Source organism: Listeria weihenstephanensis, from assembly GCF_003534205.1.
Taxonomy (GTDB): Bacteria; Bacillota; Bacilli; order Lactobacillales; family Listeriaceae; genus Listeria_A; species Listeria_A weihenstephanensis.
Genome location: NZ_CP011102.1, coordinates 2,453,564 through 2,684,249, shown reverse-complemented (window position 1 = coordinate 2,684,249; position 230,686 = coordinate 2,453,564). Strand labels below are relative to the sequence as shown.

The window sequence follows — 230,686 nt, the reverse complement described above, 5'->3', positions numbered from 1 at the left end:
TTTTGGAATTGGCAGCAACGGAATTAGATTGCCGAATACGAGCATCATTGGCAAAATCGATAGCAATATGTAAAAGGTGAGTTGGGCGGCGTGGGCGGTGATTCGCGCGCTTTTCCAGTTTGTTTTGGCGAGTTCTGTTACTTGTTTTAATTTTTCCTTGTTTAATGACATATTAGTGACTTCCTTTCATGAAATGGCTTCCTATATATAGTTTTCCCCTTCGCTTGTTGTTTTTAAACGTCAGCGCCATTTTTGTGCCAATAAAACGACAAAATCAAGAATTTGCGAGGCTTGAAAAATTATATACTTGTATTTGTAAGCAAGAGATGACAGACACCCCAAAATTTGAAGGAGGAATTACAAATATGAATATGGTTAAAAATGAGTGGAAAAAGCTATTTCGCAACAAGGTTTTATTAATTTCTTTTATCGCAATTTTATTTATCCCAATTATGTATGCGAGCTTTTTCTTGAAATCAGTGTGGGACCCATATGGTAAGGCAAGTCATTTGCCAGTAGCTGTTGTGAACTTGGATGAGACGGTGGATTTTCAGGGACAGAAGATGGATGTCGGCGATCAACTGGTCGCTAAACTGAAAAAAGATGATTCGCTTGACTGGCGCTTTGTTTCAAAAGAAGAGGCGCAGCAAGGAATGAAGGATTTGAAGTACTACATGATCGTGACGTTGCCAAAGGATTTCTCGAAAAACGCAACGACACTTCTAGATAAAGACCCGAAGAAAATGGAGATTGGTTATGAAACGAATGGATCACTTAATTTTATCGGGGAAGAAGTAACGAAGATGGCGATTGAGGATTTGAAGGCGCAAGTGAGCACGAGTGTAACGAAAGGTTACGCAGAAACGATTTATGGACAGGTTGGTAAACTTGGGAATGGTATCGAACAAGCGGCAAACGGTGCTGGCGAAATTGCGACAGGTAGTGGAAAACTAGAAGCTGGTAATGATAAAATAACGGCAAATCTGAATAAACTAGCTAGTAGTACGTTGACGTTTGAAGATGGCGCAGATACGCTGAATGTTGGATTAAATGAGTATATCGATGGTGTTGAAAAAGCAAATAACGGCGCAACGCAACTGGATGCTGGTACGAAGAAGCTTTCTTCAAGCGTTGGTCCATTAACGAACGGTGTTGCGGCACTTGACGCTGGTGCGAATCAACTATCAAGTGGTGTTGGTCAATATACTTCTGGTGTGAACGAGTTAAATAAAGGCACGAATACTGCTCTTGCTGGTTCATCTAGCTTAACGCAAGGTTTAACTGATCTAAATGGCCAAATCCCGAATTTACAAAAAGGTGCTGGTGAACTACAAACTGGTCTAGAAAAACTGAACACGGGAAGCGCGCAACTGAAATCTGGATTGGAAGAGCTAAACACGAATCTTTCAAGCCCAACGAGCAAGTCACAAATCGCGGAATTACAAAGTGGTTTGAATCAATTTAAAACAGGACTTACGGAATTAAATCAGCAAGTAAACAACACGACATTGACGAGCATTGTTAATAAAGGAAACGCGATGGAGCCAACGATCAATAGAATAGAAGAACGTTTGGCGGCATTGGAAGCTTTAACGAGTGGTACGCATCACGACCAAATTCTTGCAAAAATTGAAGGTTCAGCCTTAACTCCAGAAGAAAAAGCGATTTTAGTTAACGATATTACGCCAATTTTGACTGATCAAGCGCAAAAGCAAAACGAAGTGATTCAACTGATGCACAAAGATTTAGAAGAATTGAGTCAATTAATTGCGGATATTCCGGATAGTGTTGGCGAAATCGAAGCGCTACAATCTGGTGTGAGCCAATTGAACAATGGTTTCAACGGCAATCCTGGAATTTATAGCGGGACGAATGCTCTTATCGGTTCGATGTCTGATATTCAAAAAGCAGTCGGTAGTGCGAACGATCAGAATACACTACTTGGCGGCGCGACGGCACTGAACAACGGTATTGCAGACGCGACAACTGGTGCGAAAGAATTGAACGCAAAAGTACCGGCTCTAGCAAGCGGTGTGAATCAATTAACAGACGGAAGCCAAGCGCTAAACAGTGGCTTGAAGAAAATCAATGATGGTACATCTGAATTAGGTAGTAAATCGTCAGCTCTAAATAATGGTGCAACAAAACTTGCTGGTGGCATGAATACTTTCTCTGGCCAATTACCAGCTTTGACAAACGGTGTAAATGCGTTAAATAACGGCGCGGCACAACTTGCAGATGGTACGAATCAACTAGTAGCCAACGCTCCAAAACTACAAAATGGCGCAGCAGCACTAAGTAACGGCGCAGGAGAAATTCACAACGGATCAGCACAGTTAGCAGCAGGTTCGGGACAACTTGGATCAGGAATCAACACACTAAATACAGGCGCAACAGAACTTTCGACACAATTAGCAGCTGGAAGTCAACAACTTGGTCAATTACACCCGACAGATAAGAATTTTGAAATGTTCGCAAGCCCAGATAAAGTTAATCACAAAAATTATAGTACAGTTCCAAATTATGGCGCAGCTTTAGCACCATATGTCATGTCACTAGCACTATATGTTGGTGCTCTAGTATTCAACTTTGTATTCCCTATCAGAAAAATCTCGATGCGTGGTCAAACAAGCACAGCATGGTGGGCAAGTAAAGCATCGGTTGGCGCAGTTGTCGCAATCGTGATGGCACTTATCCAAGCAACAGTGATGCTGGTACTCGGATTACATGTAGATTCTCTGATCGAATTTTATGCCATGGCAATGACGACTTCACTCGCTTACATGTTCATCATTATGTTCCTAGCGATGACATTCGATAATCCAGGTCGCTTTGTAGCAATGATTCTACTGATCGTACAACTTGGCGGTGCAGGCGGAACATTCCCAATGCCACTAACAAACGGATTCTTCAACGCCATCCACCCATTCTTGCCAATGACTTACTCTATCTATGGGTTCAGACAAGCAATCACAGGTGGAATCGGCATGAACGTTTACTTGCAAAGTATCTTCGTTCTTCTAGGAATCTTCGCAGTATTCGCAGTGTTACTATGGTTCGGTATGAAACAATTGCAAAAGAAACATCTTGAAGGCATATCTCAATTAGATAATAATCAAGAATTACAAGCTTTAGAAGATTAATAAGGATGGCCCTGTATTCAAAAATGGATGCAGGGCCTTTTTTATGGGGAAAATTTTGAATGAGAAGTATGAATGGAGGGTATAAGTATTGGGAAGCATCGAAAAGTAGGATAAGGCATGACTATAGATATTTTTAAAGGGGGTATTTCTTTTGAAAAACGATATTTATCGGGCGATTGACCAGAGTACAACGAATAGTATGATGATTTTGCGGATGATTTCGGAGGAGTCGCGTTGGTATACGGTGAATGAATTGAGTGAGCGCTTAGATATGATTCCGCGGACGGTTCAACGCTATTTGGTGGATTTATTGGAGAAAGTGGATGGCTATCAGGATGATAAAATTCAGTTGCATACGGCTAAGAATAAGGGCGTATTCCTTGAAATAACAGCTGGTGCGGATGTTGTTGGTTTTGAATTGTATCTTTTAGAGGATAACGTGACGTTTATGTTGATGAAAGCTGTTTTTTTCGAGGAATTTACGTCGGTGAAGAGATTTGCGATGGATAATTTTTTGAGTGAGACGACGGTTCGGCGGACGTTGAAAACTTTTCAGGAATTGCTGGAACCGTATGGGATTTCTTTGAAGCGCGAAACGTATGAGCTGGTGGGGACGGAGACGCAGATCAGGATGTTTGCTTATAGTGTGTTTTGGCGGATTTATCGGGGGGCGTTGTGGCCGTTTGATATTGTGGATCAGGAAACGATTGAAGACGCGACGGAGCGGGTGAGTACAAGTTTGCGGTTGAACTTGACGCATGTGCAGAAGAATCAGATTGGTTATATTTTGGCGATAAATATCATTCGAATCCGCAAAAGGCATACGGTGGACATGAATCCGAATTGGAAAAACTATCTGGATTTGGATAATGATTTCAAAAGGTTGAACAAAATGAAAGCCGTTTTTGAGTCGCTGAATATTCAAAAGGAGGGCGAGATTTATTTTTTCTATTTGTTGATGGAGACGCGTCCAAAACTTTATGAAAATAGTGAGCTGGCGCAGCGAATTATGGCACCTCATCAGAAAAATGAATCGGATATTTATTTGGCGACGGAAGCTCTGATGCGGGATTTCTCGTCAGAAATTATAGATATACCGGAGAAAAAGAAAGAAACCTTCTTCAACAACAGTTTTTGTGCGCATCTTTTCTGTACTTTGTTTAAGCGTTTTTCAGTGGATATTAATGGATATGAGTATTTACATCGGGTGGCGGAATATTATCCGAACTTGTTTGGAAAGTTGGATGAATTGTTGGATAAGTTGTATGAGGAGACCCAGAACGAGTTATTTTTGGAGAAGCAGTTTTTATTGACGAGGTATGCTTTGTTATTTTCTTCTATTAAACCGCTGACGTATTTTGAGGAGCAGGTTCAGATTGTTTTGGATACGGATTTGCCGAAATTGGCGGAGAATAATTTGCGTCACCAGATTGATGATACGTTGAAATATCGTTATAAGGTTCATTTTTTGAATAAGAATAGTGCGCATCAAGCGGATGTGATTTTGACAACTATTTCGACGCCGATGATGATGGAGCAGTATCATCGCGGGAAGATACTTTATATTGGGCCAGAGCTGTCTGCTAGGGACTTCGCGAACATATCGAATATTGTGATTGAGACGATGGGGAATAAATGATGGAGGGAAGCTGCTGAATTTGGCGGCTTTTTTTAGATGGTTAAAAATGTGCGGATAATACGACAAAATTGCGAATTTGCAGCACGCTAGATTCGATATAATAGGTATTGTAAGTGAGAGAGACACGAGGATGTGGCAACGTTTTAGAAGGAAAAGCAAGACAGTCAAAAATGAACCGCTAAAACGACAAAAGAACAGAATCAGTCGAACAGAAACTCGCTATAATAGGTAGTATAGTAATTAAATAAAATTTTGAAGGAGAGAATTAAATTATGTGCACAAGCTTTGTATTAGAAACGTTGGATGGGAAACATGTATTATCAAGAACGATGGATTTCGCTTTTATCTTGGAGGCGAATCCGACGGTGAGCCCGAGGAATTATGCGTGGGAATCTTCGACAGATGGCGTGAATTACACGAATGAGTATGCGTTTGTTGGTGCTGGCAGAGAGTTAGATAAGTACATTTTCGCAGACGGGTTAAATGAGAAGGGCTTGAGTTGTGCGTCCCTTTATCTGCCAGGCGAAGCGGTTTACGCGCCGGAAGCGGTGGATGGGAAAATTAATTTGGCACCGCAGGAATTCTTACTTTGGATGTTAGGTACGTGTGCGACGATTGAGGATGTGGAAGCGAAGTTAGCGGACATTAACTTGGTGGATCAACCGGTTGCGTTACTCGGGATTACGACGCCGTTACATTGGATTTTCACCGATAAGAGTGGACGCTGCGCGGTGATTGAGCCGACGGAAACGACGCTACGTATCAAGGAAAACCCAGTTGGCGTCATGACAAACACGCCGCGTCTCGAATGGCATATTGAGAACTTGCGCAACTACACAGGTTTACAAGCGCAACAACTAGCACCAGTGAAATTCGGAGATTACATCGCGAAACCTTTCTCACAAGGAACGGGGACAAGTAAATTACCAGGTGGATTCACGCCTCCAGAACGTTTTGTCCGCGCAGCATTCCTGAAAGAAAACGTGGTTCCAGCGAAAAATGAGGAAGAAGCAATCACGAATGTGTGGTACATCTTGAATAGTGTCCGCATCCCGAACGGCGCGGTGATTAAAGAAAACGGCGACCCAGATTTCACGCAATATGTGGCATCGATGTGTTCGGAAAGTAAGACGTACTACTTCACTTCCTACGAAAATAATCAAATCAATAGCGTCACGTTGACGGATGCCCTTTTAGAAAATACGAAAGAACCGATTACCTATGTGGTTGAAACGACGCAAAATGTGAACAAGTTAGTCTAAATAGCCTTTTTATATAACGGAATATTCAAAATAAAAAAATAATTGGAGGAATTAATATGTTTAAAACAAATGTAGAGCAAAGTAATGTACCGGTGTTTGGATCTTTTGAGTCAGGTCAAGATTTACCAGATAAACGCATGAATAAGGAATCAGTGGACCCGCGAATCGCTTATCAACTTGTGAAGGATCAGCTGATTGATGAGGGTTCTGCGAGACAAAACTTGGCTACTTTCTGCCAAACGTATATGGAGCCGGAAGCGGAGCAAATCATGGCGGAAACGATGGAGAAAAATGCGATTGATAAGTCGGAATATCCGCAGACGGCAAAGCTTGAGTCGAGTTGTGTGAACATGTTGGCGGATCTTTGGAACGCGGATGAGTCGGAGCATTACATGGGAACGTCGACGGTTGGTTCAAGTGAGGCTTGTATGCTTGGTGGTATGGCGATGAAATTCAGATGGCGCAACGCTGCACGTAAATGCGGTCTAGATATTAATGCGAGAAAGCCAAATTTGGTTATTTCCTCCGGATTCCAAGTTTGCTGGGAGAAGTTCTGTGTCTACTGGGATATCGAAATGCGTGAGGTTCCGATGAGCGAGGAGCATTTGAGTATCGACACGGATATCGTGATGGATTATGTGGATGAGTACACGATTGGAATTGTTGGGATTCTAGGCATCACCTATACTGGGAAATTTGATGATATCAAAACGCTGAATGATCTTGTGGAAGACTACAATCACACGCATGACAATGAAGTCGTGATTCACATTGATGGCGCGAGTGGCGCGATGTTCACGCCGTTTGTTGATCCGGATTTGGAGTGGGATTTCCGTTTACCAAATGTTGTTTCGATTAATACATCGGGACACAAATACGGTCTCGTTTACCCAGGCGTTGGTTGGATTTTATGGCGTGACAAGGAATATTTGCCAGAGGAATTGGTGTTTGATGTGAGTTATCTCGGTGGACACATGCCGACGATGGCAATCAATTTTTCACGGAGTGCTAGTCAGATTATCGGTCAATATTACAACTTCCTTCGCTTCGGTTACGACGGTTATCGTCAAATCCACATGCGCACAAGAGATGGCGCTTTGCAGTTATCGCAAGCAGTTGCCGACGCAGGGTTGTTCGAAATTTACAACGACGGCGACAATTTACCGATTGTTTGCTACAAACTAAAAGACGATGCAGATGTGGAGTGGACGCTTTACGACTTGGCGGATCGCTTGCAAATGAAAGGCTGGCAGGTTCCGGCGTATCCACTTCCAAAAGAAATGGGTAACACGATTATTCAGCGCTACGTTTGCCGCGGCGACTTAGGTCAAAACATGGTCACAGCTTTCAAAAATGACCTGAGCGAAAGTATCAAAGAATTAAACAACGCACATATTTTATACCACGATGTCAATACGTCAAAAACGCATGGCTTCACACATTAAGAAAAATTGGAAAGCCGCAAGTCATAGTTGTTCGCAGCTTTCCTCTCTTTTCTAACTACTTAATTAAATTTTAGGAGGAAATAAATAATGAAAAAACAAGCTTCAGCAAAAACGTTATCGCTATTCGGATTCTTCGCTATAACAGCTTCCCTTTTTATCACCGTTTATGAATACCCGACATTCGCCACTTCTGGATTTTCCCTCGTGTTCTTCTTGCTACTATGTGGTTTCTTATGGTTTTTGCCAGTGTCACTTTGCTCTGCGGAACTCGCGACAGTAGACGGTTACCAGGAAGGCGGCATATTTGGCTGGGTAAGTAAAACGCTCGGTGAAAAGTACGGATTCGCCGCGATATTCTTCCAATGGTTCCAAATCACAGTCGGCTTTGTCACGATGATCTACTTCATTATTGGCGCACTATCTTACGTTATTAGTTTCCCAGCACTCGATTCCAACCCGATGTATAAATTTATCGCCGTCCTTGTTATTTTCTGGGGCTTGACATTCCTACAATTAAAAGGTACAAAAGTGACAGCTATCTTCGCAAAATTAGGCTTCGTAGTTGGTATTACGATTCCAGTCTTAGCACTATTTTTCTTAACTATTTTCCACTTAAAATCTGGTCATCACGCTGCAATTTCGTTCACAGCATCGAGCTTCATTCCGAAATGGACAGATATGTCATCGCTAGTCATCTTCATGCTCGCATACATGGGCGTTGAAGCCTCTGCACCACACATCAATGAAATGAAAAATCCAAAACGCGATTATCCGTTAGCCATGATTCTACTCATTTTTGTCGGAATCGCACTCAACACAATCGGCGGGCTATCTGTAGCTTCTGTCGTACCATCACACGATTTATCCTTAAGCTCTGGCGTTGTTCAAACGTTCAAAGCACTCATCATGCAAAATGGAAACAGCTTGGAGTGGGTCGTTAAATTGATTGCCTTCATGATCGCGTTCGGCGTCATGGCACAAGTCAGCTCATGGATTGTAGGTCCAACAAAAGGCATGCAAACCGTTGCAGATAAAGGCATCATCCCGTCCGTATTCCGCAAAACCAATAAACACAACGTTCCCGTGCCGCTTATCATGGTGCAAGGCGTTATCGTTTCCATCTGGGCAGCAGTCCTAACATTCGGCGGTGGCGGCAACAACGTATCATTCCTAACCGCAATTTCACTAACTGTAGTCATCTATTTAATCGGATACGTCCTATTCTTCCTAGCATATTTCGTTCTCGTTTTGAAAAAGAAAAATCTAGAACGCACATATCAAATCCCAGGTGGTAAAGTCGTGAAACTAATCGTTGCCGGCGTTGGTCTACTCATGTCAATCGCCGCAATCGTATCCGCCTTTTTCCCACCAGCGTCCTTGACTAAAAGCAGCGACATGTCCTATGAGATTATCCTAGCAGTTAGCTTCATCATCACAGCAACAATCCCATTTGTCATCTACGCTGTTCACTCTAAAAAGAAAGCCAAATCAGCTGAAAAAGAAGAAACCGTACTATCCGTGGAATAAGAGGTCCTACACATGAAGCATGCAACTTGGAAACCTTTTTTAAGCTAAATCACGTGAGTCTGTGCTCCACATCTGCAAAATTCTTGGTTCTGTTGCATCTCATCACATGGGATATAGAAAGAGAGATGCAACAAGTCGAGGCAGAAATGCAATACTTGAAATACCATGAAACTAGGCAAGAAGAAAGGAACGAATCATGAATAAATTAGTCGCACTTATATCGGTTATTGTCATTGCTAGTATGATAGCGCTTGGAGGTTGTGGTAAAGCATCCGCAAGCTCCGATATCAACAGAGAACTGGGGACCAAAGATTTAAAAATAAAGCCCATAAAAATAACGCGCGAAAAAGCGGTTTCTGATCGGAAAGTCATTTTGAAAGTTGAAGTAGCGGTGAAAAACAAGTCAAAAGCAGCACAAGGAATCGGAGCTGGCAATTTCAGCTTAAAAGATCCAAACCATACGAATTATCGGATGTACGGCATGAAAGAAGATAGTTTGGGGCACACGATTGCGCCAGGACAAGAGATGAACGGGAATATTTATTTTGAGATTCCGGTCGATTTGGAAGAAGGTTGGATGAGCTATACGCCTGAACCTGGTCACGACAAAGCGGCAGAATGGCTGATTGTATTCCCTAAAGATTAGGAGGGTTTCAGATGAAAGATAAAGAGACTAATATGGGGCTACTATACGGGGAAGCCAGTATTAGCGAAGGTTTTAATGAAGTAAAGTTCCGTGAATTTATACAAGACGATTTAATTTTTCCGACCAAAGGCGTGAAGAAAAACTATCTGAAACAAGAGATCCTCATTCAAGATGGGACAGATGAAAATGATGTTTATTTTATCGAAAAGGGCATTGTAGCAGCAACATTGGACGGGAAAATAGTCGTAGATTTTTTTGCTGAAAATGATGTTATCGGCTTGTCTAATTTAACACTTGGAAGTAGTCCAGATTATATTTTTACAGTGATATCCGATGAGGTGGAAGTGACGCGCTACCGAAAAGAGGACTTGATTGAGAAAATAATGAATACGCAAGAGGGCTATCTCTATCACTATGTACACATGAAAAATATGACAAACAGGTTGCTTGCTCGTCAAGAACTATGGAGATTACCGACAGAAGAGAGAGTCATTCTCGTGTTGCTAGAGCTCGGCAAAAAATACGGAAAAGAAGCGGAAGATAAGGATGTACTCTGTTTTCCAAAACAAATAAGCAAAGGCATGATTGCACAATACACGAACTTTAATCCAAACACGATTACGACCGTCTTGCAAAAACTCCACGAAGAAGACTGCATTTACCCTGTTCGGAGCTCCATTTTTGTCAATACAGAAAAACTAGAAACAAAGTTAAGAGCCATTTCATAAAGTTAGAAGGAGAATCAAATCATGAAAAAGAAGAAAATTCAAAAAGTAGTAATAAATACAGCCGTGATATCCGTTATAGGAGCGAGTCTCATCACGCCGTTCAACACATCGGTAAGCCCAATTCGAGCGGCACAAGGCGTGCGAGGTGTATCCACTGATGACTATAATGCGACACAGCGAGAATTGAACAACGTCACGGATGATACGACGCTTAAAATGGATGATTAAATGAATAAGGGCATAGAAAGATCCATTGAAAGTCAGTGGATCTTTTCACAGACTAGGCATACGCAAGTGATCAATGGTATACCGTTCCGGCATCCGAATAAAATGGACTTTATAGATCAGTGTTACGGATAAAGTTAACATCTTTCATCACTAGTCACAAAATATTCGAAAATACGTATATATTTTTCTGCAAAATAGAAAACAGATTTACATTTAAATTATATACTGAAATCTGGCAGTGAAAAGAGCTAAGTCATAACAAAAGCAAGATCCAAAAAATGAATGAGGACACAAAAAGATATAGCTATTTCAAATTTCATAAACCATATCATATCTGTAAAGGAGGAGTTGCCCTGATATCTAAGACGAGATCAATATAGAGCTGTCCATTAGGTGTGAGAGCGAAAGGATTTGTAGTTTTTAGTAAGTGTAAAATAGCGATTAAAAATAAAAAATTGGAAGAGGTAATTATATTCATGAAGAAAAATCAATTCAAGAAACTAGTAAGTACGGTTACAGTAGCATCGATTTTAGGAACAAGCATAGCAACTCCATTTAACGTTTTAACGGAGCAAGCACAAGCGGCAGAAGGCATCCAAGCAACAGCAGCACCAGTATACACGTTACAAAATACGAATGAGTTTGCTGATTATAGCGCCAGTCATTCAAAGGAAAACGTATATATTACTTGGGTTACTGTTTCGGCCAATACAATGTGGATAGATATGACGAAGTTTTATAAGAATTACGGTATTCAAATTACAATGCCTGATGGGGAAATAATAACGAAGTATAAAACAATAAACACAGGAGTATCGGACAGTATTTCAGTAGACTTGAAGGGCCGAAGAGCAGGTGTTGTTCAAATTAGAACATTAACGCCTTCTGGTGGTTTTGAACGACCAGGAATTGCAAAAGTAACGTTGACAGCAATCGATAACTCAGCATTACTGGCATATGGTCAAGCAGTCTACGGCCTTTTCAGCGACGCAACGTTTACTAAAATTGGGACTGGAATTACACAAGCGAATATCGATGCTGCAAAAAGCAAAGCAACAAGCGTACCGACTTCTACAGAAAAAACAAGATTAACGAACCTAATCACTACGGCACAAACACAGCTAGATACAACAACACACACAGACGCACAAAACGCGGTTAATGCTTTGTTCACGAACGATACACCAAGTTCCGGTTCGATTAAAGCAGCGACCAATCAACAAGCAATCAACAATGCACAAGCACTTATAAACAAAGTAACAGATGCAAACAAAAGAGCTGCATTGCAAACGAATTTAAACAAAGCGCAAGAATTGTTAAATGCAAGGCTAGCAGCGGAATCCGCAGAAGCAGCCGCAACAAATGCAGTAAATAGTTTATTCACAGGAGGCAATCCAGCAGCAAGCTCTATTTTATCTACAACGAACCAAACAGCAATCAATAACGCGCAAAATCTTATAAATAAAGTAGCAGATCCATCGAAAAAAGCAGTATTACAAACGAATCTAGATAAAGCACAAAGATTGTTAAATGAGCGTACCGCAGCAGAAACAGAAGCGGCCGCAGAAGCAGCAAGACAAACAGCAGCGACAAATGCAGTAAACGGCTTGTTCACATCAAATAGTCCAGCAACAAACTCGATATTAACCGCGACGAACCAAACGGCGATTAATAACGCGCAAAATCTTGTGAATCAAGTGAAAAACACAACGAAAAAAGCAGAATTACAAGGCAATCTTGATAAAGCACAGCAACTTCTAAATGATAGAAATGCAGCATCAGAAGACTTGGCAAGACAAACAGCAGCGACAAATGCAGTAAACGGCTTGTTCACATCAAACAGTCCAGCAACAAACTCGATATTAGCCGCGACAAACCAAACGGCAATTAATAACGCGCAAAATCTTGTGAATCAAGTGAAAAACACAACGAAAAAAGCAGAATTACAAGGCAATCTTGATAAAGCACAGCAACTTCTAAATGATAGAAATGCAACATCAGAAGACTTGGCAAGACAAGAGGCAGCAAGAAAGGCATTTAATGATTTATTCGTAGGTAATAATCATACATCAAACGTGCTTAAACCAAGCACAGATTTTATGGCTATTTTTAATGCGTATCAATTAATTAAGGATGTAAAAGACCCAGCAGTAGTAGCGGAATTAGAATCTATTTATGGGAAAGCAGTTAATTTGCTTAACGCAAGAAATGAGGAAGAAGCAGAGGCAGCAAGACAAGCAAATGCGGAAAAAGCAGTCAATGATTTATTTACATTGAGCAACCCAGCTACAAATTCTATTTTAGCAACAACGAACCAAACATCGATCAATGCCGCACAAAACTTAATCAATCAGGTGAAGAATGCAACAAAAAAAGCAGCATTGCAACTAAATCTAAATAAAGCACAACAATTACTAAACGACAGAAACACTGCCGCAGCCGATTTGCCAAATCAAGAAGCAGCAAGAAAAGCACTAAATGAGTTATTCCTAGCTAATAATCCAGCCACAAACATGCTTAAACCAGCTGTAACCCTTGCTGATATTACGATTGCTGGAAATTTGCTTGATAAAGTAAAAGACCCAACAGTAAAAGCAGAATTACAAGGACTTTATGATAAGGCAGCGAATTTGTATGTTGCAAGACAAGAAGCACTGGCTGAACAAGCAAGACAAACAGCCGCCGAAAAAGCAGTCAATGAGCTATTTGTAGGTTATAACCCAGCCATGAACGTTATTTTAGAGGCGACGGATCAAGTAGCTATTGATAAGGCACAACTAGCAGTAAATGCTGTAAGAGACCCACTTAAGAAGGCTGAATATCAAGCTAGCTTGGACAAAGCAAAAGAATTATTGAAACTTAGAGAAGAAGCTTTGGCAGACCTAGCAAAACAAACAGCCGCGGAAAAAGCAGTGAATGAACTATTCACAGATAATAAACCAAGTACAGGAACAGTGAAAGATACGACCACACAAACAGCAATTGATAACGCGCAAAAAGAAATTAACGAAGTGAAAGACACAGCGAAGAAAAATGAGTTACAAACAAACTTAGATAAAGCACAAGACTTACTAGACGCAAAAAATGAAGCAGCAGCAACAGAGAAGGAAAAACAAGAAGCAGCTGAAAAAGCAGTCAACGAATTGTTCAACAATAACAACCCAGAATCAGGTGCAATTAAAGACACAACAAACCAAAAAGCAATCGATGACGCGCAAAAAGCAATCGACGCAGTGAAAGATACAACGAAGAAAAACGAATTGCAAGCAGATCTAGATAAAGCGAAAGAATTGTTGGCAGAGAAAAACGAAGCAGCAGAAGAGAAAGCAAAAGAAGAAGCAGCTGAAAAAGCAGTCAACGAATTGTTCAGCAATAACAACCCAGAATCAGGTGCAATCAAAGACACAACAAACCAAACAGCAATTGATGACGCGCAAAAAGCAATCGACGCAGTGAAAGATACAACGAAGAAAAACGAATTGCAAGCAGATCTAGATAAAGCGAAAGAATTGTTGGCAGAGAAAAACGAAGCAGCAGAAGAGAAAGCAAAAGAAGAAGCAGCTGAAAAAGCAGTCAACGAATTGTTCAACAATAACAACCCAGAATCAGGTGCAATCAAAGACACAACAAACCAAAAAGCAATCGATGACGCGCAAAAAGCAATCGACGCAGTGAAAGACACAACGAAGAAAAACGAATTGCAAGCAGATCTAGACAAAGCCAAGGAATTACTAGACGCGAAAAATGAAGGCACAGCGACAGAAAGAGCAGCCGAAAAAGCAGTCAATGAACTGTTTAAAAATGATAACCCCGCATCAGATGTTATTAAAGACACAACAACTCAAACTGCCATTGACGATGCACAAAAAGCAATCGATGCAGTGGAAGATACAGCGAAGAAAGCAGTATTACAAGCAGATTTAGACAAAGCACAAAGCTTGCTAACAGCGAAAAATGAAGAGGCAGCAGAAAAAGCACGTCAAGAAGCTGCTGCAAATAGCGTCAAGGATCTATTCAATAACAGCGATGTCAACGGGACAATCAAAGATGCAACGAATCAAGTAGCTATCGGCAATACCCAAAAAGTGATTGATGCTGTCAAAGACCTTGCGAAACGAGCAGAATTACAAGCACAACTAGATAAAGCCCAAGCACAGCTTAATGCGCGTAACCCAATTTCTGGCGTAGTTACTAAATATACAGAAGGCAATCTTTACATTACAGGAACTTACACTGGCGCTGTCACTGGTCTAAGCATAGACATCAATGGCAAACGATACTACGGCGGCGAAGCTAAAGACGGCAAAATCAAGTTTTACGTTGGCGATAAAAACCTTAAAGCAGGCGATGTCGTTGTGGTAAACTTATACGACGCAAGCAAGCAAATCCAAAAATCACTTCCAGTTCAAGTTGTAGCACCACTTAAAATAACAGTTGCTGACTATAAAATCGGTGACAACTACGTGACAGCAACCTATAACGACCCAGAAATCACAAAAGTTGGTATTGTAGTAGATGGCACGAAATATTGGGGCGGCGATGTTAAAGATGGCAACGTGAAATTCTTCGCAGCAGATAAAATCAAAAACGCAAACGCGGAAGTTATCATCAACTTCTATGACGCCAATAATAATCTAATCGGATCACAACCAGTTAAAATCACAACAACGTTATCTGAAATCACAGGAGCAAATTACAAACTTGGTGCAAGCAACATCACAGGAACGTTTGAAGGAGACATGAGTAAACTAGCAATTTCTATCAACGGTACAAAATACTATGGTGGAACGATTGCGGCAAACGGTACGTATAAATTCTACGTACTAGATAAAAAAATCCAAACTACTGACACAGTTATCGTGTACGGCTACGATGCTAAAAATGTATTACTAACGCAAAAAACAGTAACAATCACAGAATAATAATAGCCTCCATACATGAAATATCCACCCGTGTGAACGGGTGGATATTTTGGTGTACATAGAATAGAGTTTGATTGATAGAATCGGTTTGCATGGTCTAATCAAATTTTGCATGATCGTATTTATTTTTCTAATCCTTGTAGCTCCTGATTATTATCCAACTGCGAGATACCATCGAGATGTTTTTTCTGAAGAATTCTCATCGCGAGCCACAGAAGCGCATTGAAGACGATGAAGATAATGAACAAAATCGTGAGGCTTTGCGTGAAGAGGTTCGTGCCGATTCCGCCTGTGATTGCCTCCCGGAATGCATAGATGGAGTAGGTCATTGGTAGGAATGGATGAATCGCTTCAAAGAACGAGTTCGTAAGTTGGATAGGGAATGTTCCTCCCGCACCGGCAAGTTGAATGATGAGTAGGATCATCGCGGCGAAGCGTCCTGGATTATCGAACGCCATCGCTAGGAACATGATGAGTGCCATGTAAGCGAGGACGGTGACGAGTGCCGTCAGATAGAACTCGAAGACATTATCTACCTGCAGTCCTAGTAGGAGCATGATGCTTACTTGGACAATGGCCATTGCTATCGCGGCAAATAATCCGATGCTTACTTTACTGGCCCACCAAGCTGTACTTGTTTGCTCCAACATCGATACTTTTCGAATTGGGAAAACAAAGTTCAGAACGAGACAGCCAACATATAAAGCGAGGGACATCACGTATGGCGCTAATGCCTGACCGTAATTTTTTACGACGCTGTATGGTTTGGAGTCTAGTTTAACCGGTGAAGCGAGCATGTTGATGTTGTCTTTTGTAATGTTTAAATCACTGAAATCAGTTGCTGCTGAGCCTAATTTAGTTGCCAATTCACCAGAACCATTTTCTAGTTGGGTGATGCCTTGCCCGAGTGTTTGGGAACCAGTGGCGAGTTTCGCTGAGCCAGATTCCAATTCATCGGAGCCAGTTGCCAGTTTATTCGCACCGCTTAAAAGTTCTGGGCTGTTCTCGTTTAGTTTATTCGTTCCAGCGACAAGTTGTGCCGTGCCGCTATTTAGTTGCTTACTTCCGGAATCTAATTTGCCAACACCGGCTGCTAAAACGGGAACTTTGGCATTTAGTTCGTTTACGCCGCCAGCTGCTTGAGTGATGCCAGCATTTAAGGCTGTTGCGCCGCCTAGTAAAGTATTTTGATTTCCGGAAGTTCCTACCGCGCTTGAGATAGTATTAAGGGAACCGACGAGTTGATTCGTTCCATTTTGGATTTGCGGGAAGTCTGTTGTGAGTTCGGATACACCGCCCTGCAATTGTTGCACAGCCGCTAAGCCTTTCGGAATTTCTTCTAAATCATTTAACACGAGATTGATATCGCTTCTCATGTCGGTGAGTAATCCTTGATGATCGCTCACTTGTTGATTGAAAATTTGAGTGATGTTGTCGATCAATGTTTGCTTCTCGGCTGGCGTAAGGCTCGTACCGTTTACTTGCGCAGTCATTTGGTCTAGATATTGTTGCTGACCACTGGGACTAAGCGCGGTTTCAAGGTCTGAAAGATTATTCTCAATCCGATTTAAAACAGGGGAGAAGCTCTTAATTTTTGCTTCCAAGTTATCGATTTCGGGATTATTTACTTTACTGTTTAGTAAATTCAAACCTTGCTCAAATTCGTTCATCCCGCTTTGGAGTTCCTGAATTTTTTGCTTGGCAGTGGGTGCATCGAGATTTTGTTGTAGTTCACGGAGTCCTTGTTCTAATTTTGTAGAACCTGCAGAAAGTTGTGTCATCCCGCTTTGGAGTTGCGAGGTGCCGCTTTCAAGGGCTGGGATATTACCGTATAGTTCGTTGATGCCGTTCTCAAGTTGGCTGGAACCGGTATACAGTTTATTGGCGCCAGTATCGAGTTCGCTAACGCCGTTTGTGTAGGTAACTAGGCCGTTTTGTAATTGATTCATGCCGCCTGAAAAAGTAACTGTGCTGGAAGCGAGTTTATTTAAATTATCAGTAATTTCGGTGTTACCAGCGCCAAGTTTCTTCGTTCCTTGATCAATTTGGTTCGCACCGCTCGCAGCTTGTTCCATACCGCCGCCAATCTTATCTGCGACTTTTACAAGTGCTTCGCCGTAAGCTTCCGTCACTTGGTTACTGACTTGTGATTCGACTTCACGAATGCCGATTTCCCCGATTTCCTCTGCGATAAAGTTAAGCGAGCCGTTTGTTTCGTATGTGAGGTTCATTTTTTTAGGTTTTTGGTCGACTAATGTAACGGCATTTGCTGAAAAGTCTTTCGGGATTTTGACGACTAAATAATATTTCAAATCTTTCATGCCTTTTTGTGCCTCATCTGCAGAAACGAAATCCCAGTCTAGGTTATGATTCTTTTTTAGTTGCGCGGTAAGCTGATCACCAACATCGACTTTCTGACCTTGATACGTAATGGTTTGATCTTCGTTCACAACGGCAACTGGTAAATGGCTCGTTTGTTGATACGGGTCCCATACGGATTTCAAGAAGAAGCTGGCATAGAGGATTGGGATCGTAAGGATGGCGATAAAGGATATGAGCAAGACTTTATTTTGCAATAAGTTTTTCCACTCCGCTTTTATCATTTTCATGTTACTCACCCCCAGTTTTTTCTTTTTTACTGAACTCGGTTCTCACACGTCCTATTGGATGCGTGAATTTATCGATTTTTGAACTATCCAAGTGTTTCAATTCTTTTAAATGGAGTTGATTGTCCGGCGCGGTGAACATGTAGATGACGAACGGTAAAACGGTTGTTAAAACAAGGCTGATGGATAAAATATGTTTATACGATTCGTATTCATCGGGTTTTAAGCTGGAAGGTGGTACGAATGAATAAGCGATTGCGAGTACGGAGATGGCTAATCCGATACAAGCGATGAGTATTTTGACAAATGGACCGCCACCAATTTCGAAAGTACGCTCCAAGTTCTTTTTCTTGAGTACTAAGACGAGGTAACCTAGGAAAAAGAGGACGTAGCCGACTAAATAGATGACAACGGTTAACGAGATGGCAGTTAAAAAGGATACATTATTTCCACCGCCGCCAAATGTTAGGACTGCTGCCCAGCCAGTTACGATGATACCTTGGATGCCGATGAGGACAACTGGTACATCATTTTTATTGGTTTTAGCTAGTTTTTTAGGAATAACGCCTTTTTGAGCGACCGTATACATACCCGATGTTGGTCCGACAATCCAGGAACTCACTTGTCCCATAACGCCGAATGCAACTAGGAAGGCGAGCACTTTTACAAGCCACGTCAAGCCGTCTCCATTTTGCAAAATCAGTTTTTCGAAGGCTTGCACGACACCAGAACTTAGGCTCAACTCGTTTGCTGGAACGACCGATGCAACGGAAAGACCGCCGAGTGTGCTGAGTCCGATACCAACGATGACAATTAAAATCATGGCAATTGGATAGTCACGTTTCGAGTTTTTCATCTCATTGATATGCGGTGCGGAAGCCTCAACGCCCATGTATGCGAGGATAAAAATCGCAAGCGCTGAAAAATCGGTAGCCTTAGGGATGAAATTATCCATCGTGAATTTCACTTCAATCGGATTTCCATTTGCAAAGTAAAAAATAGCGAGGATAAACATTAAAATAACGGGAAGTGTGATACCGAAAATAAAGCCAAGTTTGGTGATTTTCGCCGTTCTGTTTGTTCCTCCGAGTGAAATGAAGGTTAAAATCCAAAATATAATAACAACACCTAAAAACTTGATTAAGGGGTCGGATTCTAAAGCTTTATAGTCAAAAACATAGGATAGCGCCCCGAGAATAAAATAAATCATTGTGACAAATCCGACGGTCACTTGAAACCATTGGAAGAAAATCGCCGCGAAACCGTAGCGTTCACCGAGCGTCTTCCCCACCCAAGTGAAAATACCTCCTTCTTGCCAGCCTTTAACGGTTGCCATTTCTGCGGAACAGAGTGCTACCGGCAAAAACCAGAGTATGCCACAAAATATGAGAAAGAAGGCTAGTTTAAATCCAGATGTAGCAAAGGTTGGATATTCATAAACGGTTATAAACAGCGATGCGGTGATTGCGAAAAAGCCAAATAGTGTTAACTCCTTTTTCCCAGCCATTTGAAAAACCCCTTTCTAAATTTTAAAAAGACCACGAAAAGCGTGGATGCTTTTCGTGATCCATCACAATTTAATGCGTAAATCCTCTTGTTTCTTTCTTACCGTCTTTGGAATCATCTTTTGGCGCCAAAATTCTTGCTTTATCTAATTCTTCAACGGCTTCATTTAAATCTGCAACAAATTCCTCTGCTACGTTGAAACCTAAGTCACCCCGGCATACATAGCGTTGGATTAAAACATCCTCCATATCTTTTGGTAGTGGATAAGTCGGTACTTGCCAGCCTTTCATTTGCAAGCGATCCGTTAAATCGTACAGCGTCCATTCCTTGTCGGTATCAGCTTTTAGCGTATAGCAGACGATTGGAAGGTTCGCGCCGTCATTATAAATTTCGAAAAGTCCTGTTTCTTCAAGCGCTTTGGCTAAGAATAGTGCTACTTTCTTTGTTCTTTCATGAATGCCACGATAACCATCGAAGCCGAGCCGTAAGAAGTTGTAATATTGTGCAATAACTTGACTGGCACTTCTAGAGAAATTGATCGCCATGGTTGGCATGTGACCGCCGAGATAACTCACATCGAAAATAAGTTCTTCTGGTAAATATTTTTTATCTTTCCAAAGTATCCAACCAATACCTGGATAAACAAGTCCGTATTTGTGACCGGATGTATTGATAGAAACAACATGTTTGAGACGGAAATCCCAAGGTAATTCAGGATTCACGAACGGTGTAAACATTGCACCACTTGCGCCATCGACATGGATAACGAGTTCGTGCCATTTGCTCTTCTTATTGTACGCATCCACTAAATGATTGATTTTTTCGATATCATCGAATTTACCAGTATACGTGATACCTAAAATACCAACAATACCGATTGTATACTCGTTGACGTAATCCATCAGCGTGTCGGTATTGATGCTCATGTGTTTCGGATCAACAGGAACTTCAATCAAATCCACATCCCAATAAACACCGAATTTTTCCCAACAAACTTGGAAGCCGGAAGAGATGATGAGATTTGGTCTTTGCGTGTTAATATCTAAACCGTTTTCAAGAGCCATTTTGCGCCATCTGAATTTCATCGCCATACCAGCCAGCATACACGCTTCACTCGAGCCGACGGTAGAGGTCCCGATGAAGTCATCGCCTGTTTGGACACTCCATAAATCAGCTAAAACGTTGACGCAATAGTTTTCCAGTTTGGCCGTTTGTGGATACTCAGATTTATCAATCGCATTCTTTTCTAGCGTTTCACTCATCAATCTCACGGCTTCGGGTTCCATATACGTTTGACAAAAAGTGGCGAAGTTTTGGCGTGCATTTCCTTCATCCATCAGTTCATCAGAAATTAGGCGATAAGCTACTTGTGGATCAATCGGCTCTCTCCTCAGCGTCGTTTTGACAATAGCAGAATCCTCCGCGTAGCTTCCGTAAATCGGCATTTTAGGATTATGTTTCTCTTCTCTACGATCATGTAACATAATTATCGCTCCTTATATAAAATATCTTCGGTTTGCAATACATCCCACTCGTATGGGGTCTGTGCGTTATTGATAAAATCATCGTCCAACTTGCATCCAGTAATGCGTTGATTGCCATATGGCGTGAAATAATATGTTAAAGAACTCACACACATGGATGATGTATATTGCGTTAAGTCTGGTGTGCCATCCGATTTGATAACGGCGCCTTTAGGTATCGTAACGCTTTTTAAAACGTACCAAACATTCGTAACGCCTTCTTGCTCATTGTTCGCTTCTTGAATCGTTTCTTTTAAGTATGCAGCTCGGACAAATCGCTCAGGAGGTGTGTATCCACCGGGGAGCCCCAATGTTCCGCCACCTTGTGAAAATGGATGTGCTTCAAAATCACCAAATTTTGTAGAAGATTTTTGCTGTGGTGCAATGTGGAGGTAATTACTTAAATTGTGGAAATGCCACTCTAAGGAAGGTGTATTCGTCATGACGCCAACTGGGTTTTCTTTGAGCGTTAATTGGAAGGAAGTATCTGTTGGCTCAATAACCGCAACGTTCCCCGCTTTATCATAAAAAATCCAATGTAGAGGGGTCGTGATACCAAGAAGGTCCACTTTTTGATCTACTAAATGAATTGTTGGAAGTACATCTCTTAACTCGTCGATATCTTTACAAAAGGACAGCGCCCAAAGTAAAAATTCGTGTGGAGCCAGATTTGTTTTACCCGGTTCTTTATCTTTTGAGTAAATCGCTTCACTTGGCAAATATAGAGAAGCACAAGCTAGGCCATGTTCGTTAAGCCCGTCTGCTAAAATATATTTCCCTAAATTTCTACCAGCTCCGATTAACGCGTATTTTCCCGAGTAACGCGCGCCATCGACATCCGATTCGAAAGTATAACCTCGAGGTAAAGACACTGGTTTTGCATCCAGCGTAAAGCCAAAATCCATGGTTCGAGATAAAAATAGATTGTCGCCGTTCGTACGATAAACAAAACTTGTACACATACTACTTCCTCCTTTTTATAATGGAATGACTAGCTAATTTACATATGTGTCAAAATAATGATGTATATAACAGTCATAATACCCTTCGAAAAGTAATTAAAACAAAATAAGTAAAAAAATTTACAAATTTAGATATATTGATATCAATATATTAATTAATTATTATGTTCTCTATTTTTCCTAGTTGTTGATTTCTAGCGTCCTAACCTAATAACCAAAAAATGATAAATGGAACGACAAAATTGCGAATTTGCAGCGCACTAGATTCGATATAATAGGTATTGTAAGTGAGAGAGACATGAAGATGTGGCAATGTTTTAGAAGGAAAAGCAAGGCAGTCAAAAATGTACCGCTAAAACGACAAAAGAAGAGAATCAGTCGACAAGAAACTCGCTATAATAGGTAGTATAGTAATTAAATAAAATTTTGAAGGAGAGAATTAAATTATGTGCACAAGCTTTGTATTAGAAACGTTGGATGGGAAACATGTATTATCAAGAACGATGGATTTCGCTTTTATCTTGGAGGCGAATCCGACGGTGAGCCCGAGGAATTATGCGTGGGAATCTTCGACAGATGGTGTGAGCTACACGAATGATTATGCGTTTGTTGGCGCTGGCAGAGAGCTAGATAAGTACATTTTCGCGGACGGGTTGAATGAGAAAGGCTTGAGTTGTGCGTCCCTTTATCTGCCGGGCGAAGCGGTTTACGCGCCGGAAGCGGTGGATGGGAAAATTAATTTGGCACCGCAGGAATTCTTACTTTGGATGTTAGGTATGTGTGCGACGATTGAAGATGTGGAGGCGAAGTTAGCGGACATCAATCTGGTGGATCAACCTGTTGCGTTACTGGGAATTACGACGCCGTTACATTGGATTTTCACCGATAAGAGTGGACGCTGTGCGGTGATTGAGCCGACGGAAACGACGCTACGTATCAAGGAAAACCCAGTTGGCGTCATGACAAATACGCCGCGTCTCGAATGGCATATTGAGAATTTACGAAACTACACAGGTTTACAGCCACAACAATTGCCAGCCGTGACATTTGGAGATTATACTGCGGAGTCCTTTTCACAATCTGGGACGAGTAAATTGCCAGGCGGATTCACGCCACCTGAGCGTTTTGTCCGAGCTGCATTTTTGAAAGAGTCGATTCAGCCTGCAAAAAATGAGGACGAGGCGATTACGAATGTTTGGTATATTTTAGACAGTGTTCGCATACCAAATGGTGCTGTCATCAAAGAAAACGGGGACCCGGATTTCACGCAATATGTGGCATCGATGTGTTCGGAAAGTAAGACATACTACTTCACTTCTTATGAAAACAATCAAATCAACAGTGTCACGTTGACGGATGAACTTTTAGAAAATGCGAAAGAACCAATCACATATGTTGTTGAAACGACGCAAAATGTAAAACAGTTAGCATAGTATATCGATTTTTTGACGAAATATTCTGTTTTTAATATGATGGACTGGAATAAAATGTATCTTCCTTCTATACTATAAAGCCACTAAAAGAACAAGAATAATAAATGTAACAGCAGATGTAAGATAAAAAGAAATAGGCCTAAGCCTTTTTCATAAGTGATAGATGTACATCGAAAAGTCATAGAATGTTCAAAATACTATCTATTTATTCTGGATTTTAGAAAATGGATTCCCTTTTTTATTCTATACTAAGTTCCGTTCACTACCAAGAGAAAACGCATATTAATTATCAATAATGTGGAAGGAGAATGTTTAGATGCAGAATAAAATGATAGATATGAACAGTTTGTACAGTGAAGCCTCCATAGCAAGCCAGTTTAGTGAGCGTAGATTTCGCCAATTTATAGAAGAAGATTGTATTTTTCCAGTGAGAGGTGTGAAAAAAACCTTCAATCGAAATGATGTTATTTTGCAAGCAAGCCATGATTTAAATGCGATTTACTTCATTGAGGAAGGCATTGTGACTGCGACTATTGGAAAAGGAATCGTTGTTAATTTCTATACAGAACGAGATGTACTTGGATTTTCTAATTTGATGCTTGGAAGTACTCCTCTGTACACATATCAGGTCTTATCCGATGAATTGGTTGTGACCAGATATGCAAAAGAGGACATCATTGAAAAAATAATGAACACGCAAGAAGGTTATTTTTATCACTATGTGCACATGCAAAATCAAGTGAATCAAATGGTGAAGAAAGAAGAATTACTCAGACTACCGACGCGGCAAAGGATTAGCTCTGTCCTGCTGGAGCTAGGTGAGAAATATGGCGAAAAGACATCAGAAAAAAATATCATCAGCTTTCCGAGACAAATAAGCAAAGGTATGATTGCTCAATATGCGAATTTAAATCCTAACACCATCACAAACGTGTTACAAAAACTTCAGGAAGAAGGATTTATATATACCATTAAAAGTGCGATTTATATGGATAAACCTAAGCTTGAAACGAAATTAGAAGTTTTTTTGTAAGTTGTCACAAAGTATTCGAAAATTATTATTTTAATTCTAAATAGTAGAAAACAGACTAAGATTTCTATTATATACTAAGATTCGACAGCAAGTGAAATAATGCCAAATAAACGAGCAAGGAGAGATACGAATTTATGAAAAGGAATCAATTCAAGAAATTAGTAAGTACAGTTACGGTAGCATCGATTTTAGGAACAAGTGCAGCTACGCCATTTGACGTTTTAATGAATCCGGTACAAGCAGCTGAAGGAAAGCAAACAACGAATAACTTAGCTAATATACAGGAACGATCTAGTCAACAGGGAATGAATTTTTTATACACATTTAGAGGCTACTCAGATATCATTTTTTCCACAATGGAAGTCTCTATTGAGAATATGAAGGCTCAAATAGCGACAAGGGCAGTGCAACCACATAATAACTTCTCGACTATGTATGCAAGTATGAATATTCAAAGTCCAGTTGGCGTTAATAAATATACTAAAACGATTGCTGGAACTACAATGCTTTCGGCAAACACAGAGCAAGTCGACTTAAGTATTGGTGATTTTATTACTACGTATCATCGGGAGTATAGCGGTGGTACTGGGCGTTTGAAAATCGAAAATACGACAACGAAAGAAGCATTAGCAACGAAAGAAACAATCATATACATGGTTACAGCGGACGGTTTAGTTCTTGTAAGTGGAGCAGAAAAAGCAACGATTATTACTGAAAATAAAGCACGCGATGCAGTTAACGGTTTATTCGAAAATCACGATCCAAACGCTAATATCATGGGAAATCTAACACAAGAAGACATCAATAATACAAAGAAACTAATTGATGCAGTAACAGACACAACAAAGAAAGCAGAACTACAGGCAGATTTGAACAAGGCCCAAGAACAGCTAGACAATAATAAAGCAGAAGAAAAAGCGGAGCAAGAACGCCAAATAGCGGCAGAAAAAGCAGTGAACGAATTGTTCCAAGACAACGATCCAATGACAAATACAATCAAAAATACAACAACAGAAGCATTCATTGACGACGCTCAAAAAGCAATTGATGCAGTGAAAGATACAGAAAAAAAAGTAGAATTACAAGTCCAATTAGACAAAGCAAAAGAATTACTAGCAGAAAAAAATGAGGCAGCGGCAGAAAAAGCAAAGGAAGAAGAAGTTGAACAAGCAGTAAACGAATTATTCAAAGATAACGAACCAGCAACAGGTGAAATCAAAGATATAGCGACGCAACAAGCAATTGACGACATCCAAGCAGTAATCGATACGATGGCAGATTCCGCAAAAAAAGACGAATTACAAGCGAATCTAGACAAAGCGAAAGAATTGCTAACAGAGAAAAACGAGGCAACAGCTGAAAAAGCTCGTCAAGAAGCAGCGGAAAACAGCATCAAAGATCTATTCAACGATGAGGATGTCAATGGAACAATCAAAGAGACCACGAGCCAAACAACGATTGATAATGCGCAGAAAGCGATTGATGCTGTAACCGATCAAGCGAAACAAGTCGAACTACAAACACAACTAGACAAAGCCCAAGCGCAAGTTGATGCACGTACTGCTATCTCTGGTAATGTAGCGGCATACACAGAAGGCGAGCTTTATATCACAGGAACCTACACAGGCGCAGTAACTGGTTTAAGTGTAGACGTCAACGGCAAGCGCTATTATGGCGGCGATCTAAAAGATGGAAAAGTCAAGTTTTACGTCGGAGATAAGAGTCTAAAAGCAGGCGATGATATCATTTTAAATTTATATGACGCCAGCAAACAAATCAAAAAATCACTTCCAGTCGAAGTAATAGCACCATTAAAAGTAGCTGTAGCAGATTACAAAATCGGTGACAACTACCTAGTTGCAACGTATAACAACCCAGAAATCGCAAAAGTTGGCGTTATAGTAGCTGGCATGAAATACTGGGGTGGCGAAGTCAAAGATGGCAATGTGAAATTCTACGCTATCGATAAAATCAAGAATCCAAATGCAGAAGTCACCATGAACTTTTATGATGCCAATAATAATTTGTTAGCATCGCAACCCGTCAAGGTTTCATCCACCTTCCTCGAAATCACAACTGCAAACTACACAATCGGTGCAAGCAACATCACCGGAACATTCGAGGGCGATGTGAAGAAAATCGCAGTCTCCATCAATGATACGAAATACTACGGTGGAACACTCGCGGCAAACGGTACGTATAAATTCTACGCACTAGACAAGAAAATTACAGCTACTGATACAGTTATCGTCTACGGTTATGATGCAAACAACGGATTATTAACACAAAAAACAGTAACTATCACAGAATAATCATCATCTAACTAAACGGAAAAGGGGGAACTATCTCAGTAAATTACACCTATTTACGATAGTTCCCCTTTTATAAAATAAAGGAAGGTAATTATATGAAAAAAACTATAATGGCAATACTCGTAACGCTACTTATCGTCACAACATTAGTGGGTTGCAACGGTAAAAAAGAAGACACAGATCTAAATAAAGCACTAGGAAACAAAGAAGTCACCGTAACTCCAACCAAAGTCACACGCGAAAAAGCAACAAGTGATCGCAAAGAAATTTTAAAAGTCGTTGTCAAAGTAAAGAATAACGCTAAGAAACCGATGGGGATTGGCGCTGGTAATTTTACGCTAAAAGACGACAACGGTAAAAACTACGAGATGTATGGTCTAAAAACTGATAGCCTCGGTCAAGAACTAGCCGCAGGTGGGACTGTTTCCGGCAATGTCTATTTTGAAATACCCGCTGACTTAGAAAAGGGTTGGATGGATTATGCCGTTTCAATAGGTCAAGAGCCTGCAGCAGAATGGCTACTATCATTTCCCGAGAAATAAGGAGGAGTAGCAAGTGTTCTATTCATCACAAGAAATCAAAAAAATACAAGAAAACAAAAGACATGAGCTGCGTTATCGCATCCTAGATATCATCATCGCAACATGCGCTTTAATAATCAGCGCCCCCGTTCTACTTACCATCATGCTTATTATTAAATGCACAGAGTTCAAAGCCCCTATCTTTTTTCACCAAAAACGAATCGGACGCGACGGTCAAGCTTTCAATATGTACAAATTCCGAACCATGGTCGTAGATGCCGAACAACAAAAGGCCGCGCTAGCAGCTCAAAACGAAGTCGAAGGACACATGTTCAAAATGAAAGACGACCCACGAATCACTAAAATAGGTAAGATTTTGCGCAAAACGAGTCTAGACGAATTTCCGCAATTGTTCAATGTTTTGCAAGGTCACATGAGCGTTGTTGGACCTCGTCCGCCGCTACCTGATGAAGTCGTTAACTACACGAGCTACGATATGGCACGCCTTAGTGTAAAACCAGGCTGTACAGGACTTTGGCAAGTCAGCGGTCGTAATAAACTATCCTTTCAAGAAATGGTAGAACTCGACTTGCACTATATCCGAAACCGGTCTCTCAAGTTCAACTTCCTTATTTTAATGAGGACTTGGCGCGAGTTAACTGGCAAAGGAAGTGGTGTCTAATGTCTAGACGAATTCGTTTCTTAGACGCTAATTTAGACACGCTTACTTTTAACGAAACGATTGAAAAAATAGAAGCACAAATTAAGAAGCGTGAACCGATACATCACACTGGCGTCAATGCCGACAAGATTAACCTGATGAAAAAAAATCCACGCTTTCAGAAAATCATCAATGAAGCAGCGTTAATTAATCCCGATGGCATGTCCGTTGTACTAGCCGCTAAATTATGTAAGCAAGCTCCATTGGAACGCGTGGCAGGCATCGATATCATGGTTCGTTTATTAGAAATTGCCGCAACAAAAGGCTATCGTATCTATTTTCTAGGAACAAGCCAAGCCATTCTTGACAAACTGATTGCCCGTGTCAAACAAGATTATCCAACACTCGTTATCGCTGGCTTTCATCATGGCTTTTTCCAACCGGAAGAAGAAGCGGATGTTGTCGCAGATATCAAAAAGCAACAACCTGATTTGCTATTTATCGCATTACCAAGTCCGCAAAAAGAGTTTTTCGTAGACAGAAACATTGCTGAAATGGGCGTACCAGTATCGATTGGTGTCGGTGGAAGCTTCGATGTCATCGCAGGAGAGCTGAAGCGTGCCCCGCAGTGGATGCAACGCTTGAACCTCGAATGGTTTTATCGAATGATGCAAGAACCAAGACGTCTAGCAAAACGGTATCTCGTTGGTAACCTTATTTTTATCAAACACGTTTCACAAGAAAAATTCGCACAGAAAAGAGAGGTGTAGCCATTTGAGAATTTTAATGTTCGGACCTAATCACGAGACAAAGGGCGGTATTGCAACAGTTATCGCGAATTTTAAAGGTCATTTTCACTCCACTACTAATACTGTATTTTATTTGGAAAGTTGGAAAGAAGGTAATGTTTTCCAACGTGTGTTCTACTCTGCACGTGGTCTCTTGTTATTACCCTTTCAAGTAAAACGCAAAAAAATAAAGCTCGTTCATCTCCACATAGCGCAAGATGGTAGCTATTTTCGTAAAGCGTTGGCTACTCGATTAGCTAAATTATGCGGCGCTAAAGTGTTGTTACACGTTCACGGCTCCCATTTTGATCAATATCACAAGGAAAGTATGCCGCGGTTGCAAAAACATATTTTACGAACATTGCGAAAGGCAGATAAGATTATCGTGCTAAATGAGGATGTTAGAACTTACTTTGCTAACTATGATATCGAAATGGATATTGTTTCAAATGCAGTACCGATATTAGAAACAGCGCCCATGTCTGATGAGCGCACACAGATTAGTTGTTTTGGACAGCTTGGTGAGCGTAAAGGCACGTATGACTTGCTTCGCATTGCCAAAGTATTATACGCCAGGCATCCAGAAGTCATGATTTATTTGTATGGTGATGGTGATTTGAAGGAAGTACAAGAACTCGTGATACAGCAAGAACTCAAGAACATTCGCATTGGTGGTTGGATTACAGCGGATGAAAAAGCGCTAGCCATGCGTAAGACAATGATTCATGTTCTACCGTCTTATCAAGAAGGACTGCCGATGTCAGTTTTGGAAACGATGGCTTATGGTATTCCGAATGTCAGCACCTACGTCGGCGGTATTCCAGACGTCATTGAATCAGGAAAAGACGGCTTATTAATCAATCCTGGCGAAGAAGACGCGCTAGCAGAAGCACTGATTTCATTAATTGAACAAGAAACTATTCGCAAAAAAATGGGCACAGCAGCCGCAGCAAAAATTAAAACACATTTCTCCATGCCTGCCTATATTCATAAATGGAATCAAATCTATACAGAATGGGATAAATGACCAATGGGGCAAGTTCAGAAAACAAATCGTGATTCCGTAGCAACATTCCTATTTTTCGCTTTTATAACAGGAATTTTATTTTCACCAGTACTTGAAAATATCTCTGTGCTCTCCGTTTTAAACGTGGATAACACGATTACGTTCCTATGTCTTGTCGGAATCATCTTATTTCAGTTAAAACAGCCAAAAGCTTTAATGAAAAAGGAATATCTGATCATTGCACTCCTACTCATCATCATTTGCCTCGGCATTTTTGGAAATATGGTGTCTGGTATTCATGGTGTGAAGTTCATCGTGCTTGATATTTGGAGTATTTCAAAATGTTTTATTGCCTACTTCTTCGGTCGGCTCGCTTTTAAAAAAGGTTTTTTCTCCTCACAAATTGATCGTTTAGCGCTATACGGAAAATGGGTTATTGGTATCCTCTTTGTCTTGTTACTCGTGAATCTAGTCTACCCAATCTGGCCTTCCACAGAGGTGAGAATGGGGATTAAAACACAATATCTTGTATTCCCCCACGCCACGTATTTAAGTGCCACAGCATTTTTCTGCATGTTATTCCTCGGTTTAAAAAATGTACGACACAATATTCCATTCCTCGCAATGGGAAGCATTTTGATATTTTTTGCAGCACGAAATAAAGGGCTGATTTTTATCGCGATTTATATTTTCATGTTGCTATTCCAACACTATGCTAAAACGAAAAGATTCAAGATAAGTTATCTTATTTTACCAGTCGTTGTTTTAATCGCTGCTTTTTGGGAGGTTATCGATACGCGGTTACTTTCTTCTACAACATCCGCGCGAAGCTTACTTTATCAAGCTGCCTTTAAAATTGCCGACATGTACGCGCCATTTGGAGCTGGATTCGCTTCATTTGGCTCTGGAAGTTCCGTAAAAAATTATTCTTCACTCTACGATATGTTGCGCTTTTACGACTATTACGGTTTTACCAGAGACAATCCGCAATATTTAAATGATAGCTATATTGCGATGTTTCTTGCCCAGTTTGGTTACATTGGAACGCTTTGTTTCGCAGGCATCTTAGTAATTTTTTTGCTGATGATTAACCAACTTTCCGGCTCTATTCAGGTATTTACACTTGTTTTGTTCGTATATGCCGTTACATCGTTATTCACGGAACTCTATTTAACAACAAATCTTGGCATCATCACCTTCTTTTTCATTGGCATCATTTTTGGTGACGAAGGGACGCGCTCAGATTTAAGAAAGGAAGAACTATGGAAGAAACCATTTCACTAAAAGAAATTGCAGAAACACTCAAGAAAAATATATTGATTATCTTGGCTTCTATGATTTTTTGTGCCAGCGCAGCATTTGGCTATTTGCAACTATACGTGACGCCGCAGTATGAAGCAGTCTCACAAGTTCTCATTACCCAAAATGCCCAAGATCAAAATTCAGCGGTACAAAACTCAGAAATCCAAGCAAATATTCAGATGGTCAACACCTATAGCGTGGTCATTAAAAGCCCTCGTATTTTAAAAAATGCGGCGCAAGAGATTGATCCAAACCTAAGTGTAGAGACGCTCGCAAGTAAAGTATCTGTCGACAGTGTCCAGAATTCGCAAGTCATCAATATTCATGTCGTCGATGACCAGCCAGAAGAAGCCATCGAAGCTGCAAAAAGTGTCACAAAAAGCTTTTTGAAAGAAACGCCAAGTATGATGAAGGTTTCTAATGTCGAATTGCTCGCCGATCCTTCTACCGCACATAAAATTAGTCCTAACACGAAGATTGGTATGTTAGCAGGCTTGGTCGGTGGACTTGTATTAGGTATAGTCATTGCTTTGGCTAGAAGGATTTTCGATGAACGTTTTAAGAAAGAAGAAGAAATTGTCGCGCGGTTGCAGATTCCGGTTATCGGTACAGTTGGCAACATTACGGCAACAGAAAGCGTGAATGATAAAGGCTCAATAAGGAGGAGGAAGAAAAAATGATGAGACGTAAAATAAAAAATGCACAACGCGATGATCAGAAATTAGTCGTGCAAAATAAACCACTATCTTCGTTAGCCGAACAATTTCGAATAATTGTCGAAAATATCGAGTTAATGAGTATTGATAAAAAAATCAAATCGTTATTGATTACCTCCGCCGATCCTAGCTCTGGAAAATCGATTATTTCAAGTAATTTAGCGGTGGCCTTTGCTCAAAAGGGAAAGAAAACATTGCTAATCGATGCTGATTTACGCAAACCGACGATTCATAAATATTTTCGGAATGGTGTTTCCTTAGGCTTGATGGGACTAATAAAAAAAGAGTCAACTGTTGAAAGTGCCGTTTTTGAAAGTGATAGTCCGAATTTATTTATTCTTCAAGCTGGAATTATTCCTGCGAATCCGACTACGATTTTGGCTTCGGAGCGGTTGAAAGAAGTTTTTGCCGAACTAGAAGCGCAGTTTGATCATATTATTGTAGATACGCCGCCAATTTTAGCGGTTGCGGATGCCCAAATACTTTCCGGTATGACCGATGCCTCGGCTTTAGTTATTCGCAATGATTATACGGTAACAGAACGTGCCAAGAAAGCGAGTACTCGTCTAGGGCAGAGTTCTACATTATTTTTAGGTGCCATTTTTAATAATCAAAAACAAAAACAAGATCATTATTATTATCAGGAGAAAGAGTAATGTCACCGTTAGTTAGTGTTGTTATCCCTACGCGAAATCGGGTGGAGATGCTAGAACGAGCTATCGATAGTGTCTTGAGGCAAACGTATTCGAACATCGAAATTTGTGTGGTTATTGACGGCCCAGATACTGTATCCAAACAATTAACACGCAAGTACTCCCAAAATGATGCGCCTATTAGAGTACTAGAAACAGCAGGAGTTGGCGGAAGTGCAGCGCGGAATATGGGTGTTCAGGTGGCGCGTGGGAGTTGGATTGCTTTTTTGGATGATGATGATGAATTTTTACCTACAAAAATTGAGAAACAATTGCAATTATTGGCGTTTGATAGCGAAAAACGACATCTCGCATTTACGTCTGTTTCTACTTACGAGCCTGGCAAACCGCAGAACGAGTTCGATTTGCCTCACGTTCACTGGAAAGATGCGGGAGTTTCTGTGGGGGAGTATTTATTTTGTCGAAAAGGTCGAAAAACAATGGGGTTTATCCAGACGTCGACGTTATTGATTCCGCGAAAATTAATGTTAGAAATCCCGTTTACAGATGGGCTGCAGAAACATCAAGATTGGGATTTATTACTACGAATGGAGGCAGTAGGAGTCCTAATTAAGCAAGTAGAGAGCGCAGAAACCGTCTATCATCAACATGTCGCTCATGCAGGACGCGTTGGCCAGTCTAATGTGTGGCTTTTTTCAGAGGAATGGGTAGAGACGATGCCCGTGAGTCAAGCAGCTAGGGATTCCTTTGCATTATCGATTGTAAGTCGGGGGATTGCGACAGACAAAACAAGGACAAAATGGCAGCGACAAAAAGATATTATACAGCGGTTTTCGCAAACAAAATGGAGTGCTAAGTATTTTGGAAGTTATATATATATGTTAATGATGCAGTCAGTCAGAGTTTATTCGAACTAGAAATGAGGATGGTATAGTATGAAAATTGCAGTAGCTGGAACGGGATATGTTGGGCTAGTAACGGGGACATGTTTGGCCAAAATGGGTCAATCTGTCGTCTGTGTTGATAAGGATGAAACAAAAATAATACAATTAAATCTTGGCAAGTCACCGATTTATGAGCCAGGACTTGAAGCGGAGATTGTAAAAGCGAAAGAAGCTGGGCGGTTACGTTTTACGATGGATTACACACAAACGTATCGTGAGGCGGACGTCATTGTGGTTGGCGTAGCTACACCTGAAAATGCAGATGGTTCGGCCAACTTGCACGCTTTATACCACGTTTGTGGACAGATTGCCGATGCGATTGAGTCACCTACTTTGGTGGTCGTGAAATCCACGGTTCCGATTGGGACCAATGATAAATTAGCGATTTATTTCGATCAAATACTCGGTGAAGATCGAAAAAACTTGGTGGAAGTAGCATCCAATCCTGAGTTCTTATCGCAAGGAACAGCATTACGAGATACGCTTCAAGCAGAGCGAATTGTGATTGGGACGGAAAATCAGGAAGCGGAGGACATGTTGACGGAAATATATGCACCTTTTGGACAACCGATTTTGAAAATGAATCGTCGGAGCGCAGAAATGGTGAAGTATGCGTCGAATGACTTTTTAGCATTGAAGATTTCGTTTGTCAATGATATTGCGAACTTATGTGAAGCAGTTGGTGCGGATATTGAAGAAGTGACGAACGGGATGGGTGCGGATTCACGCATTGGTAATCGGTTCCTATCACCTGGCATCGGTTATGGTGGCTCGTGCTTTCCGAAAGATACGAAGGCGTTACACTGGCTTGCAGAAGAAGCGGGTTACACATTAAAAACAATTCGAGCGGCGATTGATGTCAATGAAAAACAACGATTCAAGCTCATTCAAGCCGCGCGTAAAGATATGAGTCAGTTCACTGGGAAGAAAATCGCGGTGTTGGGCGCAACCTTTAAACCTGGAACGGATGATTTACGTGAAGCACCTTCGATTCCGAATTTACAGTTGCTTTTGGGAGAGGGCGCGGATGTCCATGTGTATGATCCAGTTGGTTTGCCGAACTTGGAGAAAGTATTCGGCGATCGCCTTCATTACAGTGAATCGGTGGCTAGTACGCTACAAGACGCAGATGCCTGTTTCATTTTTACCGAATGGGCCGAAATTAAGGAGATGGATTTAGGGCTATTCCAAACTATGCGAGAGCCTCAAGTGTATGATGGGCGAAATTGTTTTTCTATCAAAGCTGCGGAGGCGGCTGGCATGAATTATTATTCTATTGGTCGTGCACGTGTGGGAGGGGTTGTCTTTGCCTAGCATTTCGATTGTTTTACCGGTCTATAATGTGGCTCCTTATTTGAAAGCGTGTCTGGATAGTTTGTATTTGCAAAGCTTTCGGGATTTTGAAGTCATCGCCGTTAATGATGGCAGTAGTGATGATAGCTTAGCGATTTTAGAGGCGTATGGTGCTTTTTTACCCGAGTTACAGATTATTTCACAGACGAATCAAGGATTATCGGCAGCTCGAAATACGGGATTGCAATATGTCACGGGGAAATATGTGTACTTCCTCGATTCCGATGATTATTTGCAAGAGGATACATTGGAAACCTGCTACACGCTTGCCGAGCTAGACCAAATCGATCTGATAAAATTCGATGCGGAGCCATTTACGGAGGATAATATCACAATTACTAATTCCTATGACTCGAGGCAATGGCTTCAAGAAAACAAAATCTACTCGCAAAAAGAGTGGCTTCGTGCCCAGCAAAAACATTTCAATTCACCGGTATGGTTATATTTTGTTCGGACAGAGTTACTAATGAAGCATCAACTTCGATTTGTAGATGGTATTTTGCATGAAGATGAGATTTTCACACCGCAGTTATTCACAAAAGCGACTTCTTTTAAGTACATCGCACAACCTTTTTTCAAAAGAAGATACCGCACAGGTTCGATTATGCAAAATAATATTTATCAAAGTCAGGCTTCGTATGACTCTAAGTTGCGCATTGTTCAAATGTTGGATCAAGAAAGCAAAAATGCAACATCTGAGGAAGCAAAACAATTTCTAGAACAGCGGCGGAATACATTATACATGGACAGTCGTGGCTATAATGAAGCACTACGTAAAGCTTCGCCGTTACCTATATTGTTAAGCAAGCGGCTAGAGTTACGCGCAGGGATACGATATATCAGGAAAGGCTGGAAACGATGAGAGATAAGAATAAACAACGATTGCTGCATAATACACTATTTTTATACATCCTAACTTTCTCTGGCTATTTTTTCAGCCTAGTTACCGTTCCATATCAAACACGGATTTTAGGACCTGAATTTTACGGGAAAGTTGGTTTTGCGGTAGCGATGATGACTTATTTTCGCTTAATTATCGATTTTGGCTTCATTCTTTCTGCCACCGCTGATATCTCAAAAAATCGAGAAGATAAGCAGGAAGTTGCAAGAATATACACAGCTGTTATGTACGCAAAGGGACTTTTGACGGCAGTTAGCTTGGTTGTCCTACTAGGAATTTGCTATGCGGTTCCGATGTTCCGCCAAGATATATTTTTATACGTGTTGACTTTTGCATCCGTTGCAGTGAGCGCGTTCTTACCAGATTTTTTATATCGCGGATTGGAGACAATGAAACGAATCACCATTCGAACGGTAGCGATTCAAGCATTTTTTGTATGTATGATTTTCCTCTTTCTAAAAAACCCTCAACATTATTACTTCGTTCCACTATTCACGCTGATTGGTAATGCTGTTGCTCTGTTTTGGGTGCAAATGCATGTCTTTCGCACATTAAAAATCAGATTCGTTCCGCTTGAAAAAGGCTATTTGAAACATACGATTCGCAAATCGAGCTCGTTCTTCTTCTCTCGAATCGCCGCGACCGTTTATCAAGCAACAAACACGTTTTTCCTCGGCTTAATGTATACACCTGGAAATGTAAAAGTTGGGATGTATGTGGCTTCAGATCGTCTTGTCGGCACCGCAAAAACCGCATTTTCACCGATAGCTGATAGTTTATATCCTTATATGGTGAAGAATCGCGACTTTAAATTATTGAAAAAGATTATGTTAGTCATCATGCCGCCAGTCATTATCGGTTGCATCGTGCTGGGTATTTATGCAAAACCATTTATGGCCTTGTTTCTTGGGTCAGCTTTTTATGAAGCTGGCTCGATTTTACGAATATTGTTGCCAATTATCGCTATCACACCACTCGTTTACATGTTAGGTTTTCCAACACTTTCTCCAATGGGACTGGCTAAACACGCCAATTTATCTACTATTGTTTCAGCAGTTGTCCAAATCATTGGTTTATCCGTTCTCTTCCTAACAGACATTTTTACCGTCCACACACTTTGCTATATTACAGTTATTTCCCAGTCTACAGTGCTATTTTACCGCTTTATTATCGTCTGGAAAAACCGCCATATCTTCACCACAAAGGAGCTAGTATCAGATGTTCTCGAAACTTAAACAAGCAGTACGCCTATTCAAACAGCGCATTCAATTTGGTAATTTTACCTATCAATATTGGTTTTTACCGATTCAAAAAAACAAAATTGTCGTCTCTGCACATTACGGTCGAGGCTATGGAGATAGCCCAAAATACATGGTTGATGCGCTGATGAATCAAGGGCTCGACATTGTTTGGCTCGTCCAAAAAGGGCAAGAAACGAGCTTGCCAGAAGGCGTTCGACCGGTCTCATATGGCACGAAACAAGCATTGCGCGAATTGGCTACAGCCCAAGTCTGGATTGATAATTGCCGTCAAAAATATAGCCCGCCAAAACGAAAAAGCCAGCGCTATATCCAAACGTGGCATAGCCCACTCCGCCTCAAAAAAATCGAAAAAGATGCAGTAAATTATTTACCGCAAGCCTATATCGATCGCGCGAAACGAGATGCCAAGAAATGTGATTACATGTTAGCTGGTTCCGCCTTTAGTCAGGAATTGTACCGAAATTCTTTTTGGTTTCAAGGTGACGTATGGTTAACCGGCACCCCAAGATGTGATGTGTTTTTTCAAGATAGCACCATCATTAAGCGACGTGTAACCACGGATTTGGATATCCCATTTGCTACTAAACTCGCTTTATATGCCCCAACGTTCCGAAAAAACATGGAAGCATCGGTTTACTTACAAGAATTTACGCATGTCAAGCTCGCCCTACAAGCTAAATTCGGTGGGTGCTGGAAGGTACTTATTCGCCTACATCCCAATGTTGCCCATCTCGCTACGGAATTCAGCACAGACAACGATGTTCTACAAGCAACGGATTATCCAGATATGCAAGAACTTCTAGTGGCCAGCGATTTACTCATTACCGATTATTCATCCAGCATGTTCGATATGGGCATCGCCCGAAAAAAAGTTATGCTCTACACACCAGACCTAGCCGAATATTTAGCAACAGAACGCGAGTTTTATTTCGATATAAAAGAACTACCATTCCCACTTGCCAAAAAGCCAACAGAATTAATCAACCAAGTCCTTCACTTCGATGAAATCACCTATCAGCAACTATTAGCCACTTTTAACGACAGCATTAAGCAATGCGAAAATGGCGAAGCCGCCAGCGCCGTTGCAAATAAAATCAAGGCAATATGCCAATAAAGGAGTCACTAAATCATGCGCAAAAATTACAAAATAGGCTATACCACAGGCGTTTACGATATGTTTCACATCGGTCATCTTAACCTATTAAAACGAGCGAAAGAACAGTGCGAATATCTTATTGTCGGAGTCACCATAGATGAACTCGTTTCCTATAAGAAAAAACGAGCGATTATCCCATTTGAAGAACGCATGGAGATTGTCAAACAAATTAGCTATGTGGATGAGGTTGTTCCACAAATTAATATGAATAAAATGGAAGCATGGCAACGACTTTCTTTCGACACTATTTTTGTCGGGGATGATTGGAAGGGCAGCGACACGTGGAATCAATTCGAAGTTGATTTTAACAAAGTAGGCGTTACCATTGAGTATTTACCTTACACGAAAGGCACCTCTTCTACCCAACTGCGCAAGACACTCCAAATGATTAACGGGAGGTAATGTATGACGAAGACAAACCGCATTGATTGGATGGATACAGCGAAAGGAATTGGCATTTTTCTTGTTGTTTGGGGTCATTTTTATGCTAGCGATACCTTGAAAATAGTCATATACGGCTTTCATATGCCCCTTTTCTTCTTTTTATCGGGTTATCTTTATAAAGAACGCGCGATGTCATTTTTAGCCTTTGTGAAGAAAAAAAGCAAACAGTTGCTGCTCCCATTTTTGATGTTTCAAGCTGTCACTTTCCTAATCGTGAATGGATTGACTTTTGTGGCGTCTAAACAGTTAGACGCATCTCCAATCAAGTTGGTGTCCGAATTCTTTTTCCTCAATGGGGATTTAGGATTTAATAGCCCGCTTTGGTTTTTAGTCGTATTATTTAGTGTCGAAATTCTTTTTTTCCTATTTATGCGCTATATTCCAAAGGGACAAGGCCTTGTTGTGTTGGCATTCCTTCTGCTAGCTGTCTTATTAAGTACGCAAAGCGGGGACAGATTTACATTTGGTCTGCATATTGTTCCGCTGAGCTGGTTATTTTACTATGCAGGCTTTCAATGCCACGCGTGGTATTTTTTAACATGGCATTTATTAAACAAATGGTATAATATCTTACTAATGGGATTTTCCTATTTATGGACATTATTTTATCTAAATCAAGGACAGGTTGTTGGTTTTCGAAGTAATAACTTAGGCAATTTCTTGATATTCGCCGTTGCCTCTATATTAGGTATTCTCGTTTTCTGCCTTATCTGTAAAAAAATCGGAAAATCTAAGTTATGGGGGCAATTTGGGAGACAATCTCTTTTCATCATGGGAACGCACTATTTTTTCCTCATTTTCTTCTCGAATATCTGGAAAATCATCACCGATAACCCGCTAAACGCAGCCTATCCAACTTGGACAACGTTTCTTATGACCTGTTTTGCATTCACCATTTATTACCTGTTCTTCCGTATCCAAGCGTTCATGTATAAATCAAAATAATAGAAATCACGTAAAAAAGGGGTCTTTCTAGTGAACACGTTTATAAAAAAAAGTATTATTTTATTCATCTTACCAATGGTTTTATTAAGTCATTTTCAACTAACAACGATTGCAGCGGAACAAGAATACAGAATTGGGGACTTATTTCCCGATCCAATTCTGGCTGAAACAATCGCAACTACACTTAAAAAAAGTCCAACTGATCTAGTCACCAAAACGCAACTCACCAAATTCGGTTCTCTAGTCATCAAAAATCAAAAAGTACGCGATTTAACAGGACTTGAGTACTTAACAAACATCACAGGTCTCCAACTCACCAATACAGATGTTGCGGATTTAACGCCAATCAGCAATATAACAGCTTTAAAAACTATTACATTGACTTATAATAAAATTAGGGACATCTCACCACTGAAAAAACTAATAAATACGAAAAACTTACAGCTACAAGGGAATCAAATAAGTGATATCGCAGTTCTAAGTAGCTTAACGAACCTAACAAGCCTTAATTTATACAGCAACCAAGTATCAAATATTAGCCCGCTTTCCATGCTAGCAAAAGCTACAACATTTGATCTTGGCCTAAATCGTATCCAAGATGTTGCGCCACTTGCACGCTTAACAACGCTACAATCTTTACAATTAAATTCAAACGAAATAAAAGACATTGAACCATTACAAAACCTAACTGCATTATCGGTACTAGGTCTGTTCGCAAACAACATCAGCGATATTACGCCGCTTCGAAACTTAGTGACATTAACCAGTCTAGACTTTACGCGAAATCAGATTACAGACATAAGTAGTCTAAATCAACTCACGCATCTAACGTACCTCAAAGCAAATGAAAATAATATCAAAGATGCTAGTATCGTTCGTCAATTTCCAGAATTAACATATTTAAATTTAGCCGATAACGAGCTAACAAACATCATAGACTTACAAAATCTCGTTTTACTGCAACAACTAAACATATCTGGAAATCATCTGACAAATCTCGAACCTTTGAAAAATTTAACAAATCTAATCAGTTTTTTTGCGATTAATCAACAGGTTACAGCACCCGTGACAAAATTGGGCGAGAGCGCATCTGTTTTTTTGAAAGATAAAGATGAGCAACCGCTTGTTATCGATACATCGGCGGCATATCATCTAAGCGATAATTTCCTAGTCTGGGATGAAGCTGGGAAACACCAATTAACTTGGCAGAACAACGAAGGCACTTTTAGCGGCAACTTGACACAAGACGTACAGAAAGTTACGCAGGTCTTTTTAGACGATTTCATGTTGGGAGATAAATACATAACAGGAATTTACAGTAATCCTGATGTCACTCAAATGAGCGTGCAGATCAACCAAAAAGTATACTATGGTGGCGACGTGATTAATCATAAGCTTAAGTTTTATATTGAAGGGAAAATAACGCAAGCAACGGACGTGGTGATCATTAAAACGTATAATAAGAAAAGCGAAGTACTAGAAACGACCGAGCTTACGGTAGAACAAATACCTGCTAGTATCGCAAAATGGAAGTCTGCCAATGTCCTATTTTTAGGAGACAGCATCACGGCAGGACTCCGGGCGAATATTGCTTATCCGAATATTGTAGCGAAACAATTACGTTTCCCAACGCTACAAAATGAAGGAATTAGCGGTGCAACAATTGCGCAAAACGATGCTTCTTCCGTGCAATCGTTAGTACAGCAGCTAGAAGCGCTCGATACTTCTAAAATCACCGATGTTGTGATTTTCGGTGGGACGAATGACTTTTACTATGAGACGCCAATGGGAACATTAAATAGGAGCGATAAAAACACTTTTTATGGCGCGCTAAACACGATAGCAGCTAAACTAAAAGCGCAGAATAAAAAAATATACTTTGTCACCCCGATGTGGCGTTCTCGGCAATTAGCTGGAGATGGGAAGGATTCCGATAATTTCTCGAATAATAATGGGGTTTATTTGAATGATTACGCGACAGCTATTAAAAATGTAGCACAAAAATATCAGGCACCTTGTTTGGATTTGTATAGCGAAAAAGAGATGTATGATTATTCATTAATTGATGGCGTACATCCAAATGACGAAGGGCAGTATTTTATAGGAAATGAAATAGCCGCGTGGATGAATGGTGATGCGGCAAACTGGAAGTAATAATTCGTTGATGCGATGCTCCTCCTTGGTTAATCTTTTCGTTTGCGATATACTTTAAGAAATGAGAAGAAAAAGGTGGCGCATAATATGGTGGGAATTAGTGGTTTAGCAACGGGTTTGTTGCAGGAGAATTGTTACGTGATTTCGGATGATAAAAATTGTTTAATTGTCGATCCAGGAAGTGACGCAGAAAATATCATCGCAAAAGTGGAAGAAACGGGGACGAAGCCGGTCGCGATTTTGTTGACGCATTCTCATTACGATCATATCGGGGCGCTGGAGGAGATTCGGACGCATTACGGGGTGCAGGTTTATGTGAGTCCGCTAGAGCAGGAATGGCTCGGGAATCCGGAGTTGAACGGTTCGGTTGGTATGTCGCAATATAGCAAAGAGGAAATCATTTGCGTGCCTGCGGAGAACGAGTTTGAGATTCGCGACTATACTATAGAAGGATTCGAGTTCCGTGTAGTACCGACACCAGGGCATTCAATCGGCAGTGTGAGCTTTATTTTCGATGATTTTGTGGTCGTTGGGGACGCGTTATTTAAAGGAAGTATCGGGCGTTCGGACTTGTACACGGGCGATTTTGATACGTTGATTCAAAGCATTACGAGTCAGTTGTTGGTTCTGCCTGATGAGACGCGTGTGTATTCGGGGCACGGGGACGCAACGACGATTGGCCATGAAAAAGCGACAAATCCATATTTAACGTGAGGGAGATGGGGAAAAATGAGGATTAATTTAGCGAGTATTTTTGTAGATGATCAAGAGAAAGCGTTGCGATTTTATACGGAAATTTTAGGATTTGTGAAAAAAGAGGATGTGCCAGTAACGGAGAAATTTCGCTGGATTACGGTCGTGTCAAAAGAGGAGCCGGATGGTGTGGAGCTGGTTTTAGAGCCGGATGAGAACCCCGCGGTGGGACCTTTTAAAGCGTCGATTTATGCGCAGGGGATTCCATTTACGTCGTTTGCGGTCGATGATGTTTACGCGGAACATGAGCGGTTGCGCGGGCTTGGCGTCGTGTTTACGAAGGACCCGGCGTCGCACGGACAGGTGACGATTGCGGTTTTTGATGATACGTGTGGGAATTTGATTCAGATTATGCATATGAACGAGGCGGCGTAGCGACGTGGGACTGTATTTGGAGTTTCCAGCGCTAGATAAGGATTTTCCGATGCGGAGTTTTACGAATGAGGGTGGCGTCATTGTGTATCCTCACTGGCACAAGGAGATTGAGCTGATTTACGTGATTGAGGGGCGTTTGAACCTTGGCGTGAATGATGTGCCGATTCAGATGGCGGAAGGCGAGATTTATGTGATTAATGGTGGCGATGTGCATTATTTTTTGGCATCGCCGAACAGTGAACGGATTGTGTTGCAGTTTGACTTGAATGTTTTTCAGGAGTTTTCGCTCACGGAGGATGAGGGCAAGCGGTTGCGCGATTTGTTTTTGCATGTGTCGCCGTCGAGTGCGGATTGGAATCCAGATGTGGCGAAGCTAGTTGCGGAATTGATGCAGGTGATTCATCTGGAGAGTTCGCAGCGCAAGGCGGGTTATCGCTATGTTGTGAAGGCGAAATTGTACGAGATGTTGGCGGTTTTGGAGCGGGATGTGCGGAGACTTGTGCGCGATTCTACGGAGGACGCGACAAGTAAATCGCAGGAAACGCTTGAGAAATTGCAACAGATTTTTGCGTATGTGGAGGATCACTATCAGGAGACCATTACGTTGCAACAAGTCGCGGATCATGTCGGCTTTAGTTCGTATTATTTTACGAAGTTGTTCAAGCGCAATATGGGGATTACGTTTATGGCTTTTGTGAATGATTACCGACTAAGCAAGGCGAAATGGATCTTGATGAATGAAGAGACTCCAGTGACAGAAGTGGCGGAACTGGCGGGTTTTAGTAGCGTGAAGACGTTTCACCATGCGTTTAAGCGAGCGATGGGTGTATCGCCACTCAAATATAGGAAGACAATATTCGGGAATAATTAAGCAATAAAGTAGGAAGAAAAACTTCTATTTGTTTTGTATCATGGAGATAACAAATCAAATGGAGGTTTTTTTATGACGTTGAAAATTGGAATTATAGGTTGTGGCGGTATTGCAAATGGGAAACATATGCCGAGTTTGGCGAATGTAGCAGAAGCAGAAATGGTCGCGTTTTGCGATATCGTAGAAGAACGTGCGGAGAAAGCTAAGGTAGATTTCGGTGTGGATAATGCAAGCGTATACACGGATTACAAGGATTTACTAGCAGATAAAACGATTGATGTGATCCATGTTTGTACACCGAATATTTCTCACGCGGAGATTTCGATTGCGGCAATGGAAGCTGGAAAACACGTGATGTGCGAGAAACCAATGGCGAAAACAACGGCGGAAGCGCAAGCGATGATTGATGCGAGTAAAAAGACTGGCAAAAAGTTAACGATTGGCTATCAAAACCGATTCCGGAAAGATTCGCAGTACTTGCATACCGTTTGTGAAAATAATGAACTAGGCGAGATTTATTATGCGAAGGCAAAAGCGATTCGTCGTCGTGCGGTGCCAACTTGGGGCGTATTTTTAGATGAAGAGGCGCAAGGTGGCGGACCGTTGATTGATATCGGGACTCATGCACTTGATTTAACGCTTTGGATGATGGACAATTACAAACCGAAATATGTGGTTGGAAATGCGTATCATAAATTATCGCAACGTGAAAATGCAGCGAATGCTTGGGGACCTTGGGATCCTTCGAAATTTACTGTAGAAGACTCAGCGTTTGGTTTTATTACGATGGAAAACGGCGCAACGATTGTGTTGGAATCTAGCTGGGCACTAAATACGTTGGACGTTGGTGAGGCGAAAACATCGCTTTGTGGAACGGAAGGTGGCGCAGATATGGAAGACGGTTTGCGGATTAATGGTGAAGCGCATAGCCAAATGTTTGAGACGGAAATTCAGTTGGAAGCGGGCGGTGTTGACTTTTATGATGGTGAAGGCGATGATCCTGCGGTACTTGAGGCACAGCAGTGGGTTGATAGTATTTTAAACAACACGGAAGCTACTGTAAAACCGGAACAAGCACTTGTTGTGACGCAAATTTTAGAAGCGATTTATGAGTCTTCACAAACGGGACAACCGGTATTTTTCAAATAAGAATGGGGGACTTCGGATGACAAAACCAATTGCGATTCAGTTATGGAGTGTGCAGGAGGCGTGTCGGGAGGATTTCTTTGGGACGCTTGAGAGGATCGCTGAGATGGGCTATGACGGCGTGGAATTTGCGGGATATTATGATCGTTCAGCGGCGGATTTGAAGGCGAAATTGGCGGAGCTGGGACTTGGGATTGCGGGCTCGCATATTCCGTACGAGAAGTTGCGCGATGAGCTGGACACGGTGATTGCGTTTGAGCAGGAGCTGGGCAATGACTATATCGTTTGTCCGTGGGCGGATTTTGAGACGGAAGCGGAGTGGATCGAATTTGCGAAGTCGCTGCGTGTGATTGCGGAACAGGTTCGGGCGAGAGGGCTTCATTTTGTTTATCATAACCATGCGCATGAGTTTAAACGCCTCGGCAATGATTACATTTTGGACGTGTTGCTCGCGGGTGTTCACGGGTTGGAAGTGGAGCTGGATACGTATTGGGTGCATCACGCGGGTGTTGACGTGGTGCCATATATGGAGCGTTGGGCGGACCGGATGCCACTCGTGCATTTAAAAGATATGAAACGCGATCCTGTTGTGGAAAGCACGGAGATTGGCAACGGCGTACTTGCGGTGAAGCGGTTTGCTGAGCTTGCCGAGCAGAACGGCGTGAAATGGCTAATCATTGAACAAGAGGCATTCGATAAAGATCAGCTTTTGAGCGTCGAAATCGGCCTGAAAAATTTGAGAAAGATGGTGGGCAAATAATGACGAAAGTAACAGTATGGAATGAATTTCGCCATGAAAAAGAGAGCGAAGAAGTTGCTGCGATTTATCCAGATGGTATTCACGGTCAGATTGCGAGCTTTTTAACGGCTTCAGGGCTTGATGTCAAAACGGCGACGCTTGATGAGCCAGAGCATGGTTTGACGGAAGCAGTCTTAGCCGAGACGGATGTCCTTGTTTGGTGGGGCCACATTGCGCACGATCAAGTCGACGAGGAAATAGTAAACCGTGTTCATAAGCGAATTTTGGAAGGAATGGGCTTAGTCGTGTTGCATTCAGGTCACATGTCGAAAATTTTCATGAAGTTGATGGGGACGAGTTGCGATTTGAAATGGCGCGAGGCGGATGAGAAAGAACGGCTTTGGGTCGTGGCACCGAATCACCCGATCACGGATGGCGTTCCAGAATATATTGACCTTGAAAAAGAGGAGATGTACGGCGAGCATTTTGATGTTCCAGCTCCAGAAGAATTGATTTTCATAAGCTGGTTTGAAGGTGGACATGTTTTCCGCAGTGGGGCTACATACAAGCGCGGCAACGGCAAGATTTTCTACTTCCAACCGGGGCACGAAACATATCCAACCTATTACAATGAATCGATTCAAAAAGTGATCACGAACGGCGTCAACTGGTGTGCCCCGACTTCTTGGGTGTACCCGAAATACGGTAACGCAGAACCACTAGAAAAGATCGGAGGAAAATAACATGAAATTAGGCGTATTTACACCACTATTTGCAAATTTAAGTTTGGATGAAATGCTGGATAAGGTGGCTGCGGCAGGTCTTGGAGCAGTAGAAATTGGAACAGGTGGGAATCCTGGAAACCATCATTGCCCAACCGATGAATTACTCGCAAGCGAAGAAGCACGTTTGGCGTATTTGAAGAAGTTTGACGATCGTGGAATCATCATTAGTGCGTTTAGTTGTCATGATAATCCGATTTCACCGGATCCAGAAGAAGCGCGCGCAGCCGATGAAATTTTGCGAAAAACGATTCGTTTGGCGTCGATGATGGGCGTTCCAGTCGTGAACACGTTCTCAGGGACAGCGGGTGACAGTGATGAAGCGAAAGCTCCAAACTGGCCAGTAGCGCCTTGGCCAACGGTTTACAGCGATATCAAAAAATGGCAATGGGAAGAAAAGTTAATCCCTTATTGGAAAGAAATCGGGCGTTTAGCAGAAGAATATGACGTTAAAATTGGCATCGAGCTTCACGGCGGATTCCTTGTTCACACACCACATACGATTCTAGAATTACGCGCAGCAACCAGTCCAGCAATCGGCGCAAACCTTGATCCGAGTCATTTATGGTGGCAAGGCATCGATCCCGTCGGAGCTATTAAGATTCTCGGCAAAGAAGGCGCGATTCACCATTTCCACGCCAAAGACACGTATCTTGATCAAGATAACATTAACCGCTACGGCCTGCTCGATATGCAACCATATGGCGATGTCCAAACACGTGCGTGGACGTTCCGTTCGGTCGGTTGTGGGCATAGCGTGAACGAATGGTCAGACATGATGAGTGCCCTGCGCACGTTCGGCTATGACTACGTTGTCAGCATTGAGCATGAAGATCCGCTCATGTCGATTGACGAAGGTTTCCAGCGCGCGGTGACTAATTTGCAATCCATTTTGATAACAGAAGAACCGCTTGACATGTGGTGGGCGTAAGGAGGAGTTTCGATGAAGAATTTAGTTATAGTAGGTTTTGGCGGCATGGGAAGTTATCATGTGGAGCTCGTTGGCGCGGCTAGCGGGATTACGGTAACTGGTGTTTACGATATTGCGCCAGAACGGATCCAAGCAGCCAAGGATAAAGATCTCGAAACATATGCGAGCTTTGAGGACGTACTTGCAGATGAAAAAATTGATGCAGTACTGATTGCAACGCCAAATGATAGCCACCGAGAACTTGCGATCCAAGCACTAGAAGCGGGTAAGAACGTAGTTTGTGAGAAGCCGGTCACCATCACGAGTGCGGATCTAGAAGCGATTCTAACCGTTGCAAAAAAAGAAAACCGAACGTTCATGGTTCACCAAAATAGACGTTGGGATTCCGACTTCCTAATCGTACGCGACATGGTTCAAAAAGAAGCTCAAATCGGTAACGTATTCCACATCGAATCTCGTGTACAAGGCGCAAATGGGATTCCTGGCGATTGGCGCCATCTGAAAGCACAAGGCGGCGGCATGGTCCTCGATTGGGGTGTACATTTACTCGATCAACTCCTATTCATGACCGACAGCAAAATCAAGACCGTATCAGCGAACTTAAGCTACATTCTTGGCGATGAAGTCGATGACGGATTCACAAGTTTTATCACCTTCGAGAACGGTGTTACAGCCCTTATCGAAGTTGGTACTACAAACTATGTGAAGCTACCACGCTGGTACGTCAAAGGTACAGATGGCACCGCGCTCATCCAAGATTGGGATTTAAGTGGCGAAATCATCGCGCCAGATCGCACCGTTGCTAAAGTTGAGCCAACGCCAATTCAAGCGGGGCAAGGCCTCACAAAAACAATGGCACCACCATCTGAAGAATCCACAACAAGAAGTCCAATCACGAAAGTAGAGGCGGATATGCCAGGTTTCTACGACAATTTTGCAGCAGTTCTAAACGGCGAAGCAGAACCAATCGTAAAAAATGATGAAGTGCATCGCGTTCTCCGCCTAATCGAAGCAATTTTCGAAGCAGGCGAACAGAATAAAGTAGTCTATTTCAAAGAGCTATAAATGAGGCAGTAGGTACGTTTACCAATGTTCAGGTAAGCTTACCTACTGCTTTTATCAATCATTTTGATGTAATATCACCATTTGCATGAATCGTTGCATTTGGAGATATCGATTGTAAATAATTTAATTGCTCCGTCTTCGCGCTATCTTCTAGAAAATGCACTTGATTCCCAGAAATAATCCCTGGCTCAAAATTCCCAATCACTTTCCCATTATCAAAATTCATTCGATAAATGCCAGTTTCAGCGGCATGACCCTTCACGTAATCTGGGAATAAAAAGTTGCCGGGCGAATAAGCAATTGGAACCCCTGTATACACTTCAAAACTTTGTAGCCAATGCGGATGACTCGCGATGATTGCATCTACAAGGCCTTCATCGACCAATTTTTTAACGTATTGCTTTTGATATTCAACAGGTGTATTTGTTTTCTCACCCCCCCAATGAAAATAAACGACCATATAATTGATATCCTTTATATTGCGACGAATTCTGAGTTTTAGGGAACTGAAAAACATCATTAAGAAAGCTCAATGGCTTGCTAATACGCGCATAATATACTATAATTATACTATTCAAAATCAGTACGCCCGATAAGGGGAGTAGCAGTATAGCAATGTCGTCAGTACGGGATAAAACCCCGGCATTGTTAGCAATTTTTGTCGATTGTTTGCGAGACCTTACGTTTATTCGTGAGGTCTTTTTTCTGCGCATAAATGGCGAATCAGCTCAGGCAACTTGATGCGAACAATCTAGTAAAAACAGGAGGAAATCGATTGAAAAAGATACTATTTTTCGCTATGTCTATGATGTTAATATTTTCACCACTAGGCACGGTGACATTCAACACGATCATGCCCGCAAAATATGAACAAGTAAGCGAAGCGCACGCTAAAGGTTATCGATCACCAAGCCGTTCTTATCGACCAAATAATAACCAGGTGAAGCGCAACAATAACACGAATAAAGCAACAAACAATCAAACAGCAGCAAAGAAATCGAACCGTGGTTTCTGGGGCGGATTAATGTTTGGTGGGATTGCAGGTTTATTATTCGGAAGTATGCTAGGTAATATGGGAGCATTCGGTGATATTTTAGCCCTGATTATTAACGTGATCGCGATTATCTTAGTGATTCGTCTACTCATATATTTCTTCCAAAAATGGCGTAATCGTAATAATCCGAAGCCACAAGCGCAAGTTTTCGATCACCAGGGAACAACGAGTGGTGCGGAAAATACAACTAGTAATACGATTGTTCTTGACGAAGGAAATATTTCAAACGCCGTGATTCATTTCTTCACACACGAAAAAGGCTTGCAACTAGACGATGTAGAAGTAATTTTGACCTATGATGAGCAAAAAGGATTTGGCGCGGATGTCATGAAAAACGGCAGACTCGTTCAAGCGTTGGATCATTTCTCATTAATTCAAGCGATTAGATATTGGGCAACAAAAGAAGCTCATTTTGATCCGAACTGTGGTTTAGATTTACGATTCTCTGAAACAGAAGGAATAACAGCAATCGTAACGGAATAAAAGTTAGAAGTGCCCTTAAAACAGGCGCTTCTTTTTTATGTATTTTAGCTAACGGGAATATTACAAAAATAGTGCTACTAGATAGTTTCGGCCTGGGTGTATTCGCCTGATTTTGCTCTAGTTTAGTGAAAATCATATAGTCTTATAGACATGCGATTGGATACAAAGTATGAAAAATGATATATATAGTCTAAAAATTTCCCTTCAATAGTCTCATTTCGTATAATAAAAGGGAAGATACGAGGAGGGATTGTTATGTTGTTTGAGAAGATGGAACAGTATGATTATGAACAGGTTGTTTTTTGCCATGATAAGGCTTCTGGATTGAAGGCTATTATCGCAATTCACGATACCACACTTGGTCCAGCGCTTGGTGGATGCCGGATGTGGCCGTATGAAACAGAAGAAGAGGCGCTAGAAGACGTACTTCGCTTAGCTCGCGGAATGACATATAAAAATGCTGCGGCAGGACTTGCACTTGGTGGCGGGAAAACAGTAATCATTGGAGATCCAAAGAAAGATAAATCTGAGGAGATGTTCCGCGCCTTAGGTCGATTTGTGGAGCGCTTAAATGGAAGTTATATTATCGCAGAAGATGTTGGTATCACAGTGGCAGACATGGATTTAGTGCATGAAGAAACGAACCATGTCACAGGAATTTCTGAGCGTTTTGGTTCATCAGGGAATCCGAGTCCCATGACAGCATTTGGCGTTTACAGCGCGATGAAGCGTACGGCGTTGGAGACTTTTGGCTCAGATTCATTGCTAGATAAAACGATCGCAGTACAAGGCGTTGGAAATGTTGCTTTTGCTCTTTGTAAGTTGCTTCATGAGGACGGTGCCAAGCTAATCGTCACTGATATTAATGCCGATGCGGTGAATCGAGCCGTTACGCAATTTGGAGCGAAAGCCGTTGCCCCCGCAGAGATTTATGATGTGGAAGCAGATATTTTTGCCCCATGCGCTCTAGGCGGTATTTTGAATGGGGAAACGATCCCAAGGTTAAAAGTTGCGGCTATTTGTGGTAGCGCTAACAATCAACTTTTAGATGCAACAATACACGGCGAAATGTTGGCGAGTAAAGCGATATTATATGCGCCGGATTATATCGTGAACGCTGGTGGAGTTATCAATATTGCCGATGAGCTGAATACGTATAACGAAGCCCGTGCACAGCAGAAGATCGGCAAAATTTTTGATCAGATTGGTAAAGTTTTCGATATTGCCAAAATGGAACAAGTGACTCCAGCAGAAGCGGCGAATCGAATGGTAGAAAACAGAATGGAAGAGTCTAAAGCTAGGAAAATAGGATAAAAGAGGCAAGTCAATCATTTTTTTCAATCCTCAAAATATGGTATAGTGAAGGGAGTACATACCGATTTGGAGGGAAAAAGAATGAAAAAACCATTATCACTGTATTTTGTGCGTCACGGCCAAACGTATTTGAATAAATATGAGAAAATGCAAGGTTGGGCAGATTCACCATTGACTCCGGAGGGCGTAGAAATAGTAAAAGCGAGTGGACGAGGCCTTGCCGACACAGAGTTTGTTGCGGCATACTCTAGTGATCTGCACCGGACGATCGCGACGGCAGAGCTTATTTTAAAAGAAAATAAACATGGTTTTGGTTTAACGCTGGAACCGCGCAGTGAATTCCGCGAAACGTTCTTTGGTTCGTTCGAAGGGGATGCGAGTGCAATGACCTGGGACCGCGTGGCAAAATCGATGGGCTTTGCATCAAAAGCCGAACTTTATGCAAATGCAAATGTTCGTGAGACGATGAATGGAACAAAAGTAGCCGATCCAAAGCATGATGCCGAGGACTTTATGACATTTTGGCGTCGCGTTGAAGAAGGTTTCCTGCATGTCGTAAATACTCATCGCGAAACTGGCGGGAACATATTAATCGTAGCGCATGGCAATACGATTCGTAACATTGTGCACGAACTCGAACCATCCGTAAAAGCTGATTTCGTGTTGGATAATGCGAGTGTGACGGTGTTAACTTATGAAAATGGATTATTTAAAATTGAACGCTTGAACGATACATCTCATTTTAGCGAAAATGTTTAATACGGATAAAAAAGAAGCGATGACTTACAACCAAAATGTAAGTTAGAGCTTCTTTTTTCATAGTTTAACCAAAAGCAATCGTGACAACACCCAGGGCTAACATTCCTAGTAAGATGAGTGCTGTGACTGTAATATGCCATCCTTTATACATCACAATAATCGCAATAAATTCGCGCATCAGTGCATTTGGTAAATAATAAAGTGCTGTTTTAGAGCTAATACCCTGACTTTTTAATCCAGCTTTCCGCGCGTAAAGGCTAGCTCGGAACAGGTGGAAATTATTCGTGACGAAGATGCTACGATATTTCGGCTTTAAATCATCCATTAAGGTTTTTGAAAAACGCATATTTTGCAGCGTATTGACTGATAAATCTTCCATTAAAACATGATCTTCCGGAATCCCCTTATCAAGAAGATAGTTTTTCATCGCAAAAGCTTCGGATACGAATTCGTTAGGGCCTTGGCCACCAGACACGATAATCTGTGCTGCAAATTTTTTCGCAGTTTGTTTATGATAAAAAACAATGGCCCGGTCCAATCGACTAGCAAGCAGTGGAGGGACTCTGGTTCCATCGATCAGTCCGCTACCTAGTACAATGATGAAATCCTGCTTTAAGCGCGGCCGATTGTATTGATAAATATAGGAAGAAATCAGAAAACTGAAGAGTAGAAATGAAAAATATCCTAAAATCAAGAATAATGCGGTAAAAAAGATACTTAACCAAATAGAGTGGAATATCGTGACCTGCAATATGATGAGGACGATGAGCACAAGAATCATGATGCCGACAAATAGTGTGAGTAGATTCGGTATTTTCCGACCTTCGCGCTTCACCATAAGCCGCCCATTATAAACTAAACCGATGCCCAAACCAATGATAAGAAATGGGAAAAGTGCTAAAATCAAGAAGAAGACACCGATGACGATGAGTGCTATCAAGTTGCTATCCGTTGACATTAAACCATAGGCCACAGCAAGGATGGTGAAAAATAAGGCGAGCGTGAGAAAAATCCCGTTGCTCACTCTCCGTTTATCAATCATGAATAATATCAAAAATAAAATAATAAAAAATCCCGCGATATAAGCGAGTACCATAACTATAACCTCTTTTCTGTATATCAAACTCTAGTATACTGGGTATGCTTTCCAAAAGGCAAGTCAAAATTTTTTTATAGTGCTTCAAAATAGTAAGATTTACGATGCAGATAATTAGTTTATGCCGAATTTGTGAACAAATGATTAATAGGATTGAGTTCCTCTATCTTTTATGATAAGTTTAGATTATAAAAGAGAGCGAGGGAATATTTATATGAAAATGAAAAAGCTTACATTATTAGTTTTAACCTTAGTGATGGGACTTGTTCTAGTGGCGTGTGGGAGTACACCACAGGAGAAATTCACAAAAAGCGTTGAAAAAACATCAGAACCAGCAGATCAATCGACAACTACAATCGGATTTAAAATCGATGAACTACCAGCCACATTAAAAGCACAACAAAGCGCGGCGATGCTGGAAGGCCTGGCTGTCAAAATGACGGTAGCTAATGATCAAAAAGCACAAAAATCTGCGGCTACAATTGCGGTTAAAACGGCAGGATTAGTACATATAGATGCATCACTCGATTTATTAGTCGATTCGAAAGCAGAAAAAGTGTATTTCCCATTGAGCGATTTATACGATGATAAAGGCAATTTAACAACATTACTGGATCAACTTACAGGCGGTATGTTCTCACAAATCAAGAAAGAAAATCCAGATTTAGCAACGAAATATGTGGAACTGACAGAAGTTGCGAAAGATTTAACAGACGAAAAAGTGAAAAAAGAAGCAACAAACACGAAAGAAGTAGAAAAAGCAACGAAAGATTTGAGTAAAAAAGTTACCAAAACAGTAACAGATTATTTCAATAGCTTACCAGAAGATCGTTTTAAAGAGGGCGATGATGGTGAGTTAACAGTGAAATTAACGAAAACAGACATTACAAAATTAGCGAATCAATTAGTGAAGTTAGCGGATGACAAAGATGTGAAAGCTGATTTGAAAGTTATTGTAACAGCACAAGGCGTTTCGGAGAAAGACTTTGATGAGCAGTACACATCGTCTGTAGAATCCGTAAAAGAGGCAATTAAAGATGTAGAAGCTGAAAAAAATGCTAAAATTACAATCGATGCTACAATTAAGCCAGGTAAAGACGATACGATTGATAGCATGAATATGAAAGTGAAGATTACGGATACGCAAGATAAGGAAAACCCTGAAACAATGGCATTTACAATTACAATGAAAACAACAGATTCAGCCAAACTTCCGAAATTCCCAACTAAATCTGATGTGATTTCTACAACAGAATTACAAAAAATTATTGAAGAAGCAACATCTAGTTACTATGATTCGTTGTACGGTGATTCATTAACTGATACAGATACAGTACAATAAAAATAGCAAAAAACGAGATGTCCGAAAAACCGGGCATCTCGTTTTTTGTGTTGTTAATTCTTTCTACGCAAGAATAGTGCGCCAAATGCGGCTAGCAAACCACCAAAAAGAACAGTGGAAGACGTACTGCTATCGCCTGTTTTTGGTAAGGCTTTCGTTGGGCTTTTTTCTAAAGATGGTACGGTTTGCACGGGGACAACTGGATTTGTCGGTGGTGCTGGTTTTACCGTTGGAGCTGGCGTGACTACTGGTTTCACAGGGGTAACCGGAGTCACTGGTGTTACGGGCGTAATAGGATCCACAGGTAGAATCGGTTGTGCACCGACGATAACTGTAATCGTGAATTGTGTTTCATTTCCATCACTATCTGTCACACTATACGTCACGTGATAGATGCCTGCTTGTTGCGGATTCACGTCGTTACTAACTACTTGGATCAGGCTTGTTATGTCGCCATCTTCCAGGTCTTCTGCTGAAATACCTGCCATTGGATCAAAAGATTGACCGAAAGCGAGAGCTACATCACTCGCATGAATGACTGGTTTTTCATTCGTCAACACTGTGATAGTATAGGTTTGTTCGGTGGTGTTACCATCCGAATCAGTGACGCTGTATGTCACGTGATACACACCTGGCGCATCTGCATTAACGTCGCTCGAAATGACTTGGATATTGGCTGTGATGTCGCCGTCTTCTGTGTCATTCGCCGTGATGCCTGCCATTGGATCGAAGGCGCGGCCTGCTTTGAAGCTGCTATCTTGTCCTGCGATAACGGGTTTATCATTGCTCAGAACGGTAATTGTGCTTGTTTTTTCTGTCGTATTACCATCCGAATCTAGGACACTATACGTTATGTGGTAAGTGCCAGGAGCATCGATGTTTACGTCATTCGCAATGATTTTAACGACGCTACTAAGATCGCCATCTTCTAAATCACTCGCGGAAACACCTGTCATCGGATCAAATGCGAGATGGGCTTTGATGGTGCGATCAGCTGCTGTGATCACTGGTTTTTCATTAGTAAGAACTGTGACGGTAATGGTCTTGGTTGTCGTATTGCTATCAGAATCGGTCACGCTATAGGTGATATGATACGTACCAGCAATAGTTGCGTTGACATCATTTGTTGTAATTTTGATATCTTTTGTCACATCACCATCTTCCAAATCACTCGCGGAAACAATCGCCATTGGATCGAACGCAAAACCTGCTTTGAAGGTTTGATCCGCGACGTGAATTTCAGGTTTGTCATTCGTGCGTACATATACATGGCGCGTAGCTTCGGTCGTGTTGCCATCCGAATCAGTCACACTATACACGACAGTATACAAACCTTCTGATTTCATATTGACGTTAGTAGTGACTACTTTAATCTTTAACGTGACATCGCCATCTTCTAAATCACTTGCGGTAATACCACTGAAAGGATTAAAGGTATCGCCAACTTTCAAATAGACATCTTTCGTGCTGATAATCGGTGCATCGTTAGTCAAAATAGTGACTTGAATCGTCTTCGTTGTCGTGTTACCATCGGAATCAGTTACGCTGTAAGTCACATGATACATACCTGCTTTTTCTGTGTTAACATCGTTTGCTGTTACGGTGATTTTACTTGTGATGTCGCCATCTTCGGTATCGTGCGCGGTGACTGCTTTTTTCACATCATAGGTCGTATGAATACGTTGAACGATATCTGATGCGGCAATTGTTGGTGCATCATTGCTCGTAACGGTTACAGTAATTGTTTTTGTCGTGGTATTACCATCTGAATCCGTCACGCTATAAGTCACGTGATACGTACCGACTTTGCTTGTGTCCACGTCATTTGATTTGACAGAAATCTTGCTTGTCACATTGCCATCTTCGGTATCGCTTGCCGTTACGCCAGCTTTTGGATCAAAGGTTTTGCCTTTTTTCACGGATTTATCTGTTGCGGAAATGACAGGAGCATCATTGCTTGTGACCGTCACAACGATCGTTTTAGTTGTTGTATTGCCATCTGAATTGGTCACCGAATATGTGACATGATAGGTGCCTACATGGCTTGTATCTACATCATTCGCGGTAACGAGTACCTTCGCGGTAACGTCTCCATCATCTAAATCACTTGCTGTCATGCCAGCTTTTGGATCGAAGGTTTTGCCTTTTTTTACGGTTGCATCGGTGGCTAAAATTGTCGGTGCATCCTCACTTGTTACAGTTACGGTAATCGTTTTTGTGGTCTTGTTACCATCTGAATCCGTCACGCTATAAGTCACGTGATACGTACCGACTTTGCTTGTATTGACGTCGTTCGCAGTGATCGTTATTTTCGACGTTACATCACCATCTTCTAAGTCGCTCGCAGTCACACCCGTCAATGGGTTGAAACTACCACCTTTTTTCACAGACTTATCTGTTGCGGAAATCACAGGAGCATCATTACTTATCACAGTCACAGAGATCGTTTTCGTCGTCGTGTTACCGTCAGAATCCGTCACGCTATAAGTCACGTGATACGTACCGACTTTGCTTGTATCAACATCATTCGCAGTGATCGTCATTTTAGACGTTACATCACCATCTTCTAGATCGCTCGCAGTCACACCAGTTAATGGGTTGAAACTGCCACCTTTTTTCAAGGACTTATCTGTTGCGGAAATGACAGGAGCATCATTGCTTGTCACGGTTACTGTGATTGTTTTTGTAACGATATTATCATCAGAATCAGTGACGCTATATGTTACATGGTAGGTGCCAACTTGATTTACGTTCACATCATTTGCTGTTATAACAATTTGGCTTGTTAAATTGCCATCTTCCACATCATTAGCGCTGACACCAGCCAATGGATTGAATGCAGTACCTTTTTTCAGAGAAGAGTCACTAGCTGTAATTACGGGCTTGTTTCGAGGTGTAATCAATCGAATGGAATTTTCAGAAGTATATTTTACACCATTGACGCTTCCGATACCATGTATATTCAAATTAGTTCCTTTTGGCGCGGCATCAGATTTTACATTAATTTCATAAGACAATGTGAAAACATCGGTGCCCTTAGAAAAAGGAAGCTCGACCGTGTGATCTAGCAATGCGCTTTTTGAAACAGTAAATGTTTGGCCATCATTACGTGTTAGTACGATGTTTTCAATGGAAGTCTCGTCAAAAAGAGGGTCGATATCTGCGCCGTACTTCATGGTAAAGGCATTAGCGTTTGCAGTCTCATTAGAAATAGTATCATGAACGTATACTTTTTCGGACGGTGCTGCCGTTTGGATGTTGTTATTTGACTGGTCGGTGATAGCTAGTTGTAATTTAGGAGAGATACCATTGATTTGGAGCTTCGTGATAGAAAGTTCCTGAAGGTTACTTTGACCACCTGTTGATCCTACAAAGCCAAATTGTACCTCAGTTCCTCCAAATGTCGTCTGTAAATCAGCAACTTGATAACTTCCTGTATACCCCATATATTCGTATCTTAATGTTTTCGTGGCCGCATCCCATTCAATCGTCAACGGATGTTTTTGACCATCTTCGAAATAAGAACCTGCTGGTAGTACGTTCAGAGCATTGTGCTGAATAACAGGTCCTACACCAGGTACAGTTATGGCCATATGTTTATTTTTAGGGAATACATCAGTATCCCATGTTTCATTATATCCAGAGCCATCATTAATGTACGTATCAAATTCTACTGCGAGCGCATTCTTGATATAGTTAGTGCCATATATCCCTAGGGCCCCACCAGCAGTTGCGATAGCTACATTAGCGCGAGGATCATTTTGCATGACAAAAGCCATTCCGTCAGCACCAAGAGGATCGGTGCCCATGTATAACTCGGCTTCCAAATGGAAATTTTTAGTTAAATCAACTTTATTAGCACTATCTGACCACATTCCACCAACTTGAGTCGTCTGATTTGGTGTAATCGTAACGTTATTTTTATCGATACTTGATCCTGTGCCAGGTACAACTGAGAAGTAATCTGTTACATCGAGAACGTTGTCGTTACTCGTTTGTAGTCCTTTCAACTTGTTCTCCGCTTTATTTGCATATACGGGTGCTGCTTCTGATGCTAGAACAATTGTTTGTAGTGGTAACCCAGCGCATAAAACAAATGCAGCGGATGCTACCCCAATTTTTTTCATAATCATTGTATTTTTCCTCCTTATATTCAGCGCATATATTACTAGTCATTCTGCACTTCTAAACCAAGTCTAGCAGTATTTTGACAAGGAAAAAATACAGTATTTCCAGTAATTTTGAAGCCAGAGCAAATTAATTATGTCCTTTTCGACATATAATTAGATATTGGTTGAAACGACTCATCAGCGAGTATTGCTGACCAGTCCTATTTTTTATGGTATGATATGTACAGAAAATGATAAAAAAGGTGAAGCTATGAAGTATAAAATAGAAACGACAAATGAATCAGTAACGCGTGAGCTGGCTAAGAAATTAGGCACAAAACTGGAGGCTGGCGATGTTATTTTGCTTGAGGGCGATCTAGGCGCTGGTAAAACAACTTTTACTAAAGGACTCGCGGAGGGCCTTGATATACCGCAAATGGTTAAAAGTCCGACGTTTACGATTGTGCGTGAATATACGAAGGGCCGTTTACCGCTATATCACATGGATGTATATCGCTTAGAAAATACAGAAGATGATCTAGGTTTGGATGAATATTTCCTAGGTGACGGCGTTTCTGTTGTGGAATGGGCTCATTTTATCGAGCAGGATCTCCCAACAGAATTCATCCGCATCACGTTAAAGCATGTCTCAGAAAATGAGCGTACGATGCAGATTGAACCAGTGGGAGCAAGATATGAAGCACTTTGTTCGGAGGTTTTTGAGGAATGACAATACTTGGAATTGATACATCGAATGACACATTAGGCGTGAGTTTGTGGCGCGACGAGAAGGTCATCGGTGAACTCGTAACCAATTTGAAAAAAAATCATAGCGTTCGTTTATTACCCGCAATCGCAGAGTTAATGAAGGAATGCGACACAACACCACAAGATTTAACGAAAATTGCTGTAGCAGAGGGTCCGGGCTCTTATACAGGACTCAGAATAGGTGTGACGGTTGCTAAAACGATGGCGTGGGATTTACAAATTCCGCTTGTTGGGATTTCAAGTCTCACTTTAATGGCGCAAAATGGGCGCTTTTTTGATGGCCTTGTCGTACCAGTGATGGATGCGCGACGTGGCAATGTATACGCAGGCATTTATAAATCAGAAGCGCAAGAACTAGATATTTTTGAACCTGATCAACATCTTGCTTTCGCGGATTTGCTGAAAAAACTAGACGCGGAATCAAACATCTTATTTATCGGTGATGGGGCAGTGAATTTCAAAGAAGAAATCACAGCAAAGCTGGGAGCACGGGCTACGGTTGCAGATGCCGCGCTTTGTTATCCACGCCCAGCTTTCCTCGGCGAATTAGCGAATCCAAAAGAGGGCGTTCCTGCACACACCTTCGTTCCGACCTATTTAAAATTAGCAGAAGCAGAAAGCAAGTGGCTCGAGGCGAACAAACATGAATGAGATTACTTTCCGTCAGGCCACTGTAGACGACATTAAAAGCCTACTTCGCATTGAAAACGCCGTGTTCACCTCCCCGTGGTCCGAAAAAGCGTTCCGAAACGAATTTTATACGAACTCTTATGCGTACTATATTGTGGCGGAGCAAAACGAAGCGGTCATCGGATATGCTGGTGTCTGGATGATTTTGGATGAAGGGCATATTACGAATGTCGCGATTCACCCAGATCAGCAAGGAAATGGTTACGGCAAGGCATTGTTCACAGAATTACTGCGGATCGCCCAAGCAGAAAATGTAACCAGATTAACGCTAGAAGTTCGCGTTTCTAATTTGAAAGCACAACAACTGTATCAAAAATTTGGATTTAAAAATGGCGCGATTCGGAAAAAATATTATCCGGATAATCAGGAAGACGCGCTAGTTATGTGGGTGGAACTATGAGTTGTGCAAACTGAATATGTTCAGATGTTTCATTAACTTATATAAATACACTATCAAAAGTAACATAGAAATTAGGGCTCTATGTCAATTGTAGGGTCAAAAAATCAAAACACGAGCTAGGGATTCAATGGCTCGTGTTTTTTATCCTATAGAAATGTCAAAATCTCTAATAAAGTGTTGCGCAAGTATCTTGGCCGGAATCGTGAAAAATTTCGATATGCATTGGAAGTGCCAATAGCTTTTGTGAATTCTGATAGCCTATTGTCTTGTACGAGTTGTTGGAAAGTATGCAATGTATGTCGAACATCTTGGTATTCTTTTGCTTGTTGGAATCAGCCCAAGTCCAATAAGCTTCCTTAAATGATGAAGCAGATTAATTTCCACCCTAACGCTTATCATAGAATCAAAAACATTGTCATTAAATCTCCACAATATTCTCAGATTATAGTGAAATAATGTATTTCCTCAAGCGATCTAAATGATATCCTTAGGTAGTCACATAATTATAGGACTAAAATAAATGGAAGTAGTTGTTATGTAACTACAAAGAAGGGATAGGTATGAAAAAAATTCAGGTAGTATTATTAGTAGCAGTTTTAATTATGTTAGGAGGCTTTGCGCAACAAGTACATGCAGATTCTATACAAACAAAGGCCCTATATGTTTTAGAAAGGCCGACATGGCTAGATACAGCAGGTGTTTCAAAAGGTATTTATCATGATAAACAAGATCTAGGTATTATCCTACCAGCTAATGTGCAACTGGAGATTAGACAAACAAATCCGAATTTTAAAGAAAATTTAACAATGGAGTTACTAAATGACGATTCTCAGAAAGAGAAATCAGTGAACGTTACCTCTACATGGCAAACGATTAGTCATGGATACACAACAGTACCATTCATTGATACGACATTTGGAAAAGAAGCACCTATTCTTGAATATAAAGTAACGAATGCAATGAAAGAATTACCAGTATACCATAAGGGAGATAACGAAACAGCATTCTTTCAAAAGTGGGATAGTTCCGATGCGGAATTTGCTTTAATCTCTACCCCATATTTTCAAACATTCGCACCGAAAAAAGATAAAGCATTCATGAAAAATATGAAAGATTTCAACTCTATTGATGCGCTTATTAATTACTATACAGATGTTTTTGAAACGTATAACGAGCTAGACGGTTTATCGTTTACTCCTGAAAATCCAACCGATAAAAATATTCCAAACAAGTACTTCATGAAAGCAAATGTCCACGGATCCGGGGGTGCTTATTATTCTGGGAACCATACTGCACAGACTGGTGACACATTGGCAGGCTTTTATTTATCTAAAGGTTGGGGTGGTCTCCACGAAATCGGTCATGGATACCAGGGAGCATTTATGAAAGACAGCAGTTTTGACGCGGGAGAGGTTTGGAACAATCTCTATGCAGCCGCCTATCAGAAAAAGACAATGGGAACAGGTATATATCAAAATGGCTGGTTATTTGCTTATGGCGATAAATCAGGTGTTGAGAGGACGGTTACAAATTTGTGGCAGACGACACATACTCCCGTTACGAAATGGGATCATCGTTCAAGACTTCTTGCCCTTGTTACATTGCAAGATAAAGCTGGAGACAAAGGTTTCACGCTTTTCAATAAAGAATATCGAAAAATTGCCAATCAACCAGGTTTTGTGCCAAGTAATCATTACCTAATGGATTTAATTTCACAATACTACGGACAAGCTAGCGGTTTTGACTTCACTCCTACTATCTTATCACTCGGAGGAACAATGTCCAAGAAGCAACAAGATGACAATCGCTTACATTTCTATAAACCAGTAGCACCATTAACAGAATTAGTACCAGCTGACCAGTTAACAACTATTCAAAATAAACTGGGATTGGAAACTCCTTTTTCATTAGTGGAAACAGAGCAACTAGCATTTAGCGGACTTTCTGGAAGCGCAACGATTCATCTGAAAATAGATGATTTTTCACAAGTAGAAGGCCAAGATTTAATCTTAACGAATGGCTCTAAAGAAATCAAACGTATGAAAATCACATCGAAGGATATGAATATTGGCACGTTACCAAATGGTATTTACACGATTGTTTTACCAACAGGAAATACGACTAAATATGATTTAGATACACATTATTTGCGTGTGAAAGAAGCAACAAATGACGTAACAATCAATTACACAGTAAAAAAAGCAAGTTATTTAACAAGTCAGACAGTCCATTTTTTAGGTTTAAGTGATTGGGAATTTGCAACAGCTATTGTCGATTTAAATACAGGGAAATTGACGATGGAAGTAAAATATGCTAATCCTCATTCTTACTTCGTGGCTACAGAATATGCTAAATTAGAAGTGCTGGATCTAGATAATAATGTTGTGTACACGAAATCAATAGTTGGCTTGGGTGCAGTTCCTAGTATAGATATGCCTGATATTAAAATAGGCTACAAGTTAAGAATTTATCATGCGGAACCAGGTAGATTGAAAGTAGATAATTTACCAATTGTAGATACCTCACAAAAAACGAACACATTTATTATCACAAAATCAGGCTTAGTGAATGAAAAACTTAAGAATAACGCAGAAGCAGAACTAACTGTTAAAATTGATGCCTTGGCTAGTAAAATTCAAGGGGATCCTATTTTAGTAAATAGCGATTATGTGGAGTTAAAGGATGATTTACTTCTCGCGATTGAAACTTTGACTGAGCCATTAAAGGGGACACTTCTAGATAAATATGAGGCTTTATTGCCAAAAGAGGCTGCAACATCCATCGAAGTAGGCACGAATCAAGTTCAAGCCAAGAATGGAGCTACGGGTCATGTGACGACGACTATTTCCCCTTCTAGAGCAAATCAAGCTGCTGTTTACCATTCTAGCAATACAGATGTAATAACAGTAGATGCACTAGGCAAATGGGAGGCAGTAGGTGATGGAGAAGCAGTCATTACGGTAACCTCGGTTAATAATCCAAGTTTGGTTAAAATGATCTCAGTTAAAATAACAACACCGCTATCGATGGACGGCTTGACAGCAAAACCTTATAAAATAGGCGACACGAAGTTAAGCGGAACATTTGGGTCAGCAATTTCTAAAGTCAGACTTTGGATAAATGGTAAGGCGGTGACACAGGCGACAGTGAATCCGGATGGCAGCTATGAATTTTTAAATGCTACAAGCTATATCTTTAAAGCTACAGACAAAGTAGAAGTTGTTGGCGTTGATTCAAAATATGTAGAGAAAAACCGGATAACAGTTAAGGTATCTGGCACATCCATTTTTGATGATAAACTAACTGTAGCCGCGTATCAAATGGGGAGCAATAATCTAACTGGTACATTTGGTAAAAATATTGCGAAAGTAAGGTTATGGGTGAATGGAAAAGCTGTTGCACAAGCGACACTGAATCCAGATGGTAGTTATACCTTTGCGAATGTCGCAAGTTTTATCAAGATGACAGGTGATAAAGTAGAAATTGTCGGCGTGGATGCGCAATACAACGAAATGAACCGTATTGCCGTTTCCATAACAGGAACATCGACTTTTGATAATACAATTACAGTGCCAACAACATTCAGAATTGGAGACGGAACGCTATCTGGTGACTTCGGTAAGGATGTGTTCAAAGTCCGTCTATGGGTGAATGGAAAAGTGATAACACAAGCAAGTACTTCTTCTGGGAGCTACTCATTTGCTAACATTGCGTCTTATATTCAAAGTCCGCTAGATGTTGTACAAATTGTTGCAGTAGATAAACAATATAACGAGATTAACCGTGTCGATGTTGATATCACGGGAGTTGTAGTGTATAACTACCTGTTAAGTGCAGAGGATTATTCACTGGGAGAACAAACAATCACAGGTATATATGGTAAAGATATTACAGAAATCAAGTTATCCGTGGGAGGAAATATTGTTCAAACGGCAACATTAAATAAAACAACAAGACAATTTACGTTAAAAGATGTAGCATCACTTAACCTAGACAAAAATGCAAGTATTCGTATCATTGGGTACAATGCTCAACATCAAAAAATCAATCAAATTATGGTAAATGTTAAATAATTGCATAAGTAGAGCTGATTTAGAAAAAGTTGAGTATCTGAACTTTTTCTAAATTGGTTCTATTTTTTGGTGCCTTTACAAAACATAAGACATCCAGCAATGTCTAAAATGATAGCATGCACGGTTTTGGAAGTGTTAGCCATGGAGTATCAGTTAAATTAAAAACATTGCCAGAATCACGAGGTTGCTAGATATTTCGAAATATCTTTTGCACAAGTTATTAAAAAAGATACCTAGATGCTTGTCTAGGTGTTATTTTAAAGTTTCACAAAACAAAATAAAACTAAGCAAGACACGTATAGTACAAAAAGATAAATCGCGTTATATCAACATATTTGTTATAATAAGTACTAGTAAGAATCACATATTTAAAGTGGGTGGAATTATGAAAAAAGACATCTTAATACTCGGCATTGAATCAAGCTGTGATGAAACCGCAATATCCGTCGTCAAAAACGGGACAGAAATGTTATCAAACGTTATCGCATCACAAATTGAAAGCCATAAACGCTTTGGCGGTGTTGTACCAGAAATCGCATCCCGTCATCACGTCGAACAAATCACGATCGTACTAGAAGAAGCACTAACACAGGCTGATGTCACAATGGACGATATCGATGCGATTGCCGTCACAGAAGGGCCAGGACTTGTAGGCGCACTCCTTATTGGCGTCAACGCAGCAAAAACATTAGCCTTCATCCATAACAAGCCGATTATCGGGGTACATCATATTGCAGGACACATTTACGCTAACCGTTTTGAAACCGAGATGACATTCCCGTTACTCGCGCTTGTGGTCAGCGGTGGACATACAGAACTCGTACTGATGAAAGAACATGGCAAATTTGAAATCATCGGCGAAACTCGTGACGACGCAGCGGGCGAAGCTTACGATAAAGTGGCGCGAACACTCGGCTTAACCTATCCCGGAGGCGTCCAAATTGATCGCTTAGCGGCAACTGGAGAAGATAGTTTTCACTTCCCACGCGCGATGATGAAAGAGGCCAATTATGACTTTAGTTTCAGCGGTCTAAAATCTTCTTTTATCAATACCGTTCACAATCTGCGCCAAAAAGAAATGCCGATCAATGAGGCCAATTTGGCAGCTAGTTTCCAAGCGAGCGTTGTCGATGTTCTCGTGGCTAAAACCATGCGAGCAGCGAAAGAATTCAACGTGACGCAATTATTGTTAGCAGGAGGTGTTGCGGCAAATCAGGGATTACGCGAACGTCTCGTCACAGAAGCAGCACAGGAAATTCCAGATGTGAAACTAATTATCCCGCCGTTATCTCTATGCGGGGACAACGCAGCCATGATCGCAGCAGCAGGAACGATTTTATATGAAAAAGGAGTCCGCGGTGATCTAACAATGAACGCCAGCCCTGGATTGCTTTTTGAAGATACGTATTAAAATTTAAAGAAAAATCCCCACCTCAGCGTGGCGATAAGTGTTTAGTGCCTAAGCAAAAGTGAGTACCGAAACGCAGTAAGAAAAGCGTTGGAACAGAGCTTTTAATGGACAGTGATAAATACTTCTCGCCACGCTGAATTCATATTCGTTTTTTTTCGGGAATGATGGTATAATACGTTCATTATAGAAGTGCGGTTAAGAGGGGGATAGACATGGAAAAAAAGGATAAAATCAGGCTTGGTCTTGCAATTGGAACACTCGGCATCGTCTACGGTGACATTGGAACGTCGCCACTTTACGTTATGAAGTCTATCGTGGCAAGCAATGGTGGGCTAAACAGTGTATCCGAAGACTATATCATCGGTTCTTTATCGCTTATTTTCTGGACACTCACATTACTAACTACTATTAAATACGTCATCATCGCCTTACGCGCAGATAACCATGGTGAGGGTGGTATTTTCTCGTTATACGCGCTGGTTAGAAAGCGCGGTAAATGGCTGGTTATTCCCGCAATGATCGGTGGTGCAGCACTACTCGCTGATGGGGTCTTAACACCCGCCGTAACTGTCACTTCCGCCATCGAAGGATTAGAAGAAATTCCAGCATTTAAGACACTATTCACTGGGAATACAACATTAATTATTATCATCGTTATCGTTATTCTTAGCGGTATTTTCTTTATGCAACGCTACGGAACCATGTTTATCGGTCGTATTTTTGGTCCAACGATGTTCCTCTGGTTTTCAATTTTAGGCGTGCTCGGGATCATCAATATTCTTGGCGATCTCTCGATATTCCGTGCTTTTTCACCGTATTACGCAATCGAATTACTTTTTAGCGACCAAAATAAGGCGGGATTTCTAATACTCGGCAGCGTTTTCCTGGCAACAACTGGTGCTGAGGCATTGTACTCCGATTTAGGACACGTCGGTCGCAAAAATATATACATCACATGGCCATTCGTCAAAGTTTGCCTACTACTCAATTATTTCGGACAAGGCGCGTGGATCATCTCACTCAAAAATGTAAAAGACCCAACCGTGAATCCGTTTTTTCAAAGTATGCCAGAACCGTTCATCATGTACGGCGTTTTAATTGCGACCTTAGCCGCGATCATCGCCTCACAATCCTTGATATCAGGCGCATACACACTTGTTTCCGAAGCAATCGCGCTGAATTTATTACCGCGACTTAGCATTCGCTATCCATCCGAAACAAAAGGACAAGTCTATATTCCGACTGTGACGACCGTGCTTTGGATCGCCTGCGTCGGTGTCGTCCTCTACTTCAAAGACTCGACCCACATGGAAGCAGCGTATGGCCTATCCATCACAGTAACGATGCTAATGACGACCGTTTTACTTTTCCAATTCTTACGTAGAAAAGGATTCTCGATACTCGTCACAACCTCCATTTTAATGACATTTGGCGTACTCGAATTCGCTTTCTTCGTCTCGAGCGCGGCTAAATTCATGCACGGTGGTTTCGTGGCAGTCATCATGGCAGTAGTGATCATGGCGCTTATGTACATCTGGTTCACTGGATACCAACTAAAAACAAAGCTAGTCAAAAACGTACCACTGAAAAAATTCGTACCAACCCTTACAAAATTAAAAGCAGACACCGCCTATCCCAAATACGCGCACAACTTGGTGTACCTAACAAGTAGCCGCAATCCAATGCGCGTTGAACATGAAGTTATGGCATCCATCCTCGATAAGCGACCAAAACGCGCCGATGTATATTGGTTCGTGAACGTCCAAGTGGTTGATGGGCCTTATGCCGCTTACTATACCGTCGAAAATTTTGATAGCGACTTCGTGATTCGCGTGCAACTGAAACTCGGATTCCGCGTCGAACAAGATATCAACGTCTTCCTCAAGCAAATTGCGAAAGAACTCATTGCAAAAGGCGAGCTCGCACAGCAAAAACGGAAGTACAGCGCGAAAACTGGTCGAAAACTCGGCGATTTCTGCTTTGTTATTATTAAAGATGAACTGAGTACAGAGGCCGATTTAACTAACTGGCAGCGGTCAATTATGCAGAGTAAACTATTCATTAAGCATTTTACAACATCACCAGAGCACTGGTTTGGCTTAGAATATAGCGATGTCCAAACAGAAAACGTTCCGCTATATCTCTCCAAGAAAAAAGTCATTAAGATACGTAAAATAGATTAAAAAAGAGATTATATCGGGGAATGATCTTGCCTTACAGGCTGTGGAGTATCGTATTGTCCGGTACCTGCAGCTTTTTTTAATTTGATTCAATTTGTGCAAAACTAGAATATTAATGTGATCTCCTTAAGTGTATAAATAAAAAAGATATAAAAATTACAAATTTGCAATTGACGTTCTTGTAATAATACTGTAATATGATAAATGTAAGCGGATGCAAAAAAAGAAAAGTAGCATTTAATAATATTACTTTTGAGTCGGGATTAGAAGTGATATATATTTGCGGCTATTGATTATTCGGAGGAGGACAAACATGAATAGAAATATAGTGTTTTATGGTATTTTTACTATTTTAGTAGTCTTATTACTGGTATCATTTCTTATGAATTGGATTTCGAGTGTGTTGCTAATGGTCGGTGTCTTAATTTTGATACTGATCAATCTTTTATTCAGGCATTTAGAAAAAAAAACTACATAGTGGAGGATTGAGAGAAAATGAAAAAAATAATTACGATTATACTTGTAGGGGTACTTGTTGGTTCAGTGTCAATGCCAATGGGAGCGCGGGCGGATAATTTAAATGAAATCATTTATTCAGATTCAGATATCTCTATATCACAGGAAAATAAAGATACTTTTGTCGTAATAGACAAAGATACTAAAGAAGAAAGTGAAATAGCTGTGGATATTGAAAATAAAACTGCGGAGCTAACTGATGAAGACGGTTCAATAACTGATGTCAAATATCAGCAAAAGCAACTTGATAATACTATTAAAACAGATATTATAATAGATGGTGAAAAAGCAGGAACGATCAATGTGTCAACAGAAAATGAAGTGGCTCCTAGGTTATTAATGGCAAGTTCAAGTAGTGCTATGAAATTAGTTACAACTAGGAACGTCACGACAACAATGACTCAAGTTAATAAATCAAGTGCCGCTCTTGTAGTGATTGGTTTAGGTTTAGTGCCAGGTCTAGGATGGGCGGCTGCAGCTTTTTCTGTATATGGAATTGTTAGGGAGTTCAAAGGTAAAACGGCCTATGTAACAATCAAGCAATACGCAAACAATTATCAATATAGAAATGATTTATACGTTTACAAAGATAGTAAGAGAACAAAATTACTAAATAAGCAAACTGGTATTCCACAAAGACATTTTTCTTAAACAGAAGAATTTGTTTTTGAGCTTGAGTCATGATAGAAAAAACAGGATTTTCCATCTATTTATAATGGGAAATCCTGTTTTCGTTATTCCTCGAGTTCCTCACTCAAATTCGTCCATTCTTCCATTAAATCCTCGCTCGATTGCTTCAACAAATCAAGTGCTTCCGTTCGTGCATAAGCAGCTTCATGATCTTGATAAACAGCTGGATCCAGAAGTTCTTGCTCAATCTCGCTAATTTTGAGATCCGTCTTTTCCATCTGTTCCTCGATCTCGTCAAGCTTGCGTTTCTTTTGGCGCATCACTTTTTGCTGCTCTTTATCGAGATGATAGGCTTGTTTATTCGTCGCGAGTTGTTTTTCTTCAGGATGTGTTTTCTGCTTTTCTAGCGCATCTAATCGCGCATGCTCCTTCTGTTCCGCCAATTTTTCTTGATAATAATCATAATCCCCAAGATAAATCTGTGCATGTTCAGGATGCATTTCCACAATTTTAGAAGCAATCCGGTTGATAAAATACCGGTCATGCGATACGAATAAAATGGTGCCTTCAAAATCGATCAACGCGGCCTCGAGAACTTCTTTGCTCTCAATATCCAAGTGATTGGTAGGCTCATCCAAAATGAGTAAGTTCGCGCCGACCAAAGTTAATTTTGCAAGTGCCACACGGGCTTTTTCGCCACCGCTCAGCGTATTCACGACTTTTAAAACATCGTCATCGGAGAATAAAAAATTACCGAGCGTCGTGCGGATCGCTTGTTCATTCAAATGCGGATAATCATCCCAAAGCTCATGCAGAACCGACTTATTCGAATTTAACTTCGCCTGTTCTTGATCATAGTACCCAATCTGAACATTAGCACCAAAACGATACTCCCCAGAAAGCGCGGGAATATCACCAATCAACGTTTTGAGTAACGTCGATTTCCCAATCCCATTCGGCCCAACTAGCGCGATACTTTCATGCCGCTTCATATCGAATGTCAATTTCTGTGAAACACGTTTATCCACCGCATAGCCAATCGCCAAATCCTCGACGAATAACACATCTTTACCACTATCACGATCAAATTGGAAACCAAAATGCGCCGTTTTTTCACTGCCTTGCGGTCGATCTAAGCGATCGAGTTTCTCCAATTGTTTACGACGACTTTGCGCGCGTTTTGTTGTAGAAGACCGAACGATATTTCGCGCAACAAAGTCTTCCAATTTCGCAATTTTATCTTGCTGTTTATCGAATTCTTTCCATTGCTGTTCGAGTTTTGCTTGCTTTTGAACAAGGTAACGCGAGTAGTTGCCGACATAGCGATCGATCTGCGTACGGCTAATTTCGTACACTTGATTCACGACCTTATCCAGAAAATAGCGGTCATGAGAAACAATAAGAAGCGCGCCTTTATAGTTTTGCAAATAGCTCTCCAGCCAAGAAAGCGTGGCGATATCTAAATGGTTGGTCGGCTCATCGAGAATGAGAATATCGTGTTTAGCGAGAAGTAATTTCGCCAAAGCAAGACGCGTTTTTTGCCCACCGCTAAGGGAAGCAATCAATTTCTCATAATCCTCTTCGAAAAAGCGTAAACCGTGCAAAACCGAGCGAATATCCGCTTCATACTGGTAACCGCCTTGCTCTTTAAACGCGTGCTGCAATTGATCATATTCCTTTAACGTCTGTTCATATTGCTCCTTGTTATCATAAATAGCAGGATTACCGAGCTGTTCCTCCAGTTTTCGCAAATCCTGCTCCATCGCTTGAAGCCCGGTAAATCCAGACAACATCTCATTCCAAATCGTTTTCGTCGACTCAAGCCCAGTATTCTGCGCTAAATAGCCAATTTGAACATGTTTTGGCTTTGAAATCGTACCGCCATCATAACTAATTTGCCCCGCAATAATTTTTAAAAGCGTTGATTTTCCCGCACCATTACGGCCAACCAGCGCGATTCTGTCATTTGTCTGAACCTCTAATTTTATATTTTCTAATATCGTTTCAGCGCCAAAATTTTTGACGATCTGCTGTACTTGTAAAAGTATCATTGTATATTTCTCCTTCATCATATCTCTATCTTCCTAGTTTATCGTAAAGGAGCTATAGAAGCAATGATATAAGAAAGGAACCGCTTACTATCATTGAATTCACAATCTCGACCTTGTGAAAATACTAGCAATATTACATTTGTTGCTGTATAATTGTATTTGAAACGTTATGTCACAAAATAGTAACATAATATGTGAGCAAAAACATTGTGAATCCTATGTGAAATGTTTATAGTAAATAAGCAAGCATGTGAAATAAACAACGATAGAAAAATGCGCAATCATTTTTTACTGTAGGAGCATGTTTTGTCACACAAGGATAAGGTTTTAAATTTGATCGTTGTCCAGTTAAAATCAAAAGGAAGAAGGGAAACAAACATGATCGAAGAAACGGGCAAGATCCCACAAGCAACAGCAAAGCGTTTGCCACTGTATCATCGCTACTTAAAATATTTGCATGAGTCAGGCAAGGAACGAGTATCATCAGCTGAATTAAGCGAGGCTGTGAAAGTTGACTCAGCAACCATTCGTCGTGATTTCTCCTATTTTGGAGCACTAGGTAAGAAAGGCTATGGCTATAACGTGTCCTACATTTTGGATTTCTTTAGCAAGACACTTAGCCAAGACAAACAGACAAACGTAGCTATTATCGGTGTTGGTAATTTGGGGACTGCACTTTTACACTACAATTTCATGAAAAATAATAATATAAAAATCGTCGCAGCATTTGATGTTGACGCCAATAAAGTTGGAACAGTGCAACAAGATATTCCGATTTACCATCTTAATGACATGCAAGATCTATTGAAGGAAAATAAAATCGAAGTCGTGATTCTAACGGTACCATCCGATGAAGCGCAAACGACGGTGGATCGCCTGCTTGAAGCTGATGTCAAAGGTATTCTAAACTTTACACCAGCGCGTATCAGCGTTCCAAAACATGTCCGCGTGCATCACATCGATTTAACAACCGAATTACAAACATTGATTTACTTCCTAGAAAACTATCCAAATAAATAATAAAACGAGGCCAGACATCATGTTTGGTCTCATTTTTTGATAAGGGGGCAGATTAGATGCTAACAGAAGTGTTGAAGAAAATAAGAAAATGGCTCTTTGTCAATTGTTGGGGTGAAATATCGAGGTACAAGCTAGGGAAATAGTGGCTTGTACCTCTTTTTAGCCTACAGAAATGTCAAAATTTTTGATAAAGTGCTGGGCAAGTATTTTGGCGCGGAACCGTGAAAAGTTTTGATAGCCATAAGAAGTACGCTTGATGACCTTGGTTCGGTTGTTAATTCCTTCTACGAAACCATTGGACAGATGTGGGTAAATGAAGGCATTGATGATTTCTGTTTCCCAGCGTCGGAAAGTACCGATAGCTTTTATGAATTCTGGAAGCTGTTTGTCTTGTACGAGTTGATAGAAATCGTGTAAGGATTGACGAACGTCGCGGCGTTCTTGTGCTTTATTGGCATCAAACCAAGCCTGATAGGCTTCCTTGATGGTGTAGGCGGTTTGTAGATCAGGGTGCAAGCTTAAGTAACGGCGAATGATGCTTTTTTGCGCTGTATCCAGCTTATGAGATCGCTTGAAAAGGAGTTTTTGTATCCGTTTCCCGTGTTTTCGATCTTTTTCTGAAAAACGCTGTTGGACACGAACGCGGACTTTATTCAGCGCCCAATAGATGTAGCGAGAGAAGTGGAAAGAATCGGCAATAATAACTGGTTTGTCAAGAGCTTGTTGCACAGCGTTTTTGAAGGTCGAGCTCAAATCCATGATAACCATCTCTACCTGATGCCCGCGTTCTCTTAAATAACGTTGAATGGTTTTGGCGCGACGGTTTTCTAAGATATCAATGGGGCGACGAGTCATGGGGTCAGCGATAATGAGTTGGAATTTGCCTTTGTCGGTATCTCCCTTGAACTCATCGATAGCGATGACTTTAGGAAGAGCGACGGGAGGCGTGGAAAAGGCTTCTGTACGCGCGTCGAATAGGCGCATAATTTTAGGTGCGGTGGTTCCAAACGTTCTGGCAGTATAGGTAAAGGAGGGGGCAGAGATACTATGGAAAAGGGCTGCTTGATGCCAAGATGTCGAAAAACGCTGATAGCGTGCCACAAGTCCTTGATTTTTTTCATCAAATGATTTTCCGCAGGAACAAGCATATCTGCGTTTTCGATAGTGCACATAGACACGTTTTTCTGCGACTTTTAGATGTTGGAAAGTGTGCGTACGATAGTCTTTAATGCGATCTGTCCGTGTTTTACAAGAGGGGCAGGCATGTTTTTTTCGTTTTAGTTGGATATGAATGTGGCAGATATGATTTTCAATCGAATAATCAAGAAGTTGGATGTTTTTATTTTCTAAACCGATGAGTTGTATGATAAAATGGTCTGGCATGGTAATATCGCTCCTTTGGATTGGGTTTCGTCACTTTTATCTTAAAGGATTTTGATATTACTGTGTATTTTTTTGTCTTGAAATGAGAACAAAAAAATGCGGAGATAGATTATTTTCTACCCCAACATTTATTATAGAACCAAGAAAATAGTGGCGTGGGGTAAATCTCAGCCGAAAGTAAAGGCATTGGTGTTAGAAGGGTCACTCGCAAAGCAACAAGATGTGGATGATTTATCTGATTTAGATATCAATATTTGGTATGACGGAGATGTCCATTACGGCAAAAACCGAGATTGGCTTGTTGAAATTGGCGACGTACTCATCGATACCCAACTACATATGGAAACTCCCGCTGGAAACATCGCGACACAATTAGTTCTTTTCCAAAATGGCGTGAAAGTCGATTTTTCATTTTGGCCAATTTCTTTGCTTGATAATCCCTTTCCCTACTATGAAAAGTTAGAAATCCTGCTTGATAAAGACCAATACGCAGATAAAATCCAATTATGTCTACTTGAAAAGAAGTGGGAACCGATTACAAATGCCACGTTCGATCAAATTGTAAATGAATTCTGGTTTGAATTACACTACGTGGCGAAGTTTATAAAACGCGAAGATATCTGGTTCGTTCAAGACATTCAAGCAGGAATCCGTGAAAATTATTTATTGCCATTGCTAGAAGAAAAAGCAAGAATAGAAGGACAAGAAATATCATTTTCAGGACGTAAAATAGAGAAATGGACATCGAAACCGATTGTTTCAAAATTCCCAGCTATTTTCGCAGATTATACAGTTGCGTCGAATTGGCAAGCAATGTGGGAAGAAATCACGTTATTTGAAGAAGTTTCCCATTTTATTGCTTCAACATACCATTTTAGGCTACCAACAGTTAAAATAGAAGGCATGAAGGCGCTACTTTTGAAAATACAGGAGGATTAGGATGCTTACAAAAAAAGAAATAACAGAAATCAGATTACAGAAACTTGGGATGAATCAGCCATATAAAGATCCAACCGCATTTATGCAGCAGGCGATCGCACTACAATCGCAAAATCATCAACCGGCGCTTGTGAATTTTTTGCAGCACGTGGATATGACTTGGGAAGAAGCAGAAGCGTTTTTTGAAGAGCAACATGTGATTAAAATATGGGCAAACAGGCTGACATTACATACTTTTTTAATCAGTGATTGGGAGCTAGTTTTTCGCGTTTTTGGTACGAGAACCAATATAGTACATCGGATTTGTAAAAAAGAGGGCGTTGATCTAGCGGCAGTTTTAGCTCAGATGGATGCGCTCGGACGGAAACAAGAAATCGTTAGCCGTAAAGAATTAGAAGCGATTATTGGCGATTATTCCGCGCAAGTGACCTCGTCGATCATTGCCCAAGCGGCGATGCAAGGTATTTTCCGATTGTTACCATCGAGCGACACGATTCGAAATTATACCCACCGGATTTGGCTGGGAGATTTTGAAGAGTGGGAGGCGGAGCAAACGAAGGATCTGGAAGCGATGATGACGCTGATACGCCGTTATTTAGCAGGTTATGGCCCCGCAACATGGAACGATTTCAGGCATTGGAGCGGACTAAATGTTGGTGAAATAAAAGCAGCGACACTGAAATTAGAGGATGAATTAGATACATTTACTTTGGACGAGGAAACCTACGTGATGCTAAAAAATGATAAACCGCTGATTCAGGAAAGCCGCGTATTTCTAACAGGAAAATTCGATCAGGCGGTAATAGCGTATAAAGATCCGACCTGGATTATGACAGAAGCCCAGCGTAAATCAGCTTGGACGGTGAACGGGCATTGTTCCGCCATTATAGTAGCCGAAAATCGGGCTGTTGGACTTTGGAAATACGAATGGAAGAAAAAAACGTTAGTATTCACCGTTTCTTATTTTGAAGAAGCGTGTTATGAGGAACTTGTGAAGCGAGAATTAGAACGATTTGCCATGCGATTTGGGAAACAATCAATAGAATTTGAATATAAGGGTCTGCAAAAATAAGATTCTGCTTGGGATAAAAGGTTCGAAAAGGAAAATAAATAGTTGTTTCTTGTTCTGCAAAAATGTGCTATAATTAGTTATATTTTAGAAAGCGGATGGGAGGTGTTTTATGTGGATTTTGAAAGATTTCTTTTAACTGACACTAGTGAATTTTTTAAGTTTTCTATAGAATTTGAGGATATAGCTTATCTTTTGTTAGTTGATACTTTTGCAAAGGCTGAAAAAAGCTTCGGAGAAAGAATTTTTGAGGATGATTTTGTACCTAATGATAATCATATTCTTGTTAAGTGTGGTATTAGACGTGAACTGACGATAAAAGAAAGAGAGTACATACTTTCTTTTGTTGAGGGGCTACTTAGTTTTAAGCCCAGTATTGATTATCTAGTTGATTTCTTTGATGTAGATGTTGATTTGGAATCTGGTTATCCAGAAGGCGATGGTATCATTGATTTAGTAGAAAGAATTAATGAATTATTTGAATCAAATATCGTCATTAAGGATGCGTCAACGATTAATAATATCATACAAAAATAAGGGGGAAATATATTATGAAAAAATTTAATAAGATTATTTGTGTATTGGCGGCTGTTATTTTGTTGTTTTCATTTGGAAATGTAGCAGAGGCAGCATCTAGTGCTACTGTGGATTTGGGAGATGGCTATAAAGCTCGTATCGATCGACCGCACGATACGAAAACAGGTAAATGGCACGGGCATGTGTATAAAGGAAATAAACAAATAGGTTCAGAAAATGTTGATGGAACTAAACATGATGGAAAGACATTTAAAGATGTTCCTAAAAAGAAATTAAGTAAGCTTAAGGATTCTAAAAAATGGAAAGAAGCTAAATCTAAAAATGATAAATTGGTGAAACAAAGAAATAGTCAATCATCGTTTAGTAATTTTTTGAAATGGTTAGGCAATAACTTAGTTATTTTAAGTATATAAATTTACATTTTTTAAATACGCGATAATCTAGTACTCATGTACATAAATAATGATTTATAGTATTTTTATGTAGAGATATGGTTACTTAGATAGGTTTTTATCATTAGAAGGCTCTTTCAGTAAATGAAGGAGCCTTTTTTGACTGATAGTGAACTAATTAGGAAAGACCTTTGTTTTACAAAAGGTAATCGTATTTTCATTTTATTACCATGATTAATTAATAGATCCTAAAGAGTGTTAGAATTATATTAGTAATAGAATGAGAGCAACCTCTTAGGTTAGAGATGTAATATTCTAAAAGTGTTTTGAGATTCATGTTTAAAGTTTTATTTTTTCTTAGATAAGCCAATAGAAATAAATTTAATTCCAGTTACAAAATTGACGGTAGACATTGCAATCATTAGATAAGTCAAAATTGTCCAGCCATTATTATTTACTTGATTTACTGCAAAGTACACGAAAACAACAGCGAGAACTAAATAAATAAGTCCTTGCAACGATAATGGTTTATTCATAACAGACCTCCTTAGGTGAGTTGAGGAATCATTACAATAATGTTCATCAAAATATGGGCTATAATGGGTATGGCAATTCTTTTTGTTTTTGTGTAAAGATAACACATAATTAGTCCAATCACAACATATACAAGCAAATATGCTAAATCTATATGGGCCAAGCCGAATAAGACAGAACTTATGACAGCAGCCATATGAATATTTATTCGGGAAGCTAATTCCCCAAATATAATTTTACGAAATATAATTTCTTCAAGTATAGGTGCCAGAACTGAGGTGAAAATAATCATTATGGGAACCATACGAGTTAATTCACTCATAAGTTCTGTATTTTGAGAAATGCCAGTGATACCAAATATACTCATAATGAAAAGAGCTATATATTGACCCAAAAATAAAAATATTACACCAACAACCGCATAGCCGATACTTGTTCCAACCGGCAGTGGCTGTCCCTTCTCAATTTTTGTCGAAGGTGCTTGTTTACGAAGGAGGAGCCAAATAATAATAACCGCTAAAAAGTTACTAAAAACACTCCAGTAAACCGCGGAATACGTGACGATTTGTTGTCTTGATAAATCAGTAACCGCTCGTAAAATCCCCATTACAATTGGGGCGCCTATTAAAGAAGAAAAATAAGCAGCAAAGTATGTTAAGAGCACATACCAATAACGTCTATTCAAACTAACACGACCTTTCGATTGAGGAACTACATTTTTGTATGAAAAGATAAAGCTGTAAAGGATATACTTGAAAATAATCAATCCCGTCCTTATGGATACTTTCCCATTGTACTAATTATTAAGGTAACAATCAACACAGGGGATATTGATAGGTGTAAATACTTGCATTTCTCCCGTATTTTTTATAATATAAGAAGTGGGTTAGCACTCTAATGCTATGAGTGCTAAAAATCATAAACATAGACTTGAGGAGGTTGTTTTAATTGTTAAAACCATTAGGAGATCGCGTTATTATCGAAGTTTTGGAAGCAGAAGAGAAAACGGCAAGTGGTATTGTATTACCAGACGCAGCACAGGAAAAACCACAAGAAGGTAAAGTGGTAGCAGTCGGAAGTGGCCGCGTGCTTGATAATGGCGACACAGTTGCACTTGAAGTAGCAGAAAATGACCACATTATTTTCTCTAAATACTCAGGCACAGAAGTAACATACGACGGAAAAGACTATTTGATCGTACGTGAGTCAGATGTGCTTGCAGTCATCAAATAAATAATACGAAAAACAACAAATAGAGGAGGAATACAAAAATGGCAAAAGATATTAAATTTAGTGAAGACGCACGTCGCGCAATGCTTCGTGGTGTTGATCAATTAGCAAATGCTGTAAAAGTAACATTAGGACCAAAAGGACGTAATGTCGTTCTTGAGAAGAAATTTGGTTCACCTCTTATTACAAATGACGGTGTAACAATTGCGAAAGAAATCGAGTTGGAAGATCGTTTTGAAAATATGGGTGCAAAATTAGTATCCGAAGTTGCAAGCAAAACAAATGATGTTGCTGGTGACGGAACTACAACAGCGACAGTTTTAGCACAAGCAATGATCCAAGAAGGACTTAAAAACGTAACAGCTGGCGCGAACCCAGTTGGTATTCGTCGCGGAATTGAGAAAGCGGTTGGAACTGCTATTGAAGAACTAAAAGCAATCTCAAAACCAATCGAAGGTAAAGAATCGATTGCACAAGTTGCCGCGATTTCCTCAGGAGACGAAGAAGTCGGTAAACTGATCGCAGAAGCTATGGAGCGCGTTGGTAACGATGGCGTTATTACAATTGAAGAATCAAAAGGCTTCGCCACAGAATTAGATGTTGTCGAAGGTATGCAGTTTGATCGCGGTTATTCAAGCCCGTACATGGTTACAGATCCAGACAAGATGGAAGCTATTTTAGAAAATCCATATATCTTGATCACGGACAAAAAAATTAACAACACGCAAGAAATCCTGCCAATTTTAGAGCAAGTGGTACAACAAAATCGCCCACTTCTTATTATTGCAGAAGACGTAGAAGGCGAAGCACAACAAACTTTAGTTTTAAATAAATTACGCGGTACATTCAATGTTGTGGCTGTAAAAGCACCAGGATTTGGCGATCGTCGTAAAGCGATGTTGGAAGATATCAGTATCCTAACTGGCGGTCAAGTGATCACGGAAGAATTAGGCCTTGAGCTTAAATCGACGACAATGGAACAACTTGGTAACGCTGTGAAAGTAATGGTAACCAAAGAAGCAACAACTATCGTAGAAGGTGCTGGAAACAGTGCTCAAATCTCCACTCGTGTGAACCAATTACGTGCACAAATGGAAGAAACAACATCAGAATTCGATAAAGAAAAATTACAAGAACGTTTGGCTAAATTAGCTGGTGGCGTTGCAGTCATTAAAGTTGGCGCAGCGACAGAAACGGAATTACAAGAGCGTAAATTGCGTATTGAAGATGCTTTGAACTCTACTCGTGCAGCTGTTGAAGAAGGAATCGTATCCGGTGGTGGTACAGCCCTTGTCAACGTCTACAACAAAGTAGCAGCAATCGAAGCAACTGGCGACGAAGCAACTGGAGTTAAAATCGTTCTTCGTTCACTAGAAGAGCCAGTTCGCCAAATCGCGCACAATGCTGGTCTTGAAGGATCTGTCATTGTAGAACGCTTGAAAAATGAAAAAATCGGTGTTGGCTTCAATGCAGCTAATGGCGAATGGGTAAACATGATCGAAGCCGGCATTGTCGACCCAACTAAAGTAACACGTTCCGCATTACAAAACGCATCATCCGTTGCGGCGTTACTTCTTACAACAGAAGCAGTCGTAGCTGACCATCCAGAAGAAAACGCTGGTGGCGGCGTTCCTGATATGGGAATGGGCGGTATGGGCGGCATGATGTAAGGTTTCTATAAACATCGGAAAGAAGCTTTTGACCAGAATCTTAATCCTGGTCAAAAGCTTCTTTTTCATATGTATAACGCAATATGAAAATTCATTCGCATAACATTTGATAAGTTTTAAATTTAGGTATATAGTGGTAGCGATATCACAAATAGGAGGAGACAAAACGATGACAAAGAAAGTCTTTATTACAGGCGCTAACAAAGGAATCGGCAAAGAAATCGCATATCAAATGGGGAAAAACGGCTGGACTGTTTTGATAGGCGCGCGTGATGAGAGTCGCGGGATTGCAGCTGCAGACGAGCTTAAAGCGAAAGGTATTGACGCAACGTATGTGAATGTTGATTTACAAAGTCATGAAACAATCACAGCCGCAGCAAATACGATTAAATCACAACATGCGGACCTTACCATGCTAATTAACAACGCGGGAATTCCAGGAGACATGAGAAAACCGGGTTATGAGTTTACGGTCGATGAGTTGCGACCAGTTGTAGAAACCAATGTTTTCGGTACGTTCGATCTTACGCAACAATTGCTCCCTGTCCTTGAAGCCAACAGCGGACGAATCTTAAATATGACGATACCAATTGGCATGTCTGATTTCTTTAATCCCTTTGCTTATAAAACGAGTAAGGCGGCACTTAACGCGATGACACAGAGTTTTGCGCAGAATTTTATGCAAGCAGGAAAAGCCGTTGAAATCTTTGGCATCATGCCTGGTGGTGTAACAACCGATTTAAATGATAACATGACAGGCGATTTCATGAAAACTGTTCCTGAGGCTGGTAAATTAATTACAGATATTATTTTTGATGGGATAAATCATAACGGCGAGATCATCAATTTCAACGGTAAAGTCGCGGATTATAATAACGGCTTGTTTTAAATCGACAATTAAAAATTGGGAGCTTTTAGTGAGATAAGACGTCTTGCTGGAAGCTTTTTTGTTTGTAGGGATGCTAATTAAAAATAAATGTCATTTTTTCATTTAAATTTAATCTTGCCATGTTAGACTAATAAGAAAACTGATTGGAAGTGCATTCTTTGCAACGCAGATTATCATGGTTATTTATTGGCCTAGCTTTGGTCATTATTGTTACTCTCTTTATTTCATCATCCCAAACGTATGAACAGCAGTCATTAGTATCTAATTTAGACAAAATATTGGCGAACAAGCCATTTGAAAAGCAATTATCGGCCATATCGTTCCATTACGCAGGTTCTGAGATTAGCATCGCAGCGAAAGGATACAGTTCTTTTGTCGAATTTTTCATCCGGAAAGGTGCGCATTTCTTCTCTTATGCTGTGCTTGGTTTTAGTTTATTTGTAGGACTCGGTGCATGGCTCAAGAAAAGTTGGTTAATCCTAACGCTCAGTGCAGGAATCCCGTTAGCGTATGCAGCTCTAGACGAATTCCACCAAATGCTGACTGGCGGCAGGACACCACTTGTACAAGATGTTATGCTAGATTTCACAGGAGCCCTTTTTGGCATTTTGATTGGATATGTGATCATCAAACGCGTAAATAAAAGTGCAGCATGAAAAAGGTAGCTTCTTACAAGAAAAAAAGTTATACTAGCTAAAAGGAGTGATTTCATTATGTGGTTTATTATCATGCTTGTCGTTCTCATCATTGCAATCATGTTTTTCCTCCCAAGCTTAACCGATCGAAAGAAAAAAAGTTCGGATAACCAAGAACAGACGCTCGGCGAAATCCAAACGCGTATCAATCAAAATAAAAATGGTCCATTATTGTAATACAAACAAAGCTTAGGCGCGAAATTCCTAGGCTTTTTTATATGAAAATACATAGAAAAAGGAGAATTCAAATGCAAAACGATTGGCAGGTACTTTTAAAAGAGGAGCAAGAAAAATCATATTTTAAAGCATTGCAGGATTTTATAGAGGAAGAATATGCGACAAAAACGATTTATCCGCCGCGTGATGCAATCTATCATGCGCTGGATCTCACCAGTTATGCGGATACGAAAGTCGTTATTTTAGGGCAAGATCCATATCACGGACCGAATCAGGCGCATGGGCTCAGTTTTTCTGTGGCATCCGATGAGGCGAAATTTCCGCCATCTGTTCGCAATATGTTCAAGGAATTGGAATCGGATCTGGGTGTAACGCGGGCAGATATTAATCTGACGGACTGGGCGGAGCAAGGCGTGCTACTACTCAACACGGTTTTAACGGTCGAAGCTGGAAAGGCGGCATCTCATCGTAAAAAAGGATGGGAAACGTTCACTGATACGATTATAAAACGACTAAATGAAAAAGATGAGCAGGTTATTTTTGTGTTGTGGGGAAATGACGCGAAAAAGAAGCAGGTGCTCATAACAAATCCGCAGCACAAAGTAATAACAGCGGTGCATCCAAGTCCATTATCGGCGTACAATGGTTTCTTTGGAAGTAAGCCCTACAGCCAAATTAATACCTATCTAAAAGAAGCTGGAAAAACACCGATTTCTTGGTAATATCTGATTATTGTCATTTTATGCATACGTATGATGAGATATTTCTCCCGATTTGTGGTATGATTTACGTGATCAAAGAGGCAACGAAATCCCATGAAGGAGTTGATTAAAATGGCTTTATCAGCTGCACGGTTTGAAGAACATGAAGGATTTTCTGCGGTTGCTCTTGTTTGGAAAGGCACTTTTGAGGAAGCGTTTCACGGTGAAGTGCACAAGACGATCAAAAAAATGCAGAATTGGGCGGAATCTCAGGATAGCCTGAAGTACGATGGGACTTTATTCGGGATGTCTGTTCATAATTTAGAGGATGGCTTTACGCATTATTCGGCTGTCAAGGCCAATTGGAAGCCAGAAAATGTGCCAGATGATATGGAATGGATTGAAATTCCAGCACACACTTATTTTGTTTGCGATCATCTTCCTGGTACCGATATTAATGAAACATACACAGAAGTCGCAGAACGCATTAAGGCGCGCGATTATCGACCATATATTACAGCGGAATATCCCGTTTTTGATGCCTTACCATTTAAAATTGAAGTATACAACATGATTGATAAACCGCGACATGAGCAGGGGTTCCACATTATGATTCCAGTAGTGAAGCATTTAGAATAAACGTAGAAACCAAGTGAACAGCTTTTTCCTAGAGTTGTTTATTTGGTTTTACATAGAAAGTACCTTGATCTGTCTTATGAAATGATTCATATGCAACATTTTGTGATCTGTTGAGCATTTTGTACTACAGCAAGTTTGCCAATATATGAAATAGAAAAACAGACGAAAGAAGGGATTTTTGTGGGCGCATACTATACACCACAAGAGACAGTAGATGAGACAATTAAGAAAGGGGTCGCAAAAGCAGAAACTTCCACATTCGCACTCGTTATTTTGGGTTTTCTCGGTGGTGCGTTTATCTCGCTCGGCTATTTACTCTATATTCGCGCGGTTGGAACGATGCCACATGAATGGGGAAGTTTCGCGACATTTATCGGAGCTAGCCTGTTTCCGGTAGGCTTGGTCTGCATTTTGTTAGGTGGTGGCGAACTGATCACAGGAAACATGATGGTCGTTGCGCTGGCCTGGTTTGATCGCAAAATTTCGATGAAGCAGTTATTGCGTAATTGGGGAATTGTGACAATTATGAATTTCGTGGGAGCGATCGCGATTGCCTTTTTCTTCGGGCATTTTGTCGGTCTCACAGAAGGCGATTTTTTGGCTAAAACCATTGCTACGGCGGGGGCGAAAATAAAAGATCCGTTCTGGGTCGCCTTTGTGTCAGGAATTGGCTGTAACTGGTTTGTAAGTATTGCGGTTTGGCTTTGCTACGCGGCGAAAGACTTCACTGGCAAAATTCTAGGGATTTGGTTTCCCGTTATGGCATTCGTAGCTATCGGTTTTCAGCACGTTGTCGCCAATATGTTCATCATTCCAGCGGCGATTTTCGCAGGAAGCTACTCGTGGGGTGACTTTATTAACAACGTGATTCCAGTTTATTTTGGGAATGTTGTCGGCGGGGCTGTGTTCGTTGCCCTATTTTATTATTTGGCTTATAAGAAAAATTTAGCGAAAGAAAAAGAGTTCGAAGCTAAAATTCCAGCAGAAGAATGAAGGTTTACTTTTTGTGAAGAATGAGCTATAATGAAACCATTAAATGCGAAGGGGTGTCTTTTGAGCCGATGAAAATGTAATCCTATTTTATAAGAGAATTCGAATAAGCGTTAAAGAAAACGGGCTGTGTGCCTGATTTTTTAGCGAACGAAATTTTCTAGAATGGGATTGCTGTGCTCAAAATGACGCAGCGCGAATAAAGATGAGTTTGTGTGTTGGCAACGGCTAACAGGCTTGTTTTCTGACTTCCTATTCTAGAATGAATAGGAGGTTTTTTTATGTTACTAGAGATAAATGATGTGAAGAAAGAAATCGCGGATCGGGTGTTGTTTGAAATTCCGCACTTGACGGCGAATCGTGGTGAACGGATTGGGATTGTTGGGCGCAACGGACTTGGAAAGACGACGTTGCTTGAAATCATGGTTGGGGAACAAACCCCTGATCAAGGCAATGTCACGCGAAATGGGACGGTGGGATATATCCCGCAAATTTTGCCCGAGGATGCGAAACTTTCTGGTGGTGAGAAAACGCGGAAAGCGGTGCAACGGATTTTAGCGGAACAACCGAATTTACTTTTTGCGGATGAACCGACATCGAATTTGGATGTGGATAGCGTGAAACATTTGGAGCGGCAGTGGAAGCGGTTTGCTGGGACTCTATTCGTGATTTCACATGATCGGATGTTCTTGGACGCGATTTGTACGACGATTTGGGAATTGGATCAAGCGCGAATCACGGTTTATCCAGGAAATTATAGCGCGTATGAGGCTGCGAAAGGGCTGGAACGAGATAGAGCTGAGGCAGGCTATGAGCAATACCAAGCTAAAAAACGGCAATTAGAGGAGTCGCAAGAGCATCATGAAAAAACGGCGCAAGGACTCCGAAAACCGAACAAACGCTTCTCCTCAAGACAGATCCGAGCAGCGAAACCGGGAAAGGGTGTCCAGGAGAAGAAGCAACATAAGACAATTAAGGCGCTCGAACAACGAATAGACCGTTTGGAGAAAGTTGATAAGCCATTTCGCCAAAAAACGATTAAAATTACGTTGCCAGAAGGAAGTCAAATTAAGCAAGGAAATACGGTGCTGCGGACGAATAAATTGAGCGCGAAAGCAGGCAAAAAAATGCTGTTTTCAGACGCGACTTTTAGTTTGAAAAGTGGTGAGAAAATAGCGCTAATCGGGAAAAATGCGAGTGGTAAAACAACATTTTTACGTCAAATTATGAACGAAAATGATGCTGTTACGCGAGGAGATAAGGTTAAAATTGCTTATTTTGATCAGCAGTTGAAACAAGTGGATCTTACAAAAACATTGTGGGAGAACATCAAAGAAGTCAGCGTTCATGATGACCAAATGAATCGGGATTGTCTTGGTAGTTTGCAGTTTGTTGCGGATGATTTGGTGAAAGACACAACGGTTTTATCTGGTGGAGAGCGCGTGAAGTTGTCGCTGGCGATGATTTTACTGAGTGATGCGAACGTGCTAATTTTAGATGAGCCGACAAATTATTTGGACATTAACGCGATGAAGGCATTGGAAGAGCTGATTGATGGCTATTCTGGAACGGTTTTATTTGTATCACATGATCGGACTTTTGTGAGGAAGGTTGCGACGACACTTTTGGTTTTGGAAAATGAGAAATTGCAGCTGTTTGCTGGTAGTTATGACGAATGGGAAGACGCGAAAAAGACGTCTGAAACGCGTATAGAAGAAGATAAATTATTGATCGAAATGGAGATGTCGGCTATCGCGGCAAAACTGATGGACCCGCAATTAACGGCAGTGAAAAAAGCCGAGTTGGAAGCGCGTTACCAAGAAGTGGTTGCAAAACGAAAGTAAAGGGATTGCGAAATAGGGCGGTTTCCATGTACAATAGAGAGGTATATTGTGAAAATCGATATTGGTAAAATTCGAGGAGAGAGGTAGAAAATATGGGACAGCAAAATGTCCAAGATCGCTTAGAGATGAAAAAATTGGAAATGGAGCATTTATCGCAGTTTAATGAGTTGTTACGCTATGTGTTTCAGGTGACGAATCAGGAGCTTCACGAAGTTGGCTGGGCGGAGGATGAGATTGAACAAGCAAAACGTCCGGTCTTGCGAAAAGCGGATGTGATTGGCTGGTTTGACGGGGATAAGTTGATCTCGCAAATGGCAGTCTATCCAATGCATGTAAACATCTTTGGTGAAATTTTTAAAATGGGCGGTGTGACTGGAGTTGGAACGTATCCAGAGTATGCTAATTTTGGTTTGATGCACCGTTTAATGCGACAAAGTTTGAAGGAAATGCGTGATCGGGAACAGACGATTTCGTATTTGTATCCATATTCTGTGCCATACTATCGTCGAAAAGGCTGGGAAATTATTTCGGATGTGATGACGTTTACTATTAAAGATACGCAACTTCCAGAAAATGTGCCCGTTCGTGGTATGGTCGAGCGTCTTGATATTGAGCATGAAGATGTGCTGAAAACATATGATCACTTCGCTAAAACGCAACATGTGGCGATGATTCGTGATTCGCTTGCTTGGGAAGAATATTGGCGCTGGGAACGCGAGGAAATGATCGCGGCAGTGTATTATGATGAGAAAAACGAACCACAAGGCTTTATGTATTATTGGATTGCAGATGATGTTTTTCATATGAAGGAAATGGTTTATTTAACGCAAGAAGCGCGACATGGTTTGTGGAATTTTATTAGTGCGCATTTTTCGATGGTAACGCATGTGAAAGGGAAAATGTACACGAATGAACCGATTGCATTCTTGATGGAAGATAGTGATATTACGGAGACGATTCACCCGTATTATATGGCGCGGATTGTTGATGTGGAAGGATTCTTCAGGAAGTTTCCATTTGCGGAAAAACAGGCTGATTTTCATTTTGTTGTGACGGATAGTTTGCTGGAATGGAATCAAGGCGTATTTGCGTTTGAGTGGGATGAAGACGGTGATTTTAAAATAGTGAAGGAAGCGCGTGGTGAAGCGGTTGAGATTGATATACAGACGTTGACAACGATGTTCTTTGGCTACAAACGTCCGAAATATTTACGCAAAAATGGACGCTTGATGGCGAGTGACGCGGTTATAAAGCAGCTGGAGAAAATGATTCCGAATGAGACGCCTTATTTCTCTGATTATTTTTAAGTAAGGAGCTAGGGAGATGCTAGAAAAACCTATTTTTGCGTCATTAGCGGATTTCCGAGAGCAGTTGGAATGTGCCGAATTTTGGTGGCCACATGCGAAGGAAGTTTTGATACGACATGATTTGCTCGTTGGTGAATGGGAGCCTGTGGCAGGAACTGGCGGGACGTATCCAACGATCATTCATGGTGAAGTCGTTGTTAAGTTTTTTGGATACACGAAGCAATGGCGTACAAGTTTTGAACAGGAAAAAGTCGCACAAATGGTGTTGGCGCAAAGGATAGAGATAGCGGTGCCGACGATTTTGGCGTCTGGTATTTTGTATGATGATGCGTGGGGATATCTTGTTATGAGCAAGATGTCGGGATTATCATGGGAACATTCGGATCTGACAGGGCTAGAAAAACAAGCGGTTGCGATGGATTTAGGTCGCCAAATTGGGCTTGTTCACGCGCTTGCTTTTTCAAAGGATTACGAGACAAGCCTTCTTGAACTGGATCTTATTTCGGCGGCGCAACAAAGCTCATTTCCTGCGCATTTGATACCGCAAATTGAGGCGTATGTTGATAGAGTGCCACCGCTTGATACTGTATTTGTTCATGGTGATTTGATGGAACGCCATGTTTTTACGGCGAACGGCAGGTTAACTGGTATCATTGATTGGGGTGACGCAGCTGTTTTTGATCGGCATTATGAGCTTGCTAAACTACATCTGGATTTATTTGATTGTGATAAGCAGTTATTACGTTTGTTTTTGGAGGCTAGTCATTGGCCGGTGACGGAGGATTTTGCGCATAAGGCACTTGTACTTGCGATTTATAGACAAGCATATGGACTTACGCAACACCACACGATGGACGTTTTTTACAAGCTGCCACAGTTATTTAATTTGGAGGAATTTACGAGCATAGAAGAGCTTTCTAAAGCCTTATTTAAGGTTTAATAGATCAAGGAAATACCTAGATTTTATGGGTATTTTTTTGTTCTTCGAGAAAACATACTGGCAATTTCGCAGATTTTCAGTATAATAAAAAGAACATAAAAAAATAACTTGAGGAACTATTCACGAAATATTTGCATAATAGGGGTTACAAAATAAAGCGCAAATTTTTATGAAAAGAGGAATGATGCATGACAGAGCCACTTGTGAAATGGTCCTATGAAGGGGAAAAGGGACCGCATTATTGGGGACATATTTGTGAGGAGTATGAAATCGCAAAGTCTGGAAAGAGCCAGTCACCAATAGATATTCATATGGAGAAAGTGATGGAAGTACAGGGGGCTGCACCGCTAGAACTGAATTATAAGCCAACAAAATATACAGTAAGACGTGTCGAGAATTCGGTGCATCTTTTTCCAAAGGACAAGGAACAAGGATTGACGTTTGATGGGAAAAGATATAATTTGATCGCGTTTCATGGTCATATACCGAGTGAGCACACGCTAAACGAGCACTATTTTGCGATGGAATGGCATTTGGTGCACATGAATGAATTAGGAGAGCGTCTTGTTCTAGCCGTTTGGATGGAGCAGGAATTAGAAGGTAGCGATTTTGGCGAGCTAGCGGAGATTTTTCCACAAGTATTTGCTGATTTTGGCATTGAAAAAGAGATTTCGTTAGATGTTTCTGGCTTTTTACCTGAAAAAAGAGCATACTTTAAGTACCAAGGATCGTTAACGACACCGCCGACATTCGAAGGAGTGACTTGGATCGTGATGAGAGAGGCTACAAGCATTGCTGAGGAAGATTTCGTGGCTTTCCAGGATATTATCCAGGATACGAATCGACCGCTGCAAGAGCTAGGTGATAGGCAAATTCATCACAGCGCGTGACGACAGATGGTATAAATTTAAAGAATTACACTCAAACTGGGGCTATTTCATTTTCTTTAGCCCTGCGTTTGAATTAAAGGAGAATGGAAATGTACCAGCAAGCGAGTGCTTTTGCAGCGAAGGCGCATCAGATGCAGCGTCGTAAAATAACCGGTGAGCCGTATTTTTCGCATCCGCGGAATGTGGCTAATTTGTTGCGCAAAGCGGGGTTTCGCGAGGAGGTTGTGGCAGCAGGATTTTTGCACGATGTGGTGGAGGACACGCCGGTAACGTTGGATGAGATTCGGGCGCTTTTTGGTAATGATGTGGCAAAGCTTGTGGAATCGCATACGGAGGATAAATCGCAAACATGGGAGGAACGCAAAAGTCATACGATTGACGCGGTTCGAACGGGGACTTTGGAGGAAAAGGCAATTATCGTAGCGGATAAATTGGATAACTTGCAGTCTATTAAATATGCGCTGAGTTCAGAAGGAAACAAGGTCTGGGGCTATTTTAAACGCGGTTATGAATTGCAAAAATGGTACAATGAAGGTATTGTGAGCAATATGTATGAGGGGCTTCGAGACGAGGAAATTCCGGCTTATTTCAAGGAATATGAGCGGTTGTGTCGCTGGATATTTAGAAAGTGATTTTTTAGGTTTAAATATCTGTTAAATTAGGTATTTAGAATCTAAATGATGAGTTTTTAGACAATAGACTTTTAAAATAAGCTTTTGTGATGTAGAATGAAAACGAATACATAAATGAATGAGGAGTGAAGCGAATGGTTTTTGGAGCGATTGAGGCTGGTGGTACGAAATTTGTTGTGGCGGTTGGTGATGCGTCTGGTAATGTTTTAAAACGGGAGACTTACCCGACAACGGAACCTGCGGAAACAATGCGGTCTGTGGAGCAATTTTTTAAGCAGTATGAAGGGGAATTAGAGGCGATTGGTGTTGGGTCGTTTGGTCCGATAGATGTGCGTAAATCGAGTCCTACGTATGGTTATATCACGTCTACACCGAAGTTGGCATGGCGAAATTATGATATTGTTGGTGCGCTCAAAAAAGCTTTTTCTGTGCCGATCGGATTTACAACGGACGTGAATGCGGCAGCGCTTGGTGAGGTGACGCTTGGTGCGGCAGAAGGGTTATCGAGTTGTATGTACATTACGATTGGTACTGGAATCGGTGCTGGCGCTGTGGTCAACGGTAAGATATTAGAAGGATATTCGCATCCAGAAATGGGGCATATTATGGTGCGACGCCATAAACACGATCGCTATCAAGGGAATTGTCCGTATCATGATGATTGTCTAGAGGGTCTAGCAGCGGGTGGCGCGATTGAAAAACGTTGGGGTAAAAAAAGCATAGAACTAGCTGAAAATGAAGAAGTTTGGAATTTAGAAGCGCATTATATCGCACAAGCCTTGATGAACTATAGCTTAATTTTGTCACCAGAGCGAATTGTGATCGGTGGTGGCGTAATGAAACAGCGCCAAGTATTCCCGCTAGTTCGTAAAAAATTAAAGACGTTGATCGCAGGTTATATCCAATTACCGAATTTGGAAGAATATATTGTTCCGCCGAAATTGGAGGATGATGCTGGGATTACGGGCTGTATTTTGCTGGCAGTGAAGGCGAAAGAAGCGCATTGATATAAAGCGGAGAACAACCATTTTTTGATGAGGTGGTTGTTTTTTGAATGCCATTGTGAGAAAATATACATGGAGTAAGGATCTTATGGAAAACTGTATCGGAGGAGAAAATCATGTCAATAACGGAATTATTACACATCAAATATCCTATTATGCAAGGTGCGATGGCACAAATCGCGAAGGCGCCGCTTGTTGCAGCTGTGTCGAATGCTGGCGGACTCGGAATTATCGCATCGGGCGGTATGAGCGGAGAGGAACTGCGCGCCGAAATTCAGAAAACAAAAGCGTTGACGGATAAACCGTTTGGCGTTAACTTGATGCTGATGATGACGAATATCGAGGAATTAACGACGGTGATTATTGAAGAAGGCGTGAAAGTAGTCACGACAGGCGCGGGAACACCGAAAACGTATATGCCAATCTGGAAGGAAGCAGGGATTACTGTGATTCCAGTTGTTCCTTCTGTGATGATTGCACGCAAAATGGAGCAGCTTGGCGCTGACGCTGTTGTGGCGGAAGGTACGGAAGCTGGTGGACATGTTGGCGAAACAACAACGATGGCGCTTTTGCCGCAAGTAGTAGACGCTGTGTCGATTCCAGTTATTGCGGCTGGCGGGATTGGTGATGGACGCGGGATTGCCGCAGCTTTTGCGCTTGGAGCCCAAGGTGTTCAGATTGGAACCAGGTTCCTCGCAACGGATGAATGTCCTGTACACGAGAATTTCAAGTTAGCTTGTTTGAAGGCGAAAGATCGCGATACAGTTGTGACAGGACGTCGTAACGGCGCGCCAGTCCGCAGCATCAAAAATAAAATGATTAAAGAATATCAACGACTAGAAGACGAAAATGTGGATCGCGATGTGCTCGAAGAATTGACACTCGGCTCACTACGCAAAGCTGTGCAAGAAGGCGACACGGAAAACGGTTCGGTTATGGCGGGGCAAATTACAGGCATGATTACCGAAATTAAACCTGTTGACGCGCTGATTCAAGAAATGATGACGCAAGCAACAGAAACGGCAAGTGCTTTAACCATCAAATAAAAAATAGGATTGGACGTCAAATCATTATGCTGACATCCAATCCTATTTTTATAGTGTTTGTTTTGCTTTTTCAATCATCGCTTTAATCTGGTCGAAACCTGTACCACCATAGGAATTACGTTTCGCAACGGCGGTGTAGGAAGCCAGCGCGTCATAAATATCTTGCTCAATAACGGGCTGAATAGATTGATAATCTTCGAGCGCCACATCCTGCAAGTAGATCCCTTTTTGCGTACAATCGAGCACGAGTTTCCCAACGATTTCGTGGGCTTCGCGGAATGGAACGCCTTTTTTAGCAAGGTAGTCGGCAAGTTCAGTCGCATTAGAAAAATCTTTTTGCGTCGCGTTTTCCATCACGGTTTCGTTCACCTTCATTGTTTCAATCATCCCCGCAAAAATATCGAGGCTCGTTTTCACCGTATGAACCGTGTCAAACATGCCTTCTTTGTCTTCCTGCAAATCCTTATTATACGCGAGAGGTAAGCCTTTAAGCACCGTCAAAAGTCCGAATAGATTGCCGTAAACACGCCCAGTTTTCCCACGAATCAACTCCGCCATATCGGGGTTTTTTTTCTGTGGCATAATGCTGCTTCCCGTCGCAAACGCGTCAATCAACTCGACAAACTGGAACTCATGGCTCGTCCACAAAATCAATTCCTCACAAAAACGCGACAAATGCGTCATCAAAAGGGCGCTATTACTCAAAAATTCGATAATAAAATCGCGATCACTAACGCCGTCCAAACTATTATCATACATCGCGCTAAAACCAAGTTGTTCAGAACTAAACGCCCGATCAATCGGAAAAGTCGTCCCGGCGAGCGCCGCACAACCAAGAGGGGAAATATCAATCCGCTTCATGCTCTCCGTCAAACGCTCCAAATCACGGCTAAACATACCGTAATAAGCCAATAAATGATGCGCGAAAGAAATTGGCTGCGCGTGTTGCAAATGCGTATAACCAGGCATAATCGTCTCGACATGACTCTCCGCTTTCACCACAAGCACCGTCCGCAAATGCGCCAAAGAAGCCATAATCTCGGTCACCGCTTCCTTCAAATACAAATGCATATCCGTCGCGACCTGGTCATTCCGACTCCGCGCCGTATGTAATTTCCCAGCCACAGGACCTATTTCTTCATGTAGCAATTTCTCGATGTTCAGATGAATATCCTCGTTCACCACGCTAAATTCCAATTCACCAGCCGCCAATTTTCCAACCAGAACCTCAAGTCCAGCCGTGATTTGCGCCGCTTCATCCACCGAAATAATGCCACATTTCCCGAGCATTGCCACATGCGCCAAGCTTCCCGTGATATCTTGTTTTGCCAGTTTTGCATCAAAGGAAATCGAGGCGCCGAATTCATCGATCCACGCCTCACTTTTTCCTTGAAAACGACCGCCCCATAATTTTTCCATTGTTTACACCTCTGTTTTCGCGTTTAATTTTGAGTTGACTTCTGCGCTAACTTTCGTTGGCAAGCCCCAAAGTTTGATGAATCCAACCGCTGCATCTTGGTCGAATGTATCCGCCGAAGTGTACGTGGCCAAGTTCTCGTCATACAATGAATTCGGCGATTTACGACCTTCCACAATCGCATGACCTTTGAAAAGTTTCATCCGAATCGTACCGTTCACATATTTTTGCGTATCTTTCAAGAAGGCTACGAGCGAACTTGTAAGCGGTGAGAACCAAAGCGCGTTGTAGATAACTTCGCTGATTTTCTGCTCGATTACCGGTTTGAAATGCGCGACTTCACGAACAAACGTCAAATCTTCTAGCTCTTTATGCGCCGTAATTAGGGCAACCGCAGCAGGGCACTCGTAAACTTCGCGTGATTTAATGCCGACAAGACGATTTTCAATATGATCAATCCTACCAACACCGTGCGCGCCGGCAATCTTGTTTAATTTTTGAATCAGAACAGCTAGGCTCAGTGACTCACCGTTCAAAGCAACCGGAACCCCAGCTAAAAACTCGATTTCGATGATTTCTGGTGTATTTGGCGTATCTTCTAGGGCAACCGTCAAGTCATACGCGGCTTCTGGCGGTGCAACCCACGGATTTTCTAGAACGCCACACTCATTGGAACGTCCCCACAAGTTTTGATCGATAGAAAACGGATTATCGAGGTCAATCGGAACCGGAATATTATGTTTTTGCGCGTATTCGATTTCTTCTTCCCGCGACCATTTCCAGTCACGAACGGGCGCAACGACTTTCAAATCAGGTGCTAGGGCGTTGATTGCCACTTCGAAACGAACTTGGTCATTTCCTTTTCCAGTACAACCGTGAGCGATAGCGGCTGCGCCTTCTTGTCTAGCGACTTCCACGAGTTTTTTCGCAATCAACGGACGAGAAAGTGCTGAAATCAGCGGATACTTTCCTTCATAATAAGCGTGGGCCTGCAGAGCGATTAAAGCAAAATCTTCCGCAAATTCCTCGCGCGCATCAATTGTATAGGAGGCAGAAGCACCAACTTGAATCGCCTTTTCTTTAATAAATTCCAAGTCTTTTCCTTCGCCAACGTCTAAACAACATGCAATCACGTCATAATTTTCTTCGGCCAACCATTGAATGGCAACGGAGGTATCTAAACCACCAGAATAAGCAAGAACGATTTTTTCTTTTGTCATCTCTACATCCCCTTTTATTAATAATTATACATTTCGATAAAACTAATAATACCATCATACGAATAGAAATTCAACTATTTTATTTATATTTATTCATAAATATGTTTAAATATCCGATATCTAGAAACGGAAATCGCATCAACTTGCGTGTTTTCCCGACCTATAAATTGGTTAAAATTTTTCAAAACTGCTATACTAAAAGGGTGAATTACTGAGAATATATATGAGGAGTGAGTGTCATTGAAACAGATATTAAAATGGATTGGTGTTATTATTGTCAGCGTCGTGTTATTACCACTAGTTGTGATTTTCTTCATCTATAAGAAAGCAGTTGGTAAACGGGAATACGATCCTAAAGTACTCGACAACTTAGAAGAAGCAGCGCAAGATTATGTGAAAAAGACAGCGCCACTTTCGGATGTAGATTCGCGTTATAAATACATTCGCTTAGCTCAAAAAGCACTTCCAGCAGCTAAAGAAATTGAAGTTGGCGAAATTGAAAACAAAAAAATTGACGGTCCAGGCGGCAAAATCAACCTGCGTATTTATTCTCCAGAAGTAGACGGCCCATACCCATTGATGGTTTATTTTCACGGTGGCGGTTTCGTTACTGGTAGCGTACAAACAACAGATGGTATTGCGCGTAGATTAGTGCAAACAACAGGCTATCGCGTTATTTCAGTAGATTATCGTTTAGCACCAGAAAATCCTTTCCCAGCAGCGATTGAAGATGCATATGCGACACTTGTCTGGATTTCAAAACACTTAACAAGCTTGCGTTCTAAATCCAATGAAATCGTTGTAGCAGGTGATAGCGCTGGTGGTAATATTGCTGCCGTTGTTTCTCAATTAGCTAAATCAAAAGGAACACCAAATATCACGAAGCAAATTTTGCTATATCCACCAGTTGATATTTTCTCACGAGATGCTTCGGTATTATATCCTTCGATGGACGAGTTTGCAGAGGGCTATGTTTTGACAAAAGAATCGCTTGATAAATACTTCAAGCTTTACTTATCTGGCGCAACAGATCGTAAATATGATCCACTAGTTGCTCCGATCCGTACGAAAGATGCATCGGAATTACCAGCAGCATTCATTGCAACCGCTGAATACGATCCATTGCGCGATCAAGGCGAAGGATATGCTAAAAAGCTAAAAGATGCTGGCGTACCAGTGTTTGCTAAGCGCTTTGAGAAGGTACCACATGATTTCATGAATACACCTTCCGCTGCGACAGACGAAACGTTTGAATTAATCAGTGAGTTCTTAGAAGAGAAAATATAATCAGAAGAAGGTAGTGGTGTTTTTCGCATCGCTATCTTTTTTTGCGATTTTAGGATAATTATGAGAATATAGAGGAAAGAAGGGGCGTGAATTCATGAACTTAGGAAAAATTTTGATTGCAGAAGATGACAATGATATCAACCACCTTATTTCAGATGTGTTAACGCGCGAAGGCTACACGGTCACACAAGCGTTTTCAGGCACCGAGGCGAAATTATATTGGAATAGCGAAACATTTGACCTGTTACTGTGCGATTTGATGCTCCCAGGAATGACAGGCGAGGAGCTCATTGCGGAAATCACCGCCAAACAAGCCGTACCGATTATCGTTATATCAGCTAAAAATACAGTGATGGACAAAGTGGAGCTATTAAAACTCGGAGCAAGCGATTATATGACAAAACCGTTTGATATAGAAGAATTACTGGCACGAGTAGAAGTACAGTTGCGCAAAGCGGGGACAGCACCAGTTGAGGAGAAATCGTTAACTTGGAAAGGATTATCGTTATCAACAGATCGTTATAGCGCACAATACGAAGGAACAGAAATAAGACTGACAGCACGTGAATTTGGTATATTACAATTATTGATTAGCAACCCAAGTAAAGTTTTCACAAAAGAGAACATCTTCGCATCCGTTTGGGGCGAGACGGAGTTCATTGATGAAAACACTGTGAATGTACATATGAGTAATATTCGCGGAAAGCTAGGAAAAGTGGCGCCAGAGCAAGAGTTTGTGGAGACGGTTTGGGGGATTGGGTTTAAAATGAAAAATTGAAAAGCGGAAACAGCCCGTTAGATCCGACAAAATTTGTTAGGGGGCGCAGATAAATCCCTCTCCTGGATTTTTCGGAGGCACCGAAAATTTCGAGGATCTGGCTGTTGGAGCTAGATCCGAAGGCGGCCAAACATGACCCAAACCAAAACCAGAGACAGCACAAATCCATTATACGAAACAAAGCCGAGAAGAGAGCAACCATCTTTTCTTGGCTTTATTTGTACTTAGCTTAAAAAACTTAGAGAAAAAATCCCTCCATCAAAAATCCAGCTAATTCTAAATTCTTTGGCTCGTTTGCTACTTTTTTCTTAGTTTTGCAATTGTTCACACCACTCATCACATCAGCGGGAATTATCTGTTCAGTTGTGCATCCCAATCTCGCGATCCAGCTTCGACAGCCAGTCCCTCGAAATTTTCGTGGCCTCCGCAAAAGTCAAAAGAGGACTTTTACTGCGCCCCCTAACAAATTTTTTCGGGCCTAACGGGCTGTCTCAGCACTTCTTAATGTTTCCTTAAGTTTTCATTCATAAAAACTTGAGACTTCCAAGTTATAGTTAGGTTATCGAAAAGAAGCAATCAAATACGCAATCAAAAACCAAGAAGGGAATGAATAATAAAATGAGAGAAATAGTTCTAGAAACAGCGGCACTTTCAAAGAAATTTGGTAACAATTATGCAGTGGATCATGTCAACATGACGGTTCAAAAGGGGGATATATACGGCTTCATCGGTAAGAATGGCGCAGGTAAAACAACCTTTATTCGTCTAATTACAGATTTAATGCATACAAACGGCGGGGACATCGCGTTATTCGATTCCAGCCACCCGAAAGACATTAAACTCGCACGCAAACGTATGGGAGCGGTCATTGAAGGCCCGTCTTTATATCCAAATTTAACGGCCTATCAGAACCTTAACTATTACATCCTCCAAAAAGGAATTCCAGATAAAAAACGTATCGACGAAGTATTAGAATTTGTCGGCTTAGAAAATACAGGACGCAAGAAATATCGTAATTTTTCAATGGGAATGAAGCAACGTCTTGGTATCGCACTTGCTATTTTGCACCAACCAGATTTCCTCATTCTAGATGAGCCAATTAACGGTCTTGACCCAATGGGAATTATCGAAATTCGTAACATTATTTTAAAATTAAATGAGGCATACGGAACAACTGTTTTTATCTCAAGTCATATTTTGACAGAATTAGCGCTAGTAGCCAACCGTTACGGTATTATCAATAATGGACGACTGGTGAAGGAGCTTTCAAAAGAAGAATTAGAATCGGAAAGCAGACGTTATCTTGTTCTGAAAACCGTGAATAAAGAGGCAGCGGTCATGCATTTGGAGAGTTTTCTCGAAGTGCATCAATATGAAGTGCATAGCGACGGCAGTATCCGAATTTTCGATTTTATCGATCACCCAGAGCGCATTAGCCAAGTGATGTTTGACGCGGGGATTATTATTACCGAACTAAAAGTCGTAGAGGCGAATTTGGAAGAATACTTTATTGATTTAATTGGAGGAGAAGACAAATGATGGGATTAATGAGAGCAGATACGTATCGATTAACAAAAGGGAAGATGTGGATGCCGTTCGCGACACTGATCATCATCGCGATAGCTGTCTCAGGGCTGATATACCTTGCGCTAAATGTGGATTGGATTTCTTTATCGGCAGAAGGCGGAACGGAGCTTACCACGGCAGACAAGGATATACTTACTCAAATGCTTACTGGAACACAGGTCGCGCAAATTATGTTGTCATTTACCATTGTACTAGCGATGGCGTTCATCTCGATATTCTCGAACCTATGGAGCATTGAATTCTCGGCAGGCGTAGCAAAGAATGTACTCGTATCAGGCGTATCACGCACAACTTTCTACTTTTCAAAATTGGCAACAGGTTGGGCAGTCGGAGCATTAATGTTAGTCGTATACACAATGGCGATTGGAATTTCCGCACAGCTTTTTGTCGGACATCTTGATTTTGGCGCATTAGTACTTAGCATGTTGGCTCAATTACCGCTATATCTGGCGCTAATCACAATTGGTTTTTTCCTATTCATCATCATTCCAAAAGAAAGCATCGCAATCGTGACGTACATTCTTGTATTTTTATTCAGCGAAACGATTATTAAGAACCTAGTCAATGTTTTCCTACCAAAATGGACGATCATTAAAGACATGTTCCTATTCAGCAAAATTGGCGTGATGTCAGATCTATCAACCTTAAGTCAGCACGCGATCACAACGAATATACTAACAGGAATCGCGTACATGGTCATATTTACGATTTTAGGTTGGTTGGTTTTCCGCTATAAAGAGATCAAGTAATATGTTAAAATAAAGGCAGAGAGGGGAGTGGAGCGCTGTGGTTTATATTTTAGGAGTTGTTATTGTCATTTTGCTCGGTTGGATATTTCTAATAAAGAAACAACTGCGAACAACAACCGCAAAAATTAAAGATATCGCGAGGCGACGAGGCTCCAATGAGCAGCTAACCATGGACATTGCTTCACCAGAAGTTAGGCAACTACTCCTCACTGTCAACGAATTATTAGACGCAAAATCGAAAACGGAACGTAAATTCCAAATGTTAAATAAAGAGTTGCGGGAGACAATTGAAAATGTTTCCCACGACTTAAGAACACCGCTAACCTCTTTATCTGGCTATTTACAACTCATGGAGCGCGACACATTGACACCAGAAGAACGCGAGAAGTATAGCCTCATCATCAAAAATAAAATCCAAACCCTGACCGAACTCGTTGAAAATTTCTTTGTTTTATCGAAGTTATCAAGCGATGAAGGGAAGTTACACTTAGAATCGATTGATTTATCTAATTTTGTAACAGAAGCAGTGGCCTCTTATTATGAAGATTTTTCGAAAAAAGGCGTCCAACCAGAACTTGAGATGGAGCCTGGTATTAAAATAAATGCAGATTATAAGGCGTTACAACGAATGGTGGACAACTTTATTTCGAATATGCTGAAACACGGAGAAGGCCCGATGAAAATATCGCTCACAACGCAACAAGGAAAAGCTAGGTTATCATTTGCCAATCAAGCCAGTCATTTGACGGACGCAGATATACCGCGATTAATTGAACGATTCTATACAGCAGATCGCGTTCGAAGTGGTAACAATACTGGTCTTGGCTTAGCAATCATCGACTTGTTAGCGAAAAAATCTGGCGCCAGTTTTGCGGTGGATTTTGAGGACAGCATTTTGACGTTTACAGTGGTATTCAAATAAGGGGGATTTTATGAAGAAGTTAGGGGAAGTTAGTGGAAAGATAGCTCTATTACTGGTGGGTATGTTCGTGTCAACTGCCCTATTGATCGGTGTCATGTATGTGATAGCGATCTTTTTGGGTACAACGGATGTTATCATGGAAATGGCAGAAATATTTACACCAGTGGCGATGATTATTCCGGCAATTATTCTATATTATTCGTTTAAAGAGAAACGGTATTTTTCATTAAAGCTGCGTCATGCACATAGTTTTAAAAATATGGGAATCGGTGCTTTACTTGGTATTCTTGCAATAACCGCTAGTTTTCTTATTATTTGGTTGTTCGGTGGCGTGAAGGTCGTTGCGATACATCACATATTAGCCGACGCCTCGTTTTGGAGAGCAGTTGTCCTATTTTTGCTCGTTGCCCTTGGGGAGGAACTTTTTTCAAGAGGATATATTTATAATTTAGTCAAAACAAGGTACACGATGCCAATTGGTATTATCGTATCTTCCATCTTATTCGCACTGATGCACGCGGCAAATCCAGCAGTTTGGGGCTCTCTATGGCCAATGTTGAATATCTTTTTAGCAGGAGTCGTATTGGCGCTCATTTATGAAGTATTTCAATCTCTATGGGCCGCTATCGGATTTCATTTCACATGGAACTTACTTCAAGGGAATATTTTTGGCTTCGAAGTTTCCGGTGGATCGTTTGGAACGAGCTTGCTTGAAATAAAAAAGAATAGCAGTTCGGGCGATTGGCTAACAGGAGGCGCTTTTGGAATAGAAGGCAGTGCCGTTAGCGTTTTTATCCTGATTATTTTCACCATTATATTAGTAATAAAAATACGAACCGCCAAAAATTAAAAAAAGCGCTGGTGCAAGGAGTTTTTAAATAACTCTTTTGCCTCAGCGCTTTTTCTTATTTTTTAGACGACCGGTTTCTCAACATTTTCAGCCTTGATACCTTCACGCCTTAATTTTATCAGTCGTGATAGATTCACGATTAACGTTTTAACAACGGCATACGTTGGTACACCGAGAATCATACCCAAAATCCCAGCTAAGTTACCCGCAACGATCAGAATAATAATAATCGTAAGTGGGTGAATAGATAGCGATTTACCCATGATGTAAGGCGACAGTAAGTTAGAGTCGATTTGTTGCACAATAGTTACCACGACAATAACGAGAATCGCTTGTAGTGGCGAATCGAACAAAGCCACGATAACAGCAGGAGCTGCACCAATAAATGGCCCAAGATAAGGAATGATATTCGTTACGCCAGCAATTAGACCGAATAAAAGAGCATACGGTTCACCAATAATGAAGTACCCAATCATCGTAAAGATACCGACAAACATACAATCAATGGCCTGACTTGAAATATAAGTCGAGATCGTTTTGTTCATCGCTTGAATCATTTCACGAGCTTCCGTACGAATACCTTTTGGAAAAAAATTCTCACTTGAATCGAGGAACTTGTGCCCATCTTTAAACATATAGAATAAAATAAATGGAACCGTTACGAGAATCATAACAAAGCTTGATACAAAGCCAAAAATTAAGCCGATGCTACCTGTTAAGCTACCAATAACCGTATCTAAAATCTTTGGAATAGAGATATTGAGTTTTTCCATCTCCGCTTTGATATCAATATTTTTTATGTTACTATTTTGTACTAAATTATCCCACCAATGCTGGAATTGCGTCCAATATTCAGGTGCTGCCTTCACAAGTGATGCGACTTGATCCGCTAAAATAGGTCCAAGTTGAACAACAGCTAAAACTAAGAGTACGATAAAAACAAGAAAAATACTCAAAACACTTAGTATTCTTGGAACTTTACGTTTTTCTAAAAAGATGACAAGCGGGTTGAACAGATAGAATAAAAAGCCAGCGATCATAATGGGAAGGAAAAGCGTGGAAACAATCGTCCCAATAGGCGCAAAAATAAAGCTCATCTTGTTCAGTACGAATAAGATGACTACTAAGGCCAGAATTTCTAACGTCCAGAAAAATAATTTGGACTCTTTAAAACGTGCCATTTTCATATGGTTCCCCTTTCGTTGCTAGAAATTGGAGTCATCTCTAGCGTAATAGTATGTAGACTAGTCTTAATAGTACCATCATCTGGCTCAAAAAACCACTGTAATCCTACTTGACTTATTTTGTATAGTTGTTATACTATATGTATAACAGTTGTAGGAAGAAGGGGTGCGTATGCTACTCGAGATTGATTTACAAGCAGAGGAGCCAATTTACACACAAATTATGTATCAGATTATTGAAGGAATCGCTAAAGAGGAACTAAAACCAGGTGATGATTTACCATCCGTTCGTAGCTTAGCAAGCGATATAGGTATCAATTTTCATACGGTAAACAAAGCATATCAACTTTTAAAGCAAGAAGGATATATTTTGATTCATCGCCAAAAAGGAGTCGTCATTCATCCAGACGGGATCGAAAAAGCGACGGAAGCTTTCTATGCGAAACTAAGAAAAAAAATACGACCGCTTATTGCAGAGTCGATTTGTCGATCGGTATCGAAAGAAGAATGGGAAATTATTTGCGCTACAATCTATGATGAAATTGAGACCAAGGAGGAGCAATAATGGAAATATTATTTTTTATCGCGATGATGCTTGTGGTGGTCGTGCTCCAAGCAATAACACCATATGTTATCAGACGTGGAGAGAGCTTTGGTGTGATGGTTGGCGAAAAGGCCGCAAATGACCCGGCATTACGTAAAATGAAGCGACAATTTTTAAATTGGAATCTAATTGTAGGTGGCTTAGTGACGGTATTTGCAGCTATTTTATTACTGGTATCGACTAGCGAGAATGCGCAGGCAACGATTTTGATTTCTGCGATTCTAATTGTTATTATCTTGTCACTCCTCATTTATGTACGTTTTTATAAGGCGAGTCTTGCATGGAAGAAAGCGAATTTGCAAGTAGCGTCGGATAAGGCTAATATCGTGATGGTAGATACGACATTTCATCGCCAAAAGTTAACGATTTCCTATGCTTGGTATTTGATTCCGCTGGCACTTATTTTTATCACAATTGGATTGACCGTGATTTATTATGATCAAATTCCAAGTATGATTCCGATGCAATATAACTTCGATAATGAGGTAACAAGAGAGGCAGCCAAAAACTACCGTACTGTCATGATGATGCCAATGATGCAAATTGTCATGCTAGGATTGTTCCTTTTTATCAATTATATGATGTCCCGGAGTAAACAAGTGATAGATAACGATAACCCAACGGCTTCTATGCGACGAAACGTGCTATTTAGATATATTTACAGTAAATTTAACTTAATCATGGGTACGTTGCTTATAGCGCTGTTTATGGTGATACAATTATCATTCATATTTTCTATACCGCAAATATTCATTACCGTGATGCTAATTTTAGTTTTGGTGATTATTTTCGGTGGACTGATATTCTTAATGGTACGTGTTGGTCAAGGTGGTAGTAGATTGAAGTTGGAAGAAGATACCCAAGCGGACACTACAAAACCAATCCGTGATGATGATGCCAATTGGAAGTTAGGCGTATTTTATTTTAACCGCCAGGATCCCGCCGTTTTTGTTGAAAAGCGATTTGGTGTAGGTTGGACGATAAATATGGCGAGACCAGCTGCTTGGTTGTCCTTCGTTGCAATCATCGCTGTTATCGTGATAATAATCATCATATTTAGTTGAATTCAGACGCAAAAAAGGTAGAAGAAATGTATATTTCTTCTACCTTTTTTGCGCTTTCTCGATGAGCCGTGATGGGCTCGAACCATCGACCCTCTGATTAAAAGTCAGATGCTCTACCAACTGAGCTAACGGCTCTAAAAATGGCTGGGCTAGCTGGATTCGAACCGGCGCATGACGGAATCAAAATCCGTTGCCTTACCGCTTGGCTATAGCCCAATAAATGGTGGAGGGGGGCAGATTCGAACTGCCGAACCCGAAGGAGCGGATTTACAGTCCGCCGCGTTTAGCCACTTCGCTACCCCTCCATATAAATAAATCTTAAAAATGCCAACTGCAGGAATTGAACCCGCAACCTACTGATTACGATTCAGTTGCTCTACCAGATTGAGCTAAGTTGGCGAAACAGGTAACCTGTCTGACCGCTCAAATAGAACTTTCCAAAACAATAATGGTGGGGGCTAACGGGATCGAACCGCTGACCCTCTGCTTGTAAGGCAGATGCTCTCCCAGCTGAGCTAAGCCCCCTCTAAAATCCAAGATACTATTACATGATATAACAAAATTTCGCTTTTGACTAGTACTTTGCTGAAAAAAATAAAAAAAGTGACCCGTACGGGAATCGAACCCGTGATACCGCCGTGAAAGGGCGGTGTCTTAACCGCTTGACCAACGGGCCATGTCGTAATAAATTTACTAGCCGAAAACTATTATATAAAGAGAATGGGTGGTTTGTAAATACTTAAATTAAAGTCTTTATATTCAGAAAAATAAATAACATGTTTGAAGCTTAGAACAAGAAGGGAATAGAGGATTATGTAAGTTTTTAGTAAAGGTTAAAATAGTACTTCTTTTTTGGATATTTTTCGGGAATAGAGTGCAGAAAAATTTTATGACCCTTTGTAAAAGCCTATTTCTTTTTAAAAATGCTGTGTTATAATGTGACGTATGCTATTTTTAGCACGAGGATTTCGTAAAAAATTTAGTTAAAAAGGTAGGGAGTAAAATGGCATCTCCATTAAAAAGGTTATTGATTGGGAGGCCTCTAAAATCAACGGAGGCTGGGGATCAAAAATTAGGCAAACTGAAGGCTCTAGCTGTATTATCATCTGATGCATTATCTTCTGTTGCTTATGGTACGGAGCAAATATTATTAGTACTAATCACTGTCGGAGCAGCTGCAATGTGGTATTCTTTGCCGATTGCACTTTGCGTACTAGTATTATTATTTGCCCTTAGTTTGTCATATCGACAAATTATATATGCCTATCCGCAAGGGGGCGGAGCATATGTCGTTTCACGAGAAAATATAGGGAAGAATGCAGGTTTAATTGCAGGTGGTTCGCTACTAGTAGATTACATGTTAACAGTTGCTGTTAGTGTCTCATCTGGTACGGACGCTATTATCGCGGCGATACCTTCTTTATATCAATTTACGGTACCACTAGCGATCATACTGGTTATTATTGTTACTATCATTAATTTGCGTGGAGTAACAGAATCAGCTACGATACTAGCTATTCCAGTTTATCTGTTTGTACTTTCAATGATTGTCATGATTGTTACTGGTTTGGTAAAGCTCGCCATGGGACAAGACGTGACGCATGAGACTGCATCAGTTGGGACGCATGTTTCTGGTGTAACACTTATTTTGTTATTGCGTGCCTTTGCATCAGGTTCTGCTTCGCTTACTGGTATCGAGGCGATTTCTAATGCAGTACCGCTTTTCAAAGATCCTAAGGCTAAAAATGCTTCTCGAACACTTATTATGATGGCCTCTATATTGGGATTTTTCTTTGTAGGAATAACGCTACTAGCCTATTTCTATGGCGTTGTGCCAGAACTTAAATCTACCGTTCTTTCACAGATTGCTGAAAATATATTTGGACGTAATTTCTTTTATTACTTTATTCAAGCAACAACAGCACTTATTCTAGTTTTAGCAGCAAATACGGGCTTCTCAGCATTTCCGTTACTTGCTTTTAATTTATCAAAAGACAAGTATATGCCTCGGATGTATTTAGATAAGGGTGACCGCCTAGGCTATTCTAATGGTATTATTACATTAGCATTAGGATCTATTTTCTTGATTATTCTTTTTCAAGGTAAGACAGAGTCGCTTATTCCACTTTATTCGGTAGGGGTATTTATTCCGTTTACGCTTTCTCAGTCAGGAATGATCATTAAGTGGCTGAAGGAAAAGCCTCAAGGTTATATGAAGAAGTTGTCCGCGAATTTGCTCGGAGCGCTGATTTCATTTACAGTTCTGATGGTTCTATTTATTACAAGAATGAGCGAAGTTTGGCCAGTGTTTATTTTTATGCCAGCGATGATCTATGTGTTCCACAGAACGCGTAGTCATTATGCCAAGTTAGCACCACAACTTCGAATTGATGAACAGATGGATCTACCTGAGTTCGAGGGGAATGCCGTCATCATTTGTGTATCTGATACAACGAAAGTCGTGGAAGGTGCTCTTCGTTATGCGAAATCTATTGGTGATACTGTTATTGCGGTGCATGTCTCTTTAGATAAGCAAGAAGGAAAAGAGTTCGTGGAAAGATGGAATAGAATACATCCTGAGGTACGGCTTGCAGATCTTTATTCGACGTACCGATCGATTACCGAGCCTCTAATGAAATTTATTGACACAGCACAGCAAAAAGCGAATCAAGATAATTATTCATTGACAGTATTAATACCGCAATTTATTCCTAAAAAGGGTTGGCAAAATATTTTGCATAACCAAACAAGCCTATTGATTAGAACGAAATTATTATTTAAAAAAGATGTTGTTGTAGCAACTTATCCGTATCATTTGAAAGAATAGAAAAGACAAAGAGATGCCATATTTAACCTATAAAAATTCTGGGGGAACTCCTAGGGTAAAGGGGGGAAGTATGCCATCTCTTTGTCCGTTTCTTGCAATTCACAACTACACAAAAGTCTGTATAGGAGGATTAACTACATCCTAACAGAATTGCCACAACGTGTAAAAGTCATAAAAAGCGTTTTTAAAGCTTTATTTTTGAGTGAAATCATTTTTTCTCTAAGAAGAAAAACCTGTTTTCGAGGTATAAAATGTTTGGGAAATACAAATTTAGCTATAAATGAAAAAGTTTTTATTTTAAAAAAGGTCGTTGTTTGTGGTAGAATGTAAGATAATATATATAGAAAAGGTGAATGTGATGGAGAAAATAGGAATACTCGGTGTGCCGTGGATGTTTCATGAAGAACGACAAGGTGTTGCTTTAGCTCCATATGCGATTAGATACACTGGAATTATTGATACACTGAAAAAATTAGTTAGTGACGTGACGGATTATCATAATATGGCGTTCTTCACGGATATGGAACAAGAAGCCATTTTGAAGTCGAAGGATTTGAAAGCGATTACATATAAGGCGAAAGAGCTAAGAGATATTGTCGCGGATATGAGGTCTGAAGGGGGAATGCCGATTATTTTTGGAGGGGATCAGTTTATTTCGCTTAGTACTATTGCCGGTATGAGGGATGATAACGAGGAGCAAACCGTTATTTGGATTAACGCTCACGCAGATATGGGAGAGGATTTGAATCGGGAAAATCTATGTCATAATGTGATGGCTACGGTTATTGGAAGAGGTCCAGAAGAGTTAGGAAATATTATGGAGCAACGATTTGTTTCAGGTGATAATGTGTGTATTATCGGTACGAGGCGCATTGAAAAAGATGAACAGCGGTTAATCGAGGAGGAGCAAATATTGCACTTTGAGATGACCAAAATAGATCGAATGGGTTTTGGAATGGTAACGGATGAGGTTATTCAATGGTTGGCTAAAAAGAGTGGACATGTGCACATAGTACTCGATGTCGATGCAATTGATCCGGAGTTTACGCCGGGTACGGACTTCATTTCTCAAGGGGGAATTTATTGGCGGGAGATCAGGTACTTTATGAAAAATTTGGCGCTTAGTAATAAGATAAATGCGATGACATTCACAGGAATTAATCCTTTACATGACGATAAGAACAAAACAGCCCAATTTATTTCATCGTTATTAGAAGAGTTTTTTCAGGCGAAAAGTATGAACGTAGACCAGTTTTAAGGAGCATGTAATTGTTACAGTTTATCTACAATTGTTTCTTTTTTGTAAACTTGTACACGGTAGTACTAAAGAAGTGAGTGGTAGCAACAATTTATCTAAGTCATTGATTTAAAATAATTTGAAAATGAAAGCGCTATACGTATTGAAAAAAGCTTAGTATGGGAGTATACTAGAACTATGATTTAGGTATAAAAGTCTAGTGTCGTATTATTTTTTCAAAGGAGCGTTTGACGTGGGGGATCATGAGGTACGGTATTTTGTTATTCCGATGATTATTGTTTTTATTTTGGGCATTGCTAGTATTAATGAACCTGCTTTTCCTGTGTTTAGTTTTATGATAGTTGGACTTGTCTCGATATTGGTGGGAACTGTATTTGGCTGGCTCGCTTTCGGGATTAAAATACTTTTTAAATTTTTTCATACTTGGAAAGAGCACCGTGATGTAAAAAAAGTTGTATCGGTGTCAAAAAGATAATTTACATACAAGTAGAACATTTTCCTAAGGGGAAGATGTTTTTTTGTGCCTTATTTCCTATTTTATCGATATAAATCACAAATTTAAAATGCTACCTTTTTATGAAAAAACTGCTACAATAAGCTTAGAAGTTTTAAATAAGGGAGGATATGAATGGCTACATTAGCTGATGTTGCAAAAAAAGCAAATGTTTCTAAAATGACTGTTTCGCGTGTAATTAATCATCCTGATCAGGTTTCTGATGAACTGAAACAATTGGTATACCACGCGATGGAAGAGTTAGAATATGTCCCAAACTATGCTGCAAGAGCACTCGTTCAAAATAGGACACAAGTTGTAAAATTTTTGATTTTAGAGGAAATTGACACGGTGGAGCCTTATTACATGAATTTGTTGACGGGAATAAGTAGAGAATTAGATAAGTATTCCTATTCGTTGCAATTGGTGACGCAGAAATCAAAAAACATTGGTGCGTATGATGGTTTAATTATTACTGGTATGCGAGATAGCGAGGTCGAAAAAGTGATGGCGGGGCTTGAAAAACCTGTGATTGCATATGGGGAGAATAGGCGAGATGTGGATGCGATTGATGTGGATAATCGACTAGGCGCTGAGCTCGCAACGACACATGTGTATGACGTGGGATTCCGCCATATTATCTTTTTTGGTATTAATTTAATTGAAGAGGAATTTATGCGTTCTCGGTTGACTGGATATTCAGAAGTGATGAAGAGAAATGGCCTGATGGAAGAAAGTTATTTTATGAAAAATAGTTCTCGAGTTGCTGAGAAGACAGCCCTAGATATTTTAGATAAAGCAACGGAGCCAGTTGCCATTATTTGTGCATCTGATCGGATGGCGGTCGGTGTGGTCAGAGCTGCGAATTCACTAAATATGAAGTTTGGTGAAACGATTGCTGTGACAGGATTTGATGGCGTATTTTTAGATCGAATCTCTTCTCCAAAAATCACGACTGTTCGTTCACCCGTGATTGAAATGGGTGAGACAAGCGCGCAAATGTTACTGAAGAAAATCAATGAAAATGGTGCGAAACAGGGATCGACTTTATTTCCGCCGAAGTTAATTGTGAGAGGTTCAACGGTAGCAGGAAAAGAATAAGATTAATTTTAAAACATATTTTGTAAGCAGAATCGACAACTTTCCTAAAAAAATGGGATAGTTGTGTTCTGCTTATTTTATTGAGCCAAAATTTGATCGTGTTTAATTTTGTTACCGTTAACTTTCAGAAATTGATTGTAAGTGTTTTCAAAGCGTGCTAACTTGAAGAGAGATATTTAGGAGGAGGTTTTTATTATGGAGAGAGCAGCAATTTACCATCAGCCATTTAGTTCATATGCGTATGGTTATGATGGAGAAACGCTACATATCAAGGTTCGGAGCAAGAAAGATGATGTAGAGGAAGTCGTGATGATTGGGGCAGATCCTTATGTTCACACGGAGGCTGGTTGGCAATCGGAGGAGTATGCGCTTCGGAAAGTTGCTACGACAGAGGAGCATGATTATTGGTTTGTGGCTATGAAACCGGAACAGCGTAGGTTGCAGTATGCTTTTGTATTGAAGGATACAGAGGGGGAAGAAGTATTTTATGGCGGACGTGGTTTTTATGAGAATACAAAAGCGAATCGGGCTGTTATGGATTATTATTTCAAATTTCCTTTTCTACATGAAACGGAGGTTTTTAAAGCGCCTGAATGGGTGAAAGAAACGATTTGGTATCAGATTTTTCCAGAGCGATTTGATAATGGGGATGCATCGATTTCGCCAGTAAACGTGTTGCCGTGGGGAAGTAAAGATCCAGGTCGCGATGACTTTTTCGGTGGCGATATCGCTGGAATTATAAATCATTTGGATTATTTGGCGGACCTTGGAATTAATGGTATTTATTTAACACCCGTTTTCGAGGCGTCGACGAATCATAAATACGACACGCTGAATTATTTTGAAATTGATCCTCATTTTGGCGACAAGGAAACCTTCCGTAAGCTTGTTAAAGAAGCGCACAAACGTGGAATTAAAATCATGTTGGATGCGGTTTTCAATCATATTGGTGATAAATCTCCTGAGTGGCAAGATGTACTTCAAAACGGGGAAGAATCGAAGTTTGTAGATTGGTTCCATATTCACTCATTCCCTGTAACACCAGGCGAAAATGGGAATATCGAAGGCCAAAATACGCTTTCTTTTGATACGTTTGCTTACACGATGCATATGCCAAAATTGAATACGGCTAATCCTGAGGTTCAAAAATATTTATTGGATATTGCGACTTATTGGGTAAGGGAATTTGATATTGATGGCTGGCGGTTGGACGTTGCAAATGAGGTCGACCATGCTTTCTGGAAAGAATTTAACAAGGCGGTTCGCGCTGAAAAAGAGGATATTTATATTTTAGGTGAAATTTGGCATGACTCTTGGTTATGGCTACTTGGTGATGAATTTGACTCGGTGATGAACTATCCATTCACGCAAACGATCATTGAGAATTTTGTGGAGGAACGCATTCAACCTACGAAAATGGTATCGGGTATCAGTGAGCAATTAATGCGCTATCAAGAGCAGGTGAATCATGTGATGTTTAATATGTTGGATTCGCATGATACGGCGCGCTTACTGACGCGTTGTGATGGGGATAAAGAGAAGGCGAAGTTGGCACTGGCGTTTATGTTTGCGCACACTGGCTCCCCGTGCATTTATTACGGAACAGAGATTGGCATGGATGGCGCTGACGATCCGCTTTGCCGTAAATGTATGGAATGGGACGAGGAGAAACAAGATAAAGCTATGCTGACATTTATGAAAAAATTGATCGCATTCCGTAAAGAGCATCAGAAAACATTGACGTATGGCGATCTAGTGTGGCACAAAGTTGATGATGAGAATCGTATCGTTGCTTTTTCGAGAACATTTGGTGATGAGACATTGACGTTTATCTTTAATCAAGGAACAAAAGCAGAAGAGCTTCCAAAAGAGGAGCTTGCAATCACTGCTGCAACACATGACGTATGGGCGGATAAAGCTGTAACAAATATTATCGTACCAGCTAAATCATTTACAATTTTAAAAGGATAAATGGACAAGTGTAGCGCTTTTTTAAAGAGCATGTGATTTCAGATTTTCACATACTAATTATGGGGCGCTGCATATGGTTATGGTGAAAAGGATTAGAGCAATTCGCGTTATACCAATAATCTTGTTATCGGTAACAAGGAAATAGTTCTTGAAAACGTTTTCGGTATTCGCCATAATAGCGTTATAGGTTAACCTGTTTCACAATGCTTTACCAAGAATAAAAATAGGGTCTGAAGAAGGACCGCGTAAAAACATGGTTGTGGGAGTTTACGCAGGAATTTTTCAAAAGAGGAGGAAAAAAGGTAATGAGTTCATTCAAAAAGTTTAGCTTATTAGCAGTTGGTTTGGTAGCGGTAGTTAGTTTAGCAGCGTGTGGTGGCGGGAGTTCATCGAAGGACGACGCTTCGGATGGTAGCAAAAAAACGTTAACGGTTTCTGTGGATGAAGGCTATGCAAAATATATTGATAAAGTTAAATCTAAATTTGAAAAAGATAATGACGTAACAATTAAAGTGGTTAAGAAGGACATGTTTGAAACACTAGAAGCATTGCCACTAGACGGTCCAGCAGGAACTGCGCCTGACGTGATGATGTCAGCATACGATAGAATCGGTAGCCTTGGTCAACAGGGACATTTAGCCGAAGTGAAATTGGGAAATAAAGATCAATTAGATGATAACGATGTGAAGCAAGTAACGATAGACGATAAAATATACGGCGCACCAGCAATTATTGAAACGCTTGTGCTGTATTACAATAAAGATTTACTAGACAAAGCACCAACGACTTTTAAAGAGTTAGAAGCTTTAACAAAAGATCCTCGTTTTGCTTTTGATACCGAAAAAGGAAAATCAACAGCTTTCCTAGCTAAATGGACAGATTTCTACTTCTCTTACGGCCTATTAGCAGGTTACGGTGGCTATGTATTTGGTGATAATGGTACGAATCCAAAAGATATTGGACTAAACAATGCGGGTTCTATTGAAGGTATTACGTACGCAACAAAATGGTTCCAAACATATTGGCCAAAAGGTATGCAAGATAATAAGAGTGCCGACGACTTTATCCAAGATCAATTTGTAAAAGGTAAAGCTGCTGCAATCATTGGTGGACCTTGGTCAGCTGCAAACTATAAGGAAACAAAAGTGAACTACGGTGTGGCAGAAATTCCAACACTTGATAATAATGAGCCTTACTCTCCATTCGCTGGTGGTAAAGGTTGGGTTATCTCAAACTACTCTAAAAACAAAGATGTAGCACAAAAATGGGTCGACTACTTGACGAATACAGAAAACCAAAACACACTGTATGACATGACAAGTGAAGTACCGGCAAATCACGAATCACGTGATGCTGCAGCTGCTAAGAAAGACGAACTAGCAACAGCGGTTATTGCTCAGTATGCGAATGCACAACCAATGCCAAACATTCCAGAAATGGCGGAAGTTTGGACGGGCGCCGAGAACTTGATGTTTGATGCAGCTTCTGGTAGCAAAACACCGAAACAATCAGCAAATGATGCTGTGAAAGTTATTTCGGATAATATCGATCAAAAATATCAAAAATAAATAAAAAGAAGTTTGGAAAGAGGCTGAGACGACAATGCTTTCACGCCTCTTCCAGGCTTACATAATAAAAGGTAGAAATGGGGATAACACGATGAATAATGAACAACCGATTAAAAATGTTCGGAAGGCGACGCTGTTATCAATCATTCCAGGACTGGGACAATTTTATAACGGGCAAATTTTTAAAGGTATTGTTTTCATCGCCGTGTTTATTGCTTTCGCTATTGAATTTATCGCAGTCGGTATTAATGCCATTATGGGTCTTATCACGCTGGGCTCGGTTCCAGGTGTAGATCATTCGCTTTTTCTAATGATTGAGGGGACGCTTCAATTAATTGTTACCGCCTTATTTATCGGCTTTTATATTATTAATATATTTGATGCGAGACGTGTGGCGATAACATGGAATTTAGGAGAAACCGTTAATACGAAGATGATTGATATCTTAAAAAACATGGTAGAAAAAGGATTCCCGTACTTATTTACATTACCTGCTTACCTCGTGATGACTTTTGTTATCATTTTCCCAGTATTAGTAACGCTTTTCATGGCGTTTACCAACTACGACTTTTATCATATTCCACCAGCGCATCTCATTGACTGGGTCGGATTTAAAAACTTCTTTAGTATTTTCTTCCTTAGCTCGTATCGCGATACATTCCTGAGTGTATTCTCATGGACGCTGGTGTGGACACTTTGTGCGACAACGTTACAGATTGTACTCGGTGTGTTTACAGCGGTTGTTGCGAACCAAAGCTTTATCAAAGGAAAACGCCTATTCGGAGTTCTGTTCTTACTTCCCTGGGCGGTACCAGCTTTCATTACAATCATGAGTTTTTCGAACATGTTTAATGACAGTATCGGTGCTATCAATATGCAAGTTATCCCGTTGTTGAACCACTTACCGTTTGTTGATATCCCGTCGCTTGCTTGGAAAACAGATCCTTTCTGGACAAAAGTAGCGCTAATATCGATTCAAGGTTGGTTGGGATTCCCATATATTTATGTGATGGTGACTGGCGTACTCCAAGCAATTCCAGGCGAGCTTTACGAAGCAGCTAGGATGGATGGGGCAAGCGCAATGGCTCGTTTCCGCAAAATTACAATGCCGATGATCCTGTTCGTTACAGCTCCAGTATTTATTACACAATATACATTTAACTTCAATAACTTCTCAATCATTTACTTATTCAATGAAGGTGGACCAGGTAGTGTAGGTGCTGGTGCGGGTTCAACGGATATTCTGATTTCGTGGATTTACAAACTGACGACAGGGACGTCGCCGCAATACGCTGTTGCCGCCGCCGTGACGTTACTCATATCGGTCGTCGTAATCTCTGTTTCGATGATTGCATTTAAGAAAACCAATGCCTTTGGTAATGAAGGGATGATGTAGGATGAAGACCTTTTTTAGAGATCAGCGAACCACGACGTTCTTAACTAAGTTTTTCACATATTTATTCTTAATAGGCTTATCGATTGTGGTTATTTATCCGATTTTGATTACCGCATCATCTGCTTTTAGACCGGGTAATATTGCAGCATTTACGCTAGAGTGGAGTGATAGTTGGACGCTTAATAATTTCACGAGACTATTTAATGAAACGCTATACTTAGATTGGTATCGAAACACACTTATTATTGCTGTGGCAACGATGGTTTTCCAAGTAGCGATTGTGACGATTGCTGGGTATACGTATAGCCGCTATCGTTTTAAAGGACGCAAAAACAGTTTGATTTTCTTCTTGATTATTCAAATGGTACCTACGATGGCCGCGCTAACTGCGTTTTATGTTTTGGCGATGCTTCTTGGTGCGCTTGACCAGTTCTGGTTCTTAACATTGATCTATATCGGTGGTGGGATTCCAATGAATATTTGGTTAATGAAAGGCTACTTTGACACGGTTCCGCGTGATCTAGATGAATCTGCAAAACTTGATGGCGCAGGACATTTCCGGATTTTCGGACAAATTATATTACCTCTCGTTCGTCCGATGATAGCAGTGCAAGCTTTATGGGCATTTATGGGACCTTTCGGGGATTTCCTACTTGCTAAATTCTTATTACGGTCACCTGAGAATTTGACGATTGCGGTTGGTTTACAGAGTTTTATTGCCAACCCACAACAACAAAAAGTAGCGCTGTTTGCAGCAGGAGCCATACTAGCAGCTTTACCAATTTGTTTGCTATTCTTCTTCTTACAAAAGAACTTTGTATCAGGACTTATGGCTGGTGGTACGAAAGGTTAATGATTTCGAAGTTATTATAAAAGGAAAACATGTTTTGAGTGTAAATGTTTTCCTTTTGATGCTATGATAATTGTAGAAGTTTGGATTTTATAGATTGATGGATTGTGATGTGATTAGGATGAATCGTGGTTTTCCAATGAGTTATTTTTGGGGGATGTGCACACCAAAACGAATGTTTGCTAGTAGAAAATTGTTTGGGTGGGGAAAATTAGTTTTTATATTTGTGTTTTTAACGGCTTGCTTGTTGATTCCGGTGTCGTTGCATTTTGCAAAGCAGGATTCCTTTGATTTGAAGTCGTTGATGCCTAATATGATGAAGCAGGTAGATGACACATTTGTGAAAGAGGTCACGGCAAACTATTCGCTTGAAAATGGTGTGCTTTCTGGGCAACCTGATGTGATGAAAACGGATACAACGAGTGGTGTTGCGATGGTAAGTTTGGCTGGTGGCGCGTTACCGAATGCTAAAAATATGATCGCTTTGCAAAAAGATAAGATGGAGCTTCGAGATAATTCGGGCTACGCTTTTACGGTGAAGTATACGGATGATGCGAATTTTGCGGATATCCAAACTTCAGCAGACATGCAAAGTTGGATCAGTGGACAGTGGTATGTTCAAAATAAAGCATTTGTATTCTTGACGATGTCGTTGATGCTTGGCTCGGTACTTTTTGCGAGTAGCTTGATGCTAGCCTTGTTTGCAGCTCTGTTTATTTGGTTCACAAAACGAAATAGCATGTCGGAGATTGGCTCTTATAAAGAAGCGCTATCATTGACGTTGTTATCGCTTGGTTTACCAACTATTTTTGCTACAATCATTGGAACGATTTATTTCGATGTCACAGTAATGATGGCCGTTCAGTCACTTGGAATGGTGCTAATAATTGCATTTGTCTTCATTAAAACACGATTTAGACAGACGGATAAGATTTTGGAATTGGGGGGACAAGCAGAATGACGCAACGTTTATTTGAAATAGATGAATGGAAATTAATATCTAAAAATGTTGAAAAAGAAGCAAAGCGGCTACAGGAAAGTCTGACTTCACTTGGGAATGGTTATATGGGGATGCGTGGGAATTTTGAGGAACGTTATTCTGGGGATACACATCCAGGAACGTACATCGCGGGCGTTTGGTATCCTGATAAAACACGTGTTGGCTGGTGGAAAAACGGCTATCCAGATTATTTTGGAAAAGTGATTAACGCGTTGAACTTTATTGGTATTGATGTTGAGCTGGATGGGGAGACATTGGATTTATTTCAAGATGATACGACGGACTTTACGTTGGAATTAGATATGGAGACTGGAATTTTGCGACGATCGTTTAAAGTTGTGAAAAACGGTAAGACTTTTCTAATTGAAACGGAGCGTTTTCTCAGTATCGTGAAACAAGAGCTATGTGTGATTCAGTACCATGTGACAGCGCTTGATGGAGACGCATCGGTTACTTTGACACCTTACATTGATGGTAATGTGACGAATGAAGATGCGAATTATGACGAGATGTTTTGGCTTGAAGTAGAACAAGTTGCAAGTGCGAACAAGGCGACGGTTGTGACAAAGACGATCGAAAATAATTTTGATATTCCACGATTCACGATTGCTGCGTCGATGGAAACACGCGCGGAGAATCCACAGAAGAGCTCAGCTGATGCCAAAAAACTTTATGTTGAAAATAAATATGCTTTTCAATTAGCAAAAGGCGATACGGCGAAATTGGAGAAACGTGTGGTAGTCGTGACTTCTCGCGATTATGAAGAGCATGAGTTAGCACCTAAATCACAGCGGATTTTGGATGATTTAGAAGGTTTTGATTATACAGCACTGCGTACAGAACATGCAGATGCTTGGCGTAAACGTTGGCAGAAAGCGGACGTTCTAATCTCTGGGGATGATGAGTCACAACAAGGAATTCGTTTTAATATTTTCCAACTATTTGCGACCTATTATGGAGAGGATGCGCGTCTTAATATTGGACCAAAAGGATTTACTGGGGAGAAATATGGTGGCGCAACGTATTGGGATACAGAGGCATTTGCCTTGCCGCTCTATCTATCGTTAGCAGATAAGAAAGTATCGCGCAATTTACTACAATACCGTCACGATCAATTGGATGGAGCTAAAGTAAATGCTGGGGAAATCGGCATGAACGGTGCGCTATATCCGATGGTTACTTTTACAGGCATTGAGTGTCACAATGAGTGGGAGATTACTTTTGAGGAAATCCATCGTAATGGTGCGATTGCGCATGCTATTTATAACTATACCAATTATACGGGCGATCATTCCTATTTAGAAGACAAGGGGATGGATGTATTGACCGAGATTAGCCGTTTTTGGGCCGATCGCGTGCATATGTCCGAGCGTTTGGATAAATACATGATTCATGGTGTTACTGGTCCGAATGAGTATGATAATAATGTCAGCAACAACTGGTATACGAATTATATTGCGACATGGACGTTACGTTATACGATCGAGTCACTCGCAAAAATAACGCCAGCAAAGAAAGCGGCTCTACAAATTACGGATGCCGAAATCGATCATTGGCAAGACATCATTGATAATATGTACTTCCCATACGACGAAAAGTGGCAAATATTTGTGCAGCATGACACATTCCTCGATAAAGAATTACGTTCGACGGATACATTAACGGCAGCGGATAAGCCGATTAATCAAAACTGGTCATGGGATAAAATTTTACGATCTTGCTTCATTAAACAAGCCGATGTATTGCAAGGAATTTATACATTCGGAGATGAATTTGATTTTGAGACAAAACAGCGGAACTTTGAGTTTTATGAGCCGTTGACTGTTCATGAATCAAGCTTATCGCCTGCAGTTCATACTGTTTTAGCGGCGGAAATTGGGCGTGAAGACAAGGCAGTCGAACTATATAGCCGGACAGCGCGACTTGATTTGGATAACTATAACAACGATACAGAGGATGGCCTGCATATTACCTCAATGGCAGGAAGTTGGATTGCGATTGTACAGGGATTTGCTGGTATGCGTACTTTCAATGAACGTCTGTCGTTTGCGCCATTTTTGCCGAAAACATGGGACAAATATGCTTTCAAAATTAATTACCGCGACCGATTGATTGAGATTAGTGTGGATGCGAAAACGGTAAGTCTAGAGTTACTGGAAGGCACGCCGCTTGAGCTAGATCTATTTGGCGAAGCAGTGGAATTGAAAGACAAGCTAGAAAAACACAATTATCACAAATAAATATAACGGGGGAACTCCTTTTTAAGGGGTTTCTCTTTTTTGCGTTATTTTTGGGATAAAAAGTTAAAACAACTAGATCATCACAATAGAATTCTATCTTGATTTGAAAGCTGTGTTCAATGCATGAAATAATGTAAGGGTTATCATATAAAATAGAATGAAAGGAGGGATTCAAAATGGAACGCGGCACAAAGGAGCTCTTGACGTATTTATTACTGAACCATCATGTCGATGTCGCCCATGTTTCTAAAAATTTCGATCAGACACCAGATATGATCAAAATGCGTATTGAAGAAATAAACCAATCCTTAAAATCCGAGCCAATTTTGATAGAGCACCAGATGATTTCACTGACAGAACGTTGCCGAGAATACTGTTATCGATTGCTAACTGAGAAGGAGCAACAATTATTTTCCTATTATGAAGCAAGTTTAAGACGTCAGTTGATTATGATTCAACTACTTATGGATGGGCGCTATTTATCATTGCAGGCGCTAGCTGATTATGTATACGTTAGCAAAAATACGATGTTAACCGATTTTAAAAGTATTAAAGAACAGCTACATCACCACCAAATGCAACTTGAGTATTCACGCAAAACTGGTTACGCGATTTCAGGTTCTGAATTTCTTATTCGTAATTTACTAGGTAAGCTCATTCGAGATGTAATTAAAACTCCCTATGGAAAATTTATACTTGATGAAAAAAAGTTGATTACAGTCAGTGAAGTTTTTTTACTTAAAAAGAGGCTGGAAAAGGTTGAGCAAGTGCTGCAGGTTGCATTCACAGATGAACAATTAGAGGAGTTGCCCTACATTCTCTTTGGAATTATAAGACGCGCTGAAATCATGAATGTGACATGGTCTTTTAAGATAGAAAAATATGATATTAAAAATACGCGCGAATATCCAATTATTAAAGAAATGTTTTGGGGATATGACTTCTTGAATGAAACGGATTTGCTTTATTTATCGCTTCAAGTGTTAGCCTCAAACCTTGTGGAATCAGCCCTTCACTTTTCAGATAGTGAGGAGATTGCTTTTGCAGTAGATGATTTCACAAAACGTCTTGAGAATTATTTTGCCACAGAAATCGTACGAAAAATCGAGTTTAAAGAGAAGTTGATGTTGCATATTCGACCCGCCATTTATCGTAATTTACTAGGATTCCAAATCAATAATGTGTTGACAGAACAATTTATCGCAGAGCACACAACCACATTCCGGATGGTCGAAAAAGCTTCTGCACCGTTTGCAGTATTAGTTGGACATAAGTGGTCAAAAGAGGAGACCGTTTATTTATCGATGATCGTACTTGGCTGGATGTATCAAACCGAGGAAACGGAGCAGAAAGTATTCAAAGCAGCGGTTCTATGCCAAAGTGGTACCTCGATTTCCAAGTTATTATTGGAGAATTTGAAAGTTATGTTTCCGACGATTGAATTTCGTGGCGCGTTTGCCGTACGTCAATTGGCACAGGTGGAACAGGATGTCGATTTTTTATTCACGACGGTCCCGATTCAAACAGATGTGATTGTTTTTGTAGTGCCGTCTATATTAGATAGAACAAGTCGCCAACTGTTACGTCGTCAAGTCGAAAAAACGATTGATATGGATAGCCGTAAAAAGACTAAGGAGCTTGTAGCGATGCTTCGTGACTCGATTCCTTCTGAAAACATTCCGCATGTGACCGCTCAATTGGAGCGATTTTTTGAACAGAAAGAATTATTGGAGGAACCTGTGGAGCCAATGGAGGACTTGCGGATGGGAGAGCGGAATATTTGTATTTGGGAGGAGCAGACTGATTGGAATAGACTGGTTGCAAAAGCTTTTATACCGCTACTTCATCGTGGGAGTGTGACACAAGAATATGTGGCGATATGCGAAACTATTTTTTATGCCAATTATCAGCAGATGGTGATTGGACCAGGCATTTATTTGCCACATGCAAAACCGCAAGCAGGCGTCCAAAAAGCGGATATTCAGCTTCACATTATGAAGCAAACATTAGTCAATCCAGAAAAAGAGCGAATACAGATGGTTGTAGCGCTTGCGCCGTCTGAGCAAAATCGACATATTCCATTACTTTTAAAATTGAACGATATTTTTTTACACGAAGAGAAATTACAGCTTATTTTAACATCAGAGAACCGAGCAGAGATTGCAGAAATGATTGAAAGGGGTTGATTTACTTGGATTTTGATGATTTATTCCAGAAGGAAATCACGTTGATGAACGGTGAGTTCGAAGATCAAGCAGCTTTTTTTACTGAGGTGGCTGCGATTTTAGAACAGGCAGATTACGTTGCGCGATCGTTTCGTGAGGCGATTATAGAGCGGGAGAGCGCTTTTCCGACTGGACTTGAAATGAATGGGATGATTATTGCAATTCCACATACGGATACGGTACATGTGAAGCGACCGTTTGTATGTGTAAGTCACCTGAAAAAACCACTCCAATTTATTCAAATGGGTACGACAGATAAAGTGATTGAAGCTGAAATAATTTTTGTGCTAGGCATTTGTGATACGGCTTCACAAGTACCATTACTCGCGATGATCATGGATCGGTTTGCACAGAAGACTTTCACAGAGGAGCTTAGAAAGAAGAAGGATTTAGACGAATTAACGCTGTTTCTAAAAAAACAATTTGGAAGGATGATAGAACGATGAAAAAGGTTATTGTAGCATGTGGATCAGGCGTAGCAACGAGTCAGACGGTAGCGTCAAAAGTGGAACGGATTTTGAAAGAGCGTGGCGTACGCGCGAATGTGGAAGCTGTAGATATTAAATCACTGGACCAGCATATCCGCACAAGTGACGTGTATGTTGCCATTACAAAGGCCAGCAAAGATTACGATATTCCAACACTAAATGGGATTGCGTTTTTAACAGGGATGGGCATGGAAGAAGAAATTCAGAAGTTGATGGATGCTCTAAAATAACATATTGAAAACAGGGAGAGTGCAAAATGGGATCATTACAATCTGTTGTAGAATTTATTTTGAATTTAGGTGCGGCTGTTTTTGTACCGGCGTTGATGATTATTATCGGCTTGATTGTGAGAATGAAGGTCAAGGATGCAGTTAGTGCTGGAATTATCTTAGGTGTCGCATTTCTTGGTATGAATATTGTTATCGGCTTTATGATTGAGGCGTTAACCCCTGCCGCACAAGGTTTGGCGGAGCGAACAGGGATTGAGCTGACAATTTTAGATGGTGGTTGGACATCGATGGCGACGCTTGCTTGGGCTTGGCCGCTCGCATTTCTGATGTTCCCATTGCAGCTAGGAATTAATGCGATTATGCTTGCATTTAACGCAACGAAGACATTGAATGTGGATTTGTGGAACGTATGGGGTAAAATTTTGACGGCGGTCCTTATTGTCGGTGTGACGCATAATGTTTATTTAGCATTTGCCGTAGCGGCGGTTCAGGTCGTGACAGAATTAATTTTATGCGACGCGAACCAACGCCAAATACAGGAGCTTAATGGGATTCCAGGTGTGACAGTTTCGCATAGTATGATGATTTTCTGTGTCGTGTTGATGCCGATCGATTGGTTACTTAAGAAGATTCCTGCTTTACGCAAAAATATGGACGCGAATGCGCTGAAGGATAAGATTGGGATTTTTGCCGAGAATCATGTGATGGGCTTTATCGTTGGGGCATTGCTTGGTATTGCGGCGGGTTATGATATTGCGAAAACCTTGATGCTAGCGATGCAAGCTGCAGCTGCTTTAACGCTGTTTCCGATGGTTGCCAAATTGTTTATGCAAGCTTTATCACCGTTATCAGATGGCATTTCTGATTATATGAAAAGACGATTTAAAGACCGCGAGCTCTTTATTGGTCTCGATTGGCCGATTTTAGCAGGATGTAGTGAAGTATGGGTTGCCATAGTTATCATGGTGCCAGTCACGCTTATTTTTGCACTCATCTTACCAGGAAACGGCGTCTTGCCATTTGCGGGAATTTTGAATATCTCGCTTTGTGCACCGGCACTCGTTGTGACTGGAGGCAACTTGTTGCGAATGATTATTCTAGGTGTCGTCACCACGCCAGTTTTCCTATATGTAGCCACCTTTTTCGCGGGAACCATCACGGATTTGGCGAATTCAACCAAAGCTATCTCACTGCAACCTGGGCAAGAAATAACGTGGAGTACACTTGAATATCCTGTTTTCCGCTATATCATGGCCGAAGCAAGTAAGTTCTCGATAATCGGGCTTTTAATGCTCGCTGGTTGGCTCGTATTACTTGTTTTCTATGTGAAAGTTATGCGTAAACGAACGGCTGAATTGGAGCAGTTAGGATGATTTATACGATTACATTGAATCCTGCGATTGACCAACTCTTATTTGTAAAAAATGATATTGAAAAACGCCAAGCTAACCGCATTATTCGAAGTGAGTGGGATTGTGGCGGAAAGGGGCTTCACGTTTCAGGGGTACTAAGTAAATTTTCTATTAAAAATGAAGCATTAGGCATTGTCGGCTCGCAAAATAGGGCAGCGTTATACAGTATTTTGTCCGAAAAGCAGATCGCGCATGATTTTTTAGTTCAGGACGGGGCACGAACAAGAACTAGTTTTGTCATCATTAGTGAGGAATCAAGTGGTAGCATTATGATGCCAGAAGCCGGATTTCCAACGAGTGAAGCTAATAAAATCGCATTATTGGAGCAGATTCGCCAAAAAGTGACACAAGAGGATATCGTTGTCATCGCTGGTTCACCGCCACCAAACTTTACACTTGCCGATTTTGGAACACTTTTAAAAGCAGTAAAGGCCACGGGTTGCTTCGTAGCATGTGATGTATCGGGCGCATATTTGCATGTTGCCGTAAAAATAGGCGTTGATTTTATCAAACCAAATGAACATGAGATAGAAGAAATTTTAGTGGATAAAACAAAGACGCTTGTAGAAAACATAAATCTGTTGGCGAAGAATATTCGCTATTTAATCGTATCGCTAAGTGGCGAAGGTTCTTACTGCGCGCATCAGGGAAGGGTATATCGCATCATAGCACCGCAAGTTTTGGAGAAAAATGATACTGGAGCAGGTGACTGTTTTGTGGGGGCTTTCATCGCAGGTATTTCCGATCAATTACCGTTGCAGGAAATCTTAAAGCGCGCGACGGGTTGCTCGGCAAGTAAAGTAATGCACGCTGACAGCTCTACATTTAGCATGGTGGAAGCAGAAATTTTGAAAGAGCAAGTGACAATAATTGAAGTTGAGGAGATGTGAGGAAATATGTTATATCAAAAAGAACGTGAAGATTTAGCAAAAGTAGTAAAGGTGATGTTTGACCGGTTTGAAACGAACGCCGCGGGTGGAAATGTATCGGTGCGTATGAATGAAGAACACATTATCATGACACCAACGTTGATGAGTCAAGCCCGGTTATGCGACTTGTCGCCTTATGAAATTCTGGTGGTAGATAACAATAATGAGGTAGTGGAAGGCGATGGACGGGTAACGCGTGAGATCAATTTGCACCGGGCTTGCTACGTTGAAAATCCAGAGATCGGTTGTGTGCTTCATGCGCATCCAAAAGAATCAATGTTGTTCGCGACGCTCGGAATGGAGCTGCCAAACTTAACAGAAGCTACGCAAAAATTAGGCGTCATTCCAACACTTGATTTTGCACCAGCAACAAGCCCCGAGTTAGCTGAAATTGTTCGTAAGCATGTTATTGCGCTCGGAAAAGACGCTGTACCAAGCGCAAGTCTGCTTAATAAACACGGAATCGTCGTTCTAGATACTAGTTTACACAAAGCATACGATCTACTAGAACGCATCGAGTACAACGCCTATATCGCCGAAAAAGCGCTTGTTTTTGATGCTTTAAATATCAAGAAATTAGAACAGGATATGGCTCTGAACTACAACTTAGAGGAGTAGATAGATATGGAAAAATGGTTATTCAATACAAGCTTATTTACGGGTGCACTGCTACTTTCGATAGGTATTTTGAGAAACTCGCTTCTATTAACAGCCATTGCTTTAGTTTTAGCCGTGATAGCTCAATATTTCTATCGTAAAAAATATCCTAAGCGTAACCGAAGCTTCAAAGAAATAGTAGCAGAACAAAAAAGTGCTAGAAAATAAAACGATAGAGCCAGCGAAGTCGAGAATCATTGATTTTGCTGGCTCTATACATAGAACACAATTCTTTATCAATTCTTAAACAAATCTTTCTTATTTTTGCTATCACAAATCTTTTTCCACCTCTAATTCTGTGCTATAATGGCAAGTATAAGCAATTTTCAACAGCTTAGGAATGAAAAAATGGCAAAGTGAACGTGGGCTTGCTTTTGAAAATGGAGGCGGATTTATGAACTTCTCAGACGGATCAATTTTGCACTATTTAGCAAATGTTATTGATATTTTAGTAGTATGGTTTGTCATATATAAATTAATTATGTTGATCCGTGGGACAAAAGCGGTACAGCTTTTAAAAGGTATTTTTATTATTGTCATTGTTAAGCTTGTCAGTAGTTTCTTAGGACTCCAAACAGTGGGGTGGATTACCGATCAGATTTTAACATGGGGCTTTTTAGCTATTATTATTATTTTCCAACCAGAATTGCGTCGTGCTCTTGAAACACTTGGGCGTGGTAGTATTTTCACGAAAGCAGGTTCAAAGCGTGAGAAAGAACAGCAACATTTGATTGATTCTATTGAGAAATCGGTTAGTTACATGGGTAAACGTCGTATTGGCGCACTTATTTCGGTGGAGCGTGGAACAGGGCTGGACGATTATATCGAAACGGGGATAGCGCTTGATGCGGATATTTCTTCTCAACTTTTAATCAATATCTTTATTCCAAATACGCCACTTCATGATGGTGCCGTTATTATAAAAGGCAATAAAATCGCGGCGGCGGCGGGTTACTTACCGCTTTCAGACAGTCCATTTCTTTCCAAAGAACTTGGCACAAGGCATAGGGCAGCACTTGGTATTAGTGAAGTAACTGACTCCATCACCATTGTTGTTTCCGAGGAGACGGGTGGCATTTCTATTACAAAAGGTGGGGAACTTTTCCGTGAAGTCACACCTGAGCGCTTGCATGAAATTCTCGAACAAGATCTCGTTGTACCAATGCAAAAGAAACCGTCTATTTTCAGCAAATGGAAAGGAGGCGGTAAAAAATGATGGATCGTATTTTAACAAATAAATGGTCAGTACGGATTATATCACTCATTTTTGCGGCCGTTCTCTTTACATCCGTAACATCGACTGGGGATAAAACGTTGAGTATGACAGATGCTACCTACGTGGATGTTATTAACAACGTGCCCGTGGAAGTATATTATGATAAGGACAATATGACCGTTAGTGGTGTGCCAGATACAGTCGATGTGACAGTAACAGGTACAAAAGGTCTGGTACAACTGGCCAAATCTCAGGCGAACGTTATCGCATATATTGATCTGACTAATGCCAAAGCCGGAACACAAAGCGTCAAAATAGAGGTGAAAAACTTATCTGATCGCCTTAAATCAACAATTAATCCGGCAACAGCCAAGGTAACGTTATCTGAAAAAGTCACTAAAAAATATTCGGTAGATGTGGAATTAAATAAATCCGTTATTGCAGATGGCTATGAGGCTGGTGACTTAACGACAGATCCGAAAAAAGTCTCCATTACTGGTTCACAAGCGACATTGGATCAAATTGCTTACGTTAAGGCGACAGTTTCCGATGAAAAAGATCAGACGAGCAGCTTTACGACCAAGGCTACCGTTAGCGCTTTTGATGTGAATTTGAACAAACTAGATGTCGAAATTGATCCTGGGGAAGTCGAAGTAAATGTACCTGTAAGTAAGATTGGGAAGACAGTACCGTTACGCTTTACACAAAGTGGCAGTCCAGCAGATAAAACAGTAACGATTTCTAGTATAACCTCAGATGACAGAAGAGTAACCATTATTGGGCCAGACACTGTCACAGATAAAATCGAACAGATCACTATTCCGATTGATGTAACACAAATCACAGCTGATAAAACGATTGAAGTGACCGTTCCTGTTCCAACTGGTGCAACATCGGTTACGCCGTCAACGGTGAAGGTTAAAATAAAAACTGGAAAAAAGCAGAGTGACCAGAGTTCTAGTGAGGTAAATGAGGACACTGGTCAACCAAGCGAAGAGGATACAACAACTAAGGTTCCAGATACGAGCACTGATAAGAAAGATACAGCAACAGATGATAGTAAAGAGGATACAACCGACGACACGGCCGACAAAGAAGCCTCTACAGAATTTAAGCAAGTTCCTATCAGCATCGTCGGATTAACTAATTCCAGTACGTTTAATACCGAATTTTTAGATCCGACCAGTGGAAAAGTAGATATCACGATTAGCGGATTGCAAAAAGAGCTTGATGCCGTTGGACGTAATGATTTCAATGTTGTGGCAGATTTGACAGGCCTGCAAGAAGGAACGCATACAGTTACGCTAACCGTGCATGGCTTAGCAACCAAACTAACCTTTTCCTTATCCCAATCTAAAGCAGAAATACAGGTTATCAAAAAAATTGCAGATGCAACCGACACGGCCTCAACTTAAGCTATGGCCTGGTGGATAATCGCATTAGGCGGTCATTCATCGGGTTCTTACATACGATTAGGTGTAAAAAAGTTTAAAAACAGTTATAATAGAAGTATACATGAAGAAAAAGTAATGACATAAAAAAGTTGGTCTAAATCCATAGATGCTTGAAGCAAATGGAAATAGGGAACAAAACAGCTGTATGGCCAACCTCTTAATTAAGAAGGAGCGAATTATAAAATGGGAAAATATTTTGGTACTGATGGTGTTAGAGGTGTCGCAAACAAAGAATTATCTCCAGAGCTAGCTTTTCGTTTAGGAAGATTTGGAGGATATATACTAACAAAACACGTTGGTGAACACCCAAAAGTTTTAGTAGCAAGAGATACAAGAATTTCAGGTGAGATGTTAGAATCCGCCTTAATAGCAGGACTTGTCTCAGTTGGAATTGAAGTAATGCGTCTAGGGGTGATTTCGACACCAGGTGTTGCTTACCTAACGAAAGCACAAGGTGCCGCAGCGAGTGTTATGATCTCAGCTTCGCATAATCCAGTTGAAGATAACGGTATTAAATTTTTCGGTTCAGATGGCTTCAAGTTATCCGATGACCAAGAATTAGAAATCGAAGCACTGCTTGATGGCGTAAGCGATGATTTACCTCGTCCAAGTGATGATGGCCTTGGAACAGTAAGTGATTATTTTGAAGGCAAACAAAAGTATCTACAATATCTGAAACAATCAGTAGAAGGAAACTTTGCTGGACTGCATGTTGCGTTAGATTGCGCGCATGGTGCGACGTCTTCACTAGCAACACATCTATTTGCAGATCTAGATGCGGATACAAGTTCGATGGGAGCTTCACCAAACGGTCTTAACATCAATGCCGGCGTTGGATCTACACACCCAGAGAAACTAGCAGAATTTGTGAAAGAAAAAGCAGCGCATGTTGGTCTTGCTTTTGATGGCGATGGCGATCGTGTTATTGCTGTGGATGAAAATGGTGATATTGTCGATGGCGATAAAATCATGTTCATCTGTGCTAAACATTTAAAATCACAAGGTCGCTTAACAAATAATACCATTGTATCTACGGTTATGAGTAATCTAGGGTTCTACAAAGGTTTAGAGGAACTAGGTATTAAAGCTATCCAAACTGCCGTGGGTGACCGCTATGTTGTGGAAGCGATGCGCGAAGGAAGCTACAGCCTTGGTGGCGAACAATCAGGACATATCGTTTTCCTTGATTACATCACAACAGGTGACGGGCTTCTAACAGGAATTCAATTAGTAAATGTTATGAAGGAAACTGGTAAAAAATTATCAGAACTAGCGGCAGAAATGCAGACCTTCCCACAAAAATTAGTAAATATTCGAGTGACCGATAAAAATCATGTTACTGAAAATGTAAAAGTACATGCAGCGATTTCAGCAGTAGAAGCAGAAATGAATGGAAATGGCCGTGTATTAGTGCGACCTTCTGGTACAGAACCACTTGTTCGTGTCATGGTAGAAGCTGCATCAGCAGAAGACACAGAGCGTTTCTGTGATAGTATCGCGAATGTTGTCATCTCCGAAATGGGGCTCTCGGCGGAGTGATAAGCGCTTATCTCCGTCGTTAAAGCCTGTGCTCCGATGCTCTCGTACAAATCGTACGTTCCGCTTCGGTGCTCGGCTTTGCCTAGGATCTAAGCACTTCTCACTCCGCCGAGGTTCAGCGGTGAGTTCGAAGGAGCGGGGGATTCAAGGTTTTTGATAAGTATGCTAGACAAGATATTAATAGAGACGGGCATTTTTGCTCGTTTTTATTTTACTTTATAAGGGGGGATTTCTATTCGGAGGTATAAAGTGATTTTGCTGACTGTGGTTGCGTTAGCGCTTTTTATTCTTGGGGTGCAGTTAATTATTGATACGCATACGAAGAATTTGGCGGATACGAAGGCCGAGGCTAATGAGCAGCCTTTAAGAGCGATTGGGAACAGTGGCATGAAAGCGATTTTTGAGGATAAGAAAACAGGGTATGTGTATATTGGGCGGCCGACTTGTCCTGATTGCGAGCCATTTCAAAAGAAACTTGTGAAGGCACTGGAAGCAACGGATCGGCAGGCTTTTTATTATAATACGGATAAGGCTAGGGAGGCTGACAAGAACTACACAGCGATCATTAAGCAGATGGGTGTCAGAGTGGTTCCGACGTTGATTTATTACACACGCGGCCTTGAGACGGATCGTTATAAGGGTGATTTGGATGACCAAGCGGAAATGGAAACATGGTTGAAGAGTCAAAAATAGAGTGCAAAATATAGACTGAGTATTTCAGCTATATTTTGCACTCTATTTTATTTGGCTTTATGAATTATTACGAGGTGTGCGGTGGATTTCTAACTGTTCACGAAGTTTCAGGATGTCCAGAATGACAGTTGGTTTTGGTTTTAGTCGGATGATGTCAAGTTCTCTTAGTTTTTGTAGCTCGACATTGGCTCTAGTTCTTGGTACTTGCGAAACTAAGGCTAAATGATTTTGCGTAATGCCACGTGGAAAGCTAATGCCATCGTCCGTTTTGATTCCCACCGTATTCGCTATGTAAAGCAAAGCAGAAATAAGGCGGCGTCTCGGGTCATGGTGGGCAATCTCAATTAAAGCATTTCGTTCATGCACTTGGTTGTACCCATCAAAATAAAGGAACCAAAAACCATCAGAATCCGTTTGGAAAAGACGTAGGATATCATTGCGGTTGTAAATACGTATCTTTGTGTCTCGTAAAGCTGTTACATTAAATTGAAAAGGAGAGTCTAACAAAAAATTAGAACTTCCAAACCAATTGTTACTATTCATAAAGCGAGTAATAACTGGTAACTTATCAGAGTTCGTCAAGCTGAATGAAATAAGGCCAGATTCGACGACGTAAAAGTGAGTATCAATTTTTCCTTCCTCGACAATTAACTCGTTTTTCTTGAAACTCGCTGTTTTGTGTGGAATTTCCATTTCTGTAATTTTTTCAATTAATTTCTCACCATTAAAATTTTTTACTAAATCAGCAACATACATAATTTAATTTCCCCTTCTCTAAACGATTGGTCTTACTTCTATTATAAAGATTTTTTGAAATAAAAATAGTCATAAATTATACTTTACCTAAGAAAAATTAGTACAATATGTTACAGTTTAGTGAATTTGTTAAAAAAACGTAATAAAAACATATTAAATTTCCTGTTTTATTCAAAATATGGAAAAACAACTCACAGTTTATGTATCGATTAATCGAGATAAAACAATTTGATCTTGGGCAAGAATTCCATTTTCCCAAATCGGATCAGAATAATGCTTCGTAAAAAAGTCTGGAATAATAGCAATCATTCTAAAACCTAGTTTTTGATAAAAAGCCAAAGCTTGGATACTGGAATTAGCTGTTTTGGTGATAATTTGATCTTTGTGTAAGGATGTGACGTGATGGATGGCATGTTCCAAAAGTTGTGTTCCATATTTATGGCCTTGATATTCAGGCGCGATGGCAATATTCATAATTTCAGCTGCTTTTTCTTTGCTTTTGATACAAATAACACCAGAAACATAGGTGCCATCTTGCAACAAAAAAACATCTGACTCAAAGAAGTAACGATCGATGGTAGGGATATCTGGATCGGCTAGAAGTAAGATCTCATAAGGTATTATATCATACTTTAACCACTGTTTGATCTCCATAAAAACACCTCCACCTCCATATTAGCAAGGAAATCAATAAAATACAATGAATATGGAAGTAGTGAAATATGGGTCATTTTAGTATAATAGATAACTTTTCAATGAAATTAATTAGCTGTTTAGTAATAAAATGAAGAAAACGTTCACAAAAAATTCACATTTCAAAAGAACAAATTCTAGTTCTTTTTTGCTATAATGAAAATATAGCCAATATGAGCTATAAATTAACAAGCATTAAAAAGAAGAGGAGATGAAAAGAATGTCAGGACAAATTAGAATGAGTCCCGCTGAGTTACGCGATCGTTCAAAAACATACGGACGTAAGGGACAAGACATCGAACAAATTTTAAGAGAATTAGAGCAATTGCAAGAACAATTACGTGGTGAATGGGAAGGGGAAGCGTTCCGTAAGTTTGACGATCAGTTCCAACAACTGAAGCCAAAAGTAACGGATTTCTCCAATTTAATGCATCAAATCGAGCAACAATTAGCAAAAACAGCAAATGCAGTGGAAGAGAACGATGCAAACCTTTCACGCAATTTCGGCTTGAACTAAAGCATTTCAAACGGATTGCATGAAGTACATAATACATCTTTGTGCAGTTAGTAATGTGGCCGTGCAAATTCTTGTGCGGCCTTTTTGAATGCTTAAAACAAGAAAGAGGAGATGAAAAGAATGTCAGGACAAATTAGAATGAGTCCCGCTGAGCTACGCGATCGTTCAAAAACTTATGGACGTAAGGGACAAGACATCGAACAAATTTTAAGAGAATTAGAGCAATTGCAAGAACAATTACGTGGTGAATGGGAAGGGGAAGCGTTCCGTAAGTTTGACGATCAGTTCCAACAACTGAAGCCAAAAGTAACGGACTTCTCGAATCTAATGCACCAAATTGAGCAACAATTAGCAAAAACAGCAAATGCAGTGGAAGAGAACGATGCAAACCTTTCGCGCAATTTTGGCTTGAACTAAGGTTGACTAGAAGCTGAGATATAGAGAGATATTAGATAAAGTAGTTTTTCTGCGTTACGGCTGAGGCTTTTATAAGCCTCAGTACTTATTAATTTGGAAATTCGAAGTTGGGAGACTTCTTACATATAAAAAACAACGGGAGTGATATAAGTGAAAAAAATAAAGTGGAGTGTGCTGGCTTTTTTTGTGCTGGCTTTGCTTCTGTCCGCAGGAACGTCGTATTTGGCGTTGGAACAAACGACGGCGAAAAAGGAAAATGGACTGGAAACGAAGAAAATGTCAATTGCGCTTGTCAATGAAGACGCAGGTGTTACAACAGCGGATGGAGAACGAATTGACTTTGGTGATAAATTTACAGCTAAGGTTTTGAAGCAAACAGATCATAAATGGGCAACAACTTCCAGTGGATTTGCGGATAATGGTTTGAAAAATCGGGTGTACGATATGATTATCTTTATTCCAAACAATTTTTCAGAAGCGGCGATGTCTATGACGTCAGAAAATCCGGAGAAAGTGAAGATTACGTATCGTATTAGTGAGACCGGAAATAAGGATGTAACAGCTGAGGCTGAACGTGCGGCTGCGAAAGTGTTGGAAGACTTTAATAAAGAAATTATCGATGTTTATTTTGCGAGCATTCTTACAAATCTTCATGGGGCGCAAGATAGCATTAAGAAGCTGGTGGACAAAGAGGAAACGTATGGTTCTGTGTACAATACGAACGTGAATTCACCGTTATCTAACTATACGCAACAGTTTAAAACGGTGCAGGATTATACGGGTATGTCTAAAGATAGTTTTAAAGGATTACAGGATATTCTAAAAGGATTCGGGACGGGCTTGGCGGAAGGTACCAAGGTAAACGAGACTTATTTCCAGTCTTTAGAAAAGCTTGCGAAGAGTCAGGAAAGTAATGCACTTGTTTCGAAATCTTTTGCTGAACAAATGTCGAATAATGACACGGCAATGTCAACAGCTGATGTATCAGAACAACTTTCTAATCTGAAGAGTTCTAATGATGCCATTTATAAGCAGTTTCAGAAGATGGAAGAAGAGCGGACATTATCGGTGCAGGTGGATAGTGTGCAGAGGTATTTGGATGCGGTGAACGAACAGGTTGCTATGATAAATACGGAAGTCACAACAAAGATGGGTGAAAGCTTGCGTGGAAGTGTGGAAGGCGATTTGCAGCAATATATTTCGAACGAGGGAAACCGAACTATTACGCTGAACGAATTGACGGATAAGGCGCTAAACGATCGATTTAATAACGAGATACAAGCGTTACTAAAAGAGGTACCTAACTACGATGCCTACCTATTAAAAGATGACGCAAGCGCTGAAGAAAGAGCAGTTTATAAGGAATTGCGCAATGTCATTGAAATAGCTAAAAGATACATTAGTTCCAATTCAGGCGATTGGTCTGAGGACTTGCTGAGTAAGTCAAAGGAATTTCCAAAATATGAAGCTGTCGAAAATGCTATTGACAAACTAAAACAAAAGAAGATAGACGAGCTTGGAACAAGAACGATTGATGGGGAAGATTACCATACTTATGAATTCAGTCAAGATTTTCAAATGGAGAAGTCACAAGAAGTAGACAACGAACAAAGATTGGTTTTTAAACTGCCTGATGGTTTTGTGATGCCTTCTAGTGTGGCAGATTTTGCGGCTAAATTGACTAGGGCTGATGGGAGTTATATTTCCAACACGGTTACGTATGATGAGACCGATGAAACATGGACGATTAAAATAGAAACTGATGAAACAAATCCAGATGCATTGAATCCAAATGAAGCGCCACTGGATTTGAAGTTGGCTATGGATCTCTATATTACAGCCGACTCTATTACAAATACGGAAGGTGCAGCGTTTGATATGTTTGCTCCGATTGGTCTTGAAATGACTAATATTGAGGATGGGGAAGAAGTGACAGATCCAGGAAGTCCAGGCGATCCAAATGATCCGAATAATCCACCTGTTCCGCCTACTGTTGAACCGAAAGTAGTAAAGGAGAGTAAAATTGAGCTGGGTCCAGAGTACATTATTACAGCTGAAGAACGCGATGAGGCCATTAAATCTGTACAGGATACAATTGGGGCAATCGAGAAGGATACGACGGTTCTTGCGGATAATGTGGCAGCTTATGTCAAGCCTTATTACAAATTATCAGAGCTGTTCAAGACATATTACGGTATTGATGCTCGGGTGACACCTTTAGATTTAGATGGGAAGTCATTGACAGAATATGCTGCTGGGAAGAAAAATTCTTATTACTATCAATTTAATATAGAAGATCGAATTGCGATGATGGTAGCTTTGATTACGGATAATGTGACAAGTTTTATCCATCGGGATTTGGAAGTTTTCCAACAACAAGTTGCTGAGTCACAAACGCGTACGGCGGTTACGAAAGAAAATGCGGATATATTGACAGAGCGATTGAATGAGACGACGACGCAAGCAACGACGATGAATACGAGCGTTGCGGAAACACTCAAAAATGTGGAGACATGGCGTCAAAAGAGTATGGAGCTGCTTGATAAGGGCGGTATTGTTATCACGAATAGTGGGGATGAGAAGTCTGCAACCCTGTCTTTAGGAAGCGAATTTAGTGGATTGCTTTCACAAAGTAAGTCGCTGGCGGATTCTTCTAAAACAAATTTAAATTCAGCTGATAATGTATACAAAACGTTTGATGCCATCGACCAACAAGCGAAAAATATTCAAAATAGTGGGCTAGGAATTGTAACGCAAGCTCAAAAACTGTCAGCGAATATGGCAAATAAATTAGTAACGGATCAGGATTTTGCTACTAATTTTGCAACAATGATGGAGAATAGTCGTGTTGGTGATAATCGTACAAACGAGAAGTTACTGAATTTCTTGAGTAGTCCGGTGGAGAAAGAGAAAGGGCTAACGATTGCGGCGGGGGATACTTTTACGCCATATTTAATTGTTTTAGTTTGTTTTATAGTAGCTTTATTTACAGGCTATGTGATTGCAGCGCAGGAGCGAAAACGCAAACAAGAGGATGATTTTGCAGAAGAGATGGCGTTGGCATATGAGAATACACCAATTACGTTAATGATTGTCGGAATCGGGTTGATTGAAGGCGCGATTATTGGTGCGATTTCGGCTTACTTCTTGGAAATGAAGAGTGTTGTTTTCGTATCTTGGATGGGAGTTATTATTCTGATTGTGTTGGCTTTCGTATTGGTGGCAACGTACTTATTACGCCAATTACGCATGATTGGGATGTTCTTATTGCTCGTTATTTTAGCGATGTACCTCTTCTTAACGGAGGCAGTTGGGCTTAAAATTGACCAAGATTCCATGCTAGCGATGGTTCGTTCGTTCTCACCATTGCAATACATTGAAAGTTTATTAATTGGTTTTGTGAGTCGGACAGATGATTGGCTTGTGATTATGTATAGTTTGATCGGTGTTGCGATTCTTGGAATAGTTGTGAATTTGTTCGTTTGGCACCGGAATAAACAAGAGGGAGGAAATGATGATGAAGCGTAAAGACAGAGTTATTTCTATGCTTGTTTGTACTTTTGTGGGAACGATTTTCATTGCGCCAGTTGGTGTTTTTGCAGTGGATAATGAAGAGTCATATCTTGGTGATGATGGAAAAATGGAAATGCAGTTAGACCGGGTTACGAAAACGAATGACGAGAAAAATGCAGATACGGATACGGAAGAGACGGAGCTTGAAAAATTAGGAATTACGTTATTTACGCCGGAAGCCGAGAAAACGGCTGCGGAGATAAAGGCGCAGAAAAAGAAAGAAATGGATGATGTGAAGAATTCATTGTTTACTGACGAGTCGACAAAAGATAACTCTGTGCAAGTGATGAAAGCATCTTTGTTTACGATGCAAGAGGATGTAGCGAAATCAAGTGAAACGACGGCGTTAAGTCAGGATGAACCTGAAAAAAAGAGCAAGACAATTTGGTGGGTTTTATCGGGTATTGTTTTGGCAGTGGCTGCGTTGCTTTATACGGTCGTTCGAAAAGTATGGGAATAGAAAGAAGGAGATAGAGATGGCACAGGATACGCATATTAATGTCACGATAAATTTTACAAAATGGGGCGGACGGATTCATGATTTGCGAATCCCAAAGCATCAGCCGGTCAAGGCGTTGTTGCTGAATTTGGTGGAGACGCTGAAATTGGCACAACCGAACATGTCGCATTGCGCGATTAAAGTGGCAAATAAGGAATTATTGTTGACAGATGATGATAAGTTGACGGATTTTCAAATTACAGACGGGGACATCATTGAAATTTTATAAAAGGGAGAATGGATACACATGATAACGAGAAAGATAATGGTAGATGCGATGGAATATAATTTTCAGATAGATGGGACAGCTTGGCAGGTTGATTTTTCGAAGTCGCAAACGAGAGTGAAAGATGTTCGTCAATTGGCTTTGTTGAAGGAGAACTCGACATTTTTTGTGGCGGCGGATTACGCGGATAAGGGCGATGCGTTGTCGTTTACATTCGATACGACTGGCAAATCGACATGGGATGAGTTACGCGGACTTGAGCGGAATGAGCAATTGCGAGCGATTGGTAATGTGGCGCGATTTTCAGAATTATTGAAGACGCGATTCACATTTTTCTTACATCCAGAAAATATGGTTTTTGATAGAAATCAGATGCCGTTTTTGGTGTACCGTGGGATTCGTGATGTTTTGCCGCCGTACATGATGACGGAAGAGAAGTTTTTGAAGCAGTATAAATGTTTGATCGTGGCGCTGTTTTCGAAAAAGTATTCGTTTGATGAGCTGATTTCGGGGTCACTGGATAATGCGAAGGGGACGAGTTTTGATCGGAGCATTATTGAGGCGAAGGATTTAGCGGCGATCGAGGAGATTTTGGCGGAGAGTTATACGAAGGAAACGGCGGCTGTGAATCGTAAAATGACGCTGGTGCAACGGAAGAATTATCGTTTGTTTAAAGGGCTTACGATTGGATTTATTATTGCGACGATTGTTTTGGCGGTTCCAGTTGCTTATTTTGCTTTTGTAAAAGTGCCGTTTCAGGAGACGTTGCTTAGTGCGAATGAGGCGTTTATCGCGGATGACTCTGGTAAGGTGACGGAGACGTTGCGCGATGTAGATCCGACGAAATTGCCGCAAGCGAGCAAGTATGAATTGGCGAAATCGTATGTGGAAAGCGCAAAACTAAGTAAAGCTCAGAAGGATACGTTGTTACAGAAAATAACATTGAAATCGCCGGAGGAATATTTGTTGTACTGGATTTATGATGGACAAGCGGAACTTACGAAGGCCAATGATATTGCGCTGACGATGAAAGATAATGATTTGCAGGTTTATAACTTGGCGAGACAGATTGAGAAGTTGGACGCAGATACGGAAATGAAGGCTTCTACTAGAAATGAGAAACAAGAAGCGATCAACGAGAAAATTAAAAAGATAAAAGATGATGAAGCGAAGGCGAAAGAAGAGGCTGCAAAAGCGGAAGCCACTCAAAAAGCACAAGATAAAGCGCAAGCAACTTCGGAGGTAGAATAAGATGGAGAAGCAACTACTGACGATTAGTTATGGCAATCAGCTACATAAATGCCAACTTGATCCGAAAAAAGAGGTAACGATTGGCGGAAACTTGGATCACACGGTGACCTATGAGAATTTGGCGGATTCGTTGCAGGTGGTCTGGAATGAGGACGCGGGTCAATGGTTTTTGGGTGATTTGCCGCTTGCGCTGAATGAGCGTCTGAATTTGGAGACGTCTGACGGGGAGAAAATCCAGTTTTATTTGACGGAGGATGTGGCGTCGCAGGTTTTTGATACGACGACGAAATATGCCATTACGTTTGGTGAGAAGGATTTTAATGATGTTGTGATTGCGGGCACGACGGCGGATTTGTTGTTTATTCGTGAGGAGCTTGGCGCGGCATTTAAATTGAATGTGTATGGTGGAATTGTTTACCACAACTATTATCGTGTGGAAAAGGAGTGCCTATTAGCGGCTGGGGATCAGCTGTATTTTGACGGTGTGACGATTCGGGTCGGTAAGGAGGACATCGAGGTGATCGCGGGAGATGGTCGGGTTCACGCGACGCTTGCACAGCTTGTGGCGCCGGACAATGCGTTTAGTGCGGATTATCCGGATTATCACCGGTCGCCGCGGATTATTTATCGTGCGCCGGAGTCGAATTTGACGATTGCGAAGCCGCCGGGCAAGCCTTCGAAACCAAGCGAGGAATTGATGAAAATTCTGATTCCACCGCTGATTATGATTGCGATGTCGATTGTGATGATGTTTTTACGGCCAAATCCGATTTTCGTGTTGATGACGCTTGGGATGACGGGCGCGACGGTGATTTTCTCGGTGATTACGTATGTGAAAAATCGCAAAAAATATAAGGTGGACATGAAGGAACGTGACGCGAGCTATCGTCGTTATTTGAAGGATAAGACGTCGGAACTTCACGCAGCAGCGGAGGAACAGGCGCATGCGCTACATTATCATTTTCCAACAGTGACGGAAATTCGCGATATGGCGCTTTCTGTGGATTCGCGGATTTATGAGAAGACGATGTTCCACCATGACTTTTTGCAGTATCGGGTTGGTACTGGGGATGAGAATACGTCTTTTAATGTGGAATTCCAGGAAGAGGAGTTTTCGCAGGACGAGGATGATTTGATCGATAGCGCGAAGAATTTGAAGTCGCAGTATTATTCGGTGAAGGATGTGCCGATGGGGACGGATTTGATGAACGGGCCGGTTGGTTATATTGGACACCGCGCGCTTGTGATTGAGCAGTTGCAGTTGATGGTGATGCAGACGGCGTTATTCCACAGCTACTATGATTTGCAGTTTATTACGGTATTCCCGGAAGAGGAAAAGGAACAGTGGGACTGGATGCGTTGGTTGCCACACGCGAGTTTGCGCGATATTAATGTGCGTGGCTTCGTGTATCATGAGCGTTCGCGGGACCAGGTTTTGAACTCGTTGTACCAAATTCTGAAGGAGCGCAAGATGGCTTTGGAGGAAAAGGGCAACAAGTCGGAGCAGATGTACTTTTCGCCGCATTATGTGGTGCTTGTGACGGACGAGAAACTGATGATGGATCACACGGTGATGGAGTTTTTCAATGAGGATCCGAGTGAGTACGGGGTTTCGCTTGTGTTCGTGCAGGACGTGATGCAGAGTCTGCCGGAGCATGTGAAAACGGTTATTGATATTCGGGACGCGAAGAACGGGAATGTGCTGTTGGAGCAAGGCGAGCTTGTGAATCGTGGCTTTACGCTGGATCATTTCCCTGCTGATTTTGATAAAGAGAGTGTGAGTCGTGCGTTGGCGCCGCTTAATCACTTGCAGAATCTGAAAAATTCAATTCCAGAATCGGTGACATTTTTGGAAATGTACGGTGTCGATCGCGTGGAAGAGCTTGGAATTAGCGCGCGTTGGGAGAAAAATGAGACGTATAAGAGCTTGGCGGTTCCGCTTGGTTTGCGTGGGAAAGACGATATTGTCAACCTGAACTTGCATGAAAAAGCCCATGGTCCGCATGGTTTGGTCGCGGGTACGACGGGTTCTGGTAAGTCGGAGATTATTCAATCGTACATTATCTCGCTTGCCGTGAATTTCCATCCATATGAAGTCGCGTTCTTGCTGATCGATTACAAGGGCGGCGGCATGGCGAATCTGTTCCGAAACTTGCCACATTTGCTCGGTACGATCACGAACTTGGACGGCGCGCAAAGTATGCGTGCGCTAGCTTCGATCAAAGCCGAATTGCAGAAGCGTCAACGTCTATTCGGCGAGCACGATGTCAACCATATTAACCAATATCAAAAATTATACAAATTAGGCGAAGCATCAGAAGCGATGCCGCATTTATTCCTGATTTCCGATGAGTTTGCCGAGCTAAAAAGTGAGCAACCGGAATTCATGAAAGAGTTAGTTTCAACAGCGCGTATTGGGCGTTCGCTCGGTATCCATTTGATTCTCGCAACGCAAAAACCAAGTGGTGTCGTGGATGACCAAATCTGGTCGAACTCGAAATTCAAACTGGCGCTGAAAGTACAAAACGCGTCGGATTCCAATGAAATTTTGAAAACACCAGACGCCGCGGAAATCACGCTACCCGGCCGTTCGTATTTGCAAGTCGGGAATAACGAGATTTACGAATTGTTCCAAAGTGCTTGGAGTGGCGCGGATTACGTGCCGGATAAAGACGATCAAGAGCAAGTGGACACGACGATTTACGCGATTAACGATCTCGGTCAGTATGAAATTTTGACGGAAGATTTGAGTGGTTTGGGCGATAAAGAGGATATTTCGAAAGTGCCGTCAGAGCTGGATGCGGTGATCGATTATATTCACGATTATACGGAGGAAGCGAACATTGCGATGTTACCGCGTCCGTGGTTGCCGCCTTTGGAAGATATGATTTTCTTGCCAGAGCTGCATCCAATCGATTACAAAGAAGCATGGCAAAAAGAGAAATCCGAACTCGCACCGATTATTGGTTTCATGGATATTCCTGAAATGCAAGATCAGCGTGCCGTCGAAGTAAACTTGTCAAAAGACGGTCACATCGCGGTTTACTCAAGTCCTGGTTACGGAAAATCAACCTTCCTGCAAACTGTCGTGATGGACTTGGCACGCGTGCATAATCCCGAACACCTGCACATTTACCTGCTCGATTTCGGAACCAATGGTCTTTTGCCGTTGCGCGAATTACCACACGTCGCCGATACGATTATGCTTGATGAAGAAGAAAAAGTCAGCAAATTCGTTCGTCGTTTTGACCGCGAGTTAAAGGATCGTAAACGTAAATTAAGCCAGTTCGGCGTCGCGAATCTTGACATGTACGAAAAAGCGAGCGGAGAAATTTTGCCAAATGTCGTGATTATTATTGATAATTTCGATCCAGTCAAAGAATCGCCGTTCCAAGAAGGATTCGAGAAGATTATGACGCAAATTGCGCGTGAAGGTGCCGGTGTCGGAATCAATCTCGTCATCAGTGCTGGCCAGCAAAATGCGATGCGCACACCGTTACTTTCCAATATTAAAACGCAAATCCCGCTTTACCTAATCGAGGCATCCGACGCGAGAAGTATCATCGGGCGCACCGACTTAACGAGCGAGGAATTACCAGGTCGCGGCTTGGTGAAACAGGACGATATCGCTGTGTTCCAAACAGCGCTTCCAAACAAAGGCGAAGACACGTTACAAATCATTAGTGCGATTCAGCAAGAGGCGAAAGAAATGTCTGATGCATGGACTGGCGAGCGCCCACTTCCGATTCCAATGGTTCCAGAAGTGCTCCCATTCCAAGATTTCGTATCATGGAAATCGACGCAAAACATGCTCGCAGCTGGCCATTTACCGTTTGCTGTTGATTTTGAAAATGTCGAACCTATTCCATTACACTACAAAGAAAATCAAAATACACTCGTGATGAGCGATCGCGTCGAATTGATTGAGTCAACGATGGTGACACTGCTTGACGTTATGGTGGTCAATCCGCAAATCGACATCATTCTGACCGATAATCCAATGCTACGTTTCGCGGCTTACAAACCGAACGTCAACGCATACGGCAACGACACCGAAACCATCACGATGATTTTCAAAGAACTTCACGGTTTGCTAGAAAGTCGTCAAGACGGTTTTGCAGCGGCTCAAAAAGAAAGCGGTGGGCTAACAACGACTGCCGAATTCCTAAAAGACGCCCGCCCAGTTCTTGTTGCGATTGCCGATCTCGACTTAATCGTCAATGGCATCAGCAGCGACCTCGAAACCGATTTTACCAATCTGCTTGAAAATGGCGCAAGGTTCGGCATCTACTTCATCATTGCAGGCAACACAAGCACGATGGGACGAGGCTATGACAAAGTTAGCGGCGCGATTAAGAAACAGAAAAACGGAATTGCCCTTTGCAAAATCGGCGACCAAAACGTTATCGACGTCAGCAATAAAAACTACAAAGAACCGAACTTACTGCCATTTGAGGCGTATTACATCCAAAACGGCATAGCAGAGAAAATTAAAGTTGTGAAACCAGCGAAATAAGGAGGGATTTGATTGGCTAGAATTTTTGGGATAGATATTATGTCCACAGAATTGGAGAAGAAACGCGATGATTATGACCGGTTGCACGATAGGCTCAAGGATGCGATTACTGAGCACGACAAACTAATAGGGGAAGCGAGGAGTTCGCTTTCCTCCTACAAAAGCGCGCATCCGAATTTCAGTAATTCTGTCATTCCATCCAAGCATTTCGATTCCAAACGAGAAGAACTGACAACACAGCTAGAAGGCTACATTAATGACGCGAGCGACAAGCGTTCCAGTTTAACAGCGGCGCGCGACAAGGCGTATGAGCGGTACGTGCATTATAGAGACGCCGCAGCAAAGGAGGGATGAGCAAATGGCTGATAAAGTTACGATATACGGAGATAAAGTGGGAGAAGCCAGAACGATAGCAAAAGAAATAGACACAGCCTTAAAAAACAGCTACGATCAGGCGACTACTCTGAAAAGTTATGTCAATGGTGTCACGTGGAAAGGCAAGTCCAAGCAAGCCTTTGTTGCCTACTTGGATATCATTGTTCAATATCACGAAGATGTGAAATCCGCGATGAAAGAACAAACGAAAGCCCTAGAAAATCTAGAGAAATACATCGAAGCCTACGACAGCGAATCCAAAGTGCGGGAGGTCAAAAATCTATGACACAACAACTTGATCCTAATGATTATTTTAGCCTTGAAGAAATGTATCTCCTTCTTGCCGCAACGGATGGCAATGTCCTATTCGGTTTTCCCGGCAAAGAAGTATTCATTTTACGAGACGATGACCCAATGGCATACGCACAGCAACAACTCATCGCAAAAGAAATCCTAACACCAGAAGGCGCTGTCACCAAAAGTGGCGCCTTCGTTATCAACAAACTATCCGCGTACCATCGAAGCAAGAAATACGTACGCTGCAACAACATCATGTTCTCGTTCCAAGAAGACAACACCGAAGAAGTCGTCCTCATCATCGAAGCCGAGAAAAACAAATACTACCGCTTACTCGTTCTGTCCAAAGCCCATGCCTTAAAAGTGCTATACGACGGTTTCCCGTTAATCGCACGCGAACCAGGCATTGATGAGAAAACTTTCCTTACTACCGAACTCACCAACCAAGAAAAAAACGAAATCAAGGCGATGGAACTAAGCGAACCAGTTTTCAATTTCGAAGTGTTTCATTTAGACAAATACCCAGCCGAAATAACCGAACCAAGCTTCTATCAAAACTGGCTATTTTTCTTATACGGCGACAAACTGATTTCACTAGATGTCGCGCGTCAGCAATATCAGCAGGTGAGCCAATATTGGTTGATGAAAGTCGTGTTTGACGAAATGGAATTCCCTTACAAGGAGGTGGCGCAACATGGCTAACGTAGCAATGGACGGAGCAGGTGCTGGAGGCGGTGCCGCAGATATATCGATTAGCGTGGATGAGATTTCAGAGATTTTTAATCGGATTAACAAGATTATTTTAGAGCTTGAGAAGCTGGGAAAATCAACTGAATCTATTTCTGCAATCACGTTTTATGAAGATGGCAAGGCGAAGAAGGCACTGGAAGTTTACGATAAGGCGAATAAAAAGGCGATGGATTTGTATGATAATTATGCGCAAATCGCGGGGCTTGTCGCGTATACAATCAATACGATGATGGAGCAAGACGAGTCGCTTGGCCAAGAATTCTATACAAAATTAGACTTACCAGAGTAGGAGGGAGGCGCGAAAGATGGATGTAAAATATAAAGAAAATGAGTGGGATAAATCGCATAATGCACTGAAAGGCTTGATTAATTCAGGCATGTTTTCAGGAAAAGGCGTGACGGATTATTTAAAAGACATCAATCGCAATTTTGAAGATGCACAAAATGATATTCGTAAAGATGACCAAGACGGCGTGATTTCGTTCTCTTTCACCGATAAGGAAAGCAAGTATCAGACCATGTTCGAAAAAATGGAGACACTGCAAGATTACGCGGGAGATGCGGGAAGTATGGTCGAACGCGTGATTGATGAGCCGTTTTATAAGGATATCGATAAGTTTGTGGAGAAGATGGAAGCTTTGTCAATTGATGATTATGAGACGAAAAACACGATTGGCGCGACGACGATTGTAACGACGGGTTACGGTTACGGATATGGCGCGACGCCACAAACGACGACGGTGCCAAAAGACAAGATAAATTTGAGCGATATCATGGCAGGCGATAACTTTTTTGCGGATAATTTGAAGGCGCAGTTTGCAGAGTATAGTAAGCAAAATCCCGACCAAGAGTTTACATACGAGCAGTACCAATCCGCGGTGTCGAGTTCGCGCGCGTTTGAGTATGAATCGATTCGGGATGAGCAAGAGAGCCGTGAATTTTGGCGTGATATCGGGATTGCGGTCGTGATTATCGGCGTGAGTATTCTGTGCCCACCTGCAGGATTGGCACTCGGCGTTGCATATGGTACACTGGAATTGTCTAGCGCCGCGACCGGTAAAGACTGGATGACTGGACGCGAAATGGACGGGACCGAGCGCGCGACACGTGGGGCGTTTGCGTTGTTGGATATCATTCCGGGCGTGAAAGGATTACGTGCGTTTAGCCAAGCGACGAAAGCAGGAAGTTTGGCCGTCGATTCAGTTCAAGCAGGCAGTAAGTTGACGCTGAGGCAGAGCATGAAACAAGGATTGTCGAATTTGGACGCGATGGGAAAACAAGCATTGCGTGAGAGTGCGGAGCGGATTCGGAATGTGCCGCGGGTGCTCGGTGATGTGGCGAGTACCGTGAAGAATACGGCGCAGGAAGGCTTGACTACCGTTAAGAAAATGACGGCGAATTTCGGAGATAACATGCGGAATTTGAACTTTGGCGGCGAGCGTTTGGTTGCGGATGGGTTTGGTTTTGTTGATGATGTAGCTGTGAGCTCTGAAAAAGCAGCTTCAACTTTTAATAGGATTATTAGTAACGGATCTGATGAAACACTTGAAATGGTAACGAAAAAAGCTGATGATATTACTCCTATGGGGAAAGATGTATATGGTCCATACTATGATGATGCCAAGAGATTACACGAGGAAAATCCGAGTTGGTTCCCTGATCCCGATGAATCAAAAATTGTCGCTGGAGATGAATTAAAGGCAGCGAGAGATGAGTATACATCTATGGTGAGTAGAGGTGAATTGCCTAAGGGACATCATAGGCAGGGATTGTCATTTGGTGGAGAAAATATGGAGAGCAATATTCAATTTACTGGTGAGTCAACGATTCGGCGAAGTGAATTAGAAGGATTAGATTTAGATTTCTATCATACTGAAGGACTTGGTAAAGAGAATGCTAAAATACTTAAGATACATCAAACTGAAGGTGGTTTGTTTGTGTTTGGAAATAATCCTAACCATACTGAAGTTACGACATTCCAAAACAAAGTATTGAAATGGCAGAGAGATAGTGGATTAAGGTGAATCGAAAGGAAGTGGAGATCGGTTGGTTGAAAACAATAATTTGGTAAGTGGCATATGGTATGGCCCGATTTTAGATAACGAATCTATTGCCACAATAAAAGATAATTTTGCTTCAATAACTAGCGAGCAAGAATGCATTCTTAGCATTATGGAAATTCTTAAATCAGGTGACTTTACAATAAAAAATATGCTTATTGATCTAATGAATAGCACAAGAGATGAGGAAGTACTGAATTTATGCATCAGATTATTTTGTTCGGTCGCAACGCATGAGGATTTTCTGATTGATAATAATATGGTCTTTCTTTCAACTGTATCCGATTCAAATGCTAATACTTTTGCTGCATGCGCCCCAACGGCATTATCATATAATGTTGTGCCGTATTTATTAGCTTTACTTGAAGAATGGGAAGATATATATGTTGAGCAAACGATAAGAGATGCTTTAGATACAATTCTTGCGTATACTGAATTGTTACCCGAAGACGCATCAGTTAATCAAATTGGAGAATTTTATCTAGAGAAGATAGAAGGAGTAGAGCCTGACTATTACTATGCAGGGCAACCAGTATTTCCAGGAAATGAAGCAAAACAATTAATAAACCAAGCATTTTTATCTTTGAAAAATGCTACTAAATTAAAAATGAGTATAGTACCCTCATTGCTTTCAATTTGGAGTGGGATTAAGTGCCCTGTTGACTACCAGACAGAGATGAATCAAGATAGCTTGAATTCTGTCACTAGCTACGTGAATGAACTTTCCAAGAAGAATTGGGAGATAGGAGCTAAGTATTTTTATGGGCATAAGATTAGATGAAGCCAGATTCTATAATTAATCCATTACCAGATAGCCAATTGTTATTAGAGAGGGAAAGGAAATGGCGCATAGCCTTGCCAGAATCGTACAAACAATTTATCCAGAAATTTAGTGGAGCTATTCCGATAAGGGATACTTTTACATGTAATAATCATGAGTGTTCAATAGATAGATTTTTATGCATCTTGAATGTCACCGGGACGAGAGAAGATGAATATTATGATATAGGTGTAGTCAGAACTCAGCTTGATGAGAGAATTATTACGGATGAGGATTTAATTGGAACTGAATTATTGCCGATTGCAGCATTATTTGCGGGGGATTTGGTTTGTTTAGATTATCGTGAAAACGTAGATGAACCGACTGTCTGTGTTTGGAACCACGAGGAGTCGGTTGAGTTGGAGCCAGTAACTTGTCTTATCAGTGAGAATTTTAAAGAGTTTTTGGATATTCTTAAAGCGTAACAAAATATACCTTGTAACATCCATGTAGTAAAAATTTGATAGCTCTTAATTAATCCTGATTAAGAGCTATTTGGTAATAATACAGCGGAGGATGACAATGTTTGAAAAAGAACTAAATAAAATTTATGTAGAGATTGCTCAACAAACCAGTGATATGATTCCTTGCGATTGGAATAGCTTTTATCTGAATGGTGATGTATATGATTCATAAAAATAGAAATAAAATAATCACTTGGCAAGAATTAAGAGAAACAATTAAAAGAAATAAAAAATGATAGATTTAGACTAAGACGTTCCTAAAACTGGATTGTCTTAGTTTTTTTATTCCTCCAAAACCTCTGCTATAATCACAATACCCCACCAAAAACCCAATCACGCCTCCAAATCCACCACACACTTTGTACTCAAATCACCTAGCTATCTTTATGTAACCGCTTTAAAATGAAAAGTAAGGAGGAGGCAATCATGTTTGATCAACGTGCATTTCGGCTTTTTGAGCAGATTATTCGGTATGAGAAAATGACGAGCGGGGCGCTTGTTCGGAAAATGGGGCTGTCGGAGAGGCAGTTTCAATATGATTTTGAGAAGATGAATCAGGCTTTGCGGCATGTTGGGAAATCGGAAATTGGGATGCGAAATCAGTGTTTTATTATCGATCCTGGGCTGAAAACGGCTTATTTGGAGGGATCGGAGTTATTTATACGGCAGGAGGAGCTTTTTCTCGGGGAGCAGGATCGGGTCTATTTACTTTATTTATACACGTTTATGCGGCAGGAGGAAATTTCGAATTTTCATTATCAGCGGGTGTTGCATGTGAGTCGGAATACGGCGCTGAGTGATGTGAAGAAGGTGCGTGGGTTTTGTGCGGAGGCGGATGTTCGGCTGGTTTATTCGCGGCTTTCTGGGTACCATTTGGTTGGGGCGGAGCGGGATAAGCGGGTGCTGGCGGGGCGGTGTGTGAATGCGCTGTTGGTGTTGCCGCTCGGTGAGGTCGCGCTGAAATTCGTTTTGGAAAGCTGGGGACTGCGCGCGTGGTTGGACGAGACGGAGCGGATTCTGCTGGATTGGCAAAAGGTGAATCGGGTGGAGCTGGTACAGGATCGGCAGCGGGAATGGCTTTATTTGGCGGCGTTTCTGAGGTGTCGCGGGAAGCATGCGGGGCTTGTGTTTTCGGATGTGGAGCGGGAGTTGATTGGGCAGCAGTCGGTGTATCGGTTGACGGAATCGCTTGTGGCGGCGTTGTTCGGGATGCAGGACGGGATGGAGCGACTTTATGTGACGGTGCAAGTGATTGGGGCGCAGCGGACGGCGGAGATTGGGGAGCATGTGGTGCTACTGGATTTGGCGGATCGGATTATTGCGGCTTTTGAGAAGCTGACGTTGTTGACGCTGGATAATAAGCGCGAGTTGCGGCGGAGTCTTTACGATCATCTGGTGCCGGCGTATTTCCGAATTGTGTTTTCGCTGCCACTGGTCGCGCCGATGACGGAGCAGATTAAGACGGCGCACCCGGAGTTGTTCGCGTTTGTGAGGCAGGCGTTGTCGCCACTTGCAAAACTGACTGGGAAAACCGTGAGCGCGGCGGAGATTGGTTATTTTACGATTCATTTTGGTGGGTATTTTGAGCGGAAGCGTGAGGCGCGGCGGGATTTTGAGGCGCTGTTGGTTTGCCCGAATGGGATTAGTACGTCGCTGATGATGAAATCGCAGTTGCGCCAGTTGTTTCCGGAGTTGCGGTTCAGGATGGCGGACGGGGCGAATATTCCGGAGTCGGGATACGATATGATTTTTTCGACGGTGTATGTGCCGACGCGCAAACCGGTGTACTTAGTTCAGCCGCTGCTCACGTCGCTTGAGAAGAATTACTTGATTCAGGCGGTTGCGGCGGATTTCCCAACGATTGATCACCGCCATATTTCGGTGGATGCGCTGCTGGAAATCATTGAGCGGCACGCGGTGATCGAGGATGAGCAGAAGTTATATGATGCGATTTTTAATAAGATTTACGGAAAAGTGTTGATAGAGAGGGGATACGCGCCAATGCTATCTGAATTATTAACGAAGGACATGATTCAGTTTACGGATGAGGAACTGGATTGGAAAGAGGCGATTCGGCTTGCGGCAACACCGCTTGTGACGGCGAATCGTGTAAAAACGGATTATGTGGATGCGATGATTGAAACGGTTGAGGAAATGGGGACGTACATCCATATCGGAAAAGGGATTGCGATTCCGCATGCTAGGCCGGAAAAAGGCGTGAATCAGATTGGGATGTCGTTTTTGCGAACGCGGACGCCGGTGCATTTAGTGGATGCGTCGGGACCTGCGATTGATATTTTTATTTGTTTGGCGGCTGTGGATAACGAGGCGCATCTGAAGGCTTTGTCGCAATTGACGAAGTTTTTGACGAATGATGTGGCTTTGGAGAAATTGAAGCAGGCGGAAACGGTGGAGGAAATTACGAATTTGATAGAAGGAGAGGAACGGGAATGAGAATTTTAGCGGTTTGTGGATCTGGTCTTGGTACGAGTTTTATGGTGGAGATGAATATTAATCAGGTGTTGACGGAGCTTGGCGTGACGGATGTGGAGGTGTCGCACTCGGATTTGAGCTCGGCGACCCCGGACAGCGCGGACGTGTTTTTCCTCGCGAAGGACATTGCGGAGGGCGGCGAATCGCTCGGTGAGGTGATCGTGCTGGACAGTATTATCGACATGGATGAGCTGCGCGCGAAGGTAACGGCGGTCGTGCGGGACAAGGGCTTGATTTAAAAAATAGGGAGGGTAAGAGATATGAGTGACTTTCTAAAAGTGTTAGTGGATATTATGAGTCAGCCGGCGATTCTGGTGGCGCTGATCGCGTTAATTGGCTTGATTGCGCAACGGAAAAAATTATCGGACACGTTAAAAGGGACGACGAAAACATTTGTTGGATTCCTCGTGATTTCGGCGGGGGCTGGGATCTTGTCGGCTGCGCTCGCACCGTTTGGAGAAATGTTTAAGGCGGCTTTCCATGTGACGGGAGTCGTGCCGAACAATGAGGCAATTGTGGCGATTGCGTTGACGGATTACGGGACGAATACAGCGTTGATTATGTTTTTCGGGATGATGGTCAATATTTTGATTGCGCGGTTCACGAAGTTTAAATATATCTTTTTGACGGGGCATCATACGCTTTATATGGCGTGTATGTTGGCAGTAATCATGACGGTGGCAGGCTTTACGTCGGTTCCGCTGATCATGGCGGGGGCTGTGGCGCTTGGCATTATCATGTCGCTATCTCCGGCGATTGTGCAGCCATTTATGCGAATTTTGACGGGGAATGACAACGTGGCGCTGGGCCATTTTAGCGCGGTCGGTTATGCGGTGAGTGGACTTGTCGGCAAGGCGGTTGCTGGGAAAAATCCGAAATCAACGGAGAAAATCAATTTTCCGAAGGGTTTAGGATTTTTGCGGGACAGTACAGTGAGTATTGCGCTGACGATGATGGTGATTTATGTGGTCGTGGCGTTGTTTGCTGGGCCTAGTTATGTGGAGGCGAACTTGAGCTCCGGAACAAATTATATCGTATTTGCGATGATTCAAGCTGGGACTTTTGCGGCGGGTGTGTTCATTATTTTATCTGGAGTACGGTTGGTGTTGGCGGAGATTGTGCCAGCGTTTAAAGGGATTTCGGAGCGTTTGGTGCCGAATGCAAAACCTGCGCTTGATGTGCCGATTATTTATCCATATGCGCCGAATGCTGTGTTGATTGGGTTCTTCTCAAGTTTTGTCGGCGGGATTTTCAGTATGGTGATTATGACGTTTACGGGTGGCGTGATTATTTTACCGGGCGTTGTGCCTCATTTCTTCACAGGAGCTGCGGCCGGTGTGTTTGGGAATGCAACGGGCGGCGTGCGTGGCGCGGTTCTCGGGGCGTTTGTGAACGGGATTTTGATTAGTTTCTTGCCGGTTTTCTTGATGCCAGTGCTTGGAAATCTCGGTTTTGCGAATTCGACGTTCTCGGATACTGATTTTGGCGTGAGTGGGATTTTCTTCGGAGTGCTCGCGAATCATGGCGGTACGATTGCGATTGTAGTGAGCTTGATTGTGATTCTGGCCGTGATGTTTGGGCTTAGTGTGAAACGGAAAAAAAATAAAGCGTTGGAGGAGGAAGTATGATATTATCTGATAATTTAGAGATGGCGGCACGTCAAATCAGGCTCTACACATTGAAAGAGTTGAAGAGTCTAGGCTTTGGGCACTTTGGTGGGAGTTTATCGATTGTCGAAGCGCTGGCGGTGATTTACGGCAAGCATTTGGCAGTGGAGCCGCAAAATCCGGATGATCCCAATCGCGATTACTTCGTGTTGTCAAAAGGACATGGTGGACCTGCGCTTTATGCGACGCTATTTTTGAAGGGATTTTTCACGGAAGATCGGCTGTATACGCTGAATCAAAATGGAACAACTTTGCCGTCACATCCGGATCGGAACTTGACGCCGGGTGTGGAGATGACGACGGGATCGCTTGGACAGGGGATTTCGGTCGCTGGCGGGATTGCATTCGGGAACATGTTGGCTGGGCGCGATAATTATACGTACGTGATTGTCGGCGACGGTGAACTTAATGAGGGCCAGTGTTGGGAAGCGTTTCAGTTTATCGGACACCATCGTTTGGACCACCTGATTGTGTTCATTGATGATAACAAGAAGCAGCTCGATGGCTTGACGGCGGATATTATTGATCCCCTCGATTTGGAAGCGAAGATGCAAGCGTTCGGTTTTCACACGGAAAAAGTGGACGGGAAATCAACGCAGGCAATTGATAACGCGATTCAGAAGGCGAAAAATAGTTCGGGAAAACCATACACGATTGTGCTTGATACGGTGAAAGGTCAAGGTGTGACGCATATTGAAGAGAAGGCCGATAATCATCACTTACGTCCGAATGATGCGGATTGGCAAGCAATTAATGATGCAATTTTAGAGTTAGAAGATGACTTGAAGGGGGTGCGGGCATGACACACATACTTGAAAAAGACCAGATAGAAATGCGTCAAGTTTACGCGGATACGATTCGAAAATTGGCGGCATCGGATTCAAATGTGATTGCGCTGGAGGCTGATTTAAGTAGTTCGATGTCAACTGGAAGCTTGAAAAACGAGCTACCAGGACAGTACGTCAACGTCGGAATTATGGAAGCGAATATGATGGGAGTCGCGGCGGGATTAAGCATACTGGGACGCAAACCGTTCATCCATTCGTTTGGGCAATTTGTCACACGACGCGCTTTCGATCAAGTTTTCGTATCACTAGGCTACGCGCAACTTTCGGCAGTAATTGTCGGCTCTGACGCAGGCGTTTCGGCCGAACATAACGGTGGCACACACATGACTTTTGAAGACATTGCCTTGATGCGCGAAATTCCGAATGTGCACGTCTACGAAGCAAGCGATGCAACACAGTTCGGCTGGCTTCTAGAAAATTCCTATCAAAAAGGTGGACTTCATTACATCCGAACCATCCGTAAAAATGCAACACGGCTTTACGATGAAGGGACAACGTTTGACAATGCGAAAGTACTAACCACTGGTTCAGACATCACTATTTGCGCGACGGGAATCATGGTCACAGAAGCTCTAAAAGCCGCCCAAATTTTAAAAACAGAAGGAATTTTCGCTGAGGTTATTGATATGTTTTCCATTAAACCACTAGATGGCGCGACATTGCTGCAATCTGTTCAAAAAACTGGATGCGTCATCACCGCAGAAAATCACAATATCAACGGCGGTTTAGGAAGTGCAGTGGCCGAATTTCTTGGCGAGAATCATCCGGTACCACTACAACGAATCGGTGTACGCGAGCAGTTTGGTCAAGTTGGTCTGATGCCCTTTTTACAAGAATTCTACGGTTTAACAGCAGCGAATATCGTTACGACAGCTCAAAATTTGAAGGCATAGAAAGTCATCACTAAGATTCGAGCTAGGCAATTTGTCTAGCTTTTTTTACGCGTCATCTATGTTAAAATAAACAAGAGGTGAATTATACATGGCAATGAAAGAGCAGATTGAGGCAGAAGTAAACGAATATTTAGCAGATAACGGCATGGCAACAAGCTACCACCGACTAATGTACGCCGGCCCATCGATGCGCACGAGACACAGTTTAGTACTAGATTTCACAGAAGTTGGCTTGATTACATTCTCATTTTCCATCGTTGGTAAATCCGAGACACAAATGTTTTTTTTACCAAAAGAAAAAATCAGAGCAATCCGGCTAGATAAAAAAAGGTTTGTACATAAGCTATCAATGGAAGCAGAAAATGAAGAAGGGGACGTGGAACGTGCCGAATATTTCGTTAGTAAACGAGTCTTTGGAAGACCGTGGCATACGGAAACGCTCCAGCTTCTCTTTGAAAAAAGGATCTTTTCGTGATTTTCATCGTCCAAATCCCTTTTTTCTGGTAGAATAGTAAAAAGGGTACTTTTTATGGAGGGAACTACTATGGAACTAACTTGGTCACTTTATGATTTGCAGAAAAGAGAAATGGTAAAGAGTTTTCCAACATTGGAAGATATTTCAGTGAGCGAAAGAATTTCAGAACAATTAAAAGCAAATAGGGATCCGCGTTGGGAAATGGAGCTTTTCCCGTTTGGTTTGGAGATAACGGAGGATACGATCAATTTCAATATTATCCTTGCTAATTTTCTGGATGTTCAAGTACAGCAAGTCGTATTTTCATTTAACGTGACAGTTGGCGGCCGTTCTATCGGCACAGCGTATTTCGACGCTGGAAAAGATGATATTGGCATGATGGAGCCAGAAGTGGGAATTATTCAGTGTTTCGCATTTGAGAATCCTGGCTTTCCAATTGGCGTGACCGATGATTATGTTTTCAATGCCACCTATCGTTACGTATATAAAGAAGCGGAATACTGGCGTTTATCAGAGTTAGAATATATCGTTGACGGCAAAAAAATGACGCTGCTCTAAGCGTGAAAATGACAACTTCAGATATTTTTATGAAGATAAACAAAGAAGGAGTTGTAGGATGAACAAACAAATAAATGGTTTTATCATGTTATTTTTAGGAGCTAGCTTGCTTCCAAACGCAGGTAGTTTCCTTTATAGTTGGGCATTAAATGGCTCCGACTTTGAGCTTAACTGGATTGTTTGGGTAACGCTAAGTTGGACCGTTTTATTACTCGTATTTGGCGTACTTACGTTACTTGGAAAATCATTCGTCCTGATTAATCTCATTATTTTAATCGGAACAGGCGTTTTTCAAGGATGGATGCTTTGGCACAATCAAATAGGTTCGTGGATTGAATCTGGGAAACTAGGTATCATCGATTACTCGAGAATAGTTTCGCTCGTTGTCATCATTATTGGAATCATGTGTCTGTTCATAAAATGGAAACCAAGAGCAGTGAGCATAGACACCGATTGGCAAAAGAAATGGCGTTTGACAGGCGTATTTTTTGCACTACTTGGCTTAGGAACATCGATCACATTAGCCATCATCGTCCTATCGGGTAACGAATTCTTTCTCACAACGGCATTTGATGCGTATCTCGGAATCGCGATCGGCATTTTCTTCTTACTCGCCATCGTCATCGGTTGGAAACGACCAAACACGTTCATCACGGCCCCACTTTTAGGAATGTCCGTCAATTTTCTAACAGAATATCTCTGGTTGGACAAACTACTAAAAGAAATCGGTAGCCAAATTGGTTCGCAAATTGGACAAGAAGAAGTTACAATTGTCGCTTTGAAGCTAATTATCGGCACATTGGGAATCTTCGCCAGCTTATTTTTGATTATAGCAAGCAAAAAAAGAAGTTTGAATTCTAACCAAGATTAGAGTTCAAACTTCTTTTTTTTTCACCATTTTTTCCGAAAAAGTAGTGCAATCGCAGCAATAATTAAGATGGCACCAATCACAATCGTCCAAATTGAAAAACTATCACCCGTACTAGGTAGGCCATTCATATCCATCGCATTGACCGTTTGAAAAGAACCAAATTTCCAAAAAACAGTCCATGCTACAAGAAGAATTGTAAATCCGGCAAGTATTTTCTGAAAAAATTTCATCTGTTAGCCTCCAAATTTCATAATGTAAATCATCGTATCTAGTCGATGCCAAAATGTGATGATACTAGCAATCGACGCCTCCTATCCATTATCAAATAAAACCTGTATTTTGTCAACAGCTATACCAATTTATGAATTGGTACTATATATAAGGCTTGACGAACTATACAACTATGATGTATGATAATTTTGTTTCCTAAAAAAATAAGCAAGGGAGGATAGCTACAACTAAATAAAAGCGCCAGAACTGAGTAGATACTTAGTTGACGAGGAAGGGATTAATCGAAATTTCGGCGGGAGTCCCTCGGTTGTACATGCAATCGTGATGCCTTTGCTACAAACCACTTGGGTGACCAGGTGAACAGAGCGCAAAGGAATATGTGTAAGAACCTCTATGGAAACGAAACAGGAAAATAGCAGGCAACGGAAATTAGTCTGTCTTTTTTCAAAAAAGAGGGTTTGTTAGACGGGATAAGTCTGCCCTCATAATCATTGGAGGATATATAATATGTGCGGAATTGTAGGATTTATAGGAGAAAAGAATGCGAAAGACGTTTTACTTGAAGGATTGGAAAAATTAGAATACCGTGGCTATGACTCAGCTGGAATCGCTTTGAAATCCAAAAATGGCGTTGTTGTCGTAAAAGAAAAAGGACGGATTGCGGATTTGAGTCGCGAAGTACCAGCCGACGCGTTTGGTGAAATCGGTATTGGACATACACGTTGGGCAACACACGGCAAACCAAGCCATGCCAACGCTCATCCTCATCAAAGTAAATCCGGGCGCTATACGATTGTTCATAACGGCGTCATCGAAAACTATTCGCTTTTAACAGATCAATATTTGGCAGACGTCGGTTTTGCGAGTGATACAGACACAGAAGTTATCGTTTTGCTCATCGAAATGTTCGCAAACCAAGGCATGACAACGAAAGAAGCCTTCACAAAAACGCTTAGCTTACTTCATGGCTCTTATGCGATTTGCCTGATTGATAACCAAGATAACGAAACGCTCTACGCAGCGAAAAATAAAAGCCCGCTTCTTATCGGAAAAGGCAAAGATTTCAATGTAATTGCAAGTGACGCGATGGCAGTTATTCGCGAAACAGACCAGTTTGTCGAAATCATGGATGAAGAAATCGTTCTAGTCAAACGCGACGGAGTAACGATCGAAACCCTCGAAGGCGAAGAAATCGAGCGCGAACCTTACACGGCAGAACTCGACGCATCCGATATCGAAAAGGGAACGTACCCACATTATATGCTAAAAGAAACGGATGAACAGCCCGCAGTTATTCGCAAAATTATTCAAGCTTACCAAAATGAAGACGGCGAAGTAACCGTAAATCCAGTTATCATAAAAGAAGTCTTGGCATCTGATCGCATTCATATCGTTGCTTGCGGAACCAGTTACCACGCAGGATTGGTTGGTAAAAACCTGATCGAAAAACTAGCTGGAATTCCAGTCGAAGTGCACGTTTCCAGTGAATTTGGCTATAATTTGCCACTATTATCAGAAAAACCGCTATTTATTTTTATCACGCAAAGTGGTGAAACAGCGGATAGCCGCCAAGTTTTGGTGAAAGTCAAAGAACTAGGCTACCGTTCGTTAACAATCACCAATGTACCAGGCTCAACGCTTGATCGCGAAGCTGACCATACGATGCACTTGCACGCTGGTCCAGAAATCGCAGTAGCATCAACAAAAGCCTATACCGCACAAATTGCAGCCCTATCGATTTTAGCGACTGTTGCAGGACGCGCTAAGGGCCTCACAATCGCAAAAGAGTTCGATCTTACCGTAGAACTAGGAATTGTCGCTAACGCTATGGAGACGCTTGTAGATAGCAAAGAAATCATCGAGCACATCGCTGGCGAATATTTAGCAACAACACGCAACGCCTTTTTCCTTGGTCGTCATATTGATTACTTCGTAGCAATGGAAGCCGCTCTAAAGCTAAAAGAAATCTCTTATATCCAAGCAGAGGGTTTTGCAAGTGGAGAATTAAAACATGGTACGATCGCATTAATTGAAGAAGGTACGCCAGTTCTCGCTCTAATTACACAAGAAAATATCAACTGGAACATCCGCGGTAACGTTAAAGAAGTACTAGCTCGAGGTGCCAATGCCTGCATCCTATCAATGGAAGGCGTGAACCAGCCTGGGGACCAATTCGTCATTCCAAAAGTACACGAACTCTTAACACCGCTCGCAAGCGTTGTACCATGTCAATTACTAGCTTATTATGCTGCTCTTCATCGCGGTTGTGATGTAGATAAACCACGTAATCTAGCTAAAAGTGTAACTGTAGAATAAAAAATAAGGATGTAGAAAGCGTATCGAGTACGTAATCTACATCCTTATTTTTATTTATTTTCTTCCTTTTTGGGAGGGAGAGTTTGTTTAAAGTAGAACTGTTTTGGCGTTTTCTCGTACTTAGGTTTTGCTGTATCTTTCATAAACTGATCAATCTGCTTATCGATAACAACCCAACCCCGCCAAGATAAATGAATCGTATCTTCTAAAAAGTAAGGCGTATCGCTATAACGTGACATGTCTAGGTAATGGAATCCTTGATCTGTCACTTGCTCACCCGACTTATCATAGTATGTCTGCAATTTCTCTCTAGAAGAACCGATATAGTCATACCAAGCACCGTTCACTGGCGGATTGATAAACAGAACATCAGCCCCTACGTCTTTAAAAGCGTCCATAACCAATTGTAAATCACTATATTCAGGAGATTCATCATAACTTAAGTTCGTCCGACTATCTTTTAGTTCATTGATGGTGGGCTCGATTTTTTTCTTATAATAAGACTCCTTAATGAAAAATGGATTCGCACCAACTTTAGATTCACCCATTTTTGTTGCAAGTTCATCAAGTTTGGCATAATCAAGTTTATCAGGAAGTAGCTTTAACTTATCCGTTACTTTTTGCTCACGAGAACCTTGGATAATTTTCGATTCTAAGTCATCTTTACGTTGCAAGATTTTGAGTTCAGCATCAGCAGCTACTCGAGTAAAAGCGTCCACCTCTGTTTTAGGCCCAGGGGAGGCGATATTTTCAAGTAATGCAGACAAGGTCGAGTCATTTTTTACTACTTTATAACTCAACAATCTACGAGCAGCATATCTTCGTTCACCTGTGGGTGGTTCATCAGCCATCGCAAATTTATAAGCTTGTAGCGGCGAAAAATTCCCGCCAAAATGCCCATCGTCGACACCAGCTGGCTGGAACCATTGTGGTGACAAGATAAATACCACTTTCTTGCCTTTTAACTCGCTCCCCATCGCTTTAATATCCAAATAATGCGAAAGGGATTGTGTTCCAGGACGACCAATTAGAAATGGCGTATAGCCACGATTATATTTTTCTGCAAATACATTTGGATGAAATTGATCTACACGTGAAAGCTCCGATGATCCAAAAATAGGTAAGTATGTCTTATCTGTCGCAAGCATTTTTTGTTGAATGGCAACCCCTTGCACGACAGTAGGATTCATAGAAGTAGCACTTTTTTGGATTGTACTTTTTGAAACCCCACCAAAGATGGAACTTGGGCCAAACAGGATGAATAAGAACACGGCCCCTGCAATAAGCAAAGGCCCAAATGTCATCCAAAGTTTCTTTTTCATTTTAATTCCTCAAGCTTAGCGATGATCTGATCTGGTGTAGACCACTCGTCACGATCAAATTCAGATACTGGAACAGTGATGCCTAAGCGTGATTCTACTTCAATTAATAGTTGTACGGTTGCCATTGAATCCAAAAGACCTTCATCAAATAAGTTCACAGAAGTGTTCTCTACAACTTCCTCTGATTCTGTAATTTCCTCTAAAATTTCTAATACATCTTCGCGAAATGCCATATTAATTACCACCTTATATTATTTTTAGTTAAAAGCTGATTTTGTCTAAAATACCTGAGAAAATCAGGAAGCCGAAACAGACAAATTGGAATGTAATCACGATACCAATTACATTTGTTACTTTATTTTTAGGATAGAATTTCTTTTTCTTATTCCAACGTTCAAAGAGGTCAAAACCGACAATCAGCGTTGCCTGATAGAGCCCGTAAACGATGTAGTACCAATGGAGCCCGTGCCACATACCCATGATTAAAAAATTCACAAAATAGGCGATATAAGCAACGGTAAACTTACTCTTAAAAATTTTCTTCTTTGTCATCCAGAAAACAAGACGCATAAAGACAAAATCACGGAACCAGAAGGACAGTGTCATATGCCAGCGATTCCAGAATTCTTTAATGTTACGACTTGCGAATGGTTTGTTAAAGTTCATCGGCGTTTGGACACCCATCAAATAACTAACCCCAACCGCAAAAGCACTATAGCCCGCAAAATCAAAGAACAAATACATACTGTAGGCGTACATATAACCAACCAAGCTCCAGCCGAATTGGACATGGTGATGGAGATTATATTCAAGGCCAGTGATCGCATTATTTTGAATCAAATAGGCGATAATAAATTTGTATAGGAATCCCAAGAAAATAAGGAAAATACCACGATTAAGTAAATTTGCATACTTATCAGGATCTATCGGTGCATCAGCTTCTTTTTTAAAGCGACGGAAGCGATCGATTGGGCCAGATGATAATGTTGGGAAGAACAACAGGAAGTTAATGAAGTCCCATGAGTTTAGTTCCTTAATCAAGCCATCACGCGTTTCCATGATCATTTGAGCTGCTTTAAAAGTCAGATAGGATATCCCAAGAAAACCTATCATTGTTGTGTGTGCCGCAAGTAATGGTTGTACTTTTACAATAAATAGCGGCAAGATGGAGAGAATAAGCGCGAGTACAAAGATGCCTCCGTGATTACTTTTTTGCCGATAATTAAAATAGAGTCTTACGAGCGCTAATTGCCAAAATACGAATACAATTAAGGCAATAGCTTGGATCGGATTGCTAGCGAACATCATGTAAATGAAGACCAGTGTTACAAAAGCATTGTATACCGGCATTCGTTTGCCAAGTAAGCCAGCAATCACAATCGGTGCTAAAAATGCGAACAATACTGCAAAATAGAGTATTGATCCGTATGGCGTTGTCATGTGTTCACCTCACTGGAAAGCTGCTTGCGGTCAATTTTGCCATTCATCGTTAGTGGGAATTCCTCTTTATACACCCATTTACGTGGAATCATGTAGCTTGGCATCGATTCTGCGAGTTCTTTTTTGATAGCGGCACTTAGTTTGTATTCTTTCTCAAATTCATGCGCAGAAGGGACGACAAAAGCTACTAAGCTGTCTACTTTTCCTTCACGCGTCTTTGGAACGACGACACAAGAGCGAATATAACTTACTTCTTTTAAATTGTTTTCAATATCTTCAAGCTCGATCCGATATCCATGAAGTTTAATCTGAAAATCAAGACGGCCTTGGAAAAAGAGCATCCCATCAATGATCGTGCCACAATCACCGGTTTTATACGCTTGGAATGGATTATCATAGTAAAAAACGGCATCTGTTTTCTCGGGCTCATTTAAATATCCTTTAGAAACACTAGGTCCAATCAAGACGATTTCGCCTTTTTCACCATCTGGTACAGGTAAACCATCTTCATCTAAAATCGCAAGTCTCGTATCAGGCTTAATACGACCAAGTGGTAAGCTAGGATATTTATTCACATTCTGTTCATCGATAATGACATTTGTGACAGCAACTGTTGCCTCAGTAGGTCCATACGTGTTGTATACAGTAGCGTTCGGGAACCGAGTATTAAGTGTGTAAGCCGATTCTTTCGTCAAAACTTCACCACAGAATAGGAAATGCGTAATCGATGGGTTATTTTCTCCATTGAAATTTGGATCCATTAAGCAAATATCTACAAAAGAAGGCGTTGATACCCAAACATTCACTTCCAATTTAGGAATAGCTTCATACAGACTCTTTAAGTTAGCGCTAATAGTCTTATCCAGCGGTACCAGCGTTCCACCAGCAAGCAGGCACGGATAAAGATCCATCACAGATAAATCAAAGGAGTAGGGCGCTTGATTCAAGAAACGCGTCCCTTCGCTAATTCCAAAATCTTGTAAAATCCAATTCGTAAAACTAACGAGGTTATTATGGCTTATTTGAACCCCTTTTGGAACACCCGTGCTTCCAGATGTAAAAATAATATAGTAATTATCATCAGCTTTCACAAAATGAGATTCATCAGGTTTTTGACCAGCATGATCCATCGTGATTTGTTTCAATTGTTCTGAAGTAATAATGCTAATACCATTTGTTTTAGCGTCGTCTGGGAAAACATCTGTACAAAGAATGATGCTAGGCTGCGCCACTTTCGTAATTTGTTTGATACGATCAGCGGGCATTGACACATCGATCGGAACATACGCACGACCAGCTTTAGAACAAGCTAGAAAAGCAACAATTTGCGAAGCTGCCATATGTCCATACACCAAGATAGGAGCGCTAGAATCTAATTCGTTTAGTAAAAAGACAGCCAATGCGTCTGATTGTTCCTTCAGCTCATGGTATGTCAAAGTCTCGCCGTTATAATCATAGCAAGCCTTATTAGGTGTCTTCAGTGCCCATTCATCAATACGCTCATTAATGGAAGTGGTGAAAAAAGATACACTCATTCGTAATCGCCTCTCTTCTTTTAAAATTCATTGTAAATAAATGTCGTGTCATTCGGATTCTTAAAGCCATAAAACCACAGCAAGCCGAGTAAAATAGCGAGATAAAATAAAGTTTTCCATATAAAAATCGCCGTTGGATGAAACATTGCTTCTTTCCATTTCTTCATGTCACGTATCACCTCTTAATGTTTCTTTAATATTACAATTGTTAAAAACAAGTGTCATGTATTTATATAATGTATCTCATTTACGATAAAATGTCCAATTACATTTTTGTAAGGTTGTGTAAGGAAGCGCTTCTGACGATGAAAATAGCACTTTCGAAAAGAATTGAAGTCGAAAAATGCTTTTTGAAAGTATAGAAAAGTACATCTGAAAAATATTTTTGTATGGAAAATGGCACATGGAGTCGAACTAAGGCCATTTATAGATCTAATTTATGAACATTTTGTGAATTTTTTCAGGAATTTTATTTTCTAAGATTAATGAGTCTTTTGAACTTATAATTAGGTATTAAAATGCTGTATTATGTCAATGTGTAATATTAATAATGAAAGCCTTTTTAGGATACGACTATGCGAACCATTGGAAATTATATATAATGAAAGAGTATGGATTTTAAAGAGGGGGTTAAGTGCAGATGAATAGTAAACAAATTGCAGGAGAAAAAGCATGTGACTTTATTCAAGACGGCATGATTGTAGGATTAGGAACGGGATCAACCGCTTATTATATGATTCAAAAACTAGGAGATCGAGTAGCTGAGGGCCTTAATGTGACAGGTGTTGTAACTTCAAAAGCAACCGAGAAATTAGCGGTAGAGCGCAATATTCCTTTAATGGAGCTAAATGACGTGACTGAAATTGATTTAACAATTGATGGAGCGGATGAAGTGGATGAGGAGTTTCGCGGTGTAAAAGGTGGAGGCGGAGCGCTATTATTCGAGAAACTTGTAGCGAATGTGTCGAAAAAAAGTATTTGGGTTGTTGGTGAGGACAAGGTTGTTGCAACATTAGGCGCCTTCCCATTACCGGTAGAAGTTGTGCCATTCGGATACAAACAAGTAGAACGGCAATTAGAAGCGCGTGGCTATAAACCAAAATTACGTCATCACGAAGATGGAAGTCTTTATTTAACGGATAGTCAAAATTATATTTTGGATTTACATATAGGTAGTATAGCCAACCCAGAAGATCTAAATAATTGGTTAAATAATTTGCCAGGTGTGGTTGAAAATGGGTTATTCCTGAATTATGCCTCCACTATCGTGATTGGATTTTCTGATGGAAAAGTAGAAGTGCGAGATAAGTAGTGTAGGAAACAAAAATAAACAAAGACCTTTTATCAGCTTAGTTTGATAAAAGGTCTTTGTCTTAGTAGATAGGTAAAAGTAATAACAATAATAAATTAAAAGTCCAATGCGATATAATTAAGAGCGATAGACTTGGGCGTTTTACATATATGAAGCCCCAGAATATAGATGCTAGTGCTGCGGCTAAAGCGATGATGAAATTTCCACTAAACAACATTAGTGCTCCATTTAGCACGGACATAATAAGAACAGCTACCCAAGGAATTAAATCATGTTCTAATCGTTTTAGTACGAAGCCCCGCCAGAAAATTTCTTCTCCTGGCACGATGGCGACTACGAGCAATATCCAGATAAGCAGGGAATCTGGTTCGTATTTTCCATATCCTTCTGCAACAAGTGCGTCCATATTTCCTGGAATAAATTTCAAAAGTAGTGCGCCTATGTAAAATAAGATATAAAGGACAATACCACTAAAAATACCTGGAACTACACTTTTTAAGATTGAATAATGTTTTTTTAATTCGTCATTTAAAATAACCCAACTAATAAGAAATAGCATGGATGCCCCATACAAGTACCAGAATACAGTAGCATAGTCAAACGTGACATACATAAGTCCTGCAGCTAGTAAGATGCCTAGAAATAGGCGGTAATCTATCTTGTTGCTTTTCAATTTTTACACCTCTTTACTCCATTACCATCTATGAATACTTTAATGGAAAAGAACATATTTAGCAACAAGTAACTCTTTTTATGATGAAATTGTTTATAATTATTTGTAGTTTGATTAAAATCATTTATAATTAGAAAATAGGAGTTGATTTATTTTATGGTAGAGAAGAGATTTCGCTTTTTTGTATGGCTCTATATGGCGCTGTTTTTCTTAGCGGTAGTACTTATTGTCTTAAATATATTGCCTGTGCGTCTAACTGCCATTCATGCTCTATTTTTTATGGTATCAGGTATTTTTGCAATCATTTTTTTGATTCTACAGTATGGTAAAGGTTTAGGTTCAGCCATTACGATTCTGATTTTTGCGGTCAGTACAAGTATTGAATGGATGCAAACGAGTTTAACGACAAATGGTCCATTAGCAGGTGTTGCATCAGATTTTGGACTTGTTATTAAGGGAATCCCTGTTGCGTTCGGCTTTATTTGGTTAGTTTTGATTGTTGGAACACACGTTATTGCCCGGGAAATAACGATAAAAATTAAGATAGATTGGATTCGTGGTGGTATTTATGCCGTTATTGCAGCTACGATGGTCATGGTTTTTGAAATGTTGATAGAGCCTGTAGCAATGCAAGTGAAACAACTAGCAACATCTACTCCAGCCTTAACGGTTGTTCAAATGACAGATGCTGCGAATTGGTGGATGCTTGGATTGATTCTACATCTGATGATTTATTTCATGCTTAGCTTGACAGATCAATGGGGCGTTTTACATTTTCCAACACTAAAATCGGAACTTGTTCTTGTTTATTGGATTGTGCTCTCTTTTTTCCTCGTACTCGGTTACTTTATGGGGCTGTGGAGCATCATAATTATTGTGCTAGTTGGAAATATCCTATTTACGATTTGTTATTACTTGAGTCTAGAAAACGATACAAAGAAAAACCTGTTGCAGGAGTAGTTGCAACAGGTTTCTTATTTTTGCTCATTAAATTTACGAACGGCAATATTGGCGCTTTCTAATATAAATGGAAGACTATTTGCTGGATGTGCAGAGCCACCAACGATTTTCATATTCTTGATAGATGGTGTTTTATTTGGACGTAGTGGACCAAGCTGCGACCACTGATGCGATAAATTGAAAATGGCACCTTTAAAAATATGATAGTCGTCTTCCCAATCAAAAGGGGTAATAATTTTTTCTGTGAGGATATGGGACTCTAAATTCTCGATATTTAATTTTTCTTCTATCGTTTTTATAATTCGTGCTCGCATTGCGGGGCGTTCTTGTTCCCAATCGATGCTACTCATATTGTTGGGTACGGGGACAAGAATGCGAAGGGTAGACATGTCTGGTGGGGCCATCGTTTTATCTACAGCAGCAGGATAGGTAATATGAATGGACAAGTCTTTTGGAATGATAAGTTGGTGCATAATTTCATCCATATGAACACGGAAATCCTCAGGGAAAATGACAGTATGGACGTTGAGTGGTAGTGTCGTATTAAGTCCGATATACATAGCAAAACCTGAGCAAGAATATTTCTTCTTAGATAGTTTTTTTAGACTGATGGGCGCTTTTGATTCAGAAAAAAGATGGCTCATCGTGTAAGCGTAGTCTGCATTTAGGAAAAAATAATCTCCTTCCACGATTTCTCCGCTTTCTAGTGTAATAGAGGTTATTTCTTTCGACGCGGTATTTATCTGCTGAACGCGTTGCCCCAAGTGAATTTCACCGCCATTTTCTCGTACAATCTCACTCATCGCGTTGGTCAGGCGGTTAATACCACCGATGATATGAAAAACACCGAAATAATGCTCGGCAAACGGAATAACAGAAAAAGCACCAGGTGTTTCCCATGGCGACATTCCAAGAAATTTTGTTTCAAAAGAGAACGCCAGACGTAGCCGCTTATCCTCGAAATATTTAGCCAGCTCATCGACTAAGTGATTGCCAAGAGTGAGGCTAGGCAATGCTCGCAACGTACGCAATTGGAATACGGACCAAAGAGATGTAAAGGATTCTTGCCACAATGGGAGAAGATAAATCATTTTTTTCGCGTTATCTCGCATAAATCGGTCATAATGCTCTTCTTCACCAGGAAATAGACGGCTGATTTCTTGCTTCGTTTTTATTGGATCAGGTGAGGGATTGAAAATAATATCATCTATATATAGGCTGTATAAAGGATCTAAGGAAACAAGTTTAATGTAATCTTGAACATTACGATGACACTCTGTGAAAAGCGCTGTAATAACATTGGGCATATTTAAAGCAGTAGGGCCTAGATCAAAAGAAAAGCCATCTTGTTTTAATAGAGCCGTTCGACCACCGATCTCAGCTGCTTTTTCATAGATATGTACCGTGTGACCTTGTTCTGTAAGTTGCATCGCCACGGCTAGACCGCCTGGACCAGCTCCAATAATGATAATCTTTTTTTCCGGCATAGTTGCTCACTCCAAATTAGTATGATTAGGTTATTTTTTATCACAAAAAAGCACAGAGGTTTACAATGAGCCATGTGAAATGGGATTATAGACCTTTGTGCGAATGGATAGTTATAGGACTTTCTGTTCTGTGGAGTCTATGATGCGTAGCAATTTTCTTTTGTTCGTGTTTATTTTTCATCATCTACTGCATGGATAACTTTATAATTTTTATGGTTGACCACTGTTTTTTCTTCAATGGCTAGATTTTTGAAATTTTCCATCAAGGTTAAATCTACGATGACAGAGTTTTCGTTAATCTTTTCAACGACCCCAGTGAGGCCATCTTTGAATTCAATTATGTCTCCTACTTGTGCTTTTGCCATGTTTATCACTCCCAATTCATAGAAACGTCAATAAAGCAATTCACTAAATATAGAACTTTGTTTTCATTTTGCCTGAATTATAGATATAATGCAAATAAAAGCCCTTGTAAGCGCCACTTAAAATGTCTTAAAATGGGCGTATTTCCCTGTAAATAGAGCGCTTTCGAAATAAATTGCCTAAATTCGTGATAAATTTGCATCAAATAGTTGTGCAAGGTGCGAAAACATGGTAATCTTTTTAATTGAGGGATAGTCTTTTTTTGCTGAATTTATTTTTAGTGAGAAGAGTCACAATAAAATTTCTTATATGAAGGAGAATGTAAATTATGGAACAAGCAAGCTTTGTAGTAATCGATGAAACAGGAATCCACGCACGCCCAGCAACTCTTTTAGTTCAAGCGGCAAGCAAATACAGCTCAGATGTACAAATTGAGTACACTGGCAAAAAAGTTAACCTGAAATCAATCATGGGCGTTATGTCTTTAGGTATTGGTAAAGGCGCTGACATCACAATTTACGCTGAAGGTAGCGACGAAAAAGACGCAATCGTTGGCTTAACAGAAGTGCTTAAAAAAGAAGGCTTGGCTGAGTAATGGTTAAGGAATTAAAAGGTATCGCAGCATCCGATGGTATCGCTATCGCGAAAGCTTATTTATTAGTGGAACCAGACTTGTCTTTTGACAAAACGGAAGTTGCTGATACAGAGGCTGAAGTTAAACGTTTTCAGGATGCAGTTGCAGTTTCTGGATCGGAGCTTGAGAAGATTCGCGACATCGCGAAAGAAAGCTTAGGCGAAGATAAGGCTCAAATTTTTGATGCGCATCTTTTGGTTTTAAATGATCCTGAACTAATTACACCAATCTCTGAAAATATTACCAATAATAAAGTAAACGCTGAATCGGCGTTGCAAGAAACGACAGATATGTTTATCGGTATGTTTGAATCAATGGATAATGAGTACATGCGCGAGCGTGCTGCTGATATTCGTGATGTTCGTAAACGTATTTTGTCTCACCTTTTAAATGTAACGATTCCAAATCCAGCGCTTATTGATGAGGAAGTTGTTGTAGTTGCTAAAGACTTGACACCTTCTGATACAGCGCAATTGAACCGTAAATTTGTTAAAGGTTTTGTAACAGATATCGGCGGACGTACTTCTCATTCGGCAATCATGGCGCGTTCACTTGAAATTCCTGCTGTTGTAGGAACTGGTGAAATCACGCATGACACGAAAGAGAACCAAATTATTATTGTTGATGGCTTAGAAGGTAATGTTATCATCGAGCCAACAGCAGAACAAATCGCTCATTACGAAAAAATTAAATCTGATTTTGCAGCACAACAAGCAGAATGGGATAAATTGAAAAATGAAGCGACGGTTTCTAAAGACGGTCATCATGTGGAACTTGGCGCGAACATTGGTACGCCAGAAGATTTGACAGGTGTTATCGCGAATGGTGGGGAAGCAGTTGGACTTTATCGTACAGAATTCTTGTACATGGGCCGCGAAAACTTCCCAACCGAAGAAGAGCAATATGAAGCTTATAAAGCCGTACTTTCTGGTATGGACGGAAAAGCTGTCGTTGTTCGTACACTCGATATTGGTGGCGATAAAACGTTACCGTACCTTGATTTACCACATGAAATGAATCCATTCCTTGGTTTCCGTGCGATTCGTTTATGTTTTGCGAATAAAGATTTATTCCGTACGCAATTACGTGCGTTACTGCGCGCAAGTGTTCACGGCAATCTAAAAATCATGTTCCCGATGATTGCAACAGTTAATGAATTCCGTCAAGCTAAAGCACTTTTAGAAGACGCTAAGAAAGAACTTGTAGCAGAAGGTGTGGCAGTTTCTGACACAATCGAACTTGGTATTATGATTGAAATTCCAGCAGCAGCGATTCTAGCGGATCAGTTCGCGAAGGAAGTTGATTTCTTTAGTATCGGAACGAACGATTTAATCCAATATACAATGGCAGCAGACCGCATGAACGAACAGGTTTCCTACTTGTATCAACCGTACAACCCTTCAATTTTACGCCTTGTGAAGATGGTTATCGACGCAGCGCATAAAGAAGGCAAATGGGCTGGTATGTGTGGCGAAATGGCTGGAGATCAAACGGCTGTACCATTATTACTTGGCATGGGCTTAGATGAGTTCTCTATGAGCGCGTCAAGCATCTTGAAATCACGTTCTTTAATCAAACGATTAGATCGCACAGAAATGGAGAAATTAGCGGATGAAGCGTTACAACAAGCAACAGAAGAAGAAGTTGTAGCACTAGTTAATAAATATACAGCCGAATAATTGGACTGTTGATGAGCCCGGGGATGATTCCTCGGGTTTTTTGCGTCAGATATGGAGATTGGAGGACCTATTTAGAGTATGTAAGCACCTAGTTTTTAGGAATTACATAAGCCTATCATGATGACGTTTGTCCCAGCTATTCTAAGTTGCATTTTCCTTCGGGCAGATGTAAACTTTGTTCTATAGGTGAAATGATAGTTTAAAGGAGGAATTTAGCGATGAAAAAAATAGGATTTGTCGGTGTTGGGGTTATGGGCGCCAGTATGGTGCTGAATTTGATGAAGGAGGATTATGAGGTACATATTTATACGCGGACGAAATCGAAGGCGGATGCTGTGATTGAGGCTGGCGCGATTTGGCATGAAACCCCGCAGGAATTAGCTCCAAATGTGGATGTATTAATAACGATGGTTGGCTATCCGACTGATGTGGAACAACTTTATTTAGCGGAGGATGGATTTTTGAAAACGCTTCGTTCAGGAAATATTGTGATCGACATGACCACGTCGTCGCCGAACCTTGCTAAGCAGATTTCAGAAGAGGGCAAAAAAGCGGGGATTGCAGTCCTTGATGCCCCGGTTTCTGGTGGTGATATTGGTGCGAAAAATGGAAAGCTTACGATTATGGTGGGCGGTGAGGAGAAGGACTTTTCTGAGGTTGAGCCAATTTTGAAAGCGATGGGACAAAGTGTTATTTTGCAAGGTGCCGCGGGTTCTGGTCAGCATACAAAGATGGTGAATCAAATCGCGATTGCGTCGAACATGGTTGGGATTACCGAAGCGATCGTTTACGCGAAAAAAGCTGGATTAGACCCTGAAAAAGTTTTAGCCTCTATATCAGGTGGCTCTGCAGGAAGTTGGTCGTTGTCAAATCTTACGCCGCGGGTACTTAAGGGGGATTTTTCACCAGGATTTTTTATCAAACATTTCGTGAAAGACATGCGAATTGCGCTCGATGAGGCTAAAAAAATGAATTTGGAATTACCAGGACTTGTCTTAGCAGAGAGCATGTATCAGCAACTAGAAGAAGCAGGATTTGGCGATAACGGGACACAAGCACTTATTAAATTTTACGAAAAGTGATTCATCGACGTGTTAGAAAGCGAGTCTGGGATAAAACGCGAGATAGAGTAAAAACGCCTTTCCCTTTACTTCGGGTAGGACGAAAAATTTTGCTTTACACAAATCGAGCGAAAGCGTTTGTATTCAGGGAGTTTGGTGGAATCCGGAAGCGGAGCATACTTGTGTATGTGATGACTGAAAACAGGGAGAGGGTAGTTTCCTCGACCATGTAAGAAGTTATGCGAAGCGCAGTGTAGCAGAACCTTAAAGAAGTAGCACAATCCTTGTTCTACAAACCTTGAATGACCGCCTATTCGCGTTGTTCATAGGCATATTGGGGCTGTAACTCACTTTGTTTCGAACAGCCCCAACAATGCGAGCGCTTCTCGCCGATTTATCTGGGTTATGTCATATACCCTTTTATGCGTATTTTTCCATGAAGGTTGCCATTCGTTGCATCGCTTCGGCTAACTGGCTAAATGAGGCAGCGAAGGAAAGTCGGAAGTAGCGGTCTCCTTTTTCTGAAAAAGCAGAGCCAGGAACAACTGCGACTTTGGCTTCCTCAGCGAGTTCTGTCGCCCAATCAAAGGAATTTTGCGAGATATGATCTGGTAGTTTTGCAAAGAAGTAAAAAGCGCCATCTGGTTCGACGATGGAGAAGCCCATTTTAATGAGCCGCTCCTGAACGAAACCTGCACGCGTGTTGTATTCTGTTCGCATTTGGACGGCGTCGTCTTTGCCGTTATGCAAGGCTTCTTCAGCGGCCTTCTGAGAGATCGATGAGGCACATGTGACCGAATATTGGTGAACCTTCAACATTTGGCTTGTGATCGCTTCTGGAGCCATTAAAAAGCCAATGCGCCAACCAATCATGGCGTGGGATTTAGATAAACCGTTTATCACGATCGTCTGCTCGCGAATCATTGGTGCAATCGACACATGCGTGCCAAAGAATGTAAGCTCGCTATATATTTCATCCGCAACAACGAAAATTCCAGTTTCCCGAACAACATCCGCGATTTCTCGTAATTCATCAATGGTCAACGTCACACCAGTAGGATTCGATGGATACGGCAAAATGAGTGCCTTGGTCTTAGGTGTAATTGCTGCGCGTAAATCTTCAGCAGTCAGTTTAAAAGCAGTCTCTGTCGTATCGATTTTGACTGCTTTGGCATCCATTAAATGAATCAAGGGCTCATATCCAGGATAAATTGGATCCGGTAGTAAAACCTCATCATCAGCCTCTAAAATAGTTTGCAAGGCAACGCTAATAGCTTCTGTCGCGCCAACCGTCACAATAATTTCTTTCGTACTATAAGAGAGATTATATTTATCGTAGAAATAATCAGAGGCAGCTTCTAAAAGACTAGGCGTACCAGCATTCGGTGTATAGTTTGTAAAATCATTATTAATAGCGTCAATTCCAGCCTGCTTCACATGCTCAGGCGTTGGAAAATCAGGTTCACCAAGCGTTAGGCGAATGATGTCTGGAATTCCAGCAACATGATTATTAAATTTGCGAATCCCGCTGATCTCGATTTCCCGAACGGACTGTCTTATTTTTTTTTGCATAGATAAACTTCCTTTCCAACTTAGGACCAGATGTTAAGAAATCACAAAAATTGATTTTTCAACATGCTGTCACTTTAATACATAGCTCTATCATAGCATTCTTAGCGGAAATAAGGGGAGGCATTATCATAAAACGCAGATTTTTTAAGAGGATCTGGCTTCACACCAGTATAGTTTTCGAGTGTCGTTTTAGCATGTGATAAAGACATTCTAACTTGGTTCGTGGTTTTGATCGGTTGCATTGTTCCGAGGTGTGGCAAATCTTTCATATCTTGTTTTTGCGGTGGAAGATGAAACAGAAAACCGTGGCAATCAATAAGAAGATTAGAATGTTGATAAGACTTTTTTGGATTGTTTGAAAATTGTAGACCTAGCTTTTTTGCGTAGCCTTCTTTAATTAATTTCTCGATCGCGGCCTTCTTTAATTGATAAAGATAACGCGGATCAGTTGCGGCCTTGCTATGGCGATTGACTATAAAGATCGCTTCAGCAATTTTTTTGCTCGCATTAGACATTAGTATCCCTCCTTTCCAGTTATAACTAATTATAACGGAAAACGTGAAGGGAAAAAAGGGGAATTACTGAAAAAAACAAAATATATCGTAAATGTGTCGGCGATTTCGGCGATTTTAGCTAATAATGCAACATTTCTTGAATTGTCGGATAACTTTTTCTTGGAGAGGCTTGTAATTTAGAAAAAATTCGAGTATACTATCAATAATGATAATCATTTTCAATTAGAAGGTGATAGGAGCGATTTGGAAGGGGCTTGATGGAAATTGAATAAGACAGGCAAAGTAGAATCATTTTATTTCCCGACAAAAGACGGGATGTTGAAATTGCATGTATATGGTTTTAATCCAGTTGGTTCCTGGGGTGAAGTTTACACGACCCTAAATGAGCAAACAGTATGTGTCAAAGGATTCCATCGTCACAAAACAATTATGCGTTCTGTGAAAATGATGTTGGATACTACCATCAACAAAAAACAAGGCTAGTCTAGCGCGACGACAAACGCTCATCTCCGTCGTTAAAAGCTCTGTTCCGATGCTCACGTATTTTAATACGCTCCGCTTCGGTACTCGCTTTTGCCTAGGATATGAACATTTGTCGTCGCGCTGGGGTTTGGACACGATTTTTTATATAGGCTGCAGAATTTGAGCATTTGGCTTGGGTTTTGCAGTTTTTTTTGCATTTAGAAGGGGAAAATAGGTTTCAAAGGAGAGGATTGGAGGAAAGCAGTAATAACGAGTCATAAATTATTTGTTTATTATAAATTTAACAGAACGCTTGCTAAATAGGTGTAAGATGCGATAAAATCTGTTAGTACGGTTTTAAACAAACGATAATCGAAAGTTGAATAGAGAGGAGAATGTACAATGTCTCAGTTATTGGGAATTATTCAACGTTTACAAGCAATGCAAGAGGATGAAACGGCGGATACACAATCAAGAAGGTTCGAAAAAGATGGAGAACCGTTATGTGAAGTGAAATATTTCCACGCTTCAAATTCATATGAAATTGAAATCTATGGAGATAAAAATAAATATCAATTCGATGATATTGATATGACAACACTTGAAATCTTCGAAATCTTGCAGTAAGCGACTAATACGAAACAAGATCAGCCTCCAATGCGAAAAATCGAATAAGTAACGGAAAGATTACCAAAGACGACAAACTCTGTTGCTTTTGGTAATCTTTTTGTTAGAAGAAAAGCCGAAACAGCCCGTTAGCTCCGAAAAAAACTGGAGCGGCCGCAGTAAAAATCCGTTCTTGATTTTTATGGAGGGCGTGAAGTTTTCGAGGAGGTGGCTGTTGAGGCTAGATCGCGAAACAAGGATAAGTAAAAAGAACCAAGCGTTCCCGCGCTCAAGATGGCCGAGCATGAACAACCGCCACACAAAGCCTAAGTAAGCAAGAACCATTTCACATGGCTTCACACAAATTCGTCAGCAAGCCAATCCGTTCTTGCTTTTTATGGAGGGCGTGAAGTTTTCGAGGAGCTAGCTGTTGAGGCTAGCCCACGAAACAAGGATAAGTAAAAAGAACCAAGCGTTCCCGCGCTCAAGATGGCCGAGCATGAACAACCGCCATACAAAACCTAAGTAAGCAAGAACCACTTCACATGGCTTCACACAAATTCGTCAGCAAGTAAGTCCTCCATTGACTTTTGCGGAGGCCACGGAAATTCCGAGAGGCTGGCTGTTGAGGCTAGCCCACGATCCCTCATAAATACCTCAAAAAGGACACTATACTTGCTCTAACTCGATCTCTTTTCAGAGACTTCCAAACTCGGCGTGCATAACGAACCACTGGTGGGTTACATATTGAATCTCTAAATCATTCCAAAATCCCTCCTAATCCTCTCAACAATTTCCCAATCCCCAGCATCCTTCCCTTTGGAAACGCAACCCTTTATGGTAAAATAGACATGAGCAGGTTTGAACTATTCATTTTTAGGATAAACATACAAAGGATTTAGAATAGTAATCGCTATCCTAAAAGTTTGAAGCCGGTTTTCAAACAGCCAATAAAGAATAGAGATGAGGGAGATTGTATGATCTCTAGTAGACTAGGAAACTTTTTGAATGACAAATTAGAAAATTATATTATATCCGCCGAAAAAGTAGCACACGTACAAATGGGAAATAATTTAGAGCACGCACTACTAGTTTTAACAAAATGTGGATATTCTGTAATACCCGTTCTGGACTTTGAATTTAAGTTACACGGATTAATCAGTTCCGCGATGATAACAGATTCGATTCTCGGGATGGAACGGATTGAATATGAGCGCTTGGAGGAATTGAAAGTAGAAGATGTGATGCAGACGAAAATTCCTGTATTGACAAATTCGCATGATATTGAAAAAATAGTAAAATTACTTGTGGATAATCCGTTTGTCTGCGTCATTGATGAAGCGGGCGTTTTTGAAGGAATTATCACGCGCCACGTTATCCTAAAACAAGTACAACGTTATATACACGAGTAGATTGGAGCGAGCCAAGTGATTGTCACAGAGTATGAATTATTAGTTTGTTTAGCAGCAGAACTCAACATGCGCAAAAGTGCCGAGAAGCTATTTTTATCACAACCAGCACTTTCACAACGGCTGCAAACGATTGAAAGTAGATGGGAAACGAAAATATTTTTACGCACGCAAAAAGGGTTACTGCTAACACCAGAAGGCGAGGCCATCGTTCAGCATGCAGAGCGTGTCATAGAACGGGAGCGCCAGATTCAGGAGCGTTTAGAAGCGCAAGACGGAATTGTGCGTGGAACGTTAAAAATCGCTTGTGCGAGCATTGTCGCCCAAATGTGGTTACCGCGCGTGTTGAAGCAGTTTATCGAAGCCTATCCAGATGTGCATATTTCTGTGGTCACTGGTTGGAGCAGCGAAATTCATCAAGCGCTTGTTGATGGTTCAGCGCATGTTGGGATTGTCCGCGGGAATGTCGCTTGGAAAAGTATTCAAAAACCGCTATTCCAAGACAAGCTATTTCTCGTAGATAAAGAAATTACAAGTCTCGATGATGTCCTAAAATCAGAGCGCCCGTTTATCCAGTTTCAGAGCGACTCGAATTATTATCAGGTGATTCAAGACTACTGGCAACGCAATTTTGGCAAGATGCCACGGCAGGCGATGGTGATGGATCAAATCGAGACGTGTCGCCAAATGGCTTTTAACGGCATTGGTTTTGCGATTTTGCCAGAGGTGACCTTGATTGGGGCAAGCGAGGATATTAATAAGATTCCGCTCGTCGATAAGTCAGGTGAAATTTTAAGTCGAGATACGTCGTTGATTGGCTATGAGCAGTCACTCGAACTGCCGCAAGTGAAGGCATTTCTCGAAATTGTAGATAAATATCTTGAAACTCACTACTAGCTGTGGCACTATTAGAATTAGCAACATATTTGAAAGGGGTTTTTCATTCATGAAACAAATGGACGCGCATCAGATTATTTCATTCATTCAAAATAGCAAAAAGGCAACACCAGTCAAGGTTTACGTTAAGGGAGACCTGGCGAACATCACATTCCCAGAAGATGTTAAAACGTTTATCACCGGAGAAGCTGGAACTATTTTTGGTGAATGGGCAGTTGTTAGTGAACTGCTTGAGGCGAATAAAGATAAATTAGTAGATTATGTCGTAGAAAATGATCGTCGTAACTCAGCGATTCCATTGCTCGATATGAAAAATATTAACGCACGAATCGAGCCTGGCGCAGTGATTCGCGATCAAGTAGAGATTGGCGATAATGCGGTTATCATGATCGGAGCAAGTATCAATATTGGTGCTGTAATCGGTGATAATACAATGATCGATATGAACGTCGTACTTGGCGGCCGGGCAACAGTAGGTAAGAACTGCCACATCGGTGCTGGATCTGTTCTAGCGGGCGTTGTTGAGCCACCATCGGCACAGCCAGTTATCGTGGAAGATGATGTTGTGATCGGCGCAAATGTTGTAGTATTAGAGGGCGTACGCGTTGGAACTGGATCTGTTGTAGCGGCGGGCGCGATTGTAACGAAAGATGTTGAACCGTATACGGTAGTAGCGGGAATTCCTGCAAAAGAAATTAAAAAAATTGATGCGAAAACAAAATCAAAAACAGAAATCATGCAAGAACTTCGCCAATTATAAAAACGAGAAGCATTTGTTTGCCGCATGAGTTTAGACTTTTGCGGAGGACAAATGTTTTTTTAGGAGGAAAAATAATGACAGAACTGAATCCGTTTATTAAATTACGTCGAGAGTTACACCTGATTCCCGAAATAGGCTATGAGGAAGTAAAAACACAGCATTTTCTGTTAACTTACATAGCTTCATTACCGCAAGATAGATTGGAAATCAAGAAATGGCGCACTGGTATTTTGGTACGCGTTGCAGGTCTTTCTCCCACGAAAACAATCGGTTACCGTACGGACATCGACGCGCTACCGATTTTAGAAGAAACAGGGCTAGCCTTTGCGAGTACTCATCCTGGCAAAATGCATGCATGTGGTCATGATTGTCATATGAGTATAGCGCTAGGCTTATTAACTCATTTTGCCTCTCAGCCAATAAAAGATAATCTACTATTTGTATTCCAGCCAGCCGAAGAAGGACCAGGCGGCGCGAAACCTACCATGGAAAGTGAAGAATTCCAAGCGTGGTGGCCAGATATGATGTTAGGTTTACACATTGCACCAGAATATAAGGCAGGCGAAATTGCTGTGAAACCAGGACTTCTTTTTGCGAACACCTCCGAATTGTTCATTTCGTTTAAAGGGAAAGGCGGGCATGCGGCGTATCCTCATTTAGCAAACGATATGGTCGTGGCGGCAAGCGCTTTTGTAGGGCAGATGCAGACAATCATTAGTCGCAATATCGATCCACTTGATTCGGCGGTTATCACAATTGGCCAAATCCGCGGTGGCGATGTGCAGAACGTTATTGCTGAGAACGCGTATCTAGATGGCACCATTCGAACACTTAGTACAGAAACGATGGATATTGTATGGACTAGGTTGAAACAACTTGCAAAAGGTTGGGAAGAGGTATATCAATGTGAGGTTAGCTTTACACCTGGATCGGATTACCGTCAAGTCGATAATGATGAAGCAGAAACGTTGCAATTCATTTCTTACTTGCAGGAAAACTATCCTGAAAGTTATGTCGCGTGTAAAGAAGCGATGACAGGCGAAGATTTCGGCTACTTCTTAGAAAAAATACCGGGCTTTATGTTCTGGTTAGGTGTAGATTCAGAATACAGTTTGCATCACGCTAAGTTAAATCCAGATGAAGCTGCCATTCCATTTGCCATCGACGTTTTAACTGGATATTTAGAAAGTCTATAGAAAAATAAGCGTTAAAGGCATCGCGTACAAAGCCTTTAATGCTTATTTTTTTATTTTCCAGGTTCCAAAGGTGCCAGATAAGAGAGTGGGAGTTCCACGTTATTGGCAACAAGTTCTTCTCGAATGTCCTTCAACAAGGTACGTTGAACTTCAAATTGTTCCCCGTTCACGGCTTTACCAATCACGCGGATCACCGTGCTTGTCGCGGTAACCTGTTGTACACCAATGACAGTTGGGCCTTCGACGATATTTTTGCTGGCTGTTTTTTCCCGTTCACAAACCTGCTTCATAATTTCCATCGCGTATTCGGCATCAGCGGTTGGTGCAATTTGAATATCCACCAAAACGCGCATATTACCTCGCGAATGATTACTTACAATCATGATTTGCCGATTCGGAATAAAATGAAGCGTACCGTCGAAATCGCGCACTTGCGTCGTCCGAAGCCCGAGCGCCTCCACATTTCCATTCACCTGCTCCAACGTAATGCTGTCTCCAACATCAAGTTGCCGTTCCAGTAAAATGAAAAATCCTGTGACAACATCGCTTACAAGGCCTTGCGCACCGAAAGCAATAGCAAGACTGGCAACCCCAGCTCCCGCAATAATCGCCGTTACATTTATAAAGTTCTCCAGTATCAATATCGCAAACGTGAAAAACATCAAATATCCGAATAGATTCAGAATGAGGCTCTCTAACGTCTTAGCTCGACTTTCAGAAACCATTTTCTGTGTACGATACTTTTTAAAAAAGCTCCGAATAAGTTTTCGTCCAATCCACCCTAAAATAAAGTAGAGGATTAGCAAAATAATAATGCTAATCATTTTAGAAATACCGATAGACAAAACTTTGTCCCAGTCGATATCATTAAACCATCGTGTTATAAATCCGATTTTGTGTCACATCCTTTGTAAAGAAAGACTTTCCTCTATCTTAACAAAAAAAAGAGAAGAATGCGAAACAAAGAAAAAGGTTGTTTAACAATTATTGGAATAGGAAATGGCCTTGTGCCACTGTTTTTTCTATGAGATGTTAGTTCTAATTAGTTGCTGCTATTATAATATCTGATTACCGATTTGGTGAGTATGGGGGATGTACATGAATCTGATTTTAGGCTCCATTGGACTTTTCTCAGTGCCTTTTTATGTGTATTAGGGTACAATGAAAGGGAGAGAAATTTTAGGAGGAATCAATTATGTTTAAAAAGATGTTCAAAAAAGATAAAGAAGAAGCAGTTGTCGCACCAGCGACAGGGCAATTTGTGAAACTAGAAGATGTTCCAGATCCAGTCTTTAATCAAAAAATGATGGGCGAGGGCATTGCTGTGAAGCCAACGAGTGGAACGATTGTGGCGCCAGTTAGCGGTGAAATTATCCAAGTTGCCGATACGAAGCATGCATTTGGAATTAGATCGGAAATTGGTCAAGAAATCCTTGTTCATATCGGTTTAGAGACGGTTGCACTTAAGGGTGAGGGGTTCCAAGTGCTTGTATCTCTAGGTGATAAAGTAACCGTGGGCCAGCCGATTGTGGAAGCGGATCTTGATTTTATTGAGAAAAATGCGAGCAGCACAGTGATTCCAATGGTCGTAACAAATAGCATGGAAAATAAATACGACTTTGACTGGAAAGCTGTGACGGACGTTGTTGCAGGACAAACGGTTGTATTTGAATCGAAAACTAAATAATTGTAGAAGAGAGGCATTGTTCTGTGGAGCGATGCTTTTCGTTTCATTTGACGTGGAATTAAGATAGAATAATACATAGTTATAGAAGGAAATGGAGTGGGGATCATGGTACTTGAGGTTATCGTTGAGAATATACGGGAAGCATCACAAGCGGAGCATTTTGGGGTGGATCGTTTAGAGGTCGTTTCGGCTATTAGTGAAGGTGGTTTGACGCCGAGTTATGGTGTAATGAAGCAGATTACGGAGAATATTAAGGTTCCAGCGATGGTGATGATTCGCCCGCACAGCCATTCGTTTCATTATGATGATTACGATATTGCAATCATGCAGGAAGATATTTTGATGGCGCAAGAGCTTGGTGCGCACGGTATTGTTTTTGGTGCATTAACGAAATCTGGTGAGATTGATCGTGATTTACTGGAGAACGTGATTGATTGGAAGGGGGATATGGATTTGACGTTCCACCGAGCGATTGAAAGTGCGCGAGATATCGATAAGGCGTACGCGGTTCTTCGTGAATACGGTAATAATATTACGCAAATTTTGACCTCAGGTGGCGGAGCTAAAGCAACAGACACGATCGATCGCCTGAAAAAATGGGTCGCGGATAGCCAAGCGGACATGACTTCTTTTGAAATTTTAGTGGGGAGTGGTGTGACACCAGATAACATCGGAATGTTGCATGAAACGCTTCGTAATACGCAATATCATGTAGGTGGTGGCGCGCGTATTGATGGTGATTTCAGTAAAGGACTTGATGTGGCGAAGATTAAAGCCTTGCAAGAAGCGATTAAATAAGATAGAAAAGTCGAGCTGATGGCGGCCCGGCTTTTTTATTGGATTGGGGTGTACCGACTTCTTGATTTAAGATATAATAGGAAGAGAATAACTAATGAGGTGGAAAAGTTGATAAATATGATTGGAACGGCACAAACGATGACCGTTGTTGAAAAAGAGGAAGAGTATTACACTTTGGAAAAACGTGGGGAGCGCGTGAAGCTGCCATTTACAAATGCAACTAATTTAAAATTAGAGATTGATGATACGGAAACGGTATTTATTTATCGTGACTATGATCATGAAATTGTGGCGACGACAATTATCCCGAAAGCGCAAGTTGGGAAATTTGCTTGGGGAACGGTGACAGATGTACGCAAGGATTTAGGCGTATTTGTAGATATCGGAATTCCAAAAGACGTCGTTGTTTCCATGGATGACATGCCAGCGCTGAACCATCTGTGGCCAAAGAAGAACGACCGCTTGATGATTATGCTACGCGTGGATGAAAAGGAACGGATTTGGGGCGTGCTTGGTGAAGAGCATGATTTTAAAGCGATCTCAACAAAAGCGACACAAGACATGTTCAACCAAAATGTAACGGGAACAGTGTACCGTTTATTGAAAGTGGGCACATTCGTGATCACCGAAGATGGACATATTGGCTTCATTCATGAAACGGAACGAACATCAGAACCACGTCTAGGTCAAAAATTAGACGCTCGTGTTATCGCTGTAAAACCAGATGGCACACTGAATCTATCTTTACGAGGTCGTGTACATGAGGTTCTAAGCGACGATGCCGAAATGATCTTAACCTACCTGCGTAGCGTAGGTGGCAAAATGGCATTCTGGGACAAATCAGAACCAGACGCAATCCGAGCAAAATTCGGCGTCAGCAAAGCCCAATTTAAACGAGCCTTAGGAACATTAATGAAAGAACGCCGTATCAAACAAGAAGAGGGCTTTACTATTTTGGTAGAAGAAGAAAAAGAAGAACAACCGGAAGCGAGTACAGAAGAATAAAGCTCTGCACTAAAATTTAGGTTTGTGCCCATCTCGGAACGAGAAAATAATAAAGCCGGCGCAGGGGAACAAGAACTGCCTAGTTTCTAGGCAAAAGCGAGTACCGGAGCGGAATGTACGATTTGTACATGAGCCTGGAACGAAGCTTTAGTGATAGAAATGAACGTTGTTCATCAAAAACAAAGAACAAACGAAAAACAAAGCCAGTCCCGCGAAACCTCAGGGGGACGAGAGTTGCTTAGTTTCTAGGCAAAAGCGAGTACCGGAGCGGAATGTACGATTTGTACATGAGCTTGGAACGGAGCTTTAGCGATAGAAATGAACGTTGTTCATCAAAAACAAAGAACAAACGAAAAACAAAGCCGGTCCCGCGAAACCTCAGGGGGACGAGAGTTGCTTAGTTTCTAGGCAAAAGCGAGTACTGGAGCGGAATGTACGATTTGTACATGAGCACCGGAACGGAGCTTTTAACGACGAAAATGAGTAACTCTCGTTCCCCTGAGAGATGGAGTAGGGCTAGGGGTGTAGATGTTTTTAAAACTCAGGCAACTGTCATAATGGCGCGGCACTATTTATAATGGGAGCAGAAGATATATTTCTAGTAACCCGTTTTTGAGTTTCGAGCTCAATAATATAACAGGAAGGGGGTGTTTTCAGATGAAAAAATTAGAAGGCTCATTTATTTTCTTATTTCTCGTATTAGTTGCAGTTGGTATTGTCTTTGAGATGCTTTTCAGATGGGAGTTACTCGTGTTATTCGCAGTCGGGATTTGTTTTTTATTCACTTCGCGCAAAGAGGGTATTCCTAAAAAGAAAGCTCGGACAAGACTTTTTATTGCAGCGGTTTTTATATTGATTTCAGTACTTTTGACTGCGACGTTTAAAATTGGGCTTGTGATTGCAGGAATTTTTGCGGTGTATTTTTATGTTAGTCGAAAGCGCGCACCACAGTTGTTGATGGTGAAAACGAATGATAAGGCGGAGAACGGTAATCCACGGAATACGTTTATTCGCAATCAGTGGTTCGGCAATCAGCGGGTGCTAGATGTGGTATATGAATGGGATGATATCAACATCCAAACGGGGATCGGTGATACGATTATTGATCTTGGAAATACGGTTTTGCCTACTGGCGAGAGTATGATTTTAATTCGGAGTCTATCGGGTAAAATTCGCTTGTTGGTACCGTTTGATTTGGGGATTTGTCTGGAGCACTCCGCGATCTTTGGAAATCTTCAGTATGATAAAGAAAGTACGGTCGTGCAAAATGACACGATTAAGCTTTATTCGGACAATTATGAAACGGCACCACGTAAGGTGAAAATTATAACTTCTGTTGTGCTCGGCGATTTAGAGGTGATTCGATTATGACCTTTACGCGTGCTTCGATGTTAACGACAGCGGGACTTTTACTCTTGGCTTCTCTTGGAACAACAGTTATTTACCAATCGGTAGGCCATATTTCTTGGTATGAACTTTTGATTGGGCAGAAGATCTTTTACTTGCCGTTTATCGTTTTTATCGTTCTAACTTCGATTTCGGTGGGCCTTATCGTTGGTGCGATTATCGGTTATATTATTAAGCGGAAATTTGAGGCCATTGATTTTTCTTTGCGGTTATTGGAGCAAGGGGAATATGAGAAAAAAACAGCGGATGAAGAGGAAGCTTATCTCGAGATTCAGCAGGTTTATAAGCAAATTGAGCGTTTACGTGATAAAATGAAAGCACAAACAATCATGACCCAAGAGATTGCGAATGAACGTGCGGAAACAACGGGTCAGACGAAGGAAGCTATTTTGGCGGAAGAACGGCACCGGATTGCTCGTGAATTACATGATTCGGTGAGTCAGCAGTTGTTTGCGGCAATGATGTTGTTATCGGCACTCAATGAGCAGAGTGAGAAAAATGCGACGCCAATGATGCAAAAACAGCTGAAAATGGTCGAGTCGATCGTGAATGAATCGCAATCGGAAATGCGTGCGCTGTTGCTACATTTGCGCCCGATTCAATTAGAAGGAAAATCGTTAAAAACTGGGATCGAGCAACTTTTAAAAGAGTTGACGACGAAATTACCGATTCAAGTGGAGTGGCAGATCGAGGATATTTCGTTCCAAAAAGGCATCGAGGATCATTTATTCCGCATTGTGCAGGAGCTACTTTCCAACACATTACGGCACTCAAAGGCGAACTTGCTTGAGGTACGGATGATTGAGATGGATAATTTGGTTGTTTTAAAAGTGGTCGATGATGGTGTCGGCTTTGATATGAATAAACCGCAGACGGGTTCCTATGGTTTGCAAAATATGCGTGAGCGGGTGGCGGAGTTTGGCGGCTCGATTAAAATCATTAGTTTTCCTAAGAAGGGAACGAGTGTGGAGATTAAAATACCTCTGATGAAGAAAAAGGATGTGGACGGCGAATGATAAAAGTTTTACTAGTAGATGATCACGAAATGGTGCGAATCGGTGTGTCTGCCTATCTTTCGGTGCAAGATGATATGGAGGTCGTTGGGGAAGCGGAGAATGGTCGTGAAGGTGTCAAACTTGCGATGGAACTGCGTCCAGATATTATTTTGATGGATTTAGTGATGGATGAAATGGACGGGATTGAGGCTACGCAGGAAATTATGCGCCAGTGGAAAACTGCGAAGATTATTATTGTGACGAGCTTCATTGATGACGAGAAGGTTTATCCAGCGCTTGAAGCGGGTGCGTCGAGTTACATGTTAAAGACATCGACGGCAAGCGAAATAGCGGATGCGATTCGTGCTACATATGGCGGGGACTCTGTGTTGGAGCCGGAAGTGACTGGCAAGATGATGCAGCGTTTGACTGCGAAACCAGAGAAAAATTTGCATGATGATTTGACCAATCGTGAAAACGAGATTTTATTATTGATTGCGGAAGGTAAGTCGAATCAGGAGATTGCGGATGAACTTTTTATCACGTTAAAAACGGTGAAGACGCACGTGAGTAATATTTTATCGAAGTTGGATGTACAAGATCGTACGCAAGCCGCGATTTATGCGTTTAAACATGGGATTGTTGGTAAAGAGTAAGGAGGCGAATGTTTGCGATGAAAGAAGGATTTGCAGTTATTGGTTTAGGTCGATTTGGCGGTAGTATTTGTAAGTCGCTTGTCGAGCAAGGAATGGAAGTATTGGCGATTGACTCAAGTGAAGAGCGTGTTAACGAGTTTATGTCGATTGCGACGCATGCCGTGATCTGTAATTCAACCGATGAGAATGCATTGCGCCAGCTCGGAATTCGTAATTTCGAACATGTGATTGTATCGATCGGTGAGGATATTCAGTCGAGTATTTTGACGACGCTGATTCTGAAAGAGATGGGCGTGAAGTACGTGACGGCTAAGGCAACAAACGATAAACATGCGAAATTACTTGATAAAATTGGAGCGGATCGCGTGGTTCATCCTGAGCGTGATATGGGTCGCCGAATCGCGCATTATATCGTTTCTAAAAACATGCTGGATTATTTAGAGCTTTCGGATGAATATAGTTTGGTCGAGATTTCTGTTTCGAATCGCCGTTTTCTGGGGAAAAGCTTGCATGAACTTGATTTTCGGAATACGTATGGTGTGAATATCGTTGGAATTAAGCGTGATAAGCAGATGATTATTACACCAGAGGCGACAGATGTGCTGCAATCTAGCGATATTCTGATTGTTATTGGTAGCGATGACGACATTGAGCGCCTACAAGAACAAATTCAATAGATGAGTGAAAGTTAGGCATGGCATCGATGCTTAGCTTTTTTATTTTGATCCTATTCCAATGTCTATTTATCTGGAAACTGGGGTATATGATATACAGCTATCCGAATGGACCAATTTGTGATAAAATTTCTATATGATACTAAACTTGGGAGAAAAGGGGACAACGCAGAATGAAAAAACTAATTTTAGCGAAACTAGGAACGAAGGGCTTAATACATATGTTGCAAGTTTTTATCTTTGCTCTTATTTGTGTAGGTTTCCATACGCTTCTGATACCACAATTTATTGGCATACTTCCAATCGCTTTGTTGATGGGGATTATTTCGATTCAACCGACGAGTGGGTTTACAAAAAAAGCGATGTCAAAAATAGGCGTGATGTTCGTATTTGCCTGTGTGATTGTCGGAATATCCTCTGTCTTCTTTGATATGAATGTATATGTTTATTTTGTGGTGATGGTTGTGGCGTTATTGGTCATTAACTTTATGATACCTCAAAAATATATGGTTATCACGATGGCGATAGGAACGGCGTTATTTTTCTTGGATACGTCAGATATGAATGCCCCTTATTGGGTTGTTTTAATTATTATGATGTTGGATGTTGCCCTCTTTTTTATCGTGGTACGTTTGATTGTACGATTTGTACATATTCCGGTGGAGAAATCGATCCAGATCATGATGAAGCAAACGATGGCACTGTTGCAAAAAGAACTACACACGATGTTAGTGAAAAAAGAAGCAGGGAAGCCGAAACCATTGTACGGGATTTTTGTACAATCACAGATGTTGATTCATGAATACGGGGCTGGGAAGCAGAAAGACCCGGCACATGTGGAGATTTATAAGAAAACATTGGCGTCATACTTACAGGCTTATTTCAGCTTATTGACGATTTCCGAGTTGGGTGAGTATAACATCGATGAAGCTGCGAAGGAAGAATTGCGTACGATTGGTATGGATGATATTTCTGTCGTTGCGAATGGAGATCCAATATTGACATTTCATATTAAAGAGTTTGCGAAAGGTATAAAGGGGATACGTGGCAGTATTGAGACGCTTGACGGGGGTGAAATCGCATGAAGACGACATTAAGAGAACGATTAACCTTGGATCCTCGTGTTGCTAAAGTACTGATCAGTATGCTTATTTGTATCCTGCTGTATCCTTTCTTCGGTAAGTATATTGTGTATCCGACCTATGTATTTAATGCGATTTATATTACAGCTCAGTTGACGAAAGGCGCGACTTATAAATCGAGTATGGAGCGTATTCTAGGTACGCTTGTTGGTGGTGCGACGGGTGTTCTTTTCTACTTTATCGTCCCAGACCATCATTTTTTGATGATACCAATCGCGGCTACAATTGCCGTGCTATGGGGCTATCTTTTTGTTGGTAAATTTACGCCTGTTATTGCTGTTATCACGGTCATGATTCTGGTGGGTAAGGGTGAAGGACAGCCGGTGCTCTATATTAATAATCGGATTATCGACACGTTGATTGGTCTTGCTATTGGTTTGCTTGTCTACTCCCTCTATCCGAAAAAGAAAACAGAGATGAATCGGGTATTTTATGATCATGCAAAAGCTTGTTTGACACAAATTGAAAAAATCCGCGTGAAATATCAAAATAAAGAAGCGTTGCATGATGATTTAGTAGGGGCATGGAAGGCTTTGCAGGCTCTGAAACAAGAAAGAATGACGATTGTTAATGATAGCAGTTTTGTGCCTAAGGTAGAGGATGCAGAGCCAATGCTGTCCCTCATTCATGATTTGGAACAGATGCTACAAAATTTGGAGGTTTTATACCACCATCCACTTTCAGAAGTTACGGAATCTGGGCTCAAAGAAGTTATTGCATTCCATGAACAGATGATAGATAAGCTGTATGAAAAGACGAATATGGAGATACAACGACTATAAATGGCTTTGCTCATCAAAAAAAAGCAGGAATCTTATATGTTCCATTTCTACAATGGCTGCATACAAAGATTCTTGCTTTTTTATTTAAATTGAATTTCAGTTATGCCTCAGCTTCATTGACTCAATCCTAAATGTTCTCGGAAAGCTTTTGTTGCGGCTGTTTTGGATTTGGCTTCGGGTTCGTAGTAATACAGGTTGAAGCCATATGCTTCGCTGTAGATTGAGACGCCTTCACCTTCCATTTTGAGTGTATCGACATTGTTTCGGACACTCGAGTAGTTTGTGGCAATTTCGATGATGTCGTCCATTGCAAGGTTTGTTGTGAAATTATCGCCGACTGCTTTTAGAAGCTTGTTGAAATGCGTAATAGAAGTGGTACCAGCGAGTTCGTTGCTTATTCCCATGATGACATCGCGTTGACGGTCTTGGCGGCCGAAATCTCCGCGGGGATCTTCATGACGAATGCGCACGTATTGGAGTGCTTCTTTTCCGTTCAAGTCGATTTTACCTTTCACAAAGCGTTTGTTGACTTCGGTTAGATTGATATCATTCGTGACACGGACACCGCCCACAGCTGATACGAGATCGCTGAAGCCTTTCATATTGATGGTGACGTAATAATCGATTGGAACGTTCATGAGCTTTTCTACGGCGTTTACAGTGCCTTCTGCGCCGCCTTTTGAATAGCTACCATTTATTTTACCAATATCGCCGTCATCATAAGTCACTTTTGTATCACGAGGGATACTGAGCATTTTGACGGAGTTCTTTTCTTTGTTAATCGTTGCAAGAATCATGGAGTCAGAACGTCCGGTTTTCTCGCCAGCTCGAGCATCTGTCCCAATCATCAGGATAGAAAAAGCGTGGCCGTCTGTTAGCGTACTAGTGGAGGTCTTGTCTTTAGATAGTGGTACATGAATACTGTTCAATGTTTGTTGGATACCGTTATAATAATGAATGGCGAAGCCGCCTAATGTGAAGGCGATTCCGAGTAGGATAACGAAGGAAATTTGAAGTCGATGCATGAGTCTGGATGGCTTTTTCTCAAAAGGTTGAAAGCGAATTGTATCCATATTTTGTCCTATCTTTCTGTGTGTGTTTAACACGTCTTATTTATTAGAAAATGGCTATAGGTAGTATAAATACTGCATTATTGTTAAAATTAACACTATCACAATGTTATCACTCCAAGGAGTATAAATCAAATTAGAATTTAATGATAATTTAGGAGGAATTTTGCCATGAAAGATGAAGAAAAGGTTTTAAAAATGGCTCGAGGGTTGATTGTTTCGTGCCAAGCATTGGAGGATGAGCCATTACACAGCCCATACATTATGGCCAAAATGGCGCTTGCTGCTAAGGTTGGTGGAGCGGTTGGAATTCGAGCGAATACAGCTGTGGATATTGAGGCGATTAAAGCAGAAGTGGATTTGCCAGTTATCGGGATTTATAAGAAAAATTATGGTGAGTGTCCAGTATTCATTACGCCGACGATGCAAGAGGTAGATGCGATTGTGGCAACGGGAGCGGAGATTGTTGCGATGGACGGGACGAATCGGCTTCGCCCAGATGGCACGTGGATCGCGGATTTATTCCCTGAAATTAGGCGTAAATATCCAGAGCAGTTGTTTATGGCGGATGTTGCGACGCTGGAAGAGGCGGTTACAGCGGAAAAATTAGGATTCGATTTTGTGGCACCGACTTTATTTGGCTACACGGAAGAGACAAGTGGGAAGAAAATAGCAGATGATGATTTTGCTCTCTTACGCCAAATTGTGCGTGAGGTTCGGATGGCACGAGTGATAGCAGAGGGGAATGTTTTAACGCCAGAAATCGCGAAACATATTCAGGATATTGGTGTTTTTGCGATCGTAGTTGGTGGTGCGATTACACGGCCTCAGTTGATTACGGAGCGGTTTGTGGATATATTGCAATGATTTTGAAAAAGTAGGTGCTGATTGTAGGCATCTGCTTTTCTTTAGTTTGTCTATTTGACATGATAAATTCCTATGTTATATTTTATGAATGAAAGCGTTTAACTAACGGAAAGGTGTGATGGTATGTTTTGGACGAAGGAAAAGGTGCAGAATCGGAATGTGGAGGTTAGTGGATATCGGTATGTGAAATCGGAGGTTATCGCGGAATTTGGTATCTTAGAGGATCAGGAAGGTGCGATTGGGAGTTACCCGGATGGGCTTGATTTCACGGAGACGATTGGGATTGGTGAGGATTGGCGTGGACGGGATCGCTATGTTTGGTTGAAGGCAAGTGTGGTGTTGCCTGCGAAACGAGAGGGTTGCCGGATTCTGGGGTTCTTTGATTTCGGGAAGACGGGGGACGGGAATAATGCTGGTTTTGAATCGCTGTTGTTTGTGAATGGCGAGCCGTATCAGGGCGTGGATCAGAATCATAAGGAAGTGTTTTTTGATGATGCGCTTGCTGGGACGCGGGTGGAGCTGATTTTTAGGCTTTGGTCGGGGCTTGAGGGCGGCGGTCAGGTGAGGACGCAGGAGCATCGGTTGAACGAGGCGTTTATTGGGTATTTGGATGTCGCAGTGGACGATCTGTATTATACGGCTTTTGCGGCTTTGCAAACGCTCGATTATTTAGGGGAGAATAGCACGGAGCGTTACGGGTTGATGCAGGCGCTGGACCATAGTTTTCGCGTGATTGATTGGGCGAATCCTGGGAGTACGGAGCATAGGGCGTCGCTTTATGAGGCTGGACGGGTGCTTAATGCCAAGATTGACGCGATGCCGAAAAATTTTGATGTGACGGTGACGTGTGTCGGGCATACGCATATTGATGTGGCGTGGTTATGGCGTTTGAAGCATACGCGTGAGAAATCGGCGCGGTCGTTTTCGACGGTGATGCGTTTGATGGAGCAGTATCCGAATTATGAATTTTTGCAGTCGCAGCCTCAGTTGTATGCGTATATTAAGACGGATTATCCGGATATTTATGCGAAGATTAAGAGTCGGGTTGCAGATGGGCGTTGGGAAGCGGATGGCGGGATGTGGCTGGAAGCGGATTGTAATATTCCGTCTGGTGAGTCGTTGGTGCGCCAAATTTTGCAGGGGACGCGATTTTTTAAGGAGGAGTTTGGCAAGGAGAGTAAATTCTTATGGTTACCGGATGTGTTTGGGTATAGTTGGGCGTTGCCGCAGATTTTGAAGAAGTCAGGGATTGAGACGTTTATGACGACGAAGATTAGTTGGAATCAGTTTAATCGGATGCCGCATGATACGTTTTGGTGGCGCGGGATTGATGGTTCGGAGATTTTGACGCATTTTATTACGTCGCCGGATGTTCATGATCTTTATTATACGTATAATGGGAATATCACGGCGCGGACGGTGAAAGGTGTTTGGGACGGTTATCGGGATAAGAATTTGAACAATGAGATGCTGGTTTCGTATGGTTTTGGTGATGGTGGCGGTGGTCCGACGCGCGAGATGCTGGAAATGATTGAGCGGTTTGACAAGATGCCAGGCATGCCAAAAGTGGAGATGGGACTTGCAGGACCTTATTTTGAGCGCTTGCATGAGCGGGTGGAGAATTCGGAGGAATATGTACATACGTGGAATGGCGAGCTTTATTTTGAGTATCATCGCGGGACATATACTTCGCAGGCGTATAACAAGAAAATGAATCGAAAATTGGAGTTGCTGCTTCGGGATGCGGAATGGTTCCAAGTTTTGCAGGCGGCGCAGACGGGTGATTTTGCGGCGTATCCGAGTGATTTGTTGCAGGAAAGTTGGCGTATTGTATTGCGGAATCAGTTCCATGATATTATTCCGGGTTCTTCGATTCACGAGGTTTACGAGGATTGTGTCGAGGAGTATGAGGAGGCGGAGAATTTGGCGCTGATGGCTTATGATGAGATGAGCGCGATGGATGAGGAAGCGCCGAATGCGATGACGCTACTTAATAGTTCTATTTGGGAGCGGCCGCGCTTGGCGGAGATTGCGATTCAGGAGAATGAAGCAGTCATATGGAAGGATGCAGACGGGAAACGACTGGATGCCCAACGGAATTTAGCAGGAAGTTGGCTTGTAGCGGTGGATTCCTTGCCTTCAATGGGGGCTGCGACGCTTACGTATGAAGTTACCGAGGAATTTGTTCAGGATAAATCGCTAGCTCAGGTTGATGACGGGGCGCTTGAGACGAATCGTTATCGTGTGACTTGGAACGAGGCTGGTCAGTTTACTTCGATTTTTGATAAGATACAGGTACGTGAAGTGCTAGCAAAAGGTGAGCGTGGGAACGTATTGCAAGTTTTTGAGGATAAGCCGCTGAACTTTGATGCCTGGGATATTGATATTTATTATCAGGAAAAAATGCGTGAAGTGACGCAACTGGAAAGTGTGGGGGTAACTCAAAATGGGACGCTACAAACAACCTTACAAATGAAATGGATTTACGGTACTTCGACGATTTCGCAAGCGATTCATTTCTATCGTGATAGTGCGCGGATTGATTTTGAAACAGAGATGGATTGGCATGAAAAGCAGCAACTGCTGAAAGTCGCGTTTCCTGTAGATGTGATGGCGACGGAAGCGACGTATGATATTCAGTACGGAAATGTGAAGCGGCCGACCCATTGGAATACAAGTTGGGACTATGCGCGTTTTGAGACAGTTGGGCATCAATGGGCGGATTTGAGTGAGGCAGGGTATGGTGTTAGTATTTTGAATAATTGTAAGTATGGGCACGATATTAAGGATCATGTGATTCGCTTGACGTTGCTAAAATCGGCGACATATCCAGATGTGACGCAGGATCAAGGTGAGCACGCGTTTACGTATGCATTACTGCCGCATGCGGGCGATTTTGTGCACGGAGATGTTGTCCAAGAAGCCTGGGCGTTGAATAATCCGCTTCGTGTGGCACTTGGCTCTCATGATAACCGCTCCTTGTTGAAAACGGACTGTGAGCAAATTCAGGTTGACGCCGTGAAGAAAGCGGAGGACGAAGATGCAATCGTTGTGAGGTTACATGAATTTACAGGAGGCCGATGTCATGTGAAGATGGTGAGCGATTTCCAAGTAGCGTCATGGCAGGAATGTGATCTGATGGAGCGCCCAATCGGGGAGAAGATGACAGACTCATGGGAATTCCCGATCCTTCCATATGAATTGAAGACGTTTAAGCTGAAATTAAAATAAGCTAGCAGAGCAGAGGTTATCATAGCCTCTGTTTTTTTATGGTCATTTTCTTCATTACTTAAAAACGTCATATAACTGTCACAAATTATATCTAAATACAGGAATTTTAAGGTTTTTTGTACGAAATAAGAATGCTAGTATAGAATGTATAGGCTTGACAGTGGGAGCTATGTAAAAATAGATAGGAAAGTAGGAGAAATATGAAATGAAGAAGAAACAAACGTTATTATTTTTAATCGTATTAGTAGGTATTATTATGGTAGGATTTGGTCGCCCAATTTATGCCGATGAATTGAAAACGAAACAAATAAATTCATTAGAAAAAACACCGTGGTTCCAAAATGCAGGCCTTACAAAGGGGATTACACAAGATAAACAAGATTTAGGAATCATTTTACCAGCCAACATGGAGTTAGAAGTTCGTCAAACTAATCCCATTTTTACAGATAGCTTGGTATTAGAATTATTGAATGATGATCGCCAAACGGAGAAGGAGAAACCCGTAACTTCAGCTTGGCAAACAATCAGTAGCAATTATGTTACTGTTCCATTCATCAGAACACCACGAGGCGAAGTTAGACCAGTGCTAGAGTACCGGGTAAAGGGTGATTCTAAACCGTTACCAATTTATACGGATGGTAGTAAAGAATCAGAATTTTTTGGTAAATGGGATAGTACTAATGCTGAATTTGGCTTGATTACATCGAAATATTTTCAGATGTTGGTTCCGAAACTAGATAAAGTATATGTGAGAAATATGCCAGATTTCTCTTCTATAGATCAGTTGTGTGCATATTATAGTGATATATTTGAGACTTATAATAAATTAGCAGGGATTTCTTTTTCTCCTGTAAATCCAACAGATAAGAACATTCCTAATAGATATTTTATAAAGGCAAACGCTCATGGGGAAGGTTACGCCTATTACGGTGTTTTGGAGACAGGTCAAAACGAGTCTTCTATATCTGCTTATCTAACAAAAGGATGGGTGGTATTGCACGAAATTGCGCATGGATATCAAGGTGCCTTTATGGAGCGTTCTTCATTTGATGTTAACGAAGTGTGGAATAATATTTATGCAGAATCGTATGAACGAAAATATTATGGAGCTGACTATTTAACAAAAGGAACACAAACGAAAAATGGAGAAAAAGAAGTAAGAGAAGCTTCTTTTAATAAAGTTTGGCAATTAGAACACCAAGCATTAAATAAGTGGTCAGGTAGTGACAAAGAACGACTCTTCTCTCTATTCATGAGAAAGGGTGGGGACGAAGGTTTGACTAATTTCAATCAGCAATATCGAAAATTAGCTAATATGCCTAATTTTGTACGAGAGAATTATGATTTGCTGGATTTAATGTCTAAATACTTTGGAGAAACAAGTGGATTTGACTTTACACCGGTGTTGGAATCTGTACGAGGAACAACGGAAGAGAAATTACAACAAGATATAGAGTATAAGGATTATAAAGCAGTTGCCCCATTAAAAGAATTAGTTAGTGCTTCTGAATTGGAGAATGCACAAAAGAAATTGAATTTGGAATCATATTTGTCTTTAGTAGACACGGATCAAATGGCAGAATTGAAATTGACAGGAAACGCTACAATTAAACTAAGTATTGATGATTTTTCACAAATTAGTGGGGGCAATCTAGTTATCAAGAATGGTGCTAAAATCGTAAAAACAGTGAAAATTACATCAGAAACAATCAATCTAGGATCACTGCCTAAAGGTATTTATACGGTATATGTACCAACTGGAAACTCGCAAAAGTACAGTATAGATCAACGGTATTTAAAAGTTCAAAATGATGAAAATACATTAACGATGAAATATACACCTAAAAAAATGAGTCATTTGATAAACCCAGTGAACATCTCCATGCTAGGATTAGCGGAGTGGAAAATCGGTTATTTGGATGTAGATATTGAGAAGGAGCAGATGGTAGTTAACATCAACAAAGCATATCCCAATTTCTTATTCGGTAATAGTCAATATATGAAAGTGCAAGTTATCGATGAAAAAGGAAAAGAGACCTATAATAAAGAGATAAAAGGCGACAATGAGGCTTTATTTTCGGATAAGGTAGTAATAAAAGAAGGCTATAAAATAAGTATTTTCTATGCAGAGCCAAACTTCTTAAGATTTAATAATGCTGGATTTATGGATAAGAATATAATTTTTACAGTCACTGCTTCAGGACTTCAGGATGGATCGCTTGGAGCAAACGGTTTGGATTGGGTGAAGGTGAAAATTGATGATGCTGCGAAACAAATTAGAAATAACCCAACGATGTTCGCGAGTGACTATAGCACGCTAAAAGACGATGTACTACTGGCAATTAAGGGTTTGCCTGAATCAGCGCGTTCAGAGCTAATGGAAACTTACAAAGATGTACTACCCAAAGATTTATCACAGCCAAGCCCAGCATCTATTGAGGGGCCTTCTGTGTTAAATGTGGAGCAGACGAACACGGGGACTTTGACGACGCAAGTATTACCAGTAGCCGCGGATCAAGGCGTGAATTTTGAGTCAAGTAATAAAGGTGTCATGACGATTGACGCGTCTGGAAATTGGCATGCTGTTGGAAAAGGTGAAGCTGTTATTACGATAACGTCGAAAGTAGATAATCATATCACGAAGAAAATCACTGTAAAAGTAACAGAGAAAATGGATTACAGCTTGGCAGTGAATGCTTATAAACTTGATAGCGGCACGTTAACAGGCAAGTTCGGCAAGCATATTTCAAAAGTACGGTTATGGATAAATGGGAAAGTTGTGACACAGGCAACGACGAACGCAGCTGGCGAATATGTATTTGATAACGCGAGCAGCTTTATTCATTCTGCAACAGATGTGGCAGAAGTTGTTGGCGTTGACTCGGCTTATGTAGAACGAGCAAGAATAAAAGTACCTGTGACAGGACAGTCGGAATCCAATACGAATTTGACGCAAAATCCATATAATATTGGAGATATGGCGTTAACAGGCCAGTTTGGTAAAGCTATTTTTAAAGTGCGTTTATTTGTCAACGGTATTGTTGTAACGCAAGCAACGACGTCTGAAGATGGAACATATACCTTTGCGAATGCCTCGAATTTCATTAAATCATCTACAGATAAAATTGAAATCGTTGGTGTGGACACGCAGTATAAAGAAGTGAAACGAATCGTAGCAACCGTAACTGGCAAAGCTCCAGACACATCTTTACAAGCGAAAGAGTTTACATTTGGAGATAAAACAATTACGGGAACTTTTGGAACGGCGATTTCCAAAGTCCGCCTAGCCGTAAATGGTACCATTGTTCAACAAGCAACGACCGTGGATGGAGGATTTACCTTCACAAGTACCAACTATCTCATCAAAAATCCAACTGATAAAGTAGAGATTATCGGTGTAGATGCACAGTATAAAGAAATAAAACGAATTGTCCTCAACTAAATTATGTTACAGCGCTTCTTTCTTGCCTACCTAGTAATAGTGTAAGCGGAGGGGGCGCTGTTTGTTGTTTTTTAAGGAGAGATTGTGTTGTAAGTCTTGTTTTGTTTTGCTACAATAGTAGGGAAAGTTTAAAACGCTTACAAGAGATGCATAGGAGAACATAATGGAAAAAGGGAGGCTTTTATCAACGTGAAGAAATTTTATAAAAAGGGCTTGAAAGTGGTTTTGGCTGCTGGGCTGGTAGTAGGAATTGGGAGTACTGCATTTAGCGGAGAAGGGGGCGCAGTCGAGGCTGCGGTAGATCCGAATCTTGTACCAGTGCAAATATTAGGCGTCAATGACTTTCACGGGGCGCTCGATACACCTTCCAGCTCACCACTAGGAAAAATTGGTGGGGCGGACTACTTGGCGACAAACTTGAACAACACAGAGGCGGCATTTTTAACAGCGAACGGTTTAGCGGATAATACAGCTGGAAATTCGGTGCGTGTACAAGCTGGCGATATGGTTGGCGCGAGCCCAGCGGTTTCTGGATTGTTGCAAGATGAGCCAACGATTAAAGTGCTGAATCGGATGAAATTCGAAATTGGAACGCTTGGAAATCATGAATTTGATGAGGGATTAGCGGAATATAAACGCATTTTAGACGGTGGGGATACGACAGGTTTCAATGAAATCACGCAAAATTACGATCATGAGGCGTCGGATATGTCGATTGTTGTTGCAAATGTGGTGAATAAGTCGGATGGCGCGATTCCGTATGACTTCAAACCGTACGAGATTAAAAATATGGGTGGCGTGGATGTTGGATTTATCGGCGTTGTGACAACTGAAATTCCGTCTTTAGTACTCGCGAATCATATTCAAGATTTTAACTTCTTGGATGAAGCGGAGACAATCGCGAAATATTCAGCGGAGTTGCAAGCAAAAGGTGTGAAGGCAATCGTTGTATTGTCGCACGTTCCAGCGCTTACTCCAGGCAACCCGACGAATGGCGAGGGCGCGGTTTCTGGCGCTGCGGTTGACATGATCAATAAAGTAAACCAAATTGCGCCAAATAATAGTGTGGACCTTGTTTTAGCGGGGCATAATCATCAATATACGAACGGTAAAGTTGGCAATACTCGTTTGGTGCAGAGTTATAATAATGGGAAAGCGTATTCCAACGTAACTGGCGTACTAAACAAAACGACAAAAGATTTCGAGACAACGCCGAGCGCGGAGATCAAATATAATTTACAAGATGTGACGCCAGATGTGGCAGTTCGCAGTGTCATTGACGAGGCATATGCGCTTGTAAATCCAGTCATTAGTAAGCCAATCGGGCAAATGGACAGTGCAGTTATGACGCGTGATACGAATGCAGATAACGAATCTCCGCTCGGTAATTTAATCACGGATGGTCAACGCGAAATGGCGAAACAAGCTGGGATTGCGGTTGATTTTGCGATGACGAATAACGGTGGAATTCGCTCCGATCTAGTTGGAACTGCCGCGAATGGTTCGTTTGCCGTGACATGGGGCGCAGCGCAAGCCGTACAGCCATTCGGAAACATTTTGCAAGTGGTAGAACTGTCTGGCGCGGATATTATCGAAGCGCTAAATCAGCAATATGATGAATCTGAGAAGTACTTTTTACAAGTGTCTGGCTTGAAGTACACGTATACAAAAAATGATGCTGGCGAAAAACGTGTGGTGGATGTGATGAAGGAAGATGGCACTAAACTAGATGCGGCGGCAACTTACCGCGTTGTCATCAATGATTTCTTATTTGGCGGCGGCGATTCATTCTCGGCCTTCACGAAAGGAAAACAAGTCGATGTTATTGATCCTGACACGGATACGTTTATTAATTATATCCAGTCGCAAAGCAAACTTGTAACGCCAGAGCTTGGTCGTAAAACATTTAAAACAGAAGCTGAAATAGCGAAGGAAAAAGAAGATGCGGCGATTCAGGCAATCACGGAGGGCACGGTTTTCGTGTCTTATAAAGAAAAAGACGCTGTGTTCAAAGGGAAAACAGTTCCAGGCGCAACGGTTACTGTGGATACGCTAGCGGTGAATGCGAAAGCAGCACCAATTGTAGCGGATGCAGATGGTAATTTTGAAATCGATATGAGCGGTGAGAACTTGAAAGAGGGCGATACGTTCGGCGTGACGATAACAGATGCGGATGGCTATAGTAAAGCATTTACGGTAGCAGTTATGGCGGCTGATCCGATTGATAATGGAAATGGTGGCGAAGAAGTTCCTTGTGATGGTAACGGTAGTGAGGTAATTCCTCCTATTGTGGATAATGGAAATGGAGGTACAACAACGCCTGAAGCTATTATACCTCCAACAACAGGCAGTGCGGAGACAGGACAAACACCATCAACTGTGGTACCAGTGCAAGATCAAAATAGTAATTTACCTCAAACTGGTGACGAAAACCAAACAGGCGCAATGCTTGGCGGTCTAGTATTAGTTGGAATTGCAGTTCACTATTTGAGACGCAAAACAGCATAAAATACGAAAAAAAGCACCAGATCGGATGAGAGCATTAAACTCTATCTGATTCGGTGCTTTTTTGGTAGGGTCAAAACTATGATTTACTAAGAGTACGAATGTTACTTAACTTCCATGATGATTGGTAAGATCATTGGACGTCGTTTTGTTTTTTCGTATAAGAAAGGTTGTAATGTGTCTGTGACCTCGTTTTTAATCTCAGACCACTGTGTTGCCTTATTATCCATCACTTTGTTGAGATGACGGCGTAGCAAGCCTTGTGCTTCATTGATGAGGTTGCCTGATTCGCGCATGTAGATGAAACCACGTGAAATGATATCAGGGCCCGCCATTACTTTGTTTCTCGATGCGCTGATGGAAACAACAACGATGACTAAGCCTTCTTCGGACAAGACGCGGCGATCGCGCAATACGATATTGCCGATATCGCCAATTCCGCTACCATCGATATACACGTTTGCTGCTTGGATTTTACCGGCAACGTGCGCTGTATCGGCGGTTAGGGCTAGAACGTCTCCATTTTCCATGATAAAGCTATTTTCATGAGGAACGCCACAATAAAACGCGGATTGGGCATGCATTTTTTGCATCCGGAACTCACCATGAATCGGCATGAAGTATTTTGGCTTCATCAGACGAAGCATTAGTTTTTGTTCTTGTTGGCCACCGTGACCAGATGTATGAATGTTGTTTACTTTACCGTGAATAACCTCTGCACCAGCTTGGAAAAGTAGGTTGATCGTGCGGTTGACACTGATCGTATTTCCTGGGATTGGTGAAGACGAGAAGACAACGGTATCGCCAGGTTGAATTTGGATTTGACGATGGGTACCGTTCGCAATACGCGAAAGTGCTGCCATCGGTTCACCTTGACTACCAGTACAAAGAATCGTAACTTCATTTGCAGGAAGCTTATTTAGCTGACCCCACTCAATGAACGTATCTTTTGGTGCTTGAATGTAGCCAAGTTCGATACCAATTGTAATCGCAGAATCCATACTACGACCGAAAACTGCAATTTTACGTCCAGCTGCGACCGATGATTCAACCACTTGTTGTAAACGATAGATATTAGATGCGAATGTGGCAAAAATAATCCGACCATCGACATCTTGGAAAATTTGCTTGATGCTTTCACCAACGATACGCTCACTCATTGTGAATGTTGGTACTTCAGCATTGGTAGAATCGGATAGTAAGCAGAGAACGCCTTCTTTACCGATTTCAGCCATTTTAGTCAAGTTCGCAGGTTCGCCAACAGGTGTGAAATCAAATTTGAAATCTCCTGTATGCACGATGTTCCCAGACGGTGTTTTTACGACAATCCCGTATGAATCTGGAATACTATGCGTCGTTGCGAAGAAGGAAATACTCGTTTTGCGGAATTTGAAAACATCTTCTTCCTCAAACTCATAAATCTTCGTTTGGCGCAATAAGCCGTGTTCTTCGAGTTTATTACGAATAAGAGCGGCTGCTAGTTTTCCAGCGTAAACTGGGATATTTAGTTCGCGAAGCAAGTAAGGAACGCCACCAATATGATCTTCGTGACCATGTGTGATGAAAAGTCCTTTGATTTTTTCTTTATTTTTAATTAAATACGTGTAGTCAGGAATAACGTAATCAATGCCTAGTAGTTCGTCCTCTGGGAACTTGATACCAGCATCAATGAGAATTATTTCATCCTGGAATTGCACGCCGTAAGTGTTTTTTCCGATTTCGCCTAGACCACCGAGTGCGAAAACAGCTGTTTCATTATTTTTTACAAATTTCATAGCGGATTACTGCCCCCACAGTTGGAAATCTTCATTTTGTTTTTCGTATTGTAGGTGTGCCTCGCTCAATTCTTCTACTAGCTCGATATGGAAAGGTTGGTCTTTAAGGATAACGCGCACTTCTGGCACGTCATTCGCTTCCACATAGATCGAGTGTGTTTTTTCTCTTACGGGTGTCTCTGTTTTTGTTGCTTGATAATAAACTTTAAAAATCATCTTTTTCTCTCCTTTATGTTTCATTAATATTCATTGTAAAAATAGCATTGCTTCTCACTTGCAATCTATTTACATAACTATTTCATGGATAAAGAGGTGCGGCTCGCGAAAAAGGCAAAAGGAAATAATGATAGCCGTACATAATGAACGATGTAATAATGGGCTACGATTAATAGAATATAACATGACATTCTGCGCTTTTTCCCCTACTCCAATTGAATACCATTATTCTGCACATTTTAAACAAAATGAACAGGAAATAGTTTCAATTCACGGCAGGCTTAACGAGTCACTAGTATTGTGAAAATAAGATCCGAACTTTTATCCTTGAAGTCTAATATACCATAAAAACGAATAAATGCTACTACTATATCCTAAAATAGCGTTAAAAAGTATTGGAAAGTGGGAAAAATCGTTTTTTGGTGGTGGAATTGATTTTTTTAGTAGCATGATTTTTTTTTGAAATTGTACAGTTTTGAAAAAGGAAACATTATTGGAACAGTTTTTGCCCGCTAAAGCACTTTTTTTGGTATACTGAGGGGGAGATTAGTACTGGGTGCATTTTTTCCCGCAAATTCGGTCTGAGGAGATTTTAAATGATGAAGAAAATTGTATTTTTTGATGTGGATGGTACGTTGGTCAATGATAACAAGGAAATTCCAGATTCAGCACGGAAAGCAGTGAAGGATTTGCAAGATAAGGGCGTTTACGTGGCGATTGCATCAGGTCGAGCACCGTTTTTGCTTAAAGATATATGTGAGGAATTGAATATTAATTCATACGTGAGCTTTAATGGGCAATATGTGGTTTTTGAAGGGGAAATGGTGTTTGATAACCCGTTGCCACAGACGTCGATGGAGCGTTTGATTGAGGTGACGGAGGAGTTGGATCATCCGCTTGTGTTTATGAATGAGGAGACATTGCGTACGAATATTCCAGATCATCATCGCGTGCATGAGGGCATGGGCTCGCTGAAGCAAGATTATCCAGAACTGGATGCGACCTTTTATCAGGGACGGACGCTTTATCAGTGTTTACTTTTTGCGGATGAGAGTTTTGATGCTTTTTATAAGGAGAAGTTCCCTGAATACGGATTTTTACGCTGGCACGATGTATCGATGGATGTGGCGCCGGCGAACGGTTCGAAAGCAGTTGGTATTCGCGAAATGCTGAAGCGCTTGGACTTCAAAATTGAGGATGCCTATGCGTTTGGCGATGGTCTGAATGATATTGAAATGCTACAAGAAGTCGGCACGGGAGTCGCGATGGAAAATGGTCGTGATGAAGTGAAGGCGATAGCTGATTTCGTGACGGATTCCGTAGATAATGATGGAGTTTTGAAAGGATTACAACGATTGGGATTACTATAAAAAAAGAACATTAAATGTTAGCTGGCTGTTTGATAGAAAAGCGCTAAAAAAGCTTGATTTGATAGCTTTTTTAGCGCTTTTGATGTTGTGTAAGATAGGTATTATTCTTTACGTCAAACCAGGTATATCAGCTGCTTTACGTCTTTTAAATATGCTTAAAATCAGACCTAATGCAATCATCTCGAACAATATGTGTGTACCTCCAAAGCTCATGAATGGCATGGCCGCATCAGATAAAGGTGAGAAGCCTAAGTTTGTCAGTATGCTTAGTATAAATTGGCTTGCAAAAGTTACCGCCAATCCTATAACCAGCATTTTGCCATAAATGAAAGGAATGTTTTTTGCAGCACGCAATATTCTACAGATAAAAAAGACAATCAATACGACAGCAATAATCGCGGCCAACCAGCCAAATGAATAGATGATGTACATGAATATTAAATCTGTATGTACCTCAGAAATTAAATTTGGTGTCAGATGAAGACTACTTCCGATAACATTAGATGCGCCTAGATTTTTAATGTCCACGGTATTGATCAATGTATAATTTTGAGATAGGATCACTAGGTTGAAGACTGGCCATATAAAAGTAGCAGCTGCGTACGCTACAGTTTGTTTAATGCTGGCTTTAGAACTGAGCATAATGGCTATGCAACCAATAATACAAATGATAGAAGTTGCTAAGGCACTTGTTGTAAAGAGCAACAAAATCGGAAATGCCAAGATACCTACTCCAAGCCAAGATTTTCGAGAATCGTTCCAGTTCCAAGAATGAAAGATTCCAGCAAAGGATATAACGAGGAGAAATGGAGTAATCTCGATAAAATTAACATTAGCAAAACCTAAGATTAAAAAAGGTAAACCATCTACTCTAACGCCAAAAATAACCGTTATTAATAGAATTAGGACTGTCCCCACGTAGAGGTGTTTGGAGTATTGTAATAACTTTCTATAATCAAGCCAAGAAAAGCCTAGCATCAGCAGAATTCCCACCAAGTAAAAGATAAGACTTTTATTAAATACTTTCAAATTCTGAAGCTCTGTAAACGTAGAATGAAATTGTAAATAATACATGACTAGTAATCCAAACAGTGAAGCTATCATTACTGGAATTAGGGTTTTGATATCCATTGGGGCTTTGTGTGTTTTGTTAAGCTGTTTTCCGAGCATCTTTACATCTCCCATGCGAGCCAACGCCTGAGCAGTAGCCTCTTCTTCTGAGAGTCCCGCAAGTAAGGCTTCCTCTTTAAGCGTTTGAAGATGATCACTTATTTCCAGTTTTAGACTAGCGTGTACATCTTTATTTCTTATTTTTTTACACAATTCTTTCGTATATACTTCAAAATCATCTTCTAATCGCATACCGTTTTCTCTCCTTTCAACACTTCGTCCACTGCGGTTTTAAAGATGGACCATTCCTCTTTTTTTTCCTGTATAAATTCCTTGCCTTTTTCATTGATATTATAGTATTTTCGCTTTCTCTTACCCTGGCCTTCTCCCCAATAAGAGATAATAAATCCTTTATCTTCAAGGGTGTGCAGAATGGGATAGATCGTTCCTTCTTTCAAACTAAAAATTCCCTCAGACTTCATTTCCAACTCTTTAATAATTTCATAGCCATACATTGGTTTTGAATTCAGTAGGCTTAAAATAAGAGTGGTGGTACTACCTTTTAGCAACTCTTTACTAATCTTCATAACAGTCTCCTTCCGATGCATATGTTTTATATGCATAGCAATCATAGGTATATGTTACATTATATATTTATGGTGTGTCAAATCTTTTGATAGGGCTTTTACGAATGCATTAAAAATGTTTTCAGACGCAAAAGAACGATCCTTGATAAGGTAGTGATGTATCAAGGATCGTTCTTTAAATACGTTACGAAAAAAGTTAGAAAACGATGATTTATAGAATAATCTTTATTTAAATATATTGGAAATACCGTGGTATAATAGTCGTGTAGAGTAAGGTGTGTAAAGGATGGTGGCTTTCTGATTGAAGGGAGTGATGCTTATGTATGTAGGTTATCAAATCTGGAGAAAGGAAATGCCTGATGTCAGTTGCAGAATCGATTATGATGGCACTTGGGTTTGGAATGTTTATTCTATCCTTCCTCAAGCTCGTTATCGTAATGGTGCAAGCAATGAAAAACGACAAATAAAAAACCATCTGATTATACCCTGACCGGAGATTAGATGGTTTTTACAACATGTAAACGAAAGTCACCGTCTTTGAAGCGGCTTACGTCATTCTATATTAGGGAGTTGTGGTGGAACACGACTCTCTTTTAATTTACCCTAATTATAACATAGCGATGCGTCATTACTCAAGCAGTGATTGTACATTTTTGTTCTTTTGTCCAGATTTCCTTTGCGAAAATAATAAAGTAGCGTTAAAATAGATACTGAATCTTTGCTTTAAAGGAACAAAGATTACACAAAACATAAAAGGAGTAGTTACAAAAATGAGTGATAAAATGGGTAGCAAGAAGTTTCAGCCTTACATACCTGCTTCCAAATCACTGCCGGAATTGACAGTTACAGCCATTGTTCTTGGTATTATTCTTTCAATTTTGTTCGGTGCGGCAAATGCTTACTTGGGACTCAAAGTAGGTTTGACGGTATCGGCGTCGATTCCAGCGGCAGTTATTTCGATGGGAATTTTGCGTGGTATTTTTAGACGAGATTCAATTTTAGAAAATAATATTGTACAAACGATGACGACGGCGGGGGAAGCGCTCGGTGCTGGTGCGGTGTTTACCATTCCTGCGCTATTCATGTTGGGCGTCGATATCAACCAAATTATGCTGGTATTTATCGTGCTAACTGGGGGATTCCTAGGTGTGTTCATGATGGTTCCGCTGCGTAGAATGTTGATTGTTAACGAACATGAAACGTTGCCGTATCCCGAAGGAACGGCCTGTGCGGAAGTTCTGAAAACGGGTGAAAAAGGTGGCGGTGCACAAGCGAAACTCGTCGTATTTGGTTTCGGAGTTGGTGCGCTTGTAAAAGTTCTTACGGATGGTTTCAAAGTGTTCCGAAGTGATGTGCAGACGGGGATTTATAACTTCCAGAATGCCTTTATCGGGACGCAAATTTATCCGGCCTTGCTCGGTGTTGGTTTCATTATCGGGCCGAAAATTGCGGGTCAGATGGTGGCCGGTGGTTTAATGGCATCGCTCGTTTTGATTCCGTCGATTGCGTTTTTCGGTGGTGGGAGTTCGGATGTGATTTTCCCAGCGACAGAAGCGTTGAAGAATTTAGATGCGAGCATGATTTGGGATAACTATATTCGTTATATCGGTGCGGGTGCGGTTGCTGCGGGTGGTCTGATTACGCTTGCGAAAACGATGCCGGCGATTATTCAGACGCTTCGAAGTACGATGGTTGGTCTGAATAAAAATAAAGGTCAGAAAATGCTTGAAATTGAGCGTACGGATAAAGATATTCCGATGAAATGGGTTTTGATTGGGATTACTGTACTGATTGTTATTATTGCGTTTGATCCGTTCACGAATGTGGGGATTATTGGTGCTTTGGCAATTGCGATTTTCGGATTCTTATTCGTTACAGTGGCATCACGGATCGTTGGGATTGTCGGCAGTTCTTCGTCACCGGTTTCAGGAATGACGATTGCGACGCTTTTAATTGTGGCGATTGCTTATAAATCGTTTGGTTACAGCGGCACAGAAGGTATCGTGTTGACATTGACGGTTGCCGCGATTGTCTGTACGGCGCTCGCGGTTGCGGGTGATATTTCACAAGATTTGAAAACTGGGTATCTCGTTGGTGGGACGCCTTGGAAACAGCAAGTTGCGATGATGATCGGTGTTATCGCCAGTGGTCTTGTCATGGGTTATATTTTGACGTTGCTAGATAACGCATATGGCATGGGTTCTGAGGCTTTGCCAGCTCCAAAAGCAGCGTTGATGAAAATTCTCGCAGAAGGTATTTTGAATGGTAATCTGCCGTGGACGCTCATCTTTATCGGGGTTTCGATTGCCGTCGTGATTGAATTCCTAGGCATGAACTCGCTTGTTTTCGCAGTAGGTCTATACTTGCCGCTAAACATCAGTGCGACGGTTATGTTCGGTGGATTTGTACGCTTGATCGTAAACCAAGTAATCAAGTTGAAAAAGGACAAGGAAAAAGCAGAACGAATCGAGCGTGGGACATTGTTTGCGTCTGGTTTAATTGCGGGGGAATCACTGCTTGGCGTTATTATCGCGTTTGTGATTTCGATTAACCCGAACATTATTCCGACCGAGTACCTGCTTTCGAATCAGTGGTTGCCATTCCTAGTATTCTTGATTGTGTGTACGCTACTTTACTTCTCAACGGTACCAAAAAAGAAAAAAGCGTAAGATGAGGTGCTGAATATGCGGAAAAAAGAACGGCGCAATATGTTGGAGGAAATTCCAGTTTTGAAGGATAATCTTGTTTTGGAAGTGGCGGAGCAGGAGAAGTATTTGATTGTGCCGCGTTCGGCTTGGCTCGAGCGCGTGGCGACGAAACTTTTGAAGCAACCGACGCAGCGACGGATTAAGTTGGATGAACATGGGTATTTTATTCTTTCGCAAATGGACGGGGAGACGACGATTCCAGAGATGGAGGAGCGGTTTTCGCGGACGTTTGGAAACGAGGATGGGATGAGTTTGTCGAGGTTAGTCAGGTTCTTGCAAATCATGGATTCGTATAGTTGGTTGCAGTGGAAAAGAGGATAAGGAGAGCGGCGGAGATCAGTTTTTGGTCTTCGCTGTTTTTTTATGATAAAGTGGAATGGGATAGTTTTACATAGGGAAATGGCAGAAAAGAGTGAATTCAGATGATAAAGAAATTAGTTGGTAGTTTGAGTATATTGGCGCTGGCTGGCTGTTCAGGGGCTGGTGATTATGAAATTGCTGTGAATGATAAGTATCAAATCGTAGCGATTAACACGATGGAACACGATTTTGTGCGGAGATATCCTGATGGGGCGATGGATAATGTGTTTAAAGTTGTCGTGGATGATACGGAAGAAATGATTGGGAATATTGTGGAAGTGGATTGGGATGAGGCGTATTTGATCGCTAAATCGGAGGACGCGGAGGAAGTTGGGGAACGCCGTTTGAAGCATCAGAATCCGCAGTATTGGATTTTCGATTTGGAGTGGGAGAAGCCTTTTGGTCCGCTTGATCTAGATGCATTCACGAAACTTAAAGCGCAAAAGGGTATAGATCTGGAGTTAGTTCCTTATGATAAGCGAATGAAGGGCGAGGAGCGCGTGTATGACTAGAAAAGTACGGCTGAATATTTTAGGGTGTATTATTGCGGGAGGCGTTGGAATTTTGATTTTCGTTCCGAATTATCCCTTTCCTGATATGTATCGTATTCTTATTTTCATGGCACTTTTTATGATTAATTTTTATATTAATAGGTATCTCCGAGAGCGAAAAGAGGGGAAATAGTATGAGAAAAACCACCGAATAGATTTTGAATCGGTGGTTTTTTGTTGCGCTATATAACAGAGGATGTTCCTGAATTTACTAATGTGTTTATCAAATGAAATAATTGATCGGGGGGCAAATCTTTTTGTCGGCGCTGCCAAAGACGAATTAATGAGAACGCGGTTGAAATGTTGAATTCTACTAAATATGGTGTCATAGAATTATCTTTCGGGACACAGTAATCAAGTCCGTCGGAAAAAAATTCACGTTTTAGCTTTTCCATAAATCGAATGCTGCCGTAATCGCCTAATAAGGCATTTAGATATAATTCTTTCTCTTCAAAGAGCAGCAGGATACCTTTTGGCTTTGCGTCTATTTGCTCTGTATTTGTTACTTTTTCTCGAATGTAATCCAATATGTCATTTTCGATGAAGCTTAGTAAATCGTAGACATCGGTAAAATATTGATAAAAGGTACTGCGATTATAGCCAGATGTATTAGCGATTTTTTGCACTGTTATCTTCTCTACGGGTTTCTGGCTATATAGTTCGCAAAAAACGTCGACTATTGTTTGTCTTGTTTTCTTGGTTATTTCAGGCTGTTTTTTCATTTTTATCTCCTCCTTTCATCGCCCAACAAATTTAGAAAAATTGTTGGTTGATGAATGTTGATTAGCGCCGTATAATTCATTATACAACACGTTGTTGTATAGTCAATGTATGGAGAGGAGAACTTTTATGAAAATACTTATTTTTGGTCGTGGCGCTATAGGAGCACAGTATGCGTGGGCATTTGAAAAAGCAGGGCATACCGTTGAATTTTATGTTCGAGAAGGTAGGAAAGCGGAATATGGTTCGCATGTAGACTTAGAAATGTGGGATACGAGAAGGGAGAAGAAAGATAGGCTCGTTAAAGAAAAATGGCCGATTGTAATGCATGAAGAAATGAAGGAAGATCACGATTATGATCTTATTTTTTTGAGTGTGAATCCAGAGCAAGTGTCGAATGCTGCGAAGTATATTGCACCGCGAGTTGGACAGGCCACGGTTCTTTTTTTTAGTAACTTTTGGCAAGATCCAAAGGAAGCGCTGAGTCCGATTCCACCAAGTCAGATTGTGTATGGCTTTCCTAGTGCTGGTGGTGGATTTGAAGGGAATTCGCTTTATGGCGGGCTTTACAAAACAGCCGAGTTAGGGACATTTAACACAGCGCCTACGAAGCGAGACTTGGAGGTTCGTGAGTTGTTTTCTAGTGCTGGTTTCAAAGTCAAAAGTAATAAGGATTTTCAAAGTTGGCTCTGGAATCATTTCGCTTTCAATGTGGCGATGGAAGTGGAGGTTTTGAAAAGCGGGAGTTTCAAAAACGCGGTGTCTTCGTCGGAATCGCTGGCTGGAATAGGCAGTAACATGAAGGAGCTTGCTAAAGTTTTGGAGGCTAAGGGGGCGAAATTGGGTGCTTTAACGAAAGTTTTAAGGATTTTACCGCCAAAAGTTGTTGGCTTTTTTCTGAGTAAAATGGTGTTTTCGCCCAACGGTATGAGCTACGCGCTTGTGGAACATAATCATTATAAGGTTGGTCCTTCTGTGCTGGAGGTTATCGCTGACGCCAGAAAATACGGGATAGATACACCTCGGCTTTATGATGTGGAAAGGCTTATTACTTTATAATACTGAAAAACCACCGAATTAGTCTCGAATCGGTGGCTTTTCGTTGTTTTCTTGGGTCCCTTTTTTTAAGAATTTCAACTCAGCGATAATCATGATACTGATGATGATAAGTAGGTACCAGCTCGTGATTTTGCCGAAGCCGACGAGTTGCCAGGTGACTTCTTGATTGGGATAGTACCAAGCGCCGAAGAAGCTGGCGATGTTTTCTGCGACCCAGATGAAGAACGCGATAAGCAGGAAGGACAAGGATAGTGGCATGTGCAGTCGTTTGTCGCCAACCGTGAAGAAGACGACGGTACGCAAGAACAAGATGAGGACGGCAAGGATGAGTATGTAGCGGAAATCCCAGATATAGTGGTGGGTGAAGAAATTGAGATAAATCACGGTACATAATGTAACGACGTAGATGCTTTTGGGCCAGTTTTTGACGGTAAGATCGAAGCGTTTCCAAGCTTGGCAAATGTAGCTGGCGACGCTTGAGTACATGAAGCCGCTGTAAAGTGGGACGCCGAGAATTTTCGTATAGGCATCTTCTGGATAGGCCCAAGATCCCATCTGAATTTTATAGATTTCAAGAACAAGTCCAATAACGTGAAAAAGCATGATGACTTTGAGCTCGTCCCATGTTTCGAGGCCGAATTTAATGAGAAGTAATTGCGCGATGATGCAGATGATGAGAAGTAAATCGTATCTTGGGATAAAAGGGATGTTGATATATTTGGAGAAGGCGAGCGATAGAAAAATGATGGCTGGGAAAATGCAACAGAGCATTTGTTTCCACGTAAATTGCCAGAGTAAGCTTAGAAAACGCATGGAGACCTCCTGAAAAAGCGGTTATTTAGAGTTTTTATTTTCAAATGGGGCTTCGGTGTCAAAAAGCTGTTCGTTCACGTCAAGCGTTCTTAGGAGCTCGCGAATACGTAAGTTGTCAGCGCGAAGCATTGTTTCAAGTTCCGTTTTGCAGTAAGGAATGCAGGCGGTGAGGTAGTGCTTCGCTGTTTTTGTCGTGGCATAGGTATTTCCCTGAGCGATCAGATCGGCAAAAATTTCGGTCGTGATGTGTGGTGTATCGGTTGGAGATAAGAGATAGCGATCATATGTTGCACCGCTTTGCATAGCTGCGTAGATGCCGCCGAGTGGTCCTTTGTCGAGATATGGCGCTTGATCGGTGATTATTTCTATGTTTGTATTGGCAAATAGGGTTTGGATATTTGGGAACAGACGCGCGTTGGTGACGACGAAAACGTGATCGACAAGTGGCATCATTTTGGCGGCGGTTTGCTCCACCCATGTGGAGGTTTCGCCCGCTTCTTTGTAGAGCGCTTTATCTTCGCCGAAACGTCGGGAATTTCCACCAGCAAGCACGATTCCAGCGATTGATTTAGTTTTTGACAAGACGACCATCCTTTATTTTTAAAATTTCTCCGGTCAAGGAGGCGGCTTCTTGGTGATAATGGGTCACGAAGATGACGGGAATGTCGAAATCGCGCACCATTTGGCCAACGAGGTCGATACAGATATTGCGAGTATCTTCATCGAGACCATTGAATGGTTCGTCAAGCAGAAGCAGGTTTGGATTCGTGATCATTGCTCGAGCCATTGCCACGCGCTGTTTTTCACCGCCAGATAATTTTTGAACGGAGGAAAAAAGCAAGTGCGAAATTTTGAGATAATCACTTATTCGGCGGACTTGTTGTTCGATTTCAGCGGGAGGTATTTTGTTTACAGCAAGGCCAAACGCGATGTTATTAAAGACATTCATATTTGGAAATAGGGCTAGATTTTGAAACAGGTAGCCAACTTTTCGGTCAGCGGTGGGAACGTGAATATCACTATATGTATCTTCCCAAGCAGTATTGTTAAATTCGATGATGCCCTCGTCAATTGTTTTCAGGCCGCTAATACATTGAAATAGCGTGGATTTCCCAGAACCACTGCCACCCATAATGGCGGTAATTGGGGATACGAGGTCGTAATTAATATCTAGATCGTGAAATGGTAGTTTCTTTTTGAATTTTAAGCGAAGAGCCATAGGTTACATTCCTCTCGTTAAGTTAGTTTGGCGAACGGTCAGGATATGGATGGTCAGAAGCGCGATAATACCGATAATGACATTGATAATACCGAGATAAACCGCAGTACGCATGTCGCCTTGTTGGACCATGAAATAAATACTGGAAGCAATCGTGTCGGTCTTGCCTTCGATGTAACCTGCAACCATAAGACTCGCGCCGAATTCACCCATCGCACGACAAAAACTGAGCAGAATTCCCGCTAAAATTGGTTGCCAACAGTTGGGTAAAATGACTTTTATGAAGATCGTTCTGGCGTTAGCGGACAATGTTTGGGCCGCCCAGACAAGATCGTGGTCAATCGAGAGGAAGGCACTTTTTAGGCCTTGATACATGATTGGCAGGATGATGATAGTCGTGGCGATGACGGCTCCAGCGAGTGTGAAGATAAAGCTGAAATTAAAGGTATCCCAGAGAAATGCGCCGAATAGATCGTTTTTCCCGAAGAGGTTCAGCAGGATTAGGCCGACGACGGTTGGTGGTAAAACAAGTGGGAGCAGGATGATGATTTCGATGATGAGTTGGAATCGTGACTTACGGTTGGAAAAGTAGTAGCTGAGCGGTAGCATGGCTAGAAATGCGATGAATGTGGATATGATCGCGACTAAGAGCGAGTGTAGGACTGGTGTTAACATGGATAACCTCCGAATTTTATATGTATTTCGTTGTGCAGGTGTTTATGATATAAAAATAAAAACGCCACAATTTGAGTGATTTTGTCCATTCGATTTGTTATAATATAAGCAGTAGAAAAGTGAACGATGGTGGCTAACTGATCAAAAAGGTGGTGGTGCTTATGCGAATGAGTTCTAACCCTTTTGGAAAGGACTAGCCCTATATCTGTTGCAGAAGCAATGGCACTTATGCTCGGTTTTGGAAGTTTTATTGTTTCCTTCATCGGCCTAATTGTCGTAATTGTGAAAGCGATGCAAAAGGACAAAGAATAACCATCTATTAGCTTTTGGCAGAGTAATAGATGGTCGTAAAAAGCCTATTTAATTAACTTGAGCTACCATCTTCATTGGTTCTACTCTTAAAGGGAGTCATGTATCGAGCATGGCTCTCTTTTCGTATTTATTATAGCACTATTTGAAAATGCCGTCAAAGAAGATTCGTCGGTTAAAAATATAAAATATAGGGATTCTCCCGATGCGGAAAAATGGAAGACATTGTACTATCGACTTAGATAGGAATTTTACTGTTTTTCTTTGTGAATATAATAACAAAAATGAGGTGGTACATAGTGAGGAAAAAAGGTTTGCGGTTCTTTAAACGGACGGAGAAATTTAATGGAAACTGGACGGTGATGGAGGAGAAAAGCCGGGCTTGGGAGAAGATGTATCGGGATCGCTGGAGTCATGATAAAGTGGTTCGCACGACGCATGGTGTCAATTGTACGGGGTCGTGTAGTTGGCAGGTTTTCGTGAAAAACGGGATTATTACGTGGGAAAATCAGGCGACGGATTACCCAAGTTGTGGGCCGGATATGCCAGAATTTGAACCTCGTGGCTGTCCGCGTGGTGCGAGTTTTTCGTGGTATGAGTATAGTCCTCTGCGTGTGAAATATCCGTATGTGCGCGGGAAATTGTGGCGTCTATGGCAAAACGCGTTGAAGCAGTATGGTGATCCGATTAAGGCTTGGGCGAGTATCGTGGAAGACCCTGAGAAGGCGGAAAGCTATAAGAGTGCGCGTGGTAAGGGTGGACAAATTCGGGTGACTTGGCAGGAAGCGTATTATATGGTCGCGGCGATGCTGATTTACACGATTAAGAAATATGGTCCGGATCGCTTGGCAGGCTTTACCCCGATTCCAGCGATGTCGATGATTAGTTATGCGGCTGGGTCGCGGTTTTTGACGCTGCTCGGTGGTGAAATGCTGAGTTTTTATGATTGGTATGCGGATTTACCGCCTGCTTCTCCGCAAATTTGGGGTGAGCAGACGGACGTGCCGGAGTCGAGTGACTGGTATAACGCGGGTTACATTATGATGTGGGGCTCGAATGTGCCGCTGACTCGGACACCGGATGCGCATTTTATGACGGAGGTTCGTTATAAGGGGACAAAAGTTGTAGCGGTTGCGCCGGATTATGCGGAGAACGTGAAGTTTGCGGATAATTGGTTGGCGCCGAATCCTGGGACGGATGCTGCACTTGCGCAAGCGATGACGCATGTTATTTTGAAGGAGTTTTATGTGGAACGCGCGGAATCGCAGTTTATTGATTATGCGAAACAGTTTACGGATTTGCCGTTTTTGCTGTTGCTTGACGAGACGGATAAGGGCTTGACGCCGGGCCGTTTCTTGCGTGAGGATGATTTGCATGCGGGTCTTGAAAAGGCGGCGCACGCGGATTGGAAAACGTGTCTGATTGATGAGACCACGGGCGAGATTGTGGTTCCGAATGGGACGATGGGTCAGCGTTGGGAAGAGGGCGTGAAGTGGAATCTGTCGCTTGAACGTGAGGATGGTTCTGTGATTGCGCCTGCGATGACGGTTGGCTTGGATCGGATTGATACGGTTGCATTTCCTTATTTTGATAATAATGGGAATGGGATTTTTGAACGGGAATTGCCGGTTCGGGAAATTACGCTTGCTGATGGTTCGAAGCGCTTAGTGGCAACGGTCTATGATGTGATGTTGAGCCAGTATGGTGTGGCGCGGCATGATGGGGACAAGTTAGCTGCTCGTGGTTTGGATGATGCGGATAGCTTGTATACGCCGGCTTGGCAGGAACCGATTACGGGTGTGAAGGCGGATATCGTGACGCAGATCGCGCGTGAGTTTGCGCAGAATGCGATTGATACTGGTGGTCGTTCGATGATTATTATGGGCGCTGGGATTAATCACTGGTTTAATAGTGACACGATTTATCGCTCGATTTTGAACTTGGTAATTTTGACGGCATCACAGGGTGTGAACGGCGGAGGCTGGGCGCATTATGTTGGTCAGGAGAAATGTCGTCCAATTGAGGGCTGGCAAACGGTTGCTTTTGCGAAGGATTGGCAGGGCGCGGTGAGACAGCAGAATGCGACGAGTTTCTGGTATTTTGCAACGGATCAGTGGCGCTATGAGGAAATGGACACGGATGCTTTGAAATCTCCACTGGCACAAAAAACGAGCTATAAACACCCAGCAGATTACAATGTGTTGGCGGCGCGACTTGGTTGGTTGCCTTCGTATCCGCAGTTTAACAAGAATAGTTTGCTGTTCGCGGCGGAAAATAAGGACAAATCGGATGCGGAAATCGTGTCGGGGATTGTCGATGATTTGAAATCGGAGAAATTGCAGTTTGCGGTGGAAGATCCGGATAATCCTGTGAATTTCCCGCGTGGCCTTTTTGTATGGCGCTCGAACCTCGTTTCTTCTAGTGGAAAAGGGCAGGAGTACTTTATGAAGCATTTGTTTGGGACGACGAATAATTTGTTGTCGACGCCAAATGATGAGTTTAAGCCAGAGGAAATGGTGTGGCGTGATGAGGAGACGGAAGGAAAACTGGACTTGATGGTGACGCTTGATTTCCGGATGACGGCGACGCCAATTTATTCGGATGTGGTGCTGCCTGCTGCGACGTGGTATGAGAAGACGGATATTTCGAGTACGGATATGCATCCTTTTGTGCATCCATTTAACCCGGCGATAAGTCCGCTTTGGGAGTCGAAATCGGATTGGAATATTTTCAAGGATTTGAGTCAGACATTTTCTGAGATGGCGAAGGATCACTTACATGAGGTGCAGCGCGACGTGATTATGTTGCCTCTGAATCATGATACGCAAATGGAGATTTCGCAGCCTTATGGTGAGATTAAGGATTGGAAAAAAGGCGAGGTTGAGGCGATTCCAGGCAAGACGATGCCGCATTTCCAATTTGTTGAGCGGGATTATACGCAGATTTATGATAAGTTTGTGACGCTTGGTCCGAATGTTGGGACGGGCAAGGTCGGCGCGCATGGGACGCAGTTTTCGGTGAGTGGCGAGTATGAAGAAATGAAGAGTATCAACGGGATTTATGAGGATGATACGATTAAGAATGGGATGCCAATTATGGAGTCGGAACGGCAAGCGGCGAACGCGATTCTGCACATTTCTAGTGCGACGAACGGGAAGGTTGCGGTTCGAGCTTGGGAAGTGGCGGAGGACGCGACGGGAATGGAGCTTAGTCATTTAGCGAAGCCTCGCGAGGCAGAGCGGATTACGTTCCAAAGCATTACGGCGCAACCGCGTGAAGTGATTCCGACGCCTGTGTTTACGGGCTCGAATACGGACGGCAAGCGTTATTCGCCATTTACAACGAATATTGAGCATTTAGTTCCGTTCAGAACGCTTACTGGACGTCAGCATTTTTATATTGATCATGAGATGTTTTTACAATACGGGGAAGCTTTGCCGGTGTATAAGCCGACATTGCCACCGCAAGTTTTTGCACCTCGTGATAAGGAAATTGTGGAGACGCCGGATACGATTGTGTTGCGCTATTTGACGCCGCACGGTAAGTGGAATATTCACAGTATGTACCAAGATAATCAGCATATGTTGACGCTTTTCCGTGGTGGTCCGAACGTGTGGATTAACCATGAAGACGCCGAAGCTGGCAAAATTAAAGATAATGACTGGCTCGAAGTTTATAACCGAAATGGTGTGGTGACGGCTCGTGCGGTCGTTAGTCACAGAATGCCAAAAGGAACGATGTACATGTATCACGCGCAAGACCGTCACATCAATGTTCCGGGGACTTCGATTACAGGAACACGCGGTGGTAGTCACAATGCGCCGACGAAAATCCACGTGAAACCAACGCAAATGGTTGGTGGATATGCACAACTTAGCTACGGTTTTAACTATTATGGACCAATTGGAAATCAGCGGGATCTCTATGTTGCTGTCCGGAAACTGAACGAGGTGAATTGGCTTGAAGATTAAAGCGCAAGTAGGAATGGTAATGAATCTGGATAAATGCATCGGCTGCCATACGTGTAGTGTGACGTGTAAAAATACGTGGACAAACCGCCCTGGTGCTGAGTATATCTGGTTTAACAATGTCGAAACGAAGCCGGGTATTGGCTATCCAAAACAATGGGAAGACCAAGAACGCTACAAAGGTGGCTGGAAACTGAAAAAAGGGAAATTGGAACTCGCGGCTGGTTCGAAGTGGAACAAAGTCATGCTTGGAAAAATTTTCTATAACCCGGATATGCCGGAATTGAAGGATTATTATGAGCCGTGGACGTATAATTACGATACGCTTTTCACGCCGAAAGAGAAGAAAAATCAACCGGTCGCGCGTCCGAAATCCGTGATTACAGGTAAAAACATGGAAATCGAATGGGGTCCAAACTGGGAAGATGATTTGGCGGGAGCACCAACAACGATGCCACTCGATCCGAACATGAAAAACATCGAAACGGAAATAAAAACGAATTTTGAGACAGCGTTTATGATGTATTTGCCTCGTTTGTGTGAGCATTGCTTGAATCCTTCCTGCGTGGCGTCGTGTCCAAGTGGCGCGATGTATAAACGAGATGAGGACGGGATTGTGCTTGTCGATCAAGAGGCGTGTCGCGGATGGCGTTATTGCATGACTGGTTGCCCGTACAAAAAAGTGTACTTCAACTGGAAAACGAATAAGGCGGAGAAGTGTACGTTCTGTTTCCCACGTATCGAGGCAGGTTTGCCAACGGTTTGTTCGGAAACGTGTACAGGTCGGATTCGCTATCTTGGTGTGATGCTTTATGATGCGGACGGCGTGAAAGAAGCGGCTTCTGTGGAGGACGAAAAAGAGTTGTATGAGAAACAACTTGACTTGTTCCTTGATCCACATGATCCGGCCGTGATTGAGCAGGCGCGTAAAGATGGTATTAAAGAAGATTGGATTAAGGCAGCGCAGAATTCACCAGTTTACAAAATGGCGAAGGAATACAAAATTGCGTTCCCACTGCATCCAGAATACCGCACGATGCCAATGGTTTGGTACGTGCCACCACTTTCGCCAATCATGAACTATTTTGAAGGAAAAGATTCGATTAATAATCCAGATATGATTTTCCCAGCGATTGATGAAATGCGGATTCCGGTTGATTATTTGGCAAGTTTGCTGACGGCGGGAAATACGGATGTTATTAAGACGTCGCTACAAAAAATGGCGATGATGCGGACGTACATGCGCGCGGTGAGTTCCGGTAAAGATTTTGATACGACAAAATTGGAACGAATCGGGATGACGGAGCAGGAAGTGAAGAAGATGTATCGTTTGCTTGCGATTGCGAAATATGAGGATCGTTTTGTGATCCCGGCGAGTCATAAAGAGGATTATATCGACACGTATAAAGCGCAAGGCTCATCTGGTTTTTCTGAGGATGTTTGTGGCGGTTGTAGTTTGGCGGATCAGATTAATAAGCCGGATGTGACGAATACGCCGATGCCGATGGGAAATAGTACACAGCAGCCTTCGAAATCGACGCAGGACATGTATGAAGAAAGTTTTTATGGGGGGATTTGGCGTGATTAATTATGCCTTACTAGACGAAAAACGTGCTGTTTTTGGCGCTATTTCTGCAGTGCTGTCGTATCCTGAAAAACGCTTTATGAATGATCGGTTTTTGCTTGAAGAAACATTTGCGAATCCTAAAACGCTGGAATTAATCACGGCGTTTTGGGAGGAAATTTCTGCGCTGACGTTTGGCGAAATGACGGAAACCTATGTGGACACGTTTGATTTTAATAAAAAGACGACGCTTTACATGACGTTTTATAAGTTTGAAGATGCGCGGGAACGAGGGCAGATGCTGGCAAAGTTGAAAGTTTTGTATGAGATGTTCGGTTTGTTGCCGGATGATGCGGAGTTGACGGATTATTTGCCGCTGATGCTTGAGTTTATTGATGCGGGCGACTGGTATATGGACGAGCGTTCGGGGGATAGCATCGAGCTTTTGATTGGTGTGATTGAAGATGGCTCATATCACTTGCTTCAGGCACTTGAAGAGGCGGGAAATCCGTATCGTTTTGTGATTGAGGCGATGCGGAATGAGTTGCGCGTTTGCGTGAAACAGGGAGAGGAGAAGCAGCATGTGGAATAATTTTTTGTGGGTTGTTTTGCCCTATCTTGTTTTGGCGAGCTTTGTGTTTGGCCATATTTTCCGCTATCGGTATGACCATTTTACGGTGACCTCGAAGTCTTCGGAAATGATTGAGAAAAAGCAATTGATGGTTGGTAGTATTTTGTTCCATGTCGGGATTATTTTCGTAGTTGGCGGGCATTTCATCGGCCTAGTCATTCCGAAAACGTGGACGACTTCGATTGGGATTAGCGAGCATATGTATCATATTGTAGCTGTTGGGATTGGTAGCGTGTTCGGGATTATGGCGTTTGCGGGGATGTTTTTATTGACGTTCCGACGCTTGTCGAATGATCGCGTGCGGATGACGAGTTCGATTATGGATATTATCGTGAATTTGGCGCTTTTGGTGACGCTGTTTCTCGGAATGGCGAGTACACTGTTTGCCAATCCGGCGAATCCAGGCTTTGATTACCGCGAAACGATTTCGATTTGGTTCAGACAGCTGTTCGTATTCCAACCAGACGCGAGTTTGATGGCGACTGTACCGGTGTTTTTCCAACTGCATATCATATGCGCATTCATCATTTTCGCGCTGTTCCCGTACACACGATTAGTGCATGCGTGGAGCGTGCCACTGACGTATTTGAAGAGGAGTTATATTATTTATCGTCGCTAGAAATTTTTGCAAGATAAGGACATCACAAGAGTTTGGATTAAATAACTCATCAAATTTCTAATGGGTAGGACGTAAATTTTGCCGCCAATTTATCTGATCTATGCACCAGATAAATCACTGAAGGGAGAAATAAATTATGCAACAAACATCTAAAAAAGACGCGTATATCGCGCTCACCATTGCTACGGTTGCGATGGCGATTTCATTCATGGTCTGGGCTTCATTATCCCCAGTTTCCAATCAGATTGCCGCGGAATTTGGTTTATCTGCTTCACAAAAAAGCTTACTTATTGCAACACCCGTACTTTTAGGCTCTATCATGCGGATTCCAATGGGGATTTTAAGTGATCGGTACGGTGGAAAGAAAATATACATTATCACGATGCTTTTCACGCTGATTCCACTTGTTTTGATACCTTTTGCGACAACTTATTTATACTTGATGCTTTGCGCGTTTTTCATTGGTATGGCGGGGACAACTTTTGCCATCGCGATTTCTTACGTGTCGACCTTTTTCCCAGCTGAAAAACAAGGCTTAATTCTTGGTATTGCGGGGATGGGTAACATTGGTAATGCGCTTTCTGGTCTTATTATTCCGCGTATAAATGCAAACTGGGGATTCGACTGGATTTACTATTCCCTAATGATTGCGATTGTGATTATTGTCGCTATCTTTGCCATTTTCGCGAAGGAAATGAAGCTATCAACGGAAAAGAAAACGTTGAAGCAGTCGCTATCGGTTGTGAAGGATAAAAACACGTGGTACTTATCGCTGTTCTATTTCCTCACATTCGGTTCTTTCGTAGCGCTTAGCAATTATTTGCCAGCATTTATGGGGGACCAGTTCTCGATTGGCGCGGTTAACGCTGGTTTATTCTCTGCTGGCTTTGCTGCAACGGCCACATTCATGCGTCCTGTCGGTGGGATTTTGGCGGATAAATTCAATCCAACGAAATTGCTGACAACCGGCTTTGCACTCGTTTCTGTGGCCGCGTTCCTGATTGCGTTCTCACTGACGCAGTACGGCATTTTCACGACGCTTATCTTTATTACCGCGCTGATTGTTGGGCTTGGTAACGGGATTATTTTCAAAATGGTGCCAATGGTTTCAAAAGGAAATACTGGTGCAGTGACGGGATTCGTTGGTGCAGCTGGTGGACTTGGTGGATTTTTCCCGCCGCTTTTACTCGGTATTATTAAACAAAATACAGGTTCTTATACGCTTGGATTTGTCTTGCTCGGCGTGTTTGCACTCGTTTGTCTTGTGACAGTCTGGGCTGTTTATTTACGCAAACCAGCTGTAACGACCTGATTAAAAAAGGAAGGCAGTGGAATAATTTCGCTGTCTTTTTTTTAGGAAATTCCGTACAATAGGGGTAGACTTAATTAGGGGGGAGAATAGATGAGAATGTGGATAAAAAGCAGTTTGGTTTTGGCGGTGTTATTTTTAGTTTTGGCTGGATGTGGCACACAAGAACCGCAAACGATACATATTTCTGTGGCGGCGAGTTTGAAAGATGTGATGGATGACGTCAAGCCGCTGTATGAAAAAGAACATGATAACATAAAATTAGAATTTGATTTTGCTGGATCTGGGCAAGTTCGCGAGCGTGTGGAGAATGGCGCGCCAATTGATGGCGTGGTACTTGCAAGCGCGGCGGATGCGGATACATTGTTGAAAAAGAAATTCATTAGTGAAAAACAGGAAATTGCCTCGAATACACTGGTTGCTGTGATGCCGAAAAAAAGTGTTCCAACTGGCGATATTAAAACAGAACTTGCGAAGGCGCGTGTGATTGCGATTGGTGATCCAGCTTCTGTACCAGCCGGAAAATATGCGGCGGAATTTTTGACGAAAGAGCAGTTGATGGCGGGCGTGAAATCGCGTTTGGTGAAGGCGAGTGACGTGCGTCAAGTGTTGGCATACGTGGAATCTGGAAACGCGGATATTGGTTTTGTATATCAAACCGATGCGATGATTTCCAAAAAGGTGCAGACGGCTTATAAAATGAGCAACTCGTCGCACAGCCCGATTGGATATTACGTGGCGACAGTAAAAGATTCTGATGTGGCTGATGAGGCGTCGAAATTTATGGATTATATGGAAGGAGCGCAAGCGCAGAAAATTTTGAAGAAGTATGGATTTGGAGCAGCGAACTAACGAGAAGTGAGCGCTTACACTGTTATTTTCACAGCGCTTGATGTATAGTGGAACTAGCTGAAATTTGTGGGAGAAGGAAGTGTTTGGCATGTTGGATAAACGAGTGGCGATTCGGGTGGAAGAGGCGCAGAAAAGGTTGTTAGAGAACGCGGTCATGCTTGGCGCAGAGCAGATTCAAACCGCAGACGCGAATGGTCGAATCTTGGCAGAAGAAGTCACCGCGACGATGGCGATGCCGTATTTCAGGCGTTCAGGATATGACGGTTTTGCGATTCGCGCGGAGGACGATTCAAATTACCCGCGAACCTTCCAAGTCGTGGCGGACGTTCCCTGTGGCGCCGCGTACAATCACGATTTGCAGGAAAATGAGACCGTGCGCATCATGACCGGCGCCAAAGTTCCAGAAAACGCCGGCAAAATCATCATGCTGGAGCAGTCACGCGAAACCGGTGACTCCGCGACAATCACACTCATCAACACGCATAAAAATACAAACATCACAGAGCGCGGCGAAGAATTCGAGTCAGGCGCACCATTACTGCAAGCACATCACCATCTGAATCCCGGCTCCATCAGCTTGCTCGCAGCATTCGGCATACCGACTGTGACCGTTTTCCGCAGGCCGCGCGTGGCGATTTTATCCACCGGTTCCGAGCTTGTCCAACCAGGCTCCCCCCTACCAGACGGGAAAATTTTCAACAGTAACCATCTGATGTTGGCGGCGCTCGCGGCAGATGCAGGAGCAGAAGTCATTGCGGTGGAACAAATCGAGGACGACCTAGCGTTGACGAAAAACCGGCTCACCGATCTTGCAAAACAGGCCGACCTCATTCTCACAACAGGCGGCGTTTCCGTCGGGGACTTCGATTTCATGGCGATTATCGCAAAAGAGGACGCCGAACTGCTATACAACAAAATCCAAATGCGACCCGGCAGCGTCACGACGGCGATGCGCTACGAAAACACGCTAGTCGCAGCTTTATCAGGCAATCCAGGCGCTTGCTTCACGGCGTTTCACCTGCTCATCGCGCCAGTACTCGCTAAAATGAGCGGCGACATCGAAACCCAATTCACTTTTCAAACGGCAAAAATGGGCGCAGATTATTCGAAAAACAACGCTTACGATCGCTTTTTACGTGGGCAATTATTGTACGAAGCCGGCGAATTAACCGCCGTTCCCGTTGGCAGCGACATGTCGAGCGCGCTTGGCAATTTACACTTAACTGAATGCCTTATCAAAATCCCAAGTGGCAAAACAGGCAAAAATAAAGGAGAGGAGATAGAGATATGGCGATTATCCTCCAAATAACAGGATTCAAGAAAAGCGGCAAAACAACGCTCACGAATTGCTTTGTGCAGCAACTAAAAGCGCAAGACTACACGGTGGCAGTCATCAAACACGACGCCCATGCGTTCACCATCGACCACCCAGGCACGGATTCCCACTCGTTTCGTGAGAGCGGCGCGGATGTTGTCGCCCTATCTTCCTCTTCCCAACACGCGATTATGGTGGATCAAGGCATCACACTGCAGAATATGATTGCCCAATTACCGCCAACCGACGTGATTTTAATCGAAGGCTACAAAGAAGCGCCGTTTCCAAAAATCGTGATGGTGCGGGACGAGGAAGATATCGCGACACTTGAAACGCTCCCAGCAATCCATACGATGGCGACATTGCGCGACGATTTACCAGCCAACATTTTGAAAATAAGCACGCAAGCCGCACAAGTTGCCTTATGTCAGACGATAATCGAGGAATTTTTACAATGATAAATGTTAGATTACAGCAGGAGCCGATTGATGTCGGAGCCACATACCAAGAGTTAGTCAATGCCAAATTTGGCGCTGTGAACATGTTTGTCGGCACGATTCGCGAATGGACTGGCGACATTCAAACCGAGAAGATTCGCTACACAGCCTACAAAGAAATGGCGATGAAAGAATTATCCAAACTAGCACACGAAGTCGAGGCAAAATACGACGCCGATGTGGTCGTGATTCACCGTTTAGGCGAGTTAGAACTGACCGATATCGCCGTTTTCATCGGAGTCGCCACACCTCACCGCGCCGCCTCTTATGAGGGTTCCCGTTTTATTATTGAAAACTTGAAAAAACGCGTTCCCATTTGGAAAGAAGAAGTCGATACCGATCGTGTTCGTTGGGGAGGTGAGCGAGATGACGCCCATTAAACTATTCGCTTTTCTCGTCCAGAAAGCAGGGTTTTCACAAGTAGAACTCGACCTTTCTGATTGCAAGACTGTAGCAGATGTGAGACAGTTAGTAAGTAAAGAAATCCCAGCGATTAAAGCCGACGTGGCGAAATGCATGATTGCGGTGAACATGGAGTTTCAGCCAGACGATTGCCTTTTAACAGACGTTTCAGAAATCGCGATAATCCCTCCAGTAAGCGGAGGATGAGATGAAGGAGCCGATAAAATGACTGATGAACTATCCCATTTTAATGACGAACAACGCGCCCACATGGTAGACGTGACGAAGAAAAGTGAAACACAACGACGCGCGATCGCTGAAACGACGCTACATATGGAAGAAGCGACCTTGACGCGTATTAAAGAAGGGCAAATCGATAAAGGCGATGTGCTGGCCGTTGCGCAAGTAGCAGGAATCATGGCTACAAAAAAAACGAGCGAACTCATCCCGATGTGCCATCCAATTATGACGACGAAAGTTAACATTATGTTCACAGACGACGGTAAAGACCACCTAACGATTATCGCTGAAGTTGTTACGATTGGCAAAACTGGCGTCGAGATGGAAGCTCTGACCGCTGTATCCGTTACCGCGCTAACCGTTTACGACATGTGTAAAGCGATAGATAAAAAAATCGTCATTGAAAACACCCATCTTGTTGAAAAAACAGGAGGCAAAAGCGGAAAATTCCGTTTCGATAAATAACGAATAGGAGGCAGGAATCATGCAACTATTAACCGATCGCTTTGGACGCGTCCATGATTATATCCGTATTTCCGTCACCGACCGCTGTAATTTGCGCTGCGTATACTGCATGCCTGACGAAGGTATGACATTCCTACCTCACGAACAAGTGCTTTCCAAAAACGAAATTGTAGACTTCATGAAAATTATGGTTGGCTATGGCATCAAAAAAGTCCGGATTACAGGCGGCGAACCACTTTTGCGGACAGATATTGTGGATATTATCGCAGGAATTAGCGCACTACCCGAAATCGAGGATATTGCCGTCACGACAAACGCGATGTATCTCGTCAAAAAAGCAGAAGCCTTGAAAGCCGCTGGATTAACACGTGTCAATATCAGTCTAGACTCGCTACAAGAAGATCGTTTCAAAACAATTACGCGCGGCGGTCGATTGCAAAAAGTACTAGATGGAATCGCAAAAGCCGAAGAAGTCGGTTTTTTTCCAATCAAGCTCAATGTTGTCTTGATAAAAGGCCAGAATGACGATGAAATTCTAGATTTTCTGCAATTCACAAAAGACAAAGATATCAACATTCGCTTCATCGAATATATGCCGATTGGTCACGCTGGCGATAGTTGGAAAAAGCAATATTTATCGCTAGAAACCATTTTTGATGCCTGTAAAGAAGCTGGCTTAGCGTATCAACCAGTCGATTCGGTTCGCGGCAATGGCCCGTCAGAGAACTACCGATTAGAAGGCGCAAAAGGGACATTCGGCTTGATTCACCCAGTCAGCTCCCATTTTTGCGCAAGTTGTAACCGATTGCGCTTGACCGCGGATGGCTACATTAAAGCGTGCCTGTATTGGGATGAAGAAATGAATATCCGTCCGTTCATCGATGATCCACAAAAATTAATGGACCTCGTGCAAAAATCAATCGACAATAAACCAGAAAGTCACGAGATGGCGATTGCCCTACAAGACGAAATGCAATCACACAAACCGACGACACGGCGAATGAGCCAAATCGGAGGATAATTAAAATTAAAAGAAGTCTGCGCCCCCGTTTTGGAGGATGCGGACTTTCTTTTCATAGGAGTGAAGAACATGTCAGAAAAACCAAATATCGGTCTCATTATCGGAAGTAACCGCCCGACACGTGTCTGCCGGACAGTGGCTGAATGGGCGATGAAAGAAATGGAACACGACAAGCTGAATCTGAGTCTCATCGACCTCGCGGAAATAAATCTTCCATTTTTAGATGAGCCAGAAATTCCAGCACACCATAAATACGAGAAAGCCCATACAAAAGCGTGGAGCGAATTAATCAGCGGCTACGACGGTTTCGTGTTCATTTTTCCGCAATATAATTGGGGTTATCCCGCAGTCTTGAAAAATGCGTTGGATTTCTTATATGATGAATGGCGCGGGAAACCAGTGAGCATCATGTGTTATGGCGGGCATGGTGGCTTCCAAGCAACGCTCAGCATGAAACTCGTAACACAAGGCTTGCATATGTATAACATGGCGACGAACCCACCGCTCGATATTTCGGATGAGATGTTCGATGAGAAGGGCCAATTTAAAAACATCGAAAAAGACTTCGCGCGATACAAGGGGCCATTACAAGCTGTCTCAGCAGAATTTGCTGATTTACTTGTAAAATAAAAAGGAGACACCTGTTATCTCGATTTTTTCGAGCGAGTAGGTGTTTCCTTTTTGTTTATTTTCTGCGCTCCGCCAAAAAATGTGGCAACTCAGGAATAATAAGTTGATTAATCGCGAGTCCGCAAGCGTTAGACGAGCCTGGAATCACAAACAGTAACACATTATCCAGCGTAAACCCCGCAAAAGCCCGCGACAACATCGCCCGAGTTCCAATTTCTTTGTAGCTAAGCATACGGAATAGCTCGCCGAAACCAGGAATCTCCTGCGAAACTTGATCCCATAACGCCTCAAATGTCACATCCCGCACCGCAATGCCTGTACCGCCATTTGAAATCACACAATCACAATGTGGCTTTAATTTAGCAAGCCCCTCATTAATTAAGAAATCATCATCCTTCACAACAATGCGCTGCGTTACAACATGTCCCGCTGCTTCAAGCGCCTCCACAATCAATTGCCCACTTTTATCCGTATCTAAATTCCGCGTGTCACTGATGGTTAAAATCCCAACTCGAGCCTGAATAAATTCCTTCTGTTCCATTTTCGCGCCTCCTCAAATTTCATTAAAAAAGTGCTGATACTGCTTCTTAGCGACCATTAAATCATCGGTTCCGTGCACCAACACACGTCCATTCTGAAAAACCGTAAAATCATAATCTTGAAAAGTAAAAGTAAGAACAAATCGATTCGCGTTACTCATGATGTCTTGCCTACGAAGGACCTTCTCGAACTCGTCAAAATGAATCGCCGAACCAATCTGAAATTGTACGGTATCACGCCCGCAAAGCAACATCGGCTGTTTTGAAAAGACCGTCTCTGGCTTCTCCCCATGAACACAAACGGCACAATCCAGATTCCGCGTCACACCAAACTTCTGAAATGTCATCTCCCAATTATCCAACTGATAATAAGCCGTGTGACGCTCCCCGAGTAATAATTTCGTCAAAAGTGAGACTTGAAGCCCTGCCAGCATCGGAATAAGCGCCCCGTGAACTCCGATAATATCACAACTCGTTTCATTAAAAAGTGGCATCTTCTCCATTAAACAATGCAAGCAAGCCGTCTCACCAGGAATAATCGGCATCACATTCGCAAACGTCCCCGCACACGAAGCAAAAATCCACGGAATTCGCTGCTCCAAGCACCATTGATTCAAAAAACGCCGCGTCGCAAAATTATCCGTACAATCCAAAACCGCATCCACATTTCCCGCATAAGGCACCAACGACACCGCATTGGCATCATCCACTAAAAATTCAATCTGAATATCCTGATTAATCGCGCGCAACGCCTTCGCCGCCGCCCACGCTTTCGCCTCTTTTTGCATCGCGTCCTCTTCCGTAAATAAAGTTTGCCGCTGTAAATTAGAAAGCTCCACAAAATCCCGATCCACCAAAATTAGCCGTCCAAAACCCATCCGCGTCGCAATTTCTGCGGCGTACGTGCCAATTGCGCCAACTCCAATAATAAGAATGCTACTCGCTTGCAATACTTTCTGACCAGACTTTCCAATCTGCGCAACCCGCATTTGCCGATCATAACGCTCCATCTGAAACACCCGCTTTCTGCTCTTCTATTTTACCAGAAAAACGCTGTAGAAGCTGTAAAAATGATAAGACAACTCCTTCTAATCAGCAAAAAGTGCTTCAACAGAGAACATAGTAATCGTTATTATTGGAGATTTTACCTTTTCGTATTTCTTAGTAACAAGATACCACTGGCGAGAATAATCCAACCAAAGAGGATGCCCATCCATGAGAAATCAATTATGCGCAAATAAAAAAGCAATTCGAGCCTACTGAACAGCTCAAATTGCTTTTATTCTGTACTATTATTCGTAAATCGTCACGTCTGGTGGCAAATACGATGGGTTCTGCTTATTAATATGATCGTAAAACATAACCCCGTTCAAATGATCGATTTCATGCTGCACAACAATCGCAGGATAATCTTTCAATCGCAACTTAAAGGGTTTCCCGTTTTCATCAAAAGCTTCCACCGTCACACGAGCATGACGAACGACATAACCTGGAACCTCACGATCAACCGAAAGACAACCTTCGCCGCCGCCTAAACACGCATTTTCGACGGAATGACTGCGAATCTTTGGATTGTACAAAATGTGGCTGTATAAACGATCATTATCATCATGCACATGAATCGCGATATAGCGCTTCGAAACAGCAATTTGCGGTGCAGCAATACCAACACCACCACGTAATTCATGTTTTTCAGCAATTTCGGGATCTTGACTATTAATCAGAAATTCTAACATCTTTTGACCTGTTTTCTTATCTTCATCCGATAGGGGAAAAGTGACAGGCTCTGCGACAGCGCGCAAAACGGGGTCCCCCTCACGGACTATATCATCCATTGTAAGCATTTTTTTCGCTCCTGTTCTTATAAACTTATCTTCATTTTACCAAAAAAAGCGCGTGTTGTGAATGGATTTTACTTCCGATTATAGCAAGCATGAAAAAATAACATAAAAATTGATGCGAATAAAGCAGTAGAGAAGGGGAAATGATGTCATTGAAATAAATTTTATGTTAAAATATAGACAAGAGAAGACGAACATTTAAAACAATATAAGAGATATTGTTCGCTATGTTGAACTGTTACATAAATTCTTTTGTTTGTGAATTCACAAACAAAAGAACGCGTATTTAAATAAAAATTGAAAGAGCAAGCCTAAGCCATCTTTGCTTTATTATATAACAGTTTACATTTGAAAATACGATTTCTAATACAGTTTTCGAAAGCGAATGATTTGATGTAGAGGGTTGTAATTGCAATAAAATAAAGTGAGCTTAAGTTATTGACGAAAATAGAATGATGGTGTAAATTAAAGAGGAAGATTGGTGTATTAATATTAAGGCGTACTGAAAATATAACAGCAAAGCACAAATCCTAACAATCGCTATGAAGCAAGATGAATTTGTGAATGTGAAGGTATTTCGTATCTTTTTTCACAAACTCATCCCAAAAGCATGTTTTCAGTTCCTAGAGATGGGAATAAAGAAGAGGATACGGCATTTTGCTGAAACTATTTTTTGGAAATAGCCGAATAATACACGGATCCAGTTAGGAAAATTGAGGAGCGAACCAATCATTGTATTGCTTGCTTGACAAGCCCAAATTTTGCTACAGTAGCTGTAGTAGAAAATATCAAATGATTGCGCATTCAATTCTTAAAAATATTTCAAACCAGAAGGGAAGAGATTACACGATGGCTTCTAAAACAAAGAAGACTGTAGTAAACGTGAAAGAGCAGTTTCAAGCTGTTGCCGATCAATTTGAATTGGTACAAATTTTAAATGAAAAAGGAGAGGTTGTTAATCCTGACTTGATGCCCGACTTAACTGACGAGCAATTAGTAGAATTAATGACACGCATGGTTTGGACTCGTGTGCTTGACCAACGTTCGATTTCCTTGAACCGCCAAGGTCGCCTAGGTTTCTACGCACCAACAGCTGGACAAGAAGCATCACAATTGGCAAGTCACTACGCGCTAACAAAAGCAGATTACGTACTTCCTGGTTACCGTGACGTTCCACAAATGATCTGGCACGGACTTCCATTAACGAAAGCTTTCCTATTCTCACGTGGACATTTTGTCGGAAATCAATTCGCAGACGACTTAAACGTTCTATCTCCACAAATCATCATCGGTGCACAAATCGTTCAAGCTGCCGGCGTTGCTCTTGGACTTAAGAAACGTAAAAAAGACGCAGTTGTCATCACATATACAGGTGACGGTGGTTCTTCACAAGGTGATTTCTACGAAGGTATGAACTTCGCCGGTGCCTACAAAGCTCCAGCCATCTTCGTTGTTCAAAATAACATGTTCGCGATCTCAACACCACGCGAAAAACAATCAGCAGCAGCAACACTTGCTCAAAAAGCAGTTGCAGCAGGTATCCCGGGCGTTCAAGTAGACGGCATGGATCCACTAGCAGTATACGCTGTAACAAAATTTGCGCGTGATCGTGCAGTTGCAGGCGATGGCCCAACACTAATCGAAACAATGACTTACCGTTACGGTCCACATACACTTTCAGGTGATGATCCAACTCGTTACCGTACAAAAGAGCTTGATGGCGAGTGGGAATTAAAAGATCCAATCGTGCGTTTCCGTACTTTCCTAGAAGCTAAAGGTCTATGGAACGAAGAAAAAGAAAATGAAGTAATCGAACAAGCGAAAGAAGAAATCAAAACATCTATCAAAGAAGCTGACGCTACGCCAAAACAAAAAGTATCAGATCTTCTTAAAAATATGTACGAAACACCAACAGCTCCAATCAAAGAGCAATTGGCAATTTTTGAAGCGAAGGAGTCGAAATAATCATGGCGCAAAAAACAATGATTCAAGCGATTACAGATGCGCTTGCAGTAGAACTAAGAAATGACGAGAACGTATTAGTTTTCGGTGAAGATGTAGGTAATAACGGCGGGGTTTTCCGTGCTACTGAAGGACTTCAAGCAGAGTTTGGCGAAGATCGTGTATTCGATACGCCACTTGCAGAATCAGGTATCGGTGGTCTTGCTATCGGTCTTGCGCTAGAAGGTTTCCGCCCAGTTCCTGAAATTCAATTCTTCGGTTTCGTTTTTGAAGTAATGGATTCTGTTGCTGGTCAAATGGCACGTATGCGTTACCGTACTGGTGGCACACGTACTGCACCAATCACAATTCGCGCGCCATTCGGTGGTGGGGTTCATACACCTGAACTTCACGCGGATAACTTGGAAGGCCTAATGGCACAATCACCAGGTCTAAAAGTTGTTATCCCGTCAACACCATACGATGCAAAAGGTCTTTTGATCTCAGCAATCCGCGATAACGATCCAGTTATTTTCTTAGAGCACATGAAATTATACCGCTCATTCCGTCAAGAAGTTCCAGAAGGCGAGTACACAATCGAAATCGGTAAAGCAGCCGTTCGTCGTGAAGGTACAGACGTTTCTGTCATCACATACGGCGCAATGGTTCAAGAATCTGTGAAAGCAGCTGAAGAACTAGAAAAAGAAGGCGTATCCGTTGAAGTTATCGACCTTCGTACAATCAGCCCGTTGGATGTAGACACAATCATCGCTTCTGTTAAGAAAACAAACCGCGTAGTAGTCGTTCAAGAAGCGCAAAAACAAGCAGGAATCGCTGCTAACGTTATCGCTGAAATCAACGACCGCGCCATCCTTTCACTAGAAGCACCAGTGATGCGTGTTACAGCACCAGACAGCGTCTTCCCATTCGCACAAGCAGAAACAGTTTGGTTACCAAACCATAACGATATTGTTGAGCGTGTGAAAGAGGTACTTGCTTTCTAAATTAGAAAAGTGGAAAGAGCCCGTTAGCCTCGACAGAAATTGTTAGAGGGCGCAGTGAAAACCCACACTTGGTTTTTGCGGAGGCCACGAAATTTCCGAGAGGCTGGTTCTTGAAACTAGATCCGAAGGCGCCAAACATGACGAACGCAGTACATGGATTACATGTTCGCTACGTTCCCATGTATAATGAGGCTTTAAGCCAGCAAGTTACGCTGACTAAGACCCACATCAAAATTAACAGGAGGCTTTTAAAAAATGGCATATTCATTTAAATTACCGGACATTGGTGAAGGTATACATGAAGGAGAAATCGTCAAATGGTTCGTTAAACCAGGCGATAAGATCGAAGAAGACGCGTCCCTTTTTGAAGTTCAAAATGACAAATCTGTTGAAGAAATTACTTCTCCCGTAACAGGAACTGTCAAAGAAATCCTTGTCGGTGAAGGCGTAGTAGCAACAGTTGGACAAGTTTTAATCACGTTTGATGGTGTTGAAGGCCACGAAAACGACGCTGAAGAAGCGCCAGCAGCACCTGTATCTACACCCGCAGCGGCTCCGGCAGCACCAGCAGGCGGAAAAGGCAGTTACGAATTCAAATTACCAGATATTGGTGAAGGAATTCATGAAGGCGAAATCGTGAAATGGTTCGTCAAACCAGGCGACCAAATTGAAGAAGACGCGACAATTTTTGAAGTCCAAAACGATAAATCTGTCGAAGAAATTACATCTCCTGTAGCGGGAACTGTAAAAGACATCTTAGTTGGCGAAGGCGTAGTAGCAACAGTTGGTCAAGTGCTAATCACGTTCGAGGGCGACTTTGAAGGCGAAGCAACAGCCGATCACTCTTCTACTCCAGAATCTCCAGCCGACACTGCGAAACTCGAAAACAATAACGCAGCACAAGCTCCCGTATCAGGTGGAAACGGTACACCATCATCGCAAAAAGATCCAAACGGTCTAGTTATCGCGATGCCATCTGTACGTAAATATGCCCGTGAAAAAGGCGTAGACATCCGTCAAGTTGCAGGATCAGGCAAAAACAACCGCGTTCTTAGCGCAGACGTTGATGCATTCCTAAATGGCGACACAGCAGCAGTAGCAAGTGAAGCAGCTCCAGCAGCGGCATCACAAGAAACTGCAGCGGCGAAACCAGCAGCAAAAGCAGCACCAGTTGTTAGCGGCGGAACATACCCAGAATCACGCGAGAAATTAACACCAACTCGTAAAGCTATCGCGAAAGCAATGGTTAACTCGAAACACACTGCTCCGCACGTAACGTTGATGGACGAAATCGAAGTTTCTGCTTTGATGGTTCACCGTAAACGTTTCAAAGACGTAGCAGCTGAAAAAGGTATCAAACTTACTTTCCTACCTTACATGGTAAAAGCGCTAGTAAACACATTGCGTGAGTTCCCAGTGCTCAACACGACACTTGACGATGCAACAGACGAACTAGTTTACAAACATTATTTCAATATCGGTATTGCAGCGGATACAGATCACGGTCTTTATGTACCAGTTATCAAAGACGCTGACAAAAAATCGATTTTTGCAATCTCCAACGAAATTAACGAATTAGCTACAAAAGCACGCGACGGTAAATTGACAGGTGAAGAAATGCGTCACGGTTCTTCTACTATCTCAAATATCGGATCAGCTGGTGGACAATG

The 230,686-nt window shown here is 41.5% G+C and carries 208 protein-coding genes, 6 tRNA genes and 1 pseudogene (2 of these 215 cut by a window edge); 167 read left to right on the top strand and 48 right to left on the bottom strand.

Annotated elements, in window-relative coordinates; genetic code table 11:
- Window positions 1–171, bottom strand: partial view of a YihY/virulence factor BrkB family protein gene (locus tag UE46_RS12995; protein WP_051492817.1) — the beginning only. Its footprint begins 666 nt before the window's first position; only the first 171 of its 837 coding nucleotides appear in the window; it begins with the start codon at window positions 169–171; its stop codon lies beyond the left edge, outside the window.
- Between the two features lie 194 nt (window positions 172–365).
- Between UE46_RS12995 and UE46_RS12990 the strand changes: the two genes are divergently transcribed.
- The 9 genes from UE46_RS12990 to UE46_RS12950 all read left to right on the top strand — a co-directional run bounded on the left by UE46_RS12990 (window position 366) and on the right by UE46_RS12950 (window position 15,540).
- Window positions 366–3,143: a YhgE/Pip domain-containing protein gene (locus UE46_RS12990; protein WP_036059437.1), complete on the top strand. Its 2,778-nt coding sequence runs from the start codon at window positions 366–368 to the stop codon at window positions 3,141–3,143.
- 151 nt (window positions 3,144–3,294) lie between these two features.
- Complete coding sequence (locus UE46_RS12985) at window positions 3,295–4,782, top strand: helix-turn-helix domain-containing protein (protein ID WP_036059438.1); 1,488 nt, start codon at window positions 3,295–3,297, stop codon at window positions 4,780–4,782.
- 272 nt (window positions 4,783–5,054) lie between these two features.
- Window positions 5,055–6,044 carry a choloylglycine hydrolase family protein gene (locus UE46_RS12980; protein ID WP_036059440.1) on the top strand — a complete coding sequence of 330 codons (990 nt, stop codon included), beginning with the start codon at window positions 5,055–5,057 and terminating at the stop codon, window positions 6,042–6,044.
- A gap of 56 nt (window positions 6,045–6,100) precedes the next feature.
- The gene (gene gadD1, locus UE46_RS12975; RefSeq protein WP_036059441.1) at window positions 6,101–7,489 is read left to right on the top strand and encodes a glutamate decarboxylase GadD1; all 1,389 of its coding nucleotides are present in this window, start codon (window positions 6,101–6,103) and stop codon (window positions 7,487–7,489) included.
- Window positions 7,490–7,576: 87 nt separating this feature from the next.
- Window positions 7,577–9,016 (top strand): glutamate/gamma-aminobutyrate antiporter, encoded by a 1,440-nt coding sequence (gadC, locus tag UE46_RS12970; RefSeq protein ID WP_036059442.1) that lies wholly within the window; start codon window positions 7,577–7,579, stop codon window positions 9,014–9,016.
- A 196-nt stretch (window positions 9,017–9,212) separates the two neighbouring features.
- The gene (locus UE46_RS12965) at window positions 9,213–9,662 is read left to right on the top strand and encodes a DUF4352 domain-containing protein (protein WP_036059443.1); all 450 of its coding nucleotides are present in this window, start codon (window positions 9,213–9,215) and stop codon (window positions 9,660–9,662) included.
- Between the two features lie 11 nt (window positions 9,663–9,673).
- The gene (locus UE46_RS12960; RefSeq protein ID WP_036059444.1) at window positions 9,674–10,390 is read left to right on the top strand and encodes a Crp/Fnr family transcriptional regulator; all 717 of its coding nucleotides are present in this window, start codon (window positions 9,674–9,676) and stop codon (window positions 10,388–10,390) included.
- A gap of 21 nt (window positions 10,391–10,411) precedes the next feature.
- Window positions 10,412–10,618 (top strand): hypothetical protein, encoded by a 207-nt coding sequence (locus UE46_RS12955; protein WP_036059445.1) that lies wholly within the window; start codon window positions 10,412–10,414, stop codon window positions 10,616–10,618.
- A gap of 476 nt (window positions 10,619–11,094) precedes the next feature.
- Window positions 11,095–15,540 carry a toxin Cry1Ac domain D-VI-related protein gene (locus UE46_RS12950; RefSeq protein ID WP_118907688.1) on the top strand — a complete coding sequence of 1,482 codons (4,446 nt, stop codon included), beginning with the start codon at window positions 11,095–11,097 and terminating at the stop codon, window positions 15,538–15,540.
- A gap of 122 nt (window positions 15,541–15,662) precedes the next feature.
- Here UE46_RS12950 and UE46_RS12945 read toward each other — a convergent pair whose 3' ends face one another.
- The 4 genes from UE46_RS12945 to UE46_RS12930 all read right to left on the bottom strand — a co-directional run bounded on the left by UE46_RS12945 (window position 15,663) and on the right by UE46_RS12930 (window position 22,137).
- Window positions 15,663–18,149 (bottom strand): YhgE/Pip domain-containing protein, encoded by a 2,487-nt coding sequence (locus UE46_RS12945; RefSeq protein ID WP_036059464.1) that lies wholly within the window; start codon window positions 18,147–18,149, stop codon window positions 15,663–15,665.
- 1 nt (window position 18,150) lies between these two features.
- Window positions 18,151–19,653 carry a glutamate/gamma-aminobutyrate antiporter gene (gene gadC, locus UE46_RS12940; RefSeq protein ID WP_118907687.1) on the bottom strand — a complete coding sequence of 501 codons (1,503 nt, stop codon included), beginning with the start codon at window positions 19,651–19,653 and terminating at the stop codon, window positions 18,151–18,153.
- Between the two features lie 70 nt (window positions 19,654–19,723).
- Window positions 19,724–21,136, bottom strand: coding sequence for a glutamate decarboxylase (locus tag UE46_RS12935; protein WP_036059450.1), 1,413 nt, complete (start codon window positions 21,134–21,136; stop codon window positions 19,724–19,726).
- Between the two features lie 2 nt (window positions 21,137–21,138).
- Window positions 21,139–22,137 (bottom strand): choloylglycine hydrolase family protein, encoded by a 999-nt coding sequence (locus UE46_RS12930; protein ID WP_036059452.1) that lies wholly within the window; start codon window positions 22,135–22,137, stop codon window positions 21,139–21,141.
- Window positions 22,138–22,583: 446 nt separating this feature from the next.
- Between UE46_RS12930 and UE46_RS12925 the strand changes: the two genes are divergently transcribed.
- From UE46_RS12925 to UE46_RS12800, 26 genes are all read left to right on the top strand, one after another.
- Window positions 22,584–23,570 (top strand): choloylglycine hydrolase family protein, encoded by a 987-nt coding sequence (locus UE46_RS12925; RefSeq protein WP_036059986.1) that lies wholly within the window; start codon window positions 22,584–22,586, stop codon window positions 23,568–23,570.
- Window positions 23,571–23,886: 316 nt separating this feature from the next.
- Window positions 23,887–24,603 (top strand): Crp/Fnr family transcriptional regulator, encoded by a 717-nt coding sequence (locus UE46_RS12920; RefSeq protein WP_118907686.1) that lies wholly within the window; start codon window positions 23,887–23,889, stop codon window positions 24,601–24,603.
- Window positions 24,604–24,737: 134 nt separating this feature from the next.
- Window positions 24,738–26,915 (top strand): immunoglobulin-like domain-containing protein, encoded by a 2,178-nt coding sequence (locus tag UE46_RS12915; protein ID WP_118907685.1) that lies wholly within the window; start codon window positions 24,738–24,740, stop codon window positions 26,913–26,915.
- Between the two features lie 95 nt (window positions 26,916–27,010).
- Window positions 27,011–27,457: a DUF4352 domain-containing protein gene (locus tag UE46_RS12910; protein WP_036059991.1), complete on the top strand. Its 447-nt coding sequence runs from the start codon at window positions 27,011–27,013 to the stop codon at window positions 27,455–27,457.
- A gap of 13 nt (window positions 27,458–27,470) precedes the next feature.
- A complete protein-coding gene (locus tag UE46_RS12905; RefSeq protein ID WP_118907684.1) occupies window positions 27,471–28,118 on the top strand; it encodes a sugar transferase in 648 nt (215 codons plus the stop codon).
- Window positions 28,118–28,867: a WecB/TagA/CpsF family glycosyltransferase gene (locus UE46_RS12900; protein ID WP_036059992.1), complete on the top strand. Its 750-nt coding sequence runs from the start codon at window positions 28,118–28,120 to the stop codon at window positions 28,865–28,867. Before UE46_RS12905 ends, UE46_RS12900 begins: the two co-directional genes overlap by 1 nt.
- A gap of 4 nt (window positions 28,868–28,871) precedes the next feature.
- Window positions 28,872–29,912 (top strand): glycosyltransferase family 4 protein, encoded by a 1,041-nt coding sequence (locus UE46_RS12895; RefSeq protein ID WP_118907683.1) that lies wholly within the window; start codon window positions 28,872–28,874, stop codon window positions 29,910–29,912.
- Window positions 29,913–29,915: 3 nt separating this feature from the next.
- Window positions 29,916–31,175: a hypothetical protein gene (locus UE46_RS12890; protein ID WP_036059995.1), complete on the top strand. Its 1,260-nt coding sequence runs from the start codon at window positions 29,916–29,918 to the stop codon at window positions 31,173–31,175.
- Window positions 31,154–31,873, top strand: coding sequence for a YveK family protein (locus UE46_RS12885; RefSeq protein ID WP_118907682.1), 720 nt, complete (start codon window positions 31,154–31,156; stop codon window positions 31,871–31,873). Before UE46_RS12890 ends, UE46_RS12885 begins: the two co-directional genes overlap by 22 nt.
- Window positions 31,870–32,565, top strand: coding sequence for a CpsD/CapB family tyrosine-protein kinase (locus UE46_RS12880; RefSeq protein ID WP_051492857.1), 696 nt, complete (start codon window positions 31,870–31,872; stop codon window positions 32,563–32,565). Before UE46_RS12885 ends, UE46_RS12880 begins: the two co-directional genes overlap by 4 nt.
- Window positions 32,565–33,479 (top strand): glycosyltransferase family 2 protein, encoded by a 915-nt coding sequence (locus UE46_RS12875; RefSeq protein WP_051492858.1) that lies wholly within the window; start codon window positions 32,565–32,567, stop codon window positions 33,477–33,479. The genes UE46_RS12880 and UE46_RS12875 overlap by 1 nt, the downstream gene beginning before the upstream one ends.
- 18 nt (window positions 33,480–33,497) lie before the next feature.
- On the top strand, window positions 33,498–34,820 hold the full coding sequence (locus tag UE46_RS12870) for a UDP-glucose dehydrogenase family protein (protein WP_036059998.1): 1,323 nt from the start codon (window positions 33,498–33,500) through the stop codon (window positions 34,818–34,820).
- The gene (locus UE46_RS12865) at window positions 34,813–35,721 is read left to right on the top strand and encodes a glycosyltransferase (protein ID WP_051492859.1); all 909 of its coding nucleotides are present in this window, start codon (window positions 34,813–34,815) and stop codon (window positions 35,719–35,721) included. The genes UE46_RS12870 and UE46_RS12865 overlap by 8 nt, the downstream gene beginning before the upstream one ends.
- Window positions 35,718–36,995, top strand: coding sequence for an oligosaccharide flippase family protein (locus tag UE46_RS12860; RefSeq protein ID WP_118907681.1), 1,278 nt, complete (start codon window positions 35,718–35,720; stop codon window positions 36,993–36,995). Before UE46_RS12865 ends, UE46_RS12860 begins: the two co-directional genes overlap by 4 nt.
- Window positions 36,979–38,136 carry a CDP-glycerol glycerophosphotransferase family protein gene (locus UE46_RS12855; RefSeq protein WP_118907680.1) on the top strand — a complete coding sequence of 386 codons (1,158 nt, stop codon included), beginning with the start codon at window positions 36,979–36,981 and terminating at the stop codon, window positions 38,134–38,136. The genes UE46_RS12860 and UE46_RS12855 overlap by 17 nt, the downstream gene beginning before the upstream one ends.
- 15 nt (window positions 38,137–38,151) lie before the next feature.
- A complete protein-coding gene (locus UE46_RS12850) occupies window positions 38,152–38,580 on the top strand; it encodes an FAD synthase family protein (RefSeq protein ID WP_036060004.1) in 429 nt (142 codons plus the stop codon).
- Window positions 38,581–38,583: 3 nt separating this feature from the next.
- A complete protein-coding gene (locus tag UE46_RS12845) occupies window positions 38,584–39,567 on the top strand; it encodes an acyltransferase family protein (RefSeq protein ID WP_051492860.1) in 984 nt (327 codons plus the stop codon).
- A gap of 30 nt (window positions 39,568–39,597) precedes the next feature.
- Window positions 39,598–41,721 carry a leucine-rich repeat domain-containing protein gene (locus UE46_RS12840; protein ID WP_118907679.1) on the top strand — a complete coding sequence of 708 codons (2,124 nt, stop codon included), beginning with the start codon at window positions 39,598–39,600 and terminating at the stop codon, window positions 41,719–41,721.
- An 87-nt stretch (window positions 41,722–41,808) separates the two neighbouring features.
- Window positions 41,809–42,435, top strand: a complete 627-nt coding sequence (locus UE46_RS12835) for an MBL fold metallo-hydrolase (RefSeq protein ID WP_036060005.1) — start codon at window positions 41,809–41,811, stop codon at window positions 42,433–42,435.
- 15 nt (window positions 42,436–42,450) lie between these two features.
- On the top strand, window positions 42,451–42,849 hold the full coding sequence (locus tag UE46_RS12830; protein ID WP_036060006.1) for a VOC family protein: 399 nt from the start codon (window positions 42,451–42,453) through the stop codon (window positions 42,847–42,849).
- Between the two features lie 4 nt (window positions 42,850–42,853).
- Window positions 42,854–43,720, top strand: coding sequence for a helix-turn-helix transcriptional regulator (locus UE46_RS12825; protein WP_036060007.1), 867 nt, complete (start codon window positions 42,854–42,856; stop codon window positions 43,718–43,720).
- 72 nt (window positions 43,721–43,792) lie between these two features.
- Window positions 43,793–44,869 carry a Gfo/Idh/MocA family protein gene (locus UE46_RS12820; protein WP_036060008.1) on the top strand — a complete coding sequence of 359 codons (1,077 nt, stop codon included), beginning with the start codon at window positions 43,793–43,795 and terminating at the stop codon, window positions 44,867–44,869.
- Window positions 44,870–44,885: 16 nt separating this feature from the next.
- Window positions 44,886–45,626, top strand: coding sequence for a sugar phosphate isomerase/epimerase family protein (locus UE46_RS12815; protein WP_036060009.1), 741 nt, complete (start codon window positions 44,886–44,888; stop codon window positions 45,624–45,626).
- The gene (locus UE46_RS12810; protein WP_036060010.1) at window positions 45,626–46,348 is read left to right on the top strand and encodes a ThuA domain-containing protein; all 723 of its coding nucleotides are present in this window, start codon (window positions 45,626–45,628) and stop codon (window positions 46,346–46,348) included. Before UE46_RS12815 ends, UE46_RS12810 begins: the two co-directional genes overlap by 1 nt.
- A 1-nt stretch (window position 46,349) precedes the next feature.
- Complete coding sequence (locus UE46_RS12805) at window positions 46,350–47,318, top strand: sugar phosphate isomerase/epimerase family protein (RefSeq protein WP_036060011.1); 969 nt, start codon at window positions 46,350–46,352, stop codon at window positions 47,316–47,318.
- A 12-nt stretch (window positions 47,319–47,330) separates the two neighbouring features.
- Window positions 47,331–48,383, top strand: coding sequence for a Gfo/Idh/MocA family protein (locus UE46_RS12800; protein WP_036060012.1), 1,053 nt, complete (start codon window positions 47,331–47,333; stop codon window positions 48,381–48,383).
- Window positions 48,384–48,441: 58 nt separating this feature from the next.
- Here UE46_RS12800 and UE46_RS12795 read toward each other — a convergent pair.
- Window positions 48,442–48,870: pseudogene (locus tag UE46_RS12795) on the bottom strand (CapA family protein); the annotation flags it as partial.
- A 288-nt stretch (window positions 48,871–49,158) separates the two neighbouring features.
- On the opposite strand from UE46_RS12795, the gene UE46_RS12790 reads away from it, so the two are divergent.
- The 3 genes from UE46_RS12790 to UE46_RS12780 all read left to right on the top strand — a co-directional run bounded on the left by UE46_RS12790 (window position 49,159) and on the right by UE46_RS12780 (window position 51,993).
- The gene (locus tag UE46_RS12790) at window positions 49,159–49,920 is read left to right on the top strand and encodes a DUF2653 family protein (RefSeq protein ID WP_036060013.1); all 762 of its coding nucleotides are present in this window, start codon (window positions 49,159–49,161) and stop codon (window positions 49,918–49,920) included.
- A 255-nt stretch (window positions 49,921–50,175) separates the two neighbouring features.
- Entirely contained in the window at window positions 50,176–51,234 is a 1,059-nt protein-coding gene (locus UE46_RS12785) for a Glu/Leu/Phe/Val dehydrogenase dimerization domain-containing protein (RefSeq protein ID WP_118907678.1), read from the top strand.
- An 81-nt stretch (window positions 51,235–51,315) separates the two neighbouring features.
- On the top strand, window positions 51,316–51,993 hold the full coding sequence (locus tag UE46_RS12780) for a histidine phosphatase family protein (protein WP_036060014.1): 678 nt from the start codon (window positions 51,316–51,318) through the stop codon (window positions 51,991–51,993).
- 64 nt (window positions 51,994–52,057) lie between these two features.
- Here the strand turns inward: UE46_RS12780 and UE46_RS12775 are convergent, their stop codons facing one another.
- Window positions 52,058–53,089: a YdcF family protein gene (locus UE46_RS12775; RefSeq protein WP_036060016.1), complete on the bottom strand. Its 1,032-nt coding sequence runs from the start codon at window positions 53,087–53,089 to the stop codon at window positions 52,058–52,060.
- 214 nt (window positions 53,090–53,303) lie between these two features.
- Here UE46_RS12775 and UE46_RS12770 point away from each other — a divergent pair, with 214 nt between their 5' ends.
- Window positions 53,304–54,431, top strand: a complete 1,128-nt coding sequence (locus tag UE46_RS12770; protein ID WP_051492862.1) for an Lmo2079 family surface lipoprotein — start codon at window positions 53,304–53,306, stop codon at window positions 54,429–54,431.
- A gap of 53 nt (window positions 54,432–54,484) precedes the next feature.
- Here the strand turns inward: UE46_RS12770 and UE46_RS12765 are convergent, their stop codons facing one another.
- Window positions 54,485–58,564, bottom strand: a complete 4,080-nt coding sequence (locus tag UE46_RS12765) for an immunoglobulin-like domain-containing protein (RefSeq protein ID WP_118907677.1) — start codon at window positions 58,562–58,564, stop codon at window positions 54,485–54,487.
- Window positions 58,565–58,811: 247 nt separating this feature from the next.
- On the opposite strand from UE46_RS12765, the gene tsaE reads away from it, so the two are divergent.
- The 7 genes from tsaE (at window position 58,812) to UE46_RS12730 (ending at window position 69,229) form a co-directional block, all read left to right on the top strand.
- Complete coding sequence (gene tsaE, locus UE46_RS12760; protein ID WP_036060019.1) at window positions 58,812–59,270, top strand: tRNA (adenosine(37)-N6)-threonylcarbamoyltransferase complex ATPase subunit type 1 TsaE; 459 nt, start codon at window positions 58,812–58,814, stop codon at window positions 59,268–59,270.
- Window positions 59,267–59,959, top strand: coding sequence for a tRNA (adenosine(37)-N6)-threonylcarbamoyltransferase complex dimerization subunit type 1 TsaB (tsaB, locus tag UE46_RS12755; RefSeq protein WP_036060021.1), 693 nt, complete (start codon window positions 59,267–59,269; stop codon window positions 59,957–59,959). The genes tsaE and tsaB overlap by 4 nt, the downstream gene beginning before the upstream one ends.
- Window positions 59,952–60,398, top strand: a complete 447-nt coding sequence (rimI, locus tag UE46_RS12750; protein ID WP_036060022.1) for a ribosomal protein S18-alanine N-acetyltransferase — start codon at window positions 59,952–59,954, stop codon at window positions 60,396–60,398. The genes tsaB and rimI overlap by 8 nt, the downstream gene beginning before the upstream one ends.
- 560 nt (window positions 60,399–60,958) lie before the next feature.
- Complete coding sequence (locus UE46_RS12745; RefSeq protein WP_051492863.1) at window positions 60,959–64,471, top strand: immunoglobulin-like domain-containing protein; 3,513 nt, start codon at window positions 60,959–60,961, stop codon at window positions 64,469–64,471.
- A 385-nt stretch (window positions 64,472–64,856) separates the two neighbouring features.
- Window positions 64,857–65,882, top strand: a complete 1,026-nt coding sequence (tsaD, locus tag UE46_RS12740; protein ID WP_036060023.1) for a tRNA (adenosine(37)-N6)-threonylcarbamoyltransferase complex transferase subunit TsaD — start codon at window positions 64,857–64,859, stop codon at window positions 65,880–65,882.
- Between the two features lie 212 nt (window positions 65,883–66,094).
- The gene (locus UE46_RS12735; protein WP_036060024.1) at window positions 66,095–68,065 is read left to right on the top strand and encodes a KUP/HAK/KT family potassium transporter; all 1,971 of its coding nucleotides are present in this window, start codon (window positions 66,095–66,097) and stop codon (window positions 68,063–68,065) included.
- Between the two features lie 492 nt (window positions 68,066–68,557).
- The gene (locus UE46_RS12730) at window positions 68,558–69,229 is read left to right on the top strand and encodes a hypothetical protein (protein ID WP_036060025.1); all 672 of its coding nucleotides are present in this window, start codon (window positions 68,558–68,560) and stop codon (window positions 69,227–69,229) included.
- Between the two features lie 83 nt (window positions 69,230–69,312).
- On the opposite strand, the gene UE46_RS12725 is transcribed toward UE46_RS12730, so the two are convergent.
- Window positions 69,313–71,259 (bottom strand): ABC-F family ATP-binding cassette domain-containing protein, encoded by a 1,947-nt coding sequence (locus tag UE46_RS12725; protein WP_036060042.1) that lies wholly within the window; start codon window positions 71,257–71,259, stop codon window positions 69,313–69,315.
- Window positions 71,260–71,637: 378 nt separating this feature from the next.
- Here UE46_RS12725 and UE46_RS12720 point away from each other — a divergent pair, with 378 nt between their 5' ends.
- A complete protein-coding gene (locus UE46_RS12720; protein WP_036060032.1) occupies window positions 71,638–72,279 on the top strand; it encodes a redox-sensing transcriptional repressor Rex in 642 nt (213 codons plus the stop codon).
- Window positions 72,280–72,438: 159 nt separating this feature from the next.
- On the opposite strand, the gene UE46_RS12715 is transcribed toward UE46_RS12720, so the two are convergent.
- Window positions 72,439–73,662 carry an ISL3 family transposase gene (locus tag UE46_RS12715; RefSeq protein WP_118907367.1) on the bottom strand — a complete coding sequence of 408 codons (1,224 nt, stop codon included), beginning with the start codon at window positions 73,660–73,662 and terminating at the stop codon, window positions 72,439–72,441.
- A gap of 150 nt (window positions 73,663–73,812) precedes the next feature.
- On the opposite strand from UE46_RS12715, the gene UE46_RS12710 reads away from it, so the two are divergent.
- The 4 genes from UE46_RS12710 to UE46_RS12695 all read left to right on the top strand — a co-directional run bounded on the left by UE46_RS12710 (window position 73,813) and on the right by UE46_RS12695 (window position 76,620).
- Window positions 73,813–74,601, top strand: a complete 789-nt coding sequence (locus UE46_RS12710) for an aminoglycoside 6-adenylyltransferase (RefSeq protein ID WP_051493097.1) — start codon at window positions 73,813–73,815, stop codon at window positions 74,599–74,601.
- Between the two features lies 1 nt (window position 74,602).
- Entirely contained in the window at window positions 74,603–75,673 is a 1,071-nt protein-coding gene (locus UE46_RS12705; protein WP_118907676.1) for a DNA glycosylase AlkZ-like family protein, read from the top strand.
- Between the two features lie 111 nt (window positions 75,674–75,784).
- Window positions 75,785–76,207 carry a hypothetical protein gene (locus UE46_RS12700; RefSeq protein WP_036058722.1) on the top strand — a complete coding sequence of 141 codons (423 nt, stop codon included), beginning with the start codon at window positions 75,785–75,787 and terminating at the stop codon, window positions 76,205–76,207.
- A gap of 14 nt (window positions 76,208–76,221) precedes the next feature.
- Complete coding sequence (locus UE46_RS12695; protein WP_051492764.1) at window positions 76,222–76,620, top strand: hypothetical protein; 399 nt, start codon at window positions 76,222–76,224, stop codon at window positions 76,618–76,620.
- Window positions 76,621–76,946: 326 nt separating this feature from the next.
- On the opposite strand, the gene UE46_RS12690 is transcribed toward UE46_RS12695, so the two are convergent.
- Together UE46_RS12690 and UE46_RS12685 are read right to left on the bottom strand one after the other, a co-directional pair.
- Window positions 76,947–77,135: a YdiK family protein gene (locus tag UE46_RS12690; protein ID WP_036058724.1), complete on the bottom strand. Its 189-nt coding sequence runs from the start codon at window positions 77,133–77,135 to the stop codon at window positions 76,947–76,949.
- An 11-nt stretch (window positions 77,136–77,146) separates the two neighbouring features.
- Window positions 77,147–77,818, bottom strand: coding sequence for a CPBP family intramembrane glutamic endopeptidase (locus tag UE46_RS12685; RefSeq protein WP_036058914.1), 672 nt, complete (start codon window positions 77,816–77,818; stop codon window positions 77,147–77,149).
- 263 nt (window positions 77,819–78,081) lie between these two features.
- Here UE46_RS12685 and groES point away from each other — a divergent pair, with 263 nt between their 5' ends.
- The 15 genes from groES (at window position 78,082) to UE46_RS12615 (ending at window position 91,787) form a co-directional block, all read left to right on the top strand.
- On the top strand, window positions 78,082–78,366 hold the full coding sequence (groES, locus tag UE46_RS12680) for a co-chaperone GroES (protein ID WP_036058725.1): 285 nt from the start codon (window positions 78,082–78,084) through the stop codon (window positions 78,364–78,366).
- Between the two features lie 38 nt (window positions 78,367–78,404).
- Window positions 78,405–80,033 carry a chaperonin GroEL gene (groL, locus tag UE46_RS12675; protein WP_118907675.1) on the top strand — a complete coding sequence of 543 codons (1,629 nt, stop codon included), beginning with the start codon at window positions 78,405–78,407 and terminating at the stop codon, window positions 80,031–80,033.
- Between the two features lie 169 nt (window positions 80,034–80,202).
- On the top strand, window positions 80,203–80,922 hold the full coding sequence (locus UE46_RS12670; protein WP_036058727.1) for an SDR family NAD(P)-dependent oxidoreductase: 720 nt from the start codon (window positions 80,203–80,205) through the stop codon (window positions 80,920–80,922).
- A gap of 158 nt (window positions 80,923–81,080) precedes the next feature.
- Window positions 81,081–81,578, top strand: a complete 498-nt coding sequence (locus UE46_RS12665) for a VanZ family protein (RefSeq protein WP_036058729.1) — start codon at window positions 81,081–81,083, stop codon at window positions 81,576–81,578.
- Window positions 81,579–81,635: 57 nt separating this feature from the next.
- Window positions 81,636–81,794: a hypothetical protein gene (locus UE46_RS16355; RefSeq protein ID WP_159103076.1), complete on the top strand. Its 159-nt coding sequence runs from the start codon at window positions 81,636–81,638 to the stop codon at window positions 81,792–81,794.
- 71 nt (window positions 81,795–81,865) lie between these two features.
- Entirely contained in the window at window positions 81,866–82,516 is a 651-nt protein-coding gene (locus UE46_RS12660; RefSeq protein WP_036058730.1) for a uracil-DNA glycosylase, read from the top strand.
- Window positions 82,517–82,627: 111 nt separating this feature from the next.
- Window positions 82,628–83,134 (top strand): GyrI-like domain-containing protein, encoded by a 507-nt coding sequence (locus tag UE46_RS12655; protein ID WP_036058731.1) that lies wholly within the window; start codon window positions 82,628–82,630, stop codon window positions 83,132–83,134.
- 180 nt (window positions 83,135–83,314) lie between these two features.
- Window positions 83,315–84,127, top strand: coding sequence for a formate/nitrite transporter family protein (locus tag UE46_RS12650; protein WP_036058734.1), 813 nt, complete (start codon window positions 83,315–83,317; stop codon window positions 84,125–84,127).
- A 278-nt stretch (window positions 84,128–84,405) separates the two neighbouring features.
- Window positions 84,406–85,968 (top strand): ribosomal protection-like ABC-F family protein, encoded by a 1,563-nt coding sequence (abc-f, locus tag UE46_RS12645; protein ID WP_118907673.1) that lies wholly within the window; start codon window positions 84,406–84,408, stop codon window positions 85,966–85,968.
- 92 nt (window positions 85,969–86,060) lie between these two features.
- The gene (locus UE46_RS12640) at window positions 86,061–87,275 is read left to right on the top strand and encodes a GNAT family N-acetyltransferase (RefSeq protein WP_036058735.1); all 1,215 of its coding nucleotides are present in this window, start codon (window positions 86,061–86,063) and stop codon (window positions 87,273–87,275) included.
- A gap of 16 nt (window positions 87,276–87,291) precedes the next feature.
- Entirely contained in the window at window positions 87,292–88,215 is a 924-nt protein-coding gene (locus UE46_RS12635; protein ID WP_036058737.1) for a phosphotransferase, read from the top strand.
- A 188-nt stretch (window positions 88,216–88,403) separates the two neighbouring features.
- A complete protein-coding gene (locus UE46_RS12630; protein ID WP_036058739.1) occupies window positions 88,404–89,105 on the top strand; it encodes a carbonic anhydrase in 702 nt (233 codons plus the stop codon).
- Window positions 89,106–89,194: 89 nt separating this feature from the next.
- Window positions 89,195–89,737, top strand: a complete 543-nt coding sequence (locus UE46_RS12625; RefSeq protein WP_036058741.1) for an HD domain-containing protein — start codon at window positions 89,195–89,197, stop codon at window positions 89,735–89,737.
- A 134-nt stretch (window positions 89,738–89,871) separates the two neighbouring features.
- Window positions 89,872–90,744 carry an ROK family protein gene (locus UE46_RS12620; protein WP_036058743.1) on the top strand — a complete coding sequence of 291 codons (873 nt, stop codon included), beginning with the start codon at window positions 89,872–89,874 and terminating at the stop codon, window positions 90,742–90,744.
- A gap of 113 nt (window positions 90,745–90,857) precedes the next feature.
- Window positions 90,858–91,787 carry a nitronate monooxygenase gene (locus UE46_RS12615; RefSeq protein WP_036058746.1) on the top strand — a complete coding sequence of 310 codons (930 nt, stop codon included), beginning with the start codon at window positions 90,858–90,860 and terminating at the stop codon, window positions 91,785–91,787.
- A 48-nt stretch (window positions 91,788–91,835) separates the two neighbouring features.
- Here UE46_RS12615 and argH read toward each other — a convergent pair whose 3' ends face one another.
- Together argH and UE46_RS12605 are read right to left on the bottom strand one after the other, a co-directional pair.
- Window positions 91,836–93,206, bottom strand: coding sequence for an argininosuccinate lyase (gene argH / locus UE46_RS12610; RefSeq protein WP_118907672.1), 1,371 nt, complete (start codon window positions 93,204–93,206; stop codon window positions 91,836–91,838).
- Between the two features lie 3 nt (window positions 93,207–93,209).
- Window positions 93,210–94,424: an argininosuccinate synthase gene (locus tag UE46_RS12605; protein ID WP_036058747.1), complete on the bottom strand. Its 1,215-nt coding sequence runs from the start codon at window positions 94,422–94,424 to the stop codon at window positions 93,210–93,212.
- A 240-nt stretch (window positions 94,425–94,664) separates the two neighbouring features.
- Between UE46_RS12605 and UE46_RS12600 the strand changes: the two genes are divergently transcribed.
- From UE46_RS12600 to UE46_RS12575, 6 genes are all read left to right on the top strand, one after another.
- A complete protein-coding gene (locus tag UE46_RS12600) occupies window positions 94,665–95,711 on the top strand; it encodes an alpha/beta hydrolase (protein ID WP_036058749.1) in 1,047 nt (348 codons plus the stop codon).
- Between the two features lie 94 nt (window positions 95,712–95,805).
- The gene (locus UE46_RS12595) at window positions 95,806–96,489 is read left to right on the top strand and encodes a response regulator transcription factor (protein ID WP_036058750.1); all 684 of its coding nucleotides are present in this window, start codon (window positions 95,806–95,808) and stop codon (window positions 96,487–96,489) included.
- 606 nt (window positions 96,490–97,095) lie between these two features.
- A complete protein-coding gene (locus UE46_RS12590; RefSeq protein WP_233230931.1) occupies window positions 97,096–98,028 on the top strand; it encodes an ATP-binding cassette domain-containing protein in 933 nt (310 codons plus the stop codon).
- Entirely contained in the window at window positions 98,025–98,825 is an 801-nt protein-coding gene (locus UE46_RS12585) for an ABC-2 family transporter permease (protein ID WP_036058753.1), read from the top strand. Before UE46_RS12590 ends, UE46_RS12585 begins: the two co-directional genes overlap by 4 nt.
- Before the next feature lie 37 nt (window positions 98,826–98,862).
- A complete protein-coding gene (locus UE46_RS12580) occupies window positions 98,863–99,747 on the top strand; it encodes a sensor histidine kinase (RefSeq protein ID WP_036058755.1) in 885 nt (294 codons plus the stop codon).
- A gap of 10 nt (window positions 99,748–99,757) precedes the next feature.
- The gene (locus UE46_RS12575) at window positions 99,758–100,597 is read left to right on the top strand and encodes a CPBP family intramembrane glutamic endopeptidase (RefSeq protein WP_036058756.1); all 840 of its coding nucleotides are present in this window, start codon (window positions 99,758–99,760) and stop codon (window positions 100,595–100,597) included.
- Window positions 100,598–100,659: 62 nt separating this feature from the next.
- On the opposite strand, the gene UE46_RS12570 is transcribed toward UE46_RS12575, so the two are convergent.
- Complete coding sequence (locus UE46_RS12570; protein WP_036058758.1) at window positions 100,660–101,784, bottom strand: AI-2E family transporter; 1,125 nt, start codon at window positions 101,782–101,784, stop codon at window positions 100,660–100,662.
- A gap of 169 nt (window positions 101,785–101,953) precedes the next feature.
- On the opposite strand from UE46_RS12570, the gene UE46_RS12565 reads away from it, so the two are divergent.
- Both UE46_RS12565 and UE46_RS12560 read left to right on the top strand, forming a co-directional pair.
- The gene (locus UE46_RS12565) at window positions 101,954–102,346 is read left to right on the top strand and encodes a GntR family transcriptional regulator (protein WP_118907671.1); all 393 of its coding nucleotides are present in this window, start codon (window positions 101,954–101,956) and stop codon (window positions 102,344–102,346) included.
- Window positions 102,346–103,449: a DUF1648 domain-containing protein gene (locus tag UE46_RS12560; RefSeq protein WP_036058759.1), complete on the top strand. Its 1,104-nt coding sequence runs from the start codon at window positions 102,346–102,348 to the stop codon at window positions 103,447–103,449. Before UE46_RS12565 ends, UE46_RS12560 begins: the two co-directional genes overlap by 1 nt.
- A gap of 62 nt (window positions 103,450–103,511) precedes the next feature.
- Here the strand turns inward: UE46_RS12560 and UE46_RS12555 are convergent.
- From UE46_RS12555 to UE46_RS12530, 6 genes are all read right to left on the bottom strand, one after another.
- Window positions 103,512–103,584 (bottom strand) — tRNA-Lys (locus UE46_RS12555).
- 6 nt (window positions 103,585–103,590) lie between these two features.
- Window positions 103,591–103,665 (bottom strand) — tRNA-Gln (locus UE46_RS12550).
- Between the two features lie 5 nt (window positions 103,666–103,670).
- Window positions 103,671–103,754 (bottom strand) — tRNA-Tyr (locus UE46_RS12545).
- A gap of 20 nt (window positions 103,755–103,774) precedes the next feature.
- A tRNA-Thr gene (locus UE46_RS12540) sits at window positions 103,775–103,848 on the bottom strand.
- A 50-nt stretch (window positions 103,849–103,898) separates the two neighbouring features.
- Window positions 103,899–103,974 (bottom strand) — tRNA-Val (locus tag UE46_RS12535).
- A gap of 79 nt (window positions 103,975–104,053) precedes the next feature.
- A tRNA-Glu gene (locus UE46_RS12530) sits at window positions 104,054–104,125 on the bottom strand.
- Window positions 104,126–104,452: 327 nt separating this feature from the next.
- Between UE46_RS12530 and UE46_RS12525 the strand changes: the two genes are divergently transcribed.
- The 21 genes from UE46_RS12525 (at window position 104,453) to UE46_RS12425 (ending at window position 128,996) form a co-directional block, all read left to right on the top strand.
- Entirely contained in the window at window positions 104,453–106,276 is a 1,824-nt protein-coding gene (locus UE46_RS12525) for an APC family permease (protein WP_118907670.1), read from the top strand.
- 358 nt (window positions 106,277–106,634) lie between these two features.
- On the top strand, window positions 106,635–107,534 hold the full coding sequence (locus UE46_RS12520; RefSeq protein ID WP_118907669.1) for an arginase family protein: 900 nt from the start codon (window positions 106,635–106,637) through the stop codon (window positions 107,532–107,534).
- 232 nt (window positions 107,535–107,766) lie between these two features.
- Window positions 107,767–108,009, top strand: coding sequence for a hypothetical protein (locus tag UE46_RS12515; RefSeq protein ID WP_118907668.1), 243 nt, complete (start codon window positions 107,767–107,769; stop codon window positions 108,007–108,009).
- A 153-nt stretch (window positions 108,010–108,162) separates the two neighbouring features.
- Window positions 108,163–109,128, top strand: a complete 966-nt coding sequence (locus UE46_RS12510; RefSeq protein ID WP_036058761.1) for a LacI family DNA-binding transcriptional regulator — start codon at window positions 108,163–108,165, stop codon at window positions 109,126–109,128.
- Between the two features lie 195 nt (window positions 109,129–109,323).
- On the top strand, window positions 109,324–111,099 hold the full coding sequence (locus UE46_RS12505) for a glycoside hydrolase family 13 protein (RefSeq protein WP_036058762.1): 1,776 nt from the start codon (window positions 109,324–109,326) through the stop codon (window positions 111,097–111,099).
- Window positions 111,100–111,404: 305 nt separating this feature from the next.
- Window positions 111,405–112,667, top strand: coding sequence for an extracellular solute-binding protein (locus tag UE46_RS12500; protein ID WP_036058765.1), 1,263 nt, complete (start codon window positions 111,405–111,407; stop codon window positions 112,665–112,667).
- Window positions 112,668–112,758: 91 nt separating this feature from the next.
- On the top strand, window positions 112,759–114,063 hold the full coding sequence (locus UE46_RS12495) for a sugar ABC transporter permease (protein WP_036058917.1): 1,305 nt from the start codon (window positions 112,759–112,761) through the stop codon (window positions 114,061–114,063).
- Window position 114,064: 1 nt separating this feature from the next.
- Complete coding sequence (locus tag UE46_RS12490) at window positions 114,065–114,916, top strand: sugar ABC transporter permease (RefSeq protein ID WP_036058768.1); 852 nt, start codon at window positions 114,065–114,067, stop codon at window positions 114,914–114,916.
- 172 nt (window positions 114,917–115,088) lie between these two features.
- Window positions 115,089–115,874, top strand: coding sequence for a DUF1189 family protein (locus tag UE46_RS12485; protein WP_077912431.1), 786 nt, complete (start codon window positions 115,089–115,091; stop codon window positions 115,872–115,874).
- Window positions 115,871–118,153, top strand: a complete 2,283-nt coding sequence (locus UE46_RS12480) for a glycoside hydrolase family 65 protein (RefSeq protein WP_036058770.1) — start codon at window positions 115,871–115,873, stop codon at window positions 118,151–118,153. Before UE46_RS12485 ends, UE46_RS12480 begins: the two co-directional genes overlap by 4 nt.
- Window positions 118,154–118,329: 176 nt before the next feature.
- Window positions 118,330–120,339, top strand: coding sequence for a BglG family transcription antiterminator (locus UE46_RS12475; RefSeq protein ID WP_036058771.1), 2,010 nt, complete (start codon window positions 118,330–118,332; stop codon window positions 120,337–120,339).
- 5 nt (window positions 120,340–120,344) lie between these two features.
- On the top strand, window positions 120,345–120,824 hold the full coding sequence (locus UE46_RS12470; RefSeq protein ID WP_036058772.1) for a PTS sugar transporter subunit IIA: 480 nt from the start codon (window positions 120,345–120,347) through the stop codon (window positions 120,822–120,824).
- A complete protein-coding gene (locus UE46_RS12465) occupies window positions 120,821–121,096 on the top strand; it encodes a PTS sugar transporter subunit IIB (protein WP_036058773.1) in 276 nt (91 codons plus the stop codon). The genes UE46_RS12470 and UE46_RS12465 overlap by 4 nt, the downstream gene beginning before the upstream one ends.
- A 26-nt stretch (window positions 121,097–121,122) precedes the next feature.
- The gene (locus tag UE46_RS12460) at window positions 121,123–122,469 is read left to right on the top strand and encodes a PTS galactitol transporter subunit IIC (protein ID WP_036058774.1); all 1,347 of its coding nucleotides are present in this window, start codon (window positions 121,123–121,125) and stop codon (window positions 122,467–122,469) included.
- Window positions 122,466–123,398 carry a 1-phosphofructokinase family hexose kinase gene (locus UE46_RS12455; RefSeq protein ID WP_036058775.1) on the top strand — a complete coding sequence of 311 codons (933 nt, stop codon included), beginning with the start codon at window positions 122,466–122,468 and terminating at the stop codon, window positions 123,396–123,398. The genes UE46_RS12460 and UE46_RS12455 overlap by 4 nt, the downstream gene beginning before the upstream one ends.
- Before the next feature lie 6 nt (window positions 123,399–123,404).
- Window positions 123,405–124,055: a class II aldolase/adducin family protein gene (locus tag UE46_RS12450; protein WP_036058776.1), complete on the top strand. Its 651-nt coding sequence runs from the start codon at window positions 123,405–123,407 to the stop codon at window positions 124,053–124,055.
- 6 nt (window positions 124,056–124,061) lie between these two features.
- Window positions 124,062–124,262: a hypothetical protein gene (locus UE46_RS12445; RefSeq protein ID WP_036058777.1), complete on the top strand. Its 201-nt coding sequence runs from the start codon at window positions 124,062–124,064 to the stop codon at window positions 124,260–124,262.
- Between the two features lie 226 nt (window positions 124,263–124,488).
- On the top strand, window positions 124,489–125,310 hold the full coding sequence (gene cdaA, locus UE46_RS12440; protein WP_036058778.1) for a diadenylate cyclase CdaA: 822 nt from the start codon (window positions 124,489–124,491) through the stop codon (window positions 125,308–125,310).
- A complete protein-coding gene (locus UE46_RS12435; RefSeq protein ID WP_036058780.1) occupies window positions 125,307–126,725 on the top strand; it encodes a CdaR family protein in 1,419 nt (472 codons plus the stop codon). Before cdaA ends, UE46_RS12435 begins: the two co-directional genes overlap by 4 nt.
- A gap of 222 nt (window positions 126,726–126,947) precedes the next feature.
- Window positions 126,948–128,303 carry a phosphoglucosamine mutase gene (gene glmM / locus UE46_RS12430; protein WP_036058781.1) on the top strand — a complete coding sequence of 452 codons (1,356 nt, stop codon included), beginning with the start codon at window positions 126,948–126,950 and terminating at the stop codon, window positions 128,301–128,303.
- 249 nt (window positions 128,304–128,552) lie between these two features.
- Window positions 128,553–128,996 (top strand): thioredoxin family protein, encoded by a 444-nt coding sequence (locus tag UE46_RS12425; RefSeq protein ID WP_051492767.1) that lies wholly within the window; start codon window positions 128,553–128,555, stop codon window positions 128,994–128,996.
- A 57-nt stretch (window positions 128,997–129,053) separates the two neighbouring features.
- Here UE46_RS12425 and UE46_RS12420 read toward each other — a convergent pair whose 3' ends face one another.
- A complete protein-coding gene (locus tag UE46_RS12420; RefSeq protein WP_036058783.1) occupies window positions 129,054–129,752 on the bottom strand; it encodes a Crp/Fnr family transcriptional regulator in 699 nt (232 codons plus the stop codon).
- Between the two features lie 198 nt (window positions 129,753–129,950).
- Complete coding sequence (locus UE46_RS12415; RefSeq protein ID WP_036058786.1) at window positions 129,951–130,406, bottom strand: GNAT family N-acetyltransferase; 456 nt, start codon at window positions 130,404–130,406, stop codon at window positions 129,951–129,953.
- 259 nt (window positions 130,407–130,665) lie between these two features.
- Between UE46_RS12415 and UE46_RS12410 the strand changes: the two genes are divergently transcribed.
- The 23 genes from UE46_RS12410 (at window position 130,666) to UE46_RS12300 (ending at window position 154,015) form a co-directional block, all read left to right on the top strand.
- Window positions 130,666–130,962, top strand: coding sequence for a WXG100 family type VII secretion target (locus UE46_RS12410; RefSeq protein WP_036058787.1), 297 nt, complete (start codon window positions 130,666–130,668; stop codon window positions 130,960–130,962).
- Window positions 130,963–131,082: 120 nt separating this feature from the next.
- Window positions 131,083–131,379, top strand: coding sequence for a WXG100 family type VII secretion target (locus UE46_RS12405; RefSeq protein WP_036058787.1), 297 nt, complete (start codon window positions 131,083–131,085; stop codon window positions 131,377–131,379).
- A gap of 150 nt (window positions 131,380–131,529) precedes the next feature.
- The gene (gene esaA, locus UE46_RS12400; protein WP_118907667.1) at window positions 131,530–134,907 is read left to right on the top strand and encodes a type VII secretion protein EsaA; all 3,378 of its coding nucleotides are present in this window, start codon (window positions 131,530–131,532) and stop codon (window positions 134,905–134,907) included.
- Entirely contained in the window at window positions 134,891–135,412 is a 522-nt protein-coding gene (gene essA, locus UE46_RS12395) for a type VII secretion protein EssA (protein WP_118907666.1), read from the top strand. The genes esaA and essA overlap by 17 nt, the downstream gene beginning before the upstream one ends.
- Window positions 135,413–135,428: 16 nt before the next feature.
- Entirely contained in the window at window positions 135,429–135,680 is a 252-nt protein-coding gene (locus UE46_RS12390) for an EsaB/YukD family protein (protein WP_036058791.1), read from the top strand.
- Window positions 135,681–135,698: 18 nt separating this feature from the next.
- Window positions 135,699–136,928 carry a type VII secretion protein EssB gene (essB, locus tag UE46_RS12385; RefSeq protein ID WP_036058793.1) on the top strand — a complete coding sequence of 410 codons (1,230 nt, stop codon included), beginning with the start codon at window positions 135,699–135,701 and terminating at the stop codon, window positions 136,926–136,928.
- A 1-nt stretch (window position 136,929) separates the two neighbouring features.
- On the top strand, window positions 136,930–141,444 hold the full coding sequence (essC, locus tag UE46_RS12380; RefSeq protein WP_036058796.1) for a type VII secretion protein EssC: 4,515 nt from the start codon (window positions 136,930–136,932) through the stop codon (window positions 141,442–141,444).
- A 12-nt stretch (window positions 141,445–141,456) separates the two neighbouring features.
- Entirely contained in the window at window positions 141,457–141,798 is a 342-nt protein-coding gene (locus tag UE46_RS12375) for a hypothetical protein (RefSeq protein ID WP_051492770.1), read from the top strand.
- Window positions 141,799–141,802: 4 nt separating this feature from the next.
- Entirely contained in the window at window positions 141,803–142,105 is a 303-nt protein-coding gene (locus UE46_RS12370; protein ID WP_036058797.1) for a WXG100 family type VII secretion target, read from the top strand.
- A complete protein-coding gene (locus UE46_RS12365) occupies window positions 142,102–142,818 on the top strand; it encodes a DUF5081 family protein (RefSeq protein ID WP_036058799.1) in 717 nt (238 codons plus the stop codon). The genes UE46_RS12370 and UE46_RS12365 overlap by 4 nt, the downstream gene beginning before the upstream one ends.
- Window positions 142,811–143,155 carry a hypothetical protein gene (locus UE46_RS12360; RefSeq protein ID WP_036058802.1) on the top strand — a complete coding sequence of 115 codons (345 nt, stop codon included), beginning with the start codon at window positions 142,811–142,813 and terminating at the stop codon, window positions 143,153–143,155. Before UE46_RS12365 ends, UE46_RS12360 begins: the two co-directional genes overlap by 8 nt.
- A gap of 16 nt (window positions 143,156–143,171) precedes the next feature.
- Complete coding sequence (locus UE46_RS16350; RefSeq protein ID WP_233230930.1) at window positions 143,172–144,890, top strand: hypothetical protein; 1,719 nt, start codon at window positions 143,172–143,174, stop codon at window positions 144,888–144,890.
- Window positions 144,891–144,912: 22 nt separating this feature from the next.
- Window positions 144,913–145,707, top strand: a complete 795-nt coding sequence (gene imm47 / locus UE46_RS12350) for an Imm47 family immunity protein (RefSeq protein ID WP_036058805.1) — start codon at window positions 144,913–144,915, stop codon at window positions 145,705–145,707.
- The gene (locus UE46_RS12345; protein ID WP_036058806.1) at window positions 145,704–146,171 is read left to right on the top strand and encodes an SMI1/KNR4 family protein; all 468 of its coding nucleotides are present in this window, start codon (window positions 145,704–145,706) and stop codon (window positions 146,169–146,171) included. Before imm47 ends, UE46_RS12345 begins: the two co-directional genes overlap by 4 nt.
- A gap of 97 nt (window positions 146,172–146,268) precedes the next feature.
- A complete protein-coding gene (locus tag UE46_RS12340; protein ID WP_233230929.1) occupies window positions 146,269–146,382 on the top strand; it encodes an immunity protein YezG family protein in 114 nt (37 codons plus the stop codon).
- A 254-nt stretch (window positions 146,383–146,636) separates the two neighbouring features.
- Window positions 146,637–148,664 carry a BglG family transcription antiterminator gene (locus UE46_RS12335; RefSeq protein ID WP_036058807.1) on the top strand — a complete coding sequence of 676 codons (2,028 nt, stop codon included), beginning with the start codon at window positions 146,637–146,639 and terminating at the stop codon, window positions 148,662–148,664.
- Window positions 148,661–148,942, top strand: coding sequence for a PTS sugar transporter subunit IIB (locus UE46_RS12330; RefSeq protein ID WP_036058809.1), 282 nt, complete (start codon window positions 148,661–148,663; stop codon window positions 148,940–148,942). The genes UE46_RS12335 and UE46_RS12330 overlap by 4 nt, the downstream gene beginning before the upstream one ends.
- A gap of 21 nt (window positions 148,943–148,963) precedes the next feature.
- Window positions 148,964–150,331: a PTS ascorbate transporter subunit IIC gene (locus tag UE46_RS12325; protein ID WP_036058811.1), complete on the top strand. Its 1,368-nt coding sequence runs from the start codon at window positions 148,964–148,966 to the stop codon at window positions 150,329–150,331.
- Window positions 150,328–151,173 carry a transketolase gene (locus UE46_RS12320; protein WP_036058812.1) on the top strand — a complete coding sequence of 282 codons (846 nt, stop codon included), beginning with the start codon at window positions 150,328–150,330 and terminating at the stop codon, window positions 151,171–151,173. The genes UE46_RS12325 and UE46_RS12320 overlap by 4 nt, the downstream gene beginning before the upstream one ends.
- Window positions 151,170–152,111 carry a transketolase family protein gene (locus tag UE46_RS12315; protein WP_036058814.1) on the top strand — a complete coding sequence of 314 codons (942 nt, stop codon included), beginning with the start codon at window positions 151,170–151,172 and terminating at the stop codon, window positions 152,109–152,111. The genes UE46_RS12320 and UE46_RS12315 overlap by 4 nt, the downstream gene beginning before the upstream one ends.
- Before the next feature lie 88 nt (window positions 152,112–152,199).
- Entirely contained in the window at window positions 152,200–152,586 is a 387-nt protein-coding gene (locus UE46_RS12310; protein WP_036058816.1) for a hypothetical protein, read from the top strand.
- A gap of 69 nt (window positions 152,587–152,655) precedes the next feature.
- Window positions 152,656–153,144: a hypothetical protein gene (locus UE46_RS12305; RefSeq protein ID WP_036058818.1), complete on the top strand. Its 489-nt coding sequence runs from the start codon at window positions 152,656–152,658 to the stop codon at window positions 153,142–153,144.
- A 58-nt stretch (window positions 153,145–153,202) separates the two neighbouring features.
- Window positions 153,203–154,015, top strand: coding sequence for a hypothetical protein (locus UE46_RS12300; RefSeq protein WP_036058821.1), 813 nt, complete (start codon window positions 153,203–153,205; stop codon window positions 154,013–154,015).
- Window positions 154,016–154,035: 20 nt separating this feature from the next.
- Here UE46_RS12300 and UE46_RS16345 read toward each other — a convergent pair whose 3' ends face one another.
- Complete coding sequence (locus UE46_RS16345) at window positions 154,036–154,245, bottom strand: LPXTG cell wall anchor domain-containing protein (RefSeq protein ID WP_036058822.1); 210 nt, start codon at window positions 154,243–154,245, stop codon at window positions 154,036–154,038.
- A gap of 508 nt (window positions 154,246–154,753) precedes the next feature.
- Between UE46_RS16345 and glmS the strand changes: the two genes are divergently transcribed.
- Window positions 154,754–156,562: a glutamine--fructose-6-phosphate transaminase (isomerizing) gene (gene glmS / locus UE46_RS12290; RefSeq protein WP_036058824.1), complete on the top strand. Its 1,809-nt coding sequence runs from the start codon at window positions 154,754–154,756 to the stop codon at window positions 156,560–156,562.
- A gap of 50 nt (window positions 156,563–156,612) precedes the next feature.
- Here glmS and dltD read toward each other — a convergent pair whose 3' ends face one another.
- Genes dltD through UE46_RS12265 form a run of 5 tightly spaced genes read right to left on the bottom strand, consistent with a single transcriptional unit; the run spans window position 156,613 to window position 161,026 of the window.
- The gene (gene dltD, locus UE46_RS12285; RefSeq protein WP_036058825.1) at window positions 156,613–157,884 is read right to left on the bottom strand and encodes a D-alanyl-lipoteichoic acid biosynthesis protein DltD; all 1,272 of its coding nucleotides are present in this window, start codon (window positions 157,882–157,884) and stop codon (window positions 156,613–156,615) included.
- Window positions 157,881–158,117, bottom strand: a complete 237-nt coding sequence (gene dltC, locus UE46_RS12280; protein ID WP_036058826.1) for a D-alanine--poly(phosphoribitol) ligase subunit DltC — start codon at window positions 158,115–158,117, stop codon at window positions 157,881–157,883. The genes dltD and dltC overlap by 4 nt, the downstream gene beginning before the upstream one ends.
- A gap of 28 nt (window positions 158,118–158,145) precedes the next feature.
- On the bottom strand, window positions 158,146–159,324 hold the full coding sequence (gene dltB, locus UE46_RS12275) for a D-alanyl-lipoteichoic acid biosynthesis protein DltB (RefSeq protein WP_036058828.1): 1,179 nt from the start codon (window positions 159,322–159,324) through the stop codon (window positions 158,146–158,148).
- Entirely contained in the window at window positions 159,321–160,859 is a 1,539-nt protein-coding gene (dltA, locus tag UE46_RS12270) for a D-alanine--poly(phosphoribitol) ligase subunit DltA (RefSeq protein WP_036058829.1), read from the bottom strand. Before dltA ends, dltB begins: the two co-directional genes overlap by 4 nt.
- A 20-nt stretch (window positions 160,860–160,879) precedes the next feature.
- Window positions 160,880–161,026, bottom strand: coding sequence for a teichoic acid D-Ala incorporation-associated protein DltX (locus UE46_RS12265; RefSeq protein WP_036058831.1), 147 nt, complete (start codon window positions 161,024–161,026; stop codon window positions 160,880–160,882).
- Between the two features lie 473 nt (window positions 161,027–161,499).
- On the opposite strand from UE46_RS12265, the gene rpiA reads away from it, so the two are divergent.
- Window positions 161,500–162,171 (top strand): ribose-5-phosphate isomerase RpiA, encoded by a 672-nt coding sequence (rpiA, locus tag UE46_RS12260; RefSeq protein ID WP_036058832.1) that lies wholly within the window; start codon window positions 161,500–161,502, stop codon window positions 162,169–162,171.
- Between the two features lie 61 nt (window positions 162,172–162,232).
- Here rpiA and UE46_RS12255 read toward each other — a convergent pair whose 3' ends face one another.
- Window positions 162,233–162,844: a CPBP family intramembrane glutamic endopeptidase gene (locus UE46_RS12255; RefSeq protein ID WP_036058834.1), complete on the bottom strand. Its 612-nt coding sequence runs from the start codon at window positions 162,842–162,844 to the stop codon at window positions 162,233–162,235.
- Between the two features lie 156 nt (window positions 162,845–163,000).
- On the opposite strand from UE46_RS12255, the gene UE46_RS12250 reads away from it, so the two are divergent.
- Window positions 163,001–163,804 carry a hypothetical protein gene (locus tag UE46_RS12250; protein WP_036058835.1) on the top strand — a complete coding sequence of 268 codons (804 nt, stop codon included), beginning with the start codon at window positions 163,001–163,003 and terminating at the stop codon, window positions 163,802–163,804.
- Between the two features lie 14 nt (window positions 163,805–163,818).
- Here UE46_RS12250 and UE46_RS12245 read toward each other — a convergent pair whose 3' ends face one another.
- Window positions 163,819–165,291 (bottom strand): phytoene desaturase family protein, encoded by a 1,473-nt coding sequence (locus tag UE46_RS12245; protein WP_036058838.1) that lies wholly within the window; start codon window positions 165,289–165,291, stop codon window positions 163,819–163,821.
- A gap of 170 nt (window positions 165,292–165,461) precedes the next feature.
- On the bottom strand, window positions 165,462–165,656 hold the full coding sequence (locus tag UE46_RS12240; protein WP_036058840.1) for a YkvS family protein: 195 nt from the start codon (window positions 165,654–165,656) through the stop codon (window positions 165,462–165,464).
- A 326-nt stretch (window positions 165,657–165,982) separates the two neighbouring features.
- On the opposite strand from UE46_RS12240, the gene UE46_RS12235 reads away from it, so the two are divergent.
- From UE46_RS12235 to UE46_RS12225, 3 genes are all read left to right on the top strand, one after another.
- Window positions 165,983–166,249 (top strand): phosphocarrier protein HPr, encoded by a 267-nt coding sequence (locus tag UE46_RS12235; RefSeq protein ID WP_036058844.1) that lies wholly within the window; start codon window positions 165,983–165,985, stop codon window positions 166,247–166,249.
- Complete coding sequence (gene ptsP / locus UE46_RS12230) at window positions 166,249–167,967, top strand: phosphoenolpyruvate--protein phosphotransferase (RefSeq protein WP_036058845.1); 1,719 nt, start codon at window positions 166,249–166,251, stop codon at window positions 167,965–167,967. Before UE46_RS12235 ends, ptsP begins: the two co-directional genes overlap by 1 nt.
- Before the next feature lie 218 nt (window positions 167,968–168,185).
- Window positions 168,186–169,049 carry an NAD(P)-dependent oxidoreductase gene (locus UE46_RS12225; RefSeq protein WP_036058848.1) on the top strand — a complete coding sequence of 288 codons (864 nt, stop codon included), beginning with the start codon at window positions 168,186–168,188 and terminating at the stop codon, window positions 169,047–169,049.
- Window positions 169,050–169,448: 399 nt separating this feature from the next.
- Here the strand turns inward: UE46_RS12225 and UE46_RS12220 are convergent, their stop codons facing one another.
- Both UE46_RS12220 and UE46_RS12215 read right to left on the bottom strand, forming a co-directional pair.
- Entirely contained in the window at window positions 169,449–170,600 is a 1,152-nt protein-coding gene (locus tag UE46_RS12220; RefSeq protein WP_118907664.1) for an aminotransferase class I/II-fold pyridoxal phosphate-dependent enzyme, read from the bottom strand.
- 101 nt (window positions 170,601–170,701) lie between these two features.
- The gene (locus tag UE46_RS12215) at window positions 170,702–171,115 is read right to left on the bottom strand and encodes a YkyB family protein (RefSeq protein ID WP_036058851.1); all 414 of its coding nucleotides are present in this window, start codon (window positions 171,113–171,115) and stop codon (window positions 170,702–170,704) included.
- 264 nt (window positions 171,116–171,379) lie between these two features.
- On the opposite strand from UE46_RS12215, the gene UE46_RS12210 reads away from it, so the two are divergent.
- The 6 genes from UE46_RS12210 to UE46_RS12185 all read left to right on the top strand — a co-directional run bounded on the left by UE46_RS12210 (window position 171,380) and on the right by UE46_RS12185 (window position 176,445).
- A complete protein-coding gene (locus UE46_RS12210; protein ID WP_036058854.1) occupies window positions 171,380–171,598 on the top strand; it encodes a hypothetical protein in 219 nt (72 codons plus the stop codon).
- A 381-nt stretch (window positions 171,599–171,979) separates the two neighbouring features.
- Entirely contained in the window at window positions 171,980–172,204 is a 225-nt protein-coding gene (locus UE46_RS12205) for a YkuJ family protein (protein ID WP_036058855.1), read from the top strand.
- Between the two features lie 956 nt (window positions 172,205–173,160).
- Window positions 173,161–173,595: a cyclic-di-AMP-binding protein CbpB gene (gene cbpB / locus UE46_RS12200; protein ID WP_036058858.1), complete on the top strand. Its 435-nt coding sequence runs from the start codon at window positions 173,161–173,163 to the stop codon at window positions 173,593–173,595.
- 15 nt (window positions 173,596–173,610) lie between these two features.
- On the top strand, window positions 173,611–174,489 hold the full coding sequence (locus UE46_RS12195; RefSeq protein WP_036058859.1) for a LysR family transcriptional regulator: 879 nt from the start codon (window positions 173,611–173,613) through the stop codon (window positions 174,487–174,489).
- 49 nt (window positions 174,490–174,538) lie between these two features.
- Complete coding sequence (gene dapD / locus UE46_RS12190) at window positions 174,539–175,249, top strand: 2,3,4,5-tetrahydropyridine-2,6-dicarboxylate N-acetyltransferase (RefSeq protein ID WP_118907663.1); 711 nt, start codon at window positions 174,539–174,541, stop codon at window positions 175,247–175,249.
- Between the two features lie 74 nt (window positions 175,250–175,323).
- Window positions 175,324–176,445 carry an N-acetyldiaminopimelate deacetylase gene (locus tag UE46_RS12185; RefSeq protein WP_036058860.1) on the top strand — a complete coding sequence of 374 codons (1,122 nt, stop codon included), beginning with the start codon at window positions 175,324–175,326 and terminating at the stop codon, window positions 176,443–176,445.
- 50 nt (window positions 176,446–176,495) lie between these two features.
- Here the strand turns inward: UE46_RS12185 and UE46_RS12180 are convergent, their stop codons facing one another.
- Complete coding sequence (locus UE46_RS12180; RefSeq protein WP_036058861.1) at window positions 176,496–177,338, bottom strand: mechanosensitive ion channel family protein; 843 nt, start codon at window positions 177,336–177,338, stop codon at window positions 176,496–176,498.
- Between the two features lie 302 nt (window positions 177,339–177,640).
- On the opposite strand from UE46_RS12180, the gene UE46_RS12175 reads away from it, so the two are divergent.
- The 9 genes from UE46_RS12175 (at window position 177,641) to UE46_RS12135 (ending at window position 185,591) form a co-directional block, all read left to right on the top strand.
- Complete coding sequence (locus UE46_RS12175) at window positions 177,641–178,132, top strand: PTS sugar transporter subunit IIA (RefSeq protein WP_036058863.1); 492 nt, start codon at window positions 177,641–177,643, stop codon at window positions 178,130–178,132.
- Between the two features lie 105 nt (window positions 178,133–178,237).
- A complete protein-coding gene (locus UE46_RS12170) occupies window positions 178,238–178,930 on the top strand; it encodes a copper homeostasis protein CutC (RefSeq protein ID WP_036058864.1) in 693 nt (230 codons plus the stop codon).
- A 108-nt stretch (window positions 178,931–179,038) separates the two neighbouring features.
- Window positions 179,039–179,935 (top strand): CvfB family protein, encoded by an 897-nt coding sequence (locus tag UE46_RS12165; RefSeq protein WP_051492771.1) that lies wholly within the window; start codon window positions 179,039–179,041, stop codon window positions 179,933–179,935.
- 657 nt (window positions 179,936–180,592) lie between these two features.
- Window positions 180,593–181,306, top strand: a complete 714-nt coding sequence (gene liaF / locus UE46_RS12160; RefSeq protein ID WP_036058867.1) for a cell wall-active antibiotics response protein LiaF — start codon at window positions 180,593–180,595, stop codon at window positions 181,304–181,306.
- Window positions 181,303–182,358 carry a sensor histidine kinase gene (locus tag UE46_RS12155; RefSeq protein WP_036058869.1) on the top strand — a complete coding sequence of 352 codons (1,056 nt, stop codon included), beginning with the start codon at window positions 181,303–181,305 and terminating at the stop codon, window positions 182,356–182,358. The genes liaF and UE46_RS12155 overlap by 4 nt, the downstream gene beginning before the upstream one ends.
- Window positions 182,355–182,993 (top strand): response regulator, encoded by a 639-nt coding sequence (locus tag UE46_RS12150; protein WP_036058870.1) that lies wholly within the window; start codon window positions 182,355–182,357, stop codon window positions 182,991–182,993. Before UE46_RS12155 ends, UE46_RS12150 begins: the two co-directional genes overlap by 4 nt.
- A gap of 17 nt (window positions 182,994–183,010) precedes the next feature.
- Complete coding sequence (locus UE46_RS12145) at window positions 183,011–183,670, top strand: potassium channel family protein (protein ID WP_036058926.1); 660 nt, start codon at window positions 183,011–183,013, stop codon at window positions 183,668–183,670.
- A 170-nt stretch (window positions 183,671–183,840) separates the two neighbouring features.
- Window positions 183,841–184,752 carry a hypothetical protein gene (locus UE46_RS12140; RefSeq protein ID WP_036058871.1) on the top strand — a complete coding sequence of 304 codons (912 nt, stop codon included), beginning with the start codon at window positions 183,841–183,843 and terminating at the stop codon, window positions 184,750–184,752.
- A complete protein-coding gene (locus UE46_RS12135) occupies window positions 184,749–185,591 on the top strand; it encodes an FUSC family protein (protein ID WP_036058872.1) in 843 nt (280 codons plus the stop codon). Before UE46_RS12140 ends, UE46_RS12135 begins: the two co-directional genes overlap by 4 nt.
- Window positions 185,592–185,704: 113 nt before the next feature.
- Here the strand turns inward: UE46_RS12135 and UE46_RS12130 are convergent, their stop codons facing one another.
- Window positions 185,705–186,664 carry an LCP family glycopolymer transferase gene (locus UE46_RS12130; protein ID WP_118907662.1) on the bottom strand — a complete coding sequence of 320 codons (960 nt, stop codon included), beginning with the start codon at window positions 186,662–186,664 and terminating at the stop codon, window positions 185,705–185,707.
- 168 nt (window positions 186,665–186,832) lie between these two features.
- Here UE46_RS12130 and UE46_RS12125 point away from each other — a divergent pair, with 168 nt between their 5' ends.
- The 4 genes from UE46_RS12125 to UE46_RS12110 all read left to right on the top strand — a co-directional run bounded on the left by UE46_RS12125 (window position 186,833) and on the right by UE46_RS12110 (window position 196,709).
- A complete protein-coding gene (locus UE46_RS12125; protein WP_036058873.1) occupies window positions 186,833–187,528 on the top strand; it encodes an N-acetylmannosamine-6-phosphate 2-epimerase in 696 nt (231 codons plus the stop codon).
- Window positions 187,529–187,651: 123 nt separating this feature from the next.
- Window positions 187,652–190,759, top strand: coding sequence for an alpha-mannosidase (locus UE46_RS12120; RefSeq protein ID WP_036058875.1), 3,108 nt, complete (start codon window positions 187,652–187,654; stop codon window positions 190,757–190,759).
- A gap of 205 nt (window positions 190,760–190,964) precedes the next feature.
- Window positions 190,965–194,201: an immunoglobulin-like domain-containing protein gene (locus UE46_RS12115; RefSeq protein WP_051492772.1), complete on the top strand. Its 3,237-nt coding sequence runs from the start codon at window positions 190,965–190,967 to the stop codon at window positions 194,199–194,201.
- 189 nt (window positions 194,202–194,390) lie between these two features.
- The gene (locus tag UE46_RS12110; protein WP_036058877.1) at window positions 194,391–196,709 is read left to right on the top strand and encodes a 5'-nucleotidase C-terminal domain-containing protein; all 2,319 of its coding nucleotides are present in this window, start codon (window positions 194,391–194,393) and stop codon (window positions 196,707–196,709) included.
- Between the two features lie 101 nt (window positions 196,710–196,810).
- On the opposite strand, the gene rnjA is transcribed toward UE46_RS12110, so the two are convergent.
- Both rnjA and UE46_RS12100 read right to left on the bottom strand, forming a co-directional pair.
- Entirely contained in the window at window positions 196,811–198,481 is a 1,671-nt protein-coding gene (rnjA, locus tag UE46_RS12105) for a ribonuclease J1 (RefSeq protein ID WP_036058879.1), read from the bottom strand.
- A 6-nt stretch (window positions 198,482–198,487) separates the two neighbouring features.
- On the bottom strand, window positions 198,488–198,697 hold the full coding sequence (locus UE46_RS12100) for a DNA-dependent RNA polymerase subunit epsilon (RefSeq protein WP_036058881.1): 210 nt from the start codon (window positions 198,695–198,697) through the stop codon (window positions 198,488–198,490).
- A gap of 599 nt (window positions 198,698–199,296) precedes the next feature.
- On the opposite strand from UE46_RS12100, the gene UE46_RS12095 reads away from it, so the two are divergent.
- Window positions 199,297–200,067, top strand: coding sequence for a Cof-type HAD-IIB family hydrolase (locus UE46_RS12095; RefSeq protein ID WP_036058929.1), 771 nt, complete (start codon window positions 199,297–199,299; stop codon window positions 200,065–200,067).
- Window positions 200,068–200,175: 108 nt separating this feature from the next.
- Here the strand turns inward: UE46_RS12095 and UE46_RS12090 are convergent, their stop codons facing one another.
- Window positions 200,176–201,429, bottom strand: coding sequence for an FtsW/RodA/SpoVE family cell cycle protein (locus UE46_RS12090; RefSeq protein WP_036058883.1), 1,254 nt, complete (start codon window positions 201,427–201,429; stop codon window positions 200,176–200,178).
- Window positions 201,420–201,764, bottom strand: a complete 345-nt coding sequence (locus UE46_RS12085; protein WP_118907660.1) for a PadR family transcriptional regulator — start codon at window positions 201,762–201,764, stop codon at window positions 201,420–201,422. Before UE46_RS12085 ends, UE46_RS12090 begins: the two co-directional genes overlap by 10 nt.
- Window positions 201,765–202,123: 359 nt before the next feature.
- Here UE46_RS12085 and UE46_RS12080 point away from each other — a divergent pair, with 359 nt between their 5' ends.
- From UE46_RS12080 to UE46_RS12060, 5 genes are all read left to right on the top strand, one after another.
- Window positions 202,124–202,231, top strand: a complete 108-nt coding sequence (locus tag UE46_RS12080) for a putative holin-like toxin (RefSeq protein ID WP_077912427.1) — start codon at window positions 202,124–202,126, stop codon at window positions 202,229–202,231.
- Between the two features lie 303 nt (window positions 202,232–202,534).
- Window positions 202,535–204,433: an OPT family oligopeptide transporter gene (locus tag UE46_RS12075; protein ID WP_036058885.1), complete on the top strand. Its 1,899-nt coding sequence runs from the start codon at window positions 202,535–202,537 to the stop codon at window positions 204,431–204,433.
- Between the two features lie 15 nt (window positions 204,434–204,448).
- Window positions 204,449–204,793 carry a PqqD family protein gene (locus tag UE46_RS12070; protein WP_036058886.1) on the top strand — a complete coding sequence of 115 codons (345 nt, stop codon included), beginning with the start codon at window positions 204,449–204,451 and terminating at the stop codon, window positions 204,791–204,793.
- 101 nt (window positions 204,794–204,894) lie between these two features.
- Entirely contained in the window at window positions 204,895–205,344 is a 450-nt protein-coding gene (locus tag UE46_RS12065; protein ID WP_036058888.1) for a DUF3997 domain-containing protein, read from the top strand.
- Window positions 205,337–205,516: a hypothetical protein gene (locus UE46_RS12060; protein WP_118907659.1), complete on the top strand. Its 180-nt coding sequence runs from the start codon at window positions 205,337–205,339 to the stop codon at window positions 205,514–205,516. The genes UE46_RS12065 and UE46_RS12060 overlap by 8 nt, the downstream gene beginning before the upstream one ends.
- A gap of 49 nt (window positions 205,517–205,565) precedes the next feature.
- Here the strand turns inward: UE46_RS12060 and UE46_RS12055 are convergent, their stop codons facing one another.
- A complete protein-coding gene (locus tag UE46_RS12055) occupies window positions 205,566–206,105 on the bottom strand; it encodes a TetR/AcrR family transcriptional regulator (RefSeq protein WP_036058890.1) in 540 nt (179 codons plus the stop codon).
- 127 nt (window positions 206,106–206,232) lie between these two features.
- Here UE46_RS12055 and UE46_RS12050 point away from each other — a divergent pair, with 127 nt between their 5' ends.
- Window positions 206,233–207,162, top strand: coding sequence for a ketopantoate reductase family protein (locus UE46_RS12050; RefSeq protein ID WP_118907658.1), 930 nt, complete (start codon window positions 206,233–206,235; stop codon window positions 207,160–207,162).
- Window positions 207,163–207,180: 18 nt separating this feature from the next.
- Here the strand turns inward: UE46_RS12050 and UE46_RS12045 are convergent, their stop codons facing one another.
- The 4 genes from UE46_RS12045 to UE46_RS12030 are packed head-to-tail and all read right to left on the bottom strand — an operon-like array spanning window position 207,181 to window position 209,869.
- Entirely contained in the window at window positions 207,181–207,975 is a 795-nt protein-coding gene (locus tag UE46_RS12045; protein ID WP_036058891.1) for a DUF817 domain-containing protein, read from the bottom strand.
- A 21-nt stretch (window positions 207,976–207,996) separates the two neighbouring features.
- A complete protein-coding gene (locus tag UE46_RS12040) occupies window positions 207,997–208,557 on the bottom strand; it encodes a molybdenum cofactor guanylyltransferase (RefSeq protein ID WP_159103077.1) in 561 nt (186 codons plus the stop codon).
- Window positions 208,544–209,194: an ATP-binding cassette domain-containing protein gene (locus tag UE46_RS12035; protein WP_036058893.1), complete on the bottom strand. Its 651-nt coding sequence runs from the start codon at window positions 209,192–209,194 to the stop codon at window positions 208,544–208,546. The genes UE46_RS12040 and UE46_RS12035 overlap by 14 nt, the downstream gene beginning before the upstream one ends.
- 3 nt (window positions 209,195–209,197) lie before the next feature.
- Window positions 209,198–209,869, bottom strand: a complete 672-nt coding sequence (locus tag UE46_RS12030) for a molybdate ABC transporter permease subunit (RefSeq protein ID WP_036058894.1) — start codon at window positions 209,867–209,869, stop codon at window positions 209,198–209,200.
- Between the two features lie 183 nt (window positions 209,870–210,052).
- Between UE46_RS12030 and UE46_RS12025 the strand changes: the two genes are divergently transcribed.
- The 14 genes from UE46_RS12025 (at window position 210,053) to UE46_RS11960 (ending at window position 223,691) form a co-directional block, all read left to right on the top strand.
- Window positions 210,053–210,181, top strand: a complete 129-nt coding sequence (locus UE46_RS12025) for a putative holin-like toxin (protein WP_077912428.1) — start codon at window positions 210,053–210,055, stop codon at window positions 210,179–210,181.
- A gap of 293 nt (window positions 210,182–210,474) precedes the next feature.
- Window positions 210,475–214,149, top strand: a complete 3,675-nt coding sequence (locus UE46_RS12020; RefSeq protein ID WP_036058931.1) for a nitrate reductase subunit alpha — start codon at window positions 210,475–210,477, stop codon at window positions 214,147–214,149.
- Window positions 214,139–215,734: a nitrate reductase subunit beta gene (narH, locus tag UE46_RS12015; protein ID WP_036058895.1), complete on the top strand. Its 1,596-nt coding sequence runs from the start codon at window positions 214,139–214,141 to the stop codon at window positions 215,732–215,734. Before UE46_RS12020 ends, narH begins: the two co-directional genes overlap by 11 nt.
- Window positions 215,697–216,302, top strand: coding sequence for a nitrate reductase molybdenum cofactor assembly chaperone (gene narJ / locus UE46_RS12010; RefSeq protein ID WP_233230927.1), 606 nt, complete (start codon window positions 215,697–215,699; stop codon window positions 216,300–216,302). The genes narH and narJ overlap by 38 nt, the downstream gene beginning before the upstream one ends.
- Complete coding sequence (narI, locus tag UE46_RS12005; RefSeq protein ID WP_036058898.1) at window positions 216,292–216,960, top strand: respiratory nitrate reductase subunit gamma; 669 nt, start codon at window positions 216,292–216,294, stop codon at window positions 216,958–216,960. Before narJ ends, narI begins: the two co-directional genes overlap by 11 nt.
- 136 nt (window positions 216,961–217,096) lie before the next feature.
- Complete coding sequence (locus UE46_RS12000; RefSeq protein ID WP_036058899.1) at window positions 217,097–218,272, top strand: nitrate/nitrite transporter; 1,176 nt, start codon at window positions 217,097–217,099, stop codon at window positions 218,270–218,272.
- A 90-nt stretch (window positions 218,273–218,362) separates the two neighbouring features.
- A complete protein-coding gene (gene modA, locus UE46_RS11995) occupies window positions 218,363–219,121 on the top strand; it encodes a molybdate ABC transporter substrate-binding protein (protein ID WP_036058900.1) in 759 nt (252 codons plus the stop codon).
- Window positions 219,122–219,209: 88 nt separating this feature from the next.
- Window positions 219,210–220,430, top strand: a complete 1,221-nt coding sequence (locus tag UE46_RS11990) for a molybdopterin molybdotransferase MoeA (protein ID WP_036058901.1) — start codon at window positions 219,210–219,212, stop codon at window positions 220,428–220,430.
- Window positions 220,409–220,894, top strand: coding sequence for a molybdopterin-guanine dinucleotide biosynthesis protein B (gene mobB / locus UE46_RS11985; protein ID WP_036058902.1), 486 nt, complete (start codon window positions 220,409–220,411; stop codon window positions 220,892–220,894). Before UE46_RS11990 ends, mobB begins: the two co-directional genes overlap by 22 nt.
- Complete coding sequence (locus tag UE46_RS11980) at window positions 220,891–221,313, top strand: molybdenum cofactor biosynthesis protein MoaE (RefSeq protein ID WP_036058903.1); 423 nt, start codon at window positions 220,891–220,893, stop codon at window positions 221,311–221,313. Before mobB ends, UE46_RS11980 begins: the two co-directional genes overlap by 4 nt.
- Window positions 221,300–221,542, top strand: coding sequence for a molybdopterin converting factor subunit 1 (moaD, locus tag UE46_RS11975; protein ID WP_036058904.1), 243 nt, complete (start codon window positions 221,300–221,302; stop codon window positions 221,540–221,542). Before UE46_RS11980 ends, moaD begins: the two co-directional genes overlap by 14 nt.
- Window positions 221,543–221,560: 18 nt before the next feature.
- Entirely contained in the window at window positions 221,561–222,040 is a 480-nt protein-coding gene (gene moaC / locus UE46_RS11970) for a cyclic pyranopterin monophosphate synthase MoaC (RefSeq protein ID WP_036058905.1), read from the top strand.
- 19 nt (window positions 222,041–222,059) lie between these two features.
- Window positions 222,060–223,061, top strand: coding sequence for a GTP 3',8-cyclase MoaA (gene moaA / locus UE46_RS11965; protein ID WP_036058906.1), 1,002 nt, complete (start codon window positions 222,060–222,062; stop codon window positions 223,059–223,061).
- Between the two features lie 69 nt (window positions 223,062–223,130).
- A complete protein-coding gene (locus UE46_RS11960) occupies window positions 223,131–223,691 on the top strand; it encodes an NADPH-dependent FMN reductase (RefSeq protein WP_036058908.1) in 561 nt (186 codons plus the stop codon).
- A 55-nt stretch (window positions 223,692–223,746) separates the two neighbouring features.
- On the opposite strand, the gene UE46_RS11955 is transcribed toward UE46_RS11960, so the two are convergent.
- From UE46_RS11955 to def, 3 genes are all read right to left on the bottom strand, one after another.
- A complete protein-coding gene (locus UE46_RS11955; RefSeq protein ID WP_036058910.1) occupies window positions 223,747–224,232 on the bottom strand; it encodes a MogA/MoaB family molybdenum cofactor biosynthesis protein in 486 nt (161 codons plus the stop codon).
- A gap of 12 nt (window positions 224,233–224,244) precedes the next feature.
- Complete coding sequence (locus tag UE46_RS11950; protein ID WP_118907656.1) at window positions 224,245–225,240, bottom strand: ThiF family adenylyltransferase; 996 nt, start codon at window positions 225,238–225,240, stop codon at window positions 224,245–224,247.
- Between the two features lie 282 nt (window positions 225,241–225,522).
- Complete coding sequence (def, locus tag UE46_RS11945; protein WP_036063348.1) at window positions 225,523–226,074, bottom strand: peptide deformylase; 552 nt, start codon at window positions 226,072–226,074, stop codon at window positions 225,523–225,525.
- Between the two features lie 846 nt (window positions 226,075–226,920).
- Here def and pdhA point away from each other — a divergent pair.
- The 3 genes from pdhA to UE46_RS11930 all read left to right on the top strand — a co-directional run.
- Window positions 226,921–228,036, top strand: coding sequence for a pyruvate dehydrogenase (acetyl-transferring) E1 component subunit alpha (gene pdhA, locus UE46_RS11940; protein ID WP_036063349.1), 1,116 nt, complete (start codon window positions 226,921–226,923; stop codon window positions 228,034–228,036).
- Between the two features lie 2 nt (window positions 228,037–228,038).
- The gene (locus UE46_RS11935; RefSeq protein WP_036063350.1) at window positions 228,039–229,016 is read left to right on the top strand and encodes an alpha-ketoacid dehydrogenase subunit beta; all 978 of its coding nucleotides are present in this window, start codon (window positions 228,039–228,041) and stop codon (window positions 229,014–229,016) included.
- A gap of 255 nt (window positions 229,017–229,271) precedes the next feature.
- Window positions 229,272–230,686: the 5' portion of a dihydrolipoyllysine-residue acetyltransferase gene (locus UE46_RS11930; protein ID WP_036063351.1), read on the top strand. Its footprint extends 220 nt past the window's final position; only the first 1,415 of its 1,635 coding nucleotides appear in the window; the start codon lies at window positions 229,272–229,274; the stop codon falls past the right edge of the window.

Coding starts and splice junctions, on each gene's coding strand:
- UE46_RS12320 (WP_036058812.1), top strand. CDS start 150,328: ATGATATTATCTGATAATTTAGAGATGGCGGCACGTCAAATCAGGCTC.
- UE46_RS12835 (WP_036060005.1), top strand. CDS start 41,809: ATGGTGGGAATTAGTGGTTTAGCAACGGGTTTGTTGCAGGAGAATTGT.
- UE46_RS12410 (WP_036058787.1), top strand. CDS start 130,666: ATGTCAGGACAAATTAGAATGAGTCCCGCTGAGTTACGCGATCGTTCA.
- UE46_RS12330 (WP_036058809.1), top strand. CDS start 148,661: ATGAGAATTTTAGCGGTTTGTGGATCTGGTCTTGGTACGAGTTTTATG.
- moaD (WP_036058904.1), top strand. CDS start 221,300: ATGACGCCCATTAAACTATTCGCTTTTCTCGTCCAGAAAGCAGGGTTT.
- UE46_RS12095 (WP_036058929.1), top strand. CDS start 199,297: ATGAAGAAAATTGTATTTTTTGATGTGGATGGTACGTTGGTCAATGAT.
- UE46_RS16355 (WP_159103076.1), top strand. CDS start 81,636: ATGTGGTTTATTATCATGCTTGTCGTTCTCATCATTGCAATCATGTTT.
- UE46_RS12240 (WP_036058840.1), bottom strand. CDS start 165,656: ATGGCAAAAGCACAAGTAGGAGACATAATTGAATTCAAAGATGGCCTC.
- UE46_RS12590 (WP_233230931.1), top strand. CDS start 97,096: ATGAATAATAAAATGAGAGAAATAGTTCTAGAAACAGCGGCACTTTCA.
- UE46_RS12785 (WP_118907678.1), top strand. CDS start 50,176: ATGTTGTTTGAGAAGATGGAACAGTATGATTATGAACAGGTTGTTTTT.
- UE46_RS12250 (WP_036058835.1), top strand. CDS start 163,001: ATGGTAGAGAAGAGATTTCGCTTTTTTGTATGGCTCTATATGGCGCTG.
- UE46_RS12485 (WP_077912431.1), top strand. CDS start 115,089: ATGTTTGCTAGTAGAAAATTGTTTGGGTGGGGAAAATTAGTTTTTATA.
- def (WP_036063348.1), bottom strand. CDS start 226,074: ATGCTTACAATGGATGATATAGTCCGTGAGGGGGACCCCGTTTTGCGC.
- UE46_RS12525 (WP_118907670.1), top strand. CDS start 104,453: ATGGCATCTCCATTAAAAAGGTTATTGATTGGGAGGCCTCTAAAATCA.
- UE46_RS12075 (WP_036058885.1), top strand. CDS start 202,535: ATGAGTGATAAAATGGGTAGCAAGAAGTTTCAGCCTTACATACCTGCT.
- UE46_RS12420 (WP_036058783.1), bottom strand. CDS start 129,752: ATGTATGTTGCTGATTTAGTAAAAAATTTTAATGGTGAGAAATTAATT.
- essA (WP_118907666.1), top strand. CDS start 134,891: ATGATGATGAAGCGTAAAGACAGAGTTATTTCTATGCTTGTTTGTACT.
- UE46_RS12890 (WP_036059995.1), top strand. CDS start 29,916: ATGGGGCAAGTTCAGAAAACAAATCGTGATTCCGTAGCAACATTCCTA.
- glmS (WP_036058824.1), top strand. CDS start 154,754: ATGTGCGGAATTGTAGGATTTATAGGAGAAAAGAATGCGAAAGACGTT.
- UE46_RS12980 (WP_036059440.1), top strand. CDS start 5,055: ATGTGCACAAGCTTTGTATTAGAAACGTTGGATGGGAAACATGTATTA.
- UE46_RS12475 (WP_036058771.1), top strand. CDS start 118,330: ATGGAACGCGGCACAAAGGAGCTCTTGACGTATTTATTACTGAACCAT.
- UE46_RS12915 (WP_118907685.1), top strand. CDS start 24,738: ATGAAAAGGAATCAATTCAAGAAATTAGTAAGTACAGTTACGGTAGCA.
- UE46_RS12310 (WP_036058816.1), top strand. CDS start 152,200: ATGGCAATGAAAGAGCAGATTGAGGCAGAAGTAAACGAATATTTAGCA.
- UE46_RS12300 (WP_036058821.1), top strand. CDS start 153,203: ATGAACAAACAAATAAATGGTTTTATCATGTTATTTTTAGGAGCTAGC.
- UE46_RS12780 (WP_036060014.1), top strand. CDS start 51,316: ATGAAAAAACCATTATCACTGTATTTTGTGCGTCACGGCCAAACGTAT.
- UE46_RS12520 (WP_118907669.1), top strand. CDS start 106,635: ATGGAGAAAATAGGAATACTCGGTGTGCCGTGGATGTTTCATGAAGAA.
- UE46_RS12630 (WP_036058739.1), top strand. CDS start 88,404: ATGACAGAGCCACTTGTGAAATGGTCCTATGAAGGGGAAAAGGGACCG.
- UE46_RS12390 (WP_036058791.1), top strand. CDS start 135,429: ATGGCACAGGATACGCATATTAATGTCACGATAAATTTTACAAAATGG.
- tsaB (WP_036060021.1), top strand. CDS start 59,267: ATGACAATACTTGGAATTGATACATCGAATGACACATTAGGCGTGAGT.
- UE46_RS12935 (WP_036059450.1), bottom strand. CDS start 21,136: ATGTTACATGATCGTAGAGAAGAGAAACATAATCCTAAAATGCCGATT.
- UE46_RS12925 (WP_036059986.1), top strand. CDS start 22,584: ATGTGCACAAGCTTTGTATTAGAAACGTTGGATGGGAAACATGTATTA.
- UE46_RS12770 (WP_051492862.1), top strand. CDS start 53,304: ATGAAAATGAAAAAGCTTACATTATTAGTTTTAACCTTAGTGATGGGA.
- UE46_RS12150 (WP_036058870.1), top strand. CDS start 182,355: ATGATAAAAGTTTTACTAGTAGATGATCACGAAATGGTGCGAATCGGT.
- UE46_RS12030 (WP_036058894.1), bottom strand. CDS start 209,869: ATGTTAACACCAGTCCTACACTCGCTCTTAGTCGCGATCATATCCACA.
- pdhA (WP_036063349.1), top strand. CDS start 226,921: ATGGCTTCTAAAACAAAGAAGACTGTAGTAAACGTGAAAGAGCAGTTT.
- UE46_RS12655 (WP_036058731.1), top strand. CDS start 82,628: ATGGCTTTATCAGCTGCACGGTTTGAAGAACATGAAGGATTTTCTGCG.
- UE46_RS12605 (WP_036058747.1), bottom strand. CDS start 94,424: ATGACAAAAGAAAAAATCGTTCTTGCTTATTCTGGTGGTTTAGATACC.
- UE46_RS12495 (WP_036058917.1), top strand. CDS start 112,759: ATGAATAATGAACAACCGATTAAAAATGTTCGGAAGGCGACGCTGTTA.
- cbpB (WP_036058858.1), top strand. CDS start 173,161: ATGATCTCTAGTAGACTAGGAAACTTTTTGAATGACAAATTAGAAAAT.
- UE46_RS12920 (WP_118907686.1), top strand. CDS start 23,887: ATGCAGAATAAAATGATAGATATGAACAGTTTGTACAGTGAAGCCTCC.
- UE46_RS12765 (WP_118907677.1), bottom strand. CDS start 58,564: ATGATTATGAAAAAAATTGGGGTAGCATCCGCTGCATTTGTTTTATGC.
- tsaE (WP_036060019.1), top strand. CDS start 58,812: ATGAAGTATAAAATAGAAACGACAAATGAATCAGTAACGCGTGAGCTG.
- UE46_RS12830 (WP_036060006.1), top strand. CDS start 42,451: ATGAGGATTAATTTAGCGAGTATTTTTGTAGATGATCAAGAGAAAGCG.
- UE46_RS12185 (WP_036058860.1), top strand. CDS start 175,324: ATGACAGAACTGAATCCGTTTATTAAATTACGTCGAGAGTTACACCTG.
- ptsP (WP_036058845.1), top strand. CDS start 166,249: ATGGTTAAGGAATTAAAAGGTATCGCAGCATCCGATGGTATCGCTATC.
- UE46_RS12715 (WP_118907367.1), bottom strand. CDS start 73,662: ATGCCAGACCATTTTATCATACAACTCATCGGTTTAGAAAATAAAAAC.
- UE46_RS12140 (WP_036058871.1), top strand. CDS start 183,841: ATGAAAAAACTAATTTTAGCGAAACTAGGAACGAAGGGCTTAATACAT.
- UE46_RS12615 (WP_036058746.1), top strand. CDS start 90,858: ATGTCAATAACGGAATTATTACACATCAAATATCCTATTATGCAAGGT.
- UE46_RS12820 (WP_036060008.1), top strand. CDS start 43,793: ATGACGTTGAAAATTGGAATTATAGGTTGTGGCGGTATTGCAAATGGG.
- UE46_RS12690 (WP_036058724.1), bottom strand. CDS start 77,135: ATGAATAAACCATTATCGTTGCAAGGACTTATTTATTTAGTTCTCGCT.
- UE46_RS12625 (WP_036058741.1), top strand. CDS start 89,195: ATGTACCAGCAAGCGAGTGCTTTTGCAGCGAAGGCGCATCAGATGCAG.
- UE46_RS12805 (WP_036060011.1), top strand. CDS start 46,350: ATGAAATTAGGCGTATTTACACCACTATTTGCAAATTTAAGTTTGGAT.
- UE46_RS16345 (WP_036058822.1), bottom strand. CDS start 154,245: ATGAAATTTTTTCAGAAAATACTTGCCGGATTTACAATTCTTCTTGTA.
- rpiA (WP_036058832.1), top strand. CDS start 161,500: ATGAATAGTAAACAAATTGCAGGAGAAAAAGCATGTGACTTTATTCAA.
- UE46_RS12265 (WP_036058831.1), bottom strand. CDS start 161,026: ATGAAGAAATGGAAAGAAGCAATGTTTCATCCAACGGCGATTTTTATA.
- UE46_RS12215 (WP_036058851.1), bottom strand. CDS start 171,115: ATGTCTAATGCGAGCAAAAAAATTGCTGAAGCGATCTTTATAGTCAAT.
- UE46_RS12145 (WP_036058926.1), top strand. CDS start 183,011: ATGAAAGAAGGATTTGCAGTTATTGGTTTAGGTCGATTTGGCGGTAGT.
- UE46_RS12745 (WP_051492863.1), top strand. CDS start 60,959: ATGAAAAAAATTCAGGTAGTATTATTAGTAGCAGTTTTAATTATGTTA.
- UE46_RS12860 (WP_118907681.1), top strand. CDS start 35,718: ATGAGAGATAAGAATAAACAACGATTGCTGCATAATACACTATTTTTA.
- UE46_RS12635 (WP_036058737.1), top strand. CDS start 87,292: ATGCTAGAAAAACCTATTTTTGCGTCATTAGCGGATTTCCGAGAGCAG.
- essB (WP_036058793.1), top strand. CDS start 135,699: ATGATAACGAGAAAGATAATGGTAGATGCGATGGAATATAATTTTCAG.
- UE46_RS12880 (WP_051492857.1), top strand. CDS start 31,870: ATGATGAGACGTAAAATAAAAAATGCACAACGCGATGATCAGAAATTA.
- rnjA (WP_036058879.1), bottom strand. CDS start 198,481: ATGAAATTTGTAAAAAATAATGAAACAGCTGTTTTCGCACTCGGTGGT.
- argH (WP_118907672.1), bottom strand. CDS start 93,206: ATGGAAAAATTATGGGGCGGTCGTTTTCAAGGAAAAAGTGAGGCGTGG.
- UE46_RS12100 (WP_036058881.1), bottom strand. CDS start 198,697: ATGATTTTTAAAGTTTATTATCAAGCAACAAAAACAGAGACACCCGTA.
- UE46_RS11950 (WP_118907656.1), bottom strand. CDS start 225,240: ATGGAGCGTTATGATCGGCAAATGCGGGTTGCGCAGATTGGAAAGTCT.
- UE46_RS12850 (WP_036060004.1), top strand. CDS start 38,152: ATGCGCAAAAATTACAAAATAGGCTATACCACAGGCGTTTACGATATG.
- dltD (WP_036058825.1), bottom strand. CDS start 157,884: ATGAAAAAGAAACTTTGGATGACATTTGGGCCTTTGCTTATTGCAGGG.
- cdaA (WP_036058778.1), top strand. CDS start 124,489: ATGAACTTCTCAGACGGATCAATTTTGCACTATTTAGCAAATGTTATT.
- UE46_RS12620 (WP_036058743.1), top strand. CDS start 89,872: ATGGTTTTTGGAGCGATTGAGGCTGGTGGTACGAAATTTGTTGTGGCG.
- UE46_RS12365 (WP_036058799.1), top strand. CDS start 142,102: ATGACACAACAACTTGATCCTAATGATTATTTTAGCCTTGAAGAAATG.
- UE46_RS12570 (WP_036058758.1), bottom strand. CDS start 101,784: ATGAAAATGGCACGTTTTAAAGAGTCCAAATTATTTTTCTGGACGTTA.
- tsaD (WP_036060023.1), top strand. CDS start 64,857: ATGAAAAAAGACATCTTAATACTCGGCATTGAATCAAGCTGTGATGAA.
- UE46_RS12490 (WP_036058768.1), top strand. CDS start 114,065: ATGAAGACCTTTTTTAGAGATCAGCGAACCACGACGTTCTTAACTAAG.
- gadC (WP_118907687.1), bottom strand. CDS start 19,653: ATGGCTGGGAAAAAGGAGTTAACACTATTTGGCTTTTTCGCAATCACC.
- UE46_RS12910 (WP_036059991.1), top strand. CDS start 27,011: ATGAAAAAAACTATAATGGCAATACTCGTAACGCTACTTATCGTCACA.
- UE46_RS11955 (WP_036058910.1), bottom strand. CDS start 224,232: ATGGAACAGAAGGAATTTATTCAGGCTCGAGTTGGGATTTTAACCATC.
- abc-f (WP_118907673.1), top strand. CDS start 84,406: ATGTTACTAGAGATAAATGATGTGAAGAAAGAAATCGCGGATCGGGTG.
- gadC (WP_036059442.1), top strand. CDS start 7,577: ATGAAAAAACAAGCTTCAGCAAAAACGTTATCGCTATTCGGATTCTTC.
- UE46_RS12115 (WP_051492772.1), top strand. CDS start 190,965: ATGAAGAAGAAACAAACGTTATTATTTTTAATCGTATTAGTAGGTATT.
- UE46_RS12885 (WP_118907682.1), top strand. CDS start 31,154: ATGGAAGAAACCATTTCACTAAAAGAAATTGCAGAAACACTCAAGAAA.
- UE46_RS12730 (WP_036060025.1), top strand. CDS start 68,558: ATGAAAAAAATAATTACGATTATACTTGTAGGGGTACTTGTTGGTTCA.
- UE46_RS12055 (WP_036058890.1), bottom strand. CDS start 206,105: ATGAAAAAACAGCCTGAAATAACCAAGAAAACAAGACAAACAATAGTC.
- UE46_RS12065 (WP_036058888.1), top strand. CDS start 204,895: ATGATAAAGAAATTAGTTGGTAGTTTGAGTATATTGGCGCTGGCTGGC.
- UE46_RS12565 (WP_118907671.1), top strand. CDS start 101,954: ATGCTACTCGAGATTGATTTACAAGCAGAGGAGCCAATTTACACACAA.
- UE46_RS12340 (WP_233230929.1), top strand. CDS start 146,269: ATGTTTGAAAAAGAACTAAATAAAATTTATGTAGAGATTGCTCAACAA.
- UE46_RS12965 (WP_036059443.1), top strand. CDS start 9,213: ATGAATAAATTAGTCGCACTTATATCGGTTATTGTCATTGCTAGTATG.
- UE46_RS12950 (WP_118907688.1), top strand. CDS start 11,095: ATGAAGAAAAATCAATTCAAGAAACTAGTAAGTACGGTTACAGTAGCA.
- UE46_RS12450 (WP_036058776.1), top strand. CDS start 123,405: ATGTTATATCAAAAAGAACGTGAAGATTTAGCAAAAGTAGTAAAGGTG.
- dltA (WP_036058829.1), bottom strand. CDS start 160,859: ATGAGTGTATCTTTTTTCACCACTTCCATTAATGAGCGTATTGATGAA.
- UE46_RS12090 (WP_036058883.1), bottom strand. CDS start 201,429: ATGCGATTAGAAGATGATTTTGAAGTATATACGAAAGAATTGTGTAAA.
- groL (WP_118907675.1), top strand. CDS start 78,405: ATGGCAAAAGATATTAAATTTAGTGAAGACGCACGTCGCGCAATGCTT.
- dltB (WP_036058828.1), bottom strand. CDS start 159,324: ATGACAACGCCATACGGATCAATACTCTATTTTGCAGTATTGTTCGCA.
- UE46_RS12070 (WP_036058886.1), top strand. CDS start 204,449: ATGCGGAAAAAAGAACGGCGCAATATGTTGGAGGAAATTCCAGTTTTG.
- UE46_RS12900 (WP_036059992.1), top strand. CDS start 28,118: ATGTCTAGACGAATTCGTTTCTTAGACGCTAATTTAGACACGCTTACT.
- UE46_RS12175 (WP_036058863.1), top strand. CDS start 177,641: ATGTTTAAAAAGATGTTCAAAAAAGATAAAGAAGAAGCAGTTGTCGCA.
- UE46_RS11960 (WP_036058908.1), top strand. CDS start 223,131: ATGTCAGAAAAACCAAATATCGGTCTCATTATCGGAAGTAACCGCCCG.
- moaA (WP_036058906.1), top strand. CDS start 222,060: ATGCAACTATTAACCGATCGCTTTGGACGCGTCCATGATTATATCCGT.
- gadD1 (WP_036059441.1), top strand. CDS start 6,101: ATGTTTAAAACAAATGTAGAGCAAAGTAATGTACCGGTGTTTGGATCT.
- UE46_RS12155 (WP_036058869.1), top strand. CDS start 181,303: ATGACCTTTACGCGTGCTTCGATGTTAACGACAGCGGGACTTTTACTC.
- UE46_RS12845 (WP_051492860.1), top strand. CDS start 38,584: ATGACGAAGACAAACCGCATTGATTGGATGGATACAGCGAAAGGAATT.
- modA (WP_036058900.1), top strand. CDS start 218,363: ATGAGAATGTGGATAAAAAGCAGTTTGGTTTTGGCGGTGTTATTTTTA.
- UE46_RS11935 (WP_036063350.1), top strand. CDS start 228,039: ATGGCGCAAAAAACAATGATTCAAGCGATTACAGATGCGCTTGCAGTA.
- UE46_RS12990 (WP_036059437.1), top strand. CDS start 366: ATGAATATGGTTAAAAATGAGTGGAAAAAGCTATTTCGCAACAAGGTT.
- UE46_RS12370 (WP_036058797.1), top strand. CDS start 141,803: ATGGCTGATAAAGTTACGATATACGGAGATAAAGTGGGAGAAGCCAGA.
- UE46_RS12130 (WP_118907662.1), bottom strand. CDS start 186,664: ATGGATACAATTCGCTTTCAACCTTTTGAGAAAAAGCCATCCAGACTC.
- UE46_RS12125 (WP_036058873.1), top strand. CDS start 186,833: ATGAAAGATGAAGAAAAGGTTTTAAAAATGGCTCGAGGGTTGATTGTT.
- UE46_RS12205 (WP_036058855.1), top strand. CDS start 171,980: ATGTCTCAGTTATTGGGAATTATTCAACGTTTACAAGCAATGCAAGAG.
- UE46_RS12930 (WP_036059452.1), bottom strand. CDS start 22,137: ATGTGTACAAGTTTTGTTTATCGTACGAACGGCGACAATCTATTTTTA.
- UE46_RS12815 (WP_036060009.1), top strand. CDS start 44,886: ATGACAAAACCAATTGCGATTCAGTTATGGAGTGTGCAGGAGGCGTGT.
- UE46_RS12585 (WP_036058753.1), top strand. CDS start 98,025: ATGATGGGATTAATGAGAGCAGATACGTATCGATTAACAAAAGGGAAG.
- UE46_RS12705 (WP_118907676.1), top strand. CDS start 74,603: ATGCTTACAAAAAAAGAAATAACAGAAATCAGATTACAGAAACTTGGG.
- mobB (WP_036058902.1), top strand. CDS start 220,409: ATGGCGATTATCCTCCAAATAACAGGATTCAAGAAAAGCGGCAAAACA.
- rimI (WP_036060022.1), top strand. CDS start 59,952: ATGAATGAGATTACTTTCCGTCAGGCCACTGTAGACGACATTAAAAGC.
- UE46_RS12135 (WP_036058872.1), top strand. CDS start 184,749: ATGAAGACGACATTAAGAGAACGATTAACCTTGGATCCTCGTGTTGCT.
- UE46_RS12720 (WP_036060032.1), top strand. CDS start 71,638: ATGATCGAAGAAACGGGCAAGATCCCACAAGCAACAGCAAAGCGTTTG.
- narJ (WP_233230927.1), top strand. CDS start 215,697: ATGAAGAAAGTTTTTATGGGGGGATTTGGCGTGATTAATTATGCCTTA.
- UE46_RS12080 (WP_077912427.1), top strand. CDS start 202,124: ATGTCAGTTGCAGAATCGATTATGATGGCACTTGGGTTTGGAATGTTT.
- UE46_RS12455 (WP_036058775.1), top strand. CDS start 122,466: ATGATTTATACGATTACATTGAATCCTGCGATTGACCAACTCTTATTT.
- UE46_RS12360 (WP_036058802.1), top strand. CDS start 142,811: ATGGCTAACGTAGCAATGGACGGAGCAGGTGCTGGAGGCGGTGCCGCA.
- UE46_RS12875 (WP_051492858.1), top strand. CDS start 32,565: ATGTCACCGTTAGTTAGTGTTGTTATCCCTACGCGAAATCGGGTGGAG.
- UE46_RS12595 (WP_036058750.1), top strand. CDS start 95,806: ATGAACTTAGGAAAAATTTTGATTGCAGAAGATGACAATGATATCAAC.
- UE46_RS12335 (WP_036058807.1), top strand. CDS start 146,637: ATGTTTGATCAACGTGCATTTCGGCTTTTTGAGCAGATTATTCGGTAT.
- UE46_RS12725 (WP_036060042.1), bottom strand. CDS start 71,259: ATGATACTTTTACAAGTACAGCAGATCGTCAAAAATTTTGGCGCTGAA.
- UE46_RS12245 (WP_036058838.1), bottom strand. CDS start 165,291: ATGCCGGAAAAAAAGATTATCATTATTGGAGCTGGTCCAGGCGGTCTA.
- UE46_RS12225 (WP_036058848.1), top strand. CDS start 168,186: ATGAAAAAAATAGGATTTGTCGGTGTTGGGGTTATGGGCGCCAGTATG.
- UE46_RS12170 (WP_036058864.1), top strand. CDS start 178,238: ATGGTACTTGAGGTTATCGTTGAGAATATACGGGAAGCATCACAAGCG.
- UE46_RS12305 (WP_036058818.1), top strand. CDS start 152,656: ATGGAACTAACTTGGTCACTTTATGATTTGCAGAAAAGAGAAATGGTA.
- UE46_RS12405 (WP_036058787.1), top strand. CDS start 131,083: ATGTCAGGACAAATTAGAATGAGTCCCGCTGAGCTACGCGATCGTTCA.
- UE46_RS12695 (WP_051492764.1), top strand. CDS start 76,222: ATGAAAAAATTTAATAAGATTATTTGTGTATTGGCGGCTGTTATTTTG.
- UE46_RS12855 (WP_118907680.1), top strand. CDS start 36,979: ATGTTCTCGAAACTTAAACAAGCAGTACGCCTATTCAAACAGCGCATT.
- UE46_RS12465 (WP_036058773.1), top strand. CDS start 120,821: ATGAAAAAGGTTATTGTAGCATGTGGATCAGGCGTAGCAACGAGTCAG.
- UE46_RS12345 (WP_036058806.1), top strand. CDS start 145,704: ATGAAGCCAGATTCTATAATTAATCCATTACCAGATAGCCAATTGTTA.
- UE46_RS12460 (WP_036058774.1), top strand. CDS start 121,123: ATGGGATCATTACAATCTGTTGTAGAATTTATTTTGAATTTAGGTGCG.
- UE46_RS12060 (WP_118907659.1), top strand. CDS start 205,337: ATGACTAGAAAAGTACGGCTGAATATTTTAGGGTGTATTATTGCGGGA.
- UE46_RS12220 (WP_118907664.1), bottom strand. CDS start 170,600: ATGCAAAAAAAAATAAGACAGTCCGTTCGGGAAATCGAGATCAGCGGG.
- narI (WP_036058898.1), top strand. CDS start 216,292: ATGTGGAATAATTTTTTGTGGGTTGTTTTGCCCTATCTTGTTTTGGCG.
- UE46_RS12870 (WP_036059998.1), top strand. CDS start 33,498: ATGAAAATTGCAGTAGCTGGAACGGGATATGTTGGGCTAGTAACGGGG.
- UE46_RS12500 (WP_036058765.1), top strand. CDS start 111,405: ATGAGTTCATTCAAAAAGTTTAGCTTATTAGCAGTTGGTTTGGTAGCG.
- moaC (WP_036058905.1), top strand. CDS start 221,561: ATGACTGATGAACTATCCCATTTTAATGACGAACAACGCGCCCACATG.
- UE46_RS12800 (WP_036060012.1), top strand. CDS start 47,331: ATGAAGAATTTAGTTATAGTAGGTTTTGGCGGCATGGGAAGTTATCAT.
- UE46_RS12505 (WP_036058762.1), top strand. CDS start 109,324: ATGGAGAGAGCAGCAATTTACCATCAGCCATTTAGTTCATATGCGTAT.
- UE46_RS12670 (WP_036058727.1), top strand. CDS start 80,203: ATGACAAAGAAAGTCTTTATTACAGGCGCTAACAAAGGAATCGGCAAA.
- UE46_RS12120 (WP_036058875.1), top strand. CDS start 187,652: ATGTTTTGGACGAAGGAAAAGGTGCAGAATCGGAATGTGGAGGTTAGT.
- UE46_RS12050 (WP_118907658.1), top strand. CDS start 206,233: ATGAAAATACTTATTTTTGGTCGTGGCGCTATAGGAGCACAGTATGCG.
- UE46_RS11980 (WP_036058903.1), top strand. CDS start 220,891: ATGATAAATGTTAGATTACAGCAGGAGCCGATTGATGTCGGAGCCACA.
- UE46_RS12510 (WP_036058761.1), top strand. CDS start 108,163: ATGGCTACATTAGCTGATGTTGCAAAAAAAGCAAATGTTTCTAAAATG.
- UE46_RS12035 (WP_036058893.1), bottom strand. CDS start 209,194: ATGGCTCTTCGCTTAAAATTCAAAAAGAAACTACCATTTCACGATCTA.
- UE46_RS11990 (WP_036058901.1), top strand. CDS start 219,210: ATGTTGGATAAACGAGTGGCGATTCGGGTGGAAGAGGCGCAGAAAAGG.
- UE46_RS12480 (WP_036058770.1), top strand. CDS start 115,871: ATGACGCAACGTTTATTTGAAATAGATGAATGGAAATTAATATCTAAA.
- UE46_RS12000 (WP_036058899.1), top strand. CDS start 217,097: ATGCAACAAACATCTAAAAAAGACGCGTATATCGCGCTCACCATTGCT.
- UE46_RS12640 (WP_036058735.1), top strand. CDS start 86,061: ATGGGACAGCAAAATGTCCAAGATCGCTTAGAGATGAAAAAATTGGAA.
- UE46_RS12775 (WP_036060016.1), bottom strand. CDS start 53,089: ATGGTACTCGCTTATATCGCGGGATTTTTTATTATTTTATTTTTGATA.
- dltC (WP_036058826.1), bottom strand. CDS start 158,117: ATGGCATTTCGCGAAGATGTATTAGAAATTTTAGAGGAAATTACAGAA.
- UE46_RS12575 (WP_036058756.1), top strand. CDS start 99,758: ATGAAGAAGTTAGGGGAAGTTAGTGGAAAGATAGCTCTATTACTGGTG.
- UE46_RS12810 (WP_036060010.1), top strand. CDS start 45,626: ATGACGAAAGTAACAGTATGGAATGAATTTCGCCATGAAAAAGAGAGC.
- glmM (WP_036058781.1), top strand. CDS start 126,948: ATGGGAAAATATTTTGGTACTGATGGTGTTAGAGGTGTCGCAAACAAA.
- UE46_RS12235 (WP_036058844.1), top strand. CDS start 165,983: ATGGAACAAGCAAGCTTTGTAGTAATCGATGAAACAGGAATCCACGCA.
- UE46_RS12955 (WP_036059445.1), top strand. CDS start 10,412: ATGAAAAAGAAGAAAATTCAAAAAGTAGTAATAAATACAGCCGTGATA.
- liaF (WP_036058867.1), top strand. CDS start 180,593: ATGAAAAAATTAGAAGGCTCATTTATTTTCTTATTTCTCGTATTAGTT.
- UE46_RS12735 (WP_036060024.1), top strand. CDS start 66,095: ATGGAAAAAAAGGATAAAATCAGGCTTGGTCTTGCAATTGGAACACTC.
- UE46_RS12415 (WP_036058786.1), bottom strand. CDS start 130,406: ATGGAGATCAAACAGTGGTTAAAGTATGATATAATACCTTATGAGATC.
- UE46_RS12560 (WP_036058759.1), top strand. CDS start 102,346: ATGGAAATATTATTTTTTATCGCGATGATGCTTGTGGTGGTCGTGCTC.
- UE46_RS12085 (WP_118907660.1), bottom strand. CDS start 201,764: ATGAAGATTAGTAAAGAGTTGCTAAAAGGTAGTACCACCACTCTTATT.
- UE46_RS16350 (WP_233230930.1), top strand. CDS start 143,172: ATGGATGTAAAATATAAAGAAAATGAGTGGGATAAATCGCATAATGCA.
- UE46_RS12660 (WP_036058730.1), top strand. CDS start 81,866: ATGCAAAACGATTGGCAGGTACTTTTAAAAGAGGAGCAAGAAAAATCA.
- UE46_RS12960 (WP_036059444.1), top strand. CDS start 9,674: ATGAAAGATAAAGAGACTAATATGGGGCTACTATACGGGGAAGCCAGT.
- UE46_RS12045 (WP_036058891.1), bottom strand. CDS start 207,975: ATGCGTTTTCTAAGCTTACTCTGGCAATTTACGTGGAAACAAATGCTC.
- UE46_RS12325 (WP_036058811.1), top strand. CDS start 148,964: ATGAGTGACTTTCTAAAAGTGTTAGTGGATATTATGAGTCAGCCGGCG.
- UE46_RS12435 (WP_036058780.1), top strand. CDS start 125,307: ATGATGGATCGTATTTTAACAAATAAATGGTCAGTACGGATTATATCA.
- UE46_RS12315 (WP_036058814.1), top strand. CDS start 151,170: ATGACACACATACTTGAAAAAGACCAGATAGAAATGCGTCAAGTTTAC.
- UE46_RS12445 (WP_036058777.1), top strand. CDS start 124,062: ATGGAAAAATGGTTATTCAATACAAGCTTATTTACGGGTGCACTGCTA.
- essC (WP_036058796.1), top strand. CDS start 136,930: ATGGAGAAGCAACTACTGACGATTAGTTATGGCAATCAGCTACATAAA.
- dapD (WP_118907663.1), top strand. CDS start 174,539: ATGAAACAAATGGACGCGCATCAGATTATTTCATTCATTCAAAATAGC.
- UE46_RS12945 (WP_036059464.1), bottom strand. CDS start 18,149: ATGAAAATGATAAAAGCGGAGTGGAAAAACTTATTGCAAAATAAAGTC.